Genomic DNA, 230,686 nt, shown 5'->3' on the forward strand with positions numbered 1-230,686 from the left:
GGTTTTGAATACAGGGTTTAATACGCTTCCAAAAAATATTCCGGGAAATGAAGAAGTGATGGGTAAGTTTGATATTTTACAAATAGGAACTCAGGTTTCTCATAGTTTGCTGGAACTGAACTTCCCTTTAATTATCTTCGTTTTCATTGTGTTTTTCCTATTGGGATACATCTTTTACAGCTCGATTTACGCAGCCATTGGTTCTGCAGTAGACAATGAAACGGAAACGCAGCAATTTACATTATTTGCCATATTACCATTAATGTTAGGAATGTACGGAAGTTTCTCTTTGATGAATAATCCTGACGGGCCGCTTGGTTTTTGGTTGTCTATTATTCCGTTTACGTCGCCTGTAGCGATGATTGCAAGAATTCCTTACGGTGTTCCGGCTTGGCAGATTGCGCTGTCTATCACTCTTCTTTTAGCCACAACTATTTTCATGATCTTTTTGGCGGGGAAAATTTACCGTGTTGGTATTTTAATGTACGGAAACAAAGCGACACTGAAAGAGATCTGGAAATGGATTAGAGGATAGGAATAATTGATGGTTTTTAGTTCATGGTTGATAGTTGATAGATAATAGTTTTATACTTCAACTTTGTCAAAATAAAATTTACTTTTCAATAAAAACAAAACTCCCGAGAAATACATCTCGGGAGTTTTTTATGTTTCAAATGAAATATTCTTATTTGAAGATATAGGATAGTCCTAAACTGATAACCTGCTCAGATTTGTTTTTATCAGAACCATTCGGCTCTTTTCTAAGACCTTTATAAGTGTCTGATAAACCTAAATCATATTTTAACGCAACTTCTAACTGTCTTTTATAACTATACCCAATACCTAATCCTACTCCAAAGTTAAAGCTGTTTGCTTTACCATTTACTCCAGGGTTGTTAGGATCTGTTGCATCTGGATCATAGTAAGGTCTTTTTGCAGGAACGTTTTTCACGTTTTGGCTTAACAAGAAGTTGAATCTTGGCCCTACCATTCCAAAGAATTCTGATTCTGCTTCAGAAAAATATCCTTTGAAATAAACAGGAACGCTCAAATAATCGTTAGCATACACTGCATTATAACCATCTACGTTTTTAGCATCTTTATCTTTTCCTGTTTCTCCGGCTCCGTAGTATAAAACCTCCGGTTGAATATAAAACTGGTTGTCTTTACTGATTGGAATTAAAGCCAAAAAACCTGCCTGAAAAGTATATCTTGGTCCGGAAGGGTTATGTGCATTTTTTACTCTGGAATAGTTACCTCCTGCAGTAACCCCGAATCTTGTTCCGCTAAAAAGACCTCCTCCTTTAGTTGTAGTAGGACCTTCTTGTGCGAAAGACAATGTTGATAGGGTTAATGTGGAGATTAATAAAAATTTTTTCATATGTTTTTGTTTAATTTTATCCTAAAACTTTAGCGATCGTAGCACCAATTTCAGCTGGAGAATCTACTACGTTGATTCCGTTTTCTCTCATGATTTCCATTTTCGCCTGAGCTGTATCTTCAGCGCCACCTACGATAGCACCAGCGTGTCCCATAGTTCTACCTTTAGGAGCAGTTTGCCCAGCGATGAAACCTACAACTGGTTTTGTAGAACCGTTAGCTTTGTACCATCTTGCAGCTTCAGCCTCAAGACCTCCACCGATTTCTCCGATCATTACAACTGCTTCAGTTTCTGGATCGTTGATGAATAATTCTAATGCTTCTCTTGTAGTAGTACCGATAATTGGGTCACCACCGATACCGATTGCTGTAGAAATACCGTAACCAGCTCTTACAACTTGGTCAGCAGCTTCATAAGTAAGAGTTCCAGATTTTGAAACGATACCTACTTTTCCTTTTTTGAACACGAAACCTGGCATAATACCAATTTTAGCTTCTTCAGAAGTAATGATTCCCGGGCAGTTTGGACCGATCAATCTGCAGTCTTTGTCAGCGATGTAAGATTTTACTTTCACCATATCCGCTACCGGAATACCTTCAGTAATACATACGATAACTTTGATACCTGCTTCTGCAGCTTCCATAATAGCATCTGCAGCAAATGCAGGTGGTACGAAAATAATACTTACGTTAGCTCCAGCCTTTACTACAGCATCTGCTACAGTATTGAATACAGGCTTTCCTAAGTGCTCGCTACCTCCTTTTCCCGGAGTAACACCACCTACAACGTTTGTTCCGTATTCGATCATTTGGCTTGCATGGAAAGTACCTTCGTTCCCTGTAAATCCTTGTACAATTACTTTAGAATCTTTGTTTACTAAAATTGACATTTTATTATAATTTTAATTTATTTATTATTTTTATTAATGCTCACAAATTTACTTATTTTTCTTTGAACTGATGAAAAAAAAGTAAGTTTATTCTAAGCTTGGCTAAGAATCATAAAATTGCTTTTCCTTTTGAGAGAGAGGATTATATTCTGGAGTATAATAACTGGGATTATATTGATAAAGGAATATTAATTTACTCTTTTATCCTATTAAATTTATAAAATAAATAAGGTGTTTCATTCTGAGCTCGCGCAGAATTTATCAACTTTTCAGAATCTTTTATATCTGTTGAAAATCCATAATATTTATTATTTTGCTTAAATAATAGAACTACTGGCTGTGCCGTTTTATTAAGACTTTTAGATGTTCCTGTATTATTTTGTTGTTTCTTATAGAGTTTAAGTGTATCCCCTGAAATTATATAATTGCATTTATAATCTATTATATATCCTCCAGGCGCTTCTGTTGGAAATTCAGATTCCATTCGGTTATCATTATGATAGGTGATTTCATTTAGAGAAATTACCAGCTCATACCATCCAATTCTATTTTTAATTTCATCATAAGATTTTAATGATTCATCATCTGAATTAATAAATGTTCCGACCCATTGATCTAGATTAGACAATTTATTTTTTCTTTGTGACGCTAATTTATTTATATAGTTTTCTCTCCATTTATCTTCTTTTAAGACATCACTTTCATTATGAACATTAAATATATCTATAGTAACATAGCTGTTATTTGATGAGTCATACTTGTATAAAAATACTTTCCGAGGAATTAATTGAGTATAAGGCGCATCCATATTTGGAGTATATTTTAGAAACTCTTTAGGAATATGAAAAACCCAAATATCAAAATCATTGCTTATTTTTTTGAAAGATTGCTCATTTAAGCTTCTTTCTATAGCTGCATCAACATCTTGATTTGTATATTTATTAATTTGTTGAGCATACCAATTTTCTGCTCCAACTTTAGGTACTAGTATAAATGTAGCTTCGCCATTACTATATTTGTAATCAAAATTTCTGTATATACCATCGTACTGAGTAGAAGTTATACCTTCAAGATCATCAATAGGATAATTGATAAAGTCTAAGTTTTGAGAAACTTTGGTTTCATTGTTTACATTATTTCCCTCCCTATTTTTTTGGCAATTAATCAAAATTGTAAAGAATAAAAAACAAAAAATTATCTTTGCTACCTCTCTCATATTCTATTTTTTATCCAAACAAACGATCACAAAAACCTTTCTTTTTTTCTGGCAGTGGCTCATCATCTGCAAGAAAACTATGCTTCTTTCTCTCTGTTTTTGCTACTTCCTGAAAAACCTGTTCATTTGGTATATATCCTACTCTGCCATCAACTCGTATAAAATCCCAACCGGAGATTTTGCTCAAGTATTCAATTTCATTTTTTACAGCTATCTCTGTTGAAAAACTGTTGAAATCGGCGCGGTCGTAAATAATTATTGGTTTGTCGGTATTTGGAATTTTTGTTTTGTTTAAACTAAAATCTGGTTGTACCCAATTGTTTGTGTCAACGCCACCGGTACGTGCATCTTCATAAACAGTTTTAAAATCCGGAATATTGTAATAATTATTTTTCTTGAATTCGTCATCATAATTTTTACCACTCAACATTGGGAAAAAGCTGTAAGCATTTGTATTATCAATCATACCTATCTTAGTGGCGTAGTAAGATATCAAACCCAATAATTTAGCTTTTTGAGAAAAATTAAGTTCATTATTAGTTTCAAATTTTTCTTTCATATTTTGTACCACAAACGTCATATACATTAAAAAATCATGTCTTTCTTTGGCTTGCCAATTTTTAGCCAAATCAAACACTTCTTTATTAACCATTATTTCTCCACCACATTTTTGATTCCAAATTATTTTTTCTAGTTCTTCCTTCTTTTTATAATTATTTTCTAAAACAAATGCCAAAAGATCTTTGTCTTTTACATACCCAAAGATTTTAACTAAGCTTTCCAAGAATATTTTATCATTAAACTTTAGCCATGTGAAATCTGCTTTGCTATCGTTGAATAGATATTTGTTACGGGCTAGAGTTGTCTGAGGTACATTAATTGAATAGTCTTTCCCATTAATTGAAAGAATATTTTTTAAAAAGGTGAAGTTTGTAATCAATTTATTTTTTTTGTCAAAAAATAAATTTCCTGTCTCAGTATATGATTCGAATAAATTGTTTTCTAAAGTTTCTTTTCTTCCATCCATGGAATTTCCATGATAAACAAAATATCGATTTCCTAACTCTCCATAATCTACACATTTTATATTGATATTAAAAACATTCTTTATTTTGTCAATAAAATCTTCATTCGAAATAATTTTATAACCTTGATTTTTTAATCCTTGACTTAAAACGTCTGATAAAACATCTAAATCATTTTGCGACAATTGATATTCGTCTTCAGTTTCTTCATTTTCTAGTTTTTTTTGGTTTTCAAGTATTTCACTTAATTTATTTATATTTAATATATCTGCTTCTTGAATTTTATCATTTTTCATAATAGAGTTATTTATATCTTTTCTATCATCTTTTTTATTTTGACATTGTAAAAAAATTGTGCTTAATAATAAAAAGCTAAGTATTTTATTTTTCATAATCATTTAATTTGTTTTTCCTTCCAGCAACAATTCCATATTTTATATTAATTTCATTAGATGTTTCGTAAATATCAGAATCGGTTAAGTAATCCGCAGAAGTCACTTCATAATCTACTGGAATATAAAAGCCATATAATTTCTTCTTTTTACTATTACTTGTATACTCACCATAGTTATCAAATCTAATTGTATTATCCTGATTACCCCCAATTAGAATATATCTTCCGGATTTAGTCATTCCATATAAAAATCCTGTATGCCCTTTCCACTTAGATGAATGTTTATAAACAACTATACATCCATAAATTGGTTTGTCAATTTTTTTATATTTCTTTCCTGCAACCGCATCTAAAGGAGCTAAGGAAGCCGCAGATTTTGCATTTGAATAAGATGTTTCATTAATAGCCCAATTCATAAATGCAGCACACCAAGGTCCATTTTCTCCATCTGTTGGTTCAAAAGAATTATTACAATACATTAAATATTTTTTTGCATTATTATACATGGGATTTTTATCTTCGGTACATCCTTTCATTTGTTTTGCAACATTTATTGCTATATCCATCCAAGGTGCTCTTTTACCATTAGAAGCTTTTTTTTCTTCTTTAATATTTTCACACTTATTCAAAAACTTATTGTTTTCACCAGGTTGATAGTGCTTTATTTTAAGTTCATCTTCAATTTCCCAAATATAAGTTTTCCCATTATTAAAGCCATATCGTTGGTCATATATTTGTTTTGTATAAACCCATTTTCGTCTCTTTATATATTCATCTTTTTCTTTCATAAAAGAACCATTTGAAGCGTACCCATATTTGGTTACCCAAGGTTCTCGAGTAATATTTATTTTTCTTTGTTCTAATGTTGTATTACTTCCATCGCCATCAGGAACCGAAATACTTTCATCAAAAACTGTATGATCGGGCTGATCACCTTTTCCAACGTCTCCCGGTTTTAAAACTTGAAGATAAAAATCAACAATTGTTTTCATTTTATCTTTCTTTTGTTTTAAATACTTTTCTACATAATTCATTTGCTCATTAAAAGTCATCTTTGCCAATGCATCATATGTAGTTCCCAAAGTAGAAGCCGTTGTTGCACTAAACTGAATGAGCCCTATATACTTAACTCCCCTCCGCTTACTCCTTTTTTAGCAGGATCAAATGTCGCGGCTGTTTCCAAATGCATTACCGCCATGAGCATATTGGCTTTTTCAATTTTCTGACTTTCACCCCAAATATTTTTACCGACTTCTACTACTTTTTTCCTTTTTTCACAAGTCATATTGGCATGCCCGCCCCAAATCAAATCGTATTCCTTACAAACACAAGTTGAATCTATATTTTTATTATCCTGCTTCTCCACCAACACCGGCTTATTGGTTTTATCCACTTTTTTAGCAGGTTCTTTATCTTTTGTCGCCGTGGCAATTTTACTTTCTGCAACATCCCAAAGCTCTTTTCCTCTGTCGAACATGGTATCCCAAATGCCTTTTTCTTCCTTTTTACTTTTAGGCTTTTGTGTTGCCGGAGAACCTTGGGCTTTTGTTGGATGTTGAGTTTCTTTAGGCTTTTGCCTACTTTCATGTTTTATTGGCGGCGGAACCTTATAGAGAGGGTTTTGCACATTTACATTTTTAGAATCATGCTTTTTATTTTTATAATATTCTACCGTAACATAAAATTCTAACTGACCTTCCTGCTCCCCTCTCATAGCTTTGGTCATAAGTCCTTTTGTTAGCATAAATTCTGCAACAGCCAATCCGTTTTTAGGATTTACTTTTGCTTTTGCGGTTTCTACCAAAAGATTCTTGGGATCATGACCTTTTCCCTTTACATCATCTTCCCATAAGGTAAACAACAGTTCTTCATTTGCAAGATTTACACAATGGGCCTTGGCTCTTAATTTTTCAAAAAAACTAAAAACATTGCCTTTTTCATCATCAATATAATGAAGCTCCACTTTATTAATCTGCGGAACTTTACTGGGCTGCGGATTAATGATTAACGACATCGGCTCTTTGCCTTCAGGGTGATTCAGATACGCTTCAAGCCTGTATGTATACCGCCACGCTTTTTCACCAAACGTAAAATGACTTATCCCTTTTTTCTTAATACTTGTAGAAACAAATTGTCCGCTTTTTCGTTTGATGAATAATTCCCACGTCACATTCATGGGGTTTCTCTCCAGCAAAGGGGTATCCGGATACCATTCTTCAATTGTATACATCATCTCTTTACCAACGACCGGAGATGTATTTCCGGATATTCTGTAAATTCCTTTTTTAGACATTCCTATACTTTTTTGGGGTTAATAAGCATCTAAACCGTCCAGTTCATCCAACAGCTCATCAATATCCATAAAGGGATTAAACAAATGCACCTTCAATGAACTTGTATTTTCAAGATTCTGTTGACTGAGCTCAATGCTCTGCCCATGCTTTATAATGCTGATGCAGTCTTTTCCTCCTACAGGGCAAGTCGCTTTACTATCTTCCAGCAAAGATTTCCCTTTATTCATTTCAATGATGATATTTTCGTAATAACTGCTCCATTCGGTAACTGTGGCCTGACAAGGATTGTTATTCATTTTAGAACAGCTTCCGAAACTGTTTTTCTCAAAGGTTGCTCCAAGTTCTTTATTCGTGGCGGCGAGTTTGGTTTTACAATCTTTGTCGTTGATGTAATGTTTATTCTGTGTTTTTACTTTCAACTTATCAGGAGCAGTACCAAACTTGCACATACAAGTTGCACCCTGACATACACGATATTTTGTTGCCATCAGATTTGTGTTTTTTTAATGGTTATGTTTATAATTTCAGTTCTGTTATGAAGATCAACTTCTGCTTCTTCCAGCATTCCATATTCTATATCCTGCTTATATTTTACATTCATCTGAAAATCAGAATTATCTTTTTTTCTAATATCCTGAGAAATGTAATAATATTTGCTGTTGACATCTTCATGTTTCAGAATCACATTTTTTACAATACATAATTCATTCAGCAGTTTTATGTATTTTTTACAGATTCCGTCTTCGTAATTCCCCATTCTACCGCGTAACAATAGCGCCCAAAGAATATTAGAATTGAGGTAATCGCTCAAAATATCAGAATTACAAATTTTATAACCCACCTGTTCTATTAACTTACCTCCTATTTCACCTTCAAAAAGTTCTTGTAAATCTGGTTTACGCTGTTTCCATTTTTTCCTTAAAGTATATATTTGATTAATTTTTTCAACTAATCCCTTCTTATTCACATAAATTTCTAAAGGAAAAATAGTTTTATTTAATTCTGAAGACATAATTTCAACAGAAAAACTAGGCAGCTTATCATTACATGTAATTTCAGACTGATGAATTCTTAGCGGATGCAATTCATCTTCATTTTTATTAAAATGCTCTACAGTTAAAGTCTGTTTATATATATTTTCCGAATCTTTTTCATGAATCGTCACCAAATAACTGCAAATCATTGCTCGACAAGGAAAATTGAAGATTCTGTTGCGGAGTTTATGAAATTTACGGTCTACATTTTCCTGTCTTCTTTCATTACGTTTTGCAATCATTCTTGCAATATCGTCTTTATTCGGAATGAAAATCTCCTGACCTTCATACAAACCTTTTCCTAAATGGTTTTTATCTTTAGGAACATGAAGATGATGGAAAGAAAACAACATTTTCACATCCGGAATATCATATAAAGCCGCAATTTCTTCCAAAGTTTCACCTTTTTTCACAAAATGAGTGATCACATAAATGCTCATGGCTAAAAATGTATTTGAAGGTAAATTATAGAAAATGTCGGAAAATAAGAGAGAAGGCGAAGGCCGTGTAAGTTATGTTTTTTCATCTAAATTAAATTGTGTTTGATGTCTAAAATTACAAAAATAATTGACACAACATCTCAACTTAGTGAAAAATATTTCGTGCAATAAAAAAGTACAACATTTCTGTTGTACTTTGTATTTTTAAACTGAGATTAGAAGTATTCATTGCATAAATGGCACAACGTCATTTCGAGTAGATTTTGAAAAAATCGTATCGAGAAATTATCATTATTTGAAAAAAGTTCTCGATACGTTTTTCTCCATTCCATTACGAAAAACACTCGAACTGACGGATTTTTTTTTAATCTTATGTCTTGATTATTTTAAATTTCTCAGCTTCACTTCTTTTTTCAGATAGGTTTTGTAATCCTCGGCAAACATACCGATATAAGTGCCTTTTTCAAGATCTCTGTTGACTCCGGTTTTACCTAAAAGAACAGAACCACTTTCGATCTTATTTCCGGAAGCGATACCTACTTGTCCCCAAAGTGTAACTTCGTCGCCAATGATACAACATCCCGCAACTCCCACTTGAGAAGCAATCAAACATTTTTTACCAATAATGGTATCATGCCCGATCTGGATTTGATTATCTAGCACAGAACCTTCCCCAATGATCGTGGAGTCTGTAACGCCTCGATCGATGGTACATCCGTTTCCGATTTCCACATTATTTTCGATCACCACATTTCCGACAGAAATTAAACGGTCGAAATTTCCGTTGAGCTTACGATAATAAAACGCGTCGCCACCCAAAACGGTGTTTGACTGGATTACTACATTGTCTCCAATCACCGTTCTGTCACCAATCACAACATTTGGGAAAATAAGCGTATTTTTTCCGATTACAACATTGTTTCCAATAACTGCTGTACTATGGATTTTTGTGCCTTCGCCAATTTCTACATCATGTAGTTCTTCCGTGAAATTATAAATTCTCGTAAAGTGTGTATTGATCTTATTGAAATCTCTAAAAGGATCGTCTGAAACCAACAATGCTTTACCTTCCGGGCACTCCACTTCTTTATCGATCAAGATAATAGTTGCCGCAGAATTTAGTGCTTTATCGTAATATTTCGGATGATTAACGAAAACAATATCACCTGGTCTTACCCTATGAATTTCGTTGGTTCCCAATACTTCAAATTCTTCTGAACCTACGAATTTTGCGCCGATAATTTCAGCTATCGTTTTTAATTTCTGTGGTTGATGAAACGTCATGTCTTTAAATGATGTTTGGTTATCAACTTTGTCAAAGTTTCGAACTTTGACAAAGTTTTTTGCGGTTTACATTTGCAGCCCAGCCTGAGTGAAGCTCTTTTTGTTTTGGCTGAAAAGCCGAAACAAAAAAGCGGGAACGGAGGATGGAAATAGCTGCCCTAAAAAATAAAAGCTGAAAGTTATGATGCTTCCAGCTTTCTATAATTTTTTTGAATAATTATTCTTTTACTCTTTCTAAGTAAGAACCGTCTTCAGTGCTCACTTTAATTTTGTCTCCCGGCTCGATGAACAAAGGAACCATTACTCTTGCTCCCGTTTCAACGATTGCGTTCTTAAGAGCATTGGTTGCAGTGTTCCCTTTTACACCCGGATCAGCTTCTACAACTTCAAGATAAACAGACTGTGGCAATTCTGCAGAAAGCGGAGTTTCGTCAGCTTCTTTCAAAATGATCGTTACCTCTTCACCAGCTTTCATTAGGTTTGAGTTTTCAATCATTTCTTTATTTAAATATAATTGAGAGAAGTCATCATTATTCATGAAGTGGAATCCGTTCTCATCATCATAAAGATACTGGAACTTTCTGGTGATCACTTTTACTTCCTCGATTTTATGACCTGCAGAAAAAGTGTTATCAATAACTTTTCCGTTGGTTACTGATTTTAATTTTGTTCTTACGAAAGCAGGCCCTTTACCTGGTTTTACGTGAAGAAACTCGATTACTTTGAAAATATCATTGCTGTATTCAATACAAAGCCCTTTTCTGATATCGTTACTTGTTGCCATTAATTTTATATATTATTTGCTTTTATGTATTTGTATTCCTCTATCCTGAGGAGTTATCATCCAGTCCGCATTATTATTAAACGAGCTGGCTTTATATTGTAATTTATCTACATTCAGCTGAATCTCAGAAGTGTGTGGATTGGCCGTTCCTAAAATTGAATTTCCAATACTTTTCTGTCTCAGCATGTCATTTAAATTACTTTTAGCAATACTGTCATTGGACTTCACGGTAATTTTTCGTTCCATCGACATTTTGCTGGCTTTTTCAATTTTTAATCCTTCCGTTTGCTGTCCATATAATGAAGACATCGCAGAAAGCGTTATAAATAAGATTAAATTTTTCATTTGTGTGTTTTATATTTAGTTAAAATTATTCTCTTTCCTTACCGGTTCCGTATCCTTTTACGATACCTCTTGGTGAATTTTGAATAAACTGAAGAATTTCATCTCTTTCAGCCGTTGGAAGCATTTCTTTTTCTATGTAAAGCAATGCCTGTGTAACATTCATCTTCATCTGGAAAATAGATCTGTAGATTTTCTGGATTTCAAAAATTTTCTCGTTAGAAAATCCTCTTCTCCTTAATCCTACAGAATTGATTCCTGCATAAGATATAGGCTCTCTTCCTACTTTAATATAAGGCGGAATATCTTTTCTGATCAACGATCCTCCGGAAATCATGGTATGTTTACCAATTTTCCCGAACTGCTGAACGGCAGATAAACCTCCCATTACGGTAAAATCTCCTATTTCTACATGTCCGGCAATCCCGCATCCGTTAGCAATAATTACATTATTTCCTATAATGCAATCGTGAGCGACGTGAGAAGTGGCCATTATTAAACAGTTATCTCCTACTTTGGTATATCCCAGTGCTTTCGTCCCTTTATTTACGGTAACACATTCTCTCAATGTCGTATTATCACCAATGATTGTCTGTGTGTCTTCACCGTCAAACTTAAGATCCTGAGGAATCGCAGAAATAACAGTTCCCGGAAAAATCTTACAATTTTTCCCGATTCTGGCTCCATCCATAATGGTAACGTTAGAACCAATCCAAGTTCCTTCTCCTATTTCAACATCTGCCGCAATGGTAGTAAATGGTTCTACTACAACATTTTTGCTGATTTTCGCACGTTTATCAACGGCTGCTAATTGATGAATCATTTAATCAATTTTATTTTTTGCAACTTGAGCCATTAGCTCTGCTTCTACTGCCACAGCATCTCCTACATATCCGTATCCTTGCATGTGAACAATACCTCTTCTGATAGGCTCTATAAGTTCAATTTTGAAAATAATAGTATCTCCAGGAACTACTTTTCTCTTGAATTTCACTTTATCAATTTTAATGAAATACGTAGAATAGTTTTCAGGATCCGGAACGCTTGCCAATACCAAAATTCCCCCTGTCTGTGCTAAAGCTTCTACTTGTAAAACTCCCGGCATTACAGGCTCTTTAGGGAAATGTCCAACGAAGAAAGGTTCGTTCATTGTCACATTTTTCAAACCTACCACGTGAGAATCTGAAAGTTCAAGAATTTTATCAATTAATAAAAACGGTGGTCTGTGAGGCATAAGCTTCATAATTCCGTTGATATCGAAAACAGGTTCTTTAGTTAAATCAAAATCAGGAACGTTTTTCTTTTTCTGCAATTTCCACTGACGGTTCAGCTTTTTAGCAAATTGAGTATTAACGAAATGTCCTGGTTTGTTGGCAATTACCTTACCTTTTATTTTCACACCAGCCAAAGCTAAATCACCAATTACATCAAGCAATTTATGTCTTGCAGCTTCGTTTGGATAGTTTAAATTTAAATTATCAAGAATTCCGTTTGGTCTGATAGACACATTGTCTTTTCCGAAGGCTTTCTTTAATTTTTCTGTTGTATCAGGAGTAAGATCTTTATCTACATATACAATCGCGTTGGAAATATCTCCACCTTTGATCAAACCATGATCCAAAAGCATTTCCAACTCATGTAAGAAACTGAACGTTCTTGCAGATGAAATTTCATCTTTAAATTCTGATATATTTTTTAACGTGGCATTTTGAGTTCCTAAAACTTTAGTCCCAAAATCTACCATAGTCGTTACTTCGTAAGTATCTGAAGGAATGATGGTAATCTCTGAACCAGTTGCCGGATCGCTGTACGTAAGAACTTCTTTCACCACAAGATATTCTCTGGCTACATTTTGATCTACAACTCCAACGCTTTCGATAGCTTCAACAAAGAATTTTGAAGATCCGTCTAAAATAGGAGGTTCAGAAGCATCCATTTCCAAAATTGCGTTATCAACGTCACAGCCCACCAAAGCGGCTAAAAGATGTTCGCAAGTAGTAATTTTTACGCCTAATTTTTCTAATGTTGTTCCTCTTTCGGTTGCCACAACATAATTCACATCTGCCTCAACCTGAGGATGCCCTTCAAGGTCTGTTCTTACAAATATAAAACCTGTATTTTCTTTAGCAGGTTTAATGGTTAGTTTTACTTCTTTACCCGTATGAAGGCCAATTCCAGAAAGAGTAACCTCTTGCTGAAGTGTTTTTTGCATATCACTCATTAGTATTATCTTTTGAGGTATTCTCAAGATTATTTATTCTTTTTACAACGTCAGGAAGATTTCTGAAATGCACATAGCTTCTCAGATAGTCGTTATAGCTAATTGCCGGCGAACCGTACAAAGTTTCTTTATCATTAACGCTAGAATTCACGCCACTCTGAGCCTGAATTTTCACCTGATTTCCAATTTTAATGTGTCCTACAACACCTACTTGGCCTCCAATCTGGTTCCAGTCACCGATAACCGTAGAACCTGCAATTCCTGCTTGTGCTGCAATTACATTATTCTGTCCGATTTTCACATTGTGAGCAATCTGGATCAAATTATCGATTTTAGTTCCTTTTCCAATCATGGTAGAACCAATAGTTGCTCTGTCGATGCTACAATTAGATCCGATTTCCACATCATCTTCAATGATAACATTACCAAGCTGAGGTATCTTTTTGAAGCCTTCTGCTGTTGGCTGGAAACCAAAACCATCGCCACCGATCACGGTATTGGAATGGATCACACAATTATCTCCGATAATACAGTAGTCGTAAATTCTGGCACCACTGTCGATTTTACAGTTTTTACCAATTTTTACGCCTTTACCTATATATACCTGAGGATAAATTTGTGTACCGTCTCCAATTTTTGCTTTCTCAGAAACGTAAGTAAACGCTCCAATATACACATTTTCACCGATATTTGCACTTTCGTGAATAGATGATCCGTCTTCAATGCCATCTTTTCTTCCCTGCATTTCCTGATATAAATTCATCAGGATCTGAAAAGAAAGATAAGCATCTTTTACTGCAATTATGGTTGGATTATAAGTGTCTTTTGTTAAAAGGTTTTCAGAAACAATAAGAACGGAGCAGTTTGAGGTATCTAAAAAATGGGAAAATCTATCTTGTGCTATAAAAGAAAGATGCCCAGATTCCCCACCTTCAATTGGTGAAACCCCTTTAATAAGCGCATTTTCGTCGCCTATTATTTTTCCGTCAATAAAACTTGCAATTTGCGAAGCTGTAAATTCCATATTCTGCAAAGATAAGAAATTCTATAATTCGCAAACATTTTTTAATTTTAGGAATATCAATTTTAATATACTTTAAGATTTCCGTTCGCGTTTTCCCTTGGAAATGTTAAGATATATCTTGTTGTTTTATTCACAATCAAGCCTGATAAAAGCTGATCTTCCGATTCATCAAGTCTTAATTTTGTTCCGTTTTTCTGCAATAAATAAATCGGTTGTTTTTCAGTATCGTAAGGAAGAAGTTTTCTTTTAATTTCATGAACCAATTCATTTGCATTATCGATTTCTAAAATTTCGTTCCCCTTTTTTATTTTTTCTTCAATAAATTTTTCATCAAACGGATGTGATGAAATAATTGTTTTTGGTAAATTTCGCTGAATCACACATTTACACCAATAAGCCAAGACATAATCATCAGAATTTTGCCAGAATTTCATCGCCTGAATAATATCATTATCATCCAACTGAGTGAATCTTTCTACATCTTCATCAGATGCAGCGGCTTTTCCACGATACAAAAAATAGTTTAAATTATCAGAAGCCGGAAGTTCAAAACCTTGAGAAACGAGATATTTAGCTCTTTCTAAAATTTTCACCAAAATAAATTCCGCCAATGCCGATGTTTTGTGATAATAAACCTGCCAATACATGAACATTCTGGCGGTAAGGAAGTTTTCTATGGAATAGACTCCTTTAGCATCGATCACCAATTCTCCTTCTTCACACACATTCATCATGGAAATAATTCGCTGGGTATTAATATTTCCTTCAGAAACTCCTGTAAAAAAGCTATCACGCTTTAAATAATCAAGCCTATCTACATCTAGCTGGGAAGAAATTAACTGATTAAAAAATTTTCTATGATATTTCCCCTGAAACATTTCAATCGCAACAGAAAGCTGACCATCAAATTCCACATTTAACCTGTTCATTAATAATAGCGAAAGATTTTCGTGATGCCAATCATCCATCAACATACTTTCGAGTGCATGAGAAAACGGCCCATGACCAATATCATGCATTAAAATCGCCAACATCGCACCTTTTTCTTCCTCTAAAGAAATTTCAACGCCTTTCTGTTTCAATGTATCCAAAGCCGTCACCATCAAATGCATCGCCCCAAGCGCATGATGAAACCTCGTATGCGTTGCTCCGGGAAATATCAGATTTAAAAGTCCGGTTTGCCCGATTCTTCTTAATCTCTGAAAATAGGGATGTTCTATAATATCGAATAAAATTTCGTGTGGAATTCTGATAAAACCGTGAACAGGATCATTAATAATTTTTAGCTTATTCTGCATTGAAAGGTCTGATTAGTAAACAAAGTTAGGAAATTTAAAACGGAACTTCAATTAAATAAATATTAAAACAGTTTTCAATTCGGCTATTCGCTGTTCTGTATCATTTTATTTTTACTTGAAACAATTCTAAATTTAAATTGAATTTTTCTTTATAAATCCTTTCATTAAAGCTTTAAAAATTATATATTCATAGTCTTTAATTGTTGAAGATAATATAAATTTGTTTTTAACGATTATTTAACTATAAAGCAGCGTATTTTGGCAGTTTTTAGAAAGAATTGGTCAACATTTTGATACAATAACCATGTAAAAAAAATTATTATGTCGGAAAAGATATTATGGATTGATGATGAAATAGATTTACTAAAACCTCATATTGTATTTTTAGAAAAAAAAGGTTATCAGGTAACCCCTGTTAACAATGTAAACGAGGCTTTGGAATTGATGGATTCAGAGAAATTCGCACTAACACTTATTGATGAAAATATGCCCGGAATTTCCGGTCTTGAAGCGATTCCTATGATCAAGGATAAAGATAATGCGCTGAAGATTGTAATGGTAACGAAAAGTGAAGAAGAGCACATTATGGAAGAAGCAATTGGTTCCCAAATTGCCGATTATATCCTGAAACCTGTGAATCCTAACCAAATTTTACTTTCATTAAAGAAAAATCTGCAACAGGATAATCTTGTGGAGCAGAAAACTATTTTACAATATCAGCAAGAATTCAGAAACCTTTCTATGGAATTGTCTTATTTAAGAACATACCAAGAATGGGCAGAATATTATAAGAAAATCCTTAATTGGGAAATTAAATTTGATAAAGTAGCGGATAATGAATTTGCCGATCTTCTTCAAAGTCAGAAAGAGGAAGCCAATATTCAGTTTGCAAAATTTATAGAAAACAATTACGAAGCCTGGTTGCAAGGGCATGATAAGCCAATCATGAGCCATACACTCTTCAAAGAAAAAGTAAAACCTGAAGTAGAAAAAGACAAAGTTCTTTTGCTGATGGTTGATAATCTTCGTTATGATCAGTGGAAAGTAATTGAGCCTTTATTCACTAAATTTTACAACAAAACATCTGAGGATTATTATTACAGCATTTTACCAACGGCAACTCAGTATGCAAGAAATTCTTTTTTTGCAGGATTAATGCCTTCGGAAATCGAAAAACGTTTTCCGGATAAATGGTTTAATGATAATGAAGAAGGAAATAAAAACGAATTTGAGCGTGATTTCTTAGAAGATCAAATGAAGCGAATTGGTTTGAGTTCAAAATCAATGAAGTATTTAAAAGTTTTGAATGCCGATTTTGAAAGAAAGATTTATGACGATTTCAATCAACATAAAAATAATGACCTATTGGTGATTGTTTACAACTTTATCGATATTTTATCTCACGCAAAAACAGATAATCATATTGTTGACCAATTGATTCGTGATGATAAAACCTTCAGATCACTAACATTAAATTGGTTTGAAAATTCATCTTTATTAAAAATCATTAAAACAGCTGCGGAAAGTGGTTTCAAATTGATTATTACAACCGATCACGGAACGGTGTATGTTAAAAAACCAAGCAAAGTTGTTGGTGACAGAGAGACTTCTACCAACATTCGTTATAAGACGGGTAAAAGTTTAACGTATGACGATCGTGATGTTTGGGCAGTTACAAACCCTGAAAAACTGTTTTTACCTAAAGGAAATTTAAGTTCGAAATATATCTTCGCAAAGAATAATACGTTTTTAGCCTATCCTAAAAATTATAATCACTTTGTGAATTATTATAAAGAAACATACCAACACGGAGGAATTTCACTTGAAGAGTGTATTATTCCGTTCAGTATTTTAGAACCCAAGTAGTTTTTTTCATAGTTTATTCAATTCTGGGTTGAGCCGGAAAAGATCGAAAGGTTTTTTCCGGCTGTTTTTTTATATTTTTGAACCATGAGATTAATTACCTACAACGTAAACGGAATAAGAGCCGCTTTTACAAAAGATTTTTTGGGCTGGCTGAAGACTGCCGATCCGGATGTGATCTGCATTCAGGAGAGCAAAGCCGGAAACGACCAGATCGATATCGATAGTCTTGAAAAATTAGGTTATCACAGTTATTGGCATTCAGCGCAGAGAAAAGGTTATAGCGGCGTCGGAATTGCGTCTAAAACAAAGCCTAATCATGTGGAATATGGTTGCGGTATAGAAAGCTATGATAATGAAGGGAGAATCATTCGTGCGGATTTCGACGGATTCTCAGCAATTTCAGTATATGTGCCCTCTGCTTCAAATATCGAAAGGCTGGATTTCAAAATGCAATTTTGCCACGATTTTCTAGCTTATATTAAAGAATTAAAAAAGACCATTCCTAATTTAATTATTTCAGGAGATTTTAATATCTGTCATGAAGCGATTGATATTCATAATCCGATCGGTTTAAAGAATGTTTCAGGCTTTTTACCGATGGAAAGAGAATGGATGACCGATTTTATTAATGAATGTGAATTAATCGATTCTTTTAGATTTTTCAACAACGAACCCGATAACTATACTTGGTGGAGTTACAGGCAAAATTCTCGCGAAAGAAATAAAGGTTGGAGATTAGATTATAACTTTACCAGTTATACTTTAAAAGATAAGCTTTCGAGAGCTGTTATTTTGAAAGAAGCGGTACATTCTGACCATTGCCCTGCCTTAGTAGAATTAGACATTTAATACAAAGCAAAAAGCCAACTGAGTCAGTTGGCTTTTTTAATTTAAAATCATAAATTTTAATCGACAATTTCATATTCGATCGGAATTGTACCTCGGTCAATATCTCCGATCTCATCGAACGCGGCTTTAGACATATCTAATGCTCTTGATGAATGGAAAGGTCCTCTATCATTTACCTTCACTATAACCTCTTTTCCATTGTTCAGATTGGTTACTTTAATATTAGTACCAAACGGAAGCGTTCTGTTTGCTGCTGTAAATTTTCCGTTATCGAAAATCTCACCGCTAGCTGTTTTTCTACCATTAAACTTATCGTGGTAGTACGATGCATAACTTGTTTTTTTCGCATCTATGGCACTATTCTTGAAAGAATAAATACCAAAGGTTGAAATCATCATTATGATTACGAGAATGAATCTTTTCATCATGTTGAACTTTTATTGGTTTTGACAGGGCAAATGTATCAGTAAAGTTCCAATGAGCCTATTTCATTTGTTAAAATATGTTAACAAAAAATCAATTCTATGTTAACTCCATTCGTAACTACCTATGAATAGGGCGCTTAAGCAACATTGTTAAAAAATGTTAAAATAAAGCTTAAAAAGTTAACAAAATTAACTAATTAAAGCATAATTTAAATTTATAAATTTCAAAACCAGCTGATTATCAAGCAAATCACTATTTTAGAAATTTTCATAAAGTATTAAAACTCTAGATAAGTTTATTCTAATCGTATAAAAACAAAAAACCAATGAGAATCTCATTGGTTTTTATATTATTTGATTTAAAATATTATTATTTCAAATATTCTAATACATAATCATAAGTTCCTGTAGGATATACTACAGACATGCTTGGAGATCCTGTAACAGCTGATCCGTTAGTAATATCATAAGAATAAAGCTCTCTACCATATACTGTGTTAGTTCCCGCTTTATAAATAGTAATACCATACATTGAAGTAATACCTGTTGGAGCAGGAATTGTTACACCTGTACTGTTACCTGTTGTAGTAAAAGTACCTTTGATACCGTAGATTTGAGCATTGTTAACTAATCTGTTAGTAACAGTTTCTGTAGTTAAGATATTTTCTTTACCACCTCCACCAATGATTGGTCTCCATGTACCACCATTTGTGGTCGTCGTTTTATTATCATAATACCAAAATCCTGCAAATAAAGGTTCAGAAGTAGAACCAACACCAGCAACTCCACTTGTAGCCGTATTATATACAATCATACCGTCAAAACGAGTAGGAAAAGAGGTACCAATACCAACCGGAGTTCCACTGAAACTAGTAAAAGTCGTTAAATCTGTTCTTGGAAAGATTAAACCTTTACCAACATTTGTTGTACCATTAGTTGTAGAATTGGAAGAGGCATCGATAAATGCGGAACTATTATTTACTGCTTGGTTTGTAGCTGAGTTTACAATTCTAACTTGCCCAAAAGAGAAGTTAATAGCACCCAATAAAATAGCAGCAGAAAGATATTTAAATTTATTATTGTTCATCATTACAAATTTTATTAGATTAATAACCAGAAATAATTGACCAAGGACTTGTAGCATTACCAGTATACATAAGGATATTCCCTTGACCAGCAATTAAACTTACGTTAGCTGTTTCTCTAGGAGCTGGAGACAAAGCAACATCCGCTGTACCTATAACAGACACATAAATTCTCTTACCAACAGTAACACCTGTAGTTGGTAATGTCAAAGTAGCTGGAGCTGAAGTTGTATAAAGAATGATATCATCAGTTGCTAATGCAGTGTAACTAGCAGTTTGATTAACTACATTTAAAGCCGGGTTAGCAGCAGCACCGCTTCCTACTCCCTTCCATACATTATTTCCTACAGTTCCATCATAGTAATAGAATCCTGTAGCAGTCACATTAACTGTCTTTCCGGTTCCTGTACCGCCTAAACCAGTAACAAAAACTAAGGCTCCATTTTGAGTACTAGGAGTACCAGCTGTACCATCTACGTAAGCTGCATTCTTAGCTTCTAATTGAGCTCTTGTCATACGAGGGACTAATAGCGCGTCTGGCCTAGTAGCGTCAGCAGTATTAGCAGCAACATCTAATGTAGCTGCCGGAGTAGTAGTATTAATACCAACTCGTCCTTGCTGCGCCTTAGACAGCGCTGAGAAACAAACAAGCATAGTTGCTGTAAATAAAAATTTTTTCATAAGTTTTTAAAGATTTTAATTACATTTTTTTCACCAATAATTTTTTATTATCATAGGATCTTACGATCCCAACTTGTGCCTAATTTAAAAACTAAACCGCCAAATTTTAAATGCAGTAAATCAAAAACCATTCCGCTTCTGATTTCTTCACTCTTTAACCATTTAATTCTCAACAAATAGCATTTATAAAAAACTATTCTTGTTGCAAATTTATGATTTAATTTTTTAATTTCATTATTATATTATAAAAAAAACAAATAATTTTTAAATTAAAAAACATAAACAATTGATAAACAATTAATTAACTCTATAAATAGTTATAACTGTAAATCATTAAATTTTATTAATATTTTAAAATCAGAAGCTTAATAATCCTGATTATCTTTAAATTATGATAAATAGCAAATAGATTTACTAAACCAATTCACCATATAGATCAAATTCTTCAGCAGAGGTAATTTTAACATCAGCAAATTCACCAATTGAGATATAGGTATTCTTCGCAGAAACCAACACGGTATTATCAACATCCGGCGAATCGTACTCCGTTCTACCAATGAAATAATTCCCTTCTTTTCTGTCGAACATACATTTATATATATTACCTACCTTTTCCTGATTCTTTTCCCAAGAAATCTGAGACTGAAGCTCCATAATCTCCTCTACCCTAGCCTCTTTCACTTCTTGTGGAATATCATCTTCTAATACATAAGCTCCGGTATTTTCTTCATGAGAATAAGTGAAGCAACCTAATCTGTCAAACTTCTGCTCTTTTACCCAATCTTTCAATTCTTGGAATCTTTCTTCAGTTTCACCAGGATAACCCACGATAAGTGTAGTTCTAATCGCCATATCAGGAACTTTTTCTCTGAATTTGCCTAAAAGTGCATCTGTTTTTTCGTGAGTTGTTCCTCTTTTCATCGATTTCAATAAATCTGAATTGATGTGCTGAAGGGGAATATCGATATAATTACAAACTTTAGGTTCTTCACGAATAATATCTAAAACATCTTCTGGAAAACCGCTTGGAAAAGCATAGTGAAGACGAATCCATTCAATTCCTTCTACTTTTACCAATTCCTTTAATAAATCTCCTAGAGCACGCTTTTTGTAAATATCTAAACCATAATAGGTAAGATCCTGAGCAATCAAAATCAATTCTTTGGTTCCTTTTTTAGCCAACTTTTGTGCTTCAAGGACTAATTTTTCAATTGGAGTGGAAACATGACCTCCTCTCATTAACGGAATTGCACAGAATGAACAAGGTCTGTCACAACCTTCAGAAATTTTAAGATATGCGTAATGCTTTGGCGTTGTCGTTAATCTTTCTCCAACCAATTCATGCTTATAATCAGCACCCAAATGCTTTAATAAAATCGGAAGATCTCTAGTTCCGAAATATTGATCCACATCAGGAATTTCACGAACCAAATCTGGCTTATATCTTTCTGAAAGACAACCTGTAACGAATACTTTCTCTACTTCACCTCTGTTTTTAGCATCAACATAATCAAGAATTGTATTGATTGATTCTTCCTTCGCGTTATCGATAAATCCGCAGGTATTGATTACAACAATATCTCCTCTGTCTTCGTGAACCACTTCTTTGCCATTAGCCTTCAGCTGACTCATTAAAACTTCAGAATCATAAACATTTTTGGAGCAACCAAGCGTTACAACATTAATTTTCTTCTTACCTACAGATTTTGTGCGCATCTTTTTGATTTTGAGTTTGCAAAGATACAAAATATTGAAAGGTTTGAATTAAAAAATAAAAACCACTCTAATAAAGTAGTTTTCAATATTATATTAAAAGTTTCTTTCTGAAAATGTGGGCAATACGCGGTCTTTTTCTGATAACTGAACAACATCTAATGGTAATTTCCAGTCGATATTTAATTCAGAATCATTCCAAATTACACTACCTTCAGATTCTTTATTGTAAAAGTTATCGCATTTGTAAGCAAAAATAGCAGTTTCGCTTAATACAGAAAATCCGTGACCAAAACCTCTCGGAACATAGAGCTGAAGTTTGTTTTCTGGAGTCAATTCAATTCCGAACCATTTTCCAAAAGTTGGAGAATCTCCTCTTAAATCAACAGCAACATCATATACCTTTCCTTCCAGACACGAAACCAATTTTGCCTGCGCGTATTCTCCTTTCTGCAAATGAATCCCGCGAAGAACACCATACGAAGATTTTGAAATATTATCCTGAACAAAATGACCGTTCATACCTGTAAGCTCTTCGAATTTTTTTTCATTAAATTTTTCGAAAAAATAACCTCTGTCATCTTCAAAAACAGTAGGCTCGATGATATAACAATCCTTTAGTGGAGTTTCTTTAATTTTCATAATTTATTTTGTTTTTTCTAGAGATTAAATTGCTTTTTCAAACTCCATTTCAGCCCCAAATAAAGACCTCCAATCGGAATAAAAATAATTAAAATGACAGCCCAAATCGGAAGTTGCGAATTTACTAAAAATATATTCACAATTAATTGAAAAATGGCATACACAGAGCTAATTACTAAATGAGAAACCTTCTTCTCGTTTACAAATAGTTGATATAAATGCCTTCTGTGGGCTTCAAAAATATTTTCTTTTAATAATATTCTTTCAATAATTGTTAAAACGACCTCCATTCCATAGATTGAGAGTAATAGGATGAATTTGTACTCACCAGTTCTCATAATCAGTAACGTAATCAATCCGATTACCCAGAAACCAATTCCCATACTTCCGACATCACCTGCAAAGCACTTCGCTTTATTTCTGAAATTAAAAAACAGAAAAACAATACATGCCAAAATAGGATACATGATGAAATTTTCATCTGTAAACGGAATTATATTTTTATTGATATATAATATTGAACCCAATGTTACTAAACTGTAAACACCTGTCATACCATTAATTCCATCCATAAAATTATAGGCATTTAGCGTACCGATAATTAGAATGAATAAAATTGGCCAAGCCCAAAACGGCATTAGATCAAATGCTCCCGTAAAATAGAGCAGTAATACTACAGAAATCAAATGAATGGAAAGCCTGATTCTGTTTGACAACGTTTTAACATCATCAATAAAACTAATAGTACAGATGGCAAGTAATCCTAATCCAAATGACCAGTAATTTTCAATAACTTCATTGAAATTAAACAAGCAGAAAACAATAAAAGCAATCGGAAAAATAACTCCACCACCACGAAGTGTAATCTGAGTGTGCGCACTTCTGTGATTGGGTTTATCGATGATATTATATTTATCTGCAATCTTGAAATAGATGACCTCAATAACTAATAATATTAGAATTACAGCCCCAAATGTTAATATACTCATAAAGTGAATTTAATCGTTAGTATATTTTACAGAAAAGAATAATTTTTCAAGCATATCTCTAATAATAATTGTTTTAGAAAACTGAAATACATTAAGCAAAAATAATAGTGGTTTCAATAAATTTCGATTAATTATAATATTGGGATTATCTATTTTGAAATAAGCTAGTAAATCTTTTTGATCATGATCTTTAGAATCTTTAACAATTAATAAAGAATTACTATTGTCTTGAATAAGATCTTTGATTTTTTTGGTAACTATGTCCATATGACATAATGTATATGATCTTTCTTGTTTGGTAATAAAAGACGATTTAAAAATTGGTAAAAAAACTCTTTTGCTAATATCTTGTAAATTTTTCTCCGTATATACTGGACTTAACCGAAGAATATGAAAATACTTAGGTTTCTGGTCACGTATAATTTCTTCACATTTCAGCTTACTTTTTCCATATTTCGTGACTGGTATTGGAATATCATTAATGGAAATAATTTTCTTATTATTTTTATAACTATAGACAGAAACGGAACTTAGAAAAATAACTTTGCTTTCAGAGGTATCTAAATATTTAAATATATTTTCAGTCATTAAAATATTCGCATTTTCTACAGACATATTATTAACTTTATTTTTGCCATGAGCAATAGCAGCTGCGTGAATAATAATATGAAATTTTCTATTCTTAAAAAATTCTTCACAAGCCAAACTATCTAATAAATTAAGATTTGTAAATAATAAACTCGCTGAAGAGGTTGTTAATGCCGTAATATCAAAATCATTCTCTAATTCTTTATAAATCTGTGAACCAATAAAACCACTTGCACCTGTTAATAAAAGTTTAGGTCTCATTTTTTATAATTTGATTAAAGGTAACAAACTCGTAATTATTTTGTTTTAACAATTTAATAAGTTTATGCATTTTATTTTCAACACTTTTTCTTCCCATATTAAATCTAATTTTGGTTTTGAAATTAGTATTTTCAGGTACTTCTATATTATAATTTTCAGAAAATTCAAATGGATGAATATAAAAAAAGTAATGTTTGTTTGTTTTAAAAAATCTTTTCAGTAAACCTTTTGTTAAAAACCATGGGAAAATTCTAAGATATCCGCCCCCTGAAACGGGAAGGTTTTTATTCAAAAACTCAACAGTTGATGCTTCAAATTCATAAAAATTTGCTTTCTTATAAATATTTGTATCTGTATCTTGAAAATCAGAAATGTTAATTCTTCCGTAAAGATCATGAGCATCAAATTTTATTTTACTAGAATCAAATTCAAATCCTAATTCTCGTAAAATATCTAATCTATCTCTATCTAAGCTAAAACAAGGAGCTCTATAACCTTTCACATCAGTATTAGTAAAGTTTTTAAATGATTCAACACCTAAAATTGTATCCTTTTTAAAATCTTCCAAGCTCAATTGAAGTGGTCTTTTATGCGCGTAGGAATGAAGACATATTTCATGCCCCTTTCTCTTAATAATTTCTATTTTATCTTTTAATTTTTCAACTAATTCCCCAACAATAAAAAATGTCGTTTTAATATCGTACTGATCTAAAATATCTAAATAAATATCTAAACCATCCATTGTAGATTGATTTTGATTACATTCATCTTTATTAAAGTAATCAAGATGATACCAATCTTCTACATCCATACTAAGAACAGCATATTTTTTCATATTAATTTTCCTCCGTTTTTAGTAAATTCTTGAAATTGTTCTATTGTAGGCCAAGTAAAATAATTCCCATTTTCAGTTATATTTTCTGTTGTCTCAATATTTGCATTTTTAATTCTCAGTATCGTATCACACATCAAGTTTCCACCAATTTCTTTACTTTTTAAAATTAGTGAAAACATAGTCTCATTAGCAGAAATTTGTATTTTTTTTTGGTTCAAAATCTTTCCATTATCAATTTTTGAGTCCATGTAGTGAACTGTTGCTCCTGTTTCTTTTTCTTTTTTATAAAGCGTCCAAAAGCTAGGCATTACTCCGGCATAATATGGCAAATATGAACAATGTAAATTAATACAGCCATGTTTAGGAATTTCTAATAAATCTTTTTTAAACACGACAGGTGCAGAATATGAAACTATAAGATCGGGTTGTAATGATTTTATGCTATTTAAAAACTCTTTATCATTAGGGTTTTTAATTCGTAAAAAATCAATCTTATATCTTTTTGAAACTGCTTTTAAACTTTTAGGTGTAATTTTCAAAGTTTGAAAAGTAGCAAAATCAATGATATTAATAATTTTTGCCGACACAACATTAAGTCCCATTTTAATTGTCTGCAAAATCCCAAATCCCTTTATAAAATAAGATTTTTTATTTACTAAACTATAATCAGAATCAATATCTACAACTTTCAAAATCTCTACTCCATCTAATTGAGTAATTTTTTCAATATTTTTTGGAACAACAAAAGCATCCTCTTGTGTTATAATTATTATTTTCATCTAAACTTTACTAGTCATTAATTAATTTACTTATGTGTTTAAAATATTTTTCGGTCACTTTCTCTTTTGTATAATATTTATTTACAATCTCATACCCTTTATTCCCCATTTCTTTTAATATACTTTTATCATTAAGTATATCATCAAAAATATTAAAAAGATCTTTAGACACATCATTACCTTTATTCTCTATTAAAAATGCTGCATTTGTGTTATCTAATAGATCATAAAGAGGAGTATTTTTATTACTTATTACCAAAAGAGGCTTTTTGCATGCCATAATAGTATAAACTTTTGAAGGTAATCCATCATTTTCTAATTTTTTATTCATAAAAATGAAATGCAAATCTGCATAATTGACAATTTGTGGAATACTTTCTCTCGACTGATAATCTATTAAATGAACATTTTTAAGATCATATTTTTCAATCTCATCTTTTAGCCAATCCCGACAAGCCCCATCACCGATGATAAAATAGCTCACTTTGCTGTCTTTAGTTCTTCTTGCAATCTCAATTAATGGTTCCCAGTCTTGTGCAAACCCAATATTACCAGCATACATTACTTTTAGATCTTCATTATCCGGAAATAATTCTTTATTTACAAGAGGTTTTTCTATTGGATAGTACAATTCTGTATCAACAAAATTTGCTATAATTTCAATTTTTTCAGGATTTTTCATTCGTGGAGCAAGAGTATTCTTAAAATTCTGATCAATAGTAATTAAAGAGTCTGAATGTTTATAAACAAATTTTTCTAACTTTTTTAATTGATTCAAAACAAAATTAGATTTCATTTTTCCTTGATTTACAAAAAAGTCAGGGTAGATTTCCTGTACATTATAAATAAACTTAGACTTCTTTAATTTTGCTAATATAATTGAAACTAATGCTATAGTTAGTGGTGGCGAAGGGCTAATGATTACATCAACATTCTTAATTCTTAAACCTAAAATAAATGAAACAATATGCCAATATATCATACCAATACCTCTCAAAAAAATACTATTGTATTTTTTCTGTGGTACATGATATACTTTAATTCCTTTATAATAGCTTATATAATATAGTCCTCCTGCTTTTTTATCAAATTTAGTTTGATCTAAATTTTCTTTTACTTGATTATAATGAGGTGTAGTAGATAAAACTTCTACATCAAATCCATTTTTTTTTAAATTATAAGCTATATCATTATACAAGTAAGCTGTTGACACAGCATCTGGTGCAAAAACAATACTGTGAATTAATATTTTTTTATTCATTATTTCTTACTCCACACTACTCTATTAATATAATCTGTATAACTTAAAATAATTCTGACTACTTTTTCAGAAACATTTGGCATAGAATAATCTGCTACCGGTCTGTAATTTCTTTCTTTACCTGTTTTCTGTTGTTGAAGCTGAACCAACCCTTGTAAAACTCTTTCAGGAGATAAACCTACCATCATTACAGATGCTTCTTCCATTGCTTCTGGTCTTTCGTGAGCATCTCTGATATTCAACGCTCTGAAATTTAGAATTGATGATTCTTCCGAAATTGTTCCAGAATCTGATAACACTGCATAGCTTCTCATTTGCAATGCATTATAATCATGAAAACCAAGTGGTTTTAGAAACTGAATTTCCGGTCTTACCTCAACTTTCATTTTATCAATCATATTTCTTGTTCTTGGGTGAGTAGAAACAATGATCGGATAACCGAATTTTTCGGCAATAGTATTTAAGCTCTCAATTAATCCGTTAAAGTTTTTCTCAGAATTAATATTTTCTTCTCTATGAGATGAAACGACGAAATACTTTCCTTCTTCTAAATTCAAGCGGTTTAAAACGTCTGAACTTTCAATTTGTGGTAAATAATGATTCAGTACTTCAAACATAGGAGAACCAGTCTTAATAATTCTGTCTGCAGGAAGCCCTTCTCTTAGTAAGTATTCTCTTGCGATATCAGAGTAGGTTAAATTAACATCCGAAGTATGATCTACAATTTTTCTATTGGTTTCTTCCGGAACTCTTTGATCAAAACATCTGTTTCCTGCTTCCATATGGAAAATCGGGATTTGTCTTTTCTTAGCAGGAATTGCACAAAGGCAAGAATTGGTATCTCCCAAAACTAAAAATGCATCCGGCTTCAATTCTTCTAAAAGCGGATCTATTTTAATCAAAATATTTCCAACGGTTTCGGTTGCTGTTTTTCCGGCAGCTTCTAAAAAATAATCCGGTTTACGAAGTCCAAGATCTTCAAAGAAAATCTGATTCAATTCGTAATCATAATTTTGTCCTGTATGAACGATAATATGGTCAATAGCTTCAGACGCATCTAAAGCTGATAATACTCTTGATAATCTAATAATTTCCGGACGAGTTCCTACGACCGTCATTACTCTCAATTTTTTCATTATATTAGTGTATAAATTAAAACCTCCTATGAAAAGATTTTTTTTATTATTATTAATTTTTATTCCTTATTGTCTTTTTTATTGTAAAGTTATTAATATAAAAGATCATGGTGCTATAGGTGATGGAGTTTTTGACAACTCTAAAATATTCAACTCTATTTTAAAAAACACCAAAAATACTGAAACTTACAAGATTTTAATACCTGAAGGCGTATTTTTAATTACAAATCCTATCGAACTTCCTTCTAATATAAGTATTGAAGGAATAGCAACAAATCTTTCAATATTAAAAGTAAACAATTATAATATTAATGCTATTACAATTCTTGACAATAAGAATGATAATACATATCAATATAAATACGTTCGAAATTTATCAATTTATGGACCAGAGTACGGTAAAAACCCTTTTAGTTGGAAAAATACTACACAAAACTTTGAAAATAATATAGGAATTAAAATCTTAGGTATCAGAAATAGAATAGAAAATTGTGAAATAGATGGCTTTTTTACAGCAGGTTTGCACCTTAGTTCCTCTTATTATAATTTCATAAATAATTGTTTTATTAAAAATAATAAGTACGGGATCAAAATAAACAAGACGTGTACCTCTACGTATATTTCAAAATCTGAGTTAAGAGTCAATTCTATTGCAATCTTAATTCAGGATTCCTATTCGATTTATGTTACAGATAATATCTTAGAGGCAAATTTCTCAAATTTTATTGATAATTACGATGTAACTAATACTCTTTCCAATGGTAAAGCTTTGATTCTAATAAATTCTAATAATAATTATATTGAAAAAAATTATTTTGAAGAGCAATTCTACAATATCCTTTTAGATGGCTCCAACAATAATATTTTTACTTCTAATTTTTTCGCCATTGGTAATAAAATGCCTGATAATATTAAGAAAAAAAATCAAATAACTTTTCTTTTTAAAAATAAAAGTTCTTCAAATACAATTACTAATAACAATATTCTAACCTCAACCTCCCAAGTACAAAAGGCAGAAATGATCTTTGATGATTCAAATTTTTCTTCCAATAATATTAATTTTGATAATGAAATTAATTCTTCATTAAGAAAAATATGGCAAAATGATGCTAAAAAACCAACTATAAAATAATTCAATCTAAACTTCTACAAAATAAGTATCAGAATCTTCCGGATTAAAAGGTTCATTAATCCAGAAAATTGTATATAATTCTTCTTCTCCTATATTTTTGATGTTATGCGTATACCAAATTGGCATATCTACATAAGCAGGTTCGTTTCCGTCAAGATAGAAATCTAAAACTTCATCGGTATTAATTTTTCTTAATTGAATTAAAGCTTTTCCTTTAATTACCGCAAATCTCTCAATTTTTCTTGTATGAAAATGATTTCCTCGCGTTATTCCCGGAACTGTGGTAGAAAATGAACATTGCCCGCCAATTCCTAATCTTATAACCTCAACAAATGCACCTCTGGGGTCTGTATGTTGAGTAAATTTAACAGGATAATGATCTTTAATATTAAAATAACAACGGAAAGTATTAAACAGATTTAAATCAAACTTACTTTCCAACACAGGAATTTCTCCGTTGTTAAAATATAAATTTTTGAAATTTTCTAATTTCTGAAGAACCTCTGAAACTTTATTTAAAGAAGTATAAGGTACTTCATATAGCACATTAGATTCTTCTTTTTCAATCTGATCAATAATTTTCTGAACAAGCTCTCCTACATAGATTAATTTCACCTCGCCATCGTTATCAATTACCGGAGTTTCGCCATGAGTAAGTTTATGACAGAAAGTGGCAACAAAAGAATTATAATTGGGTTTACCGAAAGGGCCAAAAACATTAGGAATTACCATTCCTGTAAATTTTCCTCCTGATTTTTCTGCCCAATTTGCTAAAAGCTCTCTTCCTTCCTTTTTAGATTTCCCATATAAATTATCTTTTTCTTCCTGAGAAGATGATGAGAAAAGAACATGTGCTTTAGACTTTGTTTTTTCTAGGGAAACAATTATCTTTCTTACAAGATCAACATTATTGTTATAAATAATTTCCGGATCCTGATGACGATTCATTGCTGCAAGATGTACAATAACATCGCACTTTCCAACAAATTCATTTAATTTTTCTTCGTCATCAAAAAAGTTTCTTTCGAAGTTTATTTTTTCATATTTATCAGGCTGTAGACCTAATGTATTATATAAATGTGAACCAACAAAACCGTTTTGTCCCGTGATACCTACTTTTTTCATCATTTTAATTTTTCAAAATAATTTATTTCAAAACGATATTCATCATTTACTTCTCCTAACAGATAATCTGCCATTACCATTAACTTTGAGTTATCTTCTCTTGCTTGAATAGCAGTTGCAAATCCTTTTGGAATATGGAGAATATTAAACTTCTGACTATTCAGTTCAAACTCTAATATTTCAGTTTTTTTATTAGGATTATCCCAATTATCAATTTTTACTAACCTTATGGTAAAATTTCCTTGTAATGCACTAAACCAGCGTTGCTCTATCTGATGCCCCGTCCAACCTCTGATAATACTTACATCTTTATTTTTAATAAAATAGATCCTTTTTATTTCCGAAGCATCAAAGTTATTATTGAAAAATAAATTTCCTCGTTCATCAGAATGCTTTCCTCCTTCAATAATTCTAGGAATATTCATATCAATCTTATTAATCAGGATACTGCATCAAATCTTCTCCAAGAACTTCTTTTCTTATTAAAGGAAGTTTTAATAAAAGTTTTTTCATTCCTTCTACGTCTTCCTGCTTTGTGTTATGAGAATGGTAATCTTCTATTTTAGAAATATCTTCCACCCCTTCAGAAAAATATTGTGCATAATTAAGATCTCTGTTGTCTGCAGGAATTCTATAGAAATCTCCCATATCTTCAGCCTTAATCATTTCTTCTCTTGTACAAAGAGTTTCGTACAATTTTTCGCCGTGTCTGGTTCCTATAACTTTGATAGGATTTTCAACTTTAAACATTTCTTTTAAAGCTTGGGCCAAATCTCCAATAGTTCCTGCAGGAGCTTTATTTACAAATAAATCGCCCGCATTACCATGCTCAAAAGCGAATAAAACCAAATCTACAGCTTCTTCTAATGACATTAAAAATCTTGTCATATTCGGATCTGTAATCGTTATAGATTCACCACTCTTAATTTGTTTTACAAACAAAGGAATTACAGAACCTCTTGAGGCCATTACATTCCCATATCTTGTAAGACAAACCGTTGTATTTTCTAAATTTCTGGAAGCTGCCACTGCCACTTTTTCCATCATTGCTTTAGAAATTCCCATTGCATTAATAGGATATGCAGCTTTGTCTGTACTTAAGCAAATAACTTTTTTCACACCATTGGAAGCTGCTGCATCAATAACATTTTGAGTACCCTCTACATTTGTCTTTACAGCTTGCATCGGAAAAAATTCACAAGAGGGTACCTGCTTCAAAGCCGCCGCATGAAAAATATAATCAACACCTCTCATAGCCGGCTCAATACTTCTATAATCTCTTACATCGCCAATATAAAATTTCAGTTTATCATTTTTAAACTGATTTCTCATATCGTCCTGTTTTTTTTCATCACGAGAAAAAATTCGGATTTCTTTAAAATGGTCTGTATTAATAAATTTCCTTAAAACAGCCGTCCCAAATGAACCTGTTCCTCCCGTTATAAGTAGTGTTTTATTTTTGATTTGCATATTCCTTAGATTTTTCAGAAAGATATTTGAATGTAGCATTCGCACAATCTTTCCATGTATAATTTATAGCTTTTTTAAAATTAATTTCAGAGGTTATTTTTCTTTTTTCCGTGTCTAATAAATATTTTTTCAATGAATCGTAAATATCATCTACATTCAACGAATTAAAAAAAGAAGCATTGTTTTCTAATATTTCTTTCATTGGCTGTTTAATAGAGCTCGCGATTGGCAATCCTGCAGTCATTGCTTCAATAAGAATTATCGGCATGTTTTCGCATGTTGAAGCAAATATAAAACCATGAGCATCTTTATAAATTTCGCTTAATTCTTCATAAGGAATTAATCCTTTATAATTTACAACCTTTTCTTCATCATTCACTAGAACAATTTTAAGTTTTTCTAATGCTTCATTTGTATAGCCTCCCACCAAATCTAAAGTCACGAAAAAACCGTCTTTGCGTAATCTAATTACTGCCTCTGCAACATTCCATTGATGCTTGTATTCTGTAACAATTGAAACATATAAAAACCTAAACGGATTTGCTTCATTATAAAATTCAATATCATTTTGTATTTTGGGAGAATTTAAAAAAGAGCTTTTTATTCCGTGAGGAATTACAATATTATCTTTTTGATTAAGCTTTGCAGACTTAATAATATAATTTTTAGCATAATTAGTCAAAAATATTACCCCTTTAGATTTTCTAAATGTATAAGATTGGGTCAACTTAAGTAATCTAAACTTCAATCTGGAACTCCATTTAGGAAATCTTTCCAGCTCTTCTTTTTCAAAAGGAAGCATATTTTGGCTCATTGATACTATTTTACTAAAGCTTCCTAAAAACGTACCTCCCGGTACAAATACAATATTACAGTTGTTCTTTTTTATATCTGAAGAAATAAAAAGACTTTGATATATAAAAGATATAATAAAAGATTTATTGAGCCATTTATTATTAATTTTTAATAGCCATTCATAGTTTGGTAACTTATCTAAAGTGGACTTACTACTCCAAATAAGGACTTTATTAAAACCATATTTTTCTGGTTCTCCATTAAGAAGAATTTCTTTTAAATGTGTTACCCCGCCACCTTCTCGAATATTTGAAGCATCAATTCCTAATATCATATTAAAATTAAATATTTACAAGAGATTCAAAAAGGTTTTCCCATTCCTCCATTATTTTTGATTTTGAGAACTCTTGAGACTTATTTTTAGCATTATTCCCCATCATCATTCTCAAGTCTTCATTGCGAATAATATCTGTTAATTTTTCGGCAAATTGCTCTATATTTTCTTTTTCTACCAAAATACCAGATATATTATTTTCAATAATCTCCGCCGGCCCTTGAGGACAATCAAAACTTACTATTGGTAAACCACAACTTATTGCCTCTAATAAAACTAAAGGAAAACCTTCATATCTAGAGCTGCATAAGTAAAGTGAGCTCTCTAATAATTTATTCTCTATTTCATTTGTTGAACCCTTAAGTTCAATATTTTCAACTTTTTTTTTAGCAATTTTTTCTTTTAATTTATTTTCCCATTCTCCCTGTCCATAAATCTCAAGTTTCCAATCTTTATTATATTCTTTTATTTCAGCCCATGCATCAATTAACATATCGAACCCTTTTTGAGAATCTAATCTTCCAATAGCAATGGCTTTTTTATTTTTAAAATTTGATTGAGACTTGGTTTCAATAAAAGAAAAATTATAAATCTGCTCAACATTTTTATTTGTATTAATCCAATCTTGTTTATCCTTTTTTGTTAAAACAATTAATTTATCTAATTTTTTTGTTTGATAAATCAATTGCTTTGTTCTTAAAGTACCAATAAAATTGTTAAGTAATGAGTTTTTTCTAGCTATCAAAAATTGTTTTCTTATATCTTTTGCGAAATGTATTTCACAGATTTTTTTACAGTTGACATCTAAACTGGATAAAAACTCTAACTCTTTCCCTCCTAATGATATACAAATATCAATTTTATTTTCTATAATAAAGTTTTTAAGTTTAGAATTATAAAGCTTTAATAATTTTTTCGTCTCAAGATATTTTTTAATTAAATTATAATTAAAAAACATATTAAAATTTAAGTTCAAATGTATAGTATTAACTCTTTTATCTAAAAAGAAATAATTTGGTTTTTCCATTTGATCTGTCGTCATAATAGAAACGTCATATTTGCCCGTTCCAACCAAATGATTTATTTTATTAGTTAATATTCTTTCCATTCCTCCTGGAGCATATAAAGAAGGTATGAGATATAATAATTTTATTTTTTCAGGAATCATATTTATGATTAATCTTGGTTTATTATAATGTGGAATAAGCTTTGATTTGATCATTATCTTTTTTATTCAAGTTATAATTATTAATATTGTTAATATAACTCTCAAAATTCTCTTCAATCTTAGCTAGTGCTGTAAGAAAACTATCTACAGACATTGGATCAAAAGTCTCCCCACTTTTAATATCTTCCAGAAGTTCTGGGTATGACCCCACCCTATTACTTAGTAGCAAAATACATTTATTATATAAAGCCTCTTCTACAACTAGTCCCCAAGGCTCAGATAAAGAGGGAAGAATAAAAACATCATGTGTTGCATATATATCTTTTATATTATCATTCTTTACAAAACCTAAAAAACGAATATTCTTATTTGCTATAGACTTTAAATAGTTTTCATCCTCTCCCGTTCCAACAATTGTTAAAGACCTATCCAATTCGTTGAAAATATTAATTAAGAATTCTACATTTTTTAACTTGATCAATCTACCAACAAATAAATAATTTAATTTCAATGACTTAAACTTAATAAAATGAAGTTTTTCCTCACTTTTTTTTATGATTCCAACCCCTTTCGTAATTTTTATATTTCCTTTAAAACCCATTTTCAAGAGAACTTCCTTATGTATTTTACCTGAAACTATTGCCGATGAAAATCTGTTTATAATCATTCTTTTTATAAAAAATTTTACTCCCGATAATTTACTTTCAAAAGCACTTTCAGTCTGTAATATATTTTTATTTTTAGGAAAAAGAAAAGATAATAATATTAATTCCGGTAAAATATATCCTCCATAAACAATTTTTTTAAAATGAAAATGTTTCAATAATTTATAAACCTTATAAAAAGTCAAACTTTTATTTCTTTTATCTACATCACTATTATTAATTAAAACAAAAGGAAAATTACAATCATTACTAAAATCCTCATTAATAACAACCTGAGATGTAAGTCCTAAGAAAATTACATAAATATTTGTATTTTTAGCAACCTCATTATATAAATTAATTTTATAAAATGATGGACAATTATTTATTATAATTAAATCAAATTCATTATTCATTATAATATTTTTCTTAGTGATTTAATATAGGCTTTTGATTTATTGACTCTATCTGTGTTATTTAATAATGTAAAAATCATCAAATGTATCTTAAGTTCAATTATTCTTAGATTTAAATATTTTCTTAATCCTAAATTATGTTTATTAAAATATTGTTTTAATGACTGAGAGCCAATATCTAATAATTGTACATTAAAACTTTCTTTTTGCTCCATAAGATGGATATAAGACTTAGAATGATCATAAATAACTTTTTTATTACTTGCATTTAATCGTCTTGCAACATCTGGCTCTTCAAAATACATAAAAAAAGATTCATCATACATTCCAATACTTTCAAAATCTTCTTTTCTAAAAAAAACGAATGCTCCTGATAGAGAATGCTTATATTGATTAAATTTTTCTTTTTTATTATCTATTTTATTAATAATACTATAAGTGATTGGAAAAAATAATTCTGGTAATCGAAAAAAAGAAAAATCGCCTGCATTATTTATTTGTTTAAATCCTAGAGAAGCTACGTTATCATTATAAAATGTTTCAATTACTTTAGCAAATAAAGGTTCATTCAATCTTATATCCGGATTCATAATTGCTATTATATGACCTTTAGATTTTCTGATACCGACATTATTTCCTTGTCCATAGCCGAGATTTTTATTTTTAATAAAAATCACCTTATCAGAAAAATGTCTTAATAATAGTTCTTTTATTTTCTTTCCCTCATCATCAGAACTATTATCTACAACTATTATTTCTATTTCATTTTCTTTGATATCATTATACCTAAAAATTGACTCAATACATTTTAATATTAAATCAGATGAATTATAGGTAACAATTATGATAGATAATTTGACTTTCATGCTAAAATAAAAAAAGATTTAAAAGCTTATTAGATGTAAAAATTTTTATAATATCTTCACTACTTCCTCCTCCTGCAATAAGCTCAGTAAATACATACATATAAAACAGGAAAATAACTACTATACTTATAAATTTGATAACTAGAATTGCTTTCTCATCTCCATCATAATATTTCATAGAATAAAAAACAAATAAAATTTGAAATAATGTAGCTGGCATAATCATCCGATGTCCTACAACCTGTGTAATTAAAGCAACACCTAATAAGCATATATTCGTAATACTCATGATATATAAAAAATGATATTTTTTATCATCCGTGATATTACTATTTTTACTGATATTTTTCTTATGTAATTGTTGTATAAAATAAACAATTATAATATAAGGAAGAAAGGTTAATAATCCGCCTAAAAAAGAAGATTGTAACTCGGAGACGAAATAACCTATAAACCTAACTTGTGAAAAAGCAGCTGCTCCTACCCCTACAATGAATAAAGTAACTAATAATATTATAATGGTAACAATTACCAATTTTGATAAAATCTTATCTGTTTTTATATGAAAAAACGGAATTATAGCCACAAATGAGATAAGCCCATAATGATTTGACATTCCAAAAACTAAAAAAAATATGGCCAAAAGTAAGTTTCTACTTACATAAAAATAATAAATTCCTAAGCATACAGCATAAAATCCCATAAAATATCTCAATTGCGTAACGTAAAAAATGAGAATAGTGCTTATATGAAGTAGACTTATTAGAAATAACTTATTAGAAAATCTACTTATCAGAAATAATAAAATAAAGGTGTATGTAGAGATAAAAAAAAGATGTAGTTCTTTATAACCGTATTGATGTTTTACTAGATATGTTGCAGAAAGTTTAAAAAATGGCTCTAAATGATCCGGAATATTATATATCCAATATTCATAAAATTTTTTATCTGGTGTATAGTCAACAAAACCTAAAATTATTATTATAATTAAAAATATCATTAAAAAATTTAATATCTGACCAAGCTTAAACTTATCTAAAAATAAGCTCAAAATCAACATAAATATGAATAATTGTACTAGAAACATTATTTTTTCTTAAATATTTTTATTTTACTTCAATCTTATTTAATAATTCATCTACATTATGAAGTAAATATTATAATTCTAATTATTTTGTTATCAATAGGTTTTATTCACATTATTTTCTAACAATTTACCATTATTATCAAAAACCCAGCTTGTAGAAATATTATTCCCTAAATAATATTTTCTTTCTTCTTCTAAATCACCAGGTAATACATACCAACCTCCGTGCTTGGCTATATAATTTCCTGCAATTCTAATGGCTTTAGAAAAATTTGAAAAAAAATATGGATAATAACATGGTTTATAAAGAGCAAAAGTTGTATCTATTTCAGCTAAATAACAACTATCCTCAGATATTTTATTTTGCCAAAATTTATCTTCCCATTTAAGAACGTTCTTTTTAAGTGGATACTCATCCGGAATATCTGAAATATCAAGTGCAGAACCTACTTTTGTAATAAAAAAATGTTTCTTCTTAAGAATTGTAATCATTTTTTCTATAAACTTTTCAGGCATAACCTTATTCAAAATTACGTCTGCATCAGTCAAAAAATAAAAACCTTTGCAATAGGTATCATAAACTTTCTTATTTTTATATAAAACTCTGTGTCCTAAATTTTCATTTAAAAGAACAACTTCAACCTCCTCAATTAGCATTAGTTTTTTATAATATTCTAATAAAGCGGGATAAGTAGAAGCATTGTCTAAAATTATTATTTTTTTAAAACCATTTAAAAGTAAATTTTCAATGTTTTTTTTAAAATAAAATAATTGATTATAATTAACGACAATTACCGGTATTTCAGCAGGATTTTTTAATTGCTTAACTACACTCTTATTAAAATACAAATTATAATAAAAAAAAGGAATACGAATGATATAATCTAAGTAATTTAGAAAAAACATTATTAATATTTTAATTTTTCGCAACATTTAATTACTTTTAAATAAGCTATAATTTCTCTTTTCAGTAGAATAAATATATCGAAGGAGTATATATATTTCTACAATCATAACAGCAAAGGCAGCCCCATAAGCTTTAAAAAAATAAATCAAAATGGGTGCAACAATAATATTTAAAATCCCTCCAGAAATGATAATTCTAGAATATATTTTATTTTCAGAAAATACAAGAAGAGTACATAACGCAAAAACACTATGCAAAAATAAAATTAATGGCAAAAATGAAAGAATCTTCAAAACTATATTAGATTGTAAGTTGTATTCACCTAAAACAATTATTAAAATATGCTTAGAAAAAATAACAAAAACTAAGCCTATAAAGGTAAAAATTAAACCACCAATTATTAATATTTTTTTATTATATCTCAAGACCAACTCTTTAGATTCTTTTGATAATATGGCCATTTTTGGATATACAATTTGTGAAATTGGCGAAATAAGCACTTTCACAGCTGATATTAATTTTTCAGAAGCGGAATAATATCCTACATATAGATTCCCATGAAAAAAGCCTAAAAATACGGAGATAGTGGTAGTATATAATGTCATCGAAACATTAGAAATAAATAATAACCATCCATCTTTTAAAGATTTTAAAATATCATTAGTGTTAATCCTTACAAATCTAAATCCATATTTATAATACATTGAAAAATATAATAACATTGATACGAGTAAAGTACATATACTATTAATTATTTGAAGAATTATATAATCTCCTTCTTTTCTTATAAATATAAAAATTAAACCTGTTTGTAATGTTTTTATTATAACGTTTGTAATTGTTATATTTTTTAAATTTTGGATCCCTTGAAAAAACCATACAGGATTAAAAGATTGTCCAGCTGCAAAAATAATTGTAATTAAATATAGAGATAAATTATTCTGTAAGTGATTATTAAAAGGATAAGTAAAAAAAAGAAGAGCAATACATCCTAAAAAAAGTATTGATTTTACACTTAGAATAATACTTATTATTTTATTAATAAGTAGTTTATTTCCGATATTAACAGAAATATCTTTTGTAGCAGAAATTATATACCCATATTCAACAATTATAATTATATATGCAAAAAAAGAATTAACAAAAGTGATTAATCCAAATTTTTCAAATCCCACTGTTCTTATTAAATATGAAAATGTAATAAATGGAAAAACATAATTTGCTATATTTTGAATTATTAAAAAAAATAAATTTTTAAAGTCAGTGTTATTAATTCTTTTCAACATTATAATACACTTAATAAATATGATTTTGATAATTTTACTTATTTAAAAGTTTTTCCCACCATTTTTTTTCTTCAGCATTATATCCATACCCATATTTATTTCCATATCCAAAATAACCATTTGGTACATCATTTAATACAAAACCAACATTTTTAATCTTATTTGTATCAATATTCTTATTTGCAAATTCTAATAAAGATTTTTCGGTATATCCTGATCTTGTAACATATATAGTAGCATCAGCAAGCTCTGCATTCAAAAATGTATCAGTAACCAACATTAGTGGCGCTGTATCCACAATTATATAATTGTATTTATTTTTTAGTTCATCCAATAGTTTTTCAAATCTACCATTAGTTAGTAACTCTGTGGGATTAGGGGGTATACTACCAGAATAAATTACATCTAAATTGGGATTAAATGTTGAAACAAAAACAATATCTGAAATATTTGTATTCTCATCATATAAATATTCAGTGAGCCCAATTAATCCTTTTCTCGAAGTATTATAACGTTGTAATTGGGGATTTCTAATATCCGCACCAATAATTACAGCCTTTTTACTTGGTGTCGCTAAAGTTAAAGATAGATTTACAGAAGTAAAAGTTTTTCCTTCTCCTTTTACTGTAGATGTTACAAATACAGTCTTACCTTTCTCTTTTTTAGGAAGCATAAAATTCATATTCGTAATAAGAATTCTAAAAGCTTCTGCCATAGGAGATAAATCATTTACCTGAATAATATCACTTTCTCCTTTTTTTACTTGTGGTAATTCTGCTAAAACAGGAACATGTGATAGTTTTTCTAAATCATGTTTGGTTTTAATTCTATTATTTAATAATTCGCTTAAATAAATAACTCCAAAAGGAACTAACAATCCTATCAGCAATCCAGACAGCAAGTATACCGTTTTTTTAGGAGCTACAGGAGCAGGTAATGCATAAGCATAATCTACGATTCTAGCTTTATTGGCTGTTACAGCTAATGAAATAGCATTTTCTTCTCTTTTTTGTAATAATAATAAATATAAATTCTCTTTGATTTGCTGCTGTCTCTCAATACTTCTAAATAGTTTTTCCTGAACAGGAATTTTTGTAATTTTTGTACTAATACCATTAAGTTCTCCTTGATATTGATCTTTAGCAAGCTGAAGACCTGTTCTATTCTTCAGTAAGCTTTCTGTAACAGAACTTCTAACTGTTGATATTTGTTTATTAAGATCAATTATTAGAGGGTTTTGAGGAGTAGCACTTTCTAACAATCTATTACGCTCTAATACTAATTGATTATAAGTAGTAATATTAGCAACCGAAGCAGGATTATCCAAACCTACATTTGCTGGCAATACTTGATTAGTTCCTTGCTTATTTACAAAATTAATCAACATATTAGTTAGCTCTAATTGTGATTCGATTTCTATTTGTTTTGCTCTTGCCGAAGCAGAAGTTTCTAAATCTATTTTTGCTTCCGTTTCAAGATCCGTAATTCGATTGGTAGATTTAAACTTTTCTTTTTGGTTTTCTACTTGTCCTAATTCGCTAGAAATAATATTAATCCTACCATCTATAAAACTTTTAGTCTTATTAGATTCTGAGTTTTTGTCATTGATTGCCTCATTATTATAAACTTCTACAAGCTTATTAACAATATCTTTAGCTTTATTTATATTTGGATAACTAAATGACAGATTAATAACAGTTGCGTCTTTATTTGCTAAACTTACACTTAATCTACCTTGCAAAGCATTAACAACATTATCACTAGGTGAATATGTAAAACTTATCTGTTCTAAATCTCCAGCTTCAACTTTATTGAATTGAGGATTGGGAGAAATAATTATATTAGCGTAGGGTAAATTAATTGTCTTATTAAAAGATGTTGATATTTCCTTCGATAATTCTTCTGAATTTAAATGAATATTATTTCCAGAAATCTTGATAAACATAGGTTTTTGAGGTAATTGAGCTAAAGGCTTATCTTGTATGATATGAATTATTATAGGAGAAGTGGTTTTATAGAGCTCTACATCTTTAAATTTTGATTTAGAAAAAATTGAGGTTTGCAGATGTAACTTCTCCACAACATCCTTCATTATTTTCTTTGACTTAAAAATCTCTATCTCATTTTCTATACTACTAGTGCCCATTCTTCCTAGTCCTGATAGATCTTGCAAAACACCAAACTCACCCTCAGCAGATGGCGCGTTTTTAGCATCTTTTATAAGTACTGTAGATTGAATACTATAAATCGGCGTACTAAACTTTAGATAAAAATAAGTTATTATTAAAGAAAAAATAGGTACAATTAAGAACCAAATCCAATTTCTTAAATATGGTTTAATAATTTCTTGAATATTAATTTCTTTTTTTGATTCTTCAGCTATCGAACTATCCATTATTTACCTTTATAATTTATTTTTAAATAATAATTTAAAATTTCACTTACAATCTAGCATCAACTAAATTTCTGTCTAAACAAGATTTTGTATCAAAAATTATAGCATTATCTTTTTTAAAAGCTGTAATATCTATTTTTAAAAATTCATCGTGAGATACAGCAATTATTATTGAATCATATTTTTTTTTCCCTTCTTCTAATTTATCCATAATACTAACACCATATTCATTTTCAACCTCTAGTTTATTAGCCCAAGGATCAAAAACATCTACATTTATACCGTACTCTTTTAATTCTGTATAAATATCGAAAACCTTTGTATTCCTTACATCTGGACAATTTTCTTTAAATGTTATTCCTAATATTAATGCATCAGAATTTTTAATAATACCTCCCTTTGCTATAAGTAGCTTTACGACTTTTGATGCTATAAACTTTGCTATGGAATCATTTACTCTCCTTCCTGATAAAATAACATCAGGGTGATATCCTAATTGCTCTGCTTTATGAGCTAAATAATATGGATCAACTGAAATACAATGGCCACCAACTAGCCCTGGCTTATATTTTAAAAAATTATATTTAGTTCCTGCAGCTTCAAGAACGTCTGTAGTATCTATTCCGATTCTATCAAAAATTAATGCTAGTTCATTCACGAATGAGATATTAACATCTCTTTGAGCATTTTCAATGGCCTTTGAGGCTTCTGCAACTTTAATACTTGGTGCTTTGTGAGTTCCTGCAGTAATAATCTTACTATATAATAGATCTACTTCTTCAGCAATTTCAGGGGTGGATCCAGAAGTCACTTTTTTAATTGTTGTAAGTGTATTTACTTTATCACCAGGATTTATCCTTTCAGGAGAATAGCCAACAAAAAAATCCTTGTTATAAACTAGCCCAGAATATTTTTGTAGAATAGGAATACAGACTTCTTCTGTACAACCCGGAAAAACAGTAGACTCATAAATTACAATATCACCTGTTTTAATAATTTCACCCAACATCTTTGATGCAGATTTAAGTGGTCTTAGATCTGGAGCATGGTAATCATCGATAGGTGTTGGAACTGTTACAATAAAAATATTACATTGAGATATTTCAGTAAGAATAGAGGTTGCTTTATACCCTATATTACCATTTGTTTTTCTGTACTCAATTAAAGATATTTTCAACTTTTCTAGATCAGCTTCTAGAGTATTATCTTCACCATTATTTAATTCTTCAACACGATCTGTATTAATATCATAGCCTAAAACCGAATAATAATTAGCAAACTCTAAGGACAAAGGCAAACCTACATAGCCTTGGCCAATAACAGCAATCTTATATAATTTATTCTCATTCATTTAAGTAGTATCATTTTTTTAATTCAATCTCAAAGTAAAAACAATGAAATATATTTACGTGTTTTTATTTCTTGATTAAACTGATAACAAGAGCAGCAGCAGTAAGAGCAATTGAAGCAGCCGTTAAATAAATACCTGTATTAGGGTTTTGTTTAGAAGATAAATCTTTGGTATTATTAGCTGCAACTATGATTGCATCTCCTTGCTTCAAATTGTAATAAGGCGAATTTATTAAATTAGCATCTTGTAAATTAATTTTTCCGTGAGTTATTTGTCCGTCGACATTTCTAATAATTAAAATATTATCTCTTTTTCCAAAAGCCGTTAAATCTCCTGCTAAACCTAGAGCATTCCAAATTGTACCTTGCCCATTCGCTATAACATAATCACCTTGTCTATTTACTTCACCTAAAACCGTAACTCTAAAATTTGCTAACCTTATGTTTACTGTAGGATTAATAATGTAGCCTGTAAGCTTTTCTCTCAATTCATTTTTAAATTCTATCAGAGTCTTATTAATTGTATTTATTTTTCCAATAATAGGAAAGTCTATATTCCCATCTGTATCAACATTATATGTTGGCCCTGCAATAGTAGTCATACCTTGATTAGGTAAATTAGTACCTCCTGGAGTATTGGACTGAACTAGTTCTGATGAAGAATAACTCTGATTGAAAGGTTTTACAACATCCATATCTTTTGCAGTAATAAGAATCACTAATTGATCGCCAACTTGTATAGTTGAATTTGAATTTTTTATAGACGATTCTATTGCAACATTTTCTATATTTTGCATATAGTTCAAATCATTCTTAGCCTTCTCGTTTACTTTACAAGAAACCAAAACTAGTGCACAAAATATAGTTAAAATTTTACCCTTCATATTTTAAAAATTGTACAAATATACATTTATATTTTATCTATTTATCCAGCACCTCATATACAGAGTTATTACTCTTAAATTCAGGTACAATTGTCTTTAATAATTTTACAACTTCCACTTTATCTCTTCTGATAGAAGCTTTTGTTACTAAGTTTATTAATGAACTAATTTCTTTAAATTCCGCAGAAGGATCTTTAGAAATCATTATTTTTTCATTATGTGTCGGAAGAGTTTTAGTATTATCACTTAATAACTCTTCATATAATTTTTCACCAGGTCTTAAACCTGTATAAACAATTTTAATATCAATATTTGGTTCAAAACCAGAAAGTTTAATCATCCTGTGAGCGAGATCTAGAATTTTTACTGGTTCACCCATATCAAACACAAAAATTTCCCCCCCCTTCCCCATAGTTCCGGCTTGTAAAACCAATTCACAAGCTTCAGGAATCGTCATAAAATATCTTACGATTTCAGGGTGAGTAATGGTTACTGGCCCTCCTGCCTCAATTTGCTTCTTAAAATGAGGAATCACCGAACCATTTGAGCCTAAAACGTTTCCAAATCTTGTTGTAATAAACTTCGTGGTATTTCCCTCTACGTTTTGCAACGACTGTACAAACAATTCAGCCGCTCTTTTTGATGCTCCCATTACGTTGGTAGGATTTACAGCTTTATCTGTAGAAACCATAACCAATCTGTTCACATTATACTTACTAGATAATGTTGCTATATTTTTTGAGCCTAAAACATTTACTAAAATTGCTTCATGCGGGTTTTCTTCTACTAATGGTACATGCTTATACGCCGCAGCATGATATACCATTGAAAAGTTATATTTCTGAAACAAGGGTTCAATCCTATGTTTATTGGAAACATCCGCTAAAACAAATTTAAATCTGATATGAGGAAATTTATCCTTCATCTCTAATTCTATATCGTATAGAGGTGTCTCTGCTTGGTCTAATACAACGATTAAAGAAGGATTAAATTGTGCGACCTGTCTTACAATCTCACTTCCGATAGATCCTGCCCCACCCGTAACAAGAACATTTTTATTAAAATGCCTGCTTTTAACCTCTTCATTTTCTATTTTAATCGGTTTTCTATTTAATAAATCCTCAATTTGAAGATTTCTGATAGATCCACCCAAATCGCTATCTCTTAGCTTTTGTACAGAAGGTGACTTAAAAATTTGAAGATCTTTCTCTAAAAATAAATTCACCCAAGAATTCATTTCATCCTTAGACATCATTTCTTTTATTACCAAAACCCCGTCTACAACAAGTTCTTCTTTTGTATTTTTTTCTATTCTTTCTTTGCCGAAAATAGGTTTTCCTAATAAAGATGCTCTTTTAGAATCTGTTCTCTGCGTCAAAAATCCTACAACTTGGTACGGTAAACTTGGGTTATCTAAAATAGCTCTTGCAATAGCAATAGACTGCTCATCAATACCTAATACAAGAATTCTCTTTTTCAATGCACTTCTTCTATATTCCCTCACCACCTGGAAAAATTCTTTCACATACAGCCTGAAAAGAAATAATCCCATAAATGAAATAATAAAATACAGAACCAAAAAAGAATTCATTATAAATTTAGTTCCAGAAGTCCAAAAATATAATGTGTTTACTGAACCGACTACAAACATTGTACAAAAAGAGGCGAGTAATAATTTAAATAAATCTATAAAAGTAGAATGTCTGATAATCCCCGCATAAGTCTTGAAAAAATACATGAAAAAAGTATTTATCAGAATAATCGATGCAAAGACCAAACTTTGATCGTCATGGTAAATAAATTCTCTCTGCGTAATTTTTTCAATGATGTAGGTTGAAAGAAATAAAGATATAACCAGAATAATAATATCTATAACAAGAATTATCCATCTAGGAAGGTATCTCACGTCTGAAAGGTTGACAACGTTATCCCCAGCAAATATTTTTTTTCTAAGAGACTTGTACATTGTCTTTATTTGTGTTCATATTTAATTAGTTGTAAAAAATCCGTCAATTCAAAAAAGTCAGGATCATGTGCGATGCAAAATTAAGATAAAATTTTATCTATTTACCAAATTCAAAAAATAAATTTAATTATTAAATAAATTCAAAACTTCTGCAATTCTGCCCATATCACTGCTATTTAAGCTACTTCCTGATGGCAGGCACAATCCAATTTCAAAAAGTGTACCAGAAATATTATCTCCAAAAAACCTACAATCTTTATATAAAGGCTGCAAGTGCATTGGTTTCCACAAGTATCTGGTTTCTATATTATTTTCCAAAAAGGTTTGCCTTAGTTTTTCCTTCGACAAGTTAGCGTTTTCTTTTATTAAAATAGTATTCAACCAATAGTTAGAATAAAAATTTTCATCAGGTTCGGAAAACAAGTTAATATTTTCCATTCCACTAACTACTTCATGATAAAAATCATGATTCTCTCGTCGTTGATTTATGCGTTTTTCAAGCACTTCCATCTGCCCTCTTCCAATTCCGGCAGAAATATTACTCATTCGATAATTATAGCCAATTTCAGAATGGCAATAATAATCTTTGTTATCTTTAGCCTGAGTTGATAAAAATAGAGTTTTCTCTTTATCAATTTTGTTTCTTGAAATTAAAATTCCGCCGCTGGAAGTCGTAATGATTTTATTCCCGTTAAAACTAATAATCGACAAATCTCCAAACGTTCCACAAAGTTGATTTTTATAAGTACTTCCCAACGCTTCTGCGCTGTCTTCAATAATAGGAATTTCGTATTTTCTGGAAATTTCAAGAATTTCATCCACCATAAAAGGCATTCCATATAATGAAACCGTAATAATTGCTTTAGGTTTTTTTCCTTTCTGCAAACAATATTTTATGGCATCTTCAACCGCATTGGGACATAAATTCCAAGTTGAGCTTTCACTATCCACAAAAACCGCGATTGCTTTCAAATATAAAATAGGATTAGCCGTCGCCACGAATGTAAAAGACTGGCAGATCACAAAATCTCCCTCTTCAACATTTAATAATTGTAAAGCTAAATGAATGGCTGCCGTGCCGGATGACAATGCCGTAACGAATGAATTTTCACCAAAATAATTTTCAAGACTATTTTCAAACTCATCTATGTTAGAACCATATTGGGAAATCCAGTTGGTATCAAAGGCATCGTTTATATATTTAAGCTCGTTGCCACCCATATGCGGAGGCGAGAGCCAAATTTTATCTTCTTTCAATCTTTGTTCTGTGTTAATTTCTGATTATTATATTTAATCAAAAATATCATTTATTTTCTCATATTCAAAGCCGCGGCTCATTAAATATTTTATGGTTTTGGATTTTCGCTGATATTCCTTTAATCCAGACTGTTTTGAATAATAATCTTCATAGATTTTCCGGATGGTTTTTAGATAATCATCCTCATCAATTTCGTCAAAACAGGAGTTAATCAATTTTTCAGAAATCTGTTTCTGCTTAAGATTCATTTTAATCTTAGCTTTTCCCCAATGCTTAATATAAAACTTACCGCGAATGTAGCTTCTGGTAAATCTTTCTTCATTCAGGTAATTTTCCTGTAAAAGATAAAGTATGATTTCTTCTTTAGCTTCATCAATCAGTAAAAACTCCTTCATCTTCTGCTCGACTTCCGAATGACAACGATCCTGATAAACACAGTAGTTTATCAATTTCAGTTTTATTTCATTGAAGGTAAAAGATTTCTTTTCCATAGTTATAAAAAAAGAATGAGCAAAGGCGCCCATTCTTTTATATTTAAAATTGAAAGTAAATGATTAATAATTGAATAACGCCTTACCTTCCATTAATTCATTAACACTTTTTCTCACAGAAGCAATAACTTCTTCATTTTTAATATTATCAACCACATCAGAAACAAATCCTGCGATGGTATCCATATCATTTTCCTTCAAGCCTCTTGTAGTGATAGCAGCCGTTCCGAATCTGATACCAGAAGTCGTAAATGGTGACTTATCATCAAACGGAACCATGTTTTTGTTACAAGTAATATCAGCAAGCACTAGCGCTTTTTCTGTTTCTTTACCGTTGACATTTTTATTTCTAAGGTCAACAAGCATTAAGTGATTGTCTGTTCCACCGCTTACAATATCAAATCCTCTGTCGATCATCGCTTTTGACAATGCCTGAGCATTTGCCTTCACTTGCTTAGCATACACTTCAAACTGAGTATCTAACGCTTCACCAAAAGCAACCGCCTTACCAGCAATTACATGCTCTAGCGGGCCTCCCTGAATTCCTGGGAAAACAGCTCCGTCAAGAACCTGGCTCATCATTTTGATTTCACCTTTTGGCGTTTTATGACCGTATGTATTTTCGAAATCTTTCCCCATCATAATCATACCACCTCTTGGACCTCTTAACGTCTTGTGAGTCGTAGTCGTTACAACATGACAGTGTTCGAATGGATTATTTAAAAGACCTTTTGCAACTAAACCAGCCGGGTGAGCGATATCTGCCCAAAGTGTAGCCCCAATTTCGTCTGCCACCTCTCTGAATTTAGCATAATCTAAATCTCTTGAATACGCAGAGAAACCAGCGATCAACATTTTTGGCCTTTCTCTCAAAGCCACTTCTCTCATTTGATCGTAATCGATAAGACCCGTTTCTTGCTGAACGCCATAAGAAACCACATCGTACTGAATACCAGAGAAATTAACCGCAGAACCGTGCGTAAGGTGACCTCCCATAGAAAGATCCATCCCCATGATTTTATCACCAGGTTTCAAAACTGCCAAGTAAATCGCCGCATTAGCCTGAGAACCAGAATGTGGCTGAACATTTACATAATCAACTCCGAAAAGTTCTTTTGCTCTGTTAATTGCTAACGTTTCAACCTCATCTACGACTTCACAACCTCCGTAATATCTTTTTCCGGGATATCCTTCAGCATATTTGTTTGTCAGTACACTTCCCATTGCCTTCATTACGTTTTCAGAAACGAAATTTTCTGACGCAATAAGCTCTAATCCATGAGATTGTCTTTGTCTTTCCTTTTCAATCAGGTCGAAAATAATGTCCATTTTACTTTTACTTTTAGAATTTTTTCACCCCAAAAGTACGAAATTTTCAGCGAGAATGAATAATCACAAAGGATGATTTTTGAAATGCCTCCATTGTTTATAAGCTTATCAGTAAATCAAGCTATTCTTTATATAAAATCTTCTTCCGACAGTTCTTTATTCACCACAGCTCCGGCAAAATTACCTTGAGCAACAGCATTCGCAACCGATCTCATCATCGTGGTATTATCTCCGCAGGCAAATATCCCAGGAATATTGGTTTTCATCATCGTATCAACTTTAATGAATCGATTTTCATTTAATTCAATTCCAAGATCATCAACATTGATGTTTTGTTCGAAAGGAATTTTAGCATACAAAGCTTCCAATGGAATTTCTTTTCCGTTTTTAAGAATCACTTTCTGAATTTGTCCGTTTTTATGTAGAATTTCAGCAATTTCATCTTCTATAATATTTATTTTATGTTGATTAAATTTTTCTGTTTGCTCTTCATTTAAAGCAGATTTTCCGTTCGTAAATAAAGTAACCTCTTTTGTTAAATTAAAAACAAGCTTCGTAAAATCAAAAGCCATATCTCCGTTTGCCATAATTCCGGTAGTTTTTCCTTTCACTTCATAACCATGACAGTACGGACAATGAATTACCGAAATCCCCCAACATTCTGCAAATCCGGGAATATCAGGCATCATATCTTTAACTCCGGACGCCAGAATTATTTTTTTAGCATTAAATTTTTCTCCGTTAGCTGTTTCAACCTCAAAATCATCTTCATTTTTAATTATTTTCACAACTTTTCCTTCATGAAATGTTACGGTTTTATATTTCAGAACTTGTTCTTTAGCCAAATCTGAAATTTCTTTCGGCGTTTTTCCGTCCTGGGTAATAAAATTATGTGAATGTGGCGTCTGTCGGTTGCAAGGTTTTCCGCTGTCTATGATTAAGACATCTCGTAGTGATCTTCCCAAAGCCATTGCGGCAGATAATCCGGCGTAGCTTCCTCCTATAATGATGACCTCTTTATTTTCCATAGTATTTCTTGTTGGTAGTTGATAGTTGATAGTTGATAGTTGATAGTTGCAAAGTTAAGAGAAATTTCCATTAATGCGACTTAATCGCAATAATAATTTTTATCTTTGTACTATGGCAAAGAGAAATACCCCGACCAAGCAATTGATTTTAGATTCTTTAAAAAAGTCTAAATCTGTGGTGAGTCAGGAAATTTTACAGAAAGAATTGGGTGAAGCGGTAGATCGCGCCACTATTTATCGGGTGCTTAATAGTTTTTGTGATGACGGAATTGTTCACAAAATTTTAGGGGACGACGGAAAGTATTATTTTGCTTTTTGTGTCAATTGTTCCGAGAAAAAGCATCGGCATAATCATTTCCACTTTAAATGCCTGAATTGTGGAAAAATTGAATGTTTACCCAATGAAGTTGAAGTTAAATTACCGGAAGGTTATCGTTCGGTTAATTTCAATGGGTTTATTTCCGGATATTGTTCGGAATGTTCCTAGACCTGTTTAAATTTTATTTCTATTGCCTTTATTAATTTTGCTAAGGATTTTTTATTTTTAACGCAAAGTTTTAATGTAAAGCAAAGTATATTATAGCGAGCAAAGAAGAATCAACAAGTTGATTAGATGAAGCTGTATTTTCAAGCTTCGCGAAGCAAATTCATTTGCGTTTACCTTCTAAAAATCAGTATAAAGCAATAAAATCTTTGCGTTAAAAAAAGATCATGATATTCTAAAATAAATATTGTATCAAAATTTTAAATGAGTTCTTAGTTATTCTTGAATAGTTTGATGGTATAATCCAGCAATTCTTCGCCGCCAATTTCACCATGACCAGGAATGACTATTTTAGCATCCGGATATTTTGCTTTCACTTTTTCAACGGTTGCTGACCAGGTTTTAACATTAGCATCACCAAGATAACCTTTTGTGGCATTCATTTCTTTAATTAAACAACCTCCAAACATTGCTTTTTCTTTCGGGAAATATCCCACCACGTTGTCTTTAGTATGCCCTTAACCAAAAAATTGGATATACACTTTTTGATTTCCAACTTTTAAAACCTGTGAATTTTCAAAGCCATGATTGGGAATACTTACTCCAGCTTTCTTAGCAAGCTCAATCGTTTTATTATTTGAATAAGAAGGAATATTATTTTTAGTAAATTCTTTCAACCCACCCAAACAATCTTCGTGAAAATGTGTGGGAATTACCGCATTTATTTTTGAATGAAGATTGTTTTTAATAAACGAAATTAATTCTGCAGAGCTTTTATCATTGGTTGGAGTGTCAAAAATAATGGTTTCGTTACCATCTTTTGCGATCATTCCGTTGCATTCAACTTTACCAAAAGAATCGGTTTGTAAATAGGAAATATGCTGAAAAACATTCTCCGATAACTGAATAATTTTTAGGTCATCAGAACTATATACTATTTTACTTTTTACAGCCACTGATTTTTGAGAATAGCAAACAGCAAAAGTGGTAATCAAGAGTAAAAACAGGAATCTGGATATTGATTTCATAGCAAATTTTTATTTTTACTAAAATAGAGAATTTCAAACATTCAATATTATCCTACCGTAGTTAATTATCTGTTAATATCCGCCTTTTTCTTCAATAATTTCTTCTTGAAGTCTTTTTCTGATATCTATTTTTGCACCTTCAAAACTGAAAATTACAGTACCCTTTTCTCTAGCATATTGATCAGTAACAGAATCTGCAATTTTAGATCTTTGAAAGATTTTACCGGTTTGCTCAAGCTCATCTTCAGGATTTTCTTTTACCCGAATAACATTATTGTAATACTTTGATAAATTAAACCAATTAAGATAATCTGCATTAAAAGAAACCGCCCTTATTCCTTTGCGGGAATAATAGTTAATCGCTCCCGCTTCCCCGTAATTATCACAAATCACAATGGTATTTCCGGATTTCGACAATGCTTCATATTCTTTATCTACTTTTTCAGCCAACTCCTTCCAGCCGCGCATATCTGAGAAATCCTGTGGCAAAGAATGATCTTTTCCATCTTCCCAACGAAGCAAGCCCAATTTTTTATAATTTTCAGGGTGATCTACAATATATTGCGGACTTTTATTCGGAAAAGCAACCTGATATAGAGGTAAAAAAAGCAAAATGGGAATCAAAATACTTATTGGTTGTACCAGTTTTTTCACCCAGCCTTTTTCAAAAAGATGAGCAAGAAAAACAGCTCCGACAGCGATATACGTAGGATACAAACCAATGGCATAATAATCTTTAGCTTTGAAAACTAAAAATATTGCAATCGTAAAAATATAAGTCCAAAATAAAAAACGAATTTTTTCGAAAGGTTGATAAAAAACTAACGCATAGAATCCTGAAATAATTACAAAAAGAACTCCAATAAAAAACAGAATCTGTGATTTCACAAAATCAAAACGATCAACATTTATCAATTGTCTTTCCGACAATTCTTTCATGTGCTTAATGACCGGAAAATGGTTATGGTACTGCCATAAAATATTCGGTAAAACGATCAATAAAGCTAAAATCAGAGCAAAATAAAGATGCTTTTGAAGAAATATTTTTCTTTGTTTTGTCACTAACAAACCAGGGATTAATCCCAACACCGCAAAAGCTATATTATATTTATTCAAGAATCCGATCCCGAAAATAATTGCGGCAGTATACAGCCATTTTACTTTTTCTGAATTAAAATATTTAATTAAAACATAATATAACATCGTCCAAAGTAATACTTCTAAAGACGTAGGTTGAAAAAGCATATTAACACGAAGTAAAACAGAGAATAAAATTCCGGTTGAAGTCAAAATTTTAGCATAAAGGTCACCTTTTAATTCTTCAACGATTTTCCAAACAACAACAATCGTTAAAGCACCGAATAACGCCGGAAAAAATTTCACCCAAAACACAGAATTACCTAACATCTTCACGATAAAAGCCAACCAGGAATTTACTGGCGGAACTGATAAATATCCCCACGCTAAATGATTTGCCTGATCTAAATGCAAATATTCATCGCGATGAAGCTCATATTCAGATCCTATCAAAGAATATTGCAAAATAAATTTCGCGAGAACAAAAAGAAAAAGGATAAGGTAATTATTTTTCATAGAATTAATTTAATAGTTTAAAGTAAGACATTTCAGGCTGTGATTTCATTACTTTTCAGAATACATTTTAATACAAAATTATTCACAGCTTCTTCCCTTCACCCCGTCTCGTCCTGAATGATAAATTCAACGCTAAACAAAAAATCCTGAGAAATAATTTCTCAGGATCTCAGTTTAAAACTATAGTGTTAGTTTATTATTTTTTTGTTTTTGCTTTCAGTTCTTCTTTGTCTTTGTCAGAAGGATTCCAAACTTTAACTTCAGAATTTTTGTCAATTCCGGAAAGAACCTGAACGTTGATTCCATCGCTCGCACCTAATTTAATATAGGCTTTCTTGAAATTACCGTTAGCCTGCTTCACCTCAACGAAAGGAACATCTTTTCCGTTTTTCTTTTCGTATTGAACTAAAGATTCATCCAGTAACAATGCATTTTTCTGGGAACTTAAAACGATCTCACCGTTTGCAGAGAAACCCGCTCTGATGTATTCGTTATTCGGATTGTTCACATCACCTTCCACCGGGAATTTAATTGTTCCGTTCGTATCTTTTCCTTTCGGAGCGATCATCGTCAGTTTTCCTGGAAATGTTTTATTTTGAAGAGCACCAATCACAATGCTCATATCCATACCTTGTTTTAATTTACCCGCTTGTGCTTCATCAATTTCTCCTTGGAAAATCAATGAATTTAAATCGGCAATCGAACAAATCGTTGTTCCTGCGTTGAACGAGTTCGCCTCAATTACCTGACTTCCTACTTTCACTGGAACTTCAAGCACTGTACCGGAAGCTTTTGAACGAATCTGAGTGGTTGCCAACCCTTGCAATTCTGGTGTAGAACCCGTTTTTGCGATCTGCAATGTTTTTTGGGCCGTCACCAAAGCCTGTTGAGCATTTTTAAGCGATTGCTGTGTAGAATATAGCTGTTGCTGAGAATTCAAAAACTCCTGTTTTGAAGCAACCCCCTGCTTGTACAGTTTATCCTGCATTTCAAATTGCTTACGCATGTTTTCAACATTCAGTTTAGCATTCGCGATTTGAAGCTGTTGGTTATCCACATTTTGTTGTGCACTGTTTACATCTGCAAGATTCGGAACAATTCTCACGGTTGCGATCAGCTGTCCTGCAACTACTTTATCACCTTCATCCACCAAAATTTTATCGATAATTCCTGCAATATTTGGCTTAATCTCAATTTCTTCTTTTGGAACAATTTTTCCTGTCGCCATTACTTTATCATCCATATTCTGAATGGTTGGTTTTCTGGTAAGGAAAGCTTCGTTCTCTTTGGAGTTCGATTTTATTAAATACCCGATTCCCGAGATCAATGCCACTGCAAATAAAAGCCCCAGCAAAATATAAATGGCCTTTTTCCAAGTGAATTTCTTTTTCATATAGATAGTTTATTTTTTTTTTGAATGAAAGATTTAATAACTCAAAGATTGGTTTTTGATGATCAAATTTTCAAATTAAATTATTTTCAAATTATTCTGTTCTTAATGCTTCGATTGGTCGGATTTTTACGGCTCTTTGTGCCGGAATCATTCCGATGATTAATCCTAAAAATACCATCACCGACATGGCTGCGAATACATTTCCATAATTTACCGTCGGATTATAAAACGGAAACGAATCCTGACCCTGGGTTGCCATATTTAAAATAATAAGCACAAATATTCCGAGTATGAATCCTAATATTCCCGAGGAAAGCGTAATCACCACGCTCTCCAGCAAAATTTGGTTTCTAACTTCAGAAGGTTTAGCCCCCAAAGCCCTTCTGATCCCTATTTCCTTGGTTCTTTCTTTTACTGTAATTAAAAGGATGTTGGAAATAGCAATTACCCCGGCTAAAATCGTTAAAGTTCCCACAATAATGGTTAACAACTGCATTCCGGTAAGGAAACCGGTCAGTTTTTTAAACTCTTTTCCTAAGTTGAAACTTCCGAAAGCATTGGTATCTTCAGGAGAAACTTTATTTTTTGATTTTAAAGCCTGCTTTACTTTTTCTTCAACATCATTAACGTTAGCATTTGGTTTACTTACGATGGCAAACATATCAATCTGGTCTCCCGCATTATACATTTTCGTATACGTAGAAAGCGGAATAAAAGCCGTCTGATCATTCTCAAAACCGCCGCCTTTTTTTATTCTGAACACTCCGATTACATTAAAGAAAATCCCTTTGATGTTAATTGATTTTCCAATCGGGTTTTCATTCTTTTTAGAATCGAAAAAGTTTTTATAAATCTCTTCCCCAATTACGGCTACATTTTTATTTCCTGAAACATCGGCATCATTAATATATCTTCCGAAAATCAGCTTCTTTTCAGAAATTTTATTTCCTACAGGATAATCTCCCGTTAAAGAATAGGTTGCGTTTTTACCGTTTCTAGACATTGATTCTCCCGGTGTTCCTGTGAAACTTCCACGAGAATTTTGAGGCGAAATATAATCGATCTCCGGAATTTTATTTTTCAACATCTGAATGTCGGGTAAATTAAGATGCAAATCTCTTCCTTTTGGAAAACCTTCGTAAGGAATCGCCGTATTTTGTGCCCAAAGGAAAATGGAATTCGTGGCGAATCCCGAGAATAATTTATCAAAACCATTCTCCATCCCTTTTGCGGCACCCAAAAGACTTACATACAAAAACATACCCCAACCTACCCCGATCATGGTAAGGAACGTTCGAAGCTTATTATTCCTCAACGAATAATAAATTTCCTGCCACGTATCTTTTTTAAATATGATGTTCATTTTTAATGTCAATTTTTTATAATATAAAAGGAAATATCAATAGTCAATTTACTTTGTAGTCAATTTTTACAATTTACTTGCGGAGCAAAATTCACTATTCACCATTCACATTTTTATTCCGTTCTCAATGCTTCAATTGGTTTAATTTTCGATGCTCGGTATGCAGGAACAAATCCTGCAATCAATCCTGAAAATACCAAAGCGATAAATGCCGCGAAGATCGTTCCCCAACCCACACTCGGATTTTTGATGAAAAATTCTTCAAGGCTGTCTCCAATCAAGCTTAAAGCTAAAACACCAACACCAACACCTACAAATCCTGAAACTACTGTGATCACCACACTTTCCTGAACAATTAAGGCAACAATACTTCTTGGTTTGGCTCCAATCGCTTTTCGAACTCCGATTTCTTTGGTTCTTTCTTTCACGATATACACCATGATATTACTGATCCCGATAATTCCTGCCAGTAAAGTTCCTAATCCGATGAAGGTTACAATTGCGGTAAGAACTGCCATAAACATGAAGGTATCTTCCATATTTTTAGCATTATTCCAAACACGCACACCGTTTTCGTCGTCTGGAGAAACACTTTTTCTAGCTTTTAATTTATCTCTTAATTCATCACCATATTTTACGGCTTCCTGTGGGCTCAGCTTTTCGTTGTAAGCAATATAAACCGTGCTTACCGTATCAGACCCCTTTTTCATCTGTTGCAAAGTGGTAATCGGAACAGAGATATGTCTTTCATCCCAGTCGCCGCCGTCGTCGGAGAACACACCAACCACTTTGAACATGGTTCCGTTGATATCTAAATCTTTACCAACAGGGCTTCCGTTTTTAATTAAATCTCGCTGAACCATTCTCCCGATCACCGCAACATTCTGTTTTCTTTCCAAATCGGTAGGCGTAAGATATCTTCCTTCAAGAATTTTTCTGTTTTCGATATATTTTTCACCTGGTTCAGATCCGTTTACAGAATAAGTACCGCTTTCCTTTCCGTATTTCACCAATAAACTCGATTGGTATCTCGGTGTCGCCTGCCCTACTTTTTCTTTATCTGTATTGATCAGGAAATCATAGTCATCATTATTCATCGTCACTACTCTATCAGACTGCAAACCACCATACGCAATGGTTGTTTTTCCTGTAAAAATGGAAATCAGGTTTTGGGCATCTCTCGCGAAACCTTCCGTAAAAGCATTCTGAAGACCTTTCCCAATTCCGAAAAGGACAATGAAAATAAATAACCCCAAAGCCACGGTAAAACCCGAAAGTACCGTTCGTAATACATTACTGCGAATAGAACTGAATATTTCCTGCCAACGATCTAGGTCAAACATAGTTTTTATTTTTTTACTTTGTAAAAAAGTCAATTAATATAAATTGTCAATTTCTCCGAATCAATTGTCAATTTTTAAGCGCCTATAAAATTCACTTGTAAGGCAAAATTGACCATTCACAATTCACCTTTTTAAAATTGACTATTTCAACATTCCACTTAATAAAATAAATGTGGTCTTTATTAAATTTCCTACTTTATTTAAATTCTCTTTTTCAATATAATTACATTCAATGATTATATCAAAACATGAGTCTAACTCAATCACTGAACCCCTTGCTATTTCAAAATATCTTTTTCTTTCTACTTCAGATTTTCTGGAACAACCTTCAGTAATATTTAATACTACAGAAGTTGATGCTCTTCTTATTTGATCCGTCAAATTAAATCTTTCAGCATCTGGAAGCTTTGATAAATTTTTATAACATTCACTTCTCAACTCTTTTGCTGATTTATAAACATCTAAATTATAATGGTTCAGATTTAAAAACATTTTTATTTTTTTTCATTTGTTTTGTGTTTTTGATTTATGGTAAATGTCGATTTTTTAAACGCTCACAAAATTCACCTGCAAAGCAAAATTGACCATTCACAATTCACCTATAAAACAATCTGTTTTATAAACTCATCGCTTTCGATGATTCCGTCGCGAAGAACAACATTTCGTTTTGTTTGCGCTGCCACATCAGGTTCGTGAGTTACTACAATGATTGTTTTTCCTTCATTATTAATTTCCTGAAGAAGTTTCATGATATCATGTGTTGTTTTAGAATCCAATGCTCCCGTAGGTTCATCCGCCAAAACAACTTTAGGATCGGTAATTAGCGCTCTTGCAATCGCCACTCTTTGCTTTTGTCCTCCGGAAAGTTCGTTCGGAAGGTGAGTCGCCCATTGCGCCAGACCTACTTTTTCAAGATATTCCATCGCTTTTTGGTTACGCTCTTTTCTGGGAACATTTTGATAATATAAAGGAAGAGCGACATTATCCAACGCCGTTTTATATCCAATCAAATTAAATGACTGAAAAATAAATCCTAAAAATTTACTCCTGTATTCCGCAGCTTTTACTTCTGATAAATGTTCGATAGGAACGCCATCCAATTCATAAGTCCCGGAATCTTTTTCATCAAGAATTCCGATAATATTCAAAAGGGTAGATTTTCCCGATCCCGAGCTTCCCATAATAGAAACAAACTCGCCTTCAGAAATATTAAGATTAATACCCTTGAGAACGTGCAACTTACTTTTTCCCGTATCGTATGATTTATGTAAATCCTGAATTACTAACATTAAGTGATGTATGTTTTTATAGCTAATAAGTAGATGATATTTTCGATTTGTTACAAGATTAAAAATTTATTGAATATTTTTATTGTTTAACTCATTAAACCTTTATTTAAAGCAAATTATAAAAAAGTGTTTAATTGTAACTTTACAATTCCCTTTATTTTCCACACATATTCGTGGATAAGCCAATACCTATGCAGGTTTTATGTAAATGTGGAAAACTTTTGCGATTAAAAGTCAATCAATTACTCTTTAGCTCTTTCAAATACAGTTCTTTTTTTCGACCTTTGTGCTTCGCACGGCACAAGAAATAAAAACACTTACTATGTGAAAAATTTACACCAGTAAATCACAAAAAATCAAGTTGTTGAATATTTTTTGCACTTTATCCACAGTGATCTAATTATTTTAATTTTAAAGACATTTTAATATGGGAATTTTTGATAAAAGAGTAAGTTACAAACCATTTGAATATCCTGAGGTTCTTCAATTTGTAGAAGCTATCAACAAATCATTTTGGGTACATTCTGAAGTGGATTTTACTGCAGATGTTCAGGATTTTCATTCGCAGTTGGAACCACATGAAAAAAATGCGGTGAAAAACGCACTTTTAGCAATCGCACAAATCGAGGTTTCTGTAAAATCTTTCTGGGGAAATCTTTACAACCACCTTCCGAAGCCGGAACTAAACGGTTTGGGATCTACTTTTGCAGAATGTGAATTCCGTCACTCGGAGGCTTATTCTCGTTTGCTTGAGGTGTTGGGATACAACGAAGAGTTTACGAATGTTGTAGAAGTTCCTGCTTTAAAGAAAAGAATTGAATTTTTGTCTAATGTTTTAAAACATGCCAATTCTTCAACTCCTAAAGAGTATGTTTCATCTCTTTTATTATTCAGTATTCTTATCGAAAATGTGTCTTTGTTTTCTCAGTTTGCAATCATCCTTTCATTTACAAGATTTAAAGGTTACATGAAAAATGTTTCTAATATTATCGCTTGGACTTCGGTAGATGAGCAAATTCACGCCAACGGAGGAATTTATTTAATCAACAAAATTCGTGAAGAGCAACCTAACCTTTTAACAGATTCTGACATTGAAGACATCTATACTTTGGTAGATCAGTCGGTAGAACTGGAAGGTGAAATCCTTGACTGGATCTTTGAATTGGGTGAGCTTGATAAATTCTCAAAATTAGATTTAATCAACTTTATGAAATACCGTGTGGACGACAGTTTAAAGAAAATAAACATGGCTCCGCGTTATAATATTTCTCCTGAGCAATATCGTCCTTTGATGTGGTTCGAGGAAGAAGTTTTTGCCAATTCTATGGATGATTTCTTTGCTAAAAGACCTGTAGATTATACGAAGCACGATAAGAGTATTACGGCGAACGATCTTTTCTAAATTTTAAATTGGAAAAAGCGCGAGCGAAGCGAGCGTCAAAGCAGTTAGTATTCGCAATGTCATGCTGAGCCTGTCGAAGCATTTATAAAAAAGATTCTCCGACAAGCTCAGAATGATACATTTAATAATAAAAACCAAACACAAAATATGATTAATGTAATTGTAACCTACACCGTAAAACCTGGCTTTGTTTCAGAAAACAAAGCCAATATTCAAAAGTTTTTAAGTGATTTTAAAAATCTTGATCAGGAAACATTTGAATATAAGGTATATGTAAAAGAAGACGGTGTTACGTTTGTACATTATTCTAATTATAATAATGAAGAGGTTCAGCATGAGGTTTTGAATGTTCCGTCTTTTAAAGAATTTCAAAAATTAAGAGATGAAAGCGGATTGAATGATTCGCACAAAGTAGAAATTTTACAATCAATATAAAAAACAACAAAATTCCGGAGTATAAACACTGCTTCGGAATTCGAAAATATAATTGCAATGGACGAAAATAACAATATTTGGTGGCTCAATGAAGAATCTGAGCAAATGCTAAACAGAGGATATTTGCTGAAAGGTGAAACTGTAGAAGGAGCAATCGACAGAATTACTACGGCAGCTGCCAAAAAACTATACAAACCTGAGCTTCAGCCTGCTTTCAAAGAAATGATCACCAAAGGATGGATCAGTTTCTCATCTCCTGTTTGGGCAAATATGGGAACGCAGAGAGGTCTTCCAATCTCTTGTTTCAACGTTCACATTCCGGACAGCATTGAAGGTATTACTCACAAAATGGGTGAGGTGATCATGCAGACGAAAATTGGCGGGGGAACTTCAGGATATTTCGGAGAGCTTCGTAACAGAGGAACTGCCGTTACAGACAACGGAAAATCTTCTGGTGCTGTTTCTTTCATGAAATTATTCGACACCGCAATGGATGTTGTTTCTCAAGGTGGCGTAAGAAGAGGTGCTTTTGCCGCTTATTTGGATATCGATCACGGAGATATTGAAGAATTTTTATCAATTAAAGATATCGGAAGCCCGATCCAAAATCTGTTTACAGGAATTTGCGTTCCTGATTACTGGATGCAGGATATGATCGATGGTGACATGGATAAGCGTAAAATCTGGGCAAGAGTATTGGAAAGCCGTCAGCAAAAAGGGTTACCATATATTTTCTTTACCGATAACGTAAACAGAAACAAACCACAGGTTTACAAAGACTTAGGAATGCCTGTTAATGCAAGTAACCTTTGTTCTGAAATCATGCTTCCTTCCACAAGAGAAGAATCTTTCATCTGCTGTTTATCGTCAATGAACTTAGAATTATATGATGAGTGGAAAGATACAAATGCTGTACAATTGGCTGTATATTTCCTAGATGCAGTTTTAACTGAGTTTATCGAAAAAACAGAAGGAAACTATTATCTTCAGGGAGCTAGAAACTTCGCAATGCGTCACAGAGCACTTGGTTTAGGAGTTTTAGGATATCATTCTTATTTACAGAAAAATATGATTCCGTTTGAAAGTTTTGAGGCAACTCAATTCAATGCCAGAGCTTTCAGACATATCAAAGAACAGGCAGAACAAGCTTCAAGAGAATTGGCAAACATCTACGGAGAGCCTGAATTATTGAAAGGTTACGGATTGAGAAATACCACGACAATGGCAATCGCTCCTACCACTTCTAGTTCTGCAATTTTAGGTCAAACTTCTCCAGGAATCGAGCCGTTTGCTTCTAACTATTATAAAGCTGGTTTGGCAAAAGGAAACTTTATGCGTAAAAACAAGTATTTAGCAAAATTGTTGGAAGAAAAAGGCATCGACAACGAAGAAACCTGGAGAACCATCATGTTGAATCACGGATCTGTTCAGCATTTGAAAGAATTAACTGACGAAGAAAAAGCAGTATTCAAAACGTTCAAAGAAATTTCTCCAATGGAGATTATTTCTCAGGCAGCGCAAAGACAGCAATACATCGATCAGGCACAGTCGCTGAACTTACAAATTCCTTCTACAATGCCGGTAAAAGACGTAAACTATCTTTATATCGAAGCTTGGAAAAAAGGTGTAAAAACTTTGTATTACCAAAGAAGTTCTTCTGTTTCTAAAGAGATGATGGTAAATTTCGTTACCTGCTCAGCTTGTGAAGCTTAAGATCAGCAAATAATAAACATTTATATATTACGAAGCACGCCGAAAAGCGTGCTTTTTTATTTCTTCGGATTGTTTTATCTTTGTTTACATAGTTTAATCACAAAAAGAAAGCAGATATGAAATTCGGACAAGTAGAAGATCCTTCAGAAATAGATTTTACATTACCAAAAGACCATTCTAAAACAAAGGAAATTTTAAATCAAAATAAAAAAGGATTAGAAAATATTTCTATCGGATGTGCAAAATGGAATAAAACAGATCTTAAAGGATTTTATCCGAAAGGAACAAAAGATGAATTAACCTATTATGCCACTCAGTTTAATTCTATAGAACTGAACGCTACTTTCTACGGAATGCCAAGTCCGGAACAGGTACAAACCTGGAAAGAAAAAACTCCGGCAGATTTCAAATTTTTTCCGAAGATTACCAACACGGTTTCACATTTCAGAAGATTGATTGATGTGACGGATCCGGTGACTCAATTTGCAACATCAGTTTTAAATTTTGATGAAAAATTAGGAATGGTTTTCCTTCAACTTCATGATAATTTTAAACCAAAAGATTACGACAGATTAGAAAAATTCGTGAAAGAATGGCCTAAAGAAGTTCCGTTAGCCATTGAACTGAGAAATACGGAATGGTTTACAGATGAAGAAATCTTAAACACAACTTGTGATCTTTTTGAAGCTCATAATATCACCAATATTATTGTTGATACTGCAGGAAGAAGAGATATGCTTCATATGAGATTAACGACTCCCAACGCATTTATCCGTTATGTGGGAGCCAACGCAGAAAGTGATTATGCAAGATTGGATGACTGGATGAATCATTTAACAAAATGGAAAAAAGAAGGACTTCAAAATCTATATTTCTTTGTTCATCAAAATGTGGAAAAAGCATCACCATTACTTTCAGCCTATTTTATTGAAAAAATGAATAAAGAATGGAAAACTGACCTTCAAATCCCTAAAATGGCTACAGAAACCAACGGAACATTATTTTAACCTACTTAAATATTTTCATTCGATATAAATATTCACTATAAAATCGAATAGAAAATCAATATTAAATAAACAGAATTCATCTTTTCTTTTCGAAGAGATGAATTTTTTTTGATTGCTATTTTTTTGAAAAAACTTATGTAAATTTAGTATAGACAGTTATATAGAATATTAAACCATAAAACAAAAAAGTTATGGAAAATAAAATTTGTGAAATTAGCATTTCCGACAGTTGGCTTGGTGACACTTACATTTTTTATGAAGACAATAGCATCAAGCGAGTTTTTGATTACAACAGCCTAAGCTGCGATGTTACAGAATGGCTGAAGCCAAAACAGATAAGCAAACATAATAAGGATAAACTGATAAAAAAATGTCCGGAATCGTGTAAAGAAAGAATAATGTTAATTTTAGACTATCCTTAACAAAACTGAAACATTATTCATTAAAACACAAAATCCCTACTTCCACTTATTCCAATCTCAACTTAACAATTTACTTCTTTGTTCTTATCAGTAAAACTAAATTTAAGAACAGCAAAAGAAAATCCAGGGAAACCCAAATTCCTTCTTTAATATTCTCATAATTATACGCTTCAATCTGTTTTTTAGCCTTATCTGAAAGCCTCATACTCTGATTGATATAATTCTGAACCTCAATAATCTGATCAATATTTTTATTCGGAACCGAATGCTGAGAAAAGTACACCAGATTTTTCTTTCCTAAATATCCCACAATCCAATATTCATCAGACTTATCCATTTTCAAATATTCTATTCTGTAATATTCTGGACGAATTTTTCCGATGTGCTTGGTATCTAAAATTCCATTATTATCTACATCACTTTGATTGATTACGTAAAAATCTAATGGCTGTGGAAGTTTATTAACGACTTGCAAGGCCACGGAATTTTTCACAATCCCCACTGCGCTTTTCTTAATAAACCAATAAGTAAACACAGAAATTGCGAAGACCAGCGTCAATACGCGAAATAATTTTGCCCATTTTGCCGCATTTCCTGATTTTACTTTTGATAAAATCAAGGAAAGGACAGATGCCCAAAATATGATGAAAATAATGAATGTCATATTTTACAAAGATACAGATTTCGGGAATGCCAGATTAGTCCACATTCCATTCTTTATAAAACTGGTCGAGGAAATTCAGCATATATTGATGTCTTTCTTCGGCTAATTTTTTTCCTTCCACAGTATTCATTAAATCTTTTAGCAGCAACAGTTTTTCATAAAAATGATTGATTGTTGTTCCGTTCGATTTTTTGTATTCTTCTTTAGACATATTCAGTTTGGGCTCGATAAAAGGATCATACATCAGATTATTTTTAAATCCTCCAAAATTGAAAGTTCTTGCAATTCCAATCGCACCAATGGCATCAATTCGATCGGCATCCTGAACAATTTGAAGTTCAATGGGTGGATTCAAAGGCGCTTCTCCTCTATTTTTAAACGAAATATTTTTGATGACATACAAAACCTGCTCGATAACATTTTCCGGTACATTCTGACCTTCTAAAAACTCTCTGGAAACTGTTAATGCAATCGTTTCATCACCATTGTGAAATTTCGGATCGGCAATATCATGAAGCAAAGCTGCCAATTCTACAACCTCTTCGTTGCATTTTTCGGTTGCCGCAATTTTTTTCGACAATTTCCAAACTCTTTCAATGTGAAACCAATCGTGTCCTGCTTCTGCACCTTCCAACTTCTCTTTTACAAAATTTACCGTGTTTTCAATTATACTTTTCATTGATCTTTCAATTCATTTAAAATAATACTCCAAAGCTTTTTATTATAACTTCTAAAAAAATTCACATGTCCGATTTCACCTTTCTCAGATTCCGAAGTTTTTATCAATCGATAAGTAGGTTTAAGATTAGGATAAGTATCATTCAACAAACTTTTCACTCCTTTTTCCGTTAACCAAACATCATCTTCAGCCCGAATGACGAAAACTTTCTGCGTTAAATTTTTAGAATAATCATCAATTTTCTCCAACAGACTGTTGGTTGATTTCTTGTTTAAAATTAAGGTTCTCCAGTCATATGCGCAATTTTTCGGAAGACTTTCTCCAAGCCCAAACCAATTTCCGGGGAAATACCCTAGCAATGCGGTAGTTAAAGGTTGAGCAATTCCGAAACCGAGATAGGCTTCAACTTTTGTTCTGAATTTTAAATTTCCGACAAATGCATTTTGAGTTCCTGCAAAAATCAATTCATCAAATATCTCAGAATCTTTATTCATTCCTAAAATCAGTGCGCCCACAGAATGACCTACACAATATTTTTGATACTCATTAAAATGAATCTTGATATAATCTGTTAAAGCTTTATAATCTTTCGAGCCCCAAATTCGCATCGAAGCCTTAAAACCCTTCATATTTTTTGGCTTTGAAAGCCCAATTCCGCGGTAATCATAAGTAAGAACAGTAAATCCTTGATCGGCAAAATATTGAGCAAAAGAAAAATAAATTTGTTGCTTCACACCCGTTGCCGAATTAATCAGCAAAATTTTCTGATTGCTTTTTTCAGGCCTAAAAATGTGTGCCGTGAGTAAAATCTGATCTTCAGTAGAAAGAATTAGTTTTTCCATATTATAAAAAGAAAAAATCCACTATAAAAGTGGAAATTTTACTTTGTATTTTATATTAAGTTTACAACTTTCGATATGTAGCAAATAGCTTAAAAGAAATCTGAAACTCTCGGAAGTCCCGTTTGAGAACCTTTTTTCTCAGCAACTCTAGATGAAACTTCGTTCCCGAATTTCACACATTCTTCAATAGAATTTTGGTGACATAATGCGACTGCAAAACCAGACGTAAAGGCATCCCCCATTCCCATCTTGTGAACCGTTTTATCACCATCATTTCGGAAATATTTCATTTCTGTTCCATCAAAATAAATCGTAGCATTGGTATCATCACGCAAGAAAACTTTGTTGAAATATTTTTTAAGAACCTCTTCTCTTTGTTCTTCACCGAAAATAATGTGCAATTCGCTACTTTTAGCAATAATAAAATCTACATTTTCAAGCACATATTCGCTTAACTTTGCTCCCGGAGAAGCATACAGTCCGATTTTTTTGCCAAATCTTTTAGTCTTTTTAACGGCATATTCTACAACATCCATCGGCGCCTCCAATTGCACTAAAACCAAATCTACTGTGTGAAAATATTTATCCGCAGCTTCTACGTGATCTTTGGTTAAATATTGATTAGCTGCCGGCACTACAACAATAGCAGCATCACCACCGGAAGTAGTAACATAAGCCGTTCCTGTAGAGTCTTTGTCGGTTTCATAAACAAATCCTACGTTTACGTTTTCACTCACCATGTTTCGCATGATCTGCTGTCCCAAAGGATCCATACCAACGCAACCGATGAAATATACACTGGCTCCTAATCTTGCAGCTCCTACAGCCTGATTGGCTCCTTTTCCTCCAAAATAGCTGTCTGAATTGTAAGACAAAACCGTTTCGTTTGCTGAGGGAAGTTTTTCGGTTTCCAAAACCAAATCGATAGAGCAACTGCCTATAACGATGATTTTGGGTTGTTCTGAAGAGAATTTCATTTCCTTACTATTAGTTTTAAATTATTTTTCTGTGTTTGTGTATAAATATAAAAAACGAAATATAGTTTCAAAAAGAATTAACTTTAATTAACTAATTTCTATAAATTCAGTTACAATCTTAATAGGTGAATTATTTTTATCATACGCAATATAACTTGCATAAAAACCTTCGCCATATCCCGTTTCAAAGGCAAAAATAGTTCCAGGATGCGTTTCTGAGGGTTTTAAAAATGCATACTGATCTATCGCTCCTTTTTCATCAAAGAAATGTTCATGGAAAAATTCTTCATAAATTCCCATAAAATCAACTCCTTTGCTTTTGTATAATTTTTGTTCTAAATCATTCAGGCTATTCTGAGTATCAACGTCCATAAAGCATCCCATCCCGCTTTCCACAGGATATCCGAACACTTCTCCTTCTGCCAATTCCTTTACATTCTGTCCGGCAGTGGTTGCTAATTTCCATTCTGCAATCTCCGCATTACTGAAAATAATTTCGGCATATGCTACACAATTACTATCCTTTTCTTTGTGTAATAAAACAGAAAAATCTCCTTTAGGAAATTCTGTGGAAAAAGGCTGCATATCACTTGTAATCACAGGATCGCAAGCCACCAATTTCCCACTTGAAAGGTAAATCTTCCCAACTTCAAAGCTTTCCAATAATGGACTTTCTACGAAGTTTTTTGAGAATAGTTTTTGTATGTTTTCTATATGTTTCATTCTAATTTTAGGCTAAGATTAAGACTAAGGCTGAGCTTGAAACTCAACCTTAACCTCCATCTTTAATTTTATAAACTTTTCAGCTTCTCTTCTAAGATCGCAATCTTATCAAGAGCATCTTTTTGTTTTTTACGCTCTACTTCTACAACTTCCGGTTTTGCGTTGGCAACAAATTTTTCGTTAGAAAGTTTTTTATCAACAGAAATCAAGAATCCTTTTAGATATTTTAATTCTTCTTCTGTTTTTGTTTTTTCTTCTCCTAAATCTAAGTTTTCACTTAAAGGAATTGAAATTTCGGTTGCACCCACCAAGAAAGTAAAGCTTGGCTTATCTGTTTTTGTTCCAAAATGAATTTCTGAAACGTTGGCTAATTTTTTAATAACCGATTCGTTTGCAAATTCTGAAGCATTGGTATAAATTTCAGCAGCTTCTCTTGGCGAAATACCTTTTGTCTGACGGTAATTTCTTACACCCGAAATAATTTCAGATGCTGTTTCGAAGTTTTTAATAATATCTTCGCTAAATGCTTCTGCTTTTTTCTGTTGAGCAATCACCAAAGCTTCATCTGCTTTTCTTTCAGAGATCAATTGCCAGATTTCTTCTGATTGGAAAGGTAAGAATGGATGAACCTGCTTCATTAATTCTTCGAAAAGAGCAACCGTTTTGTTATAAACTTCTTTAGAAATTCCTTCACCATAATTTGGTTTGATTGCTTCAAGATAAGAACCACAGAAATCATCCCAAATCAATTTATAAATTAAATGTAAAGCATCAGAAATTCTGAATTTTTCAAACTGATCGTTGATTTCAGCAATCGTTTTATTTAATTTATTTTCAAACCATTCAATCGTTTCTATTTCGGTTGTATTCGCAGGCTTATCTTCATGATTCCACATGTTGATCAAACGGAAAGCACTCCAGATCTTTGTCATAAAGTTTCTTCCCTGCAACATCAAATCTTCATCAAATAGAAGGTCATTTCCAGCCGCAGAACTTAATAAAATTCCTACACGAACTCCATCTGCTCCGTATTTATCCATCAGTTCCAAAGGATCCGGTGAATTTCCTAAAGATTTTGACATCTTTCTTCGCTGCTTATCTCTTACAATTCCTGTGAAATAAACATTTTTGAACGGAACTTCTTTTCTATATTCTAATCCGGCCATGATCATTCTCGCAACCCAAAAGAAAATAATATCCGGACCTGTTACCAAGTCTGAAGTCGGATAATAATAATTGATGTCTTTGTTTTCAGGATCGATTAAACCATCAAAAACCGACATTGGCCACAACCAAGATGAGAACCATGTATCAAGAGCGTCTTCGTCTTGTTTTAGGTTGTCAATTGTTAGTTGCTCGTTGTTAGTTTTTTGTTTTGCTAAAACCAAAGCTTCTTCGATCGTCTCTGCAACTACAAAATCATTTTCTCCATCTCCGTAATAATAAGCAGGAATTTGTTGTCCCCACCAAAGCTGACGAGAAATATTCCAGTCGCGGATGTTTTCCATCCAGTGTTTGTAGGTATTTTTAAACTTTTCAGGATAAAATTTAACCTCATCATCCATTACAACATCCAAAGCCGGTTTTCCCAATTCAGACATTTTTAAGAACCACTGAACAGAAACTTTAGGCTCAATAACGGCGCCTGTTCTTTCTGAAGTTCCAACTTTATTTACATAATCTTCTGCTTTTAACAAAAGATCTTTTTCTTGTAATTCTTTTGCAATTTGCTTTCTTACGTCAAATCTGTTTTTTCCGGCATAATGTAAACCGTAATCATTTAAATTACCATCATCATCCAAAGCATCAATCATTTGAAGATTGTGTTTTTGTCCGATTTCGTAGTCATTGATGTCGTGAGCCGGCGTAATTTTTAATGCGCCTGTTCCGAATTCAATATCAACATATTCGTCTTCGATGATAGGAATTACTCTGTCAACGATTGGTACGATTACTTTTTTACCTTTTAAATGAGCATATCGCTCATCATTAGGATTGATACAAACGGCAGTATCTCCGAAAATCGTTTCAGGACGCGTTGTAGCAACTGAAAGGAATTCTTCCGAACCTTCAATTTTATATTTTAGGAAATATAATTTTCCGTTTTGCTCTTTAAAAATTACTTCTTCGTCAGAAATATTTGTTTTTGCTTCCGGATCCCAGTTTACCATTCTGTAACCACGATAAATTAATCCTTTATTGTATAAATCAACAAAAGATTTGATAACCTGCTGAGAAAGTTTTGGTTCCATTGTGAAACGGGTTCTGTCCCAATCGCAAGAACAACCTAGTTTTTTCAACTGCTCAAGGATCGTTCCTCCGTATTTATCGGTCCAGTCCCAAGCATGTTTTAAGAATTCTTCGCGGGTAATATCAGATTTATTGACCCCTTCAGACTTCAGTTTAGCAACAACTTTCGCTTCAGTAGCAATTGAAGCGTGATCTGTTCCCGGAACCCAACAAGCATTAAAGCCCTGCATTCTTGCACGACGGACCAGAACATCTTGAATGGTATTATTCAGCATATGCCCCATGTGTAAGATCCCCGTAACGTTTGGCGGAGGAATTACAACAGTGTAAGGCGGCTTGTCATTGGGCTCTGAATGGAAGTATTTGTTTTCCAACCAGTAATTGTACCACTTTTGTTCTGTTTCCTGTGGATTGTACTTTTCTGAAATCTGCATAAATTCTATTACTTTAATTTACAATTTGCAAAAATAGTCTAAAGAAAAAAAATTTTAAGTATGAATTAAAATAATTTTTAACTTTGTTTCTCAAAATTTATCTAACAACATATTTAACATTCAAGAATATGAAAAAATTAATCGCAGGAATTGCATTATTCGGAACCTTCGCATTGGCATCTGCACAAACTATTACTTTCGACAAGACTACGTTCGATTATGGAACTGTAAAGCCAAGTTCTGATGGTACAAGATTCTTCACGGTAACAAACACTGGTGATAAGCCTTTGGTACTTTCAAACGTAAAAGCATCTTGCGGATGTACGACTCCTGAATTCAAGACAGATCCTATCATGCCAGGAAAATCTGCTCAGATCAAAGTGGGATACAACACTGCTATCAATGGGCCTTTCAACAAAATGATTGAAGTATTTTCTAATGACCCTGCAAACAGCAGAACAGTTATTTACATCAAAGGAAATGTAGACGCTAACGCTCCTGAAGTTGCTGCTGCACCTGCAACTCCGGTAGATGCTAAAGCTGCTAAGAAGGCTGCTAAAGCTGCAAAAAAAGTAGCTGCTGCAAAGTAAGCTCTACTCAAAAAAAATAAAAGAACCGTCTCGCTTGAGGCGGTTTTTTTATTATATTTAGGTGAGTTTAGTTAATGGTTGCTTGTTTTTGGTTGATAGATGACTGCTCAACTTTGAAATTTAGATCTTATTTAAACCAATCTTAATCTTAATCTTAATCTTAATCTTAATCTTAATCTTAATCTTAATCTTTTAATTAAATAAAATATGAACACCAATTTTTCAGATGATTTCGAGGTAAAAGGAAAATTTTCTATTAAGAAAACCTCTACAAAATATGAAGGAAAACTTACAAAAGAAGAAGGCATACAAATATTAATTCAGGAAAAAGAGAAACTGCGTGAGCTTCAGGAAAGATTGTATGCCGATGGGAGCCAATCTCTTTTGGTTGTGCTTCAGGCGATGGATGCAGCTGGTAAAGACAGCATGATCGAACATGTTTTTGGTGGCGTAAATCCGCAGGGCTGTAATGTAACGAGCTTTAAAACACCCAGCTCAAAGGAATATTCTCACGATTTTCTGTGGAGACATTATTTAGCTTTACCTCAAAAGGGAATGATCGGGATTTTCAACCGTTCGCATTACGAAAGCGTTTTGGTTTGCAAAGTTCATCCTGAATATAACCTCAGCGAAAAAACATGGAAGTCGGTAAAAGATTTCGACAATCAATTCTGGGAAAACCGATATGAAAGCATTCGTAATTTTGAGAAACATTTAGCCCAAAACGGAACAAAAATTATTAAAATATTCCTCAACGTTTCAAAAGACGAACAAAAGAAAAGGTTGCTAGACAGAATTAAAGAAGACGACAAAAACTGGAAGTTTTCTTCAGCAGATCTTCCGGAAAGAGCGTTGTTCGATAAATATATGGATTGCTACGAAACAGCCATCAACGAAACTTCAAAAGATGATGCACCTTGGTACGTACTTCCGGCAGACAATAAATGGTTTGCCAGATTAGCGGCTATTCAAATCATTATTGAAACCTTAGAAAAAATGGATCTTAAATACCCTGAGCTTTCAGAAAAAGACAGACTTGGATTGCAGGAAGCGAAAAAGCAGCTGGAAAGCGAATAAATTTCATTCATAAAAAAAGCGGAGACCACCTCTCCGCTTTTATACAATAAATAAAATCTTAGCAAAATCACGAGAAGATCTATAAGCCGGATTTTGTGCTTCCGAAGAAGTGCCTGTTATTTATCTATGTCTTACATTGCTGCAAAACTTGAGCTGATTACCCCTCGGCTTTCAGAGCGAGCAACTCCTATTTTCATTACTGAAAAGAACCGATATACTTATCATTGCACCACAAAGAGTTTACCTGGTTTCACTACAGCCGAACTGTACATACTTTCTGTTGCACTTGTCCTACCCTCACGGGTGACGGATGTTATCCGCTTTGATGCTCTATGGTGTCCGGACTTTCCTACCCTTACCGAAATAAGAATCAACAAGCCGAAATTCTCGTGGCTGCAAAGATAGGAATTTGCGGGAGATAATCGGGGAATTGTGAATTTTACTTCGAAAAGTAAATTGCCAATGTATTGTAATAGTTGAAAGTACTCGCAAGCATCTAATTATTAGTCTTAATAATATAGCTATACGTTTAATTATACTCTATATAAGTATTAATCTTATAACAATTAGTTTTAAATATATTGTTTGACGTTTAAAACTATGAAAAGTATATTTTAAACATATCATGATAATATTTAAACATATAAGTATTATATTTAAACGTAAAAACACACATTATGGTCTCAAGAAAGTATTTAGAGAAAAGCAAAAATCCTCATCCGCATATTGGGCAGATGATTTTAAAATTTCTTTTTGAAAAGAAAATCACGCAGGCCGATTTAGCAAGACGACTGAATGTAAGTCCATCTACCATGGCCAGCTATTTCAGGCAACCCTCTATACAATTCGGAATTCTTTGGAATATAGGTATTGCTTTGGATCATGATTTTCTTACAGAACTTACCAACTACTACCCTTCTGATTTTATTTTTAATGCTAAATCTAAATTAGTGGAAGAGTTGCGAAATAAAACCCAACAGCTTGCTGATTTGGAAAAGGAAATTGCAATTTATAAAAAGGCACTCGGGATAAAGGAGTAAAAAGTTATTGTAAACACAAATCCCACCAATTTCTTCACAAATGCCACAAGGATTTATAAAGTTTGCACACAGTTTGTCTTCCCGTAGGGATCTAGGCTAGAATCTTTCCAGTATTTTTCCTAATACTATGCTTAGATCCCTACGGGAAGACAAACGCTGTGATAAATTGTATGATGAAAAGCTGTCCGAAATAATGCTGCATTATATTTTCAAGCATCATCCCATTAGCTATTACAGCTTTCTTCCTATAAAATAATTCACAATTCCCTCATTCACCATTGACTTATTATTATTATCTTCGTACAACTTATTACACATCTACATTGGCTTCAAAGGAAAAAGAATTTGCGCAGCTTATTAAAGATAATCAGGGACTGATTATTAAGGTTTCGCGTCTTTACACCAATTCTTTGGAGGATGAGGAAGATCTTTTCCAAGAGATTGTTTTACAATTGTGGAGAAGTTATGAATCATTTAAAGGAAATTCTAAAATTTCTACGTGGATGTACCGTGTTGCCTTAAATACAGCCATTACCCTTTTCAGAAAAAAAAGTAAAAGCCTGCCGACAAACGAATTAGACATCAATCATGCTGATTTTATCGAAGATGATGATGAAAAACAACAGCAGGTATCACTTTTGTATACAGTAATAAAGACGCTCCCGAATGTGGAAAGAGCGATTGTAATGATGTATTTGGATGATTTGCCTTACAAGGATATTGCAGAAAACCTCGGAATTACCGAAGTAAATGCGCGTGTGAAAATGAACAGATTAAAGAAAACCCTTAAAGAACAGATGGAAAAATATGCCTGAATTTGATTTAGACAGCTTTAAGAAAACATGGCAGGAGCAACCTGTTCAACCGAAATACGATCACGCTGAAATACTTCAGATGCTGAACAGAAAGTCACGTAATTATGTGAAATATATTTTCTGGATCAGTGTTGCGGAGTTCTTATTTTTTTCTGTGTTGGGAATTTTTTATTTTTTCCAGGGTGAAGAATCGAACAGCTTTAAGAAAATTCTGGAAAGATTAGGCGTTCAGAATACTGGAGATGTTGAAAATAATTTCGATCACGCCTATTTAGGTATAAAAATTCTGGGGCTTTTAATCACTGCTTATTTTGTTTTAAAATTTTACCAAAATTATCGTAAGATTAAAATTGAAGAGAATCTTAAAGGTCTTATCACTAGAATCATTAAGTTTAAGAAAACCGTTAATGCATTTATTTTAATCAGTATTGTTCTACTTTTGGTCTTTACGCTGATCTTTACAACCTTCATTTTCTATGCATTAAATACACAAAATATACAGCCTAATAATTCGGATGTTATCATCGTAATTATAGGAATTATTATCAGTACAATTCTTTGCGTATCATTAATTTGGTTGTATTACAGACTGGTTTACGGAATTATCATCCGAAAGCTCGATAGAAATTTAAAACAGCTAAAAGATATCGATTCTCAGGAAATTTAACGGAAAACGTAATAGTTTTAAGATTTAATCGTTAATTTTATTTAACTAAATCTTTCACTATGCCTTTATCTTATGTTTATGGGGCTTCAGATATCCCTTTATTAGGGCAAACCATCGGAGGCAACTTAAAAAATACTGTTGAAAAATATCCCAATCAGGAAGCATTAATATCTGTTCATCAAAATTATAGAGCCACCTATCAGGAATTTTATAATCAAACGACTGCCGTTGCAAAAGCGCTGATTTATTCAGGAGTAAAAGCCGGCGATCGTGTGGGAATATGGGCTGCCAATCGTTACGAGTGGGTTCTTTTACAATATGCTACTGCAAGAATCGGTGTTATTTTAGTCAATATCAACCCGGCATACAGAACCAGCGAATTGATTTTTGTGATCAATCAGTCGGAAATGTCTCATATTTTTTCATCGTTAACTTTCAAATCCAGCGATTATAAGAAAATGATTGCTGATGCAAGAGAATTTTGCACGACGTTAAAATCTGAAATTTTCTTTGATCACAATTGGGAAGAATTTTTAAACAACGGGCAAGAAATTTCCGATGATATTTTACACAGTTTTGAAGAGCACGTTCAGTTTGATGATCCTGTAAATATTCAGTATACATCTGGCACAACAGGCTTTCCTAAAGGTGTTACGCTTTCTCATCATAATATTCTAAACAACGGCTATTTTATCGGGGTAAGACTAAAATATACCGAAAAAGACAGAGTTTGTATTCCCGTTCCTTTTTATCATTGCTTCGGAATGGTAATCGGAAATATCTGCTGTACAACGCACGGTGCCTGTATGGTGATTCCAAATGACAGCTTTGATCCTGATATTACCTTAAAAGTAGTTTCCGATGAAAAATGTACATCTTTATATGGAGTTCCGACGATGTTTATCGCTGAGTTGGCGGTTAAAGATTTTGATACTTTTGATTTTTCAAGTTTAAGAACAGGTGTTATGGCAGGCTCTGTTTGTCCGCCAGAAATCATGAAAAAGGTGGAAAATTTAATGAATATTAAAGAAATGAGCATCTGCTACGGAATGACGGAAACCTCTCCCGTTTCCACACAAACGATGATTGGGACACCATTTGAAAAGCAGGTAAATACAGTGGGAACCGTTCAAAATCATTTAGAAATAAAAATTATTAATGAAAACGGAAAAATTGTAGAACGCGGTGAACATGGCGAATTGTGCACACGAGGATATTCGGTGATGCTGAAATACTGGAACGACCCTGAAAATACAAAAAAAGTTCTCGACGACGCACGTTGGATGCACACCGGAGATATGGCAGTGATGGACGAAGAAGGTTATATCACGATTTCCGGAAGAATAAAAGATTTGATTATCCGCGGAGGTGAAAATATTTCGCCAAAAGAAATTGAAGATTTTTTATATACTTATCCTAATATTTTGGATGTTCAGATCATCGGAGTTCCGAGTGAAAAATTCGGGGAAGAAGTCATGGCGTGGGTAAAAGTGAGAAAAGGATTTACCATCAATGAAGAAGAGCTTTTGGAATATTGCAAAGGACAAATTGCCCATTATAAAGTCCCTAAATACTGGAAATTTGTGGATGAATTCCCAATGACGATCTCCGGAAAAGTACGAAAAGTAGAAATGCGTGAAGTGTCGGTAAAAGAATTAGGGTTGGATAAAGTTAAGATTTAAAGTGTTTATTAAGCTTTGTCAAAGTTTAAAATTTTGACAAAGCTTAGCAAAATACGACTTGCCATTCCGAATAAAATAAAGTTCTCTAAAGAATGTACTTTATGAATAGAGATTCTTCCTTCACCAAAATAACAAACAAGTTTTAAGTTAAATTGAAATTAATGATTTAAAATCATTTAAAATTTAATTTAGAATAGTTATAAAGATTGAATTTCATATCGTAATTTTGTCTTTATGAACAAAGCAGAAACTTTAAAAGAGATCATAGAGCAAAGAAAAAGTATCTTTCCAAAAGATTATGCAGAAACAGAAATTTCTCAGGAAATTCTTGATGAAATTTTAAATTCGGCGACATTTGCTCCCAATCATAAACGTACAAAACCTTGGCGTTTTAAAATATTCAAAGGTGAAGAGAAGGCAAAACTGGCTTCAGAAATGCAGGAAATCTACAAAGCCTCTCAACCCGAACAACTTTTTTTAGAGAAAAAATACAACGACATCGGTTTTAAGATCAATAAAGCAGATGCTGTGGTTTCTATCGTTGTTAATTTCAGCGGAATGGTTCCTGAATGGGAAGAAATTGCTGCTGTTTCTATGGCGGTTCAGAATATGTATTTGACTTGTACAGCCAACGAAATCGGTTGCTACTGGAGTTCTCCGAAGATTGTAGATCATTTGAAAGAATCTTTAACGATTGAAGAAAACCAGAAATGTTTGGGACTATTTTATTTGGGTAACCTTTCTTAAATAGCCCTGATCAAGCGGCCTGTTTGAGCTCTTTTTCTTTGCAAAAGAAAAAAGCGAGTAGCGAGAGCAGGTTCCTGGCTCCTGAAAAATTATTTGAATTGATAAAACTTTTTGCAGAGGGCTTTTTACTTCCAACTTTTTTACTATCTTTGCACTCTTAAATATTTAACTGGGACGAGTTCCCATAAAATTCACAACATTATGTCAGTAAAAATCAGATTACAAAGACACGGATCTAAAGGGAGACCTTTTTTCCACATCGTAGTTGCAGATTCTAGATCTAGAAGAGATGGTAGATTCATCGAGAAACTAGGAACTTACAACCCAATCACTAACCCTGCAACGATCGACTTAAACGTTGATTCTGCTGTAAAGTGGTTAAACAACGGAGCTCAGCCAACTGATACTGCAAGAGCTATTCTTTCTTACAAAGGTGCACTTTACAAAAAACACTTACAAGGTGGTGTTGCTAAAGGAGCTTTTGATGAGGCTGAAGCTGAAAAAAGATTTGCTGCTTGGGTAGAAGCTAAAGATGCTAAAGTACAAGGCAAAGTAGAAGGTTTGGCTACTGCTAAGTCTGATGCTAAGAAAGCTGCTTTGGAAGCTGAAGCTAAAGTAAACGAAGCTAGAGTTGCTGCTGCTGCACAGGCTATCGCTGATGCTAAAGCTGCTGAAGAGGCTGCTAATGCACCTGCTGAAGAAGCTACTACAGAAGGAGAAGCTGCTGCTGAATCTACAGAAGAAAACACTGAAGCTTAAGACAAACCTGTATGCGTAAAGAAGATTGCTATTTATTAGGAAAAATCACACGCAGACATGGACTTGCGGGAAATGTTATCCTTAAATTGGATACCGATCAACCCGAGCTTTACAATAAACTGGAATCAATATTCGTTGAAATCAACGGATTATTGGTTCCTTTTTTTATTGCTAAATCAGCCTGGAGCAAATTAGACGCTCTGAATATTGCCTTTAAAAATTCTTCGGAAGCATTAGTAGATCAGTCTTTGGGTAAAAATGTGTATTTACCATTGACTTCTCTTCCAAAACTAACAGGCAAACAATTTTATTACCACGAAATTATCGGATTTGAAATTTTGGATGAAAATGATAACAACTGTGGTGTCATCCGATCGGTAAATGATCAGACGGCGCAAGTTTATTTCATTACAAATTTAGATGGAAAAGAAGTGGTAATTCCTATGATCAAAGACTGGATTATTGAAGTGGATCGTGAAGAAAGAACGATCAAAATGCAACTTCCTGAAGGTCTTATTGATGTTTTTCTAGTTCCTTCTAAGAAAGACGAATAATTTTCTTTAAAAAGGTTAGAAGAAAAATTCACTTTTGACCATTTACTTATTCACAATTTTTAATTGCTCATTACTTATTATTCATAAACCGCGGGTAATAAATATTCCTGTACTATTTTATCAACCTGAGAATGTGCATAAGGCTTATTATATGCTTTTGCCGTAATGACGATCACTAAAGGAATTTCTTTGAAAATAATGATCTTATTTCCACCGTTTCCGCTGGATTGATAAGATTCAAATTCTTTGTTTCCGACTTTATACACTTTTCTCCAGAATAAATATCCGTAACCTTCAAAGTCTTTGTTATCAGCAAAATAATTGGTAAATGATTTTTTGATCCAGTTTTTATCTAAAATTTGATTTCCATCCCAAGTTCCATTGTTTTTGTAAAGTTGTCCGAATTTTGCGAAATCCAATGCTTTCATTCTTAATCCTCCTGCCAAAGATGGTTTTTCCTGAGGGGTAAATTGCCATTGGTAATTCTTTATTCCAAGAGGTTGAAATAGTTTTTTATCTGCATAATCTTTCAATCCGGTCGGAACAGATTTATCTAAAATATCACCTGTCAAAACCACTCCGGCGGTGAAATAATTCCACTTTTTTCCCATTTTATTTTCTGTCATGGGTAGATCTAAAGTAAATTTGATCCAATTGTCGGTTGGGTACATATTTTCTTCGTTTCCGGGAGATTCATAATCTTCATCATTTCCATTAAAGGCAGAACTCATCGTCAATAAACTTTTAATGGTTACGCTGTCTTTTTTAGAAGAATAATTCTTGAATTTCTTTACATCATAAAAATCTTTCAGACTTTGATTTTCACTTTTAATATATCCATCTTTTATGGCGATTCCCATGAATGCGGATGCAAAAGATTTTCCAACAGAACGTGTATCATTCAAGCTATCTCTTTTATAGCCGTTAAAATATTCTTCCAATAACAGTTTTTCATTTTTAATCACAACAATTCCTGTAATATCACGAAACCTATTTTCTGCTATTTTTTGATTTAAAAGTCTGATTTTTTCCTGATTGAATTTGTCTTCAGAAACTTTCCAGCCATTGTTTGGTTTTATTTTCTGAATAGCAACCTGGTCTTCGGAAACATTCTTTTTCGGAATATTTAATTGAATTTCTCCTTGCGCGATTGTTTTTCCAACTTTCAAGGTTGAAGTTTTTAAATACGGTTTAATTTCAATTTTTAATAAATGATTTCCTGTTTCCAACGCATCAATTCCGCCATTGGCAAAGTAGAATCTCATCCACAGATATTTTCCCCAAGAATCTTCATTTTTTGAACTGAGAAAAGGAATTCTGAAACTTGTTTTAAATTTTTTCTGATCCGTAGTTCCTGCTCCTGGATTTAAGTTTTCTGAATAAATTAATTTTTCGTCAACAAAGAAATTGAATTGATAATTTCCTTTTTTTAACGATTCTTCAACAGATAAAGAAGGATCAAGCTGATGTAAATAATTAACCAGAGAATTATCCATAAAAATCCGAACATCAAAGTCTTTATCTTCCTGAAATGTTATTGATTTTAGAAAATCAGTTTCCTTCATATTTTCAAAAGAAACAACTTTGTCTGAAAAAACAATCGTATTCAAATGATTTTTCTGAAACTGATTTTCGATTTTCTCAGGCTCAACAATATTTTGAATTTGTCCAAAAGACAAACTGGAAGCAAGAATCAGAACAAATAAGAAGATGTTTTTCATGGCAAATTTTATCTCAACAAAAATATAAATCAGTTTTTAGAAAAAATAGAATGAAATTAACATTTGAACTTTCTTTGTATTATAGTTGTTGCTAACAAAGTTGCTATTTTAAAATTATGGATGAAAGTTATTTCAAAATCTGCCGATATTTCAAAGGTGTAATCCCCATATTTTCCTTAAAACAACGAATAAAATGACTTTGATCTGAAAATCCACAATCCAAAGCAACTTCCGATAAAGATTCAAAATCATTTAAAACTTTCAACGATTTTTCTAATTTTAACTTTCTCAAATATTCTCCCAAATTACAATGAAAATATTTCTGAAAATCCCTGCTTAAATGAATAGGATGAATATTCAAAGTCTTAGAAAGTTCATGTAAACTCAACTTTTCTGCGAAACTTTCATGAAGAATTTCATCAATTTGCTTTACCCAAATCGGTTTCTTTTCTAAATCTTTTTTATGATTGGATAATTGATCAAATAGATGAAGTAAAAGTTGATGAACAGACAGATTAAAAGAATTATTATTCAGTTTTGTTTCCTTAAAAATCTTATACATTAATAATTTGACTGCAGGATTTTTAATATTAAAACTTCCTTCAACCTGATTTTTTGAAAGTTGAAATTTTTCAAACCATTCTTCTGTAATATTAATGTGAAAACCTCGTGTAAAAATGTCAGGTTTTATATTGTAATGCGCATCTTCCCAATGATGATAAAGTAGCGTTCCCGCCGAACAATCGTAGATTTCCTTTTTATTCCCTTCCTTCATATTTCCCTGTAATAGAAAGGTGAAATATGGGTTTTCATGATAATGCCAATCCACAAAATCATGCGTATATTCTGTATCCGTAATAGTTAATCCATCGAAATTGAGGATTTCGTTGGTTTGTCCGAAAAATTCACCATTACGAAGATTTTTCATATTAAAGTTTTTGATTTAAATTTTCTATTTGCTGATACATTTTATTGAAAAATATTTTTCTGTCTCGATTTCCGGAGGTGTTTAGTGATTTTGAATTTTTGATTTGATGCTCAAAATAATTCAAGGTTTCAAGGCAAGTTTTAGCATCATTAATTAAAATATAACCAAACATATTTGTAGGCAATGCAAAAAGCGACTGTTGCGGATGATGAAAAAAGATGTCGTTGGAAAGGTGCATCAATTCATTTTCATACAAATGAAACTTCGGATTATTTTCTGTCTTTTGCTCAATATATTCTATTAAATCTTTCAATTCACTTAAAATAATTTCAGCTTCATTTTTCTTTAAAAGTCCTGTTTCATAATAAAATAAAATTTGCTGCAGAATGCTTGAAACAGTCATGTCGTTCCATAATTCAACCACATTTTGAGCTTCGTATGTTTTTCTTAATTTTTGAGTATCGGTTTCTAATTGAGGTGGCGAAAATTCTAGAAAAGGAACAAAAACCTGTTTAGCATTCAATAAATTCATCCAGACATAAATTTTAAAACGAGAAAGTAAAGTATCCGAAAGTGTATAAAAAAACGGAATATCTTTCGCGGAATAATAAATGGTCATTTCATCAGAAAGCGGAAGGTTTTCAAAAACACTGAGATTATTCTGGAAAAAAGACTGCAAATCTTCTGTCTGGGTTACCGCAGACGTTTTTCTGACTAAAATCTGATGATCTGAAGTCATCAACTGATCCAAAGAAATCTGATAATATGTTGCCAGTTCCAAAGCTTCTTCAAAACTGAATTTTGCTTTCAGGGAAGTTCTTCTGTGTGCCGCATCATAGCTTATATTGAGAATATTCGCAATCTCGTCATTCAGCGATTTGTTACCAATTTTTTTTCGAATTTTTTTAAGCAAATGTTCCTGCTGCATTGTTTTTGTGATTTTCACAAATTTAAACATTTATTTTAATTTTTTTTCGCATTCGGATTTGTGCTTTTCGCAAATAATTTTGAAGTGTAATTTTAAAATAATGAACTATGAAAAAGTATGTTATGTTTTCAATATTTGTTTTAATGCTTAATTCGTGTGCTACTTTCAGCAGGAAAATGATTAAAAATGATTTATCAATAATTACCAAAGAAGGTGTTTCGTTGATTGATGGAGAATATGAATTTAAAGGATATGAGCATATTAATGCAGGAAATCAAAGATCTGATAAAACGAGAGATTTTGCAGGAATGATGGATCTGAAAAATTCTAAAATTGTTGATTGCGATAAAGTTGTAATCAAGTCAAAAGCATTAAATAAAAAGAAAAAGTATGAATTAGAGTTTAAACTATTGAAGAATGACTCCGTAAAATATTCCTTTACATATAATGGAACGCTTAAAAACGGATTGCTTACACTAAGCAATTACACCTCAAAATGCCACGGAATTCCTTTTTTATTGGGTGGATGTCAAAGCTTCCAAAGCAGAATTGGTCTTACAGATCAGAAAAATCTTTTGATCCAGGATTATTATGATAACAGTGGTGCGGCTTTGTTTATAATGTGGGCAGGTTATACTATTAATTATGTTGAAAAGTATAAAAGAATTCAATAATGATTATTCCCAAAAAAATATAAAACCATGAAAACAATACCTTATATATTAATCGCCACACGATTTATCTTGGCTCCGATTATTTTATCATTAGCTTATTTTAAAGGGGAAGAATCCCGATTTTTAATTTTAGGATTAATGTATTTCGGACTATTAACAGATATTTTTGATGGAATTATCGCCCGAAAAGTCGGCGCTTCTTCTGAAAAATTAAGAAGATTAGATAGCCAAACCGATTTGATATTTTGGCTTTCATTGGGATTTGCCGCTTACTTTTTAAACCCGGAATTAATTAAAAACGAATGGCCAGGAATTGTTTTAATCTTCGTTATGGAAGCTCTTTGCTACATTATAAGCATATGGAAATTCGGTAAGGAAACCTCTACACATGCCTTTTTATCAAAAATGTGGGGATTGAGTTTGCTGATTACTTTTACCTATTTAATTGGATTTCAACAGACAAATTGGGCTTTTTATCTCACCATTGTATTAGGATTGATCGCTCATATTGATGTTATTTTAATTATTCTGATTCTTCCGAAATGGCAATATGATGTCCCAAGTTCTTATCATGCGTGGAAAATCAGGAGGGGAAAACAGCGTAAGAAAAATTTATTTTTTAATTGATTAAATCTGTTATTTGTGATATATTAGCTCTATCTAAATTTAAAAAATATTTAATCATGAAGAGAATTCAAATTTTAAACTATTTCGCAGTTTTATTATTTCTTTTAAGCTGTAGTGGAAGCAGTGATGAAATGCAATCTGAAAATCAATCTGCATTATCTAAAAAAAGTAAAACTTTAAGCAAATCAACCTCCGAAGAATTACCAATAGTTTATGCAGTTGTTTTTCCTTACGAAAATTGTGTAAATGGTTCCAGATACAAGTATTATGCTACTGCTACAGATGTTGTGCCATACGATAGGCATGTTTATTCGATAGCGAAAAGAGGGGATGCAACAATAATTTTACCCGTGAGAATTATTCCGGCAAATCAAAATGTTTCTCCTGCTATTGGTATATTTGTTAATGATCAAACCAAAGTAGGTGACATCTCAATACAGGCTCAGCATGTTTTTAAAAATAATATAGCTACAGATGTATCTAGTGAATTTGATAGACCTTTCTTGGATTTTAATATTAATAATTGTGTAAGTGAAGATTATTCATCGAATTGTAATTCTGATGTAAATAATAATAGTATACCAGATTGTTTGGAATAATTATTATTTATATTAAATCATATTAAAAGACAGCGCCATAATCAAGTTGCGCTGTTTTTTTGTAACTTTGCACTCATTAATTTTTATAGAAAATTTTAATCAACAAATGAAAAAGCAGACCATTAAGGAAATCCTACAGGATTACAAGAAAGTATTACATCATGACATTACGGTTTACGGTTGGGTAAGAACGTTCCGTGCAAATCGCTTCATAGCGCTTAATGATGGTTCTACGATTAATAATTTGCAAATAGTTGTTGATTTCGAAAATTTCGACGAAGAGATTATTAATAAAATCAGCACAGCGTCTTCTTTGAAGATTGTGGGTGAAGTTGTAGAAAGCCAAGGAGCCGGACAAGCCGTTGAAATCGTAGCTAAAAAAATTACAGTTTTAGGAGATAATTTTACAGAAGATCGAGATAAAACGATTCTTCAGCCTAAAAAACACTCTTTGGAAACATTGAGAGATCAAGCGCATTTAAGATTCAGAACCAATTTATTTGGAGCAGTTTTCAGAGTGCGTCATGCAGTGAGTTTTGCGGTGCATTCTTTCTTCAACCAAAACCAGTTTTTTTACATCAACACACCTGTCATCACGGGAGCAGATGCGGAAGGAGCTGGAGAAATGTTTGGAGTAACGAACTTCGATTTAAACAATATTCCGAGAGGAGAAGACGGTGAGATTGATTTTGCTCAGGATTTCTTCGGTAAAAAGACCAACTTAACGGTTTCCGGACAGTTGGAAGGAGAAACTGCAGCAATGGGATTGGGAAGAATTTATACTTTCGGACCTACTTTCCGTGCAGAAAACTCTAACACAACACGTCACTTGGCGGAATTCTGGATGATTGAGCCGGAAGTTGCTTTTAACAATTTGGAAGATAATATCGACCTTGCGGAAGATTTCTTAAAATATGTGATTCAATATGTTTTGGATAACTGTAAAGATGATTTGGAATTTTTAGACAAACGTTTTGAAGAAGAGCAAAAATCGAAGCCTGAAAAAGACAGAGCTAAAGAAGGTTTGATTGAAAAGCTGAAAAATGTTGTTGCTAAACGTTTCATGAGAGTTTCTTATACAGAAGCGATTGAGATTTTATTGAACTCTAAAGAGAATAAAAAAGGGAAATTCCAGTATCCGGTTGAAAATTGGGGAACCGATCTTCAGTCTGAACACGAAAGATATCTGGTTGAAAAACATTTCGAAAGTCCGGTAGTTTTATTTGATTATCCAAAAGAAATCAAAGCATTCTACATGAAACTGAACGACGACAACAAAACTGTTGCTGCAATGGATGTACTTTTCCCTGGAATCGGTGAAATTATCGGTGGTTCTGAAAGAGAAGCAAGATTGGATGTTCTAAAACAGAAAATGGAAGATATGCATGTTGATGAACACGAACTTTGGTGGTATTTAGATACCAGAAAATTCGGTTCTGTGCCGCATGCAGGGTTTGGTTTAGGATTGGAAAGATTAGTTCTTTTCGTAACGGGTATGACGAACATCAGAGACGTGATTCCTTTCCCAAGAACTCCGAAAAACGCAGAGTTTTAAAAAACTTTAAGTATATTATACAAATCCTTCTCATTCAATTGGGAAGGATTTTTTTTATTAACTTTACCTAAAATTATGCAAATGAGTACCATTACAATACATACGGAAAACGAAAATCAGATTAATTTATTAAAAGCTCCTTTGAAAGAGTTAAAAATTAATTTTGAAATCAATAAAGAGGAAGAACTGACCGAATGGCAGAGAAGGCAGCTGAAAGAAGGAATTGCTCAAGCCGATAATGGTGATTTTGTAACAAATGAGGAAGCTAAGAAAATTCTGGATCAATGTTTCAAGTAAAATGGGCTAAAAAGCATTACATTCTTTTGCTGACACTTTAAAATACTGGAATATTCATAATTCTTCTGAAAAGTATTCAAGAAAGTTAAGAATTGAATTAGAGAAAAAAGAGAGATTACTTTCCCAAAATCCTTACATTGGTTCGCAATCAGAAATAGAAGGAGTAAAGTTTGTCTTGATTGATAAAAATTTTTCACTTTATTATAGAATTAATGATAAAGCTATTGAAGTTCTTGCATTTTGGGATAATCGAAGAAATCCTGAGAACTTAAATTTATAGTACAAAAAAGCCTTTAAAAATCAATTAAAGGCTTTTTTTGTTTATTTAAATAGTTTATTATACTATAAGTATAGCAAAAATCGTGCTAAAAATTATTTTATATCAAAAAAATGACTAAATTCGTAGAATATGTTATGTTAAAACACAAAATAGTAATATGCTAAAACAACATTTACAACTTAAGTTAGGACAGAAATTAGCTCCCCAGCAAATTCAGCTGATGAAGTTGATTCAGCTTCATACGTTGGAGTTTGAAGAAGAACTGGAGAGAGAGCTGGAAGAAAATCCTGCTTTAGAGATAGCAAAAGAAGAATCTAAGGATGATGAATATTCTTCATTGGAAGATTCGTATGAAAGTGAAGGTACAGAAAGCATTGAAACTGATTTTGATGTAGACCAATATCTTTACGACGACGAACCAAGCTATAAAACAGCCTCCAGTAACTATTCTCCGGATGATGAGGAATTCGATAATGAAAGCCTTTTAACTGAAGGGCAGTCATTGTATGATTATCTGATGGAGCAAATTCATTTGGTAAATATTAATTCCGAAGATGTAAAAATCGCTGAATATATTATCGGAAACCTTGATACAGACGGATATTTGAGAAGAGAAATCAAGTCTATCGTAGACGATTTGGCATTCTCCCAAGGAATTTATACCACAAAAGAAAAAGTGGATGATATTCTTGAAAATTACGTCCAAAAGCTGGATCCGCCAGGAGTGGGAGCAAGAGGTTTGCAGGAGTGTCTTCTTTTACAGATCGAAAAGAAGGTAAGTTCTGATAAAGCAGTTTCTTTGGCTGCGAATATTTTAAGACATCAATTTGATGCGCTTACCAATAAGCATTACAATAAGATTATTCAGAAATATGATATTGAAGAAGAAGATCTTAAAGATGCTTTAGATGAAATTTCAAAGCTTTCTCCAAAAGTTGGTGGGAATTTTGATACACAGACGATTACCATTAATCAGGAAATTATTCCGGATTTTGTCATTCAGGTGAAAGATGGGCAAGTAATTCCTATGTTAAATAGCAAAAATGCTCCAACTTTAAGAGTTTCTGAAGAATACAAGGATATTTTAACGACTTATTCTCACGATAAAAACTCTTCTGAGCACAAACAGGCTGCCTTATTTATTAAGCAAAAACTGGATGCGGCAAAATGGTATATTGATGCCATCAATCAACGTCAGAACACTTTATTGCAGACAATTACGGCAATTGTAAAATTTCAGAAACAATATTTCATCACAGGTGACGAAAAATCTTTGAAACCAATGATTCTGAAAGATGTTGCGGATATTACAGGTTTTGATATTTCGACGATTTCTCGGGTTGTGAAAAGTAAATATGCCGACACCCCTAATGGAATTGTTTATCTGAAAGATCTATTCTCAGATAGTTTGACGAATGACGACGGAGAGGAAGTTTCAACCAAGGAAATTAAGACTCACCTGCAAGAAGTTATCAGCAAAGAAAATAAGAGAAAACCTCTTACCGACGATGCTCTTGTAGTGATTTTAAAAGAACAGGGATACAATATTGCAAGAAGAACGATTGCTAAATATCGTGAGCAATTAAATATTCCGGTGGCGAGATTAAGAAAAGAATTATAAAATGCAGAAAAGCATTTCAAATTGAACTGCTTTTTTATTGTTTGTAAGTTGAGGAATGTCTATTAGACACTATCCCACGAAGTATGTAAGTTAAAAAGTAAGGGCTTGGATTTTATAATCTGAGCCTTTCTTCAAAAATAAGCATAAATTGGTTGAGAACAATACCCCAATTCTGAATAGGCATCGACCGTTTTTTTGTGGCTTCTTTCAAAGCAAGGTAAACAGATTTCAAGACCGCATCATCCGTAGGGAAAGACATTTTGTTTTTAGTGTATTTTCGGATTTTACCGTTGAGATTCTCAATTAAATTGGTGGTATAAATGATTTTACGGATCTCTAAAGGAAATTCAAAAAATACGGTTAATTCATCCCAATTATCCCTCCAGGATTTGATGGCATAGGAATATTTGGATTCCCATTTTTCTGCAAAATCCCTCAAAGCAGCTTCTGCGGCCTGCTTGGTAGGAGCGGTATAAATAAGCTTCATATCTGCAGAGAACTCTTTTCTATCCTTCCAAACCACATATTTACAGGCATTTCTGATTTGGTGAACCACACAGATTTGGGTTTGAGATTGTGGGAAAACTGAGCGAATGGTTTGGGTAAATCCATTCAGATTATCCGTTGCCGTAATGAGGATGTCTTCTACACCACGAGCTTTAAGATCCGTTAAAACTCCCATCCAGAAGCTCGAGCTTTCATTCTTACCGAGCCACATTCCAAGAACTTCTTTCCTTCCTTCACGATTTAATCCTACTGCCAAATAGATGGTCTTATTAATAACCTTGGAGTTTTCACGAACCTTGAATACGATTCCGTCCATCCATACAATTAAATACAAATCTTCCAAGGGGCGGTTTTGCCAGCTAATCACTTCGGAGGCAACGGTATTGGTAATCCTGGAGATGGCAGAAGAAGATATTTCAAAATCGTACAGCTCTTTAATCTGCTCTTCGATATCGCTCACACTCATTCCTTTGGCATAGAATGAGATGATAATATTCTCCAGACCTTCGATGATGTTATGCCTTTTGGGTACTAGTACAGGTTCAAAACTGCTTGCTCTGTCTCTGGGAACTTTGATTTCACTCTCTCCAAAAGAGGATTTTATTTTCTTGGTGCCATGCCTGTTGCGATAGTTCCCTTCTCTGGTTTTTTCATGTTTTTCATTGTCCAGATGAGCATCAAGTTCTGCCTCCAGCATATGTTCAACAGCACGTTTGTGCATCTGTTTGAAGAAAGAGGTTAAATCTTCCGTTTTTAAAGGATTTATAGAAATCCTTGTTGTTTAATAATTCTTCTTTGTCGATCATAACTATATAGGTTAAAAATAATAAAAAGTGAGTTCCGAAAATTATTTCTGAGCTTTTGAGCCCTCAAAAATTTTTCAGAATAACTTTTCAACTTACACAGTTAGTGAAACACTACCCTATTAATTTAACAAGAGAAAAATCTTAACGGATAATTCTTTGAATTTTCGCCACCCGTTCATGAAAAGGAAATTTTTAGAGCATTTTATCTGCAAACTAATTCCTAAATAACTATAAAACCTCAACAATTTTCTGATGAATCTTATTTAATGTAAACTCATCGCCTGGTTTCATGCCCATCATCTTTTTAGCCATCGGACTTTCGGAAGAAATAGCATAAAAACGGTCACCTTCAAAAAAGAATTCGCCCAACGAAACTGAGATATAAAAACGGGCTTTATTGGTAATTACCAAAGAACCCAACTGAACTCTTTCGGTAGAATTATTTAAAACTTTTGCCATATTTCTCCTCAAATCATGCAGCGCAGCGAGCTGTCTTTGCATTTGGTAAATTTCCTCCTGCATTTCTTCTCGCATACTGTCATATTTCGGAGTTTTTTTGATGTCGCGACTTGCCTCCAAGGTAAACTCGATAAAGTTTTTTAGCTTTTCGATCTTTTCTGCAATCACGTTTTTTACATAACTTCTTATGTCATTTTTCTCAAATACAATCTTCTCCATACATCGAATCTTTATATAAAGATAATATTTTTTAAATAATATTTATATTTGCAGAAACACAAACAATTAAAATGATGAAATCCAATCTATTTTCCTTTCATGGAAGAATAAAACGTTCAGAATATATCGTTTCTATAATGCTCAATCTATGTTTTGGAATTCCTTTACAAATCGTCTACGGAATGACAGACAATCTTGCAGTACACATTATTTTATTCCTATTAAGGCTTATACTATTACTTTTTATGCTTGCTCAGGGTGCAAAAAGATGTCACGATTTGGGAAATAGCGGCTGGTTTCAGCTCATCCCGTTTTACCCTATTTGGATGATGATTGCGGATAGTGATTATGGTTCGAATGAATACGGACCAAACCCTAAAGGCAATGGTGGCTATGGTTCATTCAACGATAAAAGATAGTAAAACGTAAATATTCTTATCCTCAATATAGATTATTATTAATACTTTGACATCATACTCTTTGGTAAAGAATATTCATTATGTACTTGTGTGCATTGCAATCATCATCACCATTGCTATTGTAATAAAATAATGTTGATTTTAAATAGAAAAGCCCTGTGAATTTCACTAGGCTTCCGTTTTTATTTTTCTGAAAGTTTTTTAAGATTATCAAGACCTTCGCCGTAAGATTTTCCCATCTGGTAATCCATCATTGGTCGCATGAGTTTCATCCAAGTTTCCTGTTCGGTATCCATACTCCAAGTTACTTTTGTGGAACTCCCTTCTGTGGTTAAAATAATTTCTGAAGTTGCCTGTCCTTCGAAAGGTCTCATAAAAGTCATTTCTGTTTTTTGCTTTTCATTTGCAACCAATTCTTTGATTTCTTGGCAGCCAGCTCCGGCATCATCATTTTTACTGTCCCAGCAATACTTATCGCCTACTTGACCAGGATTTCCGGTGTAGTCAATTTTCATTGCAGGATCGAGTTTCATCCACGGGTTCCATTCGTTAAAAGCTTTCATTGAGCCTACTTGTTGCCACACTTTTTCTTTCGGAGCATTAATCACAATCGATTTTTCATAATGATAAGTTTTACCGAAAGCCAGCATTGCCACAATACCATATACAATAATGAAGAAAAGAATTATCCCGATGATTTTTAAGAATGTTTTCATAGTTTAAATATTTAGGGTTTATTTTAATTTTAAAAGCTAATCAACTTTGTCAAAGTTTAAATCTTTGACAAAGTTCTTTACAACCTATTGTCAAAATTAGCCATTCCCCCAACATTCCAACTTCGCATATGACAAGATTATTAAAGATAAACAATTTTGTCACAACTTTTCAGTCGGGCATTATTTTTGCGCCATCACCTCACGAATCAACTATGATTCCTTACATTTACAATAATTAAAAAACGAAAAATGAATATTTTAACAGAAAATTTTAATACACCATATCATTCCGCGCCGTTCACTTCTATTAAAAATGAAGATTATCTTCCCGCTTTTCAAGAATTAATTAAAAAATCAGAGGAAGAGATCGACGCAATTGTCAACAATTCTGAAGAACCAACTTTTGAAAATGTGATTGAAGCTTTGGCATATTCCGGAGAGCAGCTTGATAAGGTTTCTAATATATTTTTCAATTTAAATTCTGCTGAAACGAGCGATGAATTACAACAAATTGCTCAGGAAGTTTCGCCGATTTTAACGGAATATTCTTCAAAAATTTCTCAAAACGAAGCACTTTTCAATAAAATTAAAAAAGTTTACGACGAAAAAGAAAAATACAACCTGAACGAAGAACAGCAAATGCTTTTGAATGAAACTTACAAAGGTTTTGTAAGAAGCGGTGCATTATTAAATGAAGAAGACAAAGAAAAATTGAAGAAAATCAGTATGGATTTATCTTTAAAGTCACTTCAATTCGGACAAAACGTGTTGGCTTCAACGAATAATTATTTTAAACATATCACCAATAAAGAAGATTTGGCAGGAATTCCGGAAGCGATTTTGGAACAATATGCCGAAGAAGCAAAAGAAAGAAATCTGGAAGGCTGGGTTGTGACTTTACAATATCCAAGCTATATTCCGTTTATGACGTATGCTGAAAACCGTGAATTGAGAAAAGAAATTGCATTGGCAAACGGTAAAAAATCTTTCGATGGCGGTGAATTTGATAATCAAAACTTAATTAAAGAGCTTTTAAATTTAAAGCAACAAAAAGCAGAATTATTAGGTTACACGAATTACGCAGATTACGTTTTGGAAGAGAGAATGGCAAAATCTCCAACGAAAGTGATCGACTTTTTGAATGAACTTTTAATTAAAGCAAAACCTTACGCTAATAAAGAAATCGAAGAATTAAAATCTTTAGCAAAAGCCGACGGAATCGAGGAAATACAAGCTTACGATCATGCTTTTTATACAGAAAAACTCCGTAAAGCAAAATATGATTTGAATGATGAGGAATTAAAACCTTATTTTCCATTAGAGCAAGTTCAGGAAGCTGTTTTCGGATTATCAAACAAACTTTTCGGATTGACTTTTGAGGAAAGAAATGACATTCCAAAATACCACGAAGACGTAAAAGTTTACAAAGTTTTTGAGGCAGGAAGCGGGAAGTCGGAAGATGGAAGTAACAATCCTGAAAAAACTTTCAAAGCTTTACTTTATGTAGATTATTTTCCGAGAAAAGGTAAGAGAGCCGGAGCCTGGATGACGAGCTATAAAAGCCAGTATCAAAAGGACGGAGAAAATTCTCGTCCGCATATTTCTATCGTTTGTAATTTCAGCAAGCCGACGAAAGATACACCGAGTTTATTGACGTTTCAGGAAGTGACGACTTTGTTTCATGAATTTGGTCACGCTCTTCACGGAATGTTAGCAAACACGCAATATCCTACCCTTTCTGGAACTTCTGTGAAATGGGATTTTGTGGAATTACCTTCTCAGTTTTTAGAGAATTTCTGCTACGAACCGGAATTCTTAAAAACTTTCGCCCAACATTATAAAACAGGTGAAGTTTTACCGGATGAAAAAATCGAGAAAATCGCTCAGTCGAAAAACTTTATGGAAGGTTATCAGACGTTGAGACAGCTTGGTTTTGGACTGCTGGATATGAATTATCATACTAAAGTTGCAGAGTTGGAGAATAAAAGTGTGAAAGAGTTTGAGGATAACTATACGAAAGCTACGCAATTGTACCCTGCAAATCCTGAAACAGCGATGAGTCCGAGCTTTTCCCATATTTTCCAAGGTGGATATTCTGCAGGATATTATTCTTACAAATGGGCGGAAGTTTTGGATGCAGACGCCTTCCAATATTTCAAGGAAAATGGAATTTTCAATCCTGAAATTGCCACAAAATATAAGGTTCTTCTTTCGTCCGGCGGTACAAAAGATCCGATGGAATTGTATAAGAGTTTCAGAGGAAGTGAGCCGAAAGTGGAGAGTTTGTTGAAGAGAGCGTTTGGATGACAAATAAAACATTGAAACCATTAAGTTTGATCTTAATGGTTTTTAATTTTAATACAAAATCAATGGAAATAATCAGAGATATTGTCTGCCAAGTTTATTATGATGGGAAATCATCTGAAAAAATCTTTGAGCTTTTAAAACTTTATTTACCAAAATACGAACCACTAAATTTGGATTACACTTTCAGAGTTGATAGTGATAAAGGATTTAGCAGCAATCAGGAAATGATTGATTATTTTGTGAATACGGATAATGTTGATACAACGTTTTACTGGAATCAGCTTTCGGACAATCCTAATAATATTTCGTTTGGTGTGAATATTACGGATGACAATAAAACTATATTTAGTTTAACAATTGATGGTACAATTACATTGGCTGAAATTTATTTAAATGATTTAAAACAAAGATTAAATTCTGATATTGGAGTGATTACTTTTGTAGATCCTGCAAATTATGAAAACGGAATTGATTTTAAAACAAAATATCAACAACCTAATTTTTGAAAATGTACTGTAACCTCGTTTTTTAATCTTCAAAACCTTTCTATTCCATGTAACATATTAAAACAGGCGATCCGGGAAATGATTCAAATGGATAATCCGTTGTTTTTTTAGATAAAAGCAAGTATGATTTGAAATTCAGATAATTTGTAAAAATTGTACTTTTAAATTATGAAATACCTTCTCACCGATCAGGAAACCTAAAGACTTCTTTTTCGAAAACTGGAAAATTCCGATTTTGATCATTGGCTTGAATTATTTAAAGATGAACATACCGCCAAAAATGCTCGGAATGGAAAATTTTAAAACGCCAAAAGAATGTTGTGAAAAATGGTTTGAATGGACTTTTCATCGGTATGAAAATAATCTCGGCGGGCAAAATGTACTGATTTCGAAAGAAACTCAGCAATTGATCGGACAATGCGGATTATTGGTACGTGAAGTGGAAAATACATTTGAACTGGAAATTGCTTACTCTATTCTTCCTGAATTTCGAGATCAAGGTTTTGCGATTGAAGCGGCTACAAAATGTAAAGATTTTGCTTTTGAAAACAATCTACACAATCGGTTGGTTTCCATTATTATTCCAGAAAATAAAGATTCAAAAAATATTGCGTTAAAAAACGGAATGACCTTTAAAAAATCAATTGATTATTCCGGAAAAATGATGGATTTATTTCAAATAGATAAACAAGATTGTGAAAATTTGAATTAATTTGTACCTTAATAAAAATCAATCCGGGAATTTAGACGATGAACACGATAACAAAAAGATTAGAAAACATAAAAAAACTCCAAGCCAAAAGGTTGGAAAACGAAGATTATTGGGATGAAATCAATGAACTGATGCTGACAGAATTAAAAGATATTCTGACTATTGAACCACAAAATACTTCTGCTTTAATCAATTTGGGTGCTGTTTTATCTGATTCTGGTGAAAATGAAAATGCTTTGGCGGTTCTAAAAATGGCAGTAGATTTGGGTTCGGAAGATAAAAATCTGTATATCAATCTCGCCATTGTCATGATCGATTTGGGAATGCACACGGAAGAATACCATGAATATTTAGAGATTTCTGAAAATTTTAGTGAAGATCCGCTGACTTTTAAAGCTTATTTTGATCCTCAATCGCATTAAAATAAAAAAACTACAAATATGTTATTAGCCATCTTATTACCCTTTTTATCATTCATCGTTCGCGGAAAAATTTTCACGGGAATTCTTTGTCTTATTTTACAAATTACGTTGATCGGTTGGGCTCCGGCAGCGATTTGGGCAGCATTATCACTGAATAACGAAAGAGCAGAAAAGAGAAACAAACAGTTAATCAGAGCTATGCGCGAAAATAAAAAGTAACATTTTATAACAAATATATACCAATCCTTTAAGAAATTAAAGGATTTTTTATTTCCATCAATCACAATTAAAAACTAAGCTTTGAAAAAATTTACGATACTTTCATCCACTCTACTTTTACTTTCAGCAACTTCCTTTTTTAGTCAAAACTTATCGAAAAAAGCTGAAGCTACCATTGACAGCATTATTTCAACTGAATTTAAAGATAAAAATGCTCCGGGCGGTGCTTTTATGGTAACTCTAAAGGGAAAACCACTTTATAAAAAAGCATTTGGAAAAGCCAATCTCGAACTTGATATTAATATGACTCCGGATAATGTATTTCAAATCGGTTCTATGACCAAGCAATTCACTGCCATTGCTATTTTACAGTTGGAAGAACAAGGCAAACTGAAGGTAACCGATCCAGTTTCAAAATATGTAAAAGATTATCCTAACGGAGATAAAATCACGATTCAGCATCTGTTGACGCATACCTCGGGAATTAAAGATTTTACCAAAATGAAATTGATTTCTACAATTGCTCAAAAAGAAATGAAACCCGAAATGATGGTCGATTTTTTCAAAAACGAGCCTGTAGATTTCCTTCCTGGTGAAAAATTTGATTATAATAATTCAGGATATGTTTTGTTAGGCTATATTATCGAGCTCGTTTCAGGAGATACTTACGAAAATTTTATTCAGAAAAATATTTTCGATAAAGCAGGAATGACACATTCTTATTATGCAACCGACCGCCAAATCATTCCCAAAAGAGCGTATGGTTATCACAAAAAAGAACATGGCTATGTAAATAAAACGATCATTAATTTCAGTATTCCATTTTCGTCCGGCTCCCTAATGTCTACTGTTGACGATATGCTGAAATGGCAAAATGCTTTAAATCAAAATACCTTATTAAGTTCGAAAGAATCTCGGAAAGCCTTTCAAAAATATCAATTAAATTCCGGTGAGGAAATTACTTACGGTTACGGTTGGCATCTTAAAGAGATTAATGGAATTCCAGACAGAGAACACGGCGGAAGCATTTTTGGCTTTAAAAGTATGGCCGTTTATATCCCGAGTAAAGATATTTACGTGATAGGATTTAGTAATTGTGATTGCCACTCTCCTACCGAAATTACGAGAAATATTGCTAAAATAGTTGTAGAAAATTTCAAATAAACATTTAAATTTTAGTGTATTATTTTAACGCAAAGTTTTAATTTAACTGTAAAATATTCAAGTGAGCCAAGGAGCATCAACAAGTTGATTTGATGAAGCGTTTTTTCAAGCTTCGCGGAGCAAATTCATTTGCCTTTGTCTTCTAAAAATCAGTAGAAAGCAATAAAATCTTTGCCTTAAAAAAAAGCATTACATATTTCACAATTTAAAAAAGAAACCAAAACTGTAATATAAATTAAACTTTATTTCCTAAAAATTTAATTGAAAATTTGGTGATAAAAATTAAACTTTTTACATTTGCATAACTAGTTATATAATAAATTATAAAACAATGAATGTTTTTGACAAAACCGGGAAAATGGCTTTAGGAAGCAGAATGAGAGTTTTAACTGCAAAAATGACCGACGATGCGGCTAAAATCTATGAGATGTATAATGTGGAAGGGTTTGTTCCGAAATGGTTTCCGGTCTATTTTTTACTTTCCGAAGAAGGAGAAAAAACGATCACTGAAATTGCTGAAGAAATCGGGCATTCTCAACCTTCCGTGACGAAAATTGTAAAGGAAATGACGAAGGAAGGATTTATTAACGACAGTATTCAGTCGGCGGACAAGCGCAGAAATGTGGTTGCTCTTTCGGAAAAAGGAATGGCGCTTTCAGATAAAATCAAAATCCAGTGTCAGGATATCGACAATGCTGTGGAATTGATGCTGAATGAAGCTTCACACAATCTTTGGGAAGCCATTAAAGAATGGGAACATCTTTTGGAGAAAAAATCTTTGTTTAAAAGGGTTCAGGATCAAAAGAAAACCCGCGAAAGTAAAGAAGTTGAAATTGTGGAATACGAAGAAAAATATCAGCAGGCCTTTAAAGATCTGAATGAAGAATGGATCTCAACTTATTTTGAAATGGAAGAAGCCGATTATAAAGCGCTGGATCATCCAAAGGAATATATTCTTGATAAAGGCGGAAAAATTTTGGTCGCGCTTTATCAAAATGAAACTGTCGGCGTTTGTGCTTTAATTAAAATGAATGATCCCAAATATGATTTTGAAATGGCAAAAATGGCCGTTTCACCAAGGGTTCAGGGGAAAAGTATTGGCTGGCTTTTGGGTCAGGCGATTGTAAAAAAAGCAAAAGAAATGGGTGGCTCGACCTTATATCTCGAAAGTAACACCATTCTAGGCCCCGCGATTAACCTCTATTACAAACTAGGTTTTGAAAAAGTAGCGGGCAATCCTTCACCATACAAACGTGCCAATATTCACATGGTTTTAGATTTAAAAGATTAAAATTTTAATAAAAAGTTTGTTTAAACTAATTTTAAATTTAACCGTAAAAGAAGCAAAAGATCTTATTGAATTTATTTAAAGGAGTTCAAAAGTCTGCAAAGAGAAAAAATCAAAGATTTTTTTAAACTTATGTGATCTTTTTTTATTTAAGTATTAAACTTAAAATAACTAAAGTGTTAATATCTTTTGTTTCTTTTGTGGTAAAAAAAGTTTAAACAAGTAAAAAAAAGATATTAGAACTCGGAAACAAATCCTTGTTCTAATATCAAATCTAAATCTATTAATAATTACCTTTATAAGTAAGTTTTACTTTTTGATGAAAGTTTTGGTTAAAGAATTTTGACTTCCATTGATTTTAATGAAATAAATTCCGTTTAGATAATTTTCGATATTCAGTTTTTCATTATAATTTCCGTTCAAAGAATTCATCTTTTTAGAAGTTAAGATTGAACCTTTTGCATCGATAACTTCAACTTTCAATTCCTTTTCATCTGATTTGTATCGCACATTGATATCGTGAGTGGCAGGGTTTGGAAACAATTCAAAATCATTATTTTTTAATTTCACATCATTCACGCCTAAAACATTTCCTTGACAAACCGGAATTCTGTTGACTCCATCAACTCCCCAAGAAGCCTGCACCGGAATACAAAGCCAGTTCAGCACCGTCGGTAAATGATCCGTTTCTCTTGTTGTTGATAAATAATTAAAGATCTTAAAGTTGCTTGTTGTGGCTAAATCTCTTGTCGGAGAACCTGTAACTGTAGCATTATTTGCATTTACACTTGAATCTACCAGTGTATTTCCGGAAGTTTCATCGCATTTCCAATTTGCCAATAACTGACTGTAATAAGGATGCGAAGACGTAATATCCTGATTTGCCCAGTTCACGATCACATCATTCGGAAGCGCAGATTTCCAAACTCTGATGTCTTTATAAGAAGCCGCCAGATTTTGTCCGTACACATTTGTCCCGTCTTGATTAATCGTTAAAGGAAGCCCGGAATCGATATTTCCAATGGTATTCATTTTAGCAAAAGTCACAGGCACGCCGTCTTCATACATCGTCACAAGCCCGTCTCTGTCGAAGCTTACGGCAATATGTTTCCACTGATTGGTTTCTGCTTTTCCGCCTACCAAATCTATTCTGTTCACTCCGTCTCCAATATTCATTTTAAAAGTCTGCCCAGAATATCCTGAAATCACAAAACCTTTATATTTTCCATTTGCCCAGTTTTTATTGCTGATCATCACCGGATCGCTGGAATAATTGGCATTCGGTTTTACCCATAATTCAATCGTAAAATCCTGAGTGGCTCCAAAATTAAAAGGTGTTTGATTCGCAGGTTTTGCATAAGTACCCGCTGGAAAATTCAATTGATTGAAAGTTTTATTCGATTCAACAATTGTTTTGCTAATCTGCTGAGGGGCAAAATTTGGGTTGGAATATACCGTGAAAATATCTCTTTCAGAAAGACTTCCGCCACCGTGAGAAGTGTCTGTTGCACCGTGATCTGTGGTTAAAACCACCATCCAGTCTTCATTATTGTAAGTCGAACGGTTTTTCATAGCGGCAACAATTTCTCCGATGTAAGCATCTGTGGTTTCAATTGAAGAAACATATTGCGAGGTATTAGAATTGAATCCGTAAGAGTGCCCCGCATGGTCAACATCATCAAAATCAATAAATAAAATATCCGGATTATCACTTTGCAAAGCGCTGACAGCAGCATTTTTTACGCCTAAATCTGTTCCGTAATTTGTTTTTACATCTGCATTCTGAACAATTTCATCATTAATGGGATTCCAATGTGCCAAAGAAATCGTTCTCAAATTTGAATTATACGTTTCCGCTCTCGTCAAGAAATCAGGATAGTTAGCATAATTAGGACTAGTAAAATTATTATCCTGAACATTATGTTTTGTATGCCAAACACCTGTTAACATCGTGCTCCAGCCATTTCCGCTCCAGGTTGTTGCCGCGCAAAGTCCGTCAAGAGAATAAATAGACTGATTGATCAAGCTGTGAATGTTTGGCGTATTGGAAGACATCATCACATCTGCCCTGCAACCATCGATACCGATGAAAAGAACTTTTTTGGTTTGAGCCATTAAAGAACAGCCAACCAGAACAGCCATTGAAAATAGTTTTGTTTTCATAAATAGATTGTTTTTATAAAAGAAAAAGTTTACAAATAGTAATTTTATTTTTAATAATTGTAAAATTAGTTTACTATTTGTAAAATTTCATGAACTGAATATTAATTGATAATTAAATTTTTACAGGGCTACTAAGGATATTCTGTACGAAAGAACTTTGTCAAAGTTTAAAATCTTTGACAAAGTTGGTGAAAGTCTAATAAATAAAGAGAAGCTTACTAAATAACTGAATTTGAAAGAACTAGTTAAATAAAGTTTCAGCTTCAGAAATAGTATTTAAAATATAATCGGGATGTGATTTTTCAAGTTCAGATTGCGTTTGAGCGCCTGATAGAACGGCAATTGTGAGCCCGCAACCCGCATTTTTGCCTTCCTCAATATCAATTACGGAATCGCCTGCTTTTAAAACCAATTCAGGTTGACTAATATTAAACTTTTTCATCGCCAACAAAATCATTTCCGGACTTGGGCGGCTTTCAGAAACGTCATTTGCGGTAATTAAAGCATCAAAATGAACGTTTTCTTTCCATTGTAATTTATCTAAAAGTTGTTGCGCGATTTCGGAAGTATAGCCTGTGTTTAGAACTACTTTTTTATTTTTAGACCTCATATTCAACAGGAAATTTTCAACACCATTGATAGGTTTTACATCTAAATTTTGATAGGCTTCTTTTAATTCATCTGAAAAGTTTTCAAAAATGGCGGGTGCATCGTCTTCATTTCCACCAATTTCTTTTAATAAACTTGTGATAGCTTCCAGTTTTTCCATTCCGGCGCAGACTGATAAAACTTTGTCTAATGTGACATTATAACCATAATCATTTACAGAGCTCATTACTGTTTTGTACACTACATTGTCTTCATCTATCGTAGTTCCGGCCATATCCAGAACCAATAATTCTATATTCTTCATTCTAATTTTTATGCGTAAATTTTGTCTATATTAAATTTTGAAAAGCCACCGCTTCCTGTCATTCCTTTCCCTCCGATTCCTGTGATAATGTGGATATTTGGAGAAGGATTGTACTCGAAAATGTCTTTCGATTTGCATTGAGAATACACGCCAAACCAACGTCTTTGGATCTCATAAGTCGGCAAATCAATAATCTTTTTAGCTTCTTCAATCATGAATTCATCAATATCCATATTTAAATCAAAACCGAGATCATCGGCATTTTTCGCATCGGCATATTCATGAGAATCTCCCAAAATAATCGAACCATCCAAAGCCTGTTTGAATAAAATATGAATCCCAAATTTCTTTTCAAAGGAGTTTTTATCTTCCAATTCTTTAATTTTCTGGAAAGACGGACACTCACCAAACGATTCATATCTTCTGATGGAAAGTCCCGTTAAAATATTTCCCAGCAAAGAATAAATTCCCTGTGGTTTTGTCTGAAGCATTTGCAGTTTGCTTACTTCCAAATCGCTTTCATTGAATACTTTTGGATATAAGGTTTTAAACTCATGACCACCACAAATAATCAGTTTTGAAGCATAAAATTCAGTTCCTTCCGAAGTTACTGCGATACATTTTTGATCGTCTTCATTCGTTTCAACAACCGTTGTATGATAGAAAATCTGCAATCCGAATTTTTCCTGTAAAAGTTGGTGAAGCTTCACAATCATTTTCGCTGAATCCACCGACAATTCCTGAGGAAAAAATAATCCGCCTTTGCAATAATCCGAACGAAGTCCGTCATATTTCTGAACGCATTCATTTTTAGATAAAAGAACCGATTCGTAACTATTATTTTTATTAATTTCAAAAAGTTCCTCAATCAATTGTAATTCTTCATCGTTGGAAGCAATGTACACCGAACCGTTTTTTCTGATCGTTAAATCTGTTTGAGCATGCAATTCGTTATATATTTCCAGACTTTCGCGCCCGAAGTTTTGCCATTTCAGATCCATCCCGGAAGGAACAACCTGTCCGAAATTTCTCACCGTTGCGCCTTGAGGAATAGAATTTCTTTCCAGCAAAGCCACTTTTAGATTTTTCTTCAACGCATGATAAGCATGGAATGTCCCAAGAATTCCGCCTCCCACAACGATTAAATCAAATTTTGTTGTCATTTTTTACTATAAATTTAAATTTTTCGACGTATCGAAATTGATATATTGATTAGATTTTGAATTCAAATTAGAATTCGGTTTTGCCTTCTTTCTAAACGATAAAAAGGCAATGATTGAGGTAATTAAAACAATCCCTACAATAATGTAATTCAGATGAATATAAAAATTAAGCCATGACGTTTTTGCCGATCCGAAGTTTTTATAAAGAAGAATTAAAACGCTTCCTAAATAGCCAAAAGAATCAACAACGTAAATCAAAAATCCTACATTTCCTTTGATATCGAAAGCGGCGATCATTCGGTCAAAATAAATTCCGTTGAAAGGAATATAGCAGATATACATCCCAAAACCGGACAAAACCATCCAATAAAACGGAGAAATTGAACCATTTTGAAATAAATACGTGGAAAAACCAACCGTAAGAATTCCTGCAAAAAGAATGTAATGATAATATTTAAAGGCTTTTTTGTTGTTTTTAACTTTCACCATAAAACTTAAAATCAACAAAACCATGACCGCAATCGGAATTTCCGTTAAAGTGAAAATCGACGAATCAAATTGATAATGTAAGCCATCCCAAATTTCGCGGTTAAAATTATCCCTGAAATCTCTCAAAATAGTTAAACTTACATACAGAAGCACAATACAAAGAACAGGAACAAAAAACTGTTTGATTAGTTCTTTTCTTTCCGTTTTATTCAACGGTTGTCTTTTATTTTTCGATAAAATATCTTCTTCCGAAGGTTCAGGAATTCTTTCCAGTAAAAATCCGAAAAGCAATAACGGGATAATAAAAATCAAACCTGTAGAAAACGGCATCCAGAATTCTGAAATATTAAAGGTATCCATTAAAAATTTTCCTACAGACTTTGTAAATCCGGAAGAGACAACAAAGCTTGAACATAAAAATAACCCAATGATTTCCGTGGTTTTCCGACCTTCAATATAAGAGAAAACGATGCCCCAGATCATTCCCAACGGAATTCCGTTAATGAACATCAACGCGATATTATAAGGCGCCGGAACCGCCGCAAATCCTAATAAAGCCAATTCTGCAATGGCTATGAAAAAGAATAAATAAAAAATTCTTTTCTCCGGTTTCAGTTCTGAGATGAATTTTATTCCGATGAATTTTGAAATAAAATATCCTACCGCCTGAGCAATAATGATTAAAATTTTATAATCAACTCCAAAGTAAGCCAACCCTTCAAAAGAAGCTACTGTAAATGGTTTTCTAAAACCATACATGCAAAAGTAGACACCAAAAGCAGCGAATGCCGCCTTCAGTGTTACTAATGATTTTTTGTTAATGGATTTCATCATTTTATATTGTGTTAGTTTAAAAATTCAACTTAATTCCAAGATTGCATCTTACTCCATAATATTCAACCTGCTCCGGACGCGTTTCGTCTTTTCCGAAGTGATAAATCAAAGGTTTATTTAAGATATTATTCACGTCAGCATATAACATCAAATGCTTTGTAAATTGATAAGAACCTCCGAAATCCAGACTTGCATATTTGCCATAATATGAATCATTTAAGTCTTCCTCAGCATATTCAACCGCATATTTTCCTTTATAATTGTAAGCCAATCTTGCATTAAATCCTTTCTTTTCAAAGAAAAGCTGAATATTATACAGTTCTTTAGCCTGATAAGGAAGTTTAACGGTTCTTCCGCTTGGTTTTTCCATTTTAGAATCCATGAAAGTAGCGCTCAACTGAGTTCCGAAATATTGGAGGAAGCCAGGCAGGAAATCAAATCTTTTAGTAATTCCTAATTCAATACCGCCAAGCCAAGCTGCTTTTCCGTTGTTTGGAGCAGTAAATTGTACTCCGTTCATTCCGTTATAATTTCCGATAAAAGAATCCTGGAAAATTGGATCTGTAATTGATTTATAGAAAACTCCACCACTCAAAATCCCTACATTTGAGAAATAATATTCTCCCATCAAATCGAAGTTTAAAGAATAGGTCGGATTCAAATTCGGATTTCCACCTTTGAATTCATTGTCTGCTTCAATATAAGTTCCACCCGGCGTTAAGTCTCCAAAATTTGGTCTTGAAAATGTTCTTGTGGCAGCAAAACGTAAATTCGTTTTGTCATTCAAAGCGTATTTTACGTGGATCATCGGCAAAACGGCTAGATAATTTTTGGTATTTTCCACCGGAGTCAACACATCATCAATCACATTATAACCTTTCACTTTTGTATGCGTGTTTGACAATCTAATTCCACCTAAAATGGTGATTTTCTCATTCAATTTATAGGTTCCCATTCCATATGCATCGGCGTGTTTTTCAAAAACATCGAAGTTTCTTCCTAATGCTTTGTTGTATTCCAACGCTTCAGAATCCGTAGGATTGATCTTTAAATTTCCATTATTTTGAAACCAAAACTGATTCATTCCTTCCGTCGACGAAACCGGCCCGAATGTATTTCCGATATGAGCATTCATTTCACTCAAATATTTTGATCCGTTCGCCTGAGCCGTGATATATTGCGACATATCCGATAAAAGTGGCGCGGTTCCGTTTGTCCAATTGTAGAAAATATCTGAAAATCTGGCATTTCTTTCTTTGTCACGATATTTAAAACCATATTTCAAGGTCAAATTATCCGAAACATTGATTTCGTGATTGAAAGCCGCCACAATTTTATCCTTTTCTTCCACAAAAACTTTGTAAAATTCAAGGTCGGTAAATCTCATCTGTGAAGCATCCATTTTGAAATTCGGATCGCTGTAAAAACCAAATAACTGATCTGCATTTTTGTAGTCTAATTTTCCGCCATCTGCTTTCCAATAAGCTCTCGGACCATTTCCGTGATCTGAAATATAATCAGGATTAATACCAACTCCGGACTGCGTATATTTTATGACATAATAAGAATTGTTGGCTTTATCAGGAATATTTCCGTACTTGAAACGGTTGTCGTAATACGATAAATCCCAGTCTATTTTTCCGTTATTTAAATTGTGAATTCCGCCTAATGAAATGGAAGTCAGTTCCGTAATTAAAAGATTATGAATGTTTTGCAGTTCAACTCTTGCCGTATTATTTGCCGAACTGAATTTATCAAATCGAACTCTGTGTTTGTAATGCGTTTCATCATCCGAAAGTGTTCCGTACATTCCTTTTAAATACAAAGTGCTCTTCGGCGACAAAACATATTCGAAAGCGGCATTAATTCCTGTCGTTTTTCTAACTCCATTATAATCACGAAGTTCCAATCGAAAAACGCCTTCATCACCACTTCTTCTCGCCTCGAAATTATCCGTCGACCAGTTTCTGATAAAGTGTGCAAAATTGATCAAATAACCGAACTTTTTATCTTTCGTTCTTCCGCCATACATCAATCCTATATTATAAACACCTTTGTCGGCTTTTGCATTATAGCCGCTTCCCAATGTAGCTTTAAACTCCGTTTTCATCGGTGGAGTTTTGGTGATAAAATTCACGCCACCTCCGATTCCATCGGCTTCCATGTCGGGTGTAAAAGATTTATTGACATGAACATATGAGATCAATTCTGTCGGAAAAAAGTCGAATGCGGTTGCTCTTGAAGTCGTTTCTTCTTCAGCAGTTGGAAGTCGATTTCCGTTGATGGTTGTTGATGCCCAAAACGGCGGAAGTCCTCTCAAAGAAACGAATCTACCTTCTCCCTGATCTCTTTCAATTGAAACGCCCTGAACTCGTTGAACGGATTCGGCAGCATTTCTGTCTGGTAATTTCCCGATTCCGTCCGAAGCGATAACATTGGAAATATTGACTGCGTTTTTTTGAAGGTTTAAAGCTTTTGCTTCCGTATTTCTCAAACTTCCGGTCACCACAACTTCATCGATGCTTTTTTGTTTTTGAGATAATTTTAAAACTCCCAAATCTACTGTTTGCCCAGATTTTACATCAACATTAATATCTGAAGTTTCGTATCCTATATAGCTGATTTGTAGACTGTATTGACCTTCTTTAATATCATTGATGGTAAATTTTCCTTCAACATCCGTCACAACATTTTTCGATGAACCTTTTATTTTGATCGACGCGCCAGGAAGTGGTTGGCTGTCATCGAGAACAGTTCCTATAATTAATTGTTTTTGCGCTGAAACAAATACTATCAGGCACATAAAAACAAGGGTAAGTAATTTTTCGGTTATTGTTTTCATTTTTACATATATTAAATTTTTATTGCAAATCAAATCAATAATTTTAATATATGTAATTATTTTATGTTAAGTAATGATTAATAAATCAGACAAAATTGTTAAGTCAAATTTATGTCAAGCCAATATTTTAAATTTAATAAAATAGTGAAATAAAGCCTTTAAAATAGCCATTTAAAAGATTATTATAAACAAAAAAAAGGGATCATTCCATCCTATTAATCATTAATGAATTCATTAATCGGGATTAACAGAGTGTTAATTCTAAAGTTGCAAGAAATATCAAAAGTTGAATATTAGTAAACTTTTTAAATGAAAATCGATTAGAATTGAGAAATTAAATAACGTAAGAAAGTGATGAAAAATTACTGAAAATTTTACTCTAAATAAACATTTATCCTGAGTAAAAATAAAGAACCAACATGATACAACTTTCATTGCTGATACTTACAGGAACGTGTGGAAATTTTCCGTTAAAATACAAAGAATCGCCTTCTTTTAAAATCACTTCTTCGTTATCGATGATATATTTTACTTCACCTTTCAGAATATACTTGAATTCCCAAGCGTCTGTGATTACTTTTTCTCTTTTAGAATTCGGTTCCAGCGTTAATAAAACCGCTTCAAATCCCAACGAATGCAGACTTTTACTGAAAATATGCATATATTTAAAACCTTGAGCTTCGACTTCTTTTTCGATAACCTGCTGACTATCTTTAGGTAAATGAATAAATTTTGAATTGGATTTTTTCTCAACGCCCTCAAAAAAGAAACTTGCATCTATATCCAGAGATTGAATCAGTTCCAGCAAAACAGGAAGCGAAGGAATCGTTCTTCCGTTCTCAATTCGGGAAACCAAGCCATTGCTCACATTCGCTCTGAAAGCCAGTTCGTTAATGGTTAAATTATTTTTTTTTCTAATATCTTTTAATCTTTTTCCGATGCCTATTAAAAAATCATTCATATTATTTACAATTTAACCTAAATTATTTTCGTCATTTTTAGTTGTAACAAATGTAGCATTATTCCAGGGAGTTTTTGTAAACTTTAAATCAATTATCCTTATTTTTAAGCATCAATAAATAAAAATTAATGTTTTTAAAATCACCAAACTCTCTCCTATTATTTTTCTGTGTGATTTTTTTACTGTCATGCAACAAATCTGATCAAAAAAATATAAAAACCAATCCTGTTGTTTATTTTGAAATTCCTGTAACCGATCTCAAGCGTGCAGAAAAATTTTATACTCACGTTTTTAATTTCACATTTGAATCTGAAATCATTGACCATTATGAAATGGCATTATTTCCGTTTTCAAACGAGAATAGCGGAATAACGGGCGCTTTGGCGAAAGGTGATGTTTATAAACCAACAAAAGACGGGGTAATTATTTATTTTAAAACGGATAATATTGATGAAAAACTAACTTCTGTTGTAAAAAATGGCGGAAAAGTTTTATACCCGAAAACAATTAATGAAAAACACGGATTTGCTGTTGCCGAATTTGAAGATTCTGAAGGAAATAGAATTGCATTACACGAAAGCATCAATTAAATCTTGAAAAATATTTCTTATAAATTACAGAATCAAATGCATTCATTTTGTAATTTTAATTAATCACTTAACATTATTTCCCAAAATATTATAAGTTACAGAAAACGAACCTTAAAAATCATTTTTTAACTATTTATTATTTAAATTTGAATATATAATTCAATACTCATTGATAAAAAACACAATAAAAATGAAACAATTATTTTCGGTACTTGCTATTGCTTTAATCATGAACTTTGCAAGCGCACAAAAAAGCTCAGATCGGGATTTGATCACAAAAATTAATGCTGAAGTAGAAAAAGCAGAACATAAACAGATTTACAAAGAAAAAGCCTGGGGCGGTAATTTTGAAAAAACAGATGTTTATTATGTAAATAATACGCCTATTTTGATTGTAAAAGAGGAAAAGCAAGACGTAAAATCGATCAACCAATCCAGTAACGGAGGAAATTCTAACATCAATAAAACCGTTTCTGCTAAATTTTATATTAAAAACTGGGCAGAAAATCAGTTCGTGAGAGTAGGCGAGATTAAAAATAATAAAGAAAAATCTGCTATGCCTTCAGAATTTGCTTTTAATTATGATAAAAAAGCAATTGATAATTTAATTTCAAAATAAAATATAATTGGTAAATATATTTTACTCCAATATGTATTTATTGGAGTAAAATATTATGCGTTAATTAATAATAACTTTTAAACATATTCTATTTTTCTTTAACTTAGTTTAGAAAATCGCTTGTGACTTTAGAATAAATAAGCTTTCAAAACTATGTCTGAAGAACTGTATTTTATAAAATTCAATCCTGTTGTTGCAAAAATAAATTTATATAATAAGCTTTGCCGCGAGGAAAAAGCAGTACTTGGTTTTCTTGAATCAGATTCAAAAACAAGTCTGGAACTTATTAAAAATAAAGTTCAGGGTGGCATTCACAGCCTTTCAAAAGAAGAATTGATGAGTTTATTTTCTTGGTTGAATAATCAATGTAATGCAAATCAGGAAGAGTTAAAAATACAGCTTTTCACTAACGGAATAGAACTTTTTTATGAAATACCGGAAGCCGATCAAATACATGATTTTCAGCAAATTGTTTCTGATTATGAAAAAATTTCTCAAACCAATTTAAATTTCATTATCAATTCGGAAAATTTTAATCAATTTCTTATTTATGGAATATTTTTTTCCAATTTAGCTAGTAAACATATTACAGAAGAAAATGTTTGCTATAATTTTCTGAAATCAGATTATGCTAATTTATATTCACTTGCAGAAGAGCAATTCCATAAAAATAATTTGGAAGTTAGTCTAAATATCAATAAATATTTCTCAGATTTATATGATCTCACCAAATACTATAAAGGATCAGTTATTAAACTTCATCATTTTTAAATATAGAATTTAAACTAATTTGGCTTCTTTTAGATTTTAAACTATGAAAAAGAATTTTCATGAAATTGCTCGAAAATACATACATGAAAAAGTAGGCGGAGATTTTGATATATCGCCAGATGAACTGACAGATCTCGACGATATTTTCTGTTTTTATTATCAATCTAAAAAATTTCTGGAGACTGGAGATCATCGCTATATGTCTGTGGGAATTGGTCCACAACTGCTTATAAAATCTGACAAACGAATTATTAGCCTACCGCCCTCTTATACGTATGATGCAGCGATTCGGGAGGTGCGAAAAAAACTTCAGATTGAGAAAATAATTCAAACAAAATGTCCCAATTATAACTATTGGCACGATAACTACATTCTTATCATTCAAAAAATATATAATGAACCTAAATTGATTTCAATCTTAAGAGATTATCGGGCGAGTTATATCGTTCCTGAAGTTATTGGTCATTCTATTCATCGTGTGGGAAAACCGTATCAGAAAAGTGAATTAATTAAAAGATTTGAACATTTGCCCGCAGAGTTCAATACTTTGTACGGGCTTTTTCCTAACATTTTGATGGAATTGATTGAATCTTTTTGCTGCGAATTTAGCATTCAACCCAAAGAAATAAAAAAGTTTTCTTCTTACATCGAAAATGCAATTGAGACTGATTATGAAACCGTCTGGTAAAATTTACCTAATATATAATACAGAAATCCGCCTACCGCATACGAGACTACATCAAAAAAATCTCCTGTAAACCGATCAGAAATCATTGGACATACCAATTCAAATAAAACAGAAAGATAAATAACAGATTCTATGATAAATTTCCTACTGGGCTTCCAATCCTTTTCAAATATTGTATTGGTGATGTACTGAATGAGGTAACAATACATCGGAATCGTAAGAAAATCTGTAAGATAGCTATTGACAACAGGAATTATAATTCCGAATTGTCTCAGCAGAAGAATGCTCATCCAAACTCCTAATCCTACAATAAACCATGGAGAGATCGCGAGCCGTTTACGCATGAAAAATAGCCATTAATATCCCAACAACCACCTGCAGAACTTTTGTAACAATCTCTTGCGGATCTTTTTTTGAAGATTGAGTTTCTTTTTTTGCGGCAGCTTCGTAGTCAAATTTTTTATTGCCTTCCATATTTAAAATTTTATAATGCAAATATATTTAAATTAGAACAAATGTTCTAATTTAAAAACATGATATTTACGATCTATTGTATCTTTGTAAAATGAAAACCAAAGAAAAAATAATTTCTACTGCACTTAACCTTTTTAATGAAAAAGGTTATAATAGCATTACAACACGGCATATTGCCGCAGAAATGAATATAAGCGCAGGGAATCTTCATTATCATTTCAAACATTCCGAAGATATTATCAGAGAAATTTTTTCCTTGCTAAAAAAGGAGATGGATACTATGCTTGATGGGCTAAGAAATAAAGCTACCAAAAGCCTAGAAGATCTGTTTAATTATACTCAGTCAAGCTTTGAAATTGTATATGCTTACCGTTTTATTTTCCTGAATTTTGTAGATATTCTCCGAAATATCCCTGAAATAGAACAGCAGTATAAAGAATTAAATATCAGCCGTAAAGAAGAATTCCAATCTATATTTTCCGGTTTTCAGGAAAGCAAAATTTTTGTAGAAGAGATCCCCGATTTTATTATTGACAATATGGTCTCTCAGATTTTCATTATTGGTGACAACTGGATGACATACAACAGCTTAACTTTAAAATTAGATAAAAAAGAAGCGATACAACATTATTCTTTGATATTTCTCAACTTGTTTTATCCTTGGCTTAGTACAGATCAGCAAAATTTGTATCAGCAGAAGTATATAAGATAAAATTTCTATCTTTGCAACGCAATGAAGCACTTAAACAACATATTACGTCTTCCATTCTTCACTGAGTATTACGCTCCGAGCTATCGTTCGGGAAGACTTTCTATGGATATCATTCAGTAAAAAATATTCTAATATAACATAGAGCCCGAACACTATTGTTCGGGCTTTTTTATGCAAAAAATTCAACAAAATGAAAAACGTATTACAAGAAAATGTAGAAATAATTCTACCGGAAAATGGTTTGGAACAAAAATTAAAACAAGCCAAAGAAGAAAACAGAAAATTAATCATCAAACTTGGTTTTGATCCTACCGCTCCGGATTTACATCTGGGACACGCCGTTGTTTTGAAAAAACTGAAACAATTTCAAGATCTGGGACATCAAATTGTTATCCTGGTTGGAAGCTTCACCGCTAGAATTGGTGATCCGACAGGAAAAAATAAGGCAAGAAAACCTTTAAGTATTGAAGATGTTCAGCATAATGCCGAAACCTATATCAATCAGCTTTCAAAAGTAATTGATGTAAACAAAACAAAAATAGTCTTCAATTCCGAATGGCTCGATGCTTTGCCTTTTTCAGAGGTTATACAATTGATGTCTAAAGTTACTATTGCCCAATTGATGCATCGAAATGATTTTAATAAAAGGTTCACTGAAAATATGCCAATCTCCATGCACGAGCTTATTTACCCAATTTTACAAGGTTTTGATTCGGTAAAAATTGCCTGTGATATTGAAATGGGCGGAACCGATCAGCTTTTTAACTGCACCATGGGAAGACAGTTACAGGAAGTTCACCAAATGTCGCCACAAATCGTGATGTGTATGCCTCTGTTAAAAGGACTTGACGGCAAAGAAAAAATGAGTAAATCATTAAACAATATCATCGGATTAACAGATGATCCGAATGAAATGTTTGGAAAAACAATGTCAATTCCGGATAGTTTGATTGATGAATTTATTGATTTGACAACCGATTTTCAAAATGAAGAAAAGAAAAATTTAAAGCAAAGAATTAAAAACGGTGAAAATCCGATAAATATTAAAAAACTGATCGCTAAAAATATTATTACTCAATATCATGATGCTGAATCTGCAGAGCGTGCGGAACATTTTTTTGTGAATCAGTTTCAGAATAAAATATTTGAAGAGAAAAGTTTTGAACCCGTTTCTATTGTTTCATTACATCTCATTCAACAGACGACGACATTGTTAGAACTTTGCCATCAATTAAAAAATGATGAGAGCAAAACATTTATGAGAAAATTAATTGAAAGTGGCGGCATTCAAATTAATAATATCAAGAAAAATAATCCGAATGAAGAAATTGAATTAGTTCCCGAAACAAAAATTAAAATAGGAAAAAGAAGCTTTTTTGAACTTATTTAAATATAAAACCAATATATTCGTTTAGATAAATAGTTTATAAATCTTTAAGAATATTAATAAAAATCATGGATTTTACACATCTTCAATTGAGAAAAGCAACACAAAATGACATCGATTTTCTGCTAGATTTAAGAATTAAAACCATGAATGAACATCTTGAAAGCTCAGGTTTTCCAACTGATAAAAATTCTCATCTCAAAAGAATACTTCATGAGTTTGAAACCGCCAAAATCATGATGTACGGAAAAGAAGATATGGGACTGTTAAAAATAAAATATGGGAAAGATGAAATTGAACTTATCCAGCTTCAGATTCATCTCGATTTTCAGGGTAAAGGTTTTGGAAAGCTTATTTTAGAAATGATTATTGAAGAATCTTTGTTTTCCGAAATTCCTATTTATTTAAGTGTCTTAAAAACCAATCCGGCACAAAAACTTTATGCACGCGTAGGTTTCAGAACCATTGAAGAGAATGAACATTCTTTTACAATGAAGTTTTCTAAATATAACTTTGTCAAAGTTTAGAACTTTGACAAAGTTGATTTGTTAAGAATATTTCTTGAGGATATCCACAAAATTATCCGTTGTGTGCGGTTCTCCGACAGCGCGGAATTTCCAGTCGCCATTATGACGATAGGCTTCGGCAAAAACCATGGAACATTTTCCGTTCATGCTAGCATCGCTTGAAAGACTGAATTTGGTAATTTCTTTTCCTTTTGCATCTATCGCGCGAATGAAAGCATTTTCAATCATTCCGAAATGCTGATTATTTTTAGTCCCTTGATAAATAGAAACAATAAAAACAATCTTCTGATATTTTTCATCCAGCTGATCCAATTTTACGATGATTTGCTCATCATCACCATCGCCAGCACCGGTTCTGTTATCTCCTGTAAGCCAAACATGACCACTCGGATGCTGCATTGAGTTGAAATAAACCACATCTCCCTGATACAACCTGATCTGTCGACCGTTTGAAGTGATCGATTTTCCTTTGTTAACCACTTTCCCGTTGGCATCCAATAAAAATGCAATGGCATCAAGATCATATTCCGCAGCTTCTTTACCAAATATTTTCCCGAAAAAACCTCCTTGTTTTCGAACATCCCAACCCAAACCAATGGTTACTTTTGAGAGATCGTATATACTTTCGCCACGATCATTCTTCCTCAGATTAATCGTTTGCCCTTTCTGTAAATTAATTGCCATATTATTTTATGATTTGTCCTTTATAATATTTCTCAAGGAAAAACCCAAGATCTGCTCGGTAGCCGATTCCTGAAGCCTCAAACTTCCAACCGCCATTTCTTTTATACAATCTTCCGAATTCGATTCCGGTCTCTATGGAGAAATCTTCATCAAGCTCATATTTTGCAATTTCCTGATTCGTTGCATTATCAACAACTCTGATGTATGAATTTCTTACTTGTCCGAAATTTTGTTTTTTCCTTTCAAAATCTTCAATCGTTACTACGAAAAGTATCTCTTGGACTCTGGAATCTACCTTATCCAAATCTACAATGATCGCTTCATCATCGTCTCCGTCGCTGCTTTTCCCGTTCGGATCGTCTCCTGTATGCGTTAAAGCGCCATCCGGAGATTGCAAATTATTATAAAAAATAAAATATTCTTCACTTACCAGTTTTCTGTCTGCATCCACCATAATAGCAGAGGCATCCAGATCAAAATCAAGACCTGTACCTTCATTGGGATCCCAGCCCAGCCCGATCGTCATTTTTGTAAGTCCTAATTCAATCTTTTGTCCTTTCTGTAAATTAATCGCCATAGTGTTAAAACTTATTTTTCCTTTAAGATAGATGTGATTTATGAATTGACCAAATTTATCGATTAAAAAACGCTTAAAATTACGGTTTCGCGTAAAAATCATTTAAAATTTTCAGAAAACAAAAAAGGTTCGACAAATTGCCGAACCTTTTACATTTTATAATAAAATATATTTAATCTTCTTTTTTGGAAACAATTTCATTTCTTGCTTTCGCCAACATCGGAATTGAAATAAGCCCCATGACAAGCATAATAACAATTTGCATAGGCAATGATATAAAAGAATACGTTAACCCGATTTCTCCGCCTAATTCTCCACTTTTACCCATTGAAATAAACAAAGCCATGAAGCCATATTTCATCGCCAGATTAAAAGCTCCAATTCCGCCACTTGCCGGGATCATCATTCCTAATGTTCCAACCACAATGATTAGAAAACCATCTGCAAAAGTAAAATTGGAAGTTTCCGGTAAAGCAAAACACACCAAATACGCTGCAAAATAATACGAAAGCCAGATTCCTAAAGTGTAAAGTATGAATTTACCTTTTTGTTTTAATTTAAAAATTGAAGTTAATCCCTGAAAAATTCCATCAATAAAATTAATGATCTTTCCTAAGAACGGAACATTCGCCAATTTCTTTTTAAAAGCAAAAAATATGATTGTTCCTAAAACTAAAATTCCCAGAACCAGCAGTATTTTATTTGGATTAATATCTAACCCTGAACTTTTATAAAACGAAATAATAGCTTCATATTTAAAAATCAAAGTCAATCCTAAAAAAGCAACCATGCAAACCAGGTCTACTACCCTTTCAAGGATAATTGTTCCGAAAGATTTATCAACAGGAACTTTTTCTACACCGTACAAAGCCGTTGCTCTCGCTACTTCCCCACTTCTAGGAATGGTAAGATTCATTAAATATCCGAATGACAGCGACCATAATGAGTTTGAATTTGAAATGGAGTGCCCCATCGGTTCCAGCATCAGATTCCAACGAATTGCCCTGAACCAGTACGCCGCCACCCCAAAACATGCCGCAAATAAAACCCAAAGGTAATTTGCCTTTGCCAAAGACTTTTGGATCACTTTGAAATCAAGCCCTCTTAGAGCCAGCCATAAAAAAAAGCCTGCGCAAGCAAGCGATATTACTATGGTTACAATTGATTTTATTGGATTCGATTTTTTATTCTCCATGAATTTAGGTCAAAAGATTTGTTTTTTCATCCGGGAAAACAATTTTTGGCTGGAAAGTCTGCGCTTCTTCAGGGGTCATCTGTGCATATGCAATAATGATAATGATATCGTCCCTCTGAACTTTTCTGGCAGCCGGCCCGTTCAGGCAAACCTCACCAGATTTTCTCTTTCCTTTGATAACGTAGGTGTCGAAACGCTCCCCGTTATTTACATTTACGATATAAACTCGCTCTCCCACTACCAATCCGGCAGCTTCAATAAGCTCTTCATCTATCGTAATACTCCCAATATAATTAAGGTCTGAAGCCGTAACCCTTACCCTGTGAATCTTAGACTTAAAAACTTCTATTAACATGGTGCAAATTTATTAATAATAATTTATAAATAGCACTTTTAGAATCATTTTAAAACACACAGATACACAGCGGTTTAATTTTATTATCATCATTTTTTTTGATTTTTACTTGCACATTCTACAAGCATATCTGTAAAAATATTAATAGTTGATACAAAATTCAGGATTTAATAAATGTAAGAAATAATTAATAAAAATTCATAAAGTCAATACACATAAGCATTTGGCATGATTTTAGTAACGTGTAACCTAGATTTTTCGTAAAAAGTCAAATTATCATATTTTAACTGTTTTCACCTAAAATCAAAAAAATAATACATATTTCTATAAAAAAATTGCACAATTAGAAAATAGTATTATATTTGCTATAATTACGAACTAACTTTAATATTAAAAATTATGAACAAGTCTGAATTAATCGACGCAATCGCAAAAGATGCAGGTATCACTAAAGTTGCTGCCAAAGCTGCACTAGAATCTTTCATTTCTAACGTTACTACTACTCTTAAGAAAAAAGATGGTAAAGTGTCTTTAGTAGGTTTCGGAACTTTCTCAGTAGCTGAGAGAGCGGCAAGACAAGGTATCAACCCTGCAACTAAAAAGCCAATTAATATCGAAGCTAAAACAGTTGCTAAATTCAAAGCTGGAGCAGATCTATCTACTGCTGTTGCTACTGCTAATGCACCTGCTGCTGGTAAAAAGAAAAAATAATCTTTTCAGATTAAAGAAAAAATTGAAACCCTCATCTTTTAGTGAGGGTTTTGTTTTTATTGTAAAAGCTTGAAAATTTAAACTTTAAATATTAGGTGCTAGGGAGCTAAACGGGAAATCTTCCAATCCAGATCATCTAAAGTATATACAATTCTGTCGTGAAGACGATTCGGCCTTCCTTGCCAAAATTCAATTTCATAAGGTTTTGCAATGTATCCGCCCCAGTTTTCAGGTCTAGGAACTTCAGAATTTTCATATTTTTTTTCTAATTCTTTTAATCTTTCTTCCAAAAATTCCTTATTCGGAATTACCTGACTTTGCGGAGAAACAGCCGCTCCCAGCTGACTTCCTTTTGGCCTGGAATGAAAATATCCGTCGCTTAAATTCTCTGCAATACGATCTAAATTAGCTTTAATAATAATCTGTCTTTCCAAATTTGGCCAGAAAAAGTGAAGACAAGCCGTATGATTTTTCTCTATCGCTTTTCCTTTTTTACTATCATAATTGGTATAAAAAATAAAACCTTCGTGAGTATAAGCCTTTAAAAGCACCATTCTCGTGCGCGGGCAACCGTCTTCTTCTACCGTAGAAATCGCCATTGCATTGGCTTCATAAATATTAGGATTTTCGCTGGCTTCCAAAAACCAATCTCTGAATTGTTCGATGGGGTTTTGTTTTATCTCACTTTCAATAAGTTGGGATTTATCATACACTTTTCTTTTGTCGTGCAGGTTTTCCATAAATATTTTTTATTAAATTTGAGTATGAATTACTCTTACAAAGGTAAAATATTAATTTCCACACCCGACATTTCCGGCGATATTTTTTCCCGATCTGTCGTCTTGGTTATTGAACATAACGAACACGGTGCATTTGGTTTAATATTAAATAAAAAGAACGGCCAAATGAGCAGTAAATTCAAAAATTTCTTTGATTTTAAAATTGAAGTATACGACGGCGGCCCTGTGGAAAATGACAAGGTTTTCTTTATTGTAAAAGGAAAAAAAGTAACTGAAGTTTATACCGAAATCACCAATGAATTTTATTTAACGGAAGACATTGAAAATATCATCAGCGCGGTTTTAAGTAATGAATTGAATATTAATGATGTTAAAATCTTTTCAGGATATTCCGGATGGGGTGCTATGCAGCTTGATACGGAAGTTCAACGCAAGATGTGGACGGTTGTAGACGTTTACAATTTAGACTATACTTTACCTAACGATCAGACCCTTTGGAAGTCTATTATGCAGAATTTAGGCGGCGAATATCTTCTGTGGGCGAACTCTCCTGAAGATATTTCATTGAATTAATCGATTAACCTATTCAATTGAATTCATTTTAAAATTTTAACAAAATTTAAGATTCCATTAACCAATTTTTAAAGAATAATTCACGTTATTTGATAAACCAAAATTCAAACAAAAATGAAAGGACTAAAGCTTCTTATTCAACAAATTTTTTCCAGACCATCTTTGAACCTTCAGCCGGTTTACGTTAAACGTAATAATATATTTAAAAAGTAATAAAAAAATCGTGAAGAATAATTTTCACGATTCAAAATACAAATTCTGATTTTTCAGAATAAAACCCGGTAAAGGACTTTTGGAACTTTGTTGTTTACCGGGTTTGTCAATTATTTTAAAAACTTTTCTTCCAATTTTCCACCATTTCTGTAAATCGGGAATTCTCGAAAGTCTTGTTTCTTATTTTACCTACAGAAAATATGCCTTTCTCGTCAGAAATTAATAAAATTTCTTCTGCTTTTTGAGATTCAAATGCAATAATCTCGTGTTCTTGGATATCTGCCAGTTTATTTTTATGTAAAAAAGTGACGAAACTTTCCATTAAAGGCGAAATGTATGCTCCTTCTGTCTGCTTAGGAACTTTAATAACATCTCCTTCTAAAAATAAAAGATTTCCAAAAGTGGTACGTGCGATCCTTTTATTTGGATTCAACAAAATAACATCATCCAGGTCATTTTCCTGTGCATAAATTCCTCCGTAAATATTTTCCGGACAGTGAACCCTGATATTGCTTAAAAGGTTATTATTAACGTTAATTTCTTTAATTAAATCCAATTCTAACGCTCTTGAATGAACCGTTAAAATATCCTCCATTTCTAAAACCTCATAGAAATATGAAACTGATGATTTTGCCAGCGTTAATCCATCATTATTTCTATAAACCTGAAAATTGATGATCCCGTTCTGAATTCCTTTTCCTTCAATAATATCATTCTGAAAAAGCGACTGAAAAAACTCCAGCGTATACGTTAACGGAATATTCATTCTCATCTTTCTCATGGAAGCCATCAGAAAGAAATAGCACTCTTCATCCATAATCAGTTTGCCTTCTCTTACAAAGAAAGAAACCTTTACCGCGTCTCCAAAAAGAAACGCTCTGTTTTTCACATGTAATTCGCCAGATGTAAAATATTGATTTTCCAATTTTTGATGTGATTTATTTATAAAAAAATAATGAACGATAAATCGTTCATCAGTTTTATCATTTTAGTACAGCATACGCATTATGCAGCACCTAATTTAATTCTAAGGTTTTCGATAAGGTTTTCCCAATACATTGCGTTTTCGTTCTCGTCTCCTTCTTCACAAAAATCTGTAATATTAAGGGCAAGATCTTCTGTAATGTCGTCTATTACGATCGTCATTTCAAAGAAATTTTTTGTTCCTTCGTCTTCTTCCCATCTGAAACGCACGAAACCTTCTGGCTTATACCTAATCAAAGTAGCCTTCTCCGCAGCGCTTCCGCCCCAGCTAAAAAAGAAGTCATCGCCTTTCTCTGTTACCTCATCCGCAAACCATTCAGACAATCCTTCTGCCGTTGCCAGATATTCATACAAAATCTCTGATAAACAGTGCATTGGAAACTCGTAATGGACTTTATGTTTCGCCATATAATCTTTGTTTTAATCGTCCCGCAATATATAAATTAATTTTTTTATTACACAAAAATGTATTTACTTTTTTATATAATCTTTATGATATTTATCAGAGATTTTTAAATAAGCGTTTAATATCGTTTTTAACAGATTAACTCTACTTTTTACCACAAAAAAACTCTTCAGATTGAAGAGTTTCGTATATTAATTTTCGTTTAAAACGTCGATAATGATCTTACAGCCTTCGCGAATTTCATCTAAAGAAAGCGTAAGTGGCGGAGAAATTCTCAGATATTCATTTCGGTACAATTGCCAGAAAAGAATCAGCCCTTTATCCATACATTTTTTAGCAACATCCAGCGTATATTCCGGTGAACCTAGATTTACAGCAAGCATTAAACCCATTCCGTTGATATTTTTAATTTTCGGATGAACCAACAATTCTCGGAATAATTTTTCCTTTTCTTCCACTTCATTCATCAAACCGCTTTCCAATACTTCTTTTAAAGTGGCATAACTTGAAGCTGCAATCAAAGGATTTCCACCAAAAGTGGTGATATGACCTAATTTCGGAGAATGTGCCAACGTTTGCATAATTTCTTTTGAACTCATAAAAGCGCCCACAGGAACGCCGCCGCCCATTCCTTTGCCCATCACGAGAATATCAGGAACGATTCCGAAATGTTCAAAAGAGAATAATTTTCCCGTTCTTCCGAATCCTGGTTGAATTTCATCCAAAATCAATAATGCACCGACTTCTTCACATCTCCTTTTTAGTTTAATTAAATAGTTCTTATCCGGAACTAAAAATCCGGCCGCTCCCTGAATGGTTTCAAGAATAACACAAGCAGTTTTCTCGGTAATTTTATCGAAATCATTTTCATTATTAAATTCAATAAAAGAAACCATCGGCAATAAAGGGCGGAATTCTCTTTTGTGCGTTTCGTTTCCCGAAACACTTAGAGCTCCATGCGTATTTCCGTGATAAGAATTTTTGAAAGAGACAATTTCTTCTCTTCCCGTATATCTTTTAGCAAGCTTTAAACTTCCGTCGATAGCTTCTGCTCCACTGTTTACCAAATAAGTAATTTCCAAAGGATCTGGGGTCGCTTCTGCCAGCAATTTACATAAAGCAACAGGTTTTTCCTGAGCATACTCGCCATACACCATCACATGAAGATATTTATCCGCCTGCTCTTTAATTGCATTTACAATTTTCGGATGAGAATGCCCCAATGTATTCGCGGAAACTCCGGCAACAAAATCCAGATATTTTTTCCCGTCTTTACCATAAATATAGCTTCCCTCTGCTTTTTCAACCTCGAAGCCAGCTGCAAACTCTGTCGTTTGAGCCTGATATGTAAAAAAATCTTTTTGCATTTGAGAAATATTTTAAAAGAAACTTAAACTTCTTCTTTAGAACTTTTCTTTATCTTAATTTTAGATGTATTGTTATAATCAAAATCAGAAAGATCCTGTAGATCATTTTCCACTTTTAATTTCCAATTCTCTACTTTATGAGCATCAATGCCATAACCCGTTTCTTCATTCATTATGGCTTGAGTTTTCATATATTCAGCCGTTAGATTATTAAACATCTCTTCGGCATGATCAAAACCTTTCCAAAGTTTATTTTTATGAATAAGAAGCTCTTTACGCATTTTTCTAGCATACACTTCACAGAGGTCAAAATTTAACTGCTGATAATCTAGCAAAGCAGGAATATCTTGTGCATCTGGATTAAAAGATGATGCATTACTGGAAAACTTATTGATAATATTTTTATTAAAATTAGCATTAAAAACGCTAAAGCCTCTTAGATGATAAGAAAAGCTGATAGAAGATTTCACGTGTACATTAGGATCATGCGTTATCAACTTATAGTCTTCTTTTTGTAATTTTCTGTCTTTGCTCCACAGAAATTCATCCGGCTGTAAGAAGTTTTGCGAGAAAAATAACGCTGGAATCAACAAAAATAACATTAATATTTTCTTCATTATTATTTTCTTGTTCTTTTCGGTTTTTTAGCTTCTTCTTTTGCCCTTTCCTTTTCTACCGCTTCCTGAGCCTGATTATAAAGCTCATCATCAGCCTGATATTTTACTTCTTCATTATTTGGCGTGTCTACGAGAATATCCTGCCATTTTCGGATTCGGTCTTTGGTATTCCAGTTGAAGTCGGGGAATTTTCTTTTGGAAGGTTCAATCTTACTCATAGGATAAGTGTCGGATGTTGCCCCAATACTACAAGAAATAATCTGCATCAGTTTTTCCTCAAAAAGTGCACCGATGATACCGCATGAAGTAAGAGAAATACCAATTCTTTCATTTTCCTTCGTTTTTTCATTAAAATCATCGGCATACGTAATTGCCTGAGCATTTCCGATAACTTTGATTTCTTTAATATCATTATCCTGATAATAGGCATTCATGAATTTCCCTTTCACTTGATTGAATTCATCTTTCAGTGTTAGAGAATCTACTTTACTGATCGCAAAAGCATTTCCGATAACTCTTACAGAATCTAAATCTTCAGTTTCTGTGTTAAAATAGGCTTCTACTTTATCACCTGTCACCTGCTTTTCTCCACTCCACAAAATAGGATCTCTGTACATGTGAAGAACACCATCTGTTTCATTAAAAGCCAATGAATCTGCCCTTCCCTGCGCATTTGATTTATAAAATCTACCTTTTCTGAAAGCTCTCATGAAGCTTTTTTTCTTTGTAGGATCAAGAGAGTCCGGTTTTTGATAAGAAATAATTTTCACAGCCGAAAAGTAAATAGAATCTTTTTCAAGTATCTTTACCGCGTAAGGACTTTTGGTCATCATGGAAGAATCCTGCTTTTCATAGATTTCTCCGTAGCCGCCCTTCATGTATCTTTTTTCTTTAGGATCATCCAGCTTTACATTCCCGGTTGCTTTTCCGAATCCTGAAAGTTGATTAAAATACATATCATCACCTGTCAGAATTTTATCATTGTAATGAATTCTCGAGTTTTTATTCAGAAAAGCTTCCTTTGTATTCATTTTATATGTACCTCGTTCGGTATATACATAATTTTTAGGATTTTGCCTGTTGGTAATAGTTGTAGGGCCAAAGAAATCGGCAACCTTTGTATTTTGATTCTGTTTGATATTATCTCCTTCAATAATATAATCTTTGTTGTCAATTTTAACTTTTCCAACAAAATCAATCATTTTTGTATCTAAAAAATACGTGGCAGATTTGGTGTACATCACATTCTGGCCATCAGAAATTGTACCTCCTGTATTAAAATAAGCCTGATTGGCAAGCCTGTCATAATACAGAGTTTCTGTTTTTATGGTCTGTTTAGGATCAGTAAGCACTACATTTTTTCGAGCAACCCCTTTTTGAGTATTTCCATCATACTCCATTTCGGCAGCTGTGATTACAGAACCGTCTGCATTTTGAAGTTTTGTATTCCCGATTGCCCTTACAAAGTTTTCTTCTTCATACATTACTACTTCATCAGCGGTAAGGATAGAACCTTTATGCTCAATTTTTACATTTCCCGTTAAATAACGGTTTCCATCGTATTTATTGGCCTCTTTTTTAATCTCATCAGCATTAAGAATCTTCACCCTATCGCCCGCTTTAATCTGTTGCGGAGTAGGATTTTTAACCGGATTTTGCAAATAAGGATCTCGTTGCGCAGGCTTTTTTTGATCTTGCGCAAAAGTAATCATTGAAATAAAAAGTAAGAGAACTAAAAACAGCCTCGTTGGTTGGTTAGTCATTCTTAGTGCCATAAAAATATAGCGAATGGGAATCAATTTTTACGCCAAAAGCGTCTTCAATTGCCTCTTTAATTCCTTGGATTCTTGGATCGCAAAACTCGATAATCTCTTCAATCTCTTTATCAGAATCTTTTTTGTAGATCACCAAATGGTCATGCTGTTTATCAAAATAAGATTTCTCGTAAGAAGAAGAAGTTAATGTTTTTTCACCAAACTGATGCTTACGGATTAAACCTGCATCAAGGAAAATCTCAATAGTATTGTAAATTGTTGCTTTAGAAACGTGATATTTTTTCTGCATCATCAGAAGATACAGATCATCCACATTAAAGTGATGATCCATATTATAAATTTCTTCCAATATCGTATATCTTTCGGGTGTATTCCTGAAACCTTTTTCTAGTAAATAGTTTCTAAGCACATCCTTAATTAAAGCTATATTTTTTTCTTTTTGTAAAGTATCCATTAAAAAAATTATCTACAAATTTATTGAATTTTATTTAAATAAATGTTAGACTGGTTTGTTAAAGGATCTTAACTATTATGTCTTATAAATCCTGACTGTTCAATTTTATTATCATAAACAGTGAGTTCTGTAATTGGCGCAGACTCCACTACTACGTTGTGAATCGTGACTCCCCAAGACTTGAAATCGTCACTTCCAATGTACTTCACAAAGTTGTAAATATTCAACGTAATCTTCTGTTTAACAGTTAAAAGTATATCGTTGATATAGGTGTTATCTATGATGACATATTTAAGATCCGGCGGTATATTATGCGCTCTCAAAGAAGGGTGACTGCTTCTTGAAGGAATCGTTCCGTCAGCCATCAGATCTTTTAAAACCATGTTAAAATAATCGTTGATTCTTCTGTCAACTTTAAATCCTAACAAGAAATTGATTTTATAAACCGTTCCGGGTAAAATTTCATCCACCGTATATTTAAAAGTATACGGATCTTCCTGATTGACAATACTTAAAATAAAATAATGATCTGCTCTTTTCGGTTGTTTTTTAATGATAGAATAAATAATTTTCGATTCTACCTCATCATTTCTTTTTGCTCTGCTCAGATAGGCTAAATTGGTACAATATTTCGGAATCGTTTCATCCAGCTTCATATCTTTAATGATAGAAACATATTTATCGATCTTCACATATTGGGTGAAATTAGATTTTATCAATCGACCGTTATACCAAGCATACATACAAACCGCGATGAATCCGCCAAGAACCATTGTTAGCCAACCACCATCCATAAACTTGATGACATTCGCATAAAAGAATCCGGATTCTAAAGCGATATATACTAAAGCAAAACCAAGTAAGAAAATTTTATTCACTCTTGTTCGGCTCAACCAGAAAAGTAAAAGTACCGTAGTCATTAACATCGTAATTGTGATGGTAAGACCATACGCAGCTTCCATTTTTTCTGATTTTTGGAAGAAAATAACGACTACAAAACAGAATGCCATTAACCCCCAATTGATTCTAGGAATGTACATCTGCCCTTTTACCCCTGAAGGATATTCGATGTGTTGGTTTGGCCAGAAAGAAATTGACATCGCTTCTGAGAACATGGTAAATGAACCTGTAATTACCGCCTGACTTGCAATAATTGCCGCAGCCGTTGCTAAAATTACTCCCGGTAAAACAGCCCATTCCGGCATAATTCCGAAGAAAGGATTTACTCCCTGATGTACCAAATGATAATTATCTAATAACCAAGCGCCCTGACCTAAATAATTAAGAATCAACATTAATTTAACAAAAATCCAGCTGATTCTGATATTTTTCGCACCGCAGTGCCCTAAATCTGAATATAATGCTTCCGCTCCTGTTGTACAAAGGAAAACTGCACCCATGATCACAATCGCACTCGAAGAATGCGTAATCAGGTTATAAGCATAAATTGGGTTGAAAGCTCTGAAGATCTCCACATGATCGAAAATATGCACAGATCCGAAAATTCCTAACACCAAAAACCATGTTACCATGACCGGCCCGAAGAATTTACCGATAGAAGCTGTCCCAAACTGCTGAACAACGAAAACGATGAAAAGAATAAATAAGGTAATTAAAACCACCGGCGTTTCCGGATTGTAGATCTTTAATCCTTCAATCGCAGACATCACCGTAAGCGAAGGCGTAATAACGCTATCGGCAACCAACGTGGAAGCACCAATAATGGCGACCACATAGAGCCATTTTTTCTTTAGCTTTTTAACCAAAGAATAAAGAGCAAGAATTCCTCCTTCTCCTTTGTTATCTGCACGAAGCGCAATGATCACATATTTCAACGTGGTCTGAAGCGTCAATGTCCAGATGATACAAGACAAAGCACCTTCGATATACTCATCGAATGGCATTGCTGCTCCGTCTTTTCGGGCATTCACAATTGCCTTCATTACGTAAAGCGGCGACGTACCAATATCCCCGAATACAATCCCTAGGGACACGATAACTCCTACAAATGAAAGTTTCTTAAGGTCAAAATGATGACCGCCTTCTGTAACTTCTGCCATATCAGCAATTTTAAATTTAAACGCGCAAATTTATACTAAATTTATGACCTCAAGAATTTTTCTTCATGAATATAATAAATGAAAAAACTTCCTTTCGGAAGTTTTTTTCTATAATCATTGAAAATTATTTTACGTACATCGCTTTTTTGATTTCCTCTTTTACTTTTTCAAGTTTCGGGAACCACTCTGCGAATAAGGCAGCTGAATAAGGTGCCGGTGCATCTGGAGTCGTAATTCTCTTGATAGGAGCATCTAAATAATCAAATGCTTTTTGCTGCACCATATATGTAATTTCCGAAGAGATTGAACCAAATGGCCAAGCCTCTTCTAAAATAACCAATCTGTTTGTTTTCTTTACTGATGCTAAAATAGTATCAAAATCTAGCGGACGAATTGTTCTAAGGTCGATAACTTCTACAGAAATACCTTCTTTCTCCATATCTTCAGCAGCCTGAATAGCCAACTTCATGATTTTTCCAAAAGATACCAATGTAACGTCTTTACCTTCTTTTTTGATTTCAGCTTTTCCGATTGGCAAGTAGTACTCTTCCTCAGGAATTTCCATTTTATCACCATACATTTGCTCAGATTCCATAAAGATCACAGGATCGTTATCCTGAATAGAGCTTTTCAATAATCCTTTCGCATCGTAAGGGTTTGAAGGAACTACTACTTTAAGCCCAGGAACGTTTGCGAACCAGTTTTCGAAAGCCTGAGAGTGTGTTGCACCCAACTGACCTGCAGAAGCTGTAGGCCCTCTGAATACGATAGGACAGTTCCACTGGCCACCACTCATTTGACGGATCTTTGCCGCGTTATTAATAATTTGATCAATCCCCACTAACGAGAAATTGAATGTCATATACTCTACAATTGGTCTGTTACCGTTCATCGCAGCTCCTACAGCAATCCCTGTAAAACCAAGCTCAGCGATAGGTGTATCGATTACTCTCTTTGGACCAAATTCATCCAGCATTCCTTTTGAAGCCTTATATGCACCATTGTATTCTGCAACTTCCTCCCCCATTAAAAAAATGGATTCGTCTTTACGCATTTCCTCGCTCATTGCCTGTGCAATTACCTCACGAAAAGTATATTCTGCCATATTTATTTGAAAAATTTAGACTACAAAAATAGTGTTTTTTTATTATACACATAACAAAAAAGGCATCGCATTGACTGAGATACCTGTATTAATTTTAATTTAAATGAGAATTTATTCTGCTTTGCTTAATTCTCTGTAATTTTTTTTAAGGTCTGAAAGTATTTTACCGTACGTTTTTTTGTAAATCCAATACAAAAAATAGATAACCGCTGCAAGTATAAAAGCAAAAACGATATAATTTACCATTGTAAGATTTACTGTATCCGAATGAGTACCATTCTGCCCATCTTTCCAACCGCGAATAAAATCTGATGTATGATGTTTAAAGTTAATTAAACTATCAAAAATAATCAGAGCAAAAGAGATTCCGGCATATCCGAAAACCGTTTTTCTTAGATTTAAAATATTTTTCATTAAAGCTAAAGAACTTTCGCCCGATTTTATTTTATTAAACCAATAAATGATCAATCCGAAAAATATTGTAAATAATCCTATTCTTATAAAAGGAAATTCACCGTCAATATATCCATACGCCGACCAAATAATAACTTCAACCACTCCAATAATCAATAAAGTTTTCGTTACTGAAACCGATTGTTTTTTTATCATCCCGAGAATATCCTGATCTGAATACTCTTTAAAATCTTCGGTATTTTTATTCCAGTCGTTTTTTAATAATTCAAGTTCTTCCATATTATTTTGTGTTGAGTTGTTGTTTTAAATTATTTTTTGCTCTGTTCATTTTCACGCGAGCGTTTCCTTCTGTAATTCCGAGGATTTCACCAATCTCACGATAAGATTTATCTTCGAGATACATCATAATCAAAGCTTTTTCAATATCCGACAATGTATAAATCGCCTGGTACATTCTTTTCAGTTTATGTTCATCATCTTCATAGGTTTCGTATTCGATCCTTAAAGAAGAAACATCAATTGCTGTAGTGACATCATTCCTTTTTGCTTTTTTAAATAAGGTAATTGCCGTATTCAAAGCCACACGGTACATCCATGTAGAAAATTTAGCATCACCTTTAAAACCCGGAAAAGATTTCCAAAGCTGAATCGTAATTTCCTGAAAAAGATCTTCATGATCTTCTTTATTATCTGTATAAATTCTGCATACCTTATGTACGATCCGCTGATTTCCCTTCAAAAAGGCGATAAAGGTTTTTTCCAAATTTGAGTTCATATTGTATAAGTGTGCAGATTTTTTTTTCGTTACAGATTTTTCAAAACAAAAACGGCATCTCTTCCGAAATGCCGTCTGTAAAATTCTATTTTTAAACGTATTTAGTTCGCTTTTTCCCAAGTCTGGCTTCTGCCCATCAAAGAAATTCCTACATAACCTCTTACGTTCAGTTTGTCGCCATTTCTTGTAATCGTACACTTGTAAGTTTTACCTGATTTAGGATCTGTAATAGTTCCTCCGGTAAATTCGTCACCATCTTTTTTCAAACCTCTGATGATTTCCATGCCCAAAATTGGTTTTCCTTTTCTGTCGTCTTTACATTCCGTACAGTTAGGATTTGCCGGTTTTATCAACAATTGAGAAATTTTCCCAAAATACTGATCTCCTTTTTTATAAATCTCTACAATAGATTTAGCCTGTTTCGTTTCATCATCTATTGTTTTCCATTTCCCTTCAATTTGAGCAAAAGACATTACTCCAAATAATGAAAGCATAAATGTTAATAATAATTTTCTCATATTCTTATAGTTTTAATTCAAATAAAATATTTCTGTTGTCTATTCTCTGCTAAAAATATAAATTAATTTTAAACAAACAAAAATTTTTATTATCCTGAGCATATATAACAATTGACGTACCAGTTTTTTAATTCAAACACTTACTAAACAACGTAACGCTTAATCTAATATTTGAATCAAATAAATCTTATCAAACTGCTCAGGACGCGTTTTAGGATTTAGAAATTTCAAGGAAAGTCTTGTAATTCGGTAATCATTTTCCTGCAAAATTATTTTATACTTTCTGCTTACTGATTGTAACGCATCTTTATAAATAACGAAATAGTCTCCCTTTCTTAGCTTATCAACATCCGTTCGTGGCGTATTTCTTTGAGTGTAAAAATCAAAAGCCCAAGATTCTGAACCTGTGGTCGCAAAAATTCTGTCTTTTGCAATCCTTTCATTATTTACGCTTTGTGCCAATCGATAACTTCCCTGATATTGAGTAAGAACTGGATAAAACTGTGTATTCAGAAAAATATTAACTCCAATAGCAAAAACCAAAGACATAAAAACATATTTCTTAAACAGATCTTCTTTCTTGAAAATAATCATCATTAAATAAATGAAAACCAAAACCGCTACAGTATACATTATAATATGATCAACGCCAGTGAAGAAATACGTCAGTAAACCAACTCCCAATAAAGTTCCAAAAACCACTACCAATTGAATGATATATAAAACTTTAATCTTCTTCACCTGATTTCTTCTAAAAATATCAAATAAATAAGAAGCTGTAAAAACTGCCAAAACAGCTATCAAACCATTTAAATAATGTGGAAGCTTAAATTTCGAAGCTGAAAAAAGCAACATCACCAACCAAAATCCACCTAAGGTTAAAAATTCTACTCCTTCTGTTTTTCTGAATCTATTTTTAATGAAAAAAGCAGATTTTTCGAAAACACCAACATAAAAAGCCAAAGAAAACGGTAAAAATGCCCATAATAAAGTGTGGAAAAAGAAAGAATAATCCGGACTCGTTTCTTCAAATCCCGAAGCCGTTAGCCTATTGACACTTTGATTGAATAAAATAAACCGAATTCCTTCTTCGCCAAACTGATGGTGATAAGCGTATAAAACAGGAATAATTCCTACAAAAAAGCTTAACGCGGCAATAATGATTTTAAAATTAAAGAACTTTTTCCATTCTCTTGAATATAATAAATAAGCAAAAACACAAAATCCGATGATTACAATTGCCATTAACCCCTTGGATGAAAAAGCAATCGCGGTTCCCAATCCAGCCAGAATTACATTCAGAATATTTTGAGTTTTAATGAATTTTATAAACTGCCACAAAGAAAAGATGATAAATCCTGTTAAAACAGCATCCGTTCTTACATCATGCGCTGAAAGGATAATCGTTTGCGCCGACAGAAAAATAAGCGAAGCCACACTTCCCATATTCTTGTTTTCATATAATTGTTCCGTGAGTTTTTTGGTTGAAAAAGCTCCTAAAGCTAAGCACAACAATGCCGGAATTCTATACGCAATATGATTAATCCCAAACAATTTCATGGAAATGGCCGCCAGCCAAAAATGCATATGCGGTTTATCCAGATAAGGCGAATCTCCTTTCATAATGTTCAAAAAATCGTTCTCCAAAGCCATTCGCATCGCCATTGATGCATGTTGTGCAGAATCGTTCTCCATTAAAGGAATAAACAAACCTGAGATGTAAACTATTGAAAAACCGATATATAGAAATAAAATTTGACCTGGTGACAGCAGTTGATTTTGATTCATCTGAAAGATAGTTTTTTAGTATTTTTGCAAAAGCAATTCTATGCAAATTTAATAAATCAATATAAACTGAATGGATCATAATAAATTTTACTCTCTGGTAATCCCCATGTATAATGAAGAAGGTAATGCCGGACTACTTATCGATCGCATCCGTGAGGCCATGAATGGCTATAATTATGAATTGATTCTTATTGATGATAATTCCAAAGACGGCACTGTGAAAGAAATTAATGATAAAAATGATCCTAGTGTAGTTTTGATCCAGCTGAAAAAAAATTACGGACAAAGCTCCGCAATGATGGCGGGTTTTGATTATGCAACGGGCGATTATGTAATCACGTTGGACGGAGATTTACAGAATGACCCAAGCGATATTCCTGCAATGGTTGATCTTCTGGAAAGCGGAGATTACGATTTGATCGTCGGCAAACGCCAGAAGAGAAAAGATTCTTCTATAAGAACGATTCCTTCAAAAATCGCTAATTTCATTATTAAAAGATCAACAAAACTTAATATTTCAGATCAGGGTTGTGCTTTGAAAGTTTTCACTCAGGAAACGGCTAAAGATCTGAATTTATATGGTGAAAACCACCGTTTTATCAGTTTAATGGCACATCTTAACGGTGCCAGAATTGCTGAAATGCCGGTAAAACACCACGCAAGACAGTTTGGCGTTTCAAAATACGGAATGAACAGAACCTTCAAGGTAATCAACGATCTACTTTTGGTTTTGTTTAATCAAAAATACCTTTCGAAACCTATTTATCTTTTCGGAAACATCGGTTTGGTCGCTTTTGTTTTAGGAATGCTTATCAATGCTTACCTTTTGGTGGTAAAATTAATGGGACACGACATCGGCGGAAGACCTTTATTAATTTTAGGAGTATTGTTGGCCTTCATCGGAATCCAGTTTTTCACCACCGGAATTATTATTGATATGTTGATGAAAACCTATTATGAATCTCAGAGCAAACGACCTTTCAATATCAGAAAAATAACAAATTTTGGAGAAATCAAAGCTTAAAAAACTTCTGATCAATGCGGTAAAAATTCTGGTCAGCGTTGCCTTATTGTATTTCGTTTTCAAAAAAATACCGTTTCGAGACGTTGCCCAACTTTGGTCGACTTTACATGTCGGGTACGTTATTTTGGCAGCAATTTTCTTTTTAGCATCACAGGTTTTATCTACAAAAAGACTTGAATTTTATTTCAATTCTAATGATTTTAACTTGAGCTTCAGAAGTAATTTGGAACTTTATTTTTTAGGAATGTTCTATAATTTTTTCATTCCCGGCGGAATTGGCGGCGATGCTTACAAAGTGTATATTCTGAATAAAAAATTCGGATGGGGCGCAAAAAAAATCACGTCTGCTCTTTTCAACGATCGATTGAGTGGCCTTTTAGCAATCTGTGTCCTGATTTTAGTTTCAGCAGCATTTTTGTTTGAAACACAATGGCTTGGGCTTATTATCGTTTTGCTGTTGGCAGGAATTGCATTTACCTATTTCCTAACCAAAAAATTATTTTCCACCTATACCGGAATTTTCTTTAAAACCTTTTCAATATCAATCATTATTCAGCTTTTACAGGTAATTTGCTTTATTTTGATCATGAAAAGCTTAGGTATGAATGATAATTTCACGATCTATACCGTTACCTTTTTAGGAAGCTCTGTATTGAGTCTCATCTCTTTTGCAGGAATCGGAGTCAGAGAGATGTTGTTTCTCCAAGCTTCAAAATATTTTGATTTCAACCCGTCTGTTTCGGTATCAGCCTCTTTACTTTTTACGGTAGTTACCGCATTTTTTTCTTTTTTTGGAATTTTATTTCAATTGAGAAAGCTAAATTTAAAACTTACAGAAAAATAACATGAATTTTATAAAGAACAACCTCGCCAATGCTTTAACCTTAGGAAATCTCTTTGCAGGTTGCGTGGGAGCCATCCATTTGATTCTTGGAGACTATCAAACTACGGCAATCTGCCTGATTTTATCCTCTATTTTCGATTTTTTCGACGGTTTCGTGGCAAGAGCCGTAAAATCCAATTCAAATTTAGGGCTTCAGCTCGATTCTTTGGCAGATATGGTAAGCTTTGGAGTTATTCCGGGATTAACGATGTTTAAAGCGCTAGAACCTTTCGGAAGTGAGATTTTTGGAATTAATTTATTTTTCGAAATCAAGTATATCGGTTTAATTGTTACCGTATTTTCCTGTTTAAGATTGGCTATTTTTAATCTGGATGAAGAACAGCGATATTATTTTAAAGGCTTAAATACCCCGACAAATACCGTTTTATTATTCGGATTATATTATGCTTTTAAAGAAATGAATGCCTTTAGTTTTCTATTTGAAAGCGCACCGCTGCTGATTGTATTAACAATCCTTACATCATGGCTTCTGATAAGTCCGGTAAAAATGATGGCCATGAAATTTAAATCTAAAAAATTACAGGATAATTATTCCAAAATCGTACTTTTAGGAGGCGGAATTGCTATTTTAGCGATATTCCAGATCGTGGGAATTCCGATGCTTGTCATTTATTATATATTAGTATCAATTATATTTCAGAAACAGCTGTAATTAGCGAGAAGCTGGATGATGGGAGCCTGAAACTTTTCCCTGAAAACATTTTCAAATTATCAATTTAACACATTTTCAAATTATTAGAAATGAACTTAAAACTACATAAACCTCTTTGTATCTTTGATTTAGAAACGACAGGAACCAATATCGGAAAAGACAGAATTGTTGAAATCTGTATTTTAAAGGTAAATCCTGATGCATCGAGAGAAAGCAAAACATGGAAAGTAAACCCTGAAATGGCGATTCCGAAGGAAAGCAGCGAAATTCACGGGATTTATGATGAAGATGTGAAAGATGCACCTACTTTCAAAGAAATTGCATCCAAAGTAATGGAAATGATTGCCGGTGCCGATTTGGGAGGTTTTAATTCAAACAGATTCGATGTGCCATTGCTGGCAGAGGAATTATTGAGAGTAGGAATGGATTTTGATTTGAGTAAATTCAAATTGGTTGATGCTCAGACGATTTTCCATAAAAAAGAACCTAGGAACTTAGGTGCTGCCTATCAGTTTTACTGTGGAAAAACCTTGGAAAATGCGCATTCTGCAGAAGCAGACGTTATGGCGACTTTTGAGGTTCTGGATGCCCAAATTGGGAAATATGATGATATTCCGAATGAAATTGCAGCGTTAAGTGAATTTACATTCCATAATAAAAATGCGGATTTAGCAGGATTTATTGGGTTTAATGATAAAAATGAAGAAATTTTCAACTTCGGTAAATATAAAGGACAGGCTGTAAAAGCTGTTTTCCAGAAAGATCTGGGATATTTCGGATGGTTGCAAAACGCTGATTTCCCGCTTTACACGAAAAAAGTTTTAACTAAAATTCAACTTTCAAGTAAATTTTAAAATATGAGCGAGCTGGTTAAATTTAAATTTTACGAAACGGCTCTTCAGGCCAACAGAGACAAACAGATTTTGGCTGAAAATGGCATCAATAGCTTTATTGCAAACGAACAGCTAATTCAGTCGGATTGGTTGCTTTCTCAGGCTGTGGGTGGCATTCAGCTGCAGGTTTTCGATGAAGATTTGGAGAAAGCTAAAAAAGTATTGGAAGACTACAAAGAGAATGAAGAATTTTCTCTGGAAGTAGAACATACAATTGAGAATCCGGAATTCGATTTTGTTTGTCCTAAATGTGGTTCGAATCATATTTATAGAGACGATAGCGCAACGAGCTTCTTTGGTGTTTCTATTTTGAAAAGCCATAAGTTTATTTGCTACTACTGTGGGAATGAGTTTGTGCATTAATTAACGAGGTAATTGTGAATTGTGAATTTTGCTTCGCAAGTGAACAGTATATCTGTCATCCTGATCTGTCATCCTGAAAGGATCTAAACATAGTATTAGAAATATAATTTAGAAGATTCGTGCCTAAATCCTTTCAGGATGACAAACTTTCTGGTTATTACAAAATATTGAAATGACAGAGAATAATTCCCCTTCTCTGGAGGGGTGGCGAAAATTCGAAAGAATTTTTGACGGGGTGGTTTTGCAAGGTGAATCATAAATGGTAAATTTTGCTTCGCAAGTGAATTTTTAAGCCATATTAAAAATTAACTATTCACTCGAAGAAATTGACAATTGACATTCATAGCCCCGATTGCAGCGACATCCTTTTGTGCAGCGCAGCGGAACAAAAGATACAGCGGAAAGCGGGAAGAAGCTCCTAAAAAAAATAAATAATAACAGCGAGATTGCTTTACTTCGACAAGCTAAGTATAAGCTTTTACACTTCTCGCAATGACATAAAAAATTATGAAAATAATCTGTATAGGAAGAAATTACAGCGAACACGCGAAAGAATTAGGAAATGAGATCCCTGAAAAACCGGTGATCTTCATGAAGCCTGATACGGCAGTTTTGAAGGGAAATGATTTTTATATTCCTGAATTTTCTAACGATGTTCATTATGAACTGGAAGTGGTAATAAAAATTTCGAAAGGCGGAAAATATATTCAGAAAGAAACGGCTCACAAACATTATGAAGAAATTGGGCTTGGAATAGATTTTACGGCCAGAGATCTACAAAGTGAATTGAAATCTAAAGGTTTGCCTTGGGAACTGGCGAAAGGTTTTGACGGTTCTGCCGTAGTTGGAAATTTCTTTAAAAAGGAAAATTATAACCTGGAATCGCTTAATTTCTCATTATTGAAAAACAAAGAGAAGGTTCAGGATGGAAATACAAAAGATATGATCTTTACCGTTGATGATATTATTGCTTTTGTTTCGCAATATTTTACCTTGAGAGTGGGTGACCTTATTTTTACAGGAACACCAAAAGGAGTTGGAAAGGTAGATGAAAATGATATTTTGGAAGCTTATCTTGAGGATGAAAAAATTCTGGATATTCGAATTTTATAGGTAATTAGACCTCTGCTTTGGCATAATTTTCCTATCTTTAGTAAACAAAATAAAGGTTATGGTAAATATTATATTACCCGTAGATTTTGGGGACAAAACAGAGCAACTTGTAGAAGGTGCAGTAAAATTTGCAAAACAGGTAAATGGTAAAATTTTCCTGATCCATGTGGCTCCATCGGATATTGGTTTTGCCATTGGCGATATGGGATTTCAGTATTTTCCTGAAGTGGAAGAAAATGAAATTCGTGAGGAGCTGGTTCAGTTAAATAAAATTGAGCAGAAAATTTTAGCCTACGATGTAGATTGCGAACATCTCTTGAAACAAGGAATTGCCAAAGATATTATTCTTGAATATACTCAGGATAAAAATGCTGACTTTATTGTGATGGGTTCACACGGAAGAAGCGAAATCTATGATGTCTTTATCGGAAGCTTAACGAAAGGGATTACAAAGAATTCTCCCGTTCCGGTTTTGGTGCTTCCTATTCACGAAAACAATCAGTGAGATTTTAATCATTAAAATAAAAAAACCGATCAAACATACAGTATTGATCGGTTTTTTACTATATAACCAATTAATTAACCTTCTTTTTTGTAGATATTCGGATCGTAGTAAGGATGCTTACCTTCCGTTGGAGAATAATAGTCTTTATCTTTGTCACCACCCAGTGTAGCTACAAGAACGTAGCACCAGTACGTAAACAATACGCAGCAAACAATAAATAGAATCCAGTTTAAAACATTACCGAAAGCATCAAAGAAACCGAAAGACCATTTGAAAACTTTGCTTAAGAATAGAAAGAAAGACGTCATTATTTTCCTTTTTTAAATTAACTTTGTACAAATTTATAAAAAATGTTTAAATTACTTTCAAAAGAAAGCAATATTTTTTCAATTCCTGTTTATATTGGTTTTCTTCTTTTAGTAGTAATATTATTTAACATACTGAATTTCAACACTTATGAAGCTATTATTGCCGGAATTACTTTTCTGGGAATCGCTTTGGGATATTTTTGTTTTCACAGCATTGCGCTGAATTACCAAACGCATCTGCCATTATTTTTATATACATTTTTTATTTTCGGTTTATATCCTGGAAATTTAGATATCGGGATTGCCGTTTCTTTATTAACGAATTCTTTCCTTTTGCTGCTTTTAACGAGTACCAATGAAGATATAAGAAAGAAATCTTATGTTTTGGTAGGCTCTATTGTGGCACTGAATTTTATTTTTCTTCCGACAACATGGCCAATGGCTGTTTTTGTGATCGTGCACGTAATTGCAACGTCTGAAAGAATTGCTTTAAACCTTTTCAGATTTTTATTGGGAATTATTCTAATTGCTTTCAGCTATTTTTCCATCATGTATTTCTTTGATTATACAACGTGGAATATAGATTATTTACCATTCGGAAAAATGAAGATCGTGACAGACTACAGCGACATTTCACCTTTAATTCCGATTGTATTAATGCTGATCTATGCCATATATGATCATTTTAAAAATTATAATAAAAAGAGTCCGATCAGCAGATACAAATACACTTTTTTACTTGTATTTTCTTTGGCACAGCTTGTTACTATTATTTTGTACATGAATAACAGTTATGAATATTTACTTCTTCTTGCCTTTCCCTCAACAATTATCATCAGCAGAATGATGAAGTTTTTACCTAAATATTGGATGCAGGAAGTAGGTGTTTGGCTTATTATTTTTAGTTTAATTACCTTTAAAATAGGTACTTATTTTGATTTTTTTTAGATTATGATTCAGATTGACGATAAATTGATTTCCGAGGATATTTTTTCCGAAGAGTTTGTGTGTAACCTTTCAAAATGTAAAGGCGCATGTTGCGTAGAAGGAGATGTGGGCGCTCCGTTGGATAAAAACGAGCTCGAAATCTTAGATAACATCTTTGAGAAAATAAAACCTTATCTTACCCAAGAAGGCATCAAATCCATCGAAGAAATCGGAACATGGACGACCGATCCGATGGACGGAATGTACGTTACCCCAATGGTGGAAAACCGTGAATGTGCTTATGTAACCTTCGACGAAAAAGGAATTACCAAGTGCGGAATTGAAAAAGCATACGAAGATGGCGCTGTAGATTGGCAAAAGCCTATTTCGTGTCACCTCTACCCTATTCGTGTGAATGAATATTCTACATTTACCGCTCTAAATTATCATGAATGGAATGTTTGTAACGACGCGTGCACTTTAGGAAAAGAACTTCAGGTTCCTATCTACAAATTCCTAAAAACTCCTTTGATCAGAAAGTATGGTGAAGAATTTTATGGCGTTCTGAGCGAGGTTGCCGAAGAATGGAAAAATGAATATGGTTCTTAATCATTATCATTTAAACAATAAAAAACCGCAGAGAGATCTGCGGTTTTGTGTTTATAATAAGCTTAAATTATCCTTTAAAATCTTGATCCGAAACTCCAGAATTAATCACCACTTTCGTTGTTTTAATGGTAATTTTCTGTCCGTTTCCTTCAGCTTCTATTTCTTCTGGGAATTTAATTCCGTCAACCGTCATATAGCTTTTAATAACTGCGGTGCCTTCTTTAGAACTTGATTTGTACAGTAATCCTGTTGTTGTATCAAAATAATACTGTCCTTTATCCGAAGACAAAACATTATAATCTTTTCCGTCTACTTTTTCAACCGTTACCGTTTGGAAATTACTCGCATCATAGCCTAGAGCTTCGATAGGTTTTCCTTTTTTTAGATCAGCCACTTTATCGGCAGGGATCATATTTTTTTGTCCCATTTGGTCAAAATATCCTTTTTCACCGTCAAAAAGCTGAGTCATGGTTTGCCCCATTACTTTTTGTTCAGATTTGAATTTGTTGCCCATCTTTTTTGTAGACATCGTAAATTCCATTCCCTGTACAGAAAGTGTGTTATCTGTAATTGTAGTTTTTACCGCTTCCAGTTTTTCTTTTCCGCCTAATGCTTTAAGATAGTTATCAATAACTTCCTTAGGCGTAAGTTTAGACTGTTTAGCCTCTGTTTTCGTTGCTTTTGCCGCAGTTTGCTGTGCTTCTACCGATGTGGAAAAAAGTAGAACACAAAAGAACGGTATGATTAATTTTTTCATATACATTATTTATGACTGTAAATATAAAAAATGTAAAAGATAAATTGGTTTTCAAAAACAAAAAACCACCAAAAAAATGGTGGTTTTGAAATATTTATATCTAAATAAATTATTTTTTAAGCTCTTCTAAAAACTCATCGTGAGAGATTGCAGTTTCTTTTTTAGTAGCTTTTTCAAGAATTACATCTTTCAATTTAGCCATAGCTACTTCAGATGAAATTTGTCTTACTTGCTCTTGGTCTTTCAACATTTCAACAGCATATTTCTGGATTTCCTCATCACCTAAGTGGTGGATTCCGTAAATAGCCAATTGATTTCTTACCAATTGCTCAGCTTGTGCTAAAACATCAGCATAATCTAACTGAATTTCGTTATCAGTCATCAATTTACCTTCGATGATTTGATATTTCAATTGAGTTTTTTCAGCTTCAAGGATTTCTTTAGCTTGCTCTTCAGTTTGAATGTTTTGGTTAGAGAATAATAACCACTTGATTAAGAATGCTTCAGGAAGTGCAACTTCTTCTTTTTCAGAAACTTGCTCCAACACTTTATTCACAAAGTGAACATCAGCATTTTGCTGGAAGTACTCGTCTAATTCAGATTTTACTTTTTCTTTAAGTCCATCTTCTGTTGTGATGTTTCCTTCTCCGTATACTTTGTCGAACAATTCTTGGTTAAGTTCAGCTAAGTTAAGACCATAGAAATCTTTTACTTTTACCTCAACTTCAGCGTGGTGTAAGTGCTCAACTTCTTCTTTAGAGAATCCTAATTCTTTAGCTAATTCTTCGTTTTCAGCAAGAGTTTCTTTAGAAACTTTTACAGAACCGTCCATTTTCAAAGATTTTACCAATTTGAAAGCTTCTTTATTTTCAGCATTAATGGTAACGTTCTTTGGGTGGTGGTGGTGCTCTCCTTCAGCATCTTCCTCAACAACCTGAGAAACTTCTAAAGCGATGTAAGAATCTTTATTGATTTTTTCTTGAGGAGCCTGCTCTGCGAAACGCTTCTGCATGTTCTCAATACTTTTGTTGATTTCTTTTTCAGAAGCTTCTACTTTGTAGTGAGGAGCCTCATATTTAGCTAAATCGATAGTGAATTCAGGCTCGTACCCAACTTCAAAAGCAACCTGAATTTGATCAGCATTGTAATCTAATTCGTTCACTGGTTGAGGAACCGGCTGACCAACTAATCTTAGCTTGTTATCGTTAACATATCCATTCAAAGCATCAGAAACCTGCTTGTTGATTTCTTCAAAAGCAATTCCCGCTTCATATTGTTTTCTAACCATACTCAAAGGCACTTTCCCTTTTCTGAATCCAGGAACTTGTGCATTTTTAGCATAATTAATCAATTGTTTTTCAACTTTTTCCTTATAGTCAGATTTTTCCAATGTCACTGTAAGCAATGCACTTACATCATCATGGTTTTTTGCAGTAACCTTCATTATTGATTAAAATTTTAGGTTGCAAAAATATGAAAATTTTATGAAAATCTATCAATTAAAATCAACTTATACAGCCAAATATTGTTAAAAGGAAGACATTGCAATTTTCCTTCTTATCTATAAGGAATAATACAACTAAAAACTTGACCAAAATCTGGCACCTTTAACATGATAATAAGTTTACACGACAACTATTAGGACGTACCACAAAAATTCAATTTTCATTAAAAAAATCCATAGAAATATTAAAATTCATAAATATTAATCTATAATTATTTATAAATTAATATAAAAAAATCATTAAAAGCCAATTTTTTATTTACTTTTGCAACCGAAAACTAAATACTAAGGCAAATTTTACTTCTCTTTAAGTTAAACCAAAGATTTTACGCTTAAAATCGCAGGATAATCTATTGTCCCTTATTGTATTTTTTCCTAGAAATTTTTATGTATAGCATAAATACAAACTAAGCCTTGAAAATAATTTAATAAAAAGTATAAATAATAAACTATGAAAATCTCTACCCGATTTGCAGAATTTCAATTTGGTAAAAAACAATTTGGAATCTCTGCAATTGCGCTATTATTAGGAATTTCACAAACCAGTTTTGCACAAACCAGAGTTATTGTAAATCCCGGATTGGAATTTGGAGTTGCCAATGCAACTGTGGTTCAAATTGACTCTAATTTCGGTTATGGTTCAACTTTCGATGCAGGCTCAGGTGTTACTTCCCCGTGGTATACTTCACATCCATCTCAGGCCAATTCATGTACGTCAGGATTTGTGGGAGCCTGTCACCCGATTGAAGTTTGGGGCACGGGATATAATAGTGTGAATGCAGCTCAGGGAAGCAATTTTGTTGAGTTGAATGCTTTTGTAAGCTCAATGATTTATCAAAATATGTATCTGGTTCCTGGCGATATCATCAGTTATGATTTCAAGCACAGAGCAAGATCCCGAACTCAAGAGCAAGCTGCCATGGTGATCGAAAATCAAAGTGAAGTAAATATCGCAACGATTAAATCTACAACTACCCCTTCCAGCATATCTCAATGGTCAACCAATTCTGGAAATTATACATTCAACGGAACAGCCGGAGTTTACAGAGTAGGATTCAGAGCTCTTGTTGACGGTGGAAGTGGCGGTCTTGGAAATTTTCTGGATGATGTTAAAATAACAGTAGATCCTATTATTGATTTAAAATTTTCCAACGCTTTGTCATCTTGTGAAGGATCAAGCAATGGAAATTTATTCCTACGAATAAACGGAGCTGTAAGAGCATCAACTACTGTAGCCGTAGAATTAATCAATCCAAATAACGGTACTGCATTAGCTTCAGATAATGACATAACCTTAACGCCTGTAGCGAATTCACACGGAACACCTACAATAGCCCACACAGCTGGATCCAATATTTATCTGATTACCATTCCTGCTGGTAATTATGATGGTGGTGTTACGCCCGGATACGCAAGTCCGAGCAATGATGAAGATGGAATTGCCATCAATATTGCGTCGGTAAATGATACCGTTTATGAACCCAACGAAACCTTTAAGTTTGAAATAAAACAACAGGGAACCAATGGTTCAACAACCAATTTCCGTTCTACAGAAACTCCTGTATTCGGAGATACATATTATCCGAGAACGAATGATTATTTTATCCTGAGATGTGTATGCTATGACGACGCCAATACCGCAACAGCAGGCACCATCACGAAGGTAGGTATTTCTAATTTACAAAAAATAACGCCGAATAACGGAGCTTGGCCGGCGAATAGAACATCAGGACATTTAGCTTTAGAATCGAATAATAAAGGATTTGTAATCTCAAGATTATCTACCACACAAATAACTGCTTTAGTTTCTCCACAAGAAGGAATGATGGTATATGATACAACCGTAAAATGTTTAAAAATCTATGACGGAACTGCATGGAGCTGTTTCAGCACACCAACTTGTCCGTAATCTTTTTTAAAACTAACAACTCAAAAATTAATACAATGAAAAAAATAATATCAGGAATATTTATAGGAATGGCGGCCCTTTCGAATGCACAAATTATCGTAGGAGATGCGGTAGGTACTGCAACTGTAAAAACGTCTGTTTTATTAGACTTTGCACCTAATCAAAATAAAGGAATCATTCTGCCATATGTAAGAACTTTACCTACAGCTCCCGCAGAAGGAACTTTGATTCTTGACGCAACAGATGCCACAAAAGCCCGCGTAAAATATTACAACGGAGCATGGATAGATCTAAGCGGACAGGATGCAAACATCACAACTGCATTAGCAACTCAGCCAACAGTAGCTCAGATTACTGAAGGAGCGGGCGAAAAAGTAATCATCGGAGCAGCAGCAAGTACAGCAAATGGTCTTCTGGTGTTGGAATCTACTACAAAATCAATGGTATTGCCGATTGTTCAGGATGTTCAGAATATCCCAAGCCCGGCAGCCGGAATGATGGTGTACGTAAACAAAGCCGGAGCAAAACGTCTAGCCATCTACAATGGCAGCAAATGGTCTTATTGGAAACCATAAAATAATCGATTGATATATTCTAAAAACATAAACTTTGTTCCCGCAAAACCTCCTATTCTGGAGGTTTTTATTTTTAGCCAACAATAAAACAGGCTGCCCCAAATAAGGACAACCTGTTTCTCTAGACATGAAGTTTATTTTTTATTAATGTGCATCTACTGTAATATCTACATCACTTTCTCCACCAACGGTTTGACCTAATTGGTTAGAAGCAGAAGGATAATTTTGGTTAACAGAAGTAGGCGCGTGAATCAATTTAATATTCATTTTTCCTGTAGAAGCTACAGAAGTAATTGTCCATTCAGTTTTCATTCCCAATTTCTGCCCGTCTGTTCTTTCGATGTCATCTGATGCTCTGATTACTTTAATATCAGCATCAGCAGGGCTGAATGTAATGAAGTGATGATCTTTTTCTTCTTTAATTTCTTCTGAAGAATGGTAATGATCATCATGTTTAATCTGGAAATCCAATACGGCAACATAAGTATCTCCTTGGTGTAAATGAAGATGACCATCTGCCACACCTCCGATTACATTTAAAGTCTGTATATCGGTAGCGTCTGCTTTATTCGTTAATGTTAAAACTACCTTTCCGATCTCATCATGCTCGTGGATATCTTCAGGAATATCATCATCCCCATTTCTACATGATAAGATAAAAACTGCAGCTAAAAGTAATAGTGTTATATTGAATAATTTTTTCATTTTAAATTTAATTTTAAAGTTTTAATAATTTAGAAGTTGTATTTCAGAGTAACGATAAAGTTTCTACCGGATTCCGGCATAAAATATCTCAGTCTGTTAAGATATTCGCGATACTCTGTATTAAAAATGTTGTTGATTCTGAAATTAAGATTCAGATTCTTGAATAGGTCTGTACCCACAGACGCGTGGAAAATACTGTAGGCAGCAGGAGGAGTGCTCAGATCAAGCTCTTCTGTTTTCGCTGTTCCGTCTTCAATAAAATCTACATTCTGATTTCTGATCGGAAAACGATTTTGTCTGAACACATTTTCATTTTCCAGTCTGATATAGAAATTTTTCGGCGTATTTAATTTAAATTCCACTGCATTTCGAAGATTGGCTGGCATCATTAAGATCAAAGGTTCGTCATGAGTTAGATCGTCTCCTTTCAGAGCACTGAAACTTGTATTCCATTTTAAATTATCCAGAATATTAAGTTCGGCATCGGCATCAATTCCAAAAATTCTGGCTTTGATCTGCTGATAGCTCCACACCGGAAAAACCCCTCTGTTGGAAGACTCGATCCCCGTCGGAACCTGATTGATAAAACTATCCGACATCATATAATAAGGATTCACCTCAATATGCAATCCTTTCAAAACATTGAATTTCCCTGCTAATGAAAGGCTCGCGTTATACACCGTTTCTTTCTGAATCGATAAATCTCCTTCCTCAATAATCGCAGCAGAATGGTGAAGGCCATCAGAAAAAAGCTCTGCCGGATTCGGCGTTCTGTCTGCTCTGGAAAGGTTTAATTTCATTTCAAAATTATTATTCGGCTTATAATTCAATCCTACATTGGCGGAAAAATTATGATAATCTAAAATAGGACGGGTTAAAATTCTGCTGTCTACCTCTTTCACAAAAAACTGAGGATAGCGGCTTGCAAATTTCTCGTTCCAGTCTTTCGCATCATAATATTTATAAGAATCATATCTGCTGAAATCATATCTCGCCCCTGCTTCTGCATTCAATTTTGAACTGAATTTATATTTGAATACAGAAAAAGCACCTGCATCATATTTATAATAATCAGGAATTAAACGTCTTGCTTTTGTTGCCGGATTCGGATAATTATCCTGAAAACCTGCTGAAAGACCGCTTTCAAGACTCCAGTTTCCTCTTTCCAAAAGATGACTTACACTCGCTGAATGGGTGATCAACCTTAAATCCATAGACGGAAGTTCATTCAGTTCACCCCTTCTGATATCGTATTCTTTACGACGATTCAACTGAAAGCTGTATTGAAAACTTACTTTTCCAAAATTTTCAAAACGCTTGTAGGCAGACAGTTTTGCGATATGATGCTCTACCTCTTGTTTAGGATTCACAATATCATAACTGAAATCATCCAGATAATAAGGCTGCCCGAATTTAATGGCATTTCTGAAATCTAAAGGACTTCCCAAATGCGCCCCTTTAAAGATCCCAAATTCCTGATTAATGCCACTGTACGAAACATCAAATCCTTGCATAAAACCATGATTTCCAAAAGAGAAATTAAAAGAATTCACCTCCGCGCCCGTATTTTGCAGCGTATGATGAGGAATATAAAGATCCCCTAACTTTTTATAACTTCCTCCGGTCTTTACATACCATTGGTTTTTCCAGGTTTTGGCGGCATTGGCAGCAATTTCGCCTCCTCTTCCGTTAGAAATACCGGAAAGTTTTATGCTTCCCATCACGGTATCTTTTTTAGGTAAAACAGCAGGTTCCAGAACGACAACTCCTCCTACAGCATCGCTTCCGTATTTTAAAGCAGAAGCTCCTTTAATGACATCAATATGCTCAAAATCATTAACATCTACATTCGGAGCGTGCTCTACACCCCATTCCTGTTCCGCCATTTTCACACCGTTATTCAAGACAGCGATACGGCTTCCGTATAACCCGTGAATAACAGGTTTTGTGATATTATTTCCAGTTTTAAGCGCGGTAACTCCCGATATTCTAGAAAGTAAATTCCCCAGATTTTCGGTAGAATTTCTTTCAATATCAGCTTTATCCAGCGTTTTTATAATTACAGAACCACTTTTTTTGTGATTTCCGTGCAATGTAACGACCTCAATATCCTCAACATGATGTTCAAGGGTAATTGCTAAGTGCATATCCTGATTAACTCCTATATTTTCAGTATAATCATTACAATCAGGATGTTTAGCAATGAGTATATATTTTCCCGCAGGAATTTTATTGAAAGAAAATTTACCGTTTTTATCAGTTTTTGTAGTAAAATCTCCAATTTTCACTACTGCATTTTCCAGCATGGTTTTGTCATGAAAATCCTGTACAGATCCTTCTACGGTAAAAGTCTGTTGTGCGTTTGTAAATGCAAATCCACAAAGAATAAGCATTAAACTATATATCAATTTCATTGTTAAATAGATAGATTGCGTACCTCACAAAAGGTACATTTCGTAAAAAATGTGAAATTTATGGCTGATAGATTTTCTTTAAAACCAATTGTATTGATGAATAATGTAAAGTATCAATTATGATCCTCTTTACAAATATCAAATGATGAATTCAAAATTATCCATTTGAAAAATTCAACGAAATACAATAAACTTTAAACCTAATTAAAGCCAAAAAAGAATCTTAAAAAATTAAGAAAGTGCGGGCGGACCGCGAAGTTGAAAAGTGAATTTTGTCTGAGACCAAATTTTTTCCTGAACTGCAATAATTTGTTCTACTTCGTGCGTATAAGCTTCGAAATGAAAACTAAATTCTTCAGGAACCAAAGTATGTCCGGTAGCTAAGAAATGACAAGCCAAACAGTCGCCAGCTTTTTCTTTAGCTACATTATTTGAGATTTTATGTTCTGTTTTTTTGAAACTGAAATTCTTAAAAACTTCTTCAGAACTGTGATTGTGAAAATTTTGAGAAAACAGCGCAATAAAGTAAATCCCAAACAATAGCTTGGAGATAAAACTTTTCAGATTTCTGCTTTCCTTAAAAATCATTTGTCAAAATTATAAAAATAATTTAAGTTTTAGCTTAAACTTTTATTAAAATGCGTTTTGTAATATGTAGAAATGATTTGGGTTTTGTTACATTTCTTTTGAAATATACTTTAAAATCCTTCGACTTCGCTCAGGATGACAGCACTAATACTAACTGTTTTTATTAGCTATTAATTTTTAGCGATATCATGCTGAGCCAGTCGAAGCATTTATTAATTTCAAAAATTAATCCAACTGAGCACCTAAATGCTCCCACTCCTGCAAAGCAAGATCAAGGTCTTGTTTAATTTTATTATATTTTTCCAGTGTTTCTTCAGAAGGATTTTCTTTGGTAAAAGAAGCTTCAAATTCTTCCACTTTTGTCTCAAGCTCTGAAATTCTTTCTTCTACTTTTTTTATTTTATTCTGAATATTTTTCTGCTCTTTGCTTACAATAGTTGATGGTTGATTGTTTTCTGTTGCCGGTTTTTCTTCTTTCTTAATCTTTACCTCAACCTTAGCCTCTTCTCCGTGAAGTTTTGCTTTTTCGGCAGAAATTTCTCTGATAGATTCTTTTTGTCTGAACTCAAGATATTCGTTGATGTCTCCTAAGAATTCTTTCATTCTCCCATCACGGAATTCATAAATTTTATCACAAAGCCCTTGCAGGAATTCTCTGTCGTGAGAAATTACGATCAACGTACCTTCAAATTTCTGAAGCGCCAGCTTAATAATTTCCTTAGACTGAATATCCAAGTGGTTCGTAGGCTCATCCATAATCAACGTGTTGAACGGACGTAGCAACAATTTACAAAGTGCCAGACGGTTTCTTTCCCCTCCAGAAAGTACTTTCGTCTTTTTATTCACCGCTTCGCCCTGGAAAAGGAAAGATCCTAACAAATCACGAACTCTTGGTCTTGTTTCTTCCGTGGCAGCATCTTCCGCCTCTTCCTGAACCGTTTTATTTGGTGTTAAAACTTCCTCCTGATTTTGAGCGAAGTAACCTATATTTACATTATGACCCAAATTCCAGTTTCCTGAATAATCTTTGATATCTCCGGCAAGAATTTTCGCCAATGTCGTTTTCCCCTGTCCGTTTTGTCCAAGAAGCGCAATTCTGTCTCCTCTTTGAACGATGAAATCTACATCATCAAAGATTTGTTTTTCACCATAAGATTTTCCAAGATTTTCAGCTTCGAAAATAACTTTCCCCGGAACCTGTGATTGAACGAAACGAATATTGAATTTTGAAACGTCTTCATTATCCACTTCAATACGTTCAATTTTATCTAATTTTTTAATCAAAGACTGCGCAAAAGATGCTTTGGTAGCGCTTGCACGGAATTTGTTGATATTATCTTCCATTTGCTTGATCTCCGCATCCTGATTCTTTTTGGCCTGAATCAGTTTTTCACGGCGATCTTCACGCATGATCAGATATTTGGAATAATTGGCTTTGTAATCATCCACCTTTCTGTTATTCACATCAAAAGTTCTGTTACAAACAGCCGTCATGAACTGTTTATCGTGACTTACCAGAACGATCGCTCCCGGATAATCTTTCAAGAAGTTTTCAAGCCACATGATCGATTCCATATCCAAGTGGTTGGTAGGCTCATCGAGAAGCATGATGTCATTCTTTTGAAGAAGCAGTTTTGCCAGTTCAATTCTCATTCTCCAACCTCCGGAAAATTCATCGGTGATTTTTTGGAAATCATCTGCTTTGAAACCAAGACCAAACAATACTTTTTCCATATCGCCTTCCAGATTGTAGGCGTCATGGTTCATCAAAAGATCGTTCAGTTCGGTCATTTTGTTGATCAGATCCGTATAAGAATCACTTTCGTAGTCAGTTCTTACGGTCATTTGATGGTTCACTTCTTCCAATTCATTCTTCCACGCATTGATTTGTTCGAAAGCCTGCATCGTTTCATCCCAAACCGTTCTTCCTTTTACGAAATCTAGATCCTGTTTCAGGAAACCAATGGTGATATTTCCTTCTGGAACTACATTTCCTTCGTAGAAAGTAATTTCTCCGGAAAGCATTTTCAATAAAGTGGATTTTCCCGCTCCATTTTTTCCAACTAAACCAATTTTATCATCCTTTTTTATCGTGAAATTCACGTTTTGAAACAAATATGTTCCTGAATGATGTAATCCTAGACCTTGAACCGAAAGCATGTTAAATAATGATTAATAAGTGAGTAATGAATTTTCGGGTGCAAAAATACGGAAAAAGAAATGAATGACCGAATATGAAGCTAATCATCATAAGATTATTAATTTTAAACCTTAAATTATTCCACATTTTCAGTAATAATGAGATTATGACAAATGTTAATAAAAATTTACTCTCATTTTTGTGAAAAATATTCAATAACTGATTTTTAAAGTGTATCTTTACTTCACACTAAAAAACTATTACTATGATTAAAAATTTAAAATCCGAAGATCTGGCCAAGCTTGACCAGCTAGAGAAATATTTAGATGAAAAATCTAATCACTTTTTTGGATATCCCTGTACATTTGATTTCGACTATTCACCGCTTCAAAAATTTTTGAAATACCCAATCAATAATGTCGGTGATTCTTTTTACTCAGGCGGATCGTATCAAATAAACACCCACAGTTTTGAAAGAGAAGTCATTGATTTTTTTGCTCAATTGTTGAAAGCTCCCATCAATAATTATTGGGGATATGTCACGAACGGAAGTACAGAAGGAAATCTTTACGGATTATATTTAGCGAAAAGAATTTATCCTTCCGCAATCGTCTATTTTTCCGAAGAATCTCATTACAGTATTGAGAAAAATATTAATCTTTTAGGAATAAAATATGAAAAGATTAAAACACAGAAAAACGGCGAAATCGATTACGAAGATTTTAAACAAAAACTCAGCTTGCATCAGCATTTGCCTGCCATTGTTATAGCTAATATCGGAACTACCATTAAAGAAGCCAAAGATGATGTGACGAAACTTCGCGATATTTTGGACGATTTTAATATCAAAGACCGATATATTCACTGTGATGCGGCTTTTTGCGGAAGTTATGCACAATTTATTACTCCAAAGCCTAATTTTGATTTTACGGAAGGCGCAGATTCCATTATCATTAGCGGACATAAATTTATCGGGTCGCCCATTCCTTGTGGTGTGGTGATTGTTTTAAAACATAATAAAGAAAAAGTATCAAGCTTTGTGAATGTAATTGATAATCTTGACGATACTATTACCGGATCCCGCAACGCATTAACTCCGCTTATTTTATGGTGTGCCATTAAAGCTTTTGGAGCTGAAGGACTGCGTGAAAGGTTCTTTAATTGTCTGGAACTTACAGAGTATACTTTTGATAAAATTTCAAAACTCGGAATTAAGGTTTGGCGAAATCCTAATGCTTTAACGATCTTAATTCCTCGCGTGAATAAAGAACTGCAATACAAATGGCAATTGGCAACGCATGACGATATTACGCATATCATCATAAAACCTGGCATGACGAAATCGATGATTGATACATTTATCATTGATCTTGAAAAAGAAACTCAAAAGGATTTGGCAGATGTATTTTAACTGACCATTCAATATAAAATCAGAAAAGCTGCCCATTTGAGCAGCTTTTTCCCTATAAAAAATGTTATTTATTAGAAGGTTTTAGGCGTAACATCCACAGTGCTTACTCCATTTCCACCTCTTAGGAACTGAAGCAAAGGAATATTATTCTGTTGATTGCTGGATGCGCCACAAATTACCGTATTACCGCCATTGTTCATTGCCTGCTGACCTCCGAACCACCAATTATTACTACCTGCGCTGTGACCCTGAGCAATCGCTATATTGTAAAAAGTACAGTTGATTCCGTTTGAGAAATTAAGAACCAACGTTCCGATCATTGCAAAATTAAGATCATCCGGATCGTGATTAAATGTTGTTCTGTTGGCCGGAATATTTTTCGAGAACCAACTCGCCACATCTGAAGAGCCTTTTCTTCCTACCGAAAAAGTAAATATACCATCACTTTTGCAGCTAACTACTAAACCTGCATGAATTTTATTATCCGGATCTTGTCCGCTTGTTACCGAAAAACTATTAACGGTAAAAGTTCCGCTTACTAAATTGTTCGAAGCCACTGAAAACGTGACCTCATTATCGTGATACGTCATGATTTTTGTTTTTAAATTGTTATTCTACTAATTAATTTTTTTGCTCTTTGCTGAAGCTTCGTTTAAAAGAACAATTCAAAGTTGCGACTATTAAAAGAGTAAAAAAACAGTATAAATCACCAATTTAAGATTTAAGTAATTATACCTATTCAAGTTATAGTTTAAGATAGATAACAATATTTATAAGTTTTATCATTTAATTAAACAAAAAAAAGAATCGCCCTGACCGACGACTCTTTAACCTAAACTTAAAACTGAAAAAATACTAACATTTATTATATAAATTTTCGTTTATCAATATGGTACGGCTCCAGCTATCATTATTCGGGATATTGGTGCCGTAAGCGTAATCTATAATGGAATCTTCCATTAAATGTACTTCTGAATGAAGCTTGGCGCCCACCGAATTCACAAGATCGCCCTGTGCATTGCTTGGGACATTCAGCCCGTTGTTGATGAGTTCCGCATCCATCAAACCTTCATAACTTCTCAGCAATGTACTCGGATACATCCCGAAATTGGCGGAAATGTGAGTATAATCTGAAAGTTTTTCTTCATCATAATTTGGTCTCAATTCTTTTGAAAACGTTGAAATATATTGTTCAAGCTCTTTTGAAAGCTGAATTAAATAAGGATGCTTCGAAGAATCTATCTCGAAATTTGTTTCGTTAAAATCTGTTCTAAAAACAGCCTCCACAGCATTTGTTTCAGCGGCCATTAGTTTACCGTAAACTTTTGATAAATCATTGTAAACCAAATTTCGGACAACATAGCCCTGAGAAAAAAATGTTCCTTCCTCTATTTTATAATTTTCAAGAGGATGATTCCAAATTCTGTTGCCATAAATATCTTTGGTATTCTGCCTGATATTTTCGACATAATTAATAACCGAACTGTCTCTCTGATGGTTTGCAGAAATATAAACCGATTGCGAAGCCGTTAAATAACCACCACCAACATCTGCATGCACTCCCGGAACGAAAATTTCTTTATGTACAGAATTTCCTTCGTTCTGCAAAGTATCAATCCTATCTTTTGAATTTTCGAAAAAGCCTGTCAACGGAAAAAAATATCGGCATTCATTCACAGCACAAATATGAAGCGCATTTTCCACTTCCGGTAAAACATTGACTTTATAATGATTGAAAGGAGTAGATTCCACTGTATCAAAAACGCCCAGAAATTTAATTTTAAAATTCATTTTTATTTTCGAATCTGGCTGTAACAATTCATAGCAAAATGTTCTTGCCAACATACTTCCTCTGCTGAATCCGTAAACAAAAAACTGATATTCTTGCGTTTCATCCTGAACGATTTCCTGAAGTTTTGCAAAAGCTTCCGATAATTTATCATCAGAAGAATATCCTGTAAATCCTACTGGATTTTTGCAGGTTGCCATTGCAAAATCGCTGTCTTCAGAACCTGTTAAAGTTCCGATTCCTTCGATGTATATTTTATGATTTCCGCTAAATAATTCAAAAAGTTTAAAAATATTGGTTGTGGCTCCGTAATAGCTTTCGTTATTTCTATAAGGTTTTTGTGGTGAAATAGCATTCAAACCATTATTTCCCGTACCGTCAAAGAAAATACCAACCGAAATTATATTATTTTTCATGCTTTGTGGTTTTTAGACTTCAAAGCTGAAGCCCATACTTTATCAACACCTCAAAGTAACGATGAAAAAAAAAGACGGAATAGCGTAAAAAGTACCAAATAAAAAAATCCGTATTTCTACGGATTTATATTTTTGTTGAAATAGAATAAATATTATTAATTATTGCGTAGATCACAATGCCTACGGTATTTTTGGCGCCAATTTTTTCCAAAACACGCTGCCTGTGACTTTCTACAGTTCTTGGGCTTATGAAGAGTTTTTCGGCGATTTCGTTGTTGGTAAACTCCTGACAGATCAGCTTTACGACATCTTTTTCACGTTCCGAAAGCTCATCTTCCATTTCGAATAAAGATCTTTTCTTTGTAGAACTGTTCATGTAAGAAAACAGCATTTGGTGATCTTCCTGAGTAAAGAAAACTCCGTTTTTATACACCATGGTAATGGCATCAATAAATGTTTTTCGGTCGGAATTTTTAGGTAAAAAAGCAGAAACGCCCAATTTTACCATATATCCTAAAATAGAAGTTTTATAATGAGAAGACAGAATAATGATTTTAAGATCGGGATACTTTTCTTTGAGAATTTCTACCAATTCAAAACCATTCATAGGTTGCATTTGCACATCTACAAGGGCAATATTTGGAAATTCTTCGGGAGATAATGCTTCTAACTTTTCAATAAAATCAGGCCCGTTATTGGAGGTAAGACTTACTGAAATGTTTTTTTCGGTAGACAATAGCATTTTCACCCCTTCGAGGATCAGTTGTTCGTCATCAATTAATGCTATCTTGATTTGGGAGTTCATTGTATGGAATTTTTATGATTAAACGGCTTCCTTTATCGATAATATTTTTCCATTTGTGTTGTGCATTCATCGATTTGATGCGGGATTCTATATTTTTGATGCCCATCCCTTTTTTTACGGCTTCATATTCAAAACTTTGTCCGTTATCTGAAATAATTACCGACAGATGGGTTTGATTATCTTTGATATAAATCCAGATTCTGGTTGCTTTAGAATGCTTCAGAACGTTGGTTGTAAACTCCTGAATAATTCGATAAAGCTGAACTTCAATAAATTTATTTTTTCTCTGAAATTTCGGACTTACGCTTAAAGCAATATTAATTCTGTTGGATAAATTGGCAATTAATTCTTCAATATATAAAACCAAGCCTACCGATTCCAGATTCACGGGATACAAAGAGTGCGAAATACTTCTTGCAGAATCAATTAAAGAAGACATCTGCCCGGAAATATTTTTTTTAATCTGCTCGTCGCCTTTCGTATCCAGATTATTCAGCCATAAAGATAAGATATTCAATCGGTTTCCGATATCATCATGAATCATAACTGCGATTCTTTTTCTTTCTTCTTCCTGAACTTTAATGTTTTCTAAAGCCAATTGTTTCTGATGCTGAATTTCAGCAAAATTCTGAGCATCTTTTTCTTTCAATATTCTGGTTACAAACGTTCTGTAGCCCATCAATATAAAAAATACGATAATTGCAAGGGTTACAATTATCAGAATAAGCAGATTGATATTTAAGGTTACTTCTTTAATTTTAAAAACGTATAAATAATTGAACAATATAAAATACTCGATAAGATATTATTGGTTCCTAAAAGCAGGTAATAATCATCTTCTTTTAAATTCGCGATCTGATTCTGGATGATAAATATAAAAACAGATACGGCGTAATAGAAAAAAATACAGGCATCTACCAACAGAAAACGGTTTTTTCGATGGCTGCCCTTAATTTCCTGTAACAACACAAAACCAGAAAGGCAAATAACCACGATATTGGAAACTACTTTTACAATATCTCCGTTCTGCGGAAAATTGAAGCCATATTTAGCGATTAAAAAAGCCAGCGTAATGAAAGACGTTACAAAAACTCCTATTTTAGATAAATTGAGCTTTCGGATGAATAAGGTTGTCAGCAGAAAAAATTCTCCTGCAATGTAGATTGGGTACAAAAACGAGGTGTCTTCAAAATGAAAAAACTGCGTGAGTACATTCGTAACCGCCTCTATGATAAAAAGAAAAGCAATATAAAGGCTATATTGCTTTTCTTCTTTTATTAATGATGAATACTTTATACCTCCCACAATACAAGCCGCAAGAAGTAGAAAGTTGGTAATTCCCCAAGTTGTTATAAAATAGCTATACATTTTAATTTAAAGCTTACAAATCGGCGGACAAGGTCTCGACCAATCGTAAGTATTTGAAATCATTTCTACACTAGCTCCCACTCCATTTTCCAACTTATCTTCTTTGTAATAAGAAATGAAAATAAGCGTTACCAAAGTTTGTTGAAAAATAGCAGAATATTTAAGCCCGAAAGAGCAAATTACTTTGTCTAAAGTTTTCCCTGATTCTGATGAAGATATATCCGCAAAAGGCACATAGAATCTTTCAAAAATATTTCTTTGTTTTGTTTGCTCGTATTTTTTAGATTCGTTGTAGAACCAATCCATACCCTCATTTCTCCAGCTTTCAATAGCAGCAACTACTTTATCCTGCTCCAAAACCGGAACATTCGCCACTGGAAAATATGTGTTTGAATTGTCGTCTATTCTTTGAAGATCATTCGAAAGAACGGCATGCTTTACCACCGTATACTGCTTGGTTTCTACCAATCTGATATCGCCGCTACATTGTGCCAATCTACTGAAGGCATATTCGTCCTGATCGATCTTATAACCTCTCTCATCAAGCGGGCAGAAAATAAGGATCAGTTTTCCGTCGTAAACTCCTACTTCTGCACAAAACTCGTTGCATTTGTTTTTATCTTTTAACCATTGAACCTGATCTGCATCAAATTCGAAAATATTACTGGTAGGAATCAGGCGTTCAACCTCCTGATATCTTTCTGAAACAGCAATCCACTCGGAAACTGCGCGTGAAAATTCATCTCTGTTTAATGTTGTCATATTGCACGGTAAATTTAGTTGCATAAAATTATGTAAACTTAATAATGTGTGCAACTATTCACGCTAAATTGAATTTAATTTAATTTAATAATTCCTTACCGTAATATGATAGCAGCTCTGTTGCTTTTCTTTGATGTAATAAATTCTACCGATGCTCGCATAATGCTTTAAAACTTTCTCCAATGCAATTTCCATTTTCGGGTTGTATCGCAAGACATCATTAAAACGTACATAAGAAATATCGAAAGAATTTCCGTAATTGTGAGAACTTATGCCCAAAGAAGCGTTTGAATTTACGCGTCGTAATCTGCATTGGTCTTCCAGCGTTCTGGTAATAGAAGAAACTGTGAATGTATGCCCTTTTGTTTCTTTGCTGAATCGGGATCCCATATTTTCAAGGGTAGCTTTTGCTTTAGAAACCATCCACGCTCGGCTGTAATCCAGCTTTTGAACTTTATATCCTTTTCCTGATTTTTTTATTTTGTGAAATTTTCCGTTGTTGATGTATTTCTGAACTGCCTTAGAATCTTTTAAAAGCTGAACCCCAAAACTTTTAGAAGCATTAAGGTGCGGCTGATAAAGCGGCGTTGCCTGTACTTTTAAAACCTCATGAAGATCGTAACAAGGCAAAACTTTCTTAATCGTTTTTTTTGAAGCCTGAGCATAATGAACACTAAAAATAAAAGACACAAAAACAACACTCAATAACTTTTTCATTAACCAGACTTTTAAATTTTCAAACAGAAAAAAGGAAATAATAAAATTTCTTTCAATAATAATACCAATCTAAGCGAATGATATTAATTAAAAATCCTATCAACTGACAGGATTTACTTTAGCTTTTTAATATCAAACGGATTTTTGAAGATCAATTCTTCATGCTTACCTTTAATTTCCATTTTTCTTTGTAGGAGATTCAATGCCATTTTTCTCAGGAAAAGATCTTTATCGTTCAGCTTCCAATAAGAATCTTCATGAACGCGTTTGGGTTTTCGGATTAAATAAAATTCCGTTTCCCAGGAATCTACATTGTGATAAAACTCGATAATCCCGCAATGATCCGGAATCATATTATGTTCCACCATTCCCATCGGCAGCAAAAAACTGAAGGCATTGCAAACATAATCTCCACAGGAAATTTTATCATGTTTTAAAAACTTTTCGCCCGTATTTGAATTTGTATATGACTTTTTGAAATCATTTTTAAAATCACTTTTAGATAATTTAATTTCAATTTCATGACTGAAACCTTCAGAGTCAATAATTAAAATATCAGCTTCCCAATCTGCCTGAAAATGATTAGTCAGTATCATTTCTTTCTCAAAATCACATTGAGAATGAATGAATGCATGAACTAATTCTTCTATTTTTAACATGATTCTTTAATCGAAATACTTTTTTTAACGCGAAGATCGCAAAGACTTTATTTTAAAATATTCTGAATATTTTTCGTTCGCAAGGGCGTTTCACTCAGCAAATGATAGCAAAATTTAATACAACTAACTCTCAAACTCTCCCACACTCAAACCCATTAGCTCACTAATAAGCTACAGCCGCGAATATCCGAGTGATCGATTCTTCCCAATACCTGAAATTGATCTCCGAAAGTTTTACCCAAATCCTGCGTTGCAATAAACGAACACGAATGAATATTAGCCAAATCAATGATATTAATCGCACCCGTTCTTCCTTCCTGTTCATAATTAAAAGGATCTTCGGCATTTCTCACCAAAATTCTCATCCAATTCGGGCATTGGTAAATATTTTCACCTAAAGAATAAGCCTGAGAAAGCAATTCCGTCATCGAATATTCGGAATAAATTTTATCTGTTTTGAAACCTTCCTGCAAAATTTTCAACAATTCGTCTTTTGTCATTTCTTCTTTCCTGCCTTTCATTCCGCCAGTTTCTATTATCGTTAAAGTGTTGGAATGTTGGAGTGTTGACGAGTTTAAGTTGCAATAATCAAGAAAATCTAATAAGGCAAATGAAACTCCGAAAAGAATGACTTTTTTATCTTTTAATTCATCTAAAAGTTTAAATAAATCTTCGTGATTGTAAAGAAAATATCCGTTTTCCGGCTTGGCAGATTTTTGCATCAAAAAATCTACCATATATATTAAGGAAGAATGCTGTTTTTCCAGATAACTCGGAAGCAGTCCCAAAAAGATAAAATCTTCAGGTTTCCCGATAAACTGTTCAAAACTTTTATAAATACTTTCCTGATAAATATTCTCGTCTGCAATGTGATGTTTAGACAAATTCATCTGTGTCGTTCCCGAACTTTGAAAATACAAGTCGGAAGTCACATTTTTATCTAAAATCTGATGATTTTTGAACATTTCAATGGGAAGAAACGGAATTTTAGCCAAGCTATCCACTTCTTCGGGATTGATTTTCAGGTAGTCAACAAATTTTTTATATACCTCAACATTGTCATACTGATAGCGAAATGTCATCAACGAGGCAGCCAAAAAGTCATGCTCTGTCTTTATGTCGAATATATTTTTCAAGATGAAATTATTTTTTTAAACTCTTTAATGATTCAAAATGAAACATTTACAAAAGAGCGTTGTTTTTTTAATGATTTTTTAATAGTAAAATTAAAAATTTGGTCAGGTTCTTGCAATTACAAAATCGGAATATGGATTAAAAACAGGGTGATTTCAAACTCATCCGAAAATTACCTCTTTATGGGGTAATTTTTTTTGTGTTTTCGCCAAATGTTTTCAATTCAAAATCGCTTTCAAAAACACCATACGTGAAATAAGAAATCCAGTCTCCAAGGTTTACATATTTCGCTTTTCCATCCAAATCCAAAACCATAGGAAGATGTCGGTGCCCGTAAATGAAATAATCGATTTTCTCTGTTTTCAGCTTTTCTTTCGAATAAATAATCAAAAACTCTTTGTCTTCGCCCAAAAATTCTTTGTCTTCGTCTCCTGAAATCATTTTATTTTTCTGAGACATATATAAAGCGATCTTCATCGCAATATCCGGATGAATCCATTTAAAAAACCACTGCGCAACAGGATTTGTAAAGACTTTTTTCATTCTTTTATATCCTTTATCGCCTGGTCCCAAACCATCGCCATGAGCCAGCAAAAACTGCTTTCCGCCCATTTCGAAATATTGCTTTTTATAGAAAACCGTGCATCCAATTTCATCTTCCAGATAATCTTTCATCCAAAGGTCATGGTTTCCTACAAAAAAATAAACGTGAATTCCTCGGTCTTTCAGTTCAGCAATTTTACCTAAAACCCGCACGTAGCCTTTGGGAATTACGTGTTTCCATTCATGCCAGAAATCAAACAGATCACCCATTAAAAATAAAACCTGAGCATCATGTTTTATCTCATCCATCCAACGAATAAAGCGTTCTTCACGCACTTTACTTTCCTTTGGATTGGGCGCACCAAAATGCTGATCTGAAGCGAAATATACTTTTTTTCCAGGTTTTAAATTGATGATCGTTTTTAACACCGTCTGAGTTTTTCTAAATTACTGATTATCTTCTGCAAACCACTCTCCGTAGGAGTTTTCAGTTTCGTGAAGTTTAAGATAAGCCAAAGAAATTCCTTCAGGAAGTCTTGATTTTATTTTTGAAGCAATAGCGTACAACATATTTTCACATGTTGGCTGGAAGGTACAATAAATCACTTTATGCCCCTGCTCTTCAAGAGAATCTCCTAACATTTTGTGTGGCGAAAGTGCATTGATAAGCACTGCATGATCCCAAACATCTACAATTTCAGATTTCACGATTGTTTTAATATCACCGAAATCTACCACCATCCCGTTTTTGGGATCCTCCAAATCATTTATAGGCTTTCCTTTCACTGTTACGAACAGTTTATAGGAATGTCCATGCATATTTTTACATTTTCCGTCGTAATTGTAAAGCACATGCGCGGTTTCGAATGTAAAAATTTTTGTAATACGTATCATAGTACAAAGATATGATAAAAGAGCTTACCAAAGAAAAAGCTTAAACTTCGATTAAGTTTTTACAACTTATCAAGCCAATTACTTTCCAATCTTTTAATTCTCTGCGTTTCTTTATCAATAAAAACCCAAAGCGTAAAAGAATCTACTACCAACTGATCGTTACAATAAAACTCCACTCTTCTTGGCTGCCGAATCCCTTCCGGAGCTTTCGGGTAAGTTTTTACGGTAATTATGTCTCCTAAATAGACCTGCTTTTTATATTGAATATGATGATCGAGAAGCATCCAGATATCATTAGGAAAATCGGTTTTGTGTTTTACAAAATCCCAGTGTTCTCCTGCTATTTCCTCAACCCAACGGACATATTGAACATTATTTACGTGATTATTTGCATCAATATGATCTTCCGTTACCGTTATTTTCTTTTCAAAAATCAAACTCATATTCAAAGATATGAACTTATTTTTTTATCTAAAAACACTACTATTTCTATTCAAAATCATTATATTTAGTTTCATAAAACACACAAATGATCTTAGATATTTTCTTTCCAAATCGTTGCCTTCATTGCAACCGAATTATTGAAGCTGATTTTCTTGTCTGCAATCTTTGTTATGAACAAATTCATTTCACTCATTTCGATTATTTTGAAAATAATTTTATCAAAGAAAAATGCAAATTATTATTTCCTGTAGAAAATACATTTGCCTTAATGCAGTTTCAAAAAGAAAATCTAAGTAGGAAAATTATTCATGAATTAAAATATAAAAGTCGAGAAAAAATTGGAAAAACCTTAGCCGAATGGACAATAGAAAATCTCAATTTTAAAAACGAAAAACCAGGTTTGTTAGTTTCTGTTCCGCTTCATCCGAAAAAATTAAAAGAAAGAGGTTATAATCAATTGCATTTATTCACTGAAACATTGTCTGAGTTTTATAAAATCCCTTTCAGTCATGATCTAATAAAAAGAAATTATTATTCAAAAGCTCAGGCTTTAAAAGATAAAAAGCACCGACTGGAAACGGAAAACACGTTTTCAATTACTAAAAATATTACGGGAAAGCATGTTTTATTAATCGACGACGTTTTCACCACAGGAAACACTTTATCAACAATTGCCTGGGAAATTTTAAAATCGGGAGAAAATAAAGTAAGTGTTTTGGTGATGGCTGTTGATGAATAATTGTAAATAAAAAAACCTCAATTTTAATAATTGAGGTTTAAAATTACTTCCAAATAATGATAATTATTTATCTATTTTTTTCATTCTGAAAGTTTCAAAATCATCTTTGTATTCAACAACTGCATTATTGCCTCTCATTAAATCATTATTGTTTTGCGATTTATAGTAAGTATTTAGAAAAGCAAGATATTGATTCATTGATTTGAAATTCATCGCCATATTATAATCAAAAGAAAACTGACCGGTATCGAAACTTTCGCCCTTCAAATTTCTATTGTAACGAAGGAATTCTGGAGTGTTGTAATTAAAGAAAGTTGCCCCTTTATCTGGCGACGGAAGTAAAAACGAAGAAAATTTCTGTTGCGATGGCAAATGACAGCTCATACAAGAAGTTATCGGTAATCTTGGATAAGTTATAACCGTTCTTGATTTTTTTTCTTTATTCACAATTACGACTTTACCATTCAACATTACACTTCCGTCATTCGGACCGCTTAACCTTCCACCCCAACCCAACGTTTCTCGGCTGTAATAAGGTGCATTATTATTAACCCAGGTTTGTTTTAATTTTACATTCTGTTTTTCTACTGATGCAAAATCTGTGGAAACATCCGGATCTAAACCCCACATTGCTCCCAACGGAACAAATTTATCCAGAATATTATTCGCCTTAACATCTTTATCGTAAACGAGAGTACTAAAAACCCAGCCCGTTTCGGGAGCCGCCTTAGAGTCTTTCACCACAACATCTATCTGAAATAAGCTTACATTTCGGTAACTGTATTTCGTTTGACCTTCCAACTGATTATAGAGTGTAAAAAGCGGAGCATCCTTCATCGCATCCCAATCGTTGCCATTCAATTCAGAGAAGGCAAACTTTACAATCACAGCCCCTTCTTTGAACTGACCTTTGTCTTTATTTAAATCAATACTAATAAAATTATTAATAGGTTGAGTACTTTTAAAATAAGACGAATCTATTTTTAGCGGAACATTTCCGTTTTTATCAAAAACCTCCCCGATCGTAAAAGCCGCCGTCGGATCATACATTACCAGCACAAACCCTTCCTGATTTTTATCAACATGCTTAAAAGTTCCTTTACCATTAGGATTTCCAGGATAGGTACCCATAATAGGATCTCTTTGACCTCCCATCCACGGCTCATGAAACCACCCGACTTCTTTAGCATTAAATTTATCTTTTTCATTAATCATTTTTGTAATGACGGGTGATGCATATTCTTTCATTTTAGACACATAAGTTTCCGCATTTTCTACTGTGATGGGTTGGTTAAATTCATTAATAAATTTAAATCCAACGCTTGGTTGTGTGCGGGGATAATCGGCATTGAGTTGAAAGAAAGCTTTTCGATCTTTAGGAATAGAATCGGAATGATTTTTAAAAGCTTGTTTTCTTACGAGATCATCTGGTATTTCCGATGTAGATTTCTTGTCGTTGGTACACGACCACAGGATAATTGAGCCTATAATAAGGCTTAAGATTGATGTTTTCATGGAATTTTTGTTTTTTTCTGGTTATTATTATTGAATCAAAAAATTCAACAGTTAAATATACAAAAAACATTAAATATAATTCAATATATAATGAAAAATCATTAACATAATTTAACAATAAAAAAATTATATTCTGTTTTTCAAAACAAAACTCACCAATCACTAAACATAAAAAAAGGCTATATTCAAGATGAATACAGCCTTTAACCGTTATATTAAAAATAAATTATCTCTGTAATTTTTCACCATAACTCAAATCTCCTGCATCACCCAAACCTGGGGTAATATATCCTTTTGAAGTTAAGCTTTCGTCGATTGCTCCTACCCAAATTTTTGCATTTGGATATGCTTTTTCAATCGTTTCAACCCCCTGTCTTGAAGCGATTGCAGCCACAATATGAAGTTGAGAAGGATTTCCGTTGGTTAATAAATCTTTGATCGCTTCAATTAAAGAAGCCCCCGTTGCCAACATCGGATCTCCTACAATTAGAGGTCTTCCTTCGATATTCGGGCAAGTTAAATAATCTTGCTTGATAGAAAAATAATCGTTCGCATCGTGTTTTCTGTAAGCCGCTACAAAACCACAATCTGCTCTGTCAAAATAATTTAAAAGACCTTCAAATAAAGGAACTCCAGCTCTTAAAATAGTAGTAATAACGGGCTGAACAGCGATTTCCTTCACTTTAATAGTATCTAAAGGCGTCTGAATTTCCACTTCTTTCTGCTCCAAACCTTTACTGATTTCGAAAGCTGCAATTTCCCCGATTCTTTCCATATTTCTACGGAATCTCATTCGGTCATGCTGAATGTCAACGTTTCTTAGTTCATTAATCCAAGTATTCACTAAAGAAAATTGTTCTGATAATACGACTGTATTCATTATTTTGAAATAACTTTTTTAAGTTTAAATTTAATTTTGAATATTTTTTTAATGCAAAGCACACAAAGATTTTTTGACTACTTTTCGTTTTTAAGTTCACAAAGGCGTTTTACTTAATAAAGACCACTAAGATGTCCAATTTATTCAAAATTATTAATATTTTAAGAATAAAATCCCTCTTAGAAAAATCTAAAAGGGATTGTAAATTATTTTTGTCTGAAATATACTTCAATTGGAACTCCGGTAAACCCGAATTCTTTTCTCAATTGGTTTTCAGTAAATCTTTTGTATGGTTCTTTTACGTATTGCGGTAAATTACAGAAGAATACAAACTGTGGCGACGGCGTTGGAAGCTGTACGCAATATTTGATTTTAATGTATTTCCCTTTGTTTGCTGGTGGCGGGGTTCCTTCGAAAATAGGAAGCATCACTTCATTTAGTTTTGAAGTTTTAATCTTCTTCTTACGATCGTCATATACCTTCATCGCCATGTCAACAGCTTTTAAAATTCGCTGTTTCGTTAATGCTGAAACGAATAAAATTGGAATATCTTGGAATTGCCCGATTTTATCTTTGATTGATTTTTCGAAATCACGCATTGTGTTGGTTTCCTTGTCTTCAATCAAATCCCACTTATTCACCAAGATTACGATTCCTTTTCTGTTTTTCTGAGCTAAACCGAAAATATTCATATCCTGAGATTCCCAACCCTGCGTTGCATCAACCATGATAATTACAACGTCAGAATACTCAATAGAACGAATAGAACGCATTACAGAATAGAATTCCAAATCTTCGTTTACCTTAGATTTTCTTCTCATTCCGGCAGTATCCACCAATACAAACTCGTGCCCGAATTTGTTGTAAAGCGTTTGAATACTGTCTCTTGTAGTTCCCGCAATATCGGTTACGATATTTCTTTCCACATCAAGCAAAGCATTCGTCATTGTAGATTTTCCTACGTTCGGACGACCTGCGATTGTGATTTTTGGCAATCCTTCGAAAGGATCCTTATATTCAGTTGTCGGGAAATCTTTTACAATATCATCCAACAAATCTCCTGTTCCTGAACCAGTTGCAGAAGACAAAGTATAATATTTATCGATTCCTAATTGATAGAATTCCGTTGCTGGAAGCTCTTCTTTTGAAGAATCTACTTTGTTGATAACAATATAAATAGGTTTGTTTGATCTTCTTAAAAGTCTGTAGATTTCGTAATCTGTATCAGTAAGGCCTTCTTCCACATTCATCATAAAAATGATAGAAGTTGCCTCATCTACAGCCAATTGTACTTGCTTACGGATTTCTTCTTCAAAGATATCATCCGTTCCTACATCATAACCACCGGTATCGATTACGGTAAAATCTACCCCATTCCAGTCAGATTTTCCGTAGTGACGGTCTCTGGTTACACCTGCAGTAGAGTCTACAATAGCTTCTCTTCTTTCTAATAAACGATTAAATAACGTGGATTTTCCTACGTTGGGACGGCCAACGATTGCGACAATATTCGACATAAAAATGTTTAATAATCCTTTGCCAAAGCTCAGGATATGTTATTAATGGGTTTCTCCAACTTTTGGAGCCCAATTTTTTGCAAAGATATGATTTTTATTTGATTTGATTTTTTGAAAAAGAAAAACTGGAAAGAATTATAAGCAAATTTACTTATAAGGTTATTGCTAAATATTTAGTCTTTCAATTAGCTGAACCTAAAAATATAGCTTTCATTCGAAAAAATATTCATAAAATAATTCTTTGAATATCAATAAACAAAGGCATTTCATGAAATTTTTATTGATTAATTTCAACTTTAAATTTTTATTTTCAAAATAAATTTTCTAATTTCGCGGAACAGAAATACAGACTCATGGTGTAGCGGTAACACTACTGATTTTGGTTCAGTCATCTGGGGTTCGAATCCCTGTGAGTCTACGAAAAACCATCCTTGCTAGGATGGTTTTTTTTGCTTTTTAATTACAGCTTGCGCAATATTTTTCCATTTATACAGGATCAAACAGATTTTATCCAGTACACTTTACTTTTTTTTCCTTCGTTCTGAAACTGATCCCTGATCCCATATCAGTCCCACTAAAATTACAAAATAGCTACCAAGTAAAAACTCTGTCAAAAAAATTAAAATTACTTCAAACACGTCAACTTATGGCGTGACCTAGGATTAGCTTTGCTTTAGAAACATTTAAACAAAATATTAATTACTAAAACACAGCTTATGGAAGAATTTGATGACGAATTTGGTGATTTATCCCAGTTCAAAACACTCTCTTTTGAAGAAGTAAATCAAGAATTTAAAGGAAACAAAACTTTTACTAATACAATTATCAGCAAAGATGATTCTCCTGATTACAGAAGCCCATTTCATGATTACAGAAATACTCCTTTAGGATATTCTTATCTTATTGATAATCCTGTATCTGTCTTTCCTTCAACTGGAATAGATGATAAAGGCGTGAAAGGATACGAGTATCAAGCTCAGGTATTACCTTGCGAGAATGGTTCTCAGGTATTGGGAAGCTATAATGCCAACAAAAGAGAACCTCAAAGTCTTTTTCTTTTCTATGAAAAACCAGACTCTAAGAAGTCCAACTTTGCAGGTGATTTTTGCATTGCCAAGATGGGAGATTATTTTGTCCAGCTTTTTAAGAGATTTCCTGAACCATTACCCTCCAGTGTTGGTGGGAAATTCTTTAAGAACATTACCTCTATGGAAGATGAAGCTGCTTATCTAGCACAGTTGGCTTATACTTATGAAGGAGATAAGATTAATGCTACTATTGCTCGTGATGCATTAATGAGAGAATATCAGTTTTATACTGGTGATAGGAGGTTTGAAGAAATTATAGGTAATATTACCTCCATTCCTGCTGATGCTTTTGGATGGTGTGCAGAACAACTAGAAAATTTAAAACCTACAGAGAAGAATTATAATCCTGAATCCAAAGACTATACTCCTTTAGTACCTATTGTAATAGGTGCAGGACTAATCCCCATACCCATCAATGTGAATAAAGCATCTCAATTCTTTGAGAACCTGGGGAACAATCCTTTTGTTCAGGGATCAGAGGTTGCCTTTACCCAAGTTTGGGAATTGGTAAAACAGGCAGCAAGTAAAGTCAAAGATGCTTCTATTGAACATCTTCCTGATGCTTTCAAAGGACTTGTAGAGAAAATTAGTAGTGTGATTAATACTATTAAAAACTTTCTTTCTGAGGTTAAGGATGAATTGGTAGAACTAGCCAAGATAGGTGTAGAAGTTTTGAAAGTAGCTAATGCTTTTTACTGTGGTATTAACAGTGGTCTTATTGGTCTTTTACAATGTATTTTATACATCTTACAGTTTCTTTTTCAACCAACAACAGCTTTATCTTATGAACAATATAAGGACAGAAGAGATTTATTAGAAAAAGCAGAAGACGTGCTAGACTGGGCATTAGTGAATATTCCTGAATTTTTGAAAGGAGTTAAAAATATTTTCAGTTCAGGTGATAGTATCTCCCAATCTGATTTTGAGGGTATATTTGACAAGATGAAGGAGTATTGGGACAAGGTTTCTCGTTACACAATAGCATTTTATGTAGGTATTGTCTTTTTTGAGTTCATCATTAATATTTTACTTTTTATTTTTACTGAAGGTGCAGGAAATGTTATAAAAGGAACCACCTATGTACAAAAAGCTGCTAGTCTATTAAAAGTAATAACAAGGGAAGCAATGTCAGCTGTTACATTTGGAATTACAGATTTACTCACTCTTTTAGGAAAACTTATCTTTAGATTTGGAAAAGCATGCCTCAATGGTTTCAAAGGTTTTATAAATTTTATTGAGGAACTATTGCAAGGTGCTAAGAATGGTGCTAAAGCTGAGGATTTAGCTGAAGAAGCAAAGGACATTGTGGGAGTTATTATTCAAGGAAAAACCCTAAGAGGATTAATTGCTCAAGACATAAAGAGATGGCTACAAGCAAAATACAGAATTGGTAGAGCTACACTTGAATTGTTAGAGGAATTAGGACTTACTATCATTCGAAATATAAACGACCGATTGAAAGGCGCAAAAGTACTTGAAACATCTGAGGGTTTTATTGTAAAATATGGTAATGATGATATTTTAGAAGGAACTGGTGATGCAATTAAAAAGTTCTCTAAGAAGATTGAAGATATTAGTAGGTCTGGAGGGAAAAGTGCTGCTAAGCAATATATTGATGAATTAAAAGATATTCAAAAATATATTAAGACAAGAAAAGCTCTTAAAGAAAGTTTAAATGAAGCAACTTTATTAGCTAAATTTAAGAATACTTTTACCATAAAACATTTTGATGCCGTTGCCTATTATGAAAAAATGGTTAAGAAATATCCAAAACTAAGAGGTATAACGGATGAAATGGGGAATGTAAGGCAAGTAAATTTTGCTGAGTTTACGATAGGTAAAACTAAAAATGGTAAATTTGAAAAAGTAGAAGAGTTGTATCATTCTGGGCAAGATGAATTCTATAGAAATGACTTTACCCATCCCTTCGAAAAAGGAGACCAGTTGACAAATACCTTTAAAAAAGGAATTTCAGATTTAGATGGTAATTCTCGAAGAAATGATAGTGAAGCAAAGTTTATCCTTAATTTTATACGAAAACACCTTCATACCGCAGATGAATTTGTAATAGAAACAAGGAATATTTATTTCACATGTACTTCATGCCAGAGAGAAATGCTTATGCTTCAGGAATATGCAACGGGTTTAGGTAAAAAAATGGAAATTATTATTCATGGAGATGAAAGTATTTTAGGAGGAGCTCAATTATTTGAAAAAATGAAAAAATAAAAATTATGGAAATAGTATATTTAAAAAAATACAAACAATACATAGAAAATGGAATTGGTAGGTTATATAGCACATTCGGCTCGCCGAGAGGATTAAGTGAAGCTGAAATTTCACAAATGGAATTGGAAATGAATAATGGCTTACCTTTCCCCAAAGCATATAAAGAATTCTTGTTTTTAGGAGGAGAATTCAGTACGATACAGTTAAATCATTATGGCAAAAAGACCCCAAAAGGCACAGAATTTTTTAAAAGCGGATTAAAAAAGAGAAAAATTAATATGGTTCGCCCGTTTGCTATACTTAATGTATTGGATGGAGAATCTGGAACATTTATTTATTTAGATGAAGGAGATAATCCACAACCGAAAAACTGTTCATTACATGAATCTTATGATAGTGATGATGATGAGATTATTTGGAATACTCCCTATAAAACTTTTTCAGAAATGATAGATAAACGTGTTTATCTTGCTGAAAATAATTTAGCAGTTTAATAATCAAAATATACTGTTTTAACAAAGTCTCTTTTTTAAATTATCTGTCCCGTCCTAAAATAAGTTTATTTTGTGTGAACTTATTTTAGGACGGGACATTGAAAACTATTAAGGACTACACTTCATATAAAATATTAAAATAAATCCCTATAATAACTTGTGCCTGTGTGTCTACAAAAAACCATCCTTTTTAGGATGGTTTTTTCTTTTAGTTACAACCTACACAATATTTTTTATCAACATATTCTTTATTTCCTCCTGACGATAAATAATAGCAACCTCCTTTTTCTCCTACATAAAGTTTATGCCCATTATAGGTACAATATCCAGAACTATTATTGTAGTTGGAATCGCTACCGCCATCTCGATCACTTTCTCCACCGCCGCTTTCGCAAGAATAAATTGTTAATGATAATACAATAAGTAATGATAATTTTTTCATGGTTTAATTTTAATAGTTGAAATTCTATGTGGCAAAACTAAACCATGATTAAAACTAAAAAATACGGGAAACCATAAAGCAGAATTTAGTACTTACAAATCAACTACCTTTTCATTTTTACTCTTCCTCTTCTCCGAAACAATACTCAAAACCACTCCAAAAGTAATCAATCCAACGCCTAGTGCTAAATTCAAAGTAAAATCTTCACTGAAAAATAAAACGCTTACGACAACGGCGACAATCGGTTCCAAAGCTCCCATAATCGAGCTTGGTGTAGAACCTATTAATTTGATAGCATACACTAGCGTTAAAATTGAAAGAACAGTGGTAATTAATGCAAATAAGGAAAGATTAAAGAAAATTTTCACATCAGGAATTATCAACGAATCTCCCATTAGTAAAGCTTTAATCAAATAATAAAAAGAAGAAAATAACATCGAGTAAAAGGTGATTTTTAAACTTGAACCTTCAATTTTCACTTTATTTACGGTCACAATATATAATGCATAGAAAACCGCGCTCAACGTTGCAATGCACAATCCCAAAATGTTAATATCAAAAACAGAATCTTTAATACTTAAAATAAAAACGCCAAAAACCGTTATGAATAAAGATAAAACCGTCAGTTTAGTAATTGCTTCTTTAAAGACAAAGAAGACAATTAAAGCCACGATCACCGGATAAACGAAAAATATGGTTGAGGCAATTCCGGGAGTGAGATAATCGTAGCCAAGGAAAAGAAATTCAGACATTAACGCGAAAAAAATTCCGAGGATGAATAAAACAAAAGTTTCTTTTCCAGAAATTTTCAACGATTCTTTTTTATAAATCAGCAAAGGAAGAATAAACAATGCCGAAAGAAAAAACCTGTAAAATAAGGTAATATTCATCGAGAAACCAATCGTTTTCAGAGGTAAGATAAACAAAGGAATCAAACCATAAGAAACCGAAGAAATAATTGCCGAAATATAACCTTTTGTCTTTGTATTCATAGCGAAAATTCGCGCACTTTTTAACACAAAAGCAAAGTTTTCAATAAAAATTCTTTCCGCAAATGATTTACATCACCGTTTTGATGTGATCTAAGTCAAATCAAGGTTTAGAAATTCGACTTAAAGTTTCTCTGGAAATTCCCAGATAAGAAGCAATAATTGATTTTGGAACTCGCTGAATCAACATAGGATATTGTTGTAGGAAAATTTCGTAACGCTCTTTGGCATCATTACACAACAATGAAACCAAGCGTTTTTGGAACGCAGCATACGCTCCTTCGATTTTTTTCCGAAAGAAATATTCCATTTCAGGCAATTCTCTGCAAAGTTTTTCTCGATAGTCGAAAGAAAGTACCAGTAATTCACAATCTTCCAGACATTCCACATTCAATGTTGCCGTTCTTTTCTTGAAATACGCGTCGTAATCGCTAATCCACCAATCTTCCATAGCAAATCGTATAATTCGGTCTTTCCCGTCTTCCGAGATTACGGAAGCTTTCAGACAACCTTTCAGCACCCAATATTCAAAATGAACCGCATCGCCTTCCTGAATTAAAAATCGATGTTTTTTAATAATCTTTGATTTGAAAAAAGAAAAGATATAGTTAAACTTTTCGTCTGTAAGAGGTGATAATTTTTCAATATGTTGTCTAAATTCTTCCATTCATCAAAAAAATCATTGGAGCATACATTTATAAAGTTTGATAAATATATTAAAAAATCGCTTAAAATAAATAAAAAAGACCATTCTTAAAAAGAACAGTCTTTCAATTTTTAATGACTACCTGACTCATATCAGGTATCCCTTTAATTAATACCTAGAAATTACCGCCCAGGCAGAACCCGTACTCTGAACAACAATTCCTTTTCCCCAATCATTAGTATTCAATCCATAATTGGAAAAATTGCTTCCGTTGATCCTGAAAGTACCGTTAATTGTAATATTTCCGCTGGTGTCATTAATCAAATTATAAATTTTTCCCTGATTGGAACTATTTGCCGCCGGAAGAGCAATATTCCCGGTAAGAAGAAGTGTATAATCGTCATTGGTCGCCATCCCTGTATTCATTGTTCTGATTTTTTTATCTTCAGATGAAATCAATTTAGCCCAACGATTTACGGCTGGATCTCCGTTAAAAAAATAATACCCCGATGCATTAACTTCCTGTGTTTGTCCTGATGGTGAGGTGTCGGGTGTGGTTACGTACACCAAAGCTCCGGTTTGAGAAGAAGTATAGGTTTTTGATCTCAACTGATCTCCTGAAATTCGAGGAGCGATAATTCCGTCTAATTTGCTGTTATCTGCCGGATTTCCAACTACATCTAAAGTCGCATTAGGAAGCTCGGTATTAAAACCTACCTGAGCAAAAGTGAAAGAGCCTACCAATAGTAAGGCAGGAAATAATTTTTTCGTCATGTCTTGAATTTTGTTGTTTTTTCAAAACAAATGTAAATTTTTATTTCTAATTAATGCTAAAATCACCAACAAAAAACCAAAATATTCACATAAAAAAAAAGGCAATCTTATCGATTACCTTTAATTATTATGCTAAACATTGTAATTTTAATAAATTTATTTTAAATCAAAACGATCGGCATTCATCACTTTTACCCAAGCTGAAACGAAATCTTTTACAAACTTTTCTTTAGCATCAGAACTTGCATACACCTCAGCGATTGCTCTCAATTCTGAATTGGAACCGAAAACTAAATCTGCGCGGCTTGCCGTCCATCTTTTCTCTCCGGTTGAGCGGTCGGTTCCTTCATACAATTCGTTATCTGGAGATGCAGCTTTCCATTGAGTTTTCATATCTAATAAATTCACAAAGAAATCATTCGTTAAAACACCCGGTTGGTGAGTAAAAATTCCGTGATTTGAACCATCAAAATTTGCATTTAAAGCTCTCATACCCCCGACTAAAACAGTTAATTCCGGAGCTGTAAGATTCAACAATTGCGCTTTATCAATTAATAAAGATTCTGTAGAAACAGCAAATTTTTTCTTTAAATAATTTCTAAATCCGTCTGCTGCAGGTTCCAAATATCCCATCGATTCAACATCAGTCTGCTCCTGAGAAGCGTCTGTTCTTCCCGGTGCGAAAGGTACAATAATAGTATGTCCAGCATCTTTCGCAGATTTTTCAATACCTGCACTTCCAGCAAGAACGATTAAATCAGCTATTGAAACTTTTTTACCTCCTGTTTGATTTTCATTAAATTCTTTCTGAATATTTTCTAAAGTATTTAAAACTTTTTGAAGCTGAGTCGGATTGTTTACCGCCCAATATCTTTGCGGAGCCAAACGAATTCTCGCACCGTTTGCACCTCCACGTTTATCGCTTCCTCTAAATGTTGAAGCCGAAGCCCATGCTGTTGAAACCAATTCAGAAACTGATAATCCTGAATTTAAGATTTTAGATTTAAGAGATTCTACATCAGAATTGCTGATTAATTCATGATCTACTTCAGGAATCGGATCCTGCCAGATCAATTCTTCCGTCGGAACTTCAGAACCTAAATAACGGGCTCTTGGCCCCATGTCTCTGTGAGTCAGTTTAAACCAAGCTCTTGCAAAAGCATCAGCAAACGCATCAGGATTTTCATAAAACTTCCTTGAAATTTTTTCATAGATAGGATCGAACCTCAACGATAAATCCGTTGTCAACATGGTTGCTCTGTGTTTTTTAGCAGGATCAAAGGCATCAGGAATAATTTCTGCTCCATTTTTCGCTACCCACTGATGAGCACCTGCAGGGCTTTTCGTTAATTCCCATTCGTTTTCGAAAAGGTTTTTAAAGAAATAATTGCTCCATTCTGTAGGAGTTTCCGTCCAAGTTACTTCCAATCCGCTGGAAATGGCATCCGTTCCTTTTCCTGATTTATAAGAACTGCTCCAACCTAATCCCTGATTTTCGATTCCTGCCGCTTCCGGTTCTTTTCCAACATGATCTGCGGGGCCAGCACCATGAGTTTTACCGAAAGTATGTCCTCCGGCAATTAAAGCAACCGTTTCTTCATCGTTCATGGCCATTCTTCCGAAGGTATCACGAATATCTTTTGCCGCTGCAATTGGATCAGGATTCCCGTCCGGACCTTCAGGATTTACATAAATAAGTCCCATTTGTACCGCAGCCAAAGGTTTTTCTAAATTTCTTGAATGAATATCACCATCGGCATTATCGTCACTTGGCAAAACTCCATGTCCAGGAACGCCTTCTGAACCGTGAGCATAACGAATATCTCCGCCTAGCCAAGTTTTTTCCATTCCCCAATAAACATCCTGATCTGGTTCCCAAACGTCTTCACGACCTCCGGCAAAACCAAATGTTTTGAATCCCATCGATTCCAAAGCAATATTTCCTGTTAAAATCAATAAATCTGCCCAAGAAATATTTCTTCCATATTTTTGCTTGATAGGCCATAAAAGCCTTCTCGCTTTATCCAAACTTACATTATCCGGCCAGCTGTTTAATGGTGCAAAACGCTGTTGTCCCGCGCCTGCTCCACCTCTACCATCGCCTACTCTATACGTTCCTGCACTATGCCAAGCCATACGAATGAACAAAGGACCATAGTGTCCGAAATCAGCTGGCCACCAATCCTGAGAATCTGTCATTAATGCGTGAAGATCTTGTTTCACAGCTTCCAGATCAAGGCTTTTAAATGCTTCTGCGTAATTAAAATCTTCATCCATAGGATTTGAAAGTGAGGAATGCTGACGAAGAATGTCAACTCTTAATTGATCGGGCCACCAGTCTAGGTTTTTAGTACCTCCGCCGGCAACATTTTCTTTTTTCATTGTCCCATTATGAAACGGGCACTTGCTGATATCATTTGAATCTTTTTCCATTGTCGTTTAAATTTTTTATGTTGATTACAATTAAATTTTCTGTTTAATAACAAGGCAAACCTACAACAGTTTTAAAATAAATACAATCTATCAAAAATATTTTTACAATAGTAAAAAACTATAATAAGTTTTAAAATATTGATTTGGTGATGTTATACTCACAAATAGTTTAACAATGCACTTAAGATAGTAATATTTTATCTTAAATTAAATAAAAACAATTATAAAAGATTCATATTTAGAATAATTCAACACAGTGTTAATATTTTCATAATTATTAAAGTTTTTAATTACGAAAAATTTAATTAACTTTATCTGTTTACAAACATGAATTTTTGGATATGAAAAAAATATTAATTGTTGTTCTTGTCGCTTTTATTATCATTCAGTTCTTCCCGATTGACAAGACGAATCCTGCTCCTACTCCCGGGATGGATTTTTTGAAAATTAAGAAAACTCCGACTGATGTGGCTAAAATCATCAACACATCCTGCTACGACTGCCATTCTAATGAAACAAAATATCCTTGGTATGCCGATATTGCCCCTTCTTCTTGGTTGGTAAAAAATCATATTAATGAAGGTAGAAAACATTTAAATTTCTCTACCTTTGCTGTATATGAGCCTAAAAGACAAGCTCATAAACTGGAAGAATGTATTGAAATGGTTGAAAAAAAGGAAATGCCGCTGGAGTCTTATTATATAGGTCATCAGGATGCAAAGCTGACCGATGAACAGCGAAAAATTTTAGTTCAATATTTCAAGAAAATGAAAGAGGAAACGGAAAGAGCAATGGTATTTTAAAACTGAGAAATCATGCAGGAAAACTGGCAAAACAAACATATTGTATTTTTCGACGGCGAATGTGGCGTCTGTAATTTTTGGGTACAATGGATTTTGGAAAGAGACAAAAACGATCAATTCATGTTTGCCTCTCTCCAATCTGATTTCGGACAGAAATTTTTATCCGAAAGAGGATTAAAAACCACAGATTTCAGCACTATGTATTTGTGGAATCCCAATAAATATTATCTTGTAAAGTCGAGTGCCGTTCTTCAGATCGCCAATTTATTAGGTGGAATTTATAAACTTTCAGGCATTGGAAAATTACTCCCTAAATTTTTTAGCGATAAAATATATGATCTAGTTTCTAGAAACAGAATGAAGTTGGCAAATCAGAAATGTTATTTGCCTACGCCGCATCAAAAGAAGAAATTTATTGAGGTTTAAAAATTAGCCATTCAATTCTTTTGCACGTTTTTCTGCATTCAGAATTCCCTCTTTTAAAATATCTTTAAAATTATTTTCGTTAAAAGTTTTCAGAGCAGCTTCTGTTGTTCCGCCTTTTGATGCGACATCTTTAATTAATTCTTCTAAATTTTTATCCGAATTATTAATTAAATGATAAGCTCCTAACATTGTTTGTTTAACGAAAAGTTTAGACAAATTTTCATCAATTCCCATCTCAACGCCAGCTTTTATCATGGCATCAACGATGTAATAGAAATACGCAGGACCACTTCCGGAAAGCGCAGTGACTCCATCCAAAAGTTCTTCGTTTTCAAGATAAACAGATCTTCCGGTTGAGTTTAATAATCTTTCGATATTAATTAACTGACTGAAAGAAATGCCTTCTGCAGAAGTGTAACCAGTAATTCCCATTCCTAAAAGGGCTGGTGAATTGGGCATCGCTCTTACCACCAAAGGATGGTTTAATAATTTTTGAATTTTCTCGATTTTTATTCCTGCCATTATCGATAAAACCATCTGATTTTCCTTTAACTGAAACTTAAAATTTTCAGCAGCATATTGAAAATCCTGCGGTTTTACGGCAATGATAATTAAATCTGCATCCAATTCATCAACATCATCAAAAGTTGAGATCTTCGATTTGGGAAAATCTTCTGATATTTTGGAAAATCTGGATTCGTTTCTTGTAATTAAATGTAGGTTTTCAGGTTTTATCAATTCGTATTTCAAAAATGATTTTGAAAAAGATAACCCCATATTTCCGGCTCCGAGAATAACAATTTTCATATTGTGTTTGTATTGAAATAATTATTATAGTCTAAAAATAAAGAATATTATCGACTTTAAGGCATTAAATCAATGAACAATTAATAAAAATGTATGGAATTTTTCTGAATGTAGAAAAGATTAGTCAACCATATTCATAGCAACTTCTTCTTCGTTTTGAAGCTGTGGAATCTGGTTTTTAGGCATTACAATTACTTTAAATTCCGAATCGGAGCTGTACATTTTACAGCTTTCATCGATGAATGATGATGGCGATTTTTTGAATTCACTAACATATTGATCGTGTTCCTCTTTGTTTGCAGGAGTAATGATGCAATGGTAAAGTGATTGTGTGTAGTTGCTTGAGTCTTTCAGGAATTGCTTTTTGTGTCTTATTGCTTCGTTAAAAGTCATGTAAATTAGTTTGTGCAAAAATAACTAATTCATATGTAAGTACTTAGCTTAAGATGTTAAATTTCGGACAGAAAAGGACGTTGTAAAAATTTAAAAAATAAATGTTTACGCACAAATAAATAATAAAATTTCAAAGAAAATATTGAAAAGCTTTCAAAAATGATGAAAACTCATTCATTTTCTTTCAATGTTTAGTGAAATAATTTTATGTTAAAGTTTATAAAATTGCTTGTATTAAAGAGATTTTATAATCTAAAATTAATTTTCCAAGTTATTTTGTTCAACTATTTTTTAATGATAAATTTAAATTACTCAACTGGAAATTCAGGTCTTCTCATTTTGTATTTTGTACCCGAAAGTGCTTCCAAGAATGAAACTAATGCTGTCTTTTCTTCTTTTGTTAATTTTAAAGGTTTTAATAAAGGATCTGTAACCGGATATAATGGATCTTGTTGTTTTTGTTCGGCTGTTGGATCGATCATGTGCATTCCGCTGTTGTACATATTTACCAAACCTTCAAGGCTATCGAATAAACCATTATGCATCCAAGGCTGGGTAAGCATTAAATCTCTTAATTGAGGGGTTTTGAATTTACCTACATCTTCTGGCTTCTTGGTAATGACATAGAGTCCTAAATCTTCATATTTTCTCTTATAATACGTCATCCCGATATTGTGGAAAGACTCATCGGTAAGGTATTGTCCGCTGTGGCAGTTCATGCAACGGGCTTTTGTACGGAAAATATGCATCCCGTAAATTTCCTCATCGGTTAATGCATTATACTTTCCTTCCAAAAATCGATCAAACCGACTTGGTTGACTTTTAATTGTCTTCTGAAAATCTGCAATTGATTTTACAATTCGGTCGTAAGTTACTTTATCGTCTCCAAAAGCATTTTTGAAAAGTTGTTTGTAACCTTTTACTGCCTGAATTTTTGCAGGTAATGTTTTCACATCCATCGCCATTTCGTGATGTGCTCCCAAAGGTCCGGCTGCCTGCTCTTCAAGAGTTTTTGCCCTTCCGTCCCAGAAAAAAGAAGTTCTTTCGGAAATATTAAATAAAGACATCGTATTTCGGGCTCCTAAAAGATGATCGTTCCCTAAAGCCACACGCCTCCTGTCTGACCAGCCCATTTCCGGATCGTGGCATGAGCTGCATGAAATTTGATTGGATTTTGATAATTTAGGATCGAAAAACAGCATTTTCCCCAACATAACATTCGGTTTATCCTGTTCTTTGAAATAAGCGGAATCTATTTTTATGGGTGCAAATTCTTTCCATTCCACACCATAATCAATATTGGGTTTTGGCCATTCTGTGATCGCCTTTTTATAACTTTTTACAATGTCTTCAATCGTGGGATCCTGAATTTCCATTAAATCCCGATTCACTTTTGGTGTAAAACTTAATAAACTCAATAAGATAATTCCCGAAACCCAATATATTCCTCTTTTCATTTCCTAAAACGTTATCCCGATACTTGCGCCTACAAAATTATTATTTTTTTTCTGAATTTTTTGTGATTGATATTCCGCGTTTACAAAGAATGCCGGAAGTTTTTCAAGCTTAAAATCATATCTTAAAGAAGCTCCAAATGTAGAAATATCACTTGCCTGAAATTGATAATCCTGAAGAATCCATTCATTTACAGAAGCTGTACCTGTTGATGCTAAAGCGTTAATCGATTTATTCACCACTCTTTTAGAAAAATAAGGCTGGAATGTCAACACCTGATTTTCTTTGATCTGTTGTTTGTAATCGACATTTAATCCAAAATAAGAATATTCAAATTTTTGTCCTGCATCTGGATATAATCTTCGTTCTTTGATTTCTTCATACCTGTAAAAAGGAGTCAATGTAACGGAAAAATGATCCTGATTGTATTGGTAGAAACCTTTTATGGTTGTGATGTAATTTTCTTTACGATAAGCCTTTCGCTTGAAAATTTGCGTTATACTTGCCGTGTTCAGTGAATAACCGTATTCTGATCCGGTTTTAATAGAAGAAATAAAATTTCCTAAAAGACCAATACGATGTTTTTCATTAAAATTAAAAAATTTGGCGCCTTCCACCTGAAAATTTTCGTCTACCAAATCGGAAAGATCATAAAAAGTATTTCCTGAACCTTTGTAACTTTTAATATTATTGGCTCGTCCTACGCTTGCCTGAAGATAAAAATCTTTCCCGCCTTTATTGGAAATCTGTATGCCACCTTTCGCGCCTAACTCTTCATACGTGTAATTAGGATTGGTACCTCCATTGAAAAGACTGTTGGAAAAACCTAACCCCACCATCTGATAAACAAAAGGTCTTCCTAAGTCACTTTGAAAAACGATAGAAGCATTTTGTGTGTATTTGCTGAATTCTCCAAAAACTCCTACCTCGTATTCTCTAAATACATTATAATTAATCCCAGCATTAATTCTTAAATCTGAAGTGGTGCTTTGTAATCGAGGATCTCTTGAACGATAGCCTTGTTGAGCCAAATAACTTATTTGCCCAGCAACAGACCAACGGTTGAATTTTTGTAAATATCCTCCCGCGAATTGGTAACGTTCAATATTTAATTTTCCTCCAAGAGAATCTGCAGATGAATACGGAGCAACACGGTCATAATCTAATGTTTCGTTCCATTTAATGGCTCCTGTTTTTATACTTTGATAGTTTGCATTTCCCCAAACAAAACGATTGGGTTTTAACTTTTGAAAAGATTTTGCTTCTACAGTCAGGCCTTTGTCACTATCTCCAAATTGTTGGCGAAATATTTTTCTGTTTTCACTATGATAGCCCACTCCGAATTCTGAGAAGGAAGTAGAACTATAACCCGACATAGAAGCCGGATTATAGTAATAGTTTGCTTTTAAATTTCGCTCTATATTATATTGATTATTGATGGTCTTAAATAGAGTAAGACTGTCTTGAGCTTTAACGGAAAAAGTACCTAAGCTTAGCAATAATAAATAGAGAGATGTTTTTTTATGTAGCATAATGTATTGTAATAGAAATACCAAACAGGCTTAGTTTGGATGCGTAATACCATCTTTCAAGCTCGGTTGAGAATCTTTTATAAAATCTGTTGTAGAATTATTAGTATCAGAATAAGCAGGTAAGCCGTTAGCCAGTTTACCAATTACTTTACGTCTTACCGATTTTCCGTAACGTGTAGCATCATTATCTACTGTTCCGGCAGAAGTCCATCCTGCATCAATGCTTGCAGAAGTTAATGTATGAATGAATTTCGTAGGAATACTATTATTTTCACCATCCACAATCCATGAATTTGGGATAGCGTAAGCACTTTTCGAAGTTACAGTTCCGGCACTGTTAATATAACTATAATCATACTTATTATTTTGTAGGAAAGTTGTTTCATTTTCTCCTGCAGGGAAACGCGCAATTACATAACTTTCAAACCCTCTGTTGTGCAGGAAAAACATATTGTAAGTCATTTGGGTATAAATAACTTTAGCATTCGGAACCGAAGGGTTATCCACTTGTCCTAAAGCCGGATTTGTAGAAGGGAATTCAAAATTCGCATTGTGTAAATCGTATCCTGTACTTGTGTTTTCTTTATGGTTAATCGCATTGTCTGCAATTACGATGAAATCTCCTGGTTTTACTACATATTGATTTCCGGTTCCTGGTAAAACCATTACTCCTTTCACAGGAAATTTCTGAGTTACATCGTATGGAGTCGGATTTTTATCATCTGTGGTAAGGAATTCTGACTGACCAATGATTAAACCATCTGCATACAAATCTTTATCTGTATTATTCGTCAGTTTAAAATATCGTCCTGAATTATAGTTTTTGTTATCAGCAGTTTTAATTCCTGTAAAAAATACTTCTTCGATAATAAAATCATCATGATAGGATTTGAAATATAAAGGTACATTTACATTCGTAGCCAACGTTGTAATGTCTGCATTGGCAGAACCTCCTGCTCCAGCAACTTCTGTTACATTCGTGATTACCTGCCCGTTTACATAGATTTTATAAGATCCGTAAGGAACTTCTATAGAAATGGAGTTGGTATTTTGAATTTGTTTAGTAATAATTTTTCCAGTATTGATTTCTGTAATCTGGATGTCTAAAGTTTGATATGAATTGATATTCTCTCCGGAAAAAGATAATGTTAATACTCCGTTTTGAACAGTTTCTGCTCCAAAATCGTCGCTCGAGCATGAGGTCACAGTAAATGTAGTGGCCATCATTGCTGCTAAACTTAATAATAAAACTCTTTTTTTCATGTTATTTCCTTATTGTTATATATTATTAAAAATTGTAGTTTAATTCCATTCCGAAGTATGGCGTATTCGCTCTTCTTCTGTAAACCTTTACATTATTGAAAGTATACGGAGCGCTATAATTGAAAAGTCGGTTAACAAACAGAGAGGTTTTCAATGCTTTATAAATGCTTTTGGTTACTTTGATGTTTCCTGTCAACGTGAAAGTATACAAAGTAGGAAGGTTATCTGATGTAGAAACGTTTCTTACCAACCATTGCTTGTAAAGATCCGTTCTGTCGGCATCGGTGAAAGGATGAACCACACCATCTATTCCGTAATATGAAAGAGGCTCGGCAATTCGCTGATCGTTTTTTCTGTGATCAAACAAACTTCCCTGCACAGAGGCGGAAACAATTAAATCAAGACTTGGAATGTAAGTATCAATCAAAAAGTTGTAATTCATATTAGAATTCACATACCCATAATCGTTTTGATATATTCCGTAATAAGGATATGGATCTGTTCCTATGGAAACCGTTGGTTTATAGATTATAGGAATTGTATTTCTTAATTGGGTTTTAAAATAGGCTCCGGTAAGCGTAAATCTTGTATTAATCGCTTTAATCCTCGGAGATGTATAACCAAATTCAATCCCTTGTTTTAATGTCGCGCTACCATTTTCAGTTGTTTCATAAATTGCGAAATTATTTTTCATGGTGTAAGGTACATTCGTTAAATCCGGCCCGTTGGCTGTCCATTCATTAATATCAACCTGCGTAGCATCATATTGCTTATACGTATGTACAACAGAATTCTTCATTACACGAAAACCATTCGTCATATCTTCTTTAAAATAAGTGATGAAGAAATCATGATTTCTGTAACTTAAATCTAATCGGATTTCTTTTTTAACACTTTTTGCGGCCTCAATATCTTTATTTTCTCTTGGTTGAACGTAAGTCATAAAGTTTACATAACGATATTGTGCATTATTATGATAATAATTCAGCTGGGTGTAATCCCAATAATCTTTGTTGGGATAAAGCATCAATAAAGTCGGCTGCTTGTAAAACAAACCATATCCTAATGTGACATCCGTTTTTAAAGGAAAATTATTAATCATTAAATGAGGCAAACTATATTGTAAATTCAACCTTGGCTCGGTAAAAACCTTCTTGCTGATGGCGTAAGAATTATCGATTCCCAAGTTGTGCGAAAGCCTTACCCCTGCATATAAAGTAAACTTATGCTGGTTAATCGCGTAGCTCATTTGATCTCCTGCAAAAGCTGCTAATAAATTGGAAGCAGGAATATCGTTAAAAGATCTAGGTCGTGTTAAAACATTACTTGCAGAAGGCGGAGTAAGCATATCATACACCAATCCCGCTCCGTTATTTTTAGAATATCTCCAATCTATTCCGGCTTCATAATTGTGGATAATTCCTCCTGTTTTTTTAATTCCGTTGAGCTGGAAAAGAGCATTAATATCTAAAGGTTTTCCTTGCGTAGAAAAATCTGTAATGTATCGTAGCTGAGGAAAAAAACCTACATTTTCACCTTGTTCGTAAGCTAAAGAAAAAGAACGCGGGCCAGATAATTGAACAAGTTTTCTTTGTTCAATTTTTTCAAATCCGGCACGAATAGACGTGTTTAGAGTAACTTTATTAAAAAATGAAGTTTTGTCTAAATGATAAATAAAGTTATTTGCAAAACTTATCTTTTTATTGTTCGATTCGTAGGTGTCAATATTGGCAGTTCCGTTGTCTGGATCTTCCTTCTTTTTATCGATATTGGTCGAAAAATCAATATTTGATCTCCATTCTAATGTTTTTCCCAAAAGGGTTGAAATCTTCTTAGAACGAAGAGAAGCTGTAATACGTTGATAATTTTCAAAATCATCGGTTGGTGTTGCTTTTGAATCTAAAAAATCTACACTGGCACTTAATTGCCATTTATTGTTGATTTTAAAACCTTTCCCAACATAATATTGTTTACTGAAACCATCCGCTTTGAATCTTGCCTGAAGAGGTGTCTGCCCAATTTTACGTTCGATCTTAATTAATCCTGAAGTTAAATCTCCGTAAGAAGCTGATGGGATACCTCGAATAATCTCTACCTTTTCAATATCATTTGTAGAAATCGTTCGCATATCAACTCCGGAATAAGCAGTTTCTCTAGATCTTGGAGAATAGCCAAATTGAGAATTATCTATCGACATCTGCATATCAGCATTAGAATTAATGATATTGTCATCAACCATAAACTGTACGCCGAGTGAAGAAGTTTTATATTCGTTAGCCACTAAATCATTCGGGTTTTCACGAAGAAAAACTCTGTTTGTAGAATTTAAAACAGGCGCTTTTGATAATCCTCCAGGAATAAGTTCCATTAAGTCTGAAAAACTGGAAGGCTGCAAATGCTGCATGGCCTGCCTGTCGATCACCGATTTTGTGGTTAAACCTTTTCCTTCTTTTGAAAAAATTACCACTTCTTCCAATTTATCAATCGGCTGCAGACGGAATGTAAAAACCTGCTGATTTGTGGAGTTAAAATTGATCTCTCTTTCCTGATAATTCGTATGAATTATTTTGATACGGTGTTTTCCCGAAGGCAGATAAATGGTAATATTACCATTATTATCAGTCGTTAAAGTAGAGTTATCTATAGTTACAGTAGCACCTTCAAGCGCTTTATTGTTTTCGTCCTGAACGGTAATGTTCAGTTGCGATCTGTCTTCCTGAGCGTAAGCAAGTTGAGTTCCTCCCAACAATAAAACAGCAACTGATAAGTGTTTGATCATTCTTCTTTGTTCTAAATAAAAGCACTGCAAAAGTATAATTTTATTTAGAATAAATCAAAATAGTTGATAAAAATCAGAAAATACTTTGTGAAAAATTTACATAATATCTCTTAAAAATTATATAATATTCACCTCTCTTTCCAGCTCAATACCGTACTTTTCTTTTACGGAATTAATGATTTCAGTTGAAAAATCGAAGATTTCTTTTCCGGTGGCATTTCCGGTTGCGTTGATGATAACCAAAGCCTGTAATTTATGAGAAGCTACGTTTCCGATTTGCTTGCCTTTCCAGCCAGATTGCTCGATCAACCAGCCGGCAGGAACTTTTACGAAATCTCCATTCGGATAACCTTGAATGGTTGGGAATTTTTCTCGTAATTCTTCAAATTGACTTAAAGGAATTGTCGGATTTTTAAAGAAACTTCCTGCATTCCCGATTTCTTTTGGATCCGGAAGTTTGCTTTGCCTGATATTAATCACCGCTTTCGAAACATCCTGAATCGTCGGATTTTCAATTCCTAAATTTTCCAATTCAGATTTTATGGCACCATATTCGGTTTTGATATGATGATGTTCGGTGGTTAATTTAAAAGTAACTTCCAAAATCACATATCGCCCTTTTCCTTCCTGTTTGAAAATAGAATCTCTGTATCCGAATTTACATTCTTCAAGATTAAAATTTTTAACTTCAAGATTTTCAAGATCAAATACTTTGCAGCTAACAAAAACATCTTTAATTTCTGTTCCGTACGCGCCAATATTTTGCATTGGCGAAGTCCCTACATTTCCGGGAATTAATGAAAGATTTTCCAATCCCCCATAGTTTTTACTTAAACAGAATAGAACAAATTCATGCCAGTTTTCACCTGCTTTTGCAGTCAGCCAAACTTTGTTTTCACCGATAAACTCTTCAGTAATACCTTTTAAATTCAATTTAATAGCAAGTCCGTCAAAATTTTGAGTTAACAAAATATTACTTCCGCCGCCTAAAAATAGAAGAGGAAGATTTTGAGTTTTAGAGAAGTTAATTGCTTCTTTCAACTCATCTATATTTTGAACTTCGATGAAATATTTTGCATACGCTTCCACACCAAAAGTGTTGAAAGGCTGAAGTGAAAAATTTTCTTGCATTATTGTTATTTGTATTCTTTTGGAAGAATTTTATCTAGTTGAGATTTAAATTTTTCAAATTGCTTGTAATGAATGCTGTCATTATAAGAATTTACATACACATGGGATTTTTTTGAAGTTTTAATCTGGAAAGTTTCATCCATTCCATCTTGTGCCTGTATGCTTTCAGAACTTTTTATTTTGTCTAAAGTAGCGGTGTCAAAAGATGAGGTTAGATTTTTCCAGTCTTCATTGTTGATATTTGAAGCCCATTTTTGATGTTTTTGTGTGGCTGTGCTGCCTTGTTCTAATTTAATAGAATCTTTTGTAATTTTTACGGTTTTGTAATTTCCGCCTTTTCCGCCAACTTTTGAAAAACCCATAAAAGTAATTTCATTGGAAGTTTCTGCCTTTAGCGAAATTTCTTTTTTCTGTTCACAGGAAAAAAATATCAGCAATAAAAATGTCGGAAAAAGATTTTTCAAACTGAGATTTTTTATTGCTGACATGTATATTTTAAATTAAAGGTTGAATTCTAATTTATATTGCTTTAAAGCATCTTTCAAAATCGCAACGCTTCTTCTTAAATCTTCTTCTTTAAGAACATATGCAATTCTTACCTGCTTTTTACCCAGTTCAGGATCGCTGTAAAATCCTCCTGCAGGGGCAACCATAATGGTTTCATTATTATTGGTGTAGCTTTCCAACAACCATTGTGCGAATTTTTCAGTATCATCTACCGGAAGTTCGGCAACACAATAGAAAGCGCCTTTTGGTTTAGGGCAAATAACGCCTGGAATGGCATTTAATTCATCCACCAAAACATTTCTTCTGTGTGTATATTCTTCTCTTACGGCTCTGATATAAGCACCATCATTCTGGTGAGCTGCCGTTGCTGCAATTTGTCCTAAAAGTACCGGACTTAATCTTGCCTGAGCAAAAAGCATTGCCGCATCGTGGATTTTTTTAGAACGAGTGATTAAACATCCGATTCTTACGCCACACATAGAGTAACGTTTTGATTCTGAATCGATAATGATGCAATTTTCGCTTAGTTCAGGAAACGCAAGCATAGAGATCTGCTGTTTCCCATCATATACATATTCTCTGTACACTTCATCAGAAATAACTACGATATCATATTTTAAAGCAATTTCTGCTAATTTCTGAAGCTCTTCACGTGTGTAAAGATATCCTGTCGGGTTTCCTGGATTACAAATTACAATTGCTCTTGTTTTTGCAGTAATTTTTTTCTCAAATTCTTCAATCGGAGGAAGTGCAAAACCTGTTTCAATCGTAGAAGGAACGGCTACAACGTTTACATTGAAAGTACTTGTAAATCCGTTATAATTCGCATAATAAGGTTCAGGAATAATCACCTCATCACCATCATCACATAACGTGGAAATGGCAAAATTCAAAGCCTCAGAACCTCCGTTGGTTACAATGAAATTATCTGGTGTAAGATCTGTAAAATCTAAAGAATGATAATATTCTGTAAGTGCTTTTCTGTATTCTATATTTCCTTCAGAAAGAGCGTATTCCAATACTTTTAAATCAATATTTTTTAAAGCATTAAGTGCCGTTTCCGGAGTTTCAATATCTGGTTGCCCGATATTAAGGTGATATACTTTCATTCCTTTTTGCTTTGCTTTGATAGCGAAAGGAACCAGTTTTCTTACCGGCGATGGCGGCATGTGTTGTGCTCTGTTTGAAATATTCGGCATTGTTCAAAAATTTGTATGACAAAAATAAGATTTAATTTCTCAATAAGAAAATATTAGACCAGATGTGTAAAATTGATGGTATGATTGGTGAAATATTTATTTTGGCTTTAATTTTTATTAATTAATGTTAATTGATACCATTTTACCATTCGTTAATTCTTTAATTTTTAATGTAAAATTTGAATCATTTTTAATTTTGTTTATTGAATTTTTAATAAAAATATTTTTGTATTGTTTTTTTACTAAATTTACATCAATAATATTAGGTAATATGAAATTAAATCTATTTTTTGGAGTTGCTAATATTGCGGCTCTTTTTTGTGCATCAATTCTTTCGGCACAAAACTTTCAAACCATGCCTGTACAATCTGGTTATACTGCAGATGTAATTGCAAACGGTGTAGGTTCATCTTCTATTAGTACATCTACGGATGTTGACGGTGTTTCTTTTGCTTTTGTAGCGAGAGGTTTTCAAGCTACGGCAACTAATACGCCTATTACGTATGGTATTCCTTCAGACGGTATCATTAATTCTGTTGTAGCAAGTACACCGGGTTTAAGTTTTCAGATGGGAGATCTGAGTGCGAATAATTCCTTAAGATTATCTACTATAGGACAATCAGGAACATTGAATTTTACAACACCAAAGCCTGCTTTTAAGCTATATATGCTTTCCACAAGCGGTAGTGGGGCATCAAGTGTGGACATTGTGGTTAATTTTACAGATGGAACTTCACAAACATTTTCTAACCAAGCAGTATCTGATTGGTATTATGGTGCCAACTTTGCGATTCAGGGAATTGGAAGGATTAATAGAGGAAATGATGTGTTGGAATCCAGCACAACCGAGCCTAGGTTATATCAGGCTGCATTAAATATTGATGCCGCAAACCAAACAAAACCTATTCAAAGTGTTGCCATTACTAAAGTTGGGACTGGAACAGGAATTTCAAACATTTTTGCATTCTCAGCCGATGTATATTCAGATTGCGTAGCGCCAACGTTACAACCTGTAGCTTCTATTACCTCTAGTTCTGCTCAGGTTTCGTGGACGGCTAATTCAGCAACAGCAGTAAGTTATGATATTTATTACAGTACAACCAATACGGCTCCGGCAATGGGCGCGGCAGCTACTATTTCAGGAGTTGTGGGTACTTCAAGAGTTTTAGATAATTTAAATGCTAATACAAACTACTATTATTGGGTAAGAAGTAATTGCAGCCCGGGAACAAGCCAAAGTTCTTGGTCTTTTTCAGGAACCTTCAAAACTGCTTGTGGAGCAGTATCTTCATTATTTGAAAATTTTGAATCATATAATACAGGATCCATAGTTCCTACTTGTTGGAATAGAATAGCTGGAACAGGTTCTCAGACCATTACAGCTACAAGCCCGGCATCTGGTATTAGAAATATTTATCAATACACCTTAGCTTCGGCTACTCCAACATATGTTGTGCTTCCTGAATTTAGTAATATTAGCTCAGGTGGAAATCAGTTAAGGTTTAAAGCAAGAGTAAGCAGCGGAGCTCCGGGATCACTTATTGTAGGATATGTAACAAATGCTACAGATGCTAGTACATTCGTTGCCTTGCAAACTTTATCTATTGCTAATACATCTTATGCGTCCAATTCAGAATATACAGTGCAAGTTCCTTCATCTGTTCCTTTTGGTGCAAGATTGGCAATCAGAAGTGCCAACGATGGTAAATCTTATTATTGGGATGATATTTATTGGGAAGCTTCTCAGCTGGCAACGTCTGAAGTAAATGCGAATAAGAAAAATTTGGCAATTCACCCGAATCCATTCAAAGATGTGTTGTACATTTCTGAAATTGATAAAGTGACTTCAGTTACCATTAATGATGTAACAGGAAGAACGGTAAGAACAATTGATAATCCTTCAAAAGAAATTGATTTAAGATTCTTAAATTCAGGATTGTATTTAGTAACCTTGAAATTCAAAGACGGATCTCAATTGACAACAAAAGCAATTAAACAATAATTTTTAGTTTTATATAAACTTCTATCAGAACAGTTACATGCAATTTGTAACTGTTTTTTTTATTTAAATCGAATATTTTGAATCATTATTAATGATAAATTTTGTTATTTTGAAAAGTTTAAAATTCATTTAAAATGCAAATTCCGGCAACATCAGTAGAAGATTATATTTCCAAGATTCCTGAAGAAAGACAGGAAGTTTTTGGGAAATTTTTCAACACGATTAATGATAATTTACCGAAAGGTTTTCAGGAAAATATCAGCTATGGGATGATTGGCTGGGCGGTTCCTTTAGAAGTTTACCCAGCAGGTTATCATTGCACGCCGGGTTCACCGCTTCCTTTTATGGCGCTGGCTTCTCAGAAAAATTTCATTGCGTTTTATCACATGGGAATGTATGCAAAACCCGATCTGCTGGATTGGTTTGTTGCCGAATTTCCAAAATATTCCAAAAGAAAATTAGATATGGGGAAATCTTGTGTTCGGTTCAAAAAAATGGATGATATTCCTTTTGAATTAATTGCGGAAGTGTGTAAAAGAATGACGATTGAAGATTGGATTAAATGTTATGAAAGTACTATTAAAAAGTAAAATATTTCTGATTTTATCAATTATCTCTTGCTTTTTTCTTTTCGGATGTAAAGCAAATGTATATTCAGATTTGAAAAACGGAGATTTATTATTTGTCACCGCCAAACAAAGTGGACTTTCAGGAGCAATTAATAATGTAACCCAAAAGCAGAAAAATGTTTCCTTTGATCATGTCGGAATTTTAGAAAAAAATAAAGAAGGTATTTTCGTTCTTCATGCGGCTCCAAAAGGAGGTTCTCAAAAACAAAACTTGCTGGATTTTCTGAAAGATCAAGCCAATGACGGACAAAGAGTCGTTATTTATCGTTTGAAACCGGAATATCAAGAGACAATTCCTCAAGCGATTCAAAAAGCGGAAACAATGTTGGGAAAACCTTACAACTTCAATTATATTTTAGATGAAAATTCCTATTACTGTTCAGATTATATTGAAAGGGCTTTTCGACAAGATCATATTTTTAAATTGGAACCAATGACGTTCATTGATCCAAAAACCGGAAAAACAAACGAATTTTGGGAGGAATTTTACCACAAGAAAAATCTTAAAGTGCCTGAAGGTGAGTTAGGTTGCAATCCAAATGGTTTGGCAGCTTCGGATAAATTAAATAGAATAAAAGAGTTATAAAAACGAAGAGAGGTTGATAAACTTCTCTTTTTTTATGTTAAAATTAAAAATTATTAGTCTACTAATTTGGTGGACTAATAATTTTTTATATTTTTGTCAAAGATTTGAGACTTAGTAATACTTAAATCAACGATGTTTAACCAAAAAATAATGTTTAGTTATGATTACACCTAATCCAAACCTGCAGTATTTACAAACGAAAGTAAACCTGCCGAAAAAAGAATTGATCTTGGAAATAGAGTTGAATGGGAAGATGAAATTCGAACATTTGATGAATACTATTTACAATAAATTCGGGATATGTCACAGAGTGTTGTCGGCTAATGTGGAATATGTAAACGGAAATAGTTTTGGTTCGGTACAGTTATATATTAATGTAAACTCAGATGATTTTCAAAAATTAGAATATTATCTGGAAAACAATAAACTTTTGAGTACTACGGTAGAATATCTCTGTAGAAAATACTCTTAAGCGAGATTCATATAGTTTTAATTACGAAAAGGATGTTCATTTTGAGCATCCTTTTGTTTGTGTTATAGAAAAAAGACTTATTTTTAAGTAACATTAAAAAATTTAAAACTATGATGATTTTAATTATTGTAATCGCTTTGGTTGTCATTTTTCTTCTTTACGGAGTTTCGGTGTACAACAAATTGGTAAGACTCAGAAACCTTGTTCAGGAAGGCTGGAGCAGTATTGATGTGATGTTGAAAAAGCGTCATGACCTTATTCCAAACTTGGTAGAAACGGTAAAAGGGTATGCTACTCACGAAAAAGAAACGTTGGAAAATGTGACCAGAGCAAGAAATCTGGCGTTAGGTGCTAATTCTGTGGAAGCAAAAGAAGCGGCAGAAAAAAATCTGAATCAGGCAATGATGAATTTATTCGCGGTTGCCGAACAATATCCTGATCTAAAAGCAAATACTAATTTCCAGCAATTACAGGCCGAACTTACTTCCATCGAAAACGATATTGAAAAATCAAGAAGATATTATAACGGAACCGTTCGTGAAAACAATACAGCGGTTGAATCTTTCCCAAGCAATATTATCGCCAATATGTATAAGTTTGAAAAATCTCCTTTCTTCGAACTTCAAAATGTTGCTGAAAGAGAAGTTCCAACGGTAAAATTTTAGGCAATGAAGAAATTTTTATTGCTTTTTTACCTCTTATTTTTTGCATTTACCTTTGCTCAGCAGCATATTGAAGATGATCTAAATTCTTCTGAAGCGGTAAGTGTTGATTATGAAAAGGAAAGAATAACTTCGTTTCATTCTGATATTGATGTTAATAAAAATTCAGGGCTTACAATTACTGAAAAAATTAATGTTTACAGTACCGGAAATGAAATTAAAAGAGGGATTTTCCGCACATTGCCTTTAAGCAGAAATCTGAATAATAAGAAGCAAAAAGTTACCTACGATATTATTTCTATCACAAAAAATGGTGAAACAGAAAATTATCATACAGAAACCAATGGTGATAATCTTGAAATATATGTTGGAAATAAAGATGTGATTCTTGAGGTTGGAAACTACGCTTATGAAATAAAGTATGAAACGAAAAACCAGATCGGCTTTTTTAATAACTATGATGAACTCTATTGGAATGTCAACGGAAATGCCTGGAATTTTGATGTTGATACTATTTCAGCAAAAGTAAATCTTCCGGCGGGCGCCAATATTTTGCAAAATTCTTGTTATACAGGAAGTTCGGGAAGTAATTCTCAAAATTGTAATGCGAAAGTTTTGTCGGATACTTCCATAGAATGGGGCGCTTCAAAGTTATATCCTTCGGAAGGACTGACTATCGCTGTCGGATTCAAAAAAGGAATAATGGTTCCTCCACCGCCGCCCGAATTTTTAGAACAATACGGACTTTTATCAGTTTTTGCGATTCTATTATTTGGATTGTTTGCTTATTTTTTCAGAACATGGCAAAAATATGGTGTAGATCCAGCGACTCCTGTTATTTATCCGCAATTTAATGCTCCGGATAATATGTCTCCAGGTTCCATGGGATATATTCAGAATGAAAGTTTCAGAAATAATTTCTTAACTGCGGCTTTGGTAAATCTTGCCGTAAAAGGATATATTAAAATTATCGAAAGCGAAAGTTCAGGAGTTTTCGGGGTTTTTAAAAGTAAAGTTTTTACAATTCAGAAGTTGAAAGAACCCGATCAGAGTTTACCTGTGGAAGAAATTGGTTTGATGAATAGTTTATTTATAAACGCACAGTCTTCTATTAAATTTGACGGGAATTATAATTACAAAGTAGAAAATGCAGTAAATGGTTTTCGCTCATCATTATCATTTCAACATGATAAGCTTTTGAATGACGGAAATAACCGAAAAAAATTACTGTTGCCATTTTTCCTGATCTCCATTATTTACGTTATAGGATTATTTGTAAGTCTCTCGATATCTTCAGATCCTATATTTCTGGTAGCGGGAGGAGTATTTTATGTCGTTTTACTCATCGCATTTATCATCTTCACCTTTATTGTCAGAAAAATGTTTTGGTGGGTATTTGCTCCTTTACCAATGTTTACCATCATCGGATTGGGTGGTTTTGCTGCCGTAAACTATGGAAATTACGAGAATAATAATTTTATTTTCTGTTATGTTTTTCTTGCGATTGCATTTATGTCTTTAATTATTTTTCAATATTTGGTTAAAAGGCCAAGCGAAGAAAAGTTGAGAAAAAAATCTCTGATTGACGGATTTAAAATGTACATGGGCGCTGCCGAAAATGAGCAGTTGAAATTTCACAATCCTCCTCAAATTACACCACAGGTTTTTGAAACCTTATTGCCTTACGCCATGATTTTGGGGGTTGATGATATTTGGGGAAAAAAATTTGAACAGATCATGAGCAGAATGTCTACAGACTATAATAATACATGGTATGCTGGTTCTACATTGAATCAATATGCTTTTGCCAGTGCATTAAATTCAAGCCTTACCAACTCCATTCAGTCTACTTCTACACAACCATCATCTTCAAATTCCAGTAGCAGTAGCTCTGGTTCTGGAGGTGGCGGATTCTCCGGCGGAGGTGGCGGAGGCGGTGGAGGCGGAGGCTGGTAAGCCTTTAGATGATGGAAAAAGTGAAAAGTAAAAAGAATCAAGGGGGAATGTAGCGTCCAAATCAAGCTCCATCAATCAATTTGTTGATCTCTCCTCTTTGCTCTTTTTAATAATATCGGTATTTAAATTAAGCTTTGCATTAATAAAAGTAAAAAAGCGTTCAAAATTAATTGAACGCTTCTTCTATTTTGAGATTTAGATAAAACTAATTTCTAGCTTCTACTATCTAATTTCTTTATTAAATTCTTTCAATATCAGCACCAATAGCTTTCAGTCTGCCATCAATATTCTCATATCCTCTGTCGATTTGTTCGATATTGTGGATGATCGATTTTCCTTCTGCAGAAAGCGCCGCGATAAGAAGTGCGTTACCTGCTCTGATATCCGGAGAAACCATCGTTGTTCCTCTTAAAGGAGTTTCCTGATTTAATCCGATTACAGTTGCTCTGTGCGGATCACAAAGAATAATTTGCGCTCCCATGTCGATCAATTTATCCACAAAGAATAATCTTGATTCAAACATTTTTTGGTGAATCAAAAGACTTCCTTTTGCCTGAGTTGCCACTACTAAAATAATTGATAATAAATCCGGAGTAAATCCTGGCCAAGGTGCATCAGAGATTGTTAAGATAGAACCATCAATAAATTTCTGAATTGTATAATTTTCCTGAGCCGGAATGAAAATATCGTCATTGCTTTGCTCAAGCTGAATTCCTAATTTTCTGAATGTATTGGGAATTACGCCAAGTTGGTTCCAGTTTACATTTTTAATGGTAATTTCAGATTTTGTCATGGCTGCAAGACCAATCCAAGACCCGATTTCTACCATGTCAGGAAGCATTGTGTGTTCAGTTCCGTGAAGATATTCAACTCCTTCAATCGTTAATAAATTAGAACCGATTCCTGAAATATTGGCTCCCATTCTGTTCAACATTTTACAAAGTTGCTGAAGGTAAGGCTCGCAAGCGGCGTTGTAAATTCTTGTTTTTCCTTTTGCTAAAACTGCAGCCATTACAATGTTTGCAGTTCCTGTTACAGAAGCTTCTTCCAAAAGGATAAATTTCCCTTTAAGCTCAGTTGCTTTTAATGAATAGAAATATTCTTCTTCATCATAATGAAATTCTGCACCAAGTTCTACAAGTCCCTGGAAGTGAGTATCTAATCTTCTTCTTCCGATTTTGTCACCACCCGGAGTCGGCATGTATGCTTCACCATATCTTGCCAACATAGGTCCCATCAACATAATTGAACCTCTTAGCTTTGCTCCGTCTTTTTTGAACTCGCTGGATTTTATATAATCAAAATTAACTTTATCAGCCTGGAAAGTATAATCTCCCTGTCCGTTTTTAGTCACTTTTACCCCGAAGTCACCCAAAATTTCAATCAGTCTGTTCACATCATGAATATCCGGAATATTTTTAATTCTAACTTCTTGGTCAGTTAATAAAACCGCACAAAGAATTTGAAGAGCTTCATTTTTGGCCCCTTGTGGAGTGATTTCACCATGCAATCTTTTTCCTCCTCTTATCTGAAATGTACCACTCATTTACTTTCTGTTTTTATGATTATTGTTGTTATTGTTATGCCTTCTCTGCTTGTTATTATTGTTATTTTGGTTTCGGTTGTTGTTATTTCGGTTGTTGTTATTATTATTCCTGTTATTGTTGCTTGTGTAGTAAATTTTACTCTTTTCAAGCGTGTCAATTCCGGTAAGATCCAACCTGTTTTCCGAAAGCTCTTTCAAATGACGGAAAATCACATCATCCGTTACGTGTTCTTTATTATATACGTTGTAAGATTTCTTCATATTGTTGGCAATTACCTCGATCAGGGCTTCTTTTTCGTCACCTTGTTCTAGTTCAATTGCTTTTTCTATGAGTTGAAGAATACTTTTTCCGTAAAATTTAAAATCTCCCTGAAGTTTAGGATATTCCATTGTTTTTGGTCTCTCTGCCAGTTGCTCTCTGGTAGGGAAAGGATAAGGCGAATCTACATCCAAATCATAATCCGCTAAAATGAATAAATGATCCCAAAGTTTATGTTTATAATTTTCTTCATCACGAAGCTGAGGGTTTCTCTGACCCATAAAATCAATGATTGCCGCTGCCATTTCGTTTCTTTCATCTCTGTCAGAAGTTTCTTTGCAACGTTCAACCAACTGTTGTATAATTCTACCGTATTCCGGTATATGAAGCTGGGTTTTTTGGGTATTATATTCCATAGTCTGCAAATATATGCAATAATGGAAAAATTGTACCGAAAATCTTTAAAGTTTATATTTTTTTAATGAAAATTTAAATTATGATTCCTCAGTGTTTTTTGTTTAAACTTAAAATTAAATCACAAAATATAGAATTTATATCAATAAAATTGTAATTTAGGTAATAGGTTAATAATTAAAACTTTTTATATGAAAAAAACACATTTCCTACTTTCCTTACTGGCTTTAGGCTTGGTAACCTCTTGTCAGAATAATGATGAATTAACAAATGAAACGTCACAAAATACCGAGGTGCATGACAAAATTGTGAATGTCACAAAACATGATGGTCGACCTTTCAGCACCGGAACCAATTCTTCAATTAACGGAAAATTTGTAGCAGGTCCTGGCGGAAGTGTTTTGATGCAAGGGTTCTATTGGGATGTTCCTGATGGTGGAAATTGGTGGAATACTGTAAAAGGAAAAGTAACCGCGTGGTCTAATGCAGGAATTGGAGCGATTTGGTTGCCTCCCGCTTCAAAAGCACAAAACGGAGCATATTCCATGGGATATGACCCTACCGATTACTATGATTTCGGAAATTATAACCAAAATGGAAGCGTAGAAACACGTTTTGGATCAAGGTCAGAACTCGAAGCTTTGATAAGCCAGGCACATGCTGAAAATATGCAGGTGTATGCCGATATTGTAATTAATCATAACAGCGGCGGGCAATCGGAAGCGAATCCTTACACCGGAACAAATACCTGGACGAACTTTTCTGGTGTGGCTTCAGGAAAATTTCCAAGAAATTATAATGATTTTTACAAAAATGCTTACGGAAATAATGATGAAGGGGCTTTTGGAGGTTTCCCGGATCTTTGTCACGCCAATCCTTATGTTCAGGAATGGCTTTGGGGAAGAGATGATTCTGTCGCGAAATATTATAAAAATGTGATGAAATTCGACGGTTGGCGATTTGATTACGTGAAAGGTTTCGGACCTTGGGTAGTCAATGCATGGAATTCCAGTGTTGGTGGATTTTCTGTGGGGGAACTTTGGGATTCCAATGTTAACACGTTAGAATGGTGGGCAAATAATGCCAACAGTTCTGTTTTCGATTTTGCAGCCTATTATAAGATGGATGAAGCATTTGATAATGGCAATTTAAATGTTTTGAATGACGATATGATGTGGAAAAGAAATCCGTACAAAGCGGTAACCTTCGTAGCTAATCACGATACGGATATCATTTATAATAAACAGCTTGCCTATGCTTATATTTTAACACATGAAGGTTATCCAACGATTTTTTATCGCGATTATGAAGAATGGTTGAATAAAGATAAATTGAATAATTTGATCTGGATTCACAACAATAAAGCCACTGGAAACACCTCAATTTTATATACCGATAATGATGAATATATTGCCCGAAGAAACGGCTACAACGGAAATCCGGGATTGGTGGTTTATATCAATAATTCATCAAGCTGGCAGGAAAGATGGGTAGATACCAACTGGAGTAATCAGCAGATTAAAGATTTTACAGGAAATTCTACATGGTATCCAACGACTGCGGCAGATAAACGTGTGAAAATTCAATGTCCTCCGAATTCTTATACAGTTTGGTCTTTGAATCAATAATTTTAAAATATACTTAAATAAAAAAGACTGTTTCAAATTTGAAGCGGTCTTTATGTTTTATAAGTGAAGCTTCAAATTTGTCTATCTAAAAATTAAACAACCCACTTATCAAAGCTTTTTTCTAATATCTTTTTTATCAAAAAACCTAAAAACACCCCAAAACTATTCAGAATAATATCGTCTAATTCAAAAATTCCCATTCTTGTAAAATACTGAAGAGCTTCTGCAATCGTAATTGCAGAAACAAAATTGAAGAGTAAAATTTTCAAATTATTCAATTTTGGAAAAACCCAGCCTAAAAATCCGAAAGGAATAAACATTATGATATTTCCTAGAACAATCGTAATAATGGTTTGCAGGCGAAAGGTGTTCTCAATAAACATCAAGGTGGAGAAAAATGGTTTTATCCTAATCACATTTTCATCAAACTGCGTTCTGCCAAATCCTAAAAACATAAGATAAAGCAAAAACAAAGTGTAAGGGAGAATTAAAATTTTATAAATTTTCTTTAACATCAATTGCAAATTTATTCATTTCAAAAACATTAAATTTGTGTGTTAAATTAATTTAATGAAGTACCTTTTACTTACGCTTATTTCAGCGATGTTATTATCCGTTTCGTGGCCCACTTACGGAGTTCCGTTTTTTATATTTTTTGCGCTCGTTCCACTTTTGATGATGGAACACGGAGTTTCAAAATTTTCAAATTACAGCAGAAAAAGTTGGGTAGTTTTCGGACTTTCCTATCTATGTTTTGTGATTTGGAATGTCGTTACCACAGGTTGGTTGTATGGTTCTAAAAATCCGGACGGAAGTCATTCTTTGATGGCGGTTTTATTTCCGGTTTTGGTTAATTCTTTCCTGTATTCTTTGGTTTTTCAATGTTATCATTGGTATAAAAATGCTCAGGGAACCTATTGGGGATTAGGATTTTTCATCGCCATTTGGATGAGTTTTGAGAAATTTCACTTGAATTGGGAACTTACATGGCCTTGGCTGAATTTAGGAAACGTATTTTCAGAATATCCAAAATTTGTGCAATGGTATGATACACTGGGCGCAACTGGTGGAAGTTTTTGGATCCTGTTAATCAATGTTTTGGTATTTTACACGATCAGAACTTGGGAAGCGGGAAGAAAAAGAAAAGATTTAATTAAAAATTCTTCCATTTTAGTTGGATTAATCGCCATTCCGATGATTATTTCGATTATTAAATACAATAGTTTTAACGAAAAACCAATCGGACAAGTCAATGTATTGATGCTTCAGCCCGATCTTAATCCTTATGGTGAAAAATATTCTAAAGACAGTTTATCAATTTTAAATGATCTTTTAACCCTTGCAGATAAAAATGCCAAAGGAAAAATTGATTATTTTATTGCTCCAGAAACTGCAATTCCCGGAAGAGGATCGATTTCTGAAACGGCTTTTGAAAAAAGTTTGCTTTTAAATAATATCAAAGGTTTTCTTGCAAAACATCCGGGTGCTGTTTTTGAAACAGGAATTTCTTCACACAAATTTTATTTAAGTAAAGACAATTTACCTTTAGAAGCATATCAACTCAATCAAGGGCTTTGGGTTGAAAGTTTTAACTCGGCAGTTCAGATTATGCCTAATCATAATGTGGAAGTTTATCACAAAGGAAAACTGGTTCCCGGCGTTGAAATCTTTCCTTATATGAGTGTTTTAAAGCCACTTTTAGGGGATGCGATGCTTAATTTGGGCGGAACGGTAGCTTCTTTGGGAACTGATAAAGAGCGAGTAGCTTTTTCCAATCCGTACAACAAAGGAAAATATGCACCAATCATTTGTTATGAAAGTATTTATGGAGAATTTACCACAGATTATGTAAAAAAAGGAGCCAATTTCTTAGGAATTATGACCAATGACTCTTGGTGGGGCGTAACGGAAGGGCACAAACAACTTTTATCGTATGCAAAATTAAGAGCGATCGAAACCCGAAGAGAAATTGCCCGCGCTGCCAACAGCGGAATTTCAGCGCATATTAATGCCAAAGGAGAAATTGTAGAAGATACTTTTTATGGCGATCAAACGGCATTATTTGCAAAAGTAAATCTGTATGAAGGCATGACTTTTTATGCAAGAGCCGGAGATTTATTATCTCGATTTTCTATGTTTGCTTTAGGATTTTTATTGTTTTATTATTTAATTAAAAGATTCCAAAACAGAAAACAAGCTATATAATTTTCTGTTGGAAAACACAAAGTCACAAAGTTTTATAAAAAAATACAGTTTTTAAGGCTCAAGAAAATCAAAGATTTTCAGAATAAACAGCAGAATTTTATCGTAGATAAAATCTTTGCGCCTTAAAACATATTTCATTTTATACTTTGTGTCTTTGCGATTACCAACAATGAAATTTCAAATAAAAAAGGTGACTTAAAAGCCACCCACAAAACCAAATATAAAAGGAAAAGCCAGCTGGACGTCTGGCTTTTCTCATTGAAAGAATGCTCAATTATTTAACGATAAGTTTTTTGGTGCTTGTTTGTTCTTTTATTTTTAGTTGTAAGATATACGCGCCTTTTGGCAAGTGAGATACATTGATTGACTGATCATTATTTAACGTTACATTCAATTTTCTTCCATCGATTGAATACATTTCAACAGCAGATACTTTTTCTCCTTTGATGAATACTTTTTCCGTCGCCGGATTCGGATAAATTGAAATTTCTTTATCTAAATTAGCAATATTCTGAACCGCTAAAACATTCTCCACAGACGCTTCTGAATATGTTTTTGAAGCATCAATAGATTTCACACTCCAAAACACATTCTGAATCGACGGATCTAAATCTAAAAACCATGATGGCGTTGTCACGACATACTTAGCGATATCCTGAGCGCCCGGCGTTGATCCTACTTTTATTTCGTAACGCAACGCATTCAGCGGTGTTTTATCATCCGAAGTACCACTCCATGAGAAATTTATACGGTTTCCGGTTCTAGTAAAGTTCAGGTTTGTAGGAGGCAAAGGTTTAAGATTGATTCCTGTAGAACCAGCCTTAAATAATTTTGTTAATGAAGGTAATCCCGGAGTTGCCCAATCAAATCCGGAAAGTAAAACATCGAGCTGATGGTCATTGTTAATGTCAAGTAAATTCACAAAACCCGGACCTCCTAAAAAATTCAAACCTGTAGGTGTAATCTCTGTAAAAGAGTTATCTGTAGTATTATATGTAAATATTTTTACAACGCCTTCGGTATCTTCATCATTTCCAGAAACAATGAAATCGTAATAGCCGTCGTTATTTAAATCTCCTGTAACCACGGATGTTTCAGACATCTCGTCTGTCGGAATTTGTTGAAGCGTTAATTGCCCCGTTCCATCATTCATCAAAACACCCAAATACCCTGAATAATTTTCATCCTGTGCAGAAACTACGATATCCTGAAAGCCATCTCCGTTAAAATCAGCAAAATCTAATTTTCCGCTTGACATTGCAGGAAAGCTTTGAGATTCTACCAACGTACCGTTTTGATTTAAATAAGATTTAAAAAGTGGCACATAGTTCGTATCAAGTCCCATAACGATCATATCTAAAAGGTTATCATTATTAAGATCTACCATTTTAAAGCTTGAATTCTGCGTCCCTTGCATCCATCCGTTAGTAACCTGAAAGCCGTTTCCTGTATTCTGATATAAGTCTAAATCGTGTACGAAGCCTACTCCATCAATATATTGAGTTCCATTCAGTGCATAATCCAACTTTCCATCATGATTAAAATCGAAAACTTCTAACGAACCATATATTTTCCCGGGAAGATCGGCTTCTTTCACAAAACCCGTTCCTGTATTTCTGAATCGATAATGTTTGTAATTCACAATATCATTATAGCTTAATCCTGTAGAAATAATATCCATTAAACCATCATTGTTAAAATCGACAAATTTAATGTCGCCTAAATGCGTTGCATCTACTCCCAAATCTGCATAAGGCACCAATGTAGTACCATTGCTTTTATATATCTCATTAAACGAAGTATCTACCTGACCGTCGCCGTTAGCGTCTATTGCTCCGTTGATCACAACATCGGTAAAACCGTCGCCATCCATATCTCCTCCATCGGCTGCACCGTAGTAAATATCCTTCATCGCAGTCGGAACTTCTGTGAAAGTTTGCGCCATAAATCCTATCGGCAACATATTTAATAGAATAAAAATTGTCTTCATCTTATTTTTATTTAGATTAATTAAAAACAAAGATATGCGATTAATTTTCCGAATTGAAAGAAAAGCGATATGAAATTTATCATTCATCAGGGTGGAGGGCGATAGGATATATTTTATATCAAAAATCAAGATTATTAATCAAGAAGTTATTTGGAAATATTTTCTAAAAGATTTGTCTATCTAAAAAATTCTTCGTTATTTTGCAACCTCAAATATTATACAAATAAAGAACATCGAGATATGTCAAGAATTTGCCAAATAACAGGAAAGCGTGCAATGGTTGGTAACAACGTTTCTCACGCTAATAACAAAACGAAGCGTCGTTTTGAAATTAACTTATTGGAGAAGAAATTTTACCTTCCAGAGCAAGATAAGCACGTAACACTGAAAGTATCAGCTCATGGATTGAGAGTGATTAACAAGATTGGAATCGAGGAAGCTATTGAAAGAGCTACTAGAAACGGATTGATTAAAAAGAACTAAATCATGGCAAAAAAAGGAAATAGAGTTCAAGTAATCCTTGAATGTACAGAGCACAAAGAGAGTGGTATGCCAGGAATGTCTAGATACATTTCTACTAAAAATAAAAAGAACACTACAGAAAGATTGGAATTGAAAAAATACAATCCGGTTCTTAAAAGATCTACCCTTCACAAAGAAATCAAGTAATTTATTAAATTATAATTTACCATGGCAAAGAAAGTAGTAGCAACCCTACAAAGCGGACAGTCAAAAAAAATGACTAAAGTTGTGAAAATGGTGAAGTCTTCTAAATCAGGAGCTTACGTTTTCGAAGAAAAAGTAATGAATGCAGACGAAGTTGACGGATTTTTGAAAAAATAATCCTCACTTTATTTACAATATAAAAAAACTACTCATATTTTGGGTAGTTTTTTTGTTATCTTTGCTTTTAATCTATCTGGAAGTCGGAAGCTGGGTACTGGAAGTTCATAACAAACTTAAAAAACTAAGTTTGCAAACTTCACGCCTCCATCCTCCAGCTTTCATCATTTAATTAAAATTACTTAATTCATACTATGAGTTGGTTTAAAAATATTTTTAAAAAAGAAGAAAAAGAAACTTTAGATAAAGGGTTGGAAAAATCTAGCCAAGGTTTCTTTGAAAAAATGACAAAGGCCGTAGTCGGTAAAAGCAAAGTAGACGAGGAAGTTCTGGATGATCTGGAAGAGATACTTATTGCTTCAGACGTTGGGGCATCTACAACCATCAAAATCATAGAAAGAATTGAGGAACGCGTTGCAAGAGACAAATATGTAAGCGTAAGCGAGCTTGATAAAATTCTTCGTGATGAAATTTCAGGTTTATTACTTGAAAATCCTCACGCCAGAACCGGAAATATTGATACTTCAAAAAAACCTTATGTTATTATGGTAGTTGGAGTAAATGGTGTCGGAAAAACCACAACAATTGGTAAACTGGCTCATCAATTCAAATCTGAAGGAAAAAAAGTGGTTCTTGGAGCTGCAGATACCTTTAGAGCTGCCGCTGTAGACCAATTAGTGATCTGGAGTGAAAGAGTGGGTGTAACTATTGTAAAACAGGAAATGGGATCAGACCCTGCTTCTGTTGCTTTTGATACCGTACAAAGCGCGGTTGCTCAAAATGCAGATGTTGTAATTATTGATACTGCAGGAAGGCTTCATAATAAGATCAATTTGATGAATGAGCTTTCTAAAATTAAAAGAGTAATGCAAAAGGTAATTCCTGATGCTCCTCATGAGATTTTATTGGTTTTGGACGGTTCTACAGGTCAGAATGCTTTTGAACAGGCAAAACAATTTACAGCTGCAACTGAAGTGAATGCTTTAGCTGTAACTAAATTAGACGGAACTGCAAAAGGCGGTGTGGTAATTGGCATTTCAGACCAGTTTCAAATTCCTGTAAAATACATTGGTGTTGGAGAAAAAATGCATGATCTCCAACTTTTCAATGGTACAGAATTTGTAGATTCATTTTTCAAGAAAAGATGATTTTACATCATGTTTTCCCTTTATTAGCAAACAAATCATTTTATAAATATTAACAATTAAAAAATTTGCAACTATGGGAGTTTTAACATGGATTATTTTTGGGCTTTTAGCCGGAGCTATTGCAAAAGCTATCATGCCTGGTAAACAAGGAGGTGGTTGGCTCATCACCATTATTTTAGGAATTATAGGAGCTTTCGTCGGGGGAGCAATTGGAGTCTACATTCTTCATTGGGGAGATGTGACAACGTTCTGGAATCCCCGAAGCTGGATTTTAGCAATCGGAGGCGCTTTAATTGTCCTTTGGCTTTACGGAATGGCTACTAGGAAGGGTTAAAATTTAAGCTACTAAAAATAAAACGCCGGATGTGAAATTCAAATCCGGCGTTTCGGTACAATAATAATTTAGTTAGTTTATCTTTATCTGATAAGGCATTTCCATCTTCACCTCAGATTTTAGTTTTTCATCTGTAATCTGCTGTAAAATTTCATAGTTGGCTTTACCAATTTTATTTTTAATAATTCTTGCTGAAATTTCATCTTCATTAAAATCATTGAATATCTGCTCAAACGCATTCATTCTTTTCGGATAAGAAGCAACGTTGTATGATTTTAAACCTGCCTTTTGAGCGGCAAATTTCACGGCATCATTCAGCGTTCCCAATTCATCTACCAATCCGATTTGTTTGGCTCTTACACCACTCCATACTCTACCGCCACCCACGTTATCAATCTGCTCGAAAGTCTGTTTTCTGTTTTGAGTCACAAAATGAACAAATCTCTTATAAGTTCCTTCCACGCTTCTCGTCATCATCGTCACTCCATACGGGGTAAGACCATGCAATGCCGAATAATATTGAGAATTGGCATTTGTAGAAACGATATCTGAACGTACTCCGTTTTTATTTGCTAAATCTTTATAATAAGGCAATACACCAAAAACCCCGATGGAACCTGTAAGTGTATTCGGTTCAGAATAAATTTTATCAGCAGCCATAGCAATATAATAACCACCTGAAGCAGCATAATCACCAAAAGAAACTACCAAAGGTTTTTTCTTCTTCAACTGTTGAAGTTCAAACAAAATTTCGTCTGAAGCATTCGCACTTCCTCCCGGAGAGTTAATTCTTAACACCACCGCTTTCACTTTATCATTTTCCTGAAGATCTTTAATGTATTTCACATATTTTTCAGAATAAATATCGTTGTAGCCGCCCCCATTATTAATTGATCCCGATGCATACAGAATAGCGATCTTGTCTCCCGACTTACTCTCGTCTGCATAAGATTTAATATAATTTGATAAAGAAATTTTGTTTAATTTCTCTTTGTCTTTAACACTCAATTTTGACTTCAATAAATTATCATACTCACTTTTCTGAGCCAATTTATCAACCAATTTATATTTCAAACTTTGCTCAGGAATCATTCCATACAAACTATCAACAGCTGTTCTGAACTGTGCTGTATCTATTTTTCTTGAAGCAGCAATTTTTGAAGATGTATTTTTCCAGATATCATTTAATAAAGTACTTAATTGTTCTTTATTTTCCGGTGAAATGTCGTTTCTCAAAAATGGTTCCACAGCAGATTTGAATTTTCCGTGACGGATAACTTCAATCCCAATTCCGTATTTTTCAGCAAAATCTTTAAAGAAAACAACTTCCGTAGCCAAACCTTTCAATTCAATTAATCCTGCTGGATGAAGGAAATATTTTTCCGCCACAGATCCTAAATAATAAGAAGATTGAGAAACCCCGTTTCCGTAAGCATAAACAAACTTTCCACTTTTCTTAAAATCTTCCAACGCACTTCTAATATCATCAATTTGGGTGATACCTGCGTTCAGATTATCTGCCTCAATGCTTATTCCTTTAATATTATCATCTGTTTTTGCTTTGTTAATAGCTTCAAGCACATCATAAATCAAAACACTTTTGCTTTCTTTGCTTAAACTGAAAAAATCTGATTTCTCTTCCGTAGGGCTGTCGAGAATATCTGTTGTAAGATTTATCGTTAAAATTGAATTCTTTTTTACCGTTACAGATTTGTCGCTTCCCATCGAACTAAAGACAATAAGCATAATAAAAAAGATGAAAAATACGGCGCACAATATCACAATTGCCACTATATTTGCCAGAACATTTTTAAAAAAACTTTTCATAAAATCAATCATTTTTCAATATGTCGCAGCAAAAGGTAGTTTTGTTACTGGGAAGTAACCTCGGAGATCAAAAAAAAAATTTAGAGACTGCACTACAGATGCTTAAGGATAGAGGAATTGAAATATTAAAGAATAGTGAATTTTTGACATCCGACCCTGTAGAATTTGCCAGTTCCAATATTTTTTGTAATATTGCATCAATAATATATACGCGTCTTTCGCCCATTCAACTGCTTGATTTAGTTAAAAGTATTGAAAATGAGATGGGAAGAGTAAATGATTCAAAGGTATCGGGAGGTTATGCAGATCGCATTATAGACATCGATATTGTTAAATATAATGACTTGAATTTTATCTCTGAAAGGCTTGAAATTCCTCATAAAAAACATTTATATGAAAGGGAGTTTTCCAAGATATTATTAAAAGATTTATCTGAATAAAACATAAAACATATTGTATGAAATTAGGTTTATTATTATTGGCCGCTTTGCCTATTGCTACTTATGCTCAGGACAGTATTGCTGTAAGTTCCACGAACGAATATCCTAATACTTTCTCCTCAGGTTCTGCCAATGTTCAACCTTTCAACAACAAAGCAAGACGATTCAACGATTGGTCGATCTCTGTTGGTGGTGGTGGAGCGTTTATGGTGCACTCTGACCTCAAATCGATTTACGATAAAAAGGTAAATTGGGGATATAACACTTACGTGAGTATTGACAAGCAAATTACCCACTCTTTTGGGTTGAGCCTTATCTATCAGAGAGGTGAAACAACTCAAAAAGGGCAATTGGAAGGAGCAGCAGGATTGGCAGCAGGTGTAGCTACCGCAAAAACTAAGTATAACCAGATTGCTTTAATGGGAGATGTTAACTTTTCTAATTTTTTAAGAAGAGTTGATAATCATTCTCCGTATAGATGGGCTTTCCACGGTTATGCAGGGATTGGTGTAATGGGATATGATACGTCTTTGTATGACAACGATCAGTACAGATACAGTACTACCCCTAAAAGAGCACCTCTGTTTATTAAACAAGACATAGACATCAATTCACTTTTCTATCAATTCGGTATTGGATTAAAATATAATGTATCCAGACTTATTGATGTTGAAGCAAGAACCATGTATATCATAAGTGGTGATGATGAATTCGATGGCGGTGGATGGGCTGGCCCAGATAACTATGACACAAGTACAGCGACGGCTAAGTATAATATGCTTAACAAAAGACGTTCGGATAACATGTGGACAGTTAATCTTGGGGTATCCTTCAAAATTGGAAAGCAACAATCTCACTTAGCATGGCATGATCCTTTGCAAGAGGCATATTACAGAGCAAACGTTCTTGAAAATGCATCTACAGATCTTGTAGTTTGCGAAAAAGGAGATGCTGATAATGACGGAGTTTGTGATGACTGGGACAGACAGCTTGACACTCCTGCCGGAGCTAGAGTTGACGGTGCTGGTGTAGCGCTAGACATGGATTTAGACGGTGTTATCGATTTATACGATAAATGTGTGACTGTTCCGGGACCTGTTGAAAATAACGGTTGCCCTACGAACAAGTAATCAGTAAAAAATAAAATCATTTAATTAACTAAATAAAAAATACACTATGAAATTAAGTTTAGCAATTGTTGCATTTGCCCTAGCTGTTCCGACAGTAGCCTTTGCACAAGACTCAACGGCAGTTTCTTCAAATGGAGAATATCCAAATACATTTTCTTCGGGCTCTGCCAATGTTTCCCCATTTACAAATAAATCTAAAAGATTTAACGACTGGTCTATCTCTGCTGGTGCAGGTGTACCTTTGATGCAGTCTGCCGATTTAACATCTATAAAAAATGGTAACGGTAAGAATCTATTCGGTTACTCTGCTTATGTAAGTATCGATAAAGCAATTACTCATGCTTTTGGTTTAAAATTACAGTATGACAGAGGTGAAACAAGACAAGGATGGTTCAATACAAAAGATCCAGTTCCTAATAATCTACCTTATCAACAAGTTGGTGCAAGAACTCAATATGATGCGATTTCAATTTTAGGAGATATTAACTTTTCAAACTTATTAAGAAGAGTTGATAATCACTCTCCATACAGATGGGCATTACATGGTTATGCAGGTGTTGGTACGATAGCATTTAGAACATACCAAAAAGATTTGGCTGGTCAAAGAATGATGACTGAAGTTAAACCTTTCCAACTAGGATCAATGTTTGCTCAAGTAGGTACAGGTCTTAAATATAATGTGAACAATAGAATTGACATTGAAGGTAGATTGATGTATGTCGTTACTGGTGATGATGAATTCGATGGTGGAGGATACAAATACAGCGCGATCAATCAACGTGAAGAGCAGGTTTCTGATAACTTCTTCAATGCAACAATTGGGGTTACTTTAAAATTAGGAAAACACGAGTCTCACTTAATGTGGCATGATCCGCTTCAGGAAATCTATTACAAGTTAGATGTTTTGGCTAATAAAAATCAGGATATTGAAGTTTGTAAAAAAGGAGATGCTGATAATGACGGAGTTTGTGACGATTGGGACAGACAACTTGATACTCCTGCTGGAGCAAGAGTTGACGGTGCTGGTGTAGCTTTAGATACAGATTTAGATGGTGTAATCGACCTTTACGATAAGTGTGTAACTGTTCCTGGACCTGTAGAAAACCAAGGATGTCCTACAACAACTCCTCCAACTGGTGGACCAGTAGACGAAACTGTTACTAAACTTGAAGGAATTGAATTTGATTTAAATTCAGATAGAATTTTACCATCAAATACACCAATTCTTAACAATGCAGTAAATTATATCAACTCTTCAAATGGTTCTTATACCGTAATTGGAGCGACTGATACTAGAGCTTCTGAGGCTTATAACCAAAAGTTATCTGAAAGAAGAGCAAACAACGTTAAAAATTATTTAATTAAAAACGGTGTTCAATCTGGTAAATTAAATTCTGTTGGTAGAGGTGAAAAAGACCTTAAATATCCTGAGTGTGACCCTGCTACTAAATGTCCTGAATGGAAAAACAGAGCAAACAGAAGAGTTTACTTCGAAGCTAAATAATAAACTTATTAGTAAATTATATTTAAAGCCATGCATTGCGTGGCTTTTTTTATTATCTTACATTTCTTACTTTTACGATATGATTTCTTCGCAAGATTTTCAAAAATTAAAATATGAAACCCTAAAGCATTTTTGGGGCTATGATGCATTCAGAGATTCTCAGGAAGAAATTATAGATTCGATAATCTATGGAAAAGATACTCTGGCACTGCTTCCGACAGGTGCCGGAAAATCTCTTTGCTATCAATTACCTGCGTTACTAAAAGAAGGAGTTTGTCTGGTCATTTCTCCTTTATTGGCATTGATGAAAGATCAGGTCAATCAGCTTAAAACAAGACAGATTGAAGCAGAATATTTATCATCAGAATTGGATGAGTTTGATGCTGAAGTTATCTATAATAGATGCAAAGACGGTTTAACAAAACTTTTATACATTTCTCCCGAAAGGTTAACCAATACTCAGTTTTTACAAAATATAGAAGAAATTCAATTATCATTTATTGCTGTTGACGAAGCGCATTGTATTTCAGAATGGGGGCAAGATTTTAGACCAAGCTATCAAAATATAAAAGAATTTAGGAAAAATAATCCTGAAATTGCCTGTCTTGCTTTAACGGCTACGGCTACCCCAAAAGTTTTAGATGAAATTAAAACAAAATTGGAGTTTAAAAACCCTACCGTTTTTCAAAAAAGTTTTAAAAGAGATAATATTAAAATTTTTTCAGAAGAAGTTTCGGATAAGTATCAACGCGTTTTTGATATTTTAAAATATGCTACAAAATCAGGAATTATATATGTTCGAACACGAAAAGACGCTGAACAGCTCACTGAATTTCTCCATAAAAATCAATTAAAAAATGTTGATTATTTTCACGCAGGATTAACAACAAAAGAAAAAAATACCCGACAAAATATCTGGAATAAAAGCGATCAGCATGTTTTAATTTCTACCAATGCCTTTGGAATGGGAATCGATAAAGACAATGTGCGCTTTGTAATCCACTTCTCCCCTTCCCCATCTATTGAAAATTATTATCAGGAAATTGGGAGAACAGGTCGTGATGGAAAAAAAAGTTTTGCTTTTTTGCTTTGGAATCAGCAGGAATTATCGAATTTTGATCAAATTTTAAAAAATCAGATTCCTAATAAGTCTGAATTTTTAAAGATCATCACCTACCTCTACTCTATTTTTCAGGTGGCAGAACATGAATTGCCGGAAAAAGTTTTTCAACTCAATTTTACAGGAATCCAGAATTTCACGAAATTATCTAAAGCGAAAATTACAAATGTTCTGACTTTTCTTCATAATCAGGAGATTATTTACTTTAATGATAATAAAAGTTTGTCTTCGCTTGAACTTTCTGTAAAAGGTGATGAATTAGATCAATTACCTCAAAAAGATGCTTATTTTATTGAGCTTTTGCTTCGCTCGATTTCCGGAATTACCACTCATAAGGTAATGTTTAGCGAGCAGCAGCTGAGTAATAAAATTGCCGCCGATATTCATTTAATTAAAGAAAGATTAAAAGAGCTTCAGCAAAAAGGGTATCTAGAATATATTGACGGAGCTTTATCTAGTATTAAATTTTTAAAACCGAGGAACGAAAGATTAATTAATTCTTCTTACTGGAAACTTTTTGAGCATATTCAAAAAAATAAAATCCAGAAATGGGAAGAAATGAAATTTTATATTGAAGACAATCAGTTTTGCAAAATGAAGTTGATTCTCTCTTATTTTGGAGAAAAAAATACTAAAAATTGTGGAATCTGTTCGATATGCGAAAAAAATAAACAATCCATTTTTGGTAAAAATATCGGGTTGGAAATTATTAATTTATTATCAAAAAAGCCCGCCACTATTGAAGAACTATCAATTCAGCTTACTTATCATCCGAAAGATAATATTTTGGAAAACTTAATTTATTTATTAGATTCCGGAAAAGTAAAAATGTTGAATTTCAAGACATACGCACTAGCATAAGTAATGAGTAATTGGTAATAAGTTATCATTTAAATCTTTTTAGTTTTTAAACCGTTCATAAAGACCTTATCTTTGCACCATGAAATCATTGAAAGTCGTATTTTTAGGAACTCCGGAGTTTGCAAAAACTTCACTGGAAGCCATTCATCAATCTCATCATGAAGTTGTAGGCGTTGTAACCGTTGCGGATAAAGCGAGTGGGCGCGGACAAAAAATCAATCAATCTCCTGTAAAAGTTTTCGCAACAGAAAATAATCTTCCGGTTTTTCAACCTGAAAAGTTGAGAAATCCTGAATTTTTGGAAGAGTTGAGAAAATTAGAAGCTGATGTTTTCGTAGTAGTTGCTTTCAGAATGATGCCAAAAGTTCTTTTTGAAATGCCAAAAATGGGAACTTTCAATCTTCATGCTTCCTTGCTTCCAGATTACAGAGGTGCAGCTCCAATTAATTATGCTGTGATTAATGGTGAAGAAAAAACAGGAGCTACCACTTTCTTTATTAATGAAAAAATTGATGAAGGAAATATTTTATTGCAGGAAGAAATCCCCGTATTACAGGACGAAAATGCAGGTCATCTTCATGACAGATTAATGAAAATGGGTTCAAAATTAGTGGTAAAAACGTTGGATGGATTAGCAGAAAACTCAATCGTTGAAAAACCTCAGCCAGAAGTAGAACATCCCAAAAATGCTTATAAGATTTTCAAAGAAGATACAAGAATCGACTGGACGAAAGCTTCAAAAGAAGTTCACCAGTTTATTTTAGGAATGTCACCTTATCCTGCTGCTTTTACAACCTTAAAAATTGGCGAAGAAGAAAAAGGATTAAAAATATTTGGCGGAAAATTTGAAATTTTAAACCACGGAAAAGAAATCGGAAGTTTAGAAATTTCTAAAAATGATTTTAAAATTTATACTCAAGATGGTGTTTATTTTCCTTTAGAATTACAATTGGAAGGAAAGAAAAGAATGAATATCAAAGATTTTCTGAATGGTTTCAGAAATTTCGATGAAATAAAAATGGCCTGAGAAATCAAGCCATTTTTTTATTTTAAGTCAATTGTGAAGTCTCAATTTTGCTTCGCAAGTGAATCTAAAAACGTATCAAAAACATTGACAACGAAGTTAATTCACCATTGATTATTCACTTTTTATAATTGCACCAACTCTGTCACCTCAACATCATATCCTCCAACCTGAGGTTTAATGTTAGGATTTTGAGTGATTACTTTAAACTTATTAATTCCAAGATTCTTTAAAATCTGAGTTCCGATTCCGTAATCTCTGTAATTGAAAGCTAACGTAGGATGTTGCTCCTGACCATCCTGATAATTGATGAACTGCTGCAATTTTCTTAATGTATTTTCAGAATTTGAAACATTATTAATGAAAATAATTGCTCCTTTTCCAGCTTCATTTACCATGTTGGTCACTTTTTCCAATAAAGGTTTTTCGCCATTATTTAATCTAGTCAACACATCGAAATAAGAATCAGAAGACTGAACTCTCACCAAAACAGGCTCATCAACCGTCCAAGTTCCTTTTGTTAAAGCAAAGTGAATCTGGTCGTTAGAAGTTTCTCTGAAAGCAAAGAAATCGAAATCACCATACGCCGTTTTCACTTTTCTTTCCTCCAATCTTTCGATCAAGTTTCCTTTTTTAAGCTGATAATGAATTAAATCTTCAATCGAAACAATTTTCATATCATGTTTTTGAGCAAGCACCTGCAAATCCGGTAAACGAGACATAGAACCGTCTTCATTCATAATTTCGCAGATCACTCCACCTTCCTTCAAACCTGCAAGGCAAGTAAGATCAATGGCAGCCTCTGTATGCCCGGCTCTTTTCAAAACGCCACCTTTTTTTGCACGAAGCGGAAAAATATGACCTGGTCTCATGAAATCTGTCGGTTTAGATTTTTCATCCATCAAAGCCAAAATTGTTTTCGCTCTGTCACCAGCAGAAATTCCTGTAGAAGTTCCATTCCCCAAAAGGTCAACCGATACCGTAAAAGCAGTTTCTTTCGGATCGCTACTTCTGCTTACCATTACTTCAAGCCCTAATTCATCACATCTTTTTTCAGGAAGCGGCATACAGATCAACCCTCTTCCGTGAAGTGCCATGAAATTGATGATTTCTGGTGTTGTAAGTTCTGCAGCACAAAGAAAATCACCTTCGTTTTCTCTGTCCTCATCATCCACTACTATGATTATTTTACCATTTTTAAGGTCTTCAATAGCCTCTGGAATAGTATTTAATTTAATATCAGACATTTTTACTTTTTAAATTTGCGTAAAGATACTCATAAAAAAAGGCATCTTCCAATTAATCTTATGCTTTGAATATTGAGTTTTTAGCATTTCTGAAAATATCATAAGATGCTAATCTTTTCTGATGATCGTAGATATGAGAATTAATCATTAATTCATCAACATTGAATTTCTCCTGAAAACTTTTCAGCTTTTCTTCAATTTCTGTTTGATTTCCAATTAATGTATATTTTAACTTCTGCAAAACCATTGATTTTTCCATTGCAGACCAGATTTCATCCATATCATCAACCGGCGGTGCAAAAGGTTTTCTGTCGTTTCTTACAATATTGATAAATGCTTGAAACAAAGTCGTTGACATTTTATGCGCTTCTTCCGAAGTTTCTGCTGCAATTCCGTTAACGCACGCAATGATGTAAGGTTCGCTTAAATATTTTGAAGGTTCAAAATTCTGTCTGTAAATATTGAACGCCATTTCCATTTGTTCAGGTGCAAAATGTCCCGCGAAAGCATACGGAAGTCCCAATTCAGCGGCTAAAAAAGCACTGTCTGTACTCGAACCCAGAATATACAACGGAATATCCAACCCTTCTCCCGGAATCGCACGAACCAGCGCATCACGATTTTCTTTGGAGAAATATTTTTGTAATTCTAAAATCTGTCTCGGAAATTGCTGATTGATAATTGCAGGATTCCTTCCCAAGGCCTGAGCTGTTAAACCATCTGTTCCGGGCGCTCTTCCCAAACCGAGATCGATTCTTCCTGGAAAAAGAGACTCCAGCGTCCCGAATTGTTCAGCAATAACCAGTGAACTATGATTCGGAAGCATAATTCCCCCAGATCCTACTCTTATTTTTTTTGTTCCGTTGGCGATGAAACCAATCAGAACCGAAGTTGCGGAACTGGCAATACTTTCCATATTGTGATGTTCTGCGAGCCAGAATCTTTTATAATCTAAATTTTCAGTGTGGTTTGCTAAAGATAAACTGTCCTGAAAAGTATCGTGAATCGTCTTATCCTGCTTTACAGGCGCAAGATCCAACACTGATATTTCAAAATTTTTCATATTTTAAATTTTAGGTTTAAAACCAAACAAATGTAAAGCTAATAAATCACATTAGTTACTTTTTGTAATTGATGGAATTAATTGGGTAGTTCAGGAAAAAACTATGAGAATAAAATTTTAAATTGAATGATTTATTTATACAATGTATATTTTTGAAGTAATGAAAAGTGCAATACTATATTGCTAGAACCAAAATTTTTATAGATAAAGATATTTTCAATAATTATAGACGTATTTATATAACATTAAATTATGATCAAAATTAAAAACTTTAATAATAAAATAGTAGAAATTGAAGCATTTCAATCAACATTTATTATTTTAAAAATTGAAAATAAATTACATCGTTTTGACTTTAAAAATAAAAAAGAAGCATTTTTAAAACAGAAGGAAATAGGACTTCTCACTATTCATGAATATCATCCCTTCCTCATTAATCATAACGAAAGTAATCTGGAAGTTTTTATCAACTCAAAACCTGAAAATATTGAATTGTTCGTTGAGGAAATTAAAAATTCAATCGATGAAATCACAAAAGGTTGGAGAAATTGGAAAGATTACATTGAAATAAACATCGGAATTACTTATGATATTTTCTTACAAAATATTCAAAAAGGATCAGGTATAATTTTAAAAGCACCTTTTTCAATTGTTGAAAATATGGAAAGAATATGTGAAAGCATAATGTAAAAATTAGTTATTTTGGAATAAAAAAGATTACTCCACATCAATTAATCATAATTAATAATCAGTTTGTGATTGCTGAAGAATTCAATCTAGCTTAAATTTAAAACCATGAAATCAAAAATAATGTACATCGAAAACAAATCCGAAGGTCACACGGGACCAGCTTGGATTGGTTTTGTAGAATTTTCAAAGTCTGGGCAAACTGTTTACTTTAACGGAAAAGCTTTGAAAAAACTTAAAAATCCCGGAACTTATGGAAATCATTTCGATATCGAAACTGGTGAAGAATATTGGGTTTCTGGTGTAAAGAAAAATGGACAGGATAGACATTGGTGCGGAGGCGGAAAAGTTATGATTGACAGAAATTCTATTGATGAATATTTTAAACTTGTTGATTTTAATTATTTGGATGAAAAATATTTTACAGTAATTGAATTTTCTAAAACTGATAAAAGTAGATTCAATGATATTGAAAATACAGAAGTAGAATTCATGAATGATAGCCGATCTGCAATGTATTGGGATAATAACAAAAGAAAGTTAAGCAGCATTTAAATATAAAAGGATTCAGTTTTTACCGAATCCTCTTATATTTTATTTCCCTTTCTCCTTTTGATAATTAAAATGATTAATCAAAATTCTGATTTCATTAAATTCAAAATCACTAGGCAATACATTTTTCCATTCTGTTAACGTCTCTTTAGGATCTCTGTGGAAAACTTCTTCAAAAGTTTTAATCTTATCAGAAGTAATCACTCTTGAAATATCCAGCAGGCCTTGTTCGGCAAATTTCGCCAAGTGACCAATCACAGTTTCCTTTACCAAACCTCTTTCCAAAGCAATTTCAGCAATGGTTTTCCCTTGTTCAAATAATTGAAAAGTCAGAACCTGAGACGGTACTTTTGCAATTTTCATGCTGACTTCCTTGTCATTTTTTTCATCAAGCAAACGGGTTTCCAACAAATGAATTTCCTTTAAACTATTTAAATATTCTTCGATATCTTCCAGCCAATTTCGAAGCTCTTCATTATATTGCTTTAAACCTTTTGCGCCTTTTATTTCAGCATAAAATTCTTTCAGCGGACTGAAAATTTTATCTTTAATTTCAGTAAAAAAGAAATTAACGGCACCTTTCGTTTTGCTTTCTATATCCGACCATTCTTCTTTATTTTCAATAAAATTATTAACCTTTTGAGAAATTACTCGATCTAGTTTTTCGAAAATCTTTCCAAGATTTACCGTCTCATGTTTTAGCTGAAGATATAATTGATTGGCCTTTACATGATCTATACTTTTGGTAACGATCGACAATCTGTTCCACTCTTCCACTTCCTTCAATAACCATTGAGAATCTACGGTACGCAGCACTTTTTTGATACTGTAATCGTATTTTTCTTTATTTAAAATATTTTCAACGTTATCATTAGCCACCGTATCGGTATGGAAATGCAGAATTCGGTTGTCTTTAAAAATAACTTCAGGTGTAATTTTAGATTTCAAAACAATTCCTTCCAGCGTTCGGCAACGCGACAACGCCACATAAACTTGACCAGCCGTAAAACTTTTTCCGGCATCGATAATTACTTTATCAAACGTTAACCCCTGACTTTTATGAATCGTCACCGCCCAAGCCAGCTTTATCGGAAACTGTTCAAAGCTTCCCAAAACTTCTTCTTTGATATTTTTATCGGTATCTAGAAAATATTTTTTCTGTTCCCAGACTTCACGTTTAACGGTAATTTCTCTGTCGCTTCCATCGAGAATCACTTTAATTTCATTCTCATCCAACGCAGAAATTTCACCTAATTTTCCGTTAAAATATTTCTTTTCTCCCGAAATATCGTTTCGGATGAACATCACCTGAGCGCCCATCTTCAAATCTAAAAACTGCTCATTCGGAAACTGATTTTCTTTAAACTCACCAAAAAGTTTAGCTTCATAACTTCGGGCATCCACTTTTATTTCGGCTAATTTTTCCTGATTGATCTCATCCGCCATTTTATTGTGCGAACACAGATACACGTAAGAATCTGTTCCCATTTCGAAATTGGGATCGTATCTTTCATTCAAATGATTAAAATCGATATTGGCAACATCACCGTCACGAATGGCATTCAGAATTTCCAGGAATTCCTGATCGGTCTGACGGTAAACTTTGGTTAATTCAATGGTAATTAACGGAATATCTTTAATCGCCAGACTATCAAAAAAGAACGGCGAATTGTAATACATTTTTAAGATATGCTCATCTCTCACCACCGGCGGAAGCTGATATAAATCTCCGATGAACAACATCTGAACCCCACCAAAACGCTGATTATTTCTTCGGATAAAACGTAAGGAAAAATCCATCATATCCAAAACATCAGAACGAAGCATGGAAACCTCATCAATGATAAGAATTTCCACTTCTCTTAAAAGTTTAAGCTTATCTTTTCGATATTTGAAATGAGGCATCAGATCGGCAATATTATTCGCCAAACTGGTATCTATCCTGTCGGTTGTCGGTAAAAAGGTTCTCAGCGGCAAACCAAACATCGAGTGAATGGTAACTCCTCCGGCGTTAATCGCAGCAATACCCGTAGGCGCCACCACAATATGCTTTTTGCGGGTACGTTTTACAAAATCGTTGAGAAAAGTAGTTTTTCCTGTTCCTGCTTTTCCCGTTAAAAATACACTTCGGTTGGTATGCTCTAGTAAGTCAAAAAAATGATTGTTCATCGTTGCCAAAATTACGGAAAATGAATTTGATTTTTTTATCTTGGCACAAGTTTTGAAAATTCTTGCGGAGAAAAAACATTATTATGAAAAATTTATTTCTAAAAATACCAGCTTTAGTATTATTTGCTACGTTAACGGTAGTCTCATGTAATACAACAAAAAATGTAAATACCAACCTGCCTAAAGATATTTCTGAAAGACCGGCGGATGAAAGCAGTCAAAAATACGATCAGGCACAGCTTGATAAATTAAAAACTGAAATAGAAGCCGAAATTGGTAAAGAAAAGTGTACGGAAGCAACAGTTGGCGATTGGAAACCTGCTGCAATGGGAGCAAAAGCCTGCGGTGGGCCAAAATATTACATTTCTTATCCTACAAAAATGGAAGCTTCAATTTTACCAAAAATTGAAAACTACAACAACAAAGAAAAAGAGTTTAACCAAAAATATAATATCTCATCCGACTGTTCTTTTATAGGAGAACCTGTGGGAGTAAGATGTATCAACGGAAAAGCAGAGGTTGTATATCCCGTTCAGTAATAGATTTCGGAAAGGAGTTTAAACATTAAGGGATTAAAAAAAGCTTTATCATATTTTGATAAAGCTTTTTTATATCACTAGTCAATTTCTACGAGTCGATAGTGAATTTTTAACCACTCAAAAAATTGCCTTGCGTAGCAAATTGATTATTCACCTCTAACTATTCCACAACGTCTTTCACGTTTTCTTTGTACCAGGAAGAATATTTCACATAATTATCGGCGATTCTATTGACTTCACCTTCCAATAGCTGCGAATTGATATCTTTAATTTTTCTCGCCGGAACACCGCCCCAAACTTCTCCTGATTTGATATGAGTTCCCTGCGTTACCACAGAACCCGCGCCTACAATTGAATTTTCTTCAACCAAACAATCATCCATTACAATCGCTCCCATCCCAATCAAAACATTGTCCTGAATCGTACATCCGTGAACAATCGCATTGTGACCAATGGAAACATTATTTCCAATATTTAAAGGATATTTTTGATACGTACAGTGTAGCATTGCGTTATCCTGAACATTCACTTTATCGCCCATTTTAATATAATGAACATCCCCTCTTATCACCGCATTGTACCAAACGCTGCAATCTCTTCCCATCGTAACATCTCCGATAATCGTAGCCGTTTCTGCTAAAAAAGTATTTTCCCCAATCTGAGGAGATTTGCCTAAAAGTTCTTTTATAAGTGCCATATTTTTTAATTTGAAAATTTGATAATGAGTTCCTTTGAAAATTAAATCTTCAAATCACAAATTGTAAATTACAGTGATAGCGAAAATCTAACTTCCAACATCGGACTTCTAACTTCTAATTCCGTATTTTTGTATCTCAAATTTAACGAAAAAATGCATACTATACTTATAGAACCAACCGAAAACCCGAAAGTGATAAAATTTGTAGCAGATTACAATTTGATTCCGGGGTCTTTAGAGTTGGACAGAGATTCAGATATTTCAGAAATTCCTTTGGCACAGGAGCTTTTCAATTATCCGTTTGTGGAAAGAATTTTCATTACGGCTAATTTTGTGGCCGTTGCAAAACAGGATACCGTAGAATGGGAACATGTAGCAGAAAGCCTGAAAAATGTAGTGGAAGACGAGCTTTTGGCAAACCCAAGAATTTACCTTCAGAAGAAAAAAGAGATGTATCAGATTTATGCTGAGATGACGCCTAACCCTAATGTAATGAAATTCGTTTCCAACAAAATGCTTATGGACGGCTTTGTGGAAGTAAAATCTAGAGATAAAGCAGAGGGCGTTCCTATGGCTCAGGCTATTTTCAAGGAATTTGAATTTGCGAAAGAAGTTTTTATTTCTGACAATTTCGTGGCAGTAACGAAGGATGATTCTGTGGAATGGCATCAGGTAATGATGACAGTTCGTGCATTAATTGCCGAGCATCTTCAGAACGGAGGTGAAATTTCAAACCTTGAGCCCCAAAAGCACGAAAATCCTGTAGAAAAAATCATCAACAGAGAGTATACAGACGACGAGCAGAAAATTTCTGACATTTTAAATGAATACGTTGCTCCTGCAGTAGAAAATGACGGTGGAAAAATTTCTCTAATGGAATATGATAAGGAACATAAAACTGCAAAAATGCTTCTACAAGGTGCTTGTTCAGGTTGCCCAAGTTCAACAGCAACCTTAAAAGGTGGAATTGAAAATATTTTGAAACAATTCGTTCCTGAATTGGTAGAAAGAGTGGAAGCTGTAAACGGATAATTTCCTTTAAAATGTCTGAAAGAAAGAAAATCGTCATCATTATAGGAAGTGCTACCAAAAATTCCAGCAATTTTAAATTAATGGAAAATACCTTTCAACAAAATCAAGAGGCTGATTTTATAGTATATGATGATCTTTCTATCCTTCCGCATTTTGATACGGAACATACAGATATCAACACACCTGCCGAAGTATTGAAAATTCGTGAGGACATCAATAGTTCAGCGGGTGTTGTATTTTCTACACCGGAGTACATTTTCAGTATTCCGAGCAGATTAAAAAATTTATTAGAATGGTTCGTTTCTACGACTATTTTTAATGAAAAACCTACAGCTGTGGTAACCGCTTCCGCCAATGGAGAAAAAGGGCATGAAGAATTATTATTAATTCTGAAGACTCTTGGCGCAAAAGTTGATGATCACCAACTGCTGATTAAAGGTATCAAGGGCAGATTCGAGAGAGATGGCTCACTGAAAAATGATACTTTTGCGGAAATTTCAAAGTTGATGAAGAATTTTGAAAAGTCTATTCATAATTAAAATTAAAAATTTTGGCTAAAAAAGGAATTTTACTTGTAAATCTTGGTTCACCAAAGTCTACAGCGGTAAATGATGTAAAAGAATATCTTGACGAATTTCTGATGGATGAAAAAGTGATCGATTATCGCTGGATCTTCCGTGCATTGCTGGTGAAAGGGATTATTCTGAACACCAGACCTGCAAAATCTGCAGAAGCCTATAAAACGGTTTGGACAGATGAGGGTTCGCCACTTATCGTTATCACAGAAAAAATTCAGAAAAAACTTCAAAAACTGGTAGATGTTCCTGTAGAAATCGGGATGCGCTATGCCCAACCGAGTATTGAAGCAGGAATTCAGAAATTAGTTGACCAGGGTGTTTCCGACATCGTGCTTTTTCCGCTCTATCCACAATATGCGATGAGCACCACAGAAACCGTGATTGATAAGGCGGAAGAAGTAAGAAAAGCAAAATTCCCAAACATCAAAATCAACTATATTCAACCCTTCTATAATAGAGATATTTATATTGACTGTTTAGCTGAAAGTATTAAGGAAAAACTTCCTGAGAATTTCGACGCTTTGCAGTTTTCTTATCACGGTGTTCCGGAAAGACATATTTATAAGACGGATCCTACAAAGACATGTAATTTAAACGACTGCTGTTCGCGAGAAAACAATCCGAGTCATCAGTTTTGTTACCGTCATCAGTGTTTTGATGTTACCAATTCTGTGATTAAAAAATTAGGATTGCCAAAAGAAAAAGTGATGGTAACCTTCCAGTCGAGATTAGGAAAAGATAAATGGATGGAACCTTACACCGACGAAACGCTAGAAAGCATTGGCAAAAAAGGTATAAAAAATCTGGCTATTGTTTGCCCGGCCTTCGTTTCAGATTGTCTGGAAACTTTAGAAGAAATTTCTGTGGAAGGCAAAGAACAGTTTCTTCATGGTGGCGGAGAAAATTTCCATTACATCCCTTGTCTTAATGATGAAGACCGATGGATAGACGTTGTAAAAACATTATGCGAAGAAAAACTAAATGAATTTTATTTAGTTTAAAAGATAAAACCTCCAGCAATGGAGGTTATTTTTTTGTCAAAATATTTGTTTATCGCGTCTGAGTTTCAGAATCTCTCAATTAATATATGTTTACGTCGTCTGAACATCAGAAAACCTCAACCTGTTTTGGTTTTGTTCGTCTGAGTCTCAGAAAGCTTCAATCACTATTGGTTCTTATCGTCTGAAAGTAAAACTTGCTTCAACCACTTTTAGTTTGCTCCGTCTGAACTTCAGATGACAGGAAAATATTTTGACTCGTCTGAGACTCAGACGAGATTTATTTTTTCACAAAAGAAAGTTCAATTCGAAAACATGACATTGTGGATAACTTTTTTTTAAGCATTATTTTATCTAAAAAATCGATCGAACCATTTATCTGGAAAATTCATCTGTGGAAAACTATCTTCTGAATTTACTTTTCACAATCGATTTTCATAAGAATAATTGTTATTAAATAACTAGTAATCAAAACATTTATATATAAAAAGCTCCGTCAAAATTAATTGATAATAAAAATCACAATTCAGTATCATTACAAAAAGGTGATATTGTGGATAACTTTTTTCATTAATTATTTGGATAAAACCTTTCTGGATTATTTTTTTTCATTACTCAATTTATAACCATTCCATTTGCAATCTCATATGGATCTAAACATAGTATTAGAAAATAATTGGGAAAGATTCAATTCTAGATCCTTTCAGAATGACAAATAGAATGAAGATTTTAAGAAATAAAGAATGTGATGAAAATAAAAAACTGACTTTAGGGATAACTTTAACTTCTAGAGAATTTATTTTTAAGAAAGTTCAAGTGTCGCAAGGTTAAAAAAAATAAAAACAACACAACACCCCTTAAAAAAACACACATTATTTCGAATTTTTAATTAAAAACAAAACACACCCCTATTATTTTAAATAAAATATTTGAAATTTAATTATTTTTCATACCTTTACCCCATCAAAACAACATCATCAACCTTAAAAATTAAAATGATGAATGCAACTGCCCAAATTTTACAGCACAAGATTGAAAGTTTCACTCCCGAATTGTTGGAAACTTTAGCGAAAATGGTAGAAAATTTAGAAACTAATAACAGAATTTCTGTTCCGCAGTTTCAGATCGATGAGGTGTTATACAGAATTCAGTTTCATCAGGAAAATCCGAAAACAAAACTAGATTTTTTTGAAAACATTTCTGAACTGAAAAAGAACTGCGCATAACTGATGAAAATTCTTCTCTCTTCGATTGCAAAGAATGACATAAGGCTGCTTATGCGGGTTTTTAATGCTGAAAAAGAAAATAAAGGAATCGATTTTTTGGAAGATCTGAAAACATCTATCAATGAAATTTCGGAAAATTCTGTCGCAAAATCAAGTGATATTGCCGTTAACAAAATGCAGAATTTCCCCGTGAATATTCATTATGTTTTTGAAAACGAGGAGAACCTTTTTATTACCGCTATTTTTAAAGAAGATTAAAATTATTTGATTACATAATTATATTTCAAGACTAGTATTATTATATTAAAGCCTTACAGTTTATTTTCTGTAAGGCTTTTTTATTTTCGTTAAAAATTCATTTATATAAATTTATTTCACAGGCGTTCTGAATTCTCCGTAGCTTATCAATCCGTCATAGTTTCTACCAAAAGGTTTGTAATACATAAAGGCCTGATAAAGGTTTTCTGTTTGCCAGAAATTTCCGTTGATCTCACCAAAATTTAATGTTCCGTTTGCTTCTTTTGTCGCCAAAATATAGTTGTAAAAACCTTGTTTCAGGAAAATCTTTGCCACATATTTTTTATTCTGTTCATCATATTGCATCTGGAATTCTTTGCTGGGTTTAAAATCATTAAATCCGCCCAAGACATAAATTTCTTTATTTAAAGGTTCCGAATCCAGTGAAAAATATACCCAAGAATAATCTGCTTCTCTCTCCGCATTTCTTTCCAATCCCAAATCATTTCTACGGTAATACCACGCTCCGTTTACATCCGGCTGATATTGATAATTCAACGGATATGCCCAAACGGGATGAAGGTAAGTATAGTTTACCCCGTCTTTTACCTCAACCGAGTTTACCATATCGGCAGCCATATTCATATTTTTATTATCGAAATAATAAAATTCATTATTTCCAGGAAAAACAAGATTCATTTGCTGGAAAAGCAGTTTGTTTCCTAATGTTGTACTTGGCCTTAGATTATTTACCGTAACATTTGGGTTGTTATTCTGCATCACGTTTACCGTAACAGAATTTACATTTGAAGTAAGATCACCACCTTTTGCAACCGCCTGTATCTCTACTCTTTGGTTGGCATTCGGATTTTTAGCATCTGCAAATCGCGTAACATTTAAAGCCATCGTGGCATTATCTTCAACCACATAAAACCTCCTTTTAAACAAAGGTTTTTCTGCAGAATCTTTATAGACGATCAGCTCAAAATTCCCTGAAACTTTCGGCTGCATTTTATCATTCGGAAAGTTCAGTTTGTAATGGGTATAGGGCTGCAGTGTATTAAATGAATATTCGAAGCGATCCAGCAAACCGTTAAGACTTCCGTTAGCAAATTCGGTAAAGAAAAGATTATCATCCTGCCAGTTTCTGTCGTAATGTTTCAGTGTATACCGATAAATCTCGCTGGAATTCGTAAGATCATCAAAACTTAACACCAACTGCTGATTGAAATTAATCACCGGCGTTTCATCATTCGTCTGAGGATTGAATAATTGGATACTCTGGATTTTCTGCCCAAGCATTAAACCACCTATAGAAAGTAAAAATAATTGCAAAGTTTTCATTATGACGAAGATAACGAAAAAAGATTTTTAAACCATAAAAGATAGAGAGGTTTATCTCTTTAAATATATTCAAATTAAAAATTTATTAAAATATTTTAAAACAAAACTTTTGTGGCTACATTTGTTTCAATAAAAAACATTCAGCTTATGCTTCAGATTCAGCGTTTCGTATTCAATTTTGCAAGCGAAAATACATATGTACTTTATAATGAAAATAAAAATGCATGGATTATCGATCCGGGAAATATGAATGAGCAGGAAACTCAGCTTATCGACAAATTTATTTCAGAAAACAGATTGAAAATTCAGAAAATTCTTTTAACCCATGCTCATATCGATCATGTTTTGGGTCTTCAATGGGCATACGATACATTTAAAGTTCCTGTCACTATGCACGAAGACGATCAGGAAGTTTTGGATATGCTTCAGGCAAGCGGAATGAGATTTGGTTTCCCATTAGAACCCGTAAATGTAGACATCGAGTACATTAACGAGGGAGAAACCATTGATCTTGATGGTGAAGAATTTAAGATTTATCATGTTCCGGGGCATTCTCCGGGAAGCATTGTGTATCATAATGACCGTAGAAAATTCATGATCTCCGGTGATGTTCTGTTTGAAGGAAGCATCGGAAGAACCGATCTTTACAAAGGAAATCACGAACAACTTATCAACGGAATTAAAACCAAACTTTTCACTCTTGATGATGAAACACAGGTTTTATCAGGACACGGAAATCCAACGAGTATTGGGTTTGAAAAGCAGTATAATCCGTTTTTTAAGTAAAAACTAGAATTTAAACTCAATGACTTTTGAGTGCTTCGACTCCGCTCAGCATGACATTTCTAATACTAACTTCTTTATTAGCAATCTATTTTTAGCGATGTCATGCTGAGCGAAGTCGAAGCATCTCTTAAAAAATAACAAAAACCGTCAGAAAATTTCCGACGGTTTTTCAATTTAAATATAAAAAACTAGTTATTTAGAAATCTAAAGTAACAGACGCTCTTGCAGCCGCCCCCATAATCGGTCTTGCCATTCTGATATCGCCGGTTCCCGTTAATGGAGATCTTGGATCACCTTCTGTGATTCCGATGGTATTAAAGATATTTGTTCCATCTATTGCAAAACGGATTTTCCCTAACTGATAAGAAGTTCCCGCACCAAATTCTGAGAATGAAGGCAAACTGTTATTTTCCGAATTAACCTCATCCTGAAAACGTTTTCCGTAATAATTCATACTTACATACGCTCTCCATTGTTTCGTAATATTTACCGCAGGAGAAATATTGAAATAGAATTTCGGCATTCTTCTTACGGCATTTCCGTCATAATTAAAAGAACTTCCATCTGCATTTCGTCCTGTAAAATCTTTATATTTTGGATTTTGAATCGTTCCATTGAAAGTCAGCTCAAGCACATTATTAAATAATCTAGCATATCCTTCCAATTCAACCCCAATATTGGTGGTGTTGGCAAATTTATTTTCAGAAGTTCCGTCTGAGAAAATATCAGTAAATGAAAGATTTTTCAAGGTTGAATAGAACGGAATCACCGCAATATCAAATGATCTTGAATAATATTTGTACCCAATCTCCAACTGATTGGTCGTTACAGGTTTTATCGCCGAAAGATCATTCATATTATTATAATATGCTTCTTCATTCGGAGATCTGAAACCATTGGAAAAACGGGCATACACTGCATTTTCTCTGTTGATTTTATAATTTAAAGCCGTGGTAAACGAAACCTTATTCACATCATAATTCCAATAGGTGTATTTATTTCCTAACACAGACATATTATCATCAGCCGTTATAGTCTCAAAACCATGAGTTCCATCTACGGTCAATCCAGAATTATTAAGATTTGAAGTTGTGGTATTTACGCCATATCCTTTGTAAAAATCTCGACTGTAACGAATTCCTCCGTTGAAACTTAAAGCATCCGTAATATTATAATCTAAATTCAGATAAAGATCATTCAAACTTCCCTGAATCTGAGAATCTCTCATTAGGAAAGACATATCGGTAACACCGTTATAGGTTTTAGAATATCCGACATCAGTAGGATTTAATGAAGAATCAACCAAATTCAGTAACTCAGGTCTGTCGGTCGCCGTGGTCAGAATATTGCTCCAGTTCCAGTTTTGATGAGATTTCCAGTTGGATTTATAAAAACCTGCCGTCACATTTCCTTTATCGAATTTATAATTAAGCTGTAAATCGTTCACAAAATTATTCATTTGCTTATCGATTGCCCAAAACCCTAGCTTCTGAACATATTGAGGATTGACAATAGCTCCTGAACTTACCGATGAATACTGAAAATTATTTCCTGCAATCCCATTGTCATTAGCAAAATCTGTCGCTAATTGTGGTCCGCCGGAAGGGAAAATTCCGGTATAATTCATATTGATATTGGTGTATCTCGTTTTGTTGATGACAGAAAAATTATTCCCCAAATCGTACTTAAACTCAGCTCCTAAAACATCAACTTTCGGATGAATTCCATCTTCTAAATTCCTGCTAAAAAAACCACCTCCCGCTTGAGGAATATTCAACTGACTAATTGCTCTGTAGCTATATGTTCCGTAATTCGGATCAACCCCCTGAAAACCTTTCAGTTTATTTCCGTTTTGAACCAAAGGAATCGGAAGGAAAAAAGTATTTCTGTCGTCTAGTTTTTTATAATAAATTTTGGCATATCCTTTATCGAAAACATATTTAAGATTCATTCGGATCTGCCCTCCATTATTGGCTTTAAAACCTGTTTTTCTGATCCCGTCATCTGTTCTGTAGAAGCCACCAACATTAAAGAATAATTTATCCTGAACCAATGCTCCTCCCAAGTTGACATCGGTACGCATTAAGCCATAAGTACTGGTTTCTAATTTCGCCGTTCCTTTAAAATCATTACTTCCTTCTTTAGTAATAAAGTTAATAAGGCCCCCGGGAGAATTAGTAGCATAAATGGATCCTGATCCCCCTCTCAAAGCTTCAAGACGGCTCACCGAATTATCCACACGGAAAAAATTATCAGCATTCGCAAACTGCAGAGCTCCATCTTCAAAAACCGGCAGCCCATCTTCCTGTACTTGTACAAATTCATATGCCCCTGCGGAAGGAATCCCTCTTGCAAAAAGGTTATTTCCCACCTCTCCACCAGAAGTCTCTACTGCAAATCCCGGAACTCTTTGTAGTAAAGCTGCGGCACTGATCGGGTTTTGCTTCTGAATTTCTTTCGCACTAAACGTAGAAATTGCAGTGCTGGATTCTATTTTCTTTTTCGGATTAGAATTCCCGGTGATGACAACCTGCTCAATAGATGCAGATCTTGTGGAATCCTGCGGAGTTTCCTGAGCATAAGCATTATTGAAATAAAGTGTGGCAACACCGGCAATTAATAAGATTGATTTTTTATTCATAGCCATATAATTTTTTACAGTTAGTTTTAATTTTTTTAGTTTAAAATTTAGTTTTCTTTTAACTTAAGATAAACTCCATTCGTCCAGCCGAAACCGTCCTGATTTGGATATTCTCCACCACCTGCAACCGTTTCAATATCCAATGCATTGTATTTTTCCATGAGTTTTCCTGTGTTTTGGTAAACCCTTTCTACATTTGCACACCAGTTAGTTTTAATTTTTTCCGCCAAATCATCAAAGCCATACTTCTTCATTGCTTTAAAACCCAGCCATTGATAAGGCGCCCAGGCATTCGGAAGATCCCATTGTTGACCCGTTTTTTTGGTTGTCGTTACCAATCCGCCCTGATATAAAAATTTTTCTGAAATAATTTCAGCAACAGACTTCGCCTGTTCTTCACTCGCCAATCCAAGGAATAAAGGATAAAGAGCAGCAATATGTTCAGACGAGGTTGTTGTGTGTTTTTTTATGTGATAATCTTTGTATGTTCCGGAATTTTCATCCCAGAAATATTTGTCGATCATCTGTCTTCGGTCTGCTGCTCTTTCTGAATAATAATTTTCTTTCTCCATAAGATGTTGAAGTGATGAAGATTTCGCCAATGTTTTTTCAAGATGCCACAAAAGGCAGTTAAGATCAATTTCAGCTAAATTCAATGTTTCAATGGTCTGTATATTTTCACCGTCTGCAAACCATCTGCTGGAAAAATCCCAACCCGATTCGCATCCGCTTCGGATGTTTCTGTAAAATTCTTCACCCGCATTTTCCGAATCTTCAATATCAATTAAATAACTTTCAGGGCGCGGTTCGTTTTCCGCATCGTAATATCTGTTTAGCAGATCTCCATTAATAGTTTTCAACACCCTTTCTGAGCTTTCTTCATTTTCAAGCTTATCAAAGCCTTTCATCCAAAAAGCATGTTCTTTTTCTAAAGTATCGTGATATTTGATATAAATATTTTCGTCCTTCGTGGTTTCCAAAAGCAGATCCAACATCAACGAAAAATACGGAGGCTGAGAACGGCTTAAGAAATGCGTTCGGCTCGCATTCGGTACAAATCCAACGGTTTGAATTAAATAAGAACAGTTTTCAACAATATTCTCCATCATTTCAACTCTTCCTGAAACTTGTAAACCCAACATAATATAATAGCTGTCCCAGTAAAAGAATTCATTAAAACGCCCTCCCGGAACGATGTACGGTTTCGGAAGTTTCAGCAATGTTCCTTTTTCTTCATAAGCGGTCCTAGTCAACTCATCCCAAAGTTTTTCAATATGTTCTTCAATCGGCAATTGTTTTTCTCTGTGAATCGAAACTTTCGCCCCTAAAAAGTCGAAATTTGACAGTACAAATTCTTTCAAATCAAAATTTTCTGACTTTTTTTCTGTTTCATATTTCGCATTGATTTCGGAAATAGGAAACAACGGAACTGCATCGGTCATCATCTTCTGATCTTCAAAAATTTTTAATCTTTGAACGTCATCAAAAAGAGTCTGAATTTCGTTGATGTATAATTGTTTATTCATTTTTATTTTTTAGGATTTATTTTTTAGGATTTATTTTTAATTTATTCATGAAAATTGCTGAAATAATCAACAGCGAAAGCGGAATTAATGAAAGGTAAAACGCCTGTTGACCACTGAATTCCTGAAACACAAAACCTGTAATTATCGATCCAATTGTTCCTCCGATTGCAGAGAAAACCACAATTAAACCAGACATGGCACTGTGTAAATATTTTGGAATCGATGCTAAAATCACCGAATTGATACTTGGATAAATTGGCGCCAATAAACCTCCCATCAACGGAAATAAATAGACAACCAACGGAGCATTCAGCCAAGTTGTTCCCGCGTCAATATGAATGTTGTGAGTTAAGGGAAGAACTAATAAAATACTTATCGCAAAACCAACCACACAAAAAGAAACTACGTAAATCCAGCTGAATTTTTTCGAGAAAAAGCCCGATAAAAATCTTCCCAATGCAAAAGCACCTGCCAAAACTGCTCCCGCCTGAATACTCATTGAAGTCGGAACTTTTAAAATTTCTTTATAAAAAGTTGGCGTCCATGTTTGGAAACTTTGTTCAACCAAAACGAAAAGGAATGCACATAATAAAAAGAACAAGACTTTTTTATAACTGAATAAACTTACACTGTTTTTTAAATCTCCGAGCAAATCTGTTTTCTCACTTTTTGCTTCGTGCTCGTCCAATTTTGTGAAGAATAAAAACAAAAAAGACAGTGTAGAAATTCCTCCTAAAACCCAGTATACATTCAGCCAATGGGTTGATCTTGGGTTATGATCATCTATGAATAAGCTGAATAAAACATTTCCCATTAATACGCCGATCATAAAAAAACCTTCCAGATAACCCATAAAACTTGAATGTTCTTTATCTGTATTCGTTACCAATCCGATAGAGGTAAAAACCGAAATTTTAATTAAAGCAAAAGAAATCCCAACAATAGTAAACAGTAGCTTGAAAAACCAAAAATTATTTGCAAACGGCATTACAAAGCACATACCGCTTACCAAAAGCAGTGCAATCAACATCGAGTTTTTAATGCCGATCTTCGGTAAAAACGATGCCAGAATGAATGAACAGATTGCAATCGGCAAATCTTTAAAACCTTCCAACACACTTGCTGAAGACTTTGAGATTCCGAAGTTTTGCTGCATCTGTAAAATTACCGTTCCTACAGAATTCAAAAGAATCGCAAAAACGAAATAATTTAAAAATAAAACGGCCTTAATATTGAAATTTTTCATTCATATAATTTCTTGGTGACTAAGATAAAGGCATTTCGCTTAACGTTAATTTAACATCATAAACCAATATTTGAACTATATTAATATAATTATTATTTTAGGCAACAAAATATGATTAACTAAATGAAAGTTACTTTTGAGAGAGTCATCCCCGATGAAAAGAGCTCTTTTCGACTTATCCACAACAATTCACCTATTTCAGAATTCAAATGGGAATATCATTATCATCCCGAAATTGAATTGGTATGTGTGCTTTCTGGGAGCGGAACGCGACATGTCGGCTATCATAAAAGTAATTATACGAACGGAGATTTAGTATTGATCGGTTCAAATATTCCGCATTCCGGATTTGGGTTGAATTCTATTGATCCTCATGAAGAAATTGTACTTCAGTTTAAAGAAGAAATTTTGCAGTTCCCGCACCAGGAAGTGGAAGCAATCTCAATCAAAAATTTATTGGAGCTTTCAAAATTCGGGATTCATTTTCACCAGAATATCCATAAAATGATGATGCCAAAATTAAAACTCATGCTGGAATCGGAAGGATACAAAAGATATTTGCTTTTATTGGAAATCCTCTTTGAACTTTCAAAGTGTGAAGATTATGAGCTTTTAAATAAAGAAATTATGCCTTACACCATTATTTCAAAAAATAAAACGCGGCTGGAAAATATTTTCACCTATGTGGAAAACAATTATGACAAAGAAATCAATATTGACGAGGTGGCAAAGCTCGCCAATCTTACGTTGCCTGCTTTCTGTAATTTTTTCAAAAAGGCAACCCAGATTACGTTTACCGAATTTGTGAACAGATATCGCATCAATAAAGCGTGTTTGCTGATGGCTCAGGATAAAACGATCTCCGAATGCAGTTATAGTTGTGGCTTTAATAATGTGACGTATTTCAATAGAATGTTTAAAAAATATACCGAAAAAACACCTTCAGAATTTATTAAGAATTTCTCACACAAAAAAGTAAATGTGGATTTGAGTCTTGAAAATGAAGTGAAGATTAACGTTGGTTTTTAGGATGGAAGCGTGATGTGGGAAGATCGAAGTTCACAACAGCTATTCAATTGATATTTTCAAAAAACAAATTGTGGATAACTCTGTGGATAAAATTATGGATAACTTTTTTTATTAAATTTAAAAAGCATATTTTCAACACATTACAAAACAAAAAAGCTGCTCAAAAGAACAGCTTTATATATTTGAATTGCAAAGCTATCAACCGAAAACCCGCAACAATCATTCAGAGATTATTTCCACTTAATATTACAACCCATGCTCGGTCTCTGGATTTCTTCTTGCGGTTCGCCCAACAAAAGGTTTTCAAAAGCAATAATCAAATCTTCACCCGTTACATCTTTGTGATTTCCAGGTCTAGAATCATCCATTTGCCCTCTGTAGATAAGGTCTAATTTTTCATCAAAGAAAAAGAAATCCGGTGTGCAAGCCGCATCATACGCTTTGGCAATTGCCTGGCTTTCGTCATATAAATAAGGAAAATCAAACTTTCTTTCAATTTGAAATTCGATCATTTTTTCCGGAGCATCATCTGGATATTTTTCTACGTTATTGGAGTTGATTGCAATAAATTCAATCCCTCTTTCATTATAATCTTCATATAATTCATTCAACTTATCAATCACATGAAGAACAAACGGACAGTGGTTACACATGAAGATCACCAACGTTCCTTTTTCTCCTTTCAGATCATCCAATGACTGAATTTCATTTGTTTTTGAAGGGTTCGGAAGCTCAAAAAATGGTGCTTTTAAACCCAACTCAATCATATTTGAGGGAGTATTCATAACTTTTTTTATTTGTGCACAAAGATAGAGATTTTCTTTATTATATAAGTAAAGAAGCGGTGGACATGAAGATGGAAGTTTAAAAATAATAATCCATTGAATTGGACTATAAGCTATATTAATTTTTACAATAATTTAAAAAATTACTATTCAGAACGTGCTTCCAGCCCCATTCTTCAAGTGTCCAGCCAAATTATAAGAGACCTTCAAAACGTATCTTTAAAAATTAAAGTCAAAAATTTGTTTGGAAGTTATGTTCAAAAGTTTGTAGTTTTGCTAACACTGTTAGAAAAAAATATCATGGGCTTACATGAACGTCGTCAAAGAGAAAAAGAATCTATACGTGCCAATATTTTGGACGCGGCTTTTTCTTTGGCTAAAACAGAGGGGTGGGCTTCACTTTCGATCAGAAAAATTGCTGATGCGATTGAGTATAGCGCGCCTGTAGTGTATGATTATTTTGAAAACAAAGAAGCTATTTTATTTGAAATATCATTAAATGGCTTCCATTGTTTGCACATCGAATTATTAAAAGCACAGAAAAAACATGACACTCCTGAAGAGCAATTGGTAGCGATTGTGGATGCATACTGGAAATTTGCTTTTATGAATAAGGAGTATTATCAGCTGATGTTCGGGCTGGGAATGCAATGCAGCGGAAAAGGATTGATGAAAGAAGAATTTTCGTCGTTTCAGGATATGCTGTATGACTGCACCTATGAGATCATTAAGAAAAAAGGTTCAAACCCTGATAATGCCTGTCACTCCTCTCACGCGCTGTTTTCGGCGGTGCA

The 230,686-nt window shown here is 33.4% G+C and carries 225 protein-coding genes, 1 tRNA gene, 1 other RNA gene and 2 pseudogenes (2 of these 229 only partly in view); 90 read left to right on the forward strand and 139 right to left on the reverse strand.

The window, feature by feature from the left end; genetic code table 11:
- On the forward strand, positions 1 to 535 hold the 3' portion of the coding sequence (locus tag OXQ85_RS00565) for an ABC transporter permease (RefSeq protein ID WP_267401667.1). The gene continues 773 nt to the left of window position 1, outside the view; the window shows 535 of its 1,308 coding nt (coding positions 774–1,308); its start codon lies off the left edge, out of view; it ends in the stop codon at positions 533 to 535.
- Positions 536 to 685: 150 nt separating this feature from the next.
- Here the strand turns inward: OXQ85_RS00565 and OXQ85_RS00570 are convergent, their stop codons facing one another.
- The 15 genes from OXQ85_RS00570 to OXQ85_RS00640 all read right to left on the reverse strand — a co-directional run bounded on the left by OXQ85_RS00570 (position 686) and on the right by OXQ85_RS00640 (position 15,626).
- On the reverse strand, positions 686 to 1,381 hold the full coding sequence (locus tag OXQ85_RS00570) for a porin family protein (protein WP_267401668.1): 696 nt from the start codon (positions 1,379 to 1,381) through the stop codon (positions 686 to 688).
- 16 nt (positions 1,382 to 1,397) lie between these two features.
- Complete coding sequence (gene sucD, locus OXQ85_RS00575; protein ID WP_267401669.1) at positions 1,398 to 2,270, reverse strand: succinate--CoA ligase subunit alpha; 873 nt, start codon at positions 2,268 to 2,270, stop codon at positions 1,398 to 1,400.
- A 193-nt stretch (positions 2,271 to 2,463) separates the two neighbouring features.
- Positions 2,464 to 3,486, reverse strand: coding sequence for a hypothetical protein (locus tag OXQ85_RS00580; protein ID WP_267401670.1), 1,023 nt, complete (start codon positions 3,484 to 3,486; stop codon positions 2,464 to 2,466).
- Between the two features lie 10 nt (positions 3,487 to 3,496).
- Positions 3,497 to 4,903 carry a hypothetical protein gene (locus tag OXQ85_RS00585; protein WP_267401672.1) on the reverse strand — a complete coding sequence of 469 codons (1,407 nt, stop codon included), beginning with the start codon at positions 4,901 to 4,903 and terminating at the stop codon, positions 3,497 to 3,499.
- Complete coding sequence (locus OXQ85_RS00590) at positions 4,893 to 5,987, reverse strand: TIGR02594 family protein (RefSeq protein ID WP_267401673.1); 1,095 nt, start codon at positions 5,985 to 5,987, stop codon at positions 4,893 to 4,895. Before OXQ85_RS00590 ends, OXQ85_RS00585 begins: the two co-directional genes overlap by 11 nt.
- A 35-nt stretch (positions 5,988 to 6,022) precedes the next feature.
- A complete protein-coding gene (locus OXQ85_RS00595) occupies positions 6,023 to 7,198 on the reverse strand; it encodes a hypothetical protein (RefSeq protein WP_267401674.1) in 1,176 nt (391 codons plus the stop codon).
- Positions 7,199 to 7,216: 18 nt separating this feature from the next.
- Complete coding sequence (locus tag OXQ85_RS00600; protein WP_267401676.1) at positions 7,217 to 7,687, reverse strand: DUF4280 domain-containing protein; 471 nt, start codon at positions 7,685 to 7,687, stop codon at positions 7,217 to 7,219.
- Entirely contained in the window at positions 7,687 to 8,673 is a 987-nt protein-coding gene (locus OXQ85_RS00605; RefSeq protein WP_267401678.1) for a hypothetical protein, read from the reverse strand. Before OXQ85_RS00605 ends, OXQ85_RS00600 begins: the two co-directional genes overlap by 1 nt.
- Positions 8,674 to 9,054: 381 nt before the next feature.
- A complete protein-coding gene (locus tag OXQ85_RS00610) occupies positions 9,055 to 9,957 on the reverse strand; it encodes an LpxD N-terminal domain-containing protein (RefSeq protein ID WP_267401680.1) in 903 nt (300 codons plus the stop codon).
- Between the two features lie 217 nt (positions 9,958 to 10,174).
- The gene (gene efp, locus OXQ85_RS00615) at positions 10,175 to 10,741 is read right to left on the reverse strand and encodes an elongation factor P (protein WP_267401682.1); all 567 of its coding nucleotides are present in this window, start codon (positions 10,739 to 10,741) and stop codon (positions 10,175 to 10,177) included.
- 12 nt (positions 10,742 to 10,753) lie between these two features.
- Entirely contained in the window at positions 10,754 to 11,086 is a 333-nt protein-coding gene (locus OXQ85_RS00620; protein ID WP_267401684.1) for a hypothetical protein, read from the reverse strand.
- Positions 11,087 to 11,111: 25 nt separating this feature from the next.
- On the reverse strand, positions 11,112 to 11,906 hold the full coding sequence (gene lpxA, locus OXQ85_RS00625) for an acyl-ACP--UDP-N-acetylglucosamine O-acyltransferase (protein WP_267401685.1): 795 nt from the start codon (positions 11,904 to 11,906) through the stop codon (positions 11,112 to 11,114).
- Positions 11,907 to 13,304, reverse strand: coding sequence for a bifunctional UDP-3-O-[3-hydroxymyristoyl] N-acetylglucosamine deacetylase/3-hydroxyacyl-ACP dehydratase (locus OXQ85_RS00630; protein WP_267401687.1), 1,398 nt, complete (start codon positions 13,302 to 13,304; stop codon positions 11,907 to 11,909).
- Positions 13,297 to 14,328, reverse strand: a complete 1,032-nt coding sequence (gene lpxD, locus OXQ85_RS00635) for a UDP-3-O-(3-hydroxymyristoyl)glucosamine N-acyltransferase (RefSeq protein WP_267401688.1) — start codon at positions 14,326 to 14,328, stop codon at positions 13,297 to 13,299. The genes OXQ85_RS00630 and lpxD overlap by 8 nt, the downstream gene beginning before the upstream one ends.
- A 62-nt stretch (positions 14,329 to 14,390) precedes the next feature.
- Positions 14,391 to 15,626, reverse strand: a complete 1,236-nt coding sequence (locus OXQ85_RS00640; RefSeq protein WP_267401689.1) for an HD domain-containing protein — start codon at positions 15,624 to 15,626, stop codon at positions 14,391 to 14,393.
- Between the two features lie 321 nt (positions 15,627 to 15,947).
- Between OXQ85_RS00640 and OXQ85_RS00645 the strand changes: the two genes are divergently transcribed.
- Together OXQ85_RS00645 and OXQ85_RS00650 are read left to right on the forward strand one after the other, a co-directional pair.
- Complete coding sequence (locus OXQ85_RS00645; protein ID WP_267401691.1) at positions 15,948 to 17,492, forward strand: bifunctional response regulator/alkaline phosphatase family protein; 1,545 nt, start codon at positions 15,948 to 15,950, stop codon at positions 17,490 to 17,492.
- A gap of 84 nt (positions 17,493 to 17,576) precedes the next feature.
- Positions 17,577 to 18,341: an exodeoxyribonuclease III gene (locus OXQ85_RS00650; RefSeq protein ID WP_267401693.1), complete on the forward strand. Its 765-nt coding sequence runs from the start codon at positions 17,577 to 17,579 to the stop codon at positions 18,339 to 18,341.
- Positions 18,342 to 18,397: 56 nt separating this feature from the next.
- Here the strand turns inward: OXQ85_RS00650 and OXQ85_RS00655 are convergent, their stop codons facing one another.
- From OXQ85_RS00655 to wecB, 11 genes are all read right to left on the reverse strand, one after another.
- Complete coding sequence (locus tag OXQ85_RS00655; RefSeq protein WP_267401695.1) at positions 18,398 to 18,769, reverse strand: septal ring lytic transglycosylase RlpA family protein; 372 nt, start codon at positions 18,767 to 18,769, stop codon at positions 18,398 to 18,400.
- A gap of 367 nt (positions 18,770 to 19,136) precedes the next feature.
- Positions 19,137 to 19,853, reverse strand: a complete 717-nt coding sequence (locus OXQ85_RS00660; RefSeq protein WP_267401696.1) for a hypothetical protein — start codon at positions 19,851 to 19,853, stop codon at positions 19,137 to 19,139.
- Positions 19,854 to 19,872: 19 nt separating this feature from the next.
- Positions 19,873 to 20,532 (reverse strand): hypothetical protein, encoded by a 660-nt coding sequence (locus OXQ85_RS00665; RefSeq protein ID WP_267401697.1) that lies wholly within the window; start codon positions 20,530 to 20,532, stop codon positions 19,873 to 19,875.
- 414 nt (positions 20,533 to 20,946) lie between these two features.
- A complete protein-coding gene (gene rimO / locus OXQ85_RS00670) occupies positions 20,947 to 22,248 on the reverse strand; it encodes a 30S ribosomal protein S12 methylthiotransferase RimO (protein ID WP_267401698.1) in 1,302 nt (433 codons plus the stop codon).
- A gap of 93 nt (positions 22,249 to 22,341) precedes the next feature.
- Positions 22,342 to 22,887 carry a dTDP-4-dehydrorhamnose 3,5-epimerase gene (gene rfbC, locus OXQ85_RS00675; RefSeq protein ID WP_267401699.1) on the reverse strand — a complete coding sequence of 182 codons (546 nt, stop codon included), beginning with the start codon at positions 22,885 to 22,887 and terminating at the stop codon, positions 22,342 to 22,344.
- Positions 22,888 to 22,904: 17 nt separating this feature from the next.
- Positions 22,905 to 23,876 carry a glycosyltransferase family 4 protein gene (locus OXQ85_RS00680; protein WP_267401700.1) on the reverse strand — a complete coding sequence of 324 codons (972 nt, stop codon included), beginning with the start codon at positions 23,874 to 23,876 and terminating at the stop codon, positions 22,905 to 22,907.
- Positions 23,877 to 23,885: 9 nt separating this feature from the next.
- On the reverse strand, positions 23,886 to 24,725 hold the full coding sequence (locus OXQ85_RS00685) for an NAD(P)-dependent oxidoreductase (RefSeq protein ID WP_267401702.1): 840 nt from the start codon (positions 24,723 to 24,725) through the stop codon (positions 23,886 to 23,888).
- Positions 24,715 to 25,560, reverse strand: a complete 846-nt coding sequence (locus tag OXQ85_RS00690) for a polysaccharide deacetylase family protein (RefSeq protein WP_267401703.1) — start codon at positions 25,558 to 25,560, stop codon at positions 24,715 to 24,717. Before OXQ85_RS00690 ends, OXQ85_RS00685 begins: the two co-directional genes overlap by 11 nt.
- Positions 25,557 to 26,339: a formyltransferase family protein gene (locus tag OXQ85_RS00695; protein WP_267401704.1), complete on the reverse strand. Its 783-nt coding sequence runs from the start codon at positions 26,337 to 26,339 to the stop codon at positions 25,557 to 25,559. The genes OXQ85_RS00690 and OXQ85_RS00695 overlap by 4 nt, the downstream gene beginning before the upstream one ends.
- Before the next feature lie 10 nt (positions 26,340 to 26,349).
- Positions 26,350 to 27,600: a glycosyltransferase family 4 protein gene (locus OXQ85_RS00700; RefSeq protein WP_267401705.1), complete on the reverse strand. Its 1,251-nt coding sequence runs from the start codon at positions 27,598 to 27,600 to the stop codon at positions 26,350 to 26,352.
- Positions 27,600 to 28,736 (reverse strand): UDP-N-acetylglucosamine 2-epimerase (non-hydrolyzing), encoded by a 1,137-nt coding sequence (wecB, locus tag OXQ85_RS00705; RefSeq protein WP_267401706.1) that lies wholly within the window; start codon positions 28,734 to 28,736, stop codon positions 27,600 to 27,602. The genes OXQ85_RS00700 and wecB overlap by 1 nt, the downstream gene beginning before the upstream one ends.
- 28 nt (positions 28,737 to 28,764) lie before the next feature.
- Between wecB and OXQ85_RS00710 the strand changes: the two genes are divergently transcribed.
- Entirely contained in the window at positions 28,765 to 29,868 is a 1,104-nt protein-coding gene (locus OXQ85_RS00710; RefSeq protein WP_267401707.1) for a glycosyl hydrolase family 28-related protein, read from the forward strand.
- A gap of 6 nt (positions 29,869 to 29,874) precedes the next feature.
- Here the strand turns inward: OXQ85_RS00710 and OXQ85_RS00715 are convergent, their stop codons facing one another.
- From OXQ85_RS00715 to OXQ85_RS00800, 18 genes are all read right to left on the reverse strand, one after another.
- Positions 29,875 to 30,993, reverse strand: a complete 1,119-nt coding sequence (locus OXQ85_RS00715; protein WP_267401708.1) for an NAD-dependent epimerase/dehydratase family protein — start codon at positions 30,991 to 30,993, stop codon at positions 29,875 to 29,877.
- A complete protein-coding gene (locus tag OXQ85_RS00720) occupies positions 30,993 to 31,418 on the reverse strand; it encodes a WxcM-like domain-containing protein (RefSeq protein WP_267401710.1) in 426 nt (141 codons plus the stop codon). The genes OXQ85_RS00715 and OXQ85_RS00720 overlap by 1 nt, the downstream gene beginning before the upstream one ends.
- Before the next feature lie 10 nt (positions 31,419 to 31,428).
- On the reverse strand, positions 31,429 to 32,463 hold the full coding sequence (locus tag OXQ85_RS00725) for a polysaccharide biosynthesis protein (RefSeq protein ID WP_267401712.1): 1,035 nt from the start codon (positions 32,461 to 32,463) through the stop codon (positions 31,429 to 31,431).
- Entirely contained in the window at positions 32,447 to 33,592 is a 1,146-nt protein-coding gene (locus OXQ85_RS00730; protein ID WP_267401713.1) for a glycosyltransferase family 1 protein, read from the reverse strand. Before OXQ85_RS00730 ends, OXQ85_RS00725 begins: the two co-directional genes overlap by 17 nt.
- Positions 33,593 to 33,599: 7 nt before the next feature.
- Positions 33,600 to 34,814, reverse strand: coding sequence for a glycosyltransferase family 4 protein (locus tag OXQ85_RS00735; protein WP_267401715.1), 1,215 nt, complete (start codon positions 34,812 to 34,814; stop codon positions 33,600 to 33,602).
- The gene (locus OXQ85_RS00740) at positions 34,783 to 35,820 is read right to left on the reverse strand and encodes a glycosyltransferase (RefSeq protein ID WP_267401716.1); all 1,038 of its coding nucleotides are present in this window, start codon (positions 35,818 to 35,820) and stop codon (positions 34,783 to 34,785) included. The genes OXQ85_RS00735 and OXQ85_RS00740 overlap by 32 nt, the downstream gene beginning before the upstream one ends.
- Complete coding sequence (locus OXQ85_RS00745; RefSeq protein ID WP_267401718.1) at positions 35,820 to 36,686, reverse strand: glycosyltransferase family 2 protein; 867 nt, start codon at positions 36,684 to 36,686, stop codon at positions 35,820 to 35,822. Before OXQ85_RS00745 ends, OXQ85_RS00740 begins: the two co-directional genes overlap by 1 nt.
- A 1-nt stretch (position 36,687) precedes the next feature.
- Positions 36,688 to 37,773: an EpsG family protein gene (locus OXQ85_RS00750; protein WP_267401720.1), complete on the reverse strand. Its 1,086-nt coding sequence runs from the start codon at positions 37,771 to 37,773 to the stop codon at positions 36,688 to 36,690.
- A gap of 93 nt (positions 37,774 to 37,866) precedes the next feature.
- Positions 37,867 to 38,706, reverse strand: a complete 840-nt coding sequence (locus OXQ85_RS00755) for a hypothetical protein (protein WP_267401722.1) — start codon at positions 38,704 to 38,706, stop codon at positions 37,867 to 37,869.
- Positions 38,707 to 39,966: an oligosaccharide flippase family protein gene (locus OXQ85_RS00760; protein ID WP_267401723.1), complete on the reverse strand. Its 1,260-nt coding sequence runs from the start codon at positions 39,964 to 39,966 to the stop codon at positions 38,707 to 38,709.
- 34 nt (positions 39,967 to 40,000) lie between these two features.
- Entirely contained in the window at positions 40,001 to 42,361 is a 2,361-nt protein-coding gene (locus OXQ85_RS00765; RefSeq protein WP_267401724.1) for a polysaccharide biosynthesis tyrosine autokinase, read from the reverse strand.
- A 46-nt stretch (positions 42,362 to 42,407) separates the two neighbouring features.
- Complete coding sequence (locus tag OXQ85_RS00770; RefSeq protein WP_267401726.1) at positions 42,408 to 43,712, reverse strand: nucleotide sugar dehydrogenase; 1,305 nt, start codon at positions 43,710 to 43,712, stop codon at positions 42,408 to 42,410.
- Positions 43,713 to 43,776: 64 nt separating this feature from the next.
- Positions 43,777 to 44,595 carry a polysaccharide biosynthesis/export family protein gene (locus OXQ85_RS00775; RefSeq protein WP_267401727.1) on the reverse strand — a complete coding sequence of 273 codons (819 nt, stop codon included), beginning with the start codon at positions 44,593 to 44,595 and terminating at the stop codon, positions 43,777 to 43,779.
- Positions 44,596 to 44,632: 37 nt separating this feature from the next.
- Positions 44,633 to 46,561, reverse strand: a complete 1,929-nt coding sequence (locus OXQ85_RS00780; RefSeq protein ID WP_267401728.1) for a nucleoside-diphosphate sugar epimerase/dehydratase — start codon at positions 46,559 to 46,561, stop codon at positions 44,633 to 44,635.
- Positions 46,562 to 46,684: 123 nt separating this feature from the next.
- A complete protein-coding gene (locus OXQ85_RS00785) occupies positions 46,685 to 47,818 on the reverse strand; it encodes a DegT/DnrJ/EryC1/StrS family aminotransferase (protein ID WP_276590656.1) in 1,134 nt (377 codons plus the stop codon).
- A gap of 33 nt (positions 47,819 to 47,851) precedes the next feature.
- Positions 47,852 to 48,310, reverse strand: a complete 459-nt coding sequence (locus OXQ85_RS00790) for a regulatory protein RecX (RefSeq protein ID WP_267401729.1) — start codon at positions 48,308 to 48,310, stop codon at positions 47,852 to 47,854.
- 63 nt (positions 48,311 to 48,373) lie between these two features.
- Positions 48,374 to 49,639 carry a serine hydroxymethyltransferase gene (gene glyA, locus OXQ85_RS00795; protein ID WP_267401732.1) on the reverse strand — a complete coding sequence of 422 codons (1,266 nt, stop codon included), beginning with the start codon at positions 49,637 to 49,639 and terminating at the stop codon, positions 48,374 to 48,376.
- Positions 49,640 to 49,767: 128 nt separating this feature from the next.
- A complete protein-coding gene (locus OXQ85_RS00800; RefSeq protein WP_267401733.1) occupies positions 49,768 to 50,667 on the reverse strand; it encodes an NAD(P)/FAD-dependent oxidoreductase in 900 nt (299 codons plus the stop codon).
- 112 nt (positions 50,668 to 50,779) lie between these two features.
- Here OXQ85_RS00800 and OXQ85_RS00805 point away from each other — a divergent pair, with 112 nt between their 5' ends.
- Positions 50,780 to 51,154: a transcriptional repressor gene (locus OXQ85_RS00805; protein WP_267401735.1), complete on the forward strand. Its 375-nt coding sequence runs from the start codon at positions 50,780 to 50,782 to the stop codon at positions 51,152 to 51,154.
- A gap of 269 nt (positions 51,155 to 51,423) precedes the next feature.
- On the opposite strand, the pseudogene bla reads toward OXQ85_RS00805, so the two are convergent.
- The 7 genes and pseudogenes from bla to OXQ85_RS00845 form a co-directional block, all read right to left on the reverse strand.
- A pseudogene (gene bla, locus OXQ85_RS00815) lies at positions 51,424 to 52,179 on the reverse strand (subclass B1 metallo-beta-lactamase).
- Between the two features lie 72 nt (positions 52,180 to 52,251).
- Complete coding sequence (locus OXQ85_RS00820) at positions 52,252 to 53,772, reverse strand: glycosyltransferase family 39 protein (RefSeq protein WP_267401740.1); 1,521 nt, start codon at positions 53,770 to 53,772, stop codon at positions 52,252 to 52,254.
- Between the two features lie 196 nt (positions 53,773 to 53,968).
- Positions 53,969 to 55,165, reverse strand: a complete 1,197-nt coding sequence (locus OXQ85_RS00825; RefSeq protein ID WP_267401742.1) for an efflux RND transporter periplasmic adaptor subunit — start codon at positions 55,163 to 55,165, stop codon at positions 53,969 to 53,971.
- 91 nt (positions 55,166 to 55,256) lie between these two features.
- Positions 55,257 to 56,528: an ABC transporter permease gene (locus tag OXQ85_RS00830; protein ID WP_267401744.1), complete on the reverse strand. Its 1,272-nt coding sequence runs from the start codon at positions 56,526 to 56,528 to the stop codon at positions 55,257 to 55,259.
- Positions 56,529 to 56,641: 113 nt separating this feature from the next.
- Entirely contained in the window at positions 56,642 to 57,871 is a 1,230-nt protein-coding gene (locus OXQ85_RS00835; RefSeq protein ID WP_267401746.1) for an ABC transporter permease, read from the reverse strand.
- 141 nt (positions 57,872 to 58,012) lie between these two features.
- Positions 58,013 to 58,363, reverse strand: coding sequence for a four helix bundle protein (locus OXQ85_RS00840; protein ID WP_267401749.1), 351 nt, complete (start codon positions 58,361 to 58,363; stop codon positions 58,013 to 58,015).
- Positions 58,364 to 58,470: 107 nt separating this feature from the next.
- Positions 58,471 to 59,160, reverse strand: a complete 690-nt coding sequence (locus tag OXQ85_RS00845) for an ABC transporter ATP-binding protein (protein ID WP_267401750.1) — start codon at positions 59,158 to 59,160, stop codon at positions 58,471 to 58,473.
- A gap of 427 nt (positions 59,161 to 59,587) precedes the next feature.
- On the opposite strand from OXQ85_RS00845, the gene OXQ85_RS00850 reads away from it, so the two are divergent.
- The 5 genes from OXQ85_RS00850 to OXQ85_RS00870 all read left to right on the forward strand — a co-directional run bounded on the left by OXQ85_RS00850 (position 59,588) and on the right by OXQ85_RS00870 (position 64,139).
- The gene (locus tag OXQ85_RS00850; RefSeq protein ID WP_267401752.1) at positions 59,588 to 60,562 is read left to right on the forward strand and encodes a ribonucleotide-diphosphate reductase subunit beta; all 975 of its coding nucleotides are present in this window, start codon (positions 59,588 to 59,590) and stop codon (positions 60,560 to 60,562) included.
- A gap of 147 nt (positions 60,563 to 60,709) precedes the next feature.
- Positions 60,710 to 60,997 carry a hypothetical protein gene (locus tag OXQ85_RS00855; protein WP_267401754.1) on the forward strand — a complete coding sequence of 96 codons (288 nt, stop codon included), beginning with the start codon at positions 60,710 to 60,712 and terminating at the stop codon, positions 60,995 to 60,997.
- Positions 60,998 to 61,054: 57 nt separating this feature from the next.
- Complete coding sequence (locus tag OXQ85_RS00860; RefSeq protein WP_267401755.1) at positions 61,055 to 62,710, forward strand: ribonucleoside-diphosphate reductase subunit alpha; 1,656 nt, start codon at positions 61,055 to 61,057, stop codon at positions 62,708 to 62,710.
- A gap of 116 nt (positions 62,711 to 62,826) precedes the next feature.
- Positions 62,827 to 63,717, forward strand: coding sequence for a DUF72 domain-containing protein (locus tag OXQ85_RS00865; protein ID WP_267401757.1), 891 nt, complete (start codon positions 62,827 to 62,829; stop codon positions 63,715 to 63,717).
- Positions 63,718 to 63,908: 191 nt separating this feature from the next.
- On the forward strand, positions 63,909 to 64,139 hold the full coding sequence (locus OXQ85_RS00870; protein ID WP_267401758.1) for a hypothetical protein: 231 nt from the start codon (positions 63,909 to 63,911) through the stop codon (positions 64,137 to 64,139).
- A 70-nt stretch (positions 64,140 to 64,209) separates the two neighbouring features.
- Here OXQ85_RS00870 and OXQ85_RS00875 read toward each other — a convergent pair whose 3' ends face one another.
- From OXQ85_RS00875 to OXQ85_RS00900, 6 genes are all read right to left on the reverse strand, one after another.
- Positions 64,210 to 64,803 carry a hypothetical protein gene (locus OXQ85_RS00875; RefSeq protein ID WP_267401760.1) on the reverse strand — a complete coding sequence of 198 codons (594 nt, stop codon included), beginning with the start codon at positions 64,801 to 64,803 and terminating at the stop codon, positions 64,210 to 64,212.
- A 34-nt stretch (positions 64,804 to 64,837) separates the two neighbouring features.
- Positions 64,838 to 65,482, reverse strand: a complete 645-nt coding sequence (locus OXQ85_RS00880; RefSeq protein WP_267401762.1) for an HD domain-containing protein — start codon at positions 65,480 to 65,482, stop codon at positions 64,838 to 64,840.
- On the reverse strand, positions 65,479 to 66,324 hold the full coding sequence (locus tag OXQ85_RS00885; RefSeq protein WP_267401764.1) for an alpha/beta hydrolase: 846 nt from the start codon (positions 66,322 to 66,324) through the stop codon (positions 65,479 to 65,481). Before OXQ85_RS00885 ends, OXQ85_RS00880 begins: the two co-directional genes overlap by 4 nt.
- 89 nt (positions 66,325 to 66,413) lie before the next feature.
- Positions 66,414 to 67,301 (reverse strand): ribokinase, encoded by an 888-nt coding sequence (locus tag OXQ85_RS00890; RefSeq protein ID WP_267401766.1) that lies wholly within the window; start codon positions 67,299 to 67,301, stop codon positions 66,414 to 66,416.
- Between the two features lie 87 nt (positions 67,302 to 67,388).
- The gene (locus OXQ85_RS00895; RefSeq protein ID WP_267401768.1) at positions 67,389 to 68,024 is read right to left on the reverse strand and encodes a DUF4241 domain-containing protein; all 636 of its coding nucleotides are present in this window, start codon (positions 68,022 to 68,024) and stop codon (positions 67,389 to 67,391) included.
- Between the two features lie 68 nt (positions 68,025 to 68,092).
- On the reverse strand, positions 68,093 to 70,708 hold the full coding sequence (locus OXQ85_RS00900) for a valine--tRNA ligase (RefSeq protein ID WP_267401770.1): 2,616 nt from the start codon (positions 70,706 to 70,708) through the stop codon (positions 68,093 to 68,095).
- A 128-nt stretch (positions 70,709 to 70,836) separates the two neighbouring features.
- Between OXQ85_RS00900 and OXQ85_RS00905 the strand changes: the two genes are divergently transcribed.
- Positions 70,837 to 71,298 carry a DUF1573 domain-containing protein gene (locus OXQ85_RS00905; protein ID WP_267401772.1) on the forward strand — a complete coding sequence of 154 codons (462 nt, stop codon included), beginning with the start codon at positions 70,837 to 70,839 and terminating at the stop codon, positions 71,296 to 71,298.
- Positions 71,299 to 71,505: 207 nt separating this feature from the next.
- Entirely contained in the window at positions 71,506 to 72,375 is an 870-nt protein-coding gene (locus OXQ85_RS00910) for a PPK2 family polyphosphate kinase (protein WP_267401774.1), read from the forward strand.
- A gap of 66 nt (positions 72,376 to 72,441) precedes the next feature.
- Here OXQ85_RS00910 and rnpB read toward each other — a convergent pair.
- Positions 72,442 to 72,765: RNase P RNA component class A (gene rnpB, locus OXQ85_RS00915), an RNA gene on the reverse strand.
- Positions 72,766 to 73,052: 287 nt separating this feature from the next.
- On the opposite strand from rnpB, the gene OXQ85_RS00920 reads away from it, so the two are divergent.
- The 7 genes from OXQ85_RS00920 (at position 73,053) to rimM (ending at position 78,639) form a co-directional block, all read left to right on the forward strand.
- Positions 73,053 to 73,415 (forward strand): helix-turn-helix transcriptional regulator, encoded by a 363-nt coding sequence (locus tag OXQ85_RS00920; protein ID WP_267401776.1) that lies wholly within the window; start codon positions 73,053 to 73,055, stop codon positions 73,413 to 73,415.
- Positions 73,416 to 73,738: 323 nt separating this feature from the next.
- Complete coding sequence (locus OXQ85_RS00925) at positions 73,739 to 74,230, forward strand: sigma-70 family RNA polymerase sigma factor (protein ID WP_267402390.1); 492 nt, start codon at positions 73,739 to 73,741, stop codon at positions 74,228 to 74,230.
- Positions 74,223 to 74,897, forward strand: coding sequence for a beta-carotene 15,15'-monooxygenase (locus OXQ85_RS00930; protein ID WP_267401778.1), 675 nt, complete (start codon positions 74,223 to 74,225; stop codon positions 74,895 to 74,897). The genes OXQ85_RS00925 and OXQ85_RS00930 overlap by 8 nt, the downstream gene beginning before the upstream one ends.
- A gap of 59 nt (positions 74,898 to 74,956) precedes the next feature.
- Entirely contained in the window at positions 74,957 to 76,579 is a 1,623-nt protein-coding gene (locus OXQ85_RS00935) for an AMP-binding protein (protein ID WP_267401780.1), read from the forward strand.
- Between the two features lie 234 nt (positions 76,580 to 76,813).
- Positions 76,814 to 77,326, forward strand: coding sequence for a nitroreductase (locus OXQ85_RS00940; protein WP_267401782.1), 513 nt, complete (start codon positions 76,814 to 76,816; stop codon positions 77,324 to 77,326).
- Between the two features lie 201 nt (positions 77,327 to 77,527).
- Positions 77,528 to 78,085, forward strand: coding sequence for a 30S ribosomal protein S16 (locus OXQ85_RS00945; protein WP_267401784.1), 558 nt, complete (start codon positions 77,528 to 77,530; stop codon positions 78,083 to 78,085).
- Positions 78,086 to 78,096: 11 nt separating this feature from the next.
- Complete coding sequence (gene rimM, locus OXQ85_RS00950) at positions 78,097 to 78,639, forward strand: ribosome maturation factor RimM (protein ID WP_267401785.1); 543 nt, start codon at positions 78,097 to 78,099, stop codon at positions 78,637 to 78,639.
- A gap of 77 nt (positions 78,640 to 78,716) precedes the next feature.
- Here the strand turns inward: rimM and OXQ85_RS00955 are convergent, their stop codons facing one another.
- The 3 genes from OXQ85_RS00955 to OXQ85_RS00965 all read right to left on the reverse strand — a co-directional run bounded on the left by OXQ85_RS00955 (position 78,717) and on the right by OXQ85_RS00965 (position 82,234).
- On the reverse strand, positions 78,717 to 80,360 hold the full coding sequence (locus tag OXQ85_RS00955; RefSeq protein WP_267401786.1) for a serine hydrolase: 1,644 nt from the start codon (positions 80,358 to 80,360) through the stop codon (positions 78,717 to 78,719).
- 127 nt (positions 80,361 to 80,487) lie between these two features.
- The gene (locus OXQ85_RS00960) at positions 80,488 to 81,288 is read right to left on the reverse strand and encodes an AraC family transcriptional regulator (RefSeq protein ID WP_267401787.1); all 801 of its coding nucleotides are present in this window, start codon (positions 81,286 to 81,288) and stop codon (positions 80,488 to 80,490) included.
- 1 nt (position 81,289) lies between these two features.
- Positions 81,290 to 82,234 carry an XRE family transcriptional regulator gene (locus tag OXQ85_RS00965; protein WP_267401788.1) on the reverse strand — a complete coding sequence of 315 codons (945 nt, stop codon included), beginning with the start codon at positions 82,232 to 82,234 and terminating at the stop codon, positions 81,290 to 81,292.
- An 89-nt stretch (positions 82,235 to 82,323) separates the two neighbouring features.
- On the opposite strand from OXQ85_RS00965, the gene OXQ85_RS00970 reads away from it, so the two are divergent.
- The 7 genes from OXQ85_RS00970 (at position 82,324) to rpoN (ending at position 87,869) form a co-directional block, all read left to right on the forward strand.
- Positions 82,324 to 82,890 carry a hypothetical protein gene (locus OXQ85_RS00970; RefSeq protein ID WP_267401789.1) on the forward strand — a complete coding sequence of 189 codons (567 nt, stop codon included), beginning with the start codon at positions 82,324 to 82,326 and terminating at the stop codon, positions 82,888 to 82,890.
- A gap of 27 nt (positions 82,891 to 82,917) precedes the next feature.
- A complete protein-coding gene (locus OXQ85_RS00975; protein ID WP_267401790.1) occupies positions 82,918 to 83,517 on the forward strand; it encodes a CDP-alcohol phosphatidyltransferase family protein in 600 nt (199 codons plus the stop codon).
- A 56-nt stretch (positions 83,518 to 83,573) separates the two neighbouring features.
- Positions 83,574 to 84,116 (forward strand): hypothetical protein, encoded by a 543-nt coding sequence (locus tag OXQ85_RS00980; protein ID WP_267401791.1) that lies wholly within the window; start codon positions 83,574 to 83,576, stop codon positions 84,114 to 84,116.
- Between the two features lie 106 nt (positions 84,117 to 84,222).
- Entirely contained in the window at positions 84,223 to 85,671 is a 1,449-nt protein-coding gene (gene asnS / locus OXQ85_RS00985) for an asparagine--tRNA ligase (protein ID WP_267401792.1), read from the forward strand.
- An 81-nt stretch (positions 85,672 to 85,752) separates the two neighbouring features.
- Positions 85,753 to 85,968, forward strand: coding sequence for a DUF2683 family protein (locus tag OXQ85_RS00990; protein ID WP_267401793.1), 216 nt, complete (start codon positions 85,753 to 85,755; stop codon positions 85,966 to 85,968).
- A gap of 52 nt (positions 85,969 to 86,020) precedes the next feature.
- Positions 86,021 to 86,248 (forward strand): type II toxin-antitoxin system RelE/ParE family toxin, encoded by a 228-nt coding sequence (locus OXQ85_RS20660; RefSeq protein ID WP_346659701.1) that lies wholly within the window; start codon positions 86,021 to 86,023, stop codon positions 86,246 to 86,248.
- Positions 86,249 to 86,405: 157 nt separating this feature from the next.
- Positions 86,406 to 87,869, forward strand: a complete 1,464-nt coding sequence (gene rpoN, locus OXQ85_RS00995) for an RNA polymerase factor sigma-54 (RefSeq protein ID WP_267401795.1) — start codon at positions 86,406 to 86,408, stop codon at positions 87,867 to 87,869.
- Positions 87,870 to 87,981: 112 nt separating this feature from the next.
- Here rpoN and OXQ85_RS01000 read toward each other — a convergent pair.
- Both OXQ85_RS01000 and OXQ85_RS01005 read right to left on the reverse strand, forming a co-directional pair.
- A pseudogene (locus OXQ85_RS01000) lies at positions 87,982 to 89,182 on the reverse strand (IS256 family transposase).
- A 228-nt stretch (positions 89,183 to 89,410) separates the two neighbouring features.
- Complete coding sequence (locus OXQ85_RS01005) at positions 89,411 to 89,860, reverse strand: hypothetical protein (RefSeq protein ID WP_267401796.1); 450 nt, start codon at positions 89,858 to 89,860, stop codon at positions 89,411 to 89,413.
- A gap of 71 nt (positions 89,861 to 89,931) precedes the next feature.
- Between OXQ85_RS01005 and OXQ85_RS01010 the strand changes: the two genes are divergently transcribed.
- Positions 89,932 to 90,279, forward strand: coding sequence for a DUF805 domain-containing protein (locus OXQ85_RS01010; protein ID WP_267401797.1), 348 nt, complete (start codon positions 89,932 to 89,934; stop codon positions 90,277 to 90,279).
- A gap of 182 nt (positions 90,280 to 90,461) precedes the next feature.
- Here the strand turns inward: OXQ85_RS01010 and OXQ85_RS01015 are convergent, their stop codons facing one another.
- Complete coding sequence (locus OXQ85_RS01015; RefSeq protein ID WP_267401799.1) at positions 90,462 to 90,995, reverse strand: SRPBCC family protein; 534 nt, start codon at positions 90,993 to 90,995, stop codon at positions 90,462 to 90,464.
- A 249-nt stretch (positions 90,996 to 91,244) separates the two neighbouring features.
- Here OXQ85_RS01015 and OXQ85_RS01020 point away from each other — a divergent pair, with 249 nt between their 5' ends.
- The 7 genes from OXQ85_RS01020 (at position 91,245) to OXQ85_RS01050 (ending at position 97,616) form a co-directional block, all read left to right on the forward strand.
- Positions 91,245 to 93,302 (forward strand): M3 family metallopeptidase, encoded by a 2,058-nt coding sequence (locus tag OXQ85_RS01020; RefSeq protein WP_267401801.1) that lies wholly within the window; start codon positions 91,245 to 91,247, stop codon positions 93,300 to 93,302.
- A 62-nt stretch (positions 93,303 to 93,364) separates the two neighbouring features.
- Positions 93,365 to 93,808, forward strand: a complete 444-nt coding sequence (locus OXQ85_RS01025) for a hypothetical protein (protein ID WP_267401803.1) — start codon at positions 93,365 to 93,367, stop codon at positions 93,806 to 93,808.
- Between the two features lie 289 nt (positions 93,809 to 94,097).
- Entirely contained in the window at positions 94,098 to 94,520 is a 423-nt protein-coding gene (locus OXQ85_RS01030) for a GNAT family N-acetyltransferase (protein ID WP_267401804.1), read from the forward strand.
- A 38-nt stretch (positions 94,521 to 94,558) separates the two neighbouring features.
- Entirely contained in the window at positions 94,559 to 94,942 is a 384-nt protein-coding gene (locus OXQ85_RS01035) for a hypothetical protein (protein ID WP_267401805.1), read from the forward strand.
- A gap of 18 nt (positions 94,943 to 94,960) precedes the next feature.
- Positions 94,961 to 95,161 carry a YqaE/Pmp3 family membrane protein gene (locus tag OXQ85_RS01040; protein ID WP_267401806.1) on the forward strand — a complete coding sequence of 67 codons (201 nt, stop codon included), beginning with the start codon at positions 94,961 to 94,963 and terminating at the stop codon, positions 95,159 to 95,161.
- Positions 95,162 to 95,242: 81 nt separating this feature from the next.
- Positions 95,243 to 96,325 (forward strand): serine hydrolase domain-containing protein, encoded by a 1,083-nt coding sequence (locus OXQ85_RS01045; protein WP_267401807.1) that lies wholly within the window; start codon positions 95,243 to 95,245, stop codon positions 96,323 to 96,325.
- 331 nt (positions 96,326 to 96,656) lie between these two features.
- Positions 96,657 to 97,616: a helix-turn-helix domain-containing GNAT family N-acetyltransferase gene (locus OXQ85_RS01050; protein WP_267401808.1), complete on the forward strand. Its 960-nt coding sequence runs from the start codon at positions 96,657 to 96,659 to the stop codon at positions 97,614 to 97,616.
- A 306-nt stretch (positions 97,617 to 97,922) separates the two neighbouring features.
- On the opposite strand, the gene OXQ85_RS01055 is transcribed toward OXQ85_RS01050, so the two are convergent.
- The 6 genes from OXQ85_RS01055 to OXQ85_RS01080 form a co-directional block, all read right to left on the reverse strand.
- Positions 97,923 to 99,776, reverse strand: coding sequence for an alkaline phosphatase family protein (locus OXQ85_RS01055; protein ID WP_267401809.1), 1,854 nt, complete (start codon positions 99,774 to 99,776; stop codon positions 97,923 to 97,925).
- Positions 99,777 to 100,017: 241 nt separating this feature from the next.
- Positions 100,018 to 100,689 carry an HAD-IA family hydrolase gene (locus OXQ85_RS01060; protein ID WP_267401810.1) on the reverse strand — a complete coding sequence of 224 codons (672 nt, stop codon included), beginning with the start codon at positions 100,687 to 100,689 and terminating at the stop codon, positions 100,018 to 100,020.
- 8 nt (positions 100,690 to 100,697) lie between these two features.
- A complete protein-coding gene (locus tag OXQ85_RS01065; RefSeq protein ID WP_267401812.1) occupies positions 100,698 to 101,852 on the reverse strand; it encodes a TIGR03364 family FAD-dependent oxidoreductase in 1,155 nt (384 codons plus the stop codon).
- Between the two features lie 6 nt (positions 101,853 to 101,858).
- Positions 101,859 to 103,175 (reverse strand): DUF5690 family protein, encoded by a 1,317-nt coding sequence (locus tag OXQ85_RS01070; RefSeq protein ID WP_267401813.1) that lies wholly within the window; start codon positions 103,173 to 103,175, stop codon positions 101,859 to 101,861.
- Between the two features lie 16 nt (positions 103,176 to 103,191).
- Positions 103,192 to 106,017: a TonB-dependent receptor gene (locus OXQ85_RS01075; protein WP_267401814.1), complete on the reverse strand. Its 2,826-nt coding sequence runs from the start codon at positions 106,015 to 106,017 to the stop codon at positions 103,192 to 103,194.
- A 391-nt stretch (positions 106,018 to 106,408) separates the two neighbouring features.
- Complete coding sequence (locus OXQ85_RS01080; protein WP_267401815.1) at positions 106,409 to 106,978, reverse strand: XRE family transcriptional regulator; 570 nt, start codon at positions 106,976 to 106,978, stop codon at positions 106,409 to 106,411.
- 128 nt (positions 106,979 to 107,106) lie between these two features.
- Here OXQ85_RS01080 and OXQ85_RS01085 point away from each other — a divergent pair, with 128 nt between their 5' ends.
- From OXQ85_RS01085 to OXQ85_RS01100, 4 genes are all read left to right on the forward strand, one after another.
- Entirely contained in the window at positions 107,107 to 107,568 is a 462-nt protein-coding gene (locus tag OXQ85_RS01085) for a VOC family protein (RefSeq protein WP_267401816.1), read from the forward strand.
- A 190-nt stretch (positions 107,569 to 107,758) separates the two neighbouring features.
- On the forward strand, positions 107,759 to 108,187 hold the full coding sequence (locus OXQ85_RS01090) for a hypothetical protein (RefSeq protein WP_267401818.1): 429 nt from the start codon (positions 107,759 to 107,761) through the stop codon (positions 108,185 to 108,187).
- Between the two features lie 153 nt (positions 108,188 to 108,340).
- Positions 108,341 to 108,958 carry a hypothetical protein gene (locus OXQ85_RS01095; protein WP_267401819.1) on the forward strand — a complete coding sequence of 206 codons (618 nt, stop codon included), beginning with the start codon at positions 108,341 to 108,343 and terminating at the stop codon, positions 108,956 to 108,958.
- A 43-nt stretch (positions 108,959 to 109,001) separates the two neighbouring features.
- Positions 109,002 to 109,646, forward strand: coding sequence for a hypothetical protein (locus OXQ85_RS01100; RefSeq protein WP_267401820.1), 645 nt, complete (start codon positions 109,002 to 109,004; stop codon positions 109,644 to 109,646).
- Here the strand turns inward: OXQ85_RS01100 and OXQ85_RS01105 are convergent.
- Both OXQ85_RS01105 and OXQ85_RS01110 read right to left on the reverse strand, forming a co-directional pair.
- Complete coding sequence (locus tag OXQ85_RS01105; protein WP_267401821.1) at positions 109,628 to 109,990, reverse strand: hypothetical protein; 363 nt, start codon at positions 109,988 to 109,990, stop codon at positions 109,628 to 109,630. The genes OXQ85_RS01100 and OXQ85_RS01105 overlap by 19 nt on opposite strands.
- Entirely contained in the window at positions 109,983 to 110,120 is a 138-nt protein-coding gene (locus tag OXQ85_RS01110; protein ID WP_267401822.1) for a hypothetical protein, read from the reverse strand. The genes OXQ85_RS01105 and OXQ85_RS01110 overlap by 8 nt, the downstream gene beginning before the upstream one ends.
- Before the next feature lie 91 nt (positions 110,121 to 110,211).
- Here OXQ85_RS01110 and OXQ85_RS01115 point away from each other — a divergent pair, with 91 nt between their 5' ends.
- From OXQ85_RS01115 to OXQ85_RS01125, 3 genes are all read left to right on the forward strand, one after another.
- Positions 110,212 to 110,832 carry a TetR/AcrR family transcriptional regulator gene (locus OXQ85_RS01115; protein WP_267401824.1) on the forward strand — a complete coding sequence of 207 codons (621 nt, stop codon included), beginning with the start codon at positions 110,212 to 110,214 and terminating at the stop codon, positions 110,830 to 110,832.
- A gap of 190 nt (positions 110,833 to 111,022) precedes the next feature.
- Positions 111,023 to 112,222 (forward strand): tyrosine--tRNA ligase, encoded by a 1,200-nt coding sequence (gene tyrS, locus OXQ85_RS01120; RefSeq protein ID WP_267401826.1) that lies wholly within the window; start codon positions 111,023 to 111,025, stop codon positions 112,220 to 112,222.
- 65 nt (positions 112,223 to 112,287) lie between these two features.
- Positions 112,288 to 112,746 (forward strand): GNAT family N-acetyltransferase, encoded by a 459-nt coding sequence (locus OXQ85_RS01125; RefSeq protein WP_267401827.1) that lies wholly within the window; start codon positions 112,288 to 112,290, stop codon positions 112,744 to 112,746.
- A 21-nt stretch (positions 112,747 to 112,767) separates the two neighbouring features.
- Here the strand turns inward: OXQ85_RS01125 and OXQ85_RS01130 are convergent, their stop codons facing one another.
- The 4 genes from OXQ85_RS01130 to panD all read right to left on the reverse strand — a co-directional run bounded on the left by OXQ85_RS01130 (position 112,768) and on the right by panD (position 115,557).
- Complete coding sequence (locus tag OXQ85_RS01130; protein ID WP_267401828.1) at positions 112,768 to 113,430, reverse strand: TerD family protein; 663 nt, start codon at positions 113,428 to 113,430, stop codon at positions 112,768 to 112,770.
- Between the two features lies 1 nt (position 113,431).
- Complete coding sequence (locus OXQ85_RS01135; protein ID WP_267401829.1) at positions 113,432 to 114,007, reverse strand: TerD family protein; 576 nt, start codon at positions 114,005 to 114,007, stop codon at positions 113,432 to 113,434.
- A gap of 172 nt (positions 114,008 to 114,179) precedes the next feature.
- Positions 114,180 to 115,202, reverse strand: a complete 1,023-nt coding sequence (locus OXQ85_RS01140) for a lysylphosphatidylglycerol synthase transmembrane domain-containing protein (protein ID WP_267401830.1) — start codon at positions 115,200 to 115,202, stop codon at positions 114,180 to 114,182.
- A 4-nt stretch (positions 115,203 to 115,206) separates the two neighbouring features.
- Positions 115,207 to 115,557, reverse strand: coding sequence for an aspartate 1-decarboxylase (panD, locus tag OXQ85_RS01145; RefSeq protein ID WP_267401831.1), 351 nt, complete (start codon positions 115,555 to 115,557; stop codon positions 115,207 to 115,209).
- A gap of 399 nt (positions 115,558 to 115,956) precedes the next feature.
- On the opposite strand from panD, the gene OXQ85_RS01150 reads away from it, so the two are divergent.
- Positions 115,957 to 116,268, forward strand: coding sequence for an HU family DNA-binding protein (locus OXQ85_RS01150; protein WP_267401832.1), 312 nt, complete (start codon positions 115,957 to 115,959; stop codon positions 116,266 to 116,268).
- 98 nt (positions 116,269 to 116,366) lie between these two features.
- On the opposite strand, the gene pdxH is transcribed toward OXQ85_RS01150, so the two are convergent.
- The gene (pdxH, locus tag OXQ85_RS01155) at positions 116,367 to 117,008 is read right to left on the reverse strand and encodes a pyridoxamine 5'-phosphate oxidase (protein WP_267401833.1); all 642 of its coding nucleotides are present in this window, start codon (positions 117,006 to 117,008) and stop codon (positions 116,367 to 116,369) included.
- 24 nt (positions 117,009 to 117,032) lie between these two features.
- Here pdxH and OXQ85_RS01160 point away from each other — a divergent pair, with 24 nt between their 5' ends.
- The gene (locus OXQ85_RS01160; protein ID WP_267401834.1) at positions 117,033 to 117,581 is read left to right on the forward strand and encodes a YqgE/AlgH family protein; all 549 of its coding nucleotides are present in this window, start codon (positions 117,033 to 117,035) and stop codon (positions 117,579 to 117,581) included.
- 328 nt (positions 117,582 to 117,909) lie between these two features.
- Here OXQ85_RS01160 and OXQ85_RS01165 read toward each other — a convergent pair whose 3' ends face one another.
- The 12 genes from OXQ85_RS01165 to OXQ85_RS01220 all read right to left on the reverse strand — a co-directional run bounded on the left by OXQ85_RS01165 (position 117,910) and on the right by OXQ85_RS01220 (position 130,057).
- The gene (locus tag OXQ85_RS01165; protein WP_267401835.1) at positions 117,910 to 118,719 is read right to left on the reverse strand and encodes an aminotransferase class IV; all 810 of its coding nucleotides are present in this window, start codon (positions 118,717 to 118,719) and stop codon (positions 117,910 to 117,912) included.
- An 80-nt stretch (positions 118,720 to 118,799) separates the two neighbouring features.
- Positions 118,800 to 119,186 carry an START-like domain-containing protein gene (locus OXQ85_RS01170; RefSeq protein ID WP_267401836.1) on the reverse strand — a complete coding sequence of 129 codons (387 nt, stop codon included), beginning with the start codon at positions 119,184 to 119,186 and terminating at the stop codon, positions 118,800 to 118,802.
- Positions 119,187 to 119,375: 189 nt separating this feature from the next.
- Positions 119,376 to 120,551, reverse strand: coding sequence for an aspartate aminotransferase family protein (locus tag OXQ85_RS01175; protein ID WP_267401838.1), 1,176 nt, complete (start codon positions 120,549 to 120,551; stop codon positions 119,376 to 119,378).
- A 23-nt stretch (positions 120,552 to 120,574) separates the two neighbouring features.
- Positions 120,575 to 121,168: a hypothetical protein gene (locus tag OXQ85_RS01180; protein WP_267401839.1), complete on the reverse strand. Its 594-nt coding sequence runs from the start codon at positions 121,166 to 121,168 to the stop codon at positions 120,575 to 120,577.
- A gap of 2 nt (positions 121,169 to 121,170) precedes the next feature.
- The gene (locus OXQ85_RS01185) at positions 121,171 to 122,880 is read right to left on the reverse strand and encodes an OstA-like protein (RefSeq protein WP_267401841.1); all 1,710 of its coding nucleotides are present in this window, start codon (positions 122,878 to 122,880) and stop codon (positions 121,171 to 121,173) included.
- Between the two features lie 43 nt (positions 122,881 to 122,923).
- The gene (locus OXQ85_RS01190) at positions 122,924 to 123,397 is read right to left on the reverse strand and encodes a transcriptional repressor (protein ID WP_048511068.1); all 474 of its coding nucleotides are present in this window, start codon (positions 123,395 to 123,397) and stop codon (positions 122,924 to 122,926) included.
- Between the two features lie 68 nt (positions 123,398 to 123,465).
- Positions 123,466 to 125,457 carry a KUP/HAK/KT family potassium transporter gene (locus tag OXQ85_RS01195; protein WP_267401844.1) on the reverse strand — a complete coding sequence of 664 codons (1,992 nt, stop codon included), beginning with the start codon at positions 125,455 to 125,457 and terminating at the stop codon, positions 123,466 to 123,468.
- Between the two features lie 124 nt (positions 125,458 to 125,581).
- Positions 125,582 to 126,562 (reverse strand): pyruvate dehydrogenase complex E1 component subunit beta, encoded by a 981-nt coding sequence (locus OXQ85_RS01200; RefSeq protein WP_267401845.1) that lies wholly within the window; start codon positions 126,560 to 126,562, stop codon positions 125,582 to 125,584.
- A 111-nt stretch (positions 126,563 to 126,673) separates the two neighbouring features.
- The gene (locus OXQ85_RS01205) at positions 126,674 to 127,255 is read right to left on the reverse strand and encodes a hypothetical protein (RefSeq protein ID WP_267401847.1); all 582 of its coding nucleotides are present in this window, start codon (positions 127,253 to 127,255) and stop codon (positions 126,674 to 126,676) included.
- A 1-nt stretch (position 127,256) separates the two neighbouring features.
- Positions 127,257 to 127,751: a sigma-70 family RNA polymerase sigma factor gene (locus OXQ85_RS01210; RefSeq protein WP_267401848.1), complete on the reverse strand. Its 495-nt coding sequence runs from the start codon at positions 127,749 to 127,751 to the stop codon at positions 127,257 to 127,259.
- A gap of 101 nt (positions 127,752 to 127,852) precedes the next feature.
- Entirely contained in the window at positions 127,853 to 128,269 is a 417-nt protein-coding gene (locus OXQ85_RS01215; RefSeq protein WP_267401849.1) for a DUF2147 domain-containing protein, read from the reverse strand.
- 159 nt (positions 128,270 to 128,428) lie between these two features.
- Positions 128,429 to 130,057 carry a glycosyltransferase family 39 protein gene (locus OXQ85_RS01220; RefSeq protein WP_267401850.1) on the reverse strand — a complete coding sequence of 543 codons (1,629 nt, stop codon included), beginning with the start codon at positions 130,055 to 130,057 and terminating at the stop codon, positions 128,429 to 128,431.
- A 70-nt stretch (positions 130,058 to 130,127) separates the two neighbouring features.
- Here OXQ85_RS01220 and OXQ85_RS01225 point away from each other — a divergent pair, with 70 nt between their 5' ends.
- From OXQ85_RS01225 to OXQ85_RS01255, 7 genes are all read left to right on the forward strand, one after another.
- Complete coding sequence (locus tag OXQ85_RS01225) at positions 130,128 to 131,081, forward strand: glycosyltransferase family 2 protein (RefSeq protein ID WP_267401851.1); 954 nt, start codon at positions 130,128 to 130,130, stop codon at positions 131,079 to 131,081.
- Positions 131,062 to 131,925 carry a lysylphosphatidylglycerol synthase transmembrane domain-containing protein gene (locus tag OXQ85_RS01230; protein WP_267401852.1) on the forward strand — a complete coding sequence of 288 codons (864 nt, stop codon included), beginning with the start codon at positions 131,062 to 131,064 and terminating at the stop codon, positions 131,923 to 131,925. Before OXQ85_RS01225 ends, OXQ85_RS01230 begins: the two co-directional genes overlap by 20 nt.
- A gap of 1 nt (position 131,926) precedes the next feature.
- On the forward strand, positions 131,927 to 132,637 hold the full coding sequence (locus OXQ85_RS01235) for a CDP-alcohol phosphatidyltransferase family protein (RefSeq protein WP_267401853.1): 711 nt from the start codon (positions 131,927 to 131,929) through the stop codon (positions 132,635 to 132,637).
- 89 nt (positions 132,638 to 132,726) lie between these two features.
- Entirely contained in the window at positions 132,727 to 133,491 is a 765-nt protein-coding gene (locus OXQ85_RS01240) for a 3'-5' exonuclease (protein WP_267401854.1), read from the forward strand.
- A 3-nt stretch (positions 133,492 to 133,494) separates the two neighbouring features.
- Positions 133,495 to 133,893, forward strand: coding sequence for a DUF2007 domain-containing protein (locus tag OXQ85_RS01245; protein WP_267401855.1), 399 nt, complete (start codon positions 133,495 to 133,497; stop codon positions 133,891 to 133,893).
- 507 nt (positions 133,894 to 134,400) lie between these two features.
- Complete coding sequence (locus tag OXQ85_RS01250) at positions 134,401 to 135,006, forward strand: fumarylacetoacetate hydrolase family protein (protein WP_267401856.1); 606 nt, start codon at positions 134,401 to 134,403, stop codon at positions 135,004 to 135,006.
- Between the two features lie 58 nt (positions 135,007 to 135,064).
- Positions 135,065 to 135,511 carry a universal stress protein gene (locus tag OXQ85_RS01255; protein WP_267401857.1) on the forward strand — a complete coding sequence of 149 codons (447 nt, stop codon included), beginning with the start codon at positions 135,065 to 135,067 and terminating at the stop codon, positions 135,509 to 135,511.
- 74 nt (positions 135,512 to 135,585) lie between these two features.
- Here the strand turns inward: OXQ85_RS01255 and OXQ85_RS01260 are convergent, their stop codons facing one another.
- Complete coding sequence (locus OXQ85_RS01260) at positions 135,586 to 135,819, reverse strand: hypothetical protein (protein WP_267401858.1); 234 nt, start codon at positions 135,817 to 135,819, stop codon at positions 135,586 to 135,588.
- Between the two features lie 42 nt (positions 135,820 to 135,861).
- On the opposite strand from OXQ85_RS01260, the gene OXQ85_RS01265 reads away from it, so the two are divergent.
- Together OXQ85_RS01265 and OXQ85_RS01270 are read left to right on the forward strand one after the other, a co-directional pair.
- Positions 135,862 to 136,767 carry a DUF6427 family protein gene (locus OXQ85_RS01265; RefSeq protein ID WP_267401859.1) on the forward strand — a complete coding sequence of 302 codons (906 nt, stop codon included), beginning with the start codon at positions 135,862 to 135,864 and terminating at the stop codon, positions 136,765 to 136,767.
- A 3-nt stretch (positions 136,768 to 136,770) separates the two neighbouring features.
- Positions 136,771 to 137,355 carry a DUF3109 family protein gene (locus OXQ85_RS01270; RefSeq protein ID WP_267401860.1) on the forward strand — a complete coding sequence of 195 codons (585 nt, stop codon included), beginning with the start codon at positions 136,771 to 136,773 and terminating at the stop codon, positions 137,353 to 137,355.
- 67 nt (positions 137,356 to 137,422) lie between these two features.
- On the opposite strand, the gene OXQ85_RS01275 is transcribed toward OXQ85_RS01270, so the two are convergent.
- Both OXQ85_RS01275 and OXQ85_RS01280 read right to left on the reverse strand, forming a co-directional pair.
- Positions 137,423 to 138,112: a hypothetical protein gene (locus OXQ85_RS01275; protein ID WP_267401861.1), complete on the reverse strand. Its 690-nt coding sequence runs from the start codon at positions 138,110 to 138,112 to the stop codon at positions 137,423 to 137,425.
- A gap of 109 nt (positions 138,113 to 138,221) precedes the next feature.
- On the reverse strand, positions 138,222 to 139,556 hold the full coding sequence (locus tag OXQ85_RS01280; protein WP_267401862.1) for a trigger factor: 1,335 nt from the start codon (positions 139,554 to 139,556) through the stop codon (positions 138,222 to 138,224).
- Positions 139,557 to 140,067: 511 nt separating this feature from the next.
- On the opposite strand from OXQ85_RS01280, the gene OXQ85_RS01285 reads away from it, so the two are divergent.
- Both OXQ85_RS01285 and OXQ85_RS01290 read left to right on the forward strand, forming a co-directional pair.
- Positions 140,068 to 141,525 (forward strand): hypothetical protein, encoded by a 1,458-nt coding sequence (locus tag OXQ85_RS01285; RefSeq protein ID WP_267401863.1) that lies wholly within the window; start codon positions 140,068 to 140,070, stop codon positions 141,523 to 141,525.
- 35 nt (positions 141,526 to 141,560) lie between these two features.
- Positions 141,561 to 142,100 carry a hypothetical protein gene (locus tag OXQ85_RS01290; protein ID WP_267401864.1) on the forward strand — a complete coding sequence of 180 codons (540 nt, stop codon included), beginning with the start codon at positions 141,561 to 141,563 and terminating at the stop codon, positions 142,098 to 142,100.
- A gap of 144 nt (positions 142,101 to 142,244) precedes the next feature.
- Here the strand turns inward: OXQ85_RS01290 and OXQ85_RS01295 are convergent, their stop codons facing one another.
- The 4 genes from OXQ85_RS01295 to OXQ85_RS01310 form a co-directional block, all read right to left on the reverse strand.
- A complete protein-coding gene (locus OXQ85_RS01295) occupies positions 142,245 to 142,805 on the reverse strand; it encodes a hypothetical protein (protein WP_267401865.1) in 561 nt (186 codons plus the stop codon).
- Positions 142,806 to 142,834: 29 nt separating this feature from the next.
- Positions 142,835 to 145,219 carry a TonB-dependent receptor gene (locus OXQ85_RS01300; protein WP_267401866.1) on the reverse strand — a complete coding sequence of 795 codons (2,385 nt, stop codon included), beginning with the start codon at positions 145,217 to 145,219 and terminating at the stop codon, positions 142,835 to 142,837.
- Between the two features lie 231 nt (positions 145,220 to 145,450).
- Positions 145,451 to 145,807: a hypothetical protein gene (locus tag OXQ85_RS01305; protein ID WP_267401867.1), complete on the reverse strand. Its 357-nt coding sequence runs from the start codon at positions 145,805 to 145,807 to the stop codon at positions 145,451 to 145,453.
- A 225-nt stretch (positions 145,808 to 146,032) separates the two neighbouring features.
- On the reverse strand, positions 146,033 to 147,967 hold the full coding sequence (locus OXQ85_RS01310; RefSeq protein ID WP_267401868.1) for an ATP-binding cassette domain-containing protein: 1,935 nt from the start codon (positions 147,965 to 147,967) through the stop codon (positions 146,033 to 146,035).
- Positions 147,968 to 148,212: 245 nt separating this feature from the next.
- Between OXQ85_RS01310 and OXQ85_RS01315 the strand changes: the two genes are divergently transcribed.
- Entirely contained in the window at positions 148,213 to 149,358 is a 1,146-nt protein-coding gene (locus OXQ85_RS01315) for a histidine decarboxylase (protein WP_267401869.1), read from the forward strand.
- Positions 149,359 to 149,429: 71 nt separating this feature from the next.
- On the opposite strand, the gene OXQ85_RS01320 is transcribed toward OXQ85_RS01315, so the two are convergent.
- The 12 genes from OXQ85_RS01320 to OXQ85_RS01375 all read right to left on the reverse strand — a co-directional run bounded on the left by OXQ85_RS01320 (position 149,430) and on the right by OXQ85_RS01375 (position 158,888).
- Complete coding sequence (locus OXQ85_RS01320) at positions 149,430 to 149,948, reverse strand: hypothetical protein (protein ID WP_267401871.1); 519 nt, start codon at positions 149,946 to 149,948, stop codon at positions 149,430 to 149,432.
- 265 nt (positions 149,949 to 150,213) lie between these two features.
- Positions 150,214 to 151,563, reverse strand: coding sequence for a DUF2235 domain-containing protein (locus tag OXQ85_RS01325; RefSeq protein ID WP_267401872.1), 1,350 nt, complete (start codon positions 151,561 to 151,563; stop codon positions 150,214 to 150,216).
- A 124-nt stretch (positions 151,564 to 151,687) separates the two neighbouring features.
- Positions 151,688 to 152,368 (reverse strand): response regulator transcription factor, encoded by a 681-nt coding sequence (locus OXQ85_RS01330; protein ID WP_267401873.1) that lies wholly within the window; start codon positions 152,366 to 152,368, stop codon positions 151,688 to 151,690.
- Positions 152,337 to 153,047, reverse strand: coding sequence for an ATP-binding protein (locus OXQ85_RS01335; protein WP_267401874.1), 711 nt, complete (start codon positions 153,045 to 153,047; stop codon positions 152,337 to 152,339). Before OXQ85_RS01335 ends, OXQ85_RS01330 begins: the two co-directional genes overlap by 32 nt.
- A gap of 65 nt (positions 153,048 to 153,112) precedes the next feature.
- On the reverse strand, positions 153,113 to 153,736 hold the full coding sequence (locus tag OXQ85_RS01340; protein WP_267401875.1) for a hypothetical protein: 624 nt from the start codon (positions 153,734 to 153,736) through the stop codon (positions 153,113 to 153,115).
- A gap of 6 nt (positions 153,737 to 153,742) precedes the next feature.
- Positions 153,743 to 154,498 carry a hypothetical protein gene (locus tag OXQ85_RS01345; RefSeq protein ID WP_267401876.1) on the reverse strand — a complete coding sequence of 252 codons (756 nt, stop codon included), beginning with the start codon at positions 154,496 to 154,498 and terminating at the stop codon, positions 153,743 to 153,745.
- 84 nt (positions 154,499 to 154,582) lie between these two features.
- The gene (locus OXQ85_RS01350; protein WP_267401877.1) at positions 154,583 to 155,215 is read right to left on the reverse strand and encodes a DUF5715 family protein; all 633 of its coding nucleotides are present in this window, start codon (positions 155,213 to 155,215) and stop codon (positions 154,583 to 154,585) included.
- Positions 155,216 to 155,328: 113 nt separating this feature from the next.
- Positions 155,329 to 155,874, reverse strand: coding sequence for a hypothetical protein (locus tag OXQ85_RS01355; protein ID WP_267401878.1), 546 nt, complete (start codon positions 155,872 to 155,874; stop codon positions 155,329 to 155,331).
- 155 nt (positions 155,875 to 156,029) lie between these two features.
- Positions 156,030 to 157,010, reverse strand: a complete 981-nt coding sequence (locus tag OXQ85_RS01360; RefSeq protein ID WP_267401879.1) for an acyl transferase — start codon at positions 157,008 to 157,010, stop codon at positions 156,030 to 156,032.
- 178 nt (positions 157,011 to 157,188) lie between these two features.
- Positions 157,189 to 157,980 (reverse strand): UDP-2,3-diacylglucosamine diphosphatase, encoded by a 792-nt coding sequence (locus tag OXQ85_RS01365; RefSeq protein WP_267401880.1) that lies wholly within the window; start codon positions 157,978 to 157,980, stop codon positions 157,189 to 157,191.
- An 18-nt stretch (positions 157,981 to 157,998) separates the two neighbouring features.
- Positions 157,999 to 158,445, reverse strand: a complete 447-nt coding sequence (queD, locus tag OXQ85_RS01370; RefSeq protein ID WP_267401881.1) for a 6-carboxytetrahydropterin synthase QueD — start codon at positions 158,443 to 158,445, stop codon at positions 157,999 to 158,001.
- A gap of 59 nt (positions 158,446 to 158,504) precedes the next feature.
- On the reverse strand, positions 158,505 to 158,888 hold the full coding sequence (locus OXQ85_RS01375; protein ID WP_267401882.1) for a thioesterase family protein: 384 nt from the start codon (positions 158,886 to 158,888) through the stop codon (positions 158,505 to 158,507).
- A gap of 86 nt (positions 158,889 to 158,974) precedes the next feature.
- Between OXQ85_RS01375 and OXQ85_RS01380 the strand changes: the two genes are divergently transcribed.
- On the forward strand, positions 158,975 to 159,628 hold the full coding sequence (locus tag OXQ85_RS01380) for a phosphoribosyltransferase family protein (RefSeq protein ID WP_267401883.1): 654 nt from the start codon (positions 158,975 to 158,977) through the stop codon (positions 159,626 to 159,628).
- A gap of 63 nt (positions 159,629 to 159,691) precedes the next feature.
- On the opposite strand, the gene OXQ85_RS01385 is transcribed toward OXQ85_RS01380, so the two are convergent.
- The 3 genes from OXQ85_RS01385 to der all read right to left on the reverse strand — a co-directional run bounded on the left by OXQ85_RS01385 (position 159,692) and on the right by der (position 163,540).
- Entirely contained in the window at positions 159,692 to 161,143 is a 1,452-nt protein-coding gene (locus tag OXQ85_RS01385) for a hypothetical protein (RefSeq protein WP_267401884.1), read from the reverse strand.
- A 226-nt stretch (positions 161,144 to 161,369) separates the two neighbouring features.
- Positions 161,370 to 162,023 carry a uracil phosphoribosyltransferase gene (upp, locus tag OXQ85_RS01390; RefSeq protein ID WP_267401885.1) on the reverse strand — a complete coding sequence of 218 codons (654 nt, stop codon included), beginning with the start codon at positions 162,021 to 162,023 and terminating at the stop codon, positions 161,370 to 161,372.
- 206 nt (positions 162,024 to 162,229) lie between these two features.
- A complete protein-coding gene (gene der / locus OXQ85_RS01395) occupies positions 162,230 to 163,540 on the reverse strand; it encodes a ribosome biogenesis GTPase Der (RefSeq protein WP_267401886.1) in 1,311 nt (436 codons plus the stop codon).
- A gap of 347 nt (positions 163,541 to 163,887) precedes the next feature.
- Between der and OXQ85_RS01400 the strand changes: the two genes are divergently transcribed.
- From OXQ85_RS01400 to OXQ85_RS01410, 3 genes are all read left to right on the forward strand, one after another.
- A tRNA-Gln gene (locus tag OXQ85_RS01400) sits at positions 163,888 to 163,958 on the forward strand.
- Between the two features lie 298 nt (positions 163,959 to 164,256).
- Positions 164,257 to 166,857: a hypothetical protein gene (locus tag OXQ85_RS01405; protein WP_267401888.1), complete on the forward strand. Its 2,601-nt coding sequence runs from the start codon at positions 164,257 to 164,259 to the stop codon at positions 166,855 to 166,857.
- Positions 166,858 to 166,862: 5 nt separating this feature from the next.
- Positions 166,863 to 167,351 carry an SMI1/KNR4 family protein gene (locus tag OXQ85_RS01410; RefSeq protein WP_267401889.1) on the forward strand — a complete coding sequence of 163 codons (489 nt, stop codon included), beginning with the start codon at positions 166,863 to 166,865 and terminating at the stop codon, positions 167,349 to 167,351.
- Between the two features lie 208 nt (positions 167,352 to 167,559).
- Here OXQ85_RS01410 and OXQ85_RS01415 read toward each other — a convergent pair whose 3' ends face one another.
- From OXQ85_RS01415 to katG, 5 genes are all read right to left on the reverse strand, one after another.
- On the reverse strand, positions 167,560 to 167,793 hold the full coding sequence (locus OXQ85_RS01415) for a hypothetical protein (protein WP_267401890.1): 234 nt from the start codon (positions 167,791 to 167,793) through the stop codon (positions 167,560 to 167,562).
- 92 nt (positions 167,794 to 167,885) lie between these two features.
- On the reverse strand, positions 167,886 to 168,785 hold the full coding sequence (locus OXQ85_RS01420; protein WP_267401891.1) for a DMT family transporter: 900 nt from the start codon (positions 168,783 to 168,785) through the stop codon (positions 167,886 to 167,888).
- Between the two features lie 100 nt (positions 168,786 to 168,885).
- The gene (locus OXQ85_RS01425; protein ID WP_267401892.1) at positions 168,886 to 169,449 is read right to left on the reverse strand and encodes a Crp/Fnr family transcriptional regulator; all 564 of its coding nucleotides are present in this window, start codon (positions 169,447 to 169,449) and stop codon (positions 168,886 to 168,888) included.
- A gap of 147 nt (positions 169,450 to 169,596) precedes the next feature.
- A complete protein-coding gene (locus tag OXQ85_RS01430; RefSeq protein ID WP_267401893.1) occupies positions 169,597 to 170,202 on the reverse strand; it encodes a hypothetical protein in 606 nt (201 codons plus the stop codon).
- 156 nt (positions 170,203 to 170,358) lie between these two features.
- A complete protein-coding gene (gene katG / locus OXQ85_RS01435; protein ID WP_267401894.1) occupies positions 170,359 to 172,635 on the reverse strand; it encodes a catalase/peroxidase HPI in 2,277 nt (758 codons plus the stop codon).
- Between the two features lie 341 nt (positions 172,636 to 172,976).
- Here katG and OXQ85_RS01440 point away from each other — a divergent pair, with 341 nt between their 5' ends.
- Both OXQ85_RS01440 and OXQ85_RS01445 read left to right on the forward strand, forming a co-directional pair.
- Positions 172,977 to 173,438, forward strand: coding sequence for a heme-binding domain-containing protein (locus OXQ85_RS01440; protein WP_267401895.1), 462 nt, complete (start codon positions 172,977 to 172,979; stop codon positions 173,436 to 173,438).
- Positions 173,439 to 173,450: 12 nt separating this feature from the next.
- Complete coding sequence (locus OXQ85_RS01445) at positions 173,451 to 173,864, forward strand: DUF393 domain-containing protein (RefSeq protein ID WP_267401896.1); 414 nt, start codon at positions 173,451 to 173,453, stop codon at positions 173,862 to 173,864.
- A 3-nt stretch (positions 173,865 to 173,867) separates the two neighbouring features.
- On the opposite strand, the gene proC is transcribed toward OXQ85_RS01445, so the two are convergent.
- The 9 genes from proC to OXQ85_RS01490 all read right to left on the reverse strand — a co-directional run bounded on the left by proC (position 173,868) and on the right by OXQ85_RS01490 (position 184,930).
- Positions 173,868 to 174,671: a pyrroline-5-carboxylate reductase gene (gene proC, locus OXQ85_RS01450; RefSeq protein ID WP_267401897.1), complete on the reverse strand. Its 804-nt coding sequence runs from the start codon at positions 174,669 to 174,671 to the stop codon at positions 173,868 to 173,870.
- Positions 174,672 to 174,791: 120 nt separating this feature from the next.
- On the reverse strand, positions 174,792 to 175,064 hold the full coding sequence (locus OXQ85_RS01455; RefSeq protein ID WP_267401898.1) for a hypothetical protein: 273 nt from the start codon (positions 175,062 to 175,064) through the stop codon (positions 174,792 to 174,794).
- A gap of 308 nt (positions 175,065 to 175,372) precedes the next feature.
- Positions 175,373 to 176,521 (reverse strand): cytochrome c peroxidase, encoded by a 1,149-nt coding sequence (locus tag OXQ85_RS01460; RefSeq protein WP_267401899.1) that lies wholly within the window; start codon positions 176,519 to 176,521, stop codon positions 175,373 to 175,375.
- A gap of 3 nt (positions 176,522 to 176,524) precedes the next feature.
- Positions 176,525 to 178,051: a DUF6850 family outer membrane beta-barrel protein gene (locus OXQ85_RS01465; protein WP_267401900.1), complete on the reverse strand. Its 1,527-nt coding sequence runs from the start codon at positions 178,049 to 178,051 to the stop codon at positions 176,525 to 176,527.
- A 30-nt stretch (positions 178,052 to 178,081) separates the two neighbouring features.
- Entirely contained in the window at positions 178,082 to 179,314 is a 1,233-nt protein-coding gene (locus OXQ85_RS01470) for a DUF4876 domain-containing protein (protein WP_267401901.1), read from the reverse strand.
- 25 nt (positions 179,315 to 179,339) lie between these two features.
- Positions 179,340 to 182,093 carry a TonB-dependent receptor gene (locus OXQ85_RS01475; RefSeq protein WP_267401902.1) on the reverse strand — a complete coding sequence of 918 codons (2,754 nt, stop codon included), beginning with the start codon at positions 182,091 to 182,093 and terminating at the stop codon, positions 179,340 to 179,342.
- Between the two features lie 117 nt (positions 182,094 to 182,210).
- Entirely contained in the window at positions 182,211 to 183,224 is a 1,014-nt protein-coding gene (gene murB, locus OXQ85_RS01480) for a UDP-N-acetylmuramate dehydrogenase (protein ID WP_267401903.1), read from the reverse strand.
- Between the two features lie 5 nt (positions 183,225 to 183,229).
- A complete protein-coding gene (locus tag OXQ85_RS01485) occupies positions 183,230 to 183,712 on the reverse strand; it encodes a hypothetical protein (RefSeq protein ID WP_267401904.1) in 483 nt (160 codons plus the stop codon).
- 12 nt (positions 183,713 to 183,724) lie between these two features.
- Complete coding sequence (locus OXQ85_RS01490; protein WP_267401905.1) at positions 183,725 to 184,930, reverse strand: pyridoxal phosphate-dependent aminotransferase; 1,206 nt, start codon at positions 184,928 to 184,930, stop codon at positions 183,725 to 183,727.
- A 271-nt stretch (positions 184,931 to 185,201) separates the two neighbouring features.
- Here OXQ85_RS01490 and OXQ85_RS01495 point away from each other — a divergent pair, with 271 nt between their 5' ends.
- The 6 genes from OXQ85_RS01495 to OXQ85_RS01520 all read left to right on the forward strand — a co-directional run bounded on the left by OXQ85_RS01495 (position 185,202) and on the right by OXQ85_RS01520 (position 191,237).
- Complete coding sequence (locus OXQ85_RS01495; protein ID WP_267401906.1) at positions 185,202 to 186,932, forward strand: T9SS type A sorting domain-containing protein; 1,731 nt, start codon at positions 185,202 to 185,204, stop codon at positions 186,930 to 186,932.
- Between the two features lie 134 nt (positions 186,933 to 187,066).
- Complete coding sequence (locus OXQ85_RS01500) at positions 187,067 to 187,522, forward strand: DUF1801 domain-containing protein (RefSeq protein WP_267401907.1); 456 nt, start codon at positions 187,067 to 187,069, stop codon at positions 187,520 to 187,522.
- Positions 187,500 to 188,147, forward strand: coding sequence for a YiiX/YebB-like N1pC/P60 family cysteine hydrolase (locus OXQ85_RS01505; RefSeq protein WP_267401908.1), 648 nt, complete (start codon positions 187,500 to 187,502; stop codon positions 188,145 to 188,147). Before OXQ85_RS01500 ends, OXQ85_RS01505 begins: the two co-directional genes overlap by 23 nt.
- Positions 188,148 to 188,307: 160 nt before the next feature.
- Positions 188,308 to 188,619, forward strand: a complete 312-nt coding sequence (locus OXQ85_RS01510) for an NIL domain-containing protein (RefSeq protein ID WP_267401909.1) — start codon at positions 188,308 to 188,310, stop codon at positions 188,617 to 188,619.
- A 110-nt stretch (positions 188,620 to 188,729) separates the two neighbouring features.
- On the forward strand, positions 188,730 to 189,284 hold the full coding sequence (locus tag OXQ85_RS01515; protein WP_267401910.1) for a LemA family protein: 555 nt from the start codon (positions 188,730 to 188,732) through the stop codon (positions 189,282 to 189,284).
- Between the two features lie 3 nt (positions 189,285 to 189,287).
- On the forward strand, positions 189,288 to 191,237 hold the full coding sequence (locus OXQ85_RS01520) for a DUF2207 domain-containing protein (RefSeq protein WP_267401911.1): 1,950 nt from the start codon (positions 189,288 to 189,290) through the stop codon (positions 191,235 to 191,237).
- Between the two features lie 238 nt (positions 191,238 to 191,475).
- Here the strand turns inward: OXQ85_RS01520 and murA are convergent, their stop codons facing one another.
- Both murA and OXQ85_RS01530 read right to left on the reverse strand, forming a co-directional pair.
- Positions 191,476 to 192,783 (reverse strand): UDP-N-acetylglucosamine 1-carboxyvinyltransferase, encoded by a 1,308-nt coding sequence (gene murA, locus OXQ85_RS01525; protein ID WP_267401912.1) that lies wholly within the window; start codon positions 192,781 to 192,783, stop codon positions 191,476 to 191,478.
- Entirely contained in the window at positions 192,784 to 193,458 is a 675-nt protein-coding gene (locus OXQ85_RS01530; RefSeq protein WP_267401913.1) for a DUF4290 domain-containing protein, read from the reverse strand. It abuts the gene before it with no gap.
- A 189-nt stretch (positions 193,459 to 193,647) separates the two neighbouring features.
- Here OXQ85_RS01530 and OXQ85_RS01535 point away from each other — a divergent pair, with 189 nt between their 5' ends.
- Positions 193,648 to 195,084 carry an alpha-amylase gene (locus OXQ85_RS01535; RefSeq protein ID WP_267401914.1) on the forward strand — a complete coding sequence of 479 codons (1,437 nt, stop codon included), beginning with the start codon at positions 193,648 to 193,650 and terminating at the stop codon, positions 195,082 to 195,084.
- Positions 195,085 to 195,176: 92 nt separating this feature from the next.
- Here the strand turns inward: OXQ85_RS01535 and OXQ85_RS01540 are convergent, their stop codons facing one another.
- Positions 195,177 to 195,599 (reverse strand): VanZ family protein, encoded by a 423-nt coding sequence (locus tag OXQ85_RS01540; RefSeq protein WP_267401915.1) that lies wholly within the window; start codon positions 195,597 to 195,599, stop codon positions 195,177 to 195,179.
- Positions 195,600 to 195,654: 55 nt separating this feature from the next.
- Here OXQ85_RS01540 and lnt point away from each other — a divergent pair, with 55 nt between their 5' ends.
- Complete coding sequence (gene lnt, locus OXQ85_RS01545) at positions 195,655 to 197,289, forward strand: apolipoprotein N-acyltransferase (RefSeq protein WP_267401916.1); 1,635 nt, start codon at positions 195,655 to 195,657, stop codon at positions 197,287 to 197,289.
- 274 nt (positions 197,290 to 197,563) lie between these two features.
- Here lnt and OXQ85_RS01550 read toward each other — a convergent pair whose 3' ends face one another.
- Positions 197,564 to 199,279: a T9SS type A sorting domain-containing protein gene (locus tag OXQ85_RS01550; protein ID WP_267401917.1), complete on the reverse strand. Its 1,716-nt coding sequence runs from the start codon at positions 199,277 to 199,279 to the stop codon at positions 197,564 to 197,566.
- Between the two features lie 240 nt (positions 199,280 to 199,519).
- Here OXQ85_RS01550 and rpmB point away from each other — a divergent pair, with 240 nt between their 5' ends.
- The 5 genes from rpmB (at position 199,520) to OXQ85_RS01575 (ending at position 201,604) form a co-directional block, all read left to right on the forward strand.
- A complete protein-coding gene (gene rpmB / locus OXQ85_RS01555) occupies positions 199,520 to 199,762 on the forward strand; it encodes a 50S ribosomal protein L28 (RefSeq protein ID WP_002976757.1) in 243 nt (80 codons plus the stop codon).
- Between the two features lie 3 nt (positions 199,763 to 199,765).
- Positions 199,766 to 199,948 (forward strand): 50S ribosomal protein L33, encoded by a 183-nt coding sequence (rpmG, locus tag OXQ85_RS01560; protein ID WP_027373683.1) that lies wholly within the window; start codon positions 199,766 to 199,768, stop codon positions 199,946 to 199,948.
- Between the two features lie 21 nt (positions 199,949 to 199,969).
- The gene (locus tag OXQ85_RS01565) at positions 199,970 to 200,122 is read left to right on the forward strand and encodes a DUF4295 domain-containing protein (RefSeq protein WP_065399141.1); all 153 of its coding nucleotides are present in this window, start codon (positions 199,970 to 199,972) and stop codon (positions 200,120 to 200,122) included.
- Positions 200,123 to 200,316: 194 nt separating this feature from the next.
- The gene (gene ftsY, locus OXQ85_RS01570; protein ID WP_267401933.1) at positions 200,317 to 201,270 is read left to right on the forward strand and encodes a signal recognition particle-docking protein FtsY; all 954 of its coding nucleotides are present in this window, start codon (positions 200,317 to 200,319) and stop codon (positions 201,268 to 201,270) included.
- Between the two features lie 73 nt (positions 201,271 to 201,343).
- Positions 201,344 to 201,604 carry a GlsB/YeaQ/YmgE family stress response membrane protein gene (locus OXQ85_RS01575; RefSeq protein ID WP_267401934.1) on the forward strand — a complete coding sequence of 87 codons (261 nt, stop codon included), beginning with the start codon at positions 201,344 to 201,346 and terminating at the stop codon, positions 201,602 to 201,604.
- A gap of 72 nt (positions 201,605 to 201,676) precedes the next feature.
- Here OXQ85_RS01575 and sppA read toward each other — a convergent pair whose 3' ends face one another.
- Positions 201,677 to 203,431 carry a signal peptide peptidase SppA gene (gene sppA, locus OXQ85_RS01580; protein WP_267401935.1) on the reverse strand — a complete coding sequence of 585 codons (1,755 nt, stop codon included), beginning with the start codon at positions 203,429 to 203,431 and terminating at the stop codon, positions 201,677 to 201,679.
- A gap of 20 nt (positions 203,432 to 203,451) precedes the next feature.
- Here sppA and folK point away from each other — a divergent pair, with 20 nt between their 5' ends.
- From folK to fmt, 5 genes are all read left to right on the forward strand, one after another.
- A complete protein-coding gene (gene folK, locus OXQ85_RS01585; protein WP_267401936.1) occupies positions 203,452 to 203,871 on the forward strand; it encodes a 2-amino-4-hydroxy-6-hydroxymethyldihydropteridine diphosphokinase in 420 nt (139 codons plus the stop codon).
- Between the two features lie 17 nt (positions 203,872 to 203,888).
- Positions 203,889 to 205,001, forward strand: coding sequence for an OmpA family protein (locus OXQ85_RS01590; RefSeq protein WP_267401937.1), 1,113 nt, complete (start codon positions 203,889 to 203,891; stop codon positions 204,999 to 205,001).
- A 46-nt stretch (positions 205,002 to 205,047) separates the two neighbouring features.
- Positions 205,048 to 206,505, forward strand: coding sequence for an OmpA family protein (locus OXQ85_RS01595; protein WP_267401938.1), 1,458 nt, complete (start codon positions 205,048 to 205,050; stop codon positions 206,503 to 206,505).
- A 79-nt stretch (positions 206,506 to 206,584) separates the two neighbouring features.
- Positions 206,585 to 208,486 (forward strand): RecQ family ATP-dependent DNA helicase, encoded by a 1,902-nt coding sequence (locus OXQ85_RS01600; protein ID WP_267401939.1) that lies wholly within the window; start codon positions 206,585 to 206,587, stop codon positions 208,484 to 208,486.
- Positions 208,487 to 208,565: 79 nt separating this feature from the next.
- Positions 208,566 to 209,513 carry a methionyl-tRNA formyltransferase gene (fmt, locus tag OXQ85_RS01605; protein ID WP_267401940.1) on the forward strand — a complete coding sequence of 316 codons (948 nt, stop codon included), beginning with the start codon at positions 208,566 to 208,568 and terminating at the stop codon, positions 209,511 to 209,513.
- Between the two features lie 122 nt (positions 209,514 to 209,635).
- On the opposite strand, the gene ribB is transcribed toward fmt, so the two are convergent.
- Both ribB and OXQ85_RS01615 read right to left on the reverse strand, forming a co-directional pair.
- Positions 209,636 to 210,757 (reverse strand): 3,4-dihydroxy-2-butanone-4-phosphate synthase, encoded by a 1,122-nt coding sequence (gene ribB, locus OXQ85_RS01610; protein ID WP_267401941.1) that lies wholly within the window; start codon positions 210,755 to 210,757, stop codon positions 209,636 to 209,638.
- Positions 210,758 to 210,815: 58 nt separating this feature from the next.
- The gene (locus OXQ85_RS01615; protein WP_267401942.1) at positions 210,816 to 211,820 is read right to left on the reverse strand and encodes an LLM class flavin-dependent oxidoreductase; all 1,005 of its coding nucleotides are present in this window, start codon (positions 211,818 to 211,820) and stop codon (positions 210,816 to 210,818) included.
- A 252-nt stretch (positions 211,821 to 212,072) separates the two neighbouring features.
- On the opposite strand from OXQ85_RS01615, the gene OXQ85_RS01620 reads away from it, so the two are divergent.
- Both OXQ85_RS01620 and OXQ85_RS01625 read left to right on the forward strand, forming a co-directional pair.
- Positions 212,073 to 212,510, forward strand: coding sequence for a hypothetical protein (locus tag OXQ85_RS01620; protein ID WP_267401943.1), 438 nt, complete (start codon positions 212,073 to 212,075; stop codon positions 212,508 to 212,510).
- A 105-nt stretch (positions 212,511 to 212,615) separates the two neighbouring features.
- Positions 212,616 to 213,062 carry a hypothetical protein gene (locus tag OXQ85_RS01625; protein ID WP_267401944.1) on the forward strand — a complete coding sequence of 149 codons (447 nt, stop codon included), beginning with the start codon at positions 212,616 to 212,618 and terminating at the stop codon, positions 213,060 to 213,062.
- Between the two features lie 39 nt (positions 213,063 to 213,101).
- On the opposite strand, the gene OXQ85_RS01630 is transcribed toward OXQ85_RS01625, so the two are convergent.
- Positions 213,102 to 215,228, reverse strand: coding sequence for a helix-turn-helix domain-containing protein (locus OXQ85_RS01630; RefSeq protein ID WP_267401945.1), 2,127 nt, complete (start codon positions 215,226 to 215,228; stop codon positions 213,102 to 213,104).
- An 83-nt stretch (positions 215,229 to 215,311) separates the two neighbouring features.
- Here OXQ85_RS01630 and OXQ85_RS01635 point away from each other — a divergent pair, with 83 nt between their 5' ends.
- The gene (locus OXQ85_RS01635; RefSeq protein WP_267401946.1) at positions 215,312 to 215,767 is read left to right on the forward strand and encodes a hypothetical protein; all 456 of its coding nucleotides are present in this window, start codon (positions 215,312 to 215,314) and stop codon (positions 215,765 to 215,767) included.
- Between the two features lie 160 nt (positions 215,768 to 215,927).
- Here OXQ85_RS01635 and OXQ85_RS01640 read toward each other — a convergent pair whose 3' ends face one another.
- On the reverse strand, positions 215,928 to 216,464 hold the full coding sequence (locus tag OXQ85_RS01640) for a gamma carbonic anhydrase family protein (RefSeq protein WP_267401947.1): 537 nt from the start codon (positions 216,462 to 216,464) through the stop codon (positions 215,928 to 215,930).
- A 153-nt stretch (positions 216,465 to 216,617) separates the two neighbouring features.
- Here OXQ85_RS01640 and OXQ85_RS01645 point away from each other — a divergent pair, with 153 nt between their 5' ends.
- The 5 genes from OXQ85_RS01645 (at position 216,618) to OXQ85_RS01665 (ending at position 220,556) form a co-directional block, all read left to right on the forward strand.
- A complete protein-coding gene (locus OXQ85_RS01645) occupies positions 216,618 to 217,496 on the forward strand; it encodes a NifU family protein (protein ID WP_267401948.1) in 879 nt (292 codons plus the stop codon).
- Positions 217,497 to 217,507: 11 nt separating this feature from the next.
- Positions 217,508 to 218,035, forward strand: a complete 528-nt coding sequence (locus tag OXQ85_RS01650; RefSeq protein ID WP_267401949.1) for an NADPH-dependent FMN reductase — start codon at positions 217,508 to 217,510, stop codon at positions 218,033 to 218,035.
- Between the two features lie 11 nt (positions 218,036 to 218,046).
- Positions 218,047 to 219,075 carry a ferrochelatase gene (hemH, locus tag OXQ85_RS01655; protein ID WP_267401950.1) on the forward strand — a complete coding sequence of 343 codons (1,029 nt, stop codon included), beginning with the start codon at positions 218,047 to 218,049 and terminating at the stop codon, positions 219,073 to 219,075.
- Between the two features lie 995 nt (positions 219,076 to 220,070).
- Positions 220,071 to 220,298, forward strand: coding sequence for a hypothetical protein (locus tag OXQ85_RS01660; protein WP_267401951.1), 228 nt, complete (start codon positions 220,071 to 220,073; stop codon positions 220,296 to 220,298).
- 3 nt (positions 220,299 to 220,301) lie between these two features.
- Complete coding sequence (locus OXQ85_RS01665) at positions 220,302 to 220,556, forward strand: hypothetical protein (RefSeq protein WP_267401952.1); 255 nt, start codon at positions 220,302 to 220,304, stop codon at positions 220,554 to 220,556.
- Positions 220,557 to 220,667: 111 nt separating this feature from the next.
- Here OXQ85_RS01665 and OXQ85_RS01670 read toward each other — a convergent pair whose 3' ends face one another.
- Complete coding sequence (locus tag OXQ85_RS01670; protein WP_267401953.1) at positions 220,668 to 221,879, reverse strand: type IX secretion system plug protein domain-containing protein; 1,212 nt, start codon at positions 221,877 to 221,879, stop codon at positions 220,668 to 220,670.
- A gap of 147 nt (positions 221,880 to 222,026) precedes the next feature.
- Between OXQ85_RS01670 and OXQ85_RS01675 the strand changes: the two genes are divergently transcribed.
- Positions 222,027 to 222,665 carry an MBL fold metallo-hydrolase gene (locus OXQ85_RS01675; protein WP_267401954.1) on the forward strand — a complete coding sequence of 213 codons (639 nt, stop codon included), beginning with the start codon at positions 222,027 to 222,029 and terminating at the stop codon, positions 222,663 to 222,665.
- A gap of 196 nt (positions 222,666 to 222,861) precedes the next feature.
- Here OXQ85_RS01675 and OXQ85_RS01680 read toward each other — a convergent pair whose 3' ends face one another.
- Genes OXQ85_RS01680 through OXQ85_RS01690 form a run of 3 tightly spaced genes read right to left on the reverse strand, consistent with a single transcriptional unit; the run spans position 222,862 to position 228,078 of the window.
- On the reverse strand, positions 222,862 to 225,306 hold the full coding sequence (locus tag OXQ85_RS01680) for a TonB-dependent receptor (RefSeq protein WP_267401955.1): 2,445 nt from the start codon (positions 225,304 to 225,306) through the stop codon (positions 222,862 to 222,864).
- A 47-nt stretch (positions 225,307 to 225,353) separates the two neighbouring features.
- Complete coding sequence (locus OXQ85_RS01685; RefSeq protein ID WP_267401956.1) at positions 225,354 to 226,832, reverse strand: trehalase family glycosidase; 1,479 nt, start codon at positions 226,830 to 226,832, stop codon at positions 225,354 to 225,356.
- 16 nt (positions 226,833 to 226,848) lie between these two features.
- Positions 226,849 to 228,078 carry an MFS transporter gene (locus OXQ85_RS01690; protein ID WP_267401957.1) on the reverse strand — a complete coding sequence of 410 codons (1,230 nt, stop codon included), beginning with the start codon at positions 228,076 to 228,078 and terminating at the stop codon, positions 226,849 to 226,851.
- A gap of 123 nt (positions 228,079 to 228,201) precedes the next feature.
- Here OXQ85_RS01690 and OXQ85_RS01695 point away from each other — a divergent pair, with 123 nt between their 5' ends.
- A complete protein-coding gene (locus OXQ85_RS01695; RefSeq protein WP_267401958.1) occupies positions 228,202 to 229,107 on the forward strand; it encodes an AraC family transcriptional regulator in 906 nt (301 codons plus the stop codon).
- 230 nt (positions 229,108 to 229,337) lie between these two features.
- Here the strand turns inward: OXQ85_RS01695 and OXQ85_RS01700 are convergent, their stop codons facing one another.
- Positions 229,338 to 229,892 (reverse strand): thioredoxin family protein, encoded by a 555-nt coding sequence (locus OXQ85_RS01700; protein WP_267401959.1) that lies wholly within the window; start codon positions 229,890 to 229,892, stop codon positions 229,338 to 229,340.
- A gap of 273 nt (positions 229,893 to 230,165) precedes the next feature.
- On the opposite strand from OXQ85_RS01700, the gene OXQ85_RS01705 reads away from it, so the two are divergent.
- Positions 230,166 to 230,686, forward strand: partial view of a TetR/AcrR family transcriptional regulator gene (locus tag OXQ85_RS01705; protein WP_267401960.1) — the 5' portion only. The gene runs 103 nt beyond the window's last position; the window shows 521 of its 624 coding nt (coding positions 1–521); its start codon is at positions 230,166 to 230,168; the stop codon falls past the right edge of the window.

Source organism: Chryseobacterium sp. GM_Chr_2, assembly GCF_026540445.1.
Taxonomy (GTDB): Bacteria; Bacteroidota; Bacteroidia; order Flavobacteriales; family Weeksellaceae; genus Chryseobacterium.

Excerpts from the sequence above, each read along its gene's own strand:
- OXQ85_RS00570 (WP_267401668.1), bottom strand. The coding sequence starts at position 1,381 with ATGAAAAAATTTTTATTAATCTCCACATTAACCCTATCAACATTGTCT.
- sucD (WP_267401669.1), bottom strand. The coding sequence starts at position 2,270 with ATGTCAATTTTAGTAAACAAAGATTCTAAAGTAATTGTACAAGGATTT.
- OXQ85_RS00580 (WP_267401670.1), bottom strand. The coding sequence starts at position 3,486 with ATGAGAGAGGTAGCAAAGATAATTTTTTGTTTTTTATTCTTTACAATT.
- OXQ85_RS00585 (WP_267401672.1), bottom strand. The coding sequence starts at position 4,903 with ATGAAAAATAAAATACTTAGCTTTTTATTATTAAGCACAATTTTTTTA.
- OXQ85_RS00595 (WP_267401674.1), bottom strand. The coding sequence starts at position 7,198 with ATGTCTAAAAAAGGAATTTACAGAATATCCGGAAATACATCTCCGGTC.
- OXQ85_RS00600 (WP_267401676.1), bottom strand. The coding sequence starts at position 7,687 with ATGGCAACAAAATATCGTGTATGTCAGGGTGCAACTTGTATGTGCAAG.
- OXQ85_RS00605 (WP_267401678.1), bottom strand. The coding sequence starts at position 8,673 with ATGAGCATTTATGTGATCACTCATTTTGTGAAAAAAGGTGAAACTTTG.
- OXQ85_RS00610 (WP_267401680.1), bottom strand. The coding sequence starts at position 9,957 with ATGACGTTTCATCAACCACAGAAATTAAAAACGATAGCTGAAATTATC.
- efp (WP_267401682.1), bottom strand. The coding sequence starts at position 10,741 with ATGGCAACAAGTAACGATATCAGAAAAGGGCTTTGTATTGAATACAGC.
- OXQ85_RS00620 (WP_267401684.1), bottom strand. The coding sequence starts at position 11,086 with ATGAAAAATTTAATCTTATTTATAACGCTTTCTGCGATGTCTTCATTA.
- lpxA (WP_267401685.1), bottom strand. The coding sequence starts at position 11,906 with ATGATTCATCAATTAGCAGCCGTTGATAAACGTGCGAAAATCAGCAAA.
- OXQ85_RS00630 (WP_267401687.1), bottom strand. The coding sequence starts at position 13,304 with ATGAGTGATATGCAAAAAACACTTCAGCAAGAGGTTACTCTTTCTGGA.
- lpxD (WP_267401688.1), bottom strand. The coding sequence starts at position 14,328 with ATGGAATTTACAGCTTCGCAAATTGCAAGTTTTATTGACGGAAAAATA.
- OXQ85_RS00640 (WP_267401689.1), bottom strand. The coding sequence starts at position 15,626 with ATGCAGAATAAGCTAAAAATTATTAATGATCCTGTTCACGGTTTTATC.
- OXQ85_RS00645 (WP_267401691.1), top strand. The coding sequence starts at position 15,948 with ATGTCGGAAAAGATATTATGGATTGATGATGAAATAGATTTACTAAAA.
- OXQ85_RS00650 (WP_267401693.1), top strand. The coding sequence starts at position 17,577 with ATGAGATTAATTACCTACAACGTAAACGGAATAAGAGCCGCTTTTACA.
- OXQ85_RS00655 (WP_267401695.1), bottom strand. The coding sequence starts at position 18,769 with ATGATGAAAAGATTCATTCTCGTAATCATAATGATGATTTCAACCTTT.
- OXQ85_RS00660 (WP_267401696.1), bottom strand. The coding sequence starts at position 19,853 with ATGAACAATAATAAATTTAAATATCTTTCTGCTGCTATTTTATTGGGT.
- OXQ85_RS00665 (WP_267401697.1), bottom strand. The coding sequence starts at position 20,532 with ATGAAAAAATTTTTATTTACAGCAACTATGCTTGTTTGTTTCTCAGCG.
- rimO (WP_267401698.1), bottom strand. The coding sequence starts at position 22,248 with ATGCGCACAAAATCTGTAGGTAAGAAGAAAATTAATGTTGTAACGCTT.
- rfbC (WP_267401699.1), bottom strand. The coding sequence starts at position 22,887 with ATGAAAATTAAAGAAACTCCACTAAAGGATTGTTATATCATCGAGCCT.
- OXQ85_RS00680 (WP_267401700.1), bottom strand. The coding sequence starts at position 23,876 with ATGAGTATATTAACATTTGGGGCTGTAATTCTAATATTATTAGTTATT.
- OXQ85_RS00685 (WP_267401702.1), bottom strand. The coding sequence starts at position 24,725 with ATGAGACCTAAACTTTTATTAACAGGTGCAAGTGGTTTTATTGGTTCA.
- OXQ85_RS00690 (WP_267401703.1), bottom strand. The coding sequence starts at position 25,560 with ATGAAAAAATATGCTGTTCTTAGTATGGATGTAGAAGATTGGTATCAT.
- OXQ85_RS00695 (WP_267401704.1), bottom strand. The coding sequence starts at position 26,339 with ATGAAAATAATAATTATAACACAAGAGGATGCTTTTGTTGTTCCAAAA.
- OXQ85_RS00700 (WP_267401705.1), bottom strand. The coding sequence starts at position 27,600 with ATGAATAAAAAAATATTAATTCACAGTATTGTTTTTGCACCAGATGCT.
- wecB (WP_267401706.1), bottom strand. The coding sequence starts at position 28,736 with ATGAAAAAATTGAGAGTAATGACGGTCGTAGGAACTCGTCCGGAAATT.
- OXQ85_RS00710 (WP_267401707.1), top strand. The coding sequence starts at position 28,765 with ATGAAAAGATTTTTTTTATTATTATTAATTTTTATTCCTTATTGTCTT.
- OXQ85_RS00715 (WP_267401708.1), bottom strand. The coding sequence starts at position 30,993 with ATGAAAAAAGTAGGTATCACGGGACAAAACGGTTTTGTTGGTTCACAT.
- OXQ85_RS00720 (WP_267401710.1), bottom strand. The coding sequence starts at position 31,418 with ATGAATATTCCTAGAATTATTGAAGGAGGAAAGCATTCTGATGAACGA.
- OXQ85_RS00725 (WP_267401712.1), bottom strand. The coding sequence starts at position 32,463 with ATGCAAATCAAAAATAAAACACTACTTATAACGGGAGGAACAGGTTCA.
- OXQ85_RS00730 (WP_267401713.1), bottom strand. The coding sequence starts at position 33,592 with ATGATATTAGGAATTGATGCTTCAAATATTCGAGAAGGTGGCGGGGTA.
- OXQ85_RS00735 (WP_267401715.1), bottom strand. The coding sequence starts at position 34,814 with ATGATCAAATCAAAGCTTATTCCACATTATAATAAACCAAGATTAATC.
- OXQ85_RS00740 (WP_267401716.1), bottom strand. The coding sequence starts at position 35,820 with ATGAATAATGAATTTGATTTAATTATAATAAATAATTGTCCATCATTT.
- OXQ85_RS00745 (WP_267401718.1), bottom strand. The coding sequence starts at position 36,686 with ATGAAAGTCAAATTATCTATCATAATTGTTACCTATAATTCATCTGAT.
- OXQ85_RS00750 (WP_267401720.1), bottom strand. The coding sequence starts at position 37,773 with ATGTTTCTAGTACAATTATTCATATTTATGTTGATTTTGAGCTTATTT.
- OXQ85_RS00755 (WP_267401722.1), bottom strand. The coding sequence starts at position 38,706 with ATGTTGCGAAAAATTAAAATATTAATAATGTTTTTTCTAAATTACTTA.
- OXQ85_RS00760 (WP_267401723.1), bottom strand. The coding sequence starts at position 39,966 with ATGTTGAAAAGAATTAATAACACTGACTTTAAAAATTTATTTTTTTTA.
- OXQ85_RS00765 (WP_267401724.1), bottom strand. The coding sequence starts at position 42,361 with ATGGATAGTTCGATAGCTGAAGAATCAAAAAAAGAAATTAATATTCAA.
- OXQ85_RS00770 (WP_267401726.1), bottom strand. The coding sequence starts at position 43,712 with ATGAATGAGAATAAATTATATAAGATTGCTGTTATTGGCCAAGGCTAT.
- OXQ85_RS00775 (WP_267401727.1), bottom strand. The coding sequence starts at position 44,595 with ATGAAGGGTAAAATTTTAACTATATTTTGTGCACTAGTTTTGGTTTCT.
- OXQ85_RS00780 (WP_267401728.1), bottom strand. The coding sequence starts at position 46,561 with ATGTACAAGTCTCTTAGAAAAAAAATATTTGCTGGGGATAACGTTGTC.
- OXQ85_RS00790 (WP_267401729.1), bottom strand. The coding sequence starts at position 48,310 with ATGGAAAAGAAATCTTTTACCTTCAATGAAATAAAACTGAAATTGATA.
- glyA (WP_267401732.1), bottom strand. The coding sequence starts at position 49,639 with ATGGACATTATTTTCGACCTGATTGAAAAGGAAAGACAAAGACAATCT.
- OXQ85_RS00800 (WP_267401733.1), bottom strand. The coding sequence starts at position 50,667 with ATGGAAAATAAAGAGGTCATCATTATAGGAGGAAGCTACGCCGGATTA.
- OXQ85_RS00805 (WP_267401735.1), top strand. The coding sequence starts at position 50,780 with ATGGCAAAGAGAAATACCCCGACCAAGCAATTGATTTTAGATTCTTTA.
- OXQ85_RS00820 (WP_267401740.1), bottom strand. The coding sequence starts at position 53,772 with ATGAAAAATAATTACCTTATCCTTTTTCTTTTTGTTCTCGCGAAATTT.
- OXQ85_RS00825 (WP_267401742.1), bottom strand. The coding sequence starts at position 55,165 with ATGAAAAAGAAATTCACTTGGAAAAAGGCCATTTATATTTTGCTGGGG.
- OXQ85_RS00830 (WP_267401744.1), bottom strand. The coding sequence starts at position 56,528 with ATGAACATCATATTTAAAAAAGATACGTGGCAGGAAATTTATTATTCG.
- OXQ85_RS00835 (WP_267401746.1), bottom strand. The coding sequence starts at position 57,871 with ATGTTTGACCTAGATCGTTGGCAGGAAATATTCAGTTCTATTCGCAGT.
- OXQ85_RS00840 (WP_267401749.1), bottom strand. The coding sequence starts at position 58,363 with ATGTTTTTAAATCTGAACCATTATAATTTAGATGTTTATAAATCAGCA.
- OXQ85_RS00845 (WP_267401750.1), bottom strand. The coding sequence starts at position 59,160 with ATGTTAGTAATTCAGGATTTACATAAATCATACGATACGGGAAAAAGT.
- OXQ85_RS00850 (WP_267401752.1), top strand. The coding sequence starts at position 59,588 with ATGGGAATTTTTGATAAAAGAGTAAGTTACAAACCATTTGAATATCCT.
- OXQ85_RS00855 (WP_267401754.1), top strand. The coding sequence starts at position 60,710 with ATGATTAATGTAATTGTAACCTACACCGTAAAACCTGGCTTTGTTTCA.
- OXQ85_RS00860 (WP_267401755.1), top strand. The coding sequence starts at position 61,055 with ATGGACGAAAATAACAATATTTGGTGGCTCAATGAAGAATCTGAGCAA.
- OXQ85_RS00865 (WP_267401757.1), top strand. The coding sequence starts at position 62,827 with ATGAAATTCGGACAAGTAGAAGATCCTTCAGAAATAGATTTTACATTA.
- OXQ85_RS00870 (WP_267401758.1), top strand. The coding sequence starts at position 63,909 with ATGGAAAATAAAATTTGTGAAATTAGCATTTCCGACAGTTGGCTTGGT.
- OXQ85_RS00875 (WP_267401760.1), bottom strand. The coding sequence starts at position 64,803 with ATGACATTCATTATTTTCATCATATTTTGGGCATCTGTCCTTTCCTTG.
- OXQ85_RS00880 (WP_267401762.1), bottom strand. The coding sequence starts at position 65,482 with ATGAAAAGTATAATTGAAAACACGGTAAATTTTGTAAAAGAGAAGTTG.
- OXQ85_RS00885 (WP_267401764.1), bottom strand. The coding sequence starts at position 66,324 with ATGGAAAAACTAATTCTTTCTACTGAAGATCAGATTTTACTCACGGCA.
- OXQ85_RS00890 (WP_267401766.1), bottom strand. The coding sequence starts at position 67,301 with ATGAAATTCTCTTCAGAACAACCCAAAATCATCGTTATAGGCAGTTGC.
- OXQ85_RS00895 (WP_267401768.1), bottom strand. The coding sequence starts at position 68,024 with ATGAAACATATAGAAAACATACAAAAACTATTCTCAAAAAACTTCGTA.
- OXQ85_RS00900 (WP_267401770.1), bottom strand. The coding sequence starts at position 70,708 with ATGCAGATTTCAGAAAAGTACAATCCACAGGAAACAGAACAAAAGTGG.
- OXQ85_RS00905 (WP_267401772.1), top strand. The coding sequence starts at position 70,837 with ATGAAAAAATTAATCGCAGGAATTGCATTATTCGGAACCTTCGCATTG.
- OXQ85_RS00910 (WP_267401774.1), top strand. The coding sequence starts at position 71,506 with ATGAACACCAATTTTTCAGATGATTTCGAGGTAAAAGGAAAATTTTCT.
- OXQ85_RS00920 (WP_267401776.1), top strand. The coding sequence starts at position 73,053 with ATGGTCTCAAGAAAGTATTTAGAGAAAAGCAAAAATCCTCATCCGCAT.
- OXQ85_RS00930 (WP_267401778.1), top strand. The coding sequence starts at position 74,223 with ATGCCTGAATTTGATTTAGACAGCTTTAAGAAAACATGGCAGGAGCAA.
- OXQ85_RS00935 (WP_267401780.1), top strand. The coding sequence starts at position 74,957 with ATGCCTTTATCTTATGTTTATGGGGCTTCAGATATCCCTTTATTAGGG.
- OXQ85_RS00940 (WP_267401782.1), top strand. The coding sequence starts at position 76,814 with ATGAACAAAGCAGAAACTTTAAAAGAGATCATAGAGCAAAGAAAAAGT.
- OXQ85_RS00945 (WP_267401784.1), top strand. The coding sequence starts at position 77,528 with ATGTCAGTAAAAATCAGATTACAAAGACACGGATCTAAAGGGAGACCT.
- rimM (WP_267401785.1), top strand. The coding sequence starts at position 78,097 with ATGCGTAAAGAAGATTGCTATTTATTAGGAAAAATCACACGCAGACAT.
- OXQ85_RS00955 (WP_267401786.1), bottom strand. The coding sequence starts at position 80,360 with ATGAAAAACATCTTCTTATTTGTTCTGATTCTTGCTTCCAGTTTGTCT.
- OXQ85_RS00960 (WP_267401787.1), bottom strand. The coding sequence starts at position 81,288 with ATGAAAAATCTTCGTAATGGTGAATTTTTCGGACAAACCAACGAAATC.
- OXQ85_RS00970 (WP_267401789.1), top strand. The coding sequence starts at position 82,324 with ATGAAAAAGTATGTTATGTTTTCAATATTTGTTTTAATGCTTAATTCG.
- OXQ85_RS00975 (WP_267401790.1), top strand. The coding sequence starts at position 82,918 with ATGAAAACAATACCTTATATATTAATCGCCACACGATTTATCTTGGCT.
- OXQ85_RS00980 (WP_267401791.1), top strand. The coding sequence starts at position 83,574 with ATGAAGAGAATTCAAATTTTAAACTATTTCGCAGTTTTATTATTTCTT.
- asnS (WP_267401792.1), top strand. The coding sequence starts at position 84,223 with ATGAAAAAGCAGACCATTAAGGAAATCCTACAGGATTACAAGAAAGTA.
- OXQ85_RS00990 (WP_267401793.1), top strand. The coding sequence starts at position 85,753 with ATGAGTACCATTACAATACATACGGAAAACGAAAATCAGATTAATTTA.
- rpoN (WP_267401795.1), top strand. The coding sequence starts at position 86,406 with ATGCTAAAACAACATTTACAACTTAAGTTAGGACAGAAATTAGCTCCC.
- OXQ85_RS01005 (WP_267401796.1), bottom strand. The coding sequence starts at position 89,860 with ATGGAGAAGATTGTATTTGAGAAAAATGACATAAGAAGTTATGTAAAA.
- OXQ85_RS01010 (WP_267401797.1), top strand. The coding sequence starts at position 89,932 with ATGATGAAATCCAATCTATTTTCCTTTCATGGAAGAATAAAACGTTCA.
- OXQ85_RS01015 (WP_267401799.1), bottom strand. The coding sequence starts at position 90,995 with ATGAAAACATTCTTAAAAATCATCGGGATAATTCTTTTCTTCATTATT.
- OXQ85_RS01020 (WP_267401801.1), top strand. The coding sequence starts at position 91,245 with ATGAATATTTTAACAGAAAATTTTAATACACCATATCATTCCGCGCCG.
- OXQ85_RS01025 (WP_267401803.1), top strand. The coding sequence starts at position 93,365 with ATGGAAATAATCAGAGATATTGTCTGCCAAGTTTATTATGATGGGAAA.
- OXQ85_RS01030 (WP_267401804.1), top strand. The coding sequence starts at position 94,098 with ATGGAAAATTTTAAAACGCCAAAAGAATGTTGTGAAAAATGGTTTGAA.
- OXQ85_RS01035 (WP_267401805.1), top strand. The coding sequence starts at position 94,559 with ATGAACACGATAACAAAAAGATTAGAAAACATAAAAAAACTCCAAGCC.
- OXQ85_RS01040 (WP_267401806.1), top strand. The coding sequence starts at position 94,961 with ATGTTATTAGCCATCTTATTACCCTTTTTATCATTCATCGTTCGCGGA.
- OXQ85_RS01050 (WP_267401808.1), top strand. The coding sequence starts at position 96,657 with ATGAATGTTTTTGACAAAACCGGGAAAATGGCTTTAGGAAGCAGAATG.
- OXQ85_RS01055 (WP_267401809.1), bottom strand. The coding sequence starts at position 99,776 with ATGAAAACAAAACTATTTTCAATGGCTGTTCTGGTTGGCTGTTCTTTA.
- OXQ85_RS01060 (WP_267401810.1), bottom strand. The coding sequence starts at position 100,689 with ATGAAGAATATAGAATTATTGGTTCTGGATATGGCCGGAACTACGATA.
- OXQ85_RS01065 (WP_267401812.1), bottom strand. The coding sequence starts at position 101,852 with ATGACAACAAAATTTGATTTAATCGTTGTGGGAGGCGGAATTCTTGGG.
- OXQ85_RS01070 (WP_267401813.1), bottom strand. The coding sequence starts at position 103,175 with ATGATGAAATCCATTAACAAAAAATCATTAGTAACACTGAAGGCGGCA.
- OXQ85_RS01075 (WP_267401814.1), bottom strand. The coding sequence starts at position 106,017 with ATGAAAACAATAACCGAAAAATTACTTACCCTTGTTTTTATGTGCCTG.
- OXQ85_RS01080 (WP_267401815.1), bottom strand. The coding sequence starts at position 106,978 with ATGAATGATTTTTTAATAGGCATCGGAAAAAGATTAAAAGATATTAGA.
- OXQ85_RS01085 (WP_267401816.1), top strand. The coding sequence starts at position 107,107 with ATGTTTTTAAAATCACCAAACTCTCTCCTATTATTTTTCTGTGTGATT.
- OXQ85_RS01090 (WP_267401818.1), top strand. The coding sequence starts at position 107,759 with ATGAAACAATTATTTTCGGTACTTGCTATTGCTTTAATCATGAACTTT.
- OXQ85_RS01095 (WP_267401819.1), top strand. The coding sequence starts at position 108,341 with ATGTCTGAAGAACTGTATTTTATAAAATTCAATCCTGTTGTTGCAAAA.
- OXQ85_RS01100 (WP_267401820.1), top strand. The coding sequence starts at position 109,002 with ATGAAAAAGAATTTTCATGAAATTGCTCGAAAATACATACATGAAAAA.
- OXQ85_RS01105 (WP_267401821.1), bottom strand. The coding sequence starts at position 109,990 with ATGCGTAAACGGCTCGCGATCTCTCCATGGTTTATTGTAGGATTAGGA.
- OXQ85_RS01110 (WP_267401822.1), bottom strand. The coding sequence starts at position 110,120 with ATGGAAGGCAATAAAAAATTTGACTACGAAGCTGCCGCAAAAAAAGAA.
- OXQ85_RS01115 (WP_267401824.1), top strand. The coding sequence starts at position 110,212 with ATGAAAACCAAAGAAAAAATAATTTCTACTGCACTTAACCTTTTTAAT.
- tyrS (WP_267401826.1), top strand. The coding sequence starts at position 111,023 with ATGAAAAACGTATTACAAGAAAATGTAGAAATAATTCTACCGGAAAAT.
- OXQ85_RS01125 (WP_267401827.1), top strand. The coding sequence starts at position 112,288 with ATGGATTTTACACATCTTCAATTGAGAAAAGCAACACAAAATGACATC.
- OXQ85_RS01130 (WP_267401828.1), bottom strand. The coding sequence starts at position 113,430 with ATGGCAATTAATTTACAGAAAGGGCAAACGATTAATCTGAGGAAGAAT.
- OXQ85_RS01135 (WP_267401829.1), bottom strand. The coding sequence starts at position 114,007 with ATGGCGATTAATTTACAGAAAGGACAAAAGATTGAATTAGGACTTACA.
- OXQ85_RS01140 (WP_267401830.1), bottom strand. The coding sequence starts at position 115,202 with ATGGAGAATAAAAAATCGAATCCAATAAAATCAATTGTAACCATAGTA.
- panD (WP_267401831.1), bottom strand. The coding sequence starts at position 115,557 with ATGTTAATAGAAGTTTTTAAGTCTAAGATTCACAGGGTAAGGGTTACG.
- OXQ85_RS01150 (WP_267401832.1), top strand. The coding sequence starts at position 115,957 with ATGAACAAGTCTGAATTAATCGACGCAATCGCAAAAGATGCAGGTATC.
- pdxH (WP_267401833.1), bottom strand. The coding sequence starts at position 117,008 with ATGGAAAACCTGCACGACAAAAGAAAAGTGTATGATAAATCCCAACTT.
- OXQ85_RS01160 (WP_267401834.1), top strand. The coding sequence starts at position 117,033 with ATGAATTACTCTTACAAAGGTAAAATATTAATTTCCACACCCGACATT.
- OXQ85_RS01170 (WP_267401836.1), bottom strand. The coding sequence starts at position 119,186 with ATGGCGAAACATAAAGTCCATTACGAGTTTCCAATGCACTGTTTATCA.
- OXQ85_RS01175 (WP_267401838.1), bottom strand. The coding sequence starts at position 120,551 with ATGCAAAAAGATTTTTTTACATATCAGGCTCAAACGACAGAGTTTGCA.
- OXQ85_RS01180 (WP_267401839.1), bottom strand. The coding sequence starts at position 121,168 with ATGAAGAAAATATTAATGTTATTTTTGTTGATTCCAGCGTTATTTTTC.
- OXQ85_RS01185 (WP_267401841.1), bottom strand. The coding sequence starts at position 122,880 with ATGATTACTTTTGCGCAAGATCAAAAAAAGCCTGCGCAACGAGATCCT.
- OXQ85_RS01190 (WP_048511068.1), bottom strand. The coding sequence starts at position 123,397 with ATGGATACTTTACAAAAAGAAAAAAATATAGCTTTAATTAAGGATGTG.
- OXQ85_RS01195 (WP_267401844.1), bottom strand. The coding sequence starts at position 125,457 with ATGGCAGAAGTTACAGAAGGCGGTCATCATTTTGACCTTAAGAAACTT.
- OXQ85_RS01200 (WP_267401845.1), bottom strand. The coding sequence starts at position 126,562 with ATGGCAGAATATACTTTTCGTGAGGTAATTGCACAGGCAATGAGCGAG.
- OXQ85_RS01205 (WP_267401847.1), bottom strand. The coding sequence starts at position 127,255 with ATGGAAGAACTTGAATTATTAAAAAACGACTGGAATAAAAATACCGAA.
- OXQ85_RS01210 (WP_267401848.1), bottom strand. The coding sequence starts at position 127,751 with ATGAACTCAAATTTGGAAAAAACCTTTATCGCCTTTTTGAAGGGAAAT.
- OXQ85_RS01215 (WP_267401849.1), bottom strand. The coding sequence starts at position 128,269 with ATGAGAAAATTATTATTAACATTTATGCTTTCATTATTTGGAGTAATG.
- OXQ85_RS01220 (WP_267401850.1), bottom strand. The coding sequence starts at position 130,057 with ATGAATCAAAATCAACTGCTGTCACCAGGTCAAATTTTATTTCTATAT.
- OXQ85_RS01225 (WP_267401851.1), top strand. The coding sequence starts at position 130,128 with ATGGATCATAATAAATTTTACTCTCTGGTAATCCCCATGTATAATGAA.
- OXQ85_RS01235 (WP_267401853.1), top strand. The coding sequence starts at position 131,927 with ATGAATTTTATAAAGAACAACCTCGCCAATGCTTTAACCTTAGGAAAT.
- OXQ85_RS01240 (WP_267401854.1), top strand. The coding sequence starts at position 132,727 with ATGAACTTAAAACTACATAAACCTCTTTGTATCTTTGATTTAGAAACG.
- OXQ85_RS01245 (WP_267401855.1), top strand. The coding sequence starts at position 133,495 with ATGAGCGAGCTGGTTAAATTTAAATTTTACGAAACGGCTCTTCAGGCC.
- OXQ85_RS01250 (WP_267401856.1), top strand. The coding sequence starts at position 134,401 with ATGAAAATAATCTGTATAGGAAGAAATTACAGCGAACACGCGAAAGAA.
- OXQ85_RS01255 (WP_267401857.1), top strand. The coding sequence starts at position 135,065 with ATGGTAAATATTATATTACCCGTAGATTTTGGGGACAAAACAGAGCAA.
- OXQ85_RS01260 (WP_267401858.1), bottom strand. The coding sequence starts at position 135,819 with ATGACGTCTTTCTTTCTATTCTTAAGCAAAGTTTTCAAATGGTCTTTC.
- OXQ85_RS01265 (WP_267401859.1), top strand. The coding sequence starts at position 135,862 with ATGTTTAAATTACTTTCAAAAGAAAGCAATATTTTTTCAATTCCTGTT.
- OXQ85_RS01270 (WP_267401860.1), top strand. The coding sequence starts at position 136,771 with ATGATTCAGATTGACGATAAATTGATTTCCGAGGATATTTTTTCCGAA.
- OXQ85_RS01275 (WP_267401861.1), bottom strand. The coding sequence starts at position 138,112 with ATGAAAAAATTAATCATACCGTTCTTTTGTGTTCTACTTTTTTCCACA.
- OXQ85_RS01280 (WP_267401862.1), bottom strand. The coding sequence starts at position 139,556 with ATGAAGGTTACTGCAAAAAACCATGATGATGTAAGTGCATTGCTTACA.
- OXQ85_RS01285 (WP_267401863.1), top strand. The coding sequence starts at position 140,068 with ATGAAAATCTCTACCCGATTTGCAGAATTTCAATTTGGTAAAAAACAA.
- OXQ85_RS01290 (WP_267401864.1), top strand. The coding sequence starts at position 141,561 with ATGAAAAAAATAATATCAGGAATATTTATAGGAATGGCGGCCCTTTCG.
- OXQ85_RS01295 (WP_267401865.1), bottom strand. The coding sequence starts at position 142,805 with ATGAAAAAATTATTCAATATAACACTATTACTTTTAGCTGCAGTTTTT.
- OXQ85_RS01300 (WP_267401866.1), bottom strand. The coding sequence starts at position 145,219 with ATGAAATTGATATATAGTTTAATGCTTATTCTTTGTGGATTTGCATTT.
- OXQ85_RS01305 (WP_267401867.1), bottom strand. The coding sequence starts at position 145,807 with ATGATTTTTAAGGAAAGCAGAAATCTGAAAAGTTTTATCTCCAAGCTA.
- OXQ85_RS01310 (WP_267401868.1), bottom strand. The coding sequence starts at position 147,967 with ATGCTTTCGGTTCAAGGTCTAGGATTACATCATTCAGGAACATATTTG.
- OXQ85_RS01315 (WP_267401869.1), top strand. The coding sequence starts at position 148,213 with ATGATTAAAAATTTAAAATCCGAAGATCTGGCCAAGCTTGACCAGCTA.
- OXQ85_RS01320 (WP_267401871.1), bottom strand. The coding sequence starts at position 149,948 with ATGACGTATCACGATAATGAGGTCACGTTTTCAGTGGCTTCGAACAAT.
- OXQ85_RS01325 (WP_267401872.1), bottom strand. The coding sequence starts at position 151,563 with ATGAAAAATAATATAATTTCGGTTGGTATTTTCTTTGACGGTACGGGA.
- OXQ85_RS01330 (WP_267401873.1), bottom strand. The coding sequence starts at position 152,368 with ATGAACTCCCAAATCAAGATAGCATTAATTGATGACGAACAACTGATC.
- OXQ85_RS01335 (WP_267401874.1), bottom strand. The coding sequence starts at position 153,047 with ATGGGCTACAGAACGTTTGTAACCAGAATATTGAAAGAAAAAGATGCT.
- OXQ85_RS01340 (WP_267401875.1), bottom strand. The coding sequence starts at position 153,736 with ATGTATAGCTATTTTATAACAACTTGGGGAATTACCAACTTTCTACTT.
- OXQ85_RS01345 (WP_267401876.1), bottom strand. The coding sequence starts at position 154,498 with ATGACAACATTAAACAGAGATGAATTTTCACGCGCAGTTTCCGAGTGG.
- OXQ85_RS01350 (WP_267401877.1), bottom strand. The coding sequence starts at position 155,215 with ATGAAAAAGTTATTGAGTGTTGTTTTTGTGTCTTTTATTTTTAGTGTT.
- OXQ85_RS01355 (WP_267401878.1), bottom strand. The coding sequence starts at position 155,874 with ATGTTAAAAATAGAAGAATTAGTTCATGCATTCATTCATTCTCAATGT.
- queD (WP_267401881.1), bottom strand. The coding sequence starts at position 158,445 with ATGATACGTATTACAAAAATTTTTACATTCGAAACCGCGCATGTGCTT.
- OXQ85_RS01375 (WP_267401882.1), bottom strand. The coding sequence starts at position 158,888 with ATGAGTTTGATTTTTGAAAAGAAAATAACGGTAACGGAAGATCATATT.
- OXQ85_RS01380 (WP_267401883.1), top strand. The coding sequence starts at position 158,975 with ATGATCTTAGATATTTTCTTTCCAAATCGTTGCCTTCATTGCAACCGA.
- OXQ85_RS01385 (WP_267401884.1), bottom strand. The coding sequence starts at position 161,143 with ATGAAAACATCAATCTTAAGCCTTATTATAGGCTCAATTATCCTGTGG.
- upp (WP_267401885.1), bottom strand. The coding sequence starts at position 162,023 with ATGAATACAGTCGTATTATCAGAACAATTTTCTTTAGTGAATACTTGG.
- der (WP_267401886.1), bottom strand. The coding sequence starts at position 163,540 with ATGTCGAATATTGTCGCAATCGTTGGCCGTCCCAACGTAGGAAAATCC.
- OXQ85_RS01405 (WP_267401888.1), top strand. The coding sequence starts at position 164,257 with ATGGAAGAATTTGATGACGAATTTGGTGATTTATCCCAGTTCAAAACA.
- OXQ85_RS01410 (WP_267401889.1), top strand. The coding sequence starts at position 166,863 with ATGGAAATAGTATATTTAAAAAAATACAAACAATACATAGAAAATGGA.
- OXQ85_RS01415 (WP_267401890.1), bottom strand. The coding sequence starts at position 167,793 with ATGAAAAAATTATCATTACTTATTGTATTATCATTAACAATTTATTCT.
- OXQ85_RS01420 (WP_267401891.1), bottom strand. The coding sequence starts at position 168,785 with ATGAATACAAAGACAAAAGGTTATATTTCGGCAATTATTTCTTCGGTT.
- OXQ85_RS01425 (WP_267401892.1), bottom strand. The coding sequence starts at position 169,449 with ATGGAAGAATTTAGACAACATATTGAAAAATTATCACCTCTTACAGAC.
- OXQ85_RS01430 (WP_267401893.1), bottom strand. The coding sequence starts at position 170,202 with ATGACGAAAAAATTATTTCCTGCCTTACTATTGGTAGGCTCTTTCACT.
- katG (WP_267401894.1), bottom strand. The coding sequence starts at position 172,635 with ATGGAAAAAGATTCAAATGATATCAGCAAGTGCCCGTTTCATAATGGG.
- OXQ85_RS01440 (WP_267401895.1), top strand. The coding sequence starts at position 172,977 with ATGAAAAAAATATTAATTGTTGTTCTTGTCGCTTTTATTATCATTCAG.
- OXQ85_RS01445 (WP_267401896.1), top strand. The coding sequence starts at position 173,451 with ATGCAGGAAAACTGGCAAAACAAACATATTGTATTTTTCGACGGCGAA.
- proC (WP_267401897.1), bottom strand. The coding sequence starts at position 174,671 with ATGAAAATTGTTATTCTCGGAGCCGGAAATATGGGGTTATCTTTTTCA.
- OXQ85_RS01455 (WP_267401898.1), bottom strand. The coding sequence starts at position 175,064 with ATGACTTTTAACGAAGCAATAAGACACAAAAAGCAATTCCTGAAAGAC.
- OXQ85_RS01460 (WP_267401899.1), bottom strand. The coding sequence starts at position 176,521 with ATGAAAAGAGGAATATATTGGGTTTCGGGAATTATCTTATTGAGTTTA.
- OXQ85_RS01465 (WP_267401900.1), bottom strand. The coding sequence starts at position 178,051 with ATGCTACATAAAAAAACATCTCTCTATTTATTATTGCTAAGCTTAGGT.
- OXQ85_RS01470 (WP_267401901.1), bottom strand. The coding sequence starts at position 179,314 with ATGAAAAAAAGAGTTTTATTATTAAGTTTAGCAGCAATGATGGCCACT.
- OXQ85_RS01475 (WP_267401902.1), bottom strand. The coding sequence starts at position 182,093 with ATGATCAAACACTTATCAGTTGCTGTTTTATTGTTGGGAGGAACTCAA.
- murB (WP_267401903.1), bottom strand. The coding sequence starts at position 183,224 with ATGCAAGAAAATTTTTCACTTCAGCCTTTCAACACTTTTGGTGTGGAA.
- OXQ85_RS01485 (WP_267401904.1), bottom strand. The coding sequence starts at position 183,712 with ATGTCAGCAATAAAAAATCTCAGTTTGAAAAATCTTTTTCCGACATTT.
- OXQ85_RS01490 (WP_267401905.1), bottom strand. The coding sequence starts at position 184,930 with ATGCCGAATATTTCAAACAGAGCACAACACATGCCGCCATCGCCGGTA.
- OXQ85_RS01495 (WP_267401906.1), top strand. The coding sequence starts at position 185,202 with ATGAAATTAAATCTATTTTTTGGAGTTGCTAATATTGCGGCTCTTTTT.
- OXQ85_RS01500 (WP_267401907.1), top strand. The coding sequence starts at position 187,067 with ATGCAAATTCCGGCAACATCAGTAGAAGATTATATTTCCAAGATTCCT.
- OXQ85_RS01505 (WP_267401908.1), top strand. The coding sequence starts at position 187,500 with ATGAAAGTACTATTAAAAAGTAAAATATTTCTGATTTTATCAATTATC.
- OXQ85_RS01510 (WP_267401909.1), top strand. The coding sequence starts at position 188,308 with ATGATTACACCTAATCCAAACCTGCAGTATTTACAAACGAAAGTAAAC.
- OXQ85_RS01515 (WP_267401910.1), top strand. The coding sequence starts at position 188,730 with ATGATGATTTTAATTATTGTAATCGCTTTGGTTGTCATTTTTCTTCTT.
- OXQ85_RS01520 (WP_267401911.1), top strand. The coding sequence starts at position 189,288 with ATGAAGAAATTTTTATTGCTTTTTTACCTCTTATTTTTTGCATTTACC.
- murA (WP_267401912.1), bottom strand. The coding sequence starts at position 192,783 with ATGAGTGGTACATTTCAGATAAGAGGAGGAAAAAGATTGCATGGTGAA.
- OXQ85_RS01530 (WP_267401913.1), bottom strand. The coding sequence starts at position 193,458 with ATGGAATATAATACCCAAAAAACCCAGCTTCATATACCGGAATACGGT.
- OXQ85_RS01535 (WP_267401914.1), top strand. The coding sequence starts at position 193,648 with ATGAAAAAAACACATTTCCTACTTTCCTTACTGGCTTTAGGCTTGGTA.
- OXQ85_RS01540 (WP_267401915.1), bottom strand. The coding sequence starts at position 195,599 with ATGTTAAAGAAAATTTATAAAATTTTAATTCTCCCTTACACTTTGTTT.
- lnt (WP_267401916.1), top strand. The coding sequence starts at position 195,655 with ATGAAGTACCTTTTACTTACGCTTATTTCAGCGATGTTATTATCCGTT.
- OXQ85_RS01550 (WP_267401917.1), bottom strand. The coding sequence starts at position 199,279 with ATGAAGACAATTTTTATTCTATTAAATATGTTGCCGATAGGATTTATG.
- rpmB (WP_002976757.1), top strand. The coding sequence starts at position 199,520 with ATGTCAAGAATTTGCCAAATAACAGGAAAGCGTGCAATGGTTGGTAAC.
- rpmG (WP_027373683.1), top strand. The coding sequence starts at position 199,766 with ATGGCAAAAAAAGGAAATAGAGTTCAAGTAATCCTTGAATGTACAGAG.
- OXQ85_RS01565 (WP_065399141.1), top strand. The coding sequence starts at position 199,970 with ATGGCAAAGAAAGTAGTAGCAACCCTACAAAGCGGACAGTCAAAAAAA.
- ftsY (WP_267401933.1), top strand. The coding sequence starts at position 200,317 with ATGAGTTGGTTTAAAAATATTTTTAAAAAAGAAGAAAAAGAAACTTTA.
- OXQ85_RS01575 (WP_267401934.1), top strand. The coding sequence starts at position 201,344 with ATGGGAGTTTTAACATGGATTATTTTTGGGCTTTTAGCCGGAGCTATT.
- sppA (WP_267401935.1), bottom strand. The coding sequence starts at position 203,431 with ATGAAAAGTTTTTTTAAAAATGTTCTGGCAAATATAGTGGCAATTGTG.
- folK (WP_267401936.1), top strand. The coding sequence starts at position 203,452 with ATGTCGCAGCAAAAGGTAGTTTTGTTACTGGGAAGTAACCTCGGAGAT.
- OXQ85_RS01590 (WP_267401937.1), top strand. The coding sequence starts at position 203,889 with ATGAAATTAGGTTTATTATTATTGGCCGCTTTGCCTATTGCTACTTAT.
- OXQ85_RS01595 (WP_267401938.1), top strand. The coding sequence starts at position 205,048 with ATGAAATTAAGTTTAGCAATTGTTGCATTTGCCCTAGCTGTTCCGACA.
- OXQ85_RS01600 (WP_267401939.1), top strand. The coding sequence starts at position 206,585 with ATGATTTCTTCGCAAGATTTTCAAAAATTAAAATATGAAACCCTAAAG.
- fmt (WP_267401940.1), top strand. The coding sequence starts at position 208,566 with ATGAAATCATTGAAAGTCGTATTTTTAGGAACTCCGGAGTTTGCAAAA.
- ribB (WP_267401941.1), bottom strand. The coding sequence starts at position 210,757 with ATGTCTGATATTAAATTAAATACTATTCCAGAGGCTATTGAAGACCTT.
- OXQ85_RS01615 (WP_267401942.1), bottom strand. The coding sequence starts at position 211,820 with ATGAAAAATTTTGAAATATCAGTGTTGGATCTTGCGCCTGTAAAGCAG.
- OXQ85_RS01620 (WP_267401943.1), top strand. The coding sequence starts at position 212,073 with ATGATCAAAATTAAAAACTTTAATAATAAAATAGTAGAAATTGAAGCA.
- OXQ85_RS01625 (WP_267401944.1), top strand. The coding sequence starts at position 212,616 with ATGAAATCAAAAATAATGTACATCGAAAACAAATCCGAAGGTCACACG.
- OXQ85_RS01630 (WP_267401945.1), bottom strand. The coding sequence starts at position 215,228 with ATGAACAATCATTTTTTTGACTTACTAGAGCATACCAACCGAAGTGTA.
- OXQ85_RS01635 (WP_267401946.1), top strand. The coding sequence starts at position 215,312 with ATGAAAAATTTATTTCTAAAAATACCAGCTTTAGTATTATTTGCTACG.
- OXQ85_RS01640 (WP_267401947.1), bottom strand. The coding sequence starts at position 216,464 with ATGGCACTTATAAAAGAACTTTTAGGCAAATCTCCTCAGATTGGGGAA.
- OXQ85_RS01645 (WP_267401948.1), top strand. The coding sequence starts at position 216,618 with ATGCATACTATACTTATAGAACCAACCGAAAACCCGAAAGTGATAAAA.
- OXQ85_RS01650 (WP_267401949.1), top strand. The coding sequence starts at position 217,508 with ATGTCTGAAAGAAAGAAAATCGTCATCATTATAGGAAGTGCTACCAAA.
- OXQ85_RS01660 (WP_267401951.1), top strand. The coding sequence starts at position 220,071 with ATGAATGCAACTGCCCAAATTTTACAGCACAAGATTGAAAGTTTCACT.
- OXQ85_RS01665 (WP_267401952.1), top strand. The coding sequence starts at position 220,302 with ATGAAAATTCTTCTCTCTTCGATTGCAAAGAATGACATAAGGCTGCTT.
- OXQ85_RS01670 (WP_267401953.1), bottom strand. The coding sequence starts at position 221,879 with ATGAAAACTTTGCAATTATTTTTACTTTCTATAGGTGGTTTAATGCTT.
- OXQ85_RS01675 (WP_267401954.1), top strand. The coding sequence starts at position 222,027 with ATGCTTCAGATTCAGCGTTTCGTATTCAATTTTGCAAGCGAAAATACA.
- OXQ85_RS01680 (WP_267401955.1), bottom strand. The coding sequence starts at position 225,306 with ATGAATAAAAAATCAATCTTATTAATTGCCGGTGTTGCCACACTTTAT.
- OXQ85_RS01685 (WP_267401956.1), bottom strand. The coding sequence starts at position 226,832 with ATGAATAAACAATTATACATCAACGAAATTCAGACTCTTTTTGATGAC.
- OXQ85_RS01690 (WP_267401957.1), bottom strand. The coding sequence starts at position 228,078 with ATGAAAAATTTCAATATTAAGGCCGTTTTATTTTTAAATTATTTCGTT.
- OXQ85_RS01695 (WP_267401958.1), top strand. The coding sequence starts at position 228,202 with ATGAAAGTTACTTTTGAGAGAGTCATCCCCGATGAAAAGAGCTCTTTT.
- OXQ85_RS01700 (WP_267401959.1), bottom strand. The coding sequence starts at position 229,892 with ATGAATACTCCCTCAAATATGATTGAGTTGGGTTTAAAAGCACCATTT.